238 protein-coding genes, 1 tRNA gene, 1 pseudogene, 1 riboswitch and 1 other annotated feature (2 of these 242 only partly in view) are annotated in these 230,686 nt (G+C 40.6%); of the genes and pseudogenes, 32 read left to right on the top strand and 208 right to left on the bottom strand.

Going from position 1 to position 230,686, the window contains the following annotated elements; all coding sequences use genetic code 11:
* The 3 genes from MHI27_RS14725 to MHI27_RS14715 all read right to left on the bottom strand — a co-directional run.
* Positions 1 to 5, bottom strand: the beginning of a protein-coding gene (locus MHI27_RS14725) for a sugar phosphate isomerase/epimerase family protein (protein ID WP_405176599.1). 811 nt of this gene lie to the left of the window's left edge; 5 of the gene's 816 nt are visible here — the first part of the coding sequence; it begins with the start codon at positions 3 to 5; the stop codon falls past the left edge of the window.
* A gap of 146 nt (positions 6 to 151) precedes the next feature.
* Positions 152 to 2,536, bottom strand: a complete 2,385-nt coding sequence (locus MHI27_RS14720; protein ID WP_405176598.1) for a polyprenyl synthetase family protein — start codon at positions 2,534 to 2,536, stop codon at positions 152 to 154.
* Between the two features lie 176 nt (positions 2,537 to 2,712).
* Positions 2,713 to 3,807 carry a saccharopine dehydrogenase family protein gene (locus tag MHI27_RS14715; RefSeq protein WP_405176597.1) on the bottom strand — a complete coding sequence of 365 codons (1,095 nt, stop codon included), beginning with the start codon at positions 3,805 to 3,807 and terminating at the stop codon, positions 2,713 to 2,715.
* A 129-nt stretch (positions 3,808 to 3,936) separates the two neighbouring features.
* On the opposite strand from MHI27_RS14715, the gene MHI27_RS14710 reads away from it, so the two are divergent.
* Positions 3,937 to 5,022, top strand: coding sequence for a helix-turn-helix transcriptional regulator (locus MHI27_RS14710; RefSeq protein WP_405176596.1), 1,086 nt, complete (start codon positions 3,937 to 3,939; stop codon positions 5,020 to 5,022).
* Here MHI27_RS14710 and MHI27_RS14705 read toward each other — a convergent pair.
* Positions 5,013 to 5,666, bottom strand: coding sequence for a hypothetical protein (locus tag MHI27_RS14705; RefSeq protein ID WP_341145228.1), 654 nt, complete (start codon positions 5,664 to 5,666; stop codon positions 5,013 to 5,015). The two genes, MHI27_RS14710 and MHI27_RS14705, sit on opposite strands and share 10 nt — an antisense overlap.
* A 195-nt stretch (positions 5,667 to 5,861) precedes the next feature.
* Positions 5,862 to 7,397 (bottom strand): MDR family MFS transporter, encoded by a 1,536-nt coding sequence (locus tag MHI27_RS14700; RefSeq protein ID WP_405176595.1) that lies wholly within the window; start codon positions 7,395 to 7,397, stop codon positions 5,862 to 5,864.
* 275 nt (positions 7,398 to 7,672) lie between these two features.
* Between MHI27_RS14700 and MHI27_RS14695 the strand changes: the two genes are divergently transcribed.
* Positions 7,673 to 8,107, top strand: coding sequence for a MarR family transcriptional regulator (locus tag MHI27_RS14695; protein ID WP_339271643.1), 435 nt, complete (start codon positions 7,673 to 7,675; stop codon positions 8,105 to 8,107).
* Between the two features lie 85 nt (positions 8,108 to 8,192).
* On the opposite strand, the gene MHI27_RS14690 is transcribed toward MHI27_RS14695, so the two are convergent.
* The 10 genes from MHI27_RS14690 to MHI27_RS14645 form a co-directional block, all read right to left on the bottom strand.
* Entirely contained in the window at positions 8,193 to 8,729 is a 537-nt protein-coding gene (locus MHI27_RS14690) for a hypothetical protein (RefSeq protein ID WP_405176594.1), read from the bottom strand.
* 151 nt (positions 8,730 to 8,880) lie between these two features.
* Entirely contained in the window at positions 8,881 to 9,222 is a 342-nt protein-coding gene (locus MHI27_RS14685; RefSeq protein ID WP_076299006.1) for a DUF1801 domain-containing protein, read from the bottom strand.
* A 50-nt stretch (positions 9,223 to 9,272) separates the two neighbouring features.
* Positions 9,273 to 10,535: an RNA polymerase sigma factor gene (locus MHI27_RS14680; RefSeq protein WP_405176593.1), complete on the bottom strand. Its 1,263-nt coding sequence runs from the start codon at positions 10,533 to 10,535 to the stop codon at positions 9,273 to 9,275.
* Positions 10,532 to 10,966, bottom strand: coding sequence for a YciI family protein (locus MHI27_RS14675; protein ID WP_405176592.1), 435 nt, complete (start codon positions 10,964 to 10,966; stop codon positions 10,532 to 10,534). The genes MHI27_RS14680 and MHI27_RS14675 overlap by 4 nt, the downstream gene beginning before the upstream one ends.
* Before the next feature lie 19 nt (positions 10,967 to 10,985).
* The gene (locus MHI27_RS14670; protein WP_405176591.1) at positions 10,986 to 11,795 is read right to left on the bottom strand and encodes an alpha/beta fold hydrolase; all 810 of its coding nucleotides are present in this window, start codon (positions 11,793 to 11,795) and stop codon (positions 10,986 to 10,988) included.
* Between the two features lie 233 nt (positions 11,796 to 12,028).
* Positions 12,029 to 15,928: a discoidin domain-containing protein gene (locus MHI27_RS14665; RefSeq protein ID WP_405176590.1), complete on the bottom strand. Its 3,900-nt coding sequence runs from the start codon at positions 15,926 to 15,928 to the stop codon at positions 12,029 to 12,031.
* Positions 15,929 to 16,203: 275 nt separating this feature from the next.
* Positions 16,204 to 16,554, bottom strand: a complete 351-nt coding sequence (locus MHI27_RS14660) for a multidrug efflux SMR transporter (protein ID WP_042188045.1) — start codon at positions 16,552 to 16,554, stop codon at positions 16,204 to 16,206.
* A gap of 17 nt (positions 16,555 to 16,571) precedes the next feature.
* Complete coding sequence (locus MHI27_RS14655) at positions 16,572 to 16,898, bottom strand: multidrug efflux SMR transporter (RefSeq protein ID WP_341145221.1); 327 nt, start codon at positions 16,896 to 16,898, stop codon at positions 16,572 to 16,574.
* Between the two features lie 13 nt (positions 16,899 to 16,911).
* Complete coding sequence (locus MHI27_RS14650) at positions 16,912 to 17,445, bottom strand: TetR/AcrR family transcriptional regulator (RefSeq protein ID WP_405176589.1); 534 nt, start codon at positions 17,443 to 17,445, stop codon at positions 16,912 to 16,914.
* Positions 17,446 to 17,536: 91 nt separating this feature from the next.
* On the bottom strand, positions 17,537 to 18,013 hold the full coding sequence (locus MHI27_RS14645; protein WP_405176588.1) for a GNAT family N-acetyltransferase: 477 nt from the start codon (positions 18,011 to 18,013) through the stop codon (positions 17,537 to 17,539).
* A 125-nt stretch (positions 18,014 to 18,138) separates the two neighbouring features.
* On the opposite strand from MHI27_RS14645, the gene MHI27_RS14640 reads away from it, so the two are divergent.
* Positions 18,139 to 19,806, top strand: a complete 1,668-nt coding sequence (locus tag MHI27_RS14640; RefSeq protein WP_405176587.1) for a ribonuclease J — start codon at positions 18,139 to 18,141, stop codon at positions 19,804 to 19,806.
* Positions 19,807 to 19,862: 56 nt separating this feature from the next.
* On the opposite strand, the gene MHI27_RS14635 is transcribed toward MHI27_RS14640, so the two are convergent.
* Together MHI27_RS14635 and MHI27_RS14630 are read right to left on the bottom strand one after the other, a co-directional pair.
* Entirely contained in the window at positions 19,863 to 20,960 is a 1,098-nt protein-coding gene (locus tag MHI27_RS14635; RefSeq protein ID WP_405176586.1) for a phosphotransferase, read from the bottom strand.
* An 89-nt stretch (positions 20,961 to 21,049) separates the two neighbouring features.
* Positions 21,050 to 22,606 (bottom strand): ABC-F family ATP-binding cassette domain-containing protein, encoded by a 1,557-nt coding sequence (locus MHI27_RS14630; RefSeq protein ID WP_042188035.1) that lies wholly within the window; start codon positions 22,604 to 22,606, stop codon positions 21,050 to 21,052.
* A 230-nt stretch (positions 22,607 to 22,836) separates the two neighbouring features.
* Here MHI27_RS14630 and MHI27_RS14625 point away from each other — a divergent pair, with 230 nt between their 5' ends.
* Positions 22,837 to 23,421 (top strand): AAA family ATPase, encoded by a 585-nt coding sequence (locus MHI27_RS14625; protein ID WP_379423455.1) that lies wholly within the window; start codon positions 22,837 to 22,839, stop codon positions 23,419 to 23,421.
* Between the two features lie 118 nt (positions 23,422 to 23,539).
* Here the strand turns inward: MHI27_RS14625 and MHI27_RS14620 are convergent, their stop codons facing one another.
* The 6 genes from MHI27_RS14620 to MHI27_RS14595 form a co-directional block, all read right to left on the bottom strand.
* Positions 23,540 to 25,573: an acyltransferase family protein gene (locus tag MHI27_RS14620; RefSeq protein WP_405176585.1), complete on the bottom strand. Its 2,034-nt coding sequence runs from the start codon at positions 25,571 to 25,573 to the stop codon at positions 23,540 to 23,542.
* 184 nt (positions 25,574 to 25,757) lie between these two features.
* A complete protein-coding gene (locus tag MHI27_RS14615; RefSeq protein ID WP_405176745.1) occupies positions 25,758 to 26,219 on the bottom strand; it encodes an NUDIX hydrolase in 462 nt (153 codons plus the stop codon).
* Positions 26,220 to 26,255: 36 nt separating this feature from the next.
* Positions 26,256 to 28,055, bottom strand: a complete 1,800-nt coding sequence (locus MHI27_RS14610; protein ID WP_339248030.1) for a DUF2201 family putative metallopeptidase — start codon at positions 28,053 to 28,055, stop codon at positions 26,256 to 26,258.
* A 2-nt stretch (positions 28,056 to 28,057) separates the two neighbouring features.
* Complete coding sequence (locus MHI27_RS14605; protein ID WP_076298997.1) at positions 28,058 to 29,119, bottom strand: AAA family ATPase; 1,062 nt, start codon at positions 29,117 to 29,119, stop codon at positions 28,058 to 28,060.
* A gap of 75 nt (positions 29,120 to 29,194) precedes the next feature.
* Positions 29,195 to 30,178, bottom strand: coding sequence for a phosphotransferase enzyme family protein (locus tag MHI27_RS14600; RefSeq protein ID WP_405176584.1), 984 nt, complete (start codon positions 30,176 to 30,178; stop codon positions 29,195 to 29,197).
* 203 nt (positions 30,179 to 30,381) lie between these two features.
* On the bottom strand, positions 30,382 to 30,915 hold the full coding sequence (locus MHI27_RS14595) for a YdhK family protein (protein WP_339271158.1): 534 nt from the start codon (positions 30,913 to 30,915) through the stop codon (positions 30,382 to 30,384).
* 176 nt (positions 30,916 to 31,091) lie between these two features.
* Between MHI27_RS14595 and sleB the strand changes: the two genes are divergently transcribed.
* Positions 31,092 to 31,733 carry a spore cortex-lytic enzyme gene (sleB, locus tag MHI27_RS14590; RefSeq protein ID WP_405176583.1) on the top strand — a complete coding sequence of 214 codons (642 nt, stop codon included), beginning with the start codon at positions 31,092 to 31,094 and terminating at the stop codon, positions 31,731 to 31,733.
* 45 nt (positions 31,734 to 31,778) lie between these two features.
* On the opposite strand, the gene MHI27_RS14585 is transcribed toward sleB, so the two are convergent.
* The 21 genes from MHI27_RS14585 to MHI27_RS14485 all read right to left on the bottom strand — a co-directional run bounded on the left by MHI27_RS14585 (position 31,779) and on the right by MHI27_RS14485 (position 49,550).
* Positions 31,779 to 32,045, bottom strand: coding sequence for a CD3324 family protein (locus MHI27_RS14585; RefSeq protein ID WP_405176744.1), 267 nt, complete (start codon positions 32,043 to 32,045; stop codon positions 31,779 to 31,781).
* 123 nt (positions 32,046 to 32,168) lie between these two features.
* Positions 32,169 to 32,241, bottom strand: a tRNA-Phe gene (locus MHI27_RS14580).
* Between the two features lie 53 nt (positions 32,242 to 32,294).
* Positions 32,295 to 32,535 (bottom strand) — a binding site (T-box leader).
* An 86-nt stretch (positions 32,536 to 32,621) separates the two neighbouring features.
* On the bottom strand, positions 32,622 to 33,155 hold the full coding sequence (locus MHI27_RS14575; protein ID WP_405176582.1) for a GNAT family N-acetyltransferase: 534 nt from the start codon (positions 33,153 to 33,155) through the stop codon (positions 32,622 to 32,624).
* Positions 33,152 to 33,655, bottom strand: coding sequence for a GNAT family N-acetyltransferase (locus tag MHI27_RS14570; RefSeq protein WP_405176581.1), 504 nt, complete (start codon positions 33,653 to 33,655; stop codon positions 33,152 to 33,154). Before MHI27_RS14570 ends, MHI27_RS14575 begins: the two co-directional genes overlap by 4 nt.
* Positions 33,656 to 33,834: 179 nt before the next feature.
* Positions 33,835 to 34,851, bottom strand: a complete 1,017-nt coding sequence (locus MHI27_RS14565; protein ID WP_405176580.1) for a zinc-binding dehydrogenase — start codon at positions 34,849 to 34,851, stop codon at positions 33,835 to 33,837.
* A 144-nt stretch (positions 34,852 to 34,995) separates the two neighbouring features.
* Positions 34,996 to 35,601, bottom strand: coding sequence for a TetR/AcrR family transcriptional regulator (locus MHI27_RS14560; protein WP_042188018.1), 606 nt, complete (start codon positions 35,599 to 35,601; stop codon positions 34,996 to 34,998).
* 94 nt (positions 35,602 to 35,695) lie between these two features.
* Complete coding sequence (locus tag MHI27_RS14555; protein ID WP_042127555.1) at positions 35,696 to 35,962, bottom strand: CD3324 family protein; 267 nt, start codon at positions 35,960 to 35,962, stop codon at positions 35,696 to 35,698.
* A gap of 189 nt (positions 35,963 to 36,151) precedes the next feature.
* On the bottom strand, positions 36,152 to 37,546 hold the full coding sequence (locus MHI27_RS14550; RefSeq protein ID WP_042188016.1) for a protoporphyrinogen oxidase: 1,395 nt from the start codon (positions 37,544 to 37,546) through the stop codon (positions 36,152 to 36,154).
* A 171-nt stretch (positions 37,547 to 37,717) separates the two neighbouring features.
* The gene (locus MHI27_RS14545; protein ID WP_405176579.1) at positions 37,718 to 40,321 is read right to left on the bottom strand and encodes an ABC transporter permease; all 2,604 of its coding nucleotides are present in this window, start codon (positions 40,319 to 40,321) and stop codon (positions 37,718 to 37,720) included.
* Positions 40,318 to 41,001: an ABC transporter ATP-binding protein gene (locus MHI27_RS14540; protein WP_042127549.1), complete on the bottom strand. Its 684-nt coding sequence runs from the start codon at positions 40,999 to 41,001 to the stop codon at positions 40,318 to 40,320. Before MHI27_RS14540 ends, MHI27_RS14545 begins: the two co-directional genes overlap by 4 nt.
* A gap of 95 nt (positions 41,002 to 41,096) precedes the next feature.
* On the bottom strand, positions 41,097 to 42,098 hold the full coding sequence (locus MHI27_RS14535) for a sensor histidine kinase (RefSeq protein WP_405176578.1): 1,002 nt from the start codon (positions 42,096 to 42,098) through the stop codon (positions 41,097 to 41,099).
* A 1-nt stretch (position 42,099) separates the two neighbouring features.
* Positions 42,100 to 42,783 (bottom strand): response regulator transcription factor, encoded by a 684-nt coding sequence (locus tag MHI27_RS14530; RefSeq protein ID WP_405176577.1) that lies wholly within the window; start codon positions 42,781 to 42,783, stop codon positions 42,100 to 42,102.
* Between the two features lie 169 nt (positions 42,784 to 42,952).
* On the bottom strand, positions 42,953 to 43,753 hold the full coding sequence (locus MHI27_RS14525) for a GNAT family N-acetyltransferase (RefSeq protein ID WP_405176576.1): 801 nt from the start codon (positions 43,751 to 43,753) through the stop codon (positions 42,953 to 42,955).
* Between the two features lie 96 nt (positions 43,754 to 43,849).
* Entirely contained in the window at positions 43,850 to 44,593 is a 744-nt protein-coding gene (locus MHI27_RS14520) for a class I SAM-dependent methyltransferase (protein WP_405176743.1), read from the bottom strand.
* Between the two features lie 17 nt (positions 44,594 to 44,610).
* A complete protein-coding gene (locus MHI27_RS14515; RefSeq protein WP_405176575.1) occupies positions 44,611 to 45,822 on the bottom strand; it encodes a DUF2812 domain-containing protein in 1,212 nt (403 codons plus the stop codon).
* Positions 45,803 to 46,150, bottom strand: a complete 348-nt coding sequence (locus MHI27_RS14510) for a PadR family transcriptional regulator (protein ID WP_405176574.1) — start codon at positions 46,148 to 46,150, stop codon at positions 45,803 to 45,805. Before MHI27_RS14510 ends, MHI27_RS14515 begins: the two co-directional genes overlap by 20 nt.
* A gap of 164 nt (positions 46,151 to 46,314) precedes the next feature.
* Complete coding sequence (locus MHI27_RS14505) at positions 46,315 to 46,632, bottom strand: iron-sulfur cluster biosynthesis family protein (protein ID WP_339271137.1); 318 nt, start codon at positions 46,630 to 46,632, stop codon at positions 46,315 to 46,317.
* Positions 46,633 to 46,754: 122 nt separating this feature from the next.
* Positions 46,755 to 47,213 (bottom strand): DMT family transporter, encoded by a 459-nt coding sequence (locus tag MHI27_RS14500; RefSeq protein WP_042187996.1) that lies wholly within the window; start codon positions 47,211 to 47,213, stop codon positions 46,755 to 46,757.
* A 38-nt stretch (positions 47,214 to 47,251) separates the two neighbouring features.
* A complete protein-coding gene (locus tag MHI27_RS14495) occupies positions 47,252 to 47,677 on the bottom strand; it encodes a DMT family transporter (RefSeq protein WP_076285787.1) in 426 nt (141 codons plus the stop codon).
* A gap of 190 nt (positions 47,678 to 47,867) precedes the next feature.
* Complete coding sequence (locus MHI27_RS14490) at positions 47,868 to 48,269, bottom strand: NUDIX domain-containing protein (RefSeq protein ID WP_405176573.1); 402 nt, start codon at positions 48,267 to 48,269, stop codon at positions 47,868 to 47,870.
* 57 nt (positions 48,270 to 48,326) lie between these two features.
* Positions 48,327 to 49,550: an MFS transporter gene (locus MHI27_RS14485; RefSeq protein ID WP_405176572.1), complete on the bottom strand. Its 1,224-nt coding sequence runs from the start codon at positions 49,548 to 49,550 to the stop codon at positions 48,327 to 48,329.
* Between the two features lie 133 nt (positions 49,551 to 49,683).
* Between MHI27_RS14485 and MHI27_RS14480 the strand changes: the two genes are divergently transcribed.
* Positions 49,684 to 50,580 (top strand): LysR family transcriptional regulator, encoded by an 897-nt coding sequence (locus MHI27_RS14480; protein WP_405176571.1) that lies wholly within the window; start codon positions 49,684 to 49,686, stop codon positions 50,578 to 50,580.
* 44 nt (positions 50,581 to 50,624) lie between these two features.
* Here MHI27_RS14480 and MHI27_RS14475 read toward each other — a convergent pair whose 3' ends face one another.
* Both MHI27_RS14475 and MHI27_RS14470 read right to left on the bottom strand, forming a co-directional pair.
* On the bottom strand, positions 50,625 to 52,367 hold the full coding sequence (locus MHI27_RS14475) for an ABC transporter ATP-binding protein (protein WP_405176570.1): 1,743 nt from the start codon (positions 52,365 to 52,367) through the stop codon (positions 50,625 to 50,627).
* Positions 52,368 to 52,381: 14 nt separating this feature from the next.
* Positions 52,382 to 53,743: an ATP-binding cassette domain-containing protein gene (locus tag MHI27_RS14470; protein WP_405176569.1), complete on the bottom strand. Its 1,362-nt coding sequence runs from the start codon at positions 53,741 to 53,743 to the stop codon at positions 52,382 to 52,384.
* A 517-nt stretch (positions 53,744 to 54,260) separates the two neighbouring features.
* Here MHI27_RS14470 and MHI27_RS14465 point away from each other — a divergent pair.
* Complete coding sequence (locus tag MHI27_RS14465) at positions 54,261 to 55,061, top strand: polysaccharide deacetylase family protein (protein ID WP_405176568.1); 801 nt, start codon at positions 54,261 to 54,263, stop codon at positions 55,059 to 55,061.
* 69 nt (positions 55,062 to 55,130) lie between these two features.
* Here the strand turns inward: MHI27_RS14465 and MHI27_RS14460 are convergent, their stop codons facing one another.
* The 21 genes from MHI27_RS14460 to MHI27_RS14360 all read right to left on the bottom strand — a co-directional run bounded on the left by MHI27_RS14460 (position 55,131) and on the right by MHI27_RS14360 (position 80,398).
* Complete coding sequence (locus MHI27_RS14460) at positions 55,131 to 56,273, bottom strand: copper amine oxidase N-terminal domain-containing protein (RefSeq protein ID WP_379421677.1); 1,143 nt, start codon at positions 56,271 to 56,273, stop codon at positions 55,131 to 55,133.
* Between the two features lie 147 nt (positions 56,274 to 56,420).
* Positions 56,421 to 57,581 carry an alanyl-tRNA editing protein gene (locus MHI27_RS14455; protein WP_405176567.1) on the bottom strand — a complete coding sequence of 387 codons (1,161 nt, stop codon included), beginning with the start codon at positions 57,579 to 57,581 and terminating at the stop codon, positions 56,421 to 56,423.
* 381 nt (positions 57,582 to 57,962) lie between these two features.
* On the bottom strand, positions 57,963 to 58,574 hold the full coding sequence (locus MHI27_RS14450; RefSeq protein ID WP_405176566.1) for a suppressor of fused domain protein: 612 nt from the start codon (positions 58,572 to 58,574) through the stop codon (positions 57,963 to 57,965).
* A gap of 127 nt (positions 58,575 to 58,701) precedes the next feature.
* Entirely contained in the window at positions 58,702 to 59,283 is a 582-nt protein-coding gene (locus MHI27_RS14445) for a hypothetical protein (protein WP_405176565.1), read from the bottom strand.
* Positions 59,284 to 59,426: 143 nt separating this feature from the next.
* On the bottom strand, positions 59,427 to 59,906 hold the full coding sequence (locus tag MHI27_RS14440; RefSeq protein WP_405176564.1) for a DUF4265 domain-containing protein: 480 nt from the start codon (positions 59,904 to 59,906) through the stop codon (positions 59,427 to 59,429).
* Positions 59,907 to 60,483: 577 nt separating this feature from the next.
* A complete protein-coding gene (locus MHI27_RS14435; RefSeq protein WP_405176563.1) occupies positions 60,484 to 61,935 on the bottom strand; it encodes a serine hydrolase domain-containing protein in 1,452 nt (483 codons plus the stop codon).
* Positions 61,936 to 62,334: 399 nt separating this feature from the next.
* The gene (locus MHI27_RS14430) at positions 62,335 to 63,828 is read right to left on the bottom strand and encodes an SMI1/KNR4 family protein (protein WP_405176562.1); all 1,494 of its coding nucleotides are present in this window, start codon (positions 63,826 to 63,828) and stop codon (positions 62,335 to 62,337) included.
* 447 nt (positions 63,829 to 64,275) lie between these two features.
* Positions 64,276 to 64,503: a hypothetical protein gene (locus tag MHI27_RS14425; protein ID WP_076285799.1), complete on the bottom strand. Its 228-nt coding sequence runs from the start codon at positions 64,501 to 64,503 to the stop codon at positions 64,276 to 64,278.
* An 89-nt stretch (positions 64,504 to 64,592) separates the two neighbouring features.
* Positions 64,593 to 66,218, bottom strand: a complete 1,626-nt coding sequence (locus MHI27_RS14420; protein WP_405176561.1) for a DUF4179 domain-containing protein — start codon at positions 66,216 to 66,218, stop codon at positions 64,593 to 64,595.
* Positions 66,196 to 66,786, bottom strand: coding sequence for an RNA polymerase sigma factor (locus MHI27_RS14415; RefSeq protein WP_405176560.1), 591 nt, complete (start codon positions 66,784 to 66,786; stop codon positions 66,196 to 66,198). The genes MHI27_RS14420 and MHI27_RS14415 overlap by 23 nt, the downstream gene beginning before the upstream one ends.
* Before the next feature lie 195 nt (positions 66,787 to 66,981).
* Positions 66,982 to 68,184: an MFS transporter gene (locus MHI27_RS14410; RefSeq protein WP_405176742.1), complete on the bottom strand. Its 1,203-nt coding sequence runs from the start codon at positions 68,182 to 68,184 to the stop codon at positions 66,982 to 66,984.
* Between the two features lie 8 nt (positions 68,185 to 68,192).
* Positions 68,193 to 69,749, bottom strand: coding sequence for an ABC-F family ATP-binding cassette domain-containing protein (locus MHI27_RS14405; RefSeq protein WP_405176559.1), 1,557 nt, complete (start codon positions 69,747 to 69,749; stop codon positions 68,193 to 68,195).
* A gap of 445 nt (positions 69,750 to 70,194) precedes the next feature.
* On the bottom strand, positions 70,195 to 71,505 hold the full coding sequence (locus MHI27_RS14400; RefSeq protein ID WP_405176558.1) for a voltage-gated chloride channel family protein: 1,311 nt from the start codon (positions 71,503 to 71,505) through the stop codon (positions 70,195 to 70,197).
* A 68-nt stretch (positions 71,506 to 71,573) separates the two neighbouring features.
* A riboswitch (Fluoride riboswitch) is annotated at positions 71,574 to 71,635 on the bottom strand.
* Positions 71,636 to 71,642: 7 nt separating this feature from the next.
* On the bottom strand, positions 71,643 to 72,362 hold the full coding sequence (locus MHI27_RS14395) for a YebC/PmpR family DNA-binding transcriptional regulator (protein WP_042187963.1): 720 nt from the start codon (positions 72,360 to 72,362) through the stop codon (positions 71,643 to 71,645).
* Between the two features lie 168 nt (positions 72,363 to 72,530).
* Complete coding sequence (locus MHI27_RS14390) at positions 72,531 to 73,640, bottom strand: 5-methyltetrahydropteroyltriglutamate--homocysteine S-methyltransferase (RefSeq protein ID WP_405176557.1); 1,110 nt, start codon at positions 73,638 to 73,640, stop codon at positions 72,531 to 72,533.
* Positions 73,641 to 73,656: 16 nt separating this feature from the next.
* A complete protein-coding gene (locus MHI27_RS14385) occupies positions 73,657 to 74,589 on the bottom strand; it encodes a LysR family transcriptional regulator (RefSeq protein WP_405176556.1) in 933 nt (310 codons plus the stop codon).
* A gap of 122 nt (positions 74,590 to 74,711) precedes the next feature.
* Positions 74,712 to 75,827 carry a phosphodiester glycosidase family protein gene (locus tag MHI27_RS14380; protein ID WP_405176555.1) on the bottom strand — a complete coding sequence of 372 codons (1,116 nt, stop codon included), beginning with the start codon at positions 75,825 to 75,827 and terminating at the stop codon, positions 74,712 to 74,714.
* Between the two features lie 174 nt (positions 75,828 to 76,001).
* On the bottom strand, positions 76,002 to 77,543 hold the full coding sequence (locus MHI27_RS14375; RefSeq protein WP_405176554.1) for a TPM domain-containing protein: 1,542 nt from the start codon (positions 77,541 to 77,543) through the stop codon (positions 76,002 to 76,004).
* 210 nt (positions 77,544 to 77,753) lie between these two features.
* Positions 77,754 to 78,116: an acylphosphatase gene (locus MHI27_RS14370; RefSeq protein WP_405176553.1), complete on the bottom strand. Its 363-nt coding sequence runs from the start codon at positions 78,114 to 78,116 to the stop codon at positions 77,754 to 77,756.
* Between the two features lie 247 nt (positions 78,117 to 78,363).
* On the bottom strand, positions 78,364 to 79,302 hold the full coding sequence (gene cysK, locus MHI27_RS14365) for a cysteine synthase A (RefSeq protein ID WP_405176552.1): 939 nt from the start codon (positions 79,300 to 79,302) through the stop codon (positions 78,364 to 78,366).
* Between the two features lie 70 nt (positions 79,303 to 79,372).
* Positions 79,373 to 80,398: a LacI family DNA-binding transcriptional regulator gene (locus MHI27_RS14360; RefSeq protein ID WP_042193856.1), complete on the bottom strand. Its 1,026-nt coding sequence runs from the start codon at positions 80,396 to 80,398 to the stop codon at positions 79,373 to 79,375.
* Positions 80,399 to 80,724: 326 nt separating this feature from the next.
* Here MHI27_RS14360 and MHI27_RS14355 point away from each other — a divergent pair, with 326 nt between their 5' ends.
* A complete protein-coding gene (locus MHI27_RS14355) occupies positions 80,725 to 81,777 on the top strand; it encodes a 2,3-butanediol dehydrogenase (RefSeq protein ID WP_042187954.1) in 1,053 nt (350 codons plus the stop codon).
* Between the two features lie 79 nt (positions 81,778 to 81,856).
* Here the strand turns inward: MHI27_RS14355 and MHI27_RS14350 are convergent, their stop codons facing one another.
* Positions 81,857 to 82,453, bottom strand: a complete 597-nt coding sequence (locus MHI27_RS14350) for a GNAT family N-acetyltransferase (RefSeq protein WP_339247925.1) — start codon at positions 82,451 to 82,453, stop codon at positions 81,857 to 81,859.
* Positions 82,450 to 83,130, bottom strand: coding sequence for an HAD family hydrolase (locus MHI27_RS14345; RefSeq protein ID WP_405176551.1), 681 nt, complete (start codon positions 83,128 to 83,130; stop codon positions 82,450 to 82,452). The genes MHI27_RS14350 and MHI27_RS14345 overlap by 4 nt, the downstream gene beginning before the upstream one ends.
* Between MHI27_RS14345 and MHI27_RS14340 the strand changes: the two are divergent.
* Positions 83,085 to 83,680: pseudogene (locus MHI27_RS14340) on the top strand (DUF6803 family protein). The gene MHI27_RS14345 and the pseudogene MHI27_RS14340 sit on opposite strands and share 46 nt — an antisense overlap.
* A 66-nt stretch (positions 83,681 to 83,746) precedes the next feature.
* On the opposite strand, the gene MHI27_RS14335 reads toward MHI27_RS14340, so the two are convergent.
* Positions 83,747 to 85,195: an MDR family MFS transporter gene (locus MHI27_RS14335; RefSeq protein ID WP_405176550.1), complete on the bottom strand. Its 1,449-nt coding sequence runs from the start codon at positions 85,193 to 85,195 to the stop codon at positions 83,747 to 83,749.
* A gap of 152 nt (positions 85,196 to 85,347) precedes the next feature.
* Here MHI27_RS14335 and MHI27_RS14330 point away from each other — a divergent pair, with 152 nt between their 5' ends.
* Positions 85,348 to 85,896 (top strand): PadR family transcriptional regulator, encoded by a 549-nt coding sequence (locus MHI27_RS14330; protein ID WP_076298957.1) that lies wholly within the window; start codon positions 85,348 to 85,350, stop codon positions 85,894 to 85,896.
* 60 nt (positions 85,897 to 85,956) lie between these two features.
* Here MHI27_RS14330 and MHI27_RS14325 read toward each other — a convergent pair whose 3' ends face one another.
* The 4 genes from MHI27_RS14325 to msrA all read right to left on the bottom strand — a co-directional run bounded on the left by MHI27_RS14325 (position 85,957) and on the right by msrA (position 89,964).
* Positions 85,957 to 87,363, bottom strand: a complete 1,407-nt coding sequence (locus MHI27_RS14325; protein WP_405176549.1) for a sensor histidine kinase — start codon at positions 87,361 to 87,363, stop codon at positions 85,957 to 85,959.
* Complete coding sequence (locus MHI27_RS14320; RefSeq protein WP_179085832.1) at positions 87,360 to 88,067, bottom strand: response regulator transcription factor; 708 nt, start codon at positions 88,065 to 88,067, stop codon at positions 87,360 to 87,362. The genes MHI27_RS14325 and MHI27_RS14320 overlap by 4 nt, the downstream gene beginning before the upstream one ends.
* Positions 88,068 to 88,088: 21 nt before the next feature.
* On the bottom strand, positions 88,089 to 89,279 hold the full coding sequence (locus MHI27_RS14315) for a cell wall-binding repeat-containing protein (RefSeq protein WP_405176548.1): 1,191 nt from the start codon (positions 89,277 to 89,279) through the stop codon (positions 88,089 to 88,091).
* Positions 89,280 to 89,451: 172 nt separating this feature from the next.
* A complete protein-coding gene (msrA, locus tag MHI27_RS14310) occupies positions 89,452 to 89,964 on the bottom strand; it encodes a peptide-methionine (S)-S-oxide reductase MsrA (RefSeq protein ID WP_405176547.1) in 513 nt (170 codons plus the stop codon).
* Between the two features lie 163 nt (positions 89,965 to 90,127).
* On the opposite strand from msrA, the gene MHI27_RS14305 reads away from it, so the two are divergent.
* Complete coding sequence (locus tag MHI27_RS14305) at positions 90,128 to 91,036, top strand: aldo/keto reductase (protein ID WP_405176546.1); 909 nt, start codon at positions 90,128 to 90,130, stop codon at positions 91,034 to 91,036.
* Positions 91,037 to 91,093: 57 nt separating this feature from the next.
* Here the strand turns inward: MHI27_RS14305 and MHI27_RS14300 are convergent, their stop codons facing one another.
* The 24 genes from MHI27_RS14300 to MHI27_RS14185 all read right to left on the bottom strand — a co-directional run bounded on the left by MHI27_RS14300 (position 91,094) and on the right by MHI27_RS14185 (position 108,712).
* Positions 91,094 to 91,900: a class I SAM-dependent methyltransferase gene (locus MHI27_RS14300; protein ID WP_405176741.1), complete on the bottom strand. Its 807-nt coding sequence runs from the start codon at positions 91,898 to 91,900 to the stop codon at positions 91,094 to 91,096.
* 56 nt (positions 91,901 to 91,956) lie between these two features.
* Positions 91,957 to 92,586: a bifunctional 2-polyprenyl-6-hydroxyphenol methylase/3-demethylubiquinol 3-O-methyltransferase UbiG gene (locus MHI27_RS14295; RefSeq protein WP_042187938.1), complete on the bottom strand. Its 630-nt coding sequence runs from the start codon at positions 92,584 to 92,586 to the stop codon at positions 91,957 to 91,959.
* A 74-nt stretch (positions 92,587 to 92,660) separates the two neighbouring features.
* Positions 92,661 to 93,059 carry an Rrf2 family transcriptional regulator gene (locus MHI27_RS14290; RefSeq protein WP_042127470.1) on the bottom strand — a complete coding sequence of 133 codons (399 nt, stop codon included), beginning with the start codon at positions 93,057 to 93,059 and terminating at the stop codon, positions 92,661 to 92,663.
* Positions 93,060 to 93,168: 109 nt separating this feature from the next.
* Positions 93,169 to 93,573, bottom strand: coding sequence for a hypothetical protein (locus MHI27_RS14285; protein WP_339803604.1), 405 nt, complete (start codon positions 93,571 to 93,573; stop codon positions 93,169 to 93,171).
* Between the two features lie 67 nt (positions 93,574 to 93,640).
* Positions 93,641 to 94,414, bottom strand: a complete 774-nt coding sequence (locus tag MHI27_RS14280) for a DUF817 domain-containing protein (RefSeq protein ID WP_262495498.1) — start codon at positions 94,412 to 94,414, stop codon at positions 93,641 to 93,643.
* A 66-nt stretch (positions 94,415 to 94,480) separates the two neighbouring features.
* The gene (locus MHI27_RS14275) at positions 94,481 to 94,696 is read right to left on the bottom strand and encodes a helix-turn-helix domain-containing protein (protein ID WP_379421696.1); all 216 of its coding nucleotides are present in this window, start codon (positions 94,694 to 94,696) and stop codon (positions 94,481 to 94,483) included.
* A 10-nt stretch (positions 94,697 to 94,706) separates the two neighbouring features.
* Positions 94,707 to 95,180 (bottom strand): DUF2975 domain-containing protein, encoded by a 474-nt coding sequence (locus MHI27_RS14270; RefSeq protein ID WP_405176545.1) that lies wholly within the window; start codon positions 95,178 to 95,180, stop codon positions 94,707 to 94,709.
* Positions 95,181 to 95,384: 204 nt separating this feature from the next.
* On the bottom strand, positions 95,385 to 95,600 hold the full coding sequence (locus MHI27_RS14265; protein WP_042127458.1) for a helix-turn-helix transcriptional regulator: 216 nt from the start codon (positions 95,598 to 95,600) through the stop codon (positions 95,385 to 95,387).
* 10 nt (positions 95,601 to 95,610) lie between these two features.
* A complete protein-coding gene (locus MHI27_RS14260; protein WP_076298949.1) occupies positions 95,611 to 96,093 on the bottom strand; it encodes a DUF2975 domain-containing protein in 483 nt (160 codons plus the stop codon).
* A gap of 219 nt (positions 96,094 to 96,312) precedes the next feature.
* Positions 96,313 to 97,512: a hypothetical protein gene (locus tag MHI27_RS14255; RefSeq protein ID WP_405176544.1), complete on the bottom strand. Its 1,200-nt coding sequence runs from the start codon at positions 97,510 to 97,512 to the stop codon at positions 96,313 to 96,315.
* A gap of 23 nt (positions 97,513 to 97,535) precedes the next feature.
* Positions 97,536 to 98,381 carry a hypothetical protein gene (locus tag MHI27_RS14250; protein WP_405176543.1) on the bottom strand — a complete coding sequence of 282 codons (846 nt, stop codon included), beginning with the start codon at positions 98,379 to 98,381 and terminating at the stop codon, positions 97,536 to 97,538.
* Positions 98,378 to 99,064 (bottom strand): ABC transporter ATP-binding protein, encoded by a 687-nt coding sequence (locus MHI27_RS14245; RefSeq protein WP_076285825.1) that lies wholly within the window; start codon positions 99,062 to 99,064, stop codon positions 98,378 to 98,380. Before MHI27_RS14245 ends, MHI27_RS14250 begins: the two co-directional genes overlap by 4 nt.
* On the bottom strand, positions 99,061 to 99,471 hold the full coding sequence (locus MHI27_RS14240; protein ID WP_042187923.1) for a GntR family transcriptional regulator: 411 nt from the start codon (positions 99,469 to 99,471) through the stop codon (positions 99,061 to 99,063). The genes MHI27_RS14245 and MHI27_RS14240 overlap by 4 nt, the downstream gene beginning before the upstream one ends.
* 281 nt (positions 99,472 to 99,752) lie before the next feature.
* On the bottom strand, positions 99,753 to 100,304 hold the full coding sequence (gene pgsA / locus MHI27_RS14235; protein WP_341060683.1) for a CDP-diacylglycerol--glycerol-3-phosphate 3-phosphatidyltransferase: 552 nt from the start codon (positions 100,302 to 100,304) through the stop codon (positions 99,753 to 99,755).
* Entirely contained in the window at positions 100,301 to 100,951 is a 651-nt protein-coding gene (locus MHI27_RS14230; protein WP_339248567.1) for a phosphoribulokinase, read from the bottom strand. The genes pgsA and MHI27_RS14230 overlap by 4 nt, the downstream gene beginning before the upstream one ends.
* Entirely contained in the window at positions 100,944 to 101,030 is an 87-nt protein-coding gene (locus MHI27_RS14225; RefSeq protein WP_149644592.1) for a DUF3977 family protein, read from the bottom strand. The genes MHI27_RS14230 and MHI27_RS14225 overlap by 8 nt, the downstream gene beginning before the upstream one ends.
* Before the next feature lie 155 nt (positions 101,031 to 101,185).
* Entirely contained in the window at positions 101,186 to 101,842 is a 657-nt protein-coding gene (locus tag MHI27_RS14220) for a CatB-related O-acetyltransferase (RefSeq protein ID WP_339247897.1), read from the bottom strand.
* A 174-nt stretch (positions 101,843 to 102,016) separates the two neighbouring features.
* Positions 102,017 to 102,289, bottom strand: coding sequence for a DUF2691 family protein (locus tag MHI27_RS14215; protein WP_405176740.1), 273 nt, complete (start codon positions 102,287 to 102,289; stop codon positions 102,017 to 102,019).
* 99 nt (positions 102,290 to 102,388) lie between these two features.
* Positions 102,389 to 103,885, bottom strand: a complete 1,497-nt coding sequence (locus MHI27_RS14210; RefSeq protein WP_042187913.1) for a malate:quinone oxidoreductase — start codon at positions 103,883 to 103,885, stop codon at positions 102,389 to 102,391.
* Between the two features lie 246 nt (positions 103,886 to 104,131).
* Entirely contained in the window at positions 104,132 to 104,392 is a 261-nt protein-coding gene (locus tag MHI27_RS14205) for a hypothetical protein (RefSeq protein WP_341145161.1), read from the bottom strand.
* Between the two features lie 207 nt (positions 104,393 to 104,599).
* Positions 104,600 to 105,601, bottom strand: a complete 1,002-nt coding sequence (locus MHI27_RS14200; protein ID WP_379421702.1) for a Gfo/Idh/MocA family protein — start codon at positions 105,599 to 105,601, stop codon at positions 104,600 to 104,602.
* 42 nt (positions 105,602 to 105,643) lie between these two features.
* Positions 105,644 to 106,732 (bottom strand): Gfo/Idh/MocA family protein, encoded by a 1,089-nt coding sequence (locus MHI27_RS14195; protein WP_405176542.1) that lies wholly within the window; start codon positions 106,730 to 106,732, stop codon positions 105,644 to 105,646.
* Positions 106,733 to 106,762: 30 nt separating this feature from the next.
* Positions 106,763 to 107,524: a sugar phosphate isomerase/epimerase family protein gene (locus MHI27_RS14190; RefSeq protein WP_405176541.1), complete on the bottom strand. Its 762-nt coding sequence runs from the start codon at positions 107,522 to 107,524 to the stop codon at positions 106,763 to 106,765.
* Positions 107,525 to 107,548: 24 nt separating this feature from the next.
* Entirely contained in the window at positions 107,549 to 108,712 is a 1,164-nt protein-coding gene (locus MHI27_RS14185; RefSeq protein WP_405176540.1) for a Gfo/Idh/MocA family protein, read from the bottom strand.
* A 155-nt stretch (positions 108,713 to 108,867) separates the two neighbouring features.
* On the opposite strand from MHI27_RS14185, the gene MHI27_RS14180 reads away from it, so the two are divergent.
* The 5 genes from MHI27_RS14180 (at position 108,868) to MHI27_RS14160 (ending at position 112,420) form a co-directional block, all read left to right on the top strand.
* Complete coding sequence (locus MHI27_RS14180; RefSeq protein WP_339247883.1) at positions 108,868 to 109,704, top strand: AraC family transcriptional regulator; 837 nt, start codon at positions 108,868 to 108,870, stop codon at positions 109,702 to 109,704.
* Positions 109,607 to 110,050, top strand: coding sequence for a GNAT family N-acetyltransferase (locus MHI27_RS14175; RefSeq protein WP_405176539.1), 444 nt, complete (start codon positions 109,607 to 109,609; stop codon positions 110,048 to 110,050). The genes MHI27_RS14180 and MHI27_RS14175 overlap by 98 nt, the downstream gene beginning before the upstream one ends.
* Before the next feature lie 31 nt (positions 110,051 to 110,081).
* A complete protein-coding gene (locus MHI27_RS14170) occupies positions 110,082 to 110,972 on the top strand; it encodes a LysR substrate-binding domain-containing protein (protein WP_405176538.1) in 891 nt (296 codons plus the stop codon).
* 301 nt (positions 110,973 to 111,273) lie between these two features.
* Complete coding sequence (locus MHI27_RS14165) at positions 111,274 to 111,525, top strand: recombinase family protein (protein ID WP_405176739.1); 252 nt, start codon at positions 111,274 to 111,276, stop codon at positions 111,523 to 111,525.
* 43 nt (positions 111,526 to 111,568) lie between these two features.
* On the top strand, positions 111,569 to 112,420 hold the full coding sequence (locus tag MHI27_RS14160; protein WP_405176537.1) for a zinc ribbon domain-containing protein: 852 nt from the start codon (positions 111,569 to 111,571) through the stop codon (positions 112,418 to 112,420).
* Here the strand turns inward: MHI27_RS14160 and MHI27_RS14155 are convergent.
* From MHI27_RS14155 to MHI27_RS14120, 8 genes are all read right to left on the bottom strand, one after another.
* Positions 112,368 to 116,543, bottom strand: coding sequence for a hypothetical protein (locus MHI27_RS14155; RefSeq protein ID WP_405176536.1), 4,176 nt, complete (start codon positions 116,541 to 116,543; stop codon positions 112,368 to 112,370). The genes MHI27_RS14160 and MHI27_RS14155 overlap by 53 nt on opposite strands.
* 194 nt (positions 116,544 to 116,737) lie before the next feature.
* Entirely contained in the window at positions 116,738 to 116,980 is a 243-nt protein-coding gene (locus MHI27_RS14150; protein ID WP_405176535.1) for a hypothetical protein, read from the bottom strand.
* Between the two features lie 645 nt (positions 116,981 to 117,625).
* Complete coding sequence (locus MHI27_RS14145) at positions 117,626 to 117,946, bottom strand: hypothetical protein (RefSeq protein ID WP_405176534.1); 321 nt, start codon at positions 117,944 to 117,946, stop codon at positions 117,626 to 117,628.
* Between the two features lie 196 nt (positions 117,947 to 118,142).
* Positions 118,143 to 118,313, bottom strand: coding sequence for a hypothetical protein (locus MHI27_RS14140; RefSeq protein ID WP_405176533.1), 171 nt, complete (start codon positions 118,311 to 118,313; stop codon positions 118,143 to 118,145).
* Positions 118,298 to 118,579, bottom strand: a complete 282-nt coding sequence (locus tag MHI27_RS14135) for a hypothetical protein (protein ID WP_405176532.1) — start codon at positions 118,577 to 118,579, stop codon at positions 118,298 to 118,300. The genes MHI27_RS14140 and MHI27_RS14135 overlap by 16 nt, the downstream gene beginning before the upstream one ends.
* Positions 118,579 to 118,902 (bottom strand): hypothetical protein, encoded by a 324-nt coding sequence (locus MHI27_RS14130; RefSeq protein ID WP_405176531.1) that lies wholly within the window; start codon positions 118,900 to 118,902, stop codon positions 118,579 to 118,581. The genes MHI27_RS14135 and MHI27_RS14130 overlap by 1 nt, the downstream gene beginning before the upstream one ends.
* A 119-nt stretch (positions 118,903 to 119,021) precedes the next feature.
* Complete coding sequence (locus MHI27_RS14125; protein WP_405176530.1) at positions 119,022 to 119,585, bottom strand: hypothetical protein; 564 nt, start codon at positions 119,583 to 119,585, stop codon at positions 119,022 to 119,024.
* A gap of 15 nt (positions 119,586 to 119,600) precedes the next feature.
* Positions 119,601 to 120,026 (bottom strand): hypothetical protein, encoded by a 426-nt coding sequence (locus MHI27_RS14120; RefSeq protein WP_405176529.1) that lies wholly within the window; start codon positions 120,024 to 120,026, stop codon positions 119,601 to 119,603.
* Between the two features lie 14 nt (positions 120,027 to 120,040).
* Between MHI27_RS14120 and MHI27_RS14115 the strand changes: the two genes are divergently transcribed.
* The gene (locus tag MHI27_RS14115) at positions 120,041 to 120,808 is read left to right on the top strand and encodes an asparaginase (protein WP_405176738.1); all 768 of its coding nucleotides are present in this window, start codon (positions 120,041 to 120,043) and stop codon (positions 120,806 to 120,808) included.
* Positions 120,809 to 120,874: 66 nt separating this feature from the next.
* On the opposite strand, the gene MHI27_RS14110 is transcribed toward MHI27_RS14115, so the two are convergent.
* The 4 genes from MHI27_RS14110 to MHI27_RS14095 all read right to left on the bottom strand — a co-directional run bounded on the left by MHI27_RS14110 (position 120,875) and on the right by MHI27_RS14095 (position 124,802).
* On the bottom strand, positions 120,875 to 121,567 hold the full coding sequence (locus tag MHI27_RS14110; RefSeq protein WP_042187892.1) for an ABC transporter ATP-binding protein: 693 nt from the start codon (positions 121,565 to 121,567) through the stop codon (positions 120,875 to 120,877).
* Positions 121,564 to 122,682 carry an ABC transporter permease gene (locus MHI27_RS14105; protein WP_076286351.1) on the bottom strand — a complete coding sequence of 373 codons (1,119 nt, stop codon included), beginning with the start codon at positions 122,680 to 122,682 and terminating at the stop codon, positions 121,564 to 121,566. The genes MHI27_RS14110 and MHI27_RS14105 overlap by 4 nt, the downstream gene beginning before the upstream one ends.
* Before the next feature lie 69 nt (positions 122,683 to 122,751).
* On the bottom strand, positions 122,752 to 124,128 hold the full coding sequence (locus tag MHI27_RS14100) for a HAMP domain-containing sensor histidine kinase (RefSeq protein WP_339247871.1): 1,377 nt from the start codon (positions 124,126 to 124,128) through the stop codon (positions 122,752 to 122,754).
* Positions 124,125 to 124,802, bottom strand: a complete 678-nt coding sequence (locus MHI27_RS14095; RefSeq protein ID WP_042187886.1) for a response regulator transcription factor — start codon at positions 124,800 to 124,802, stop codon at positions 124,125 to 124,127. The genes MHI27_RS14100 and MHI27_RS14095 overlap by 4 nt, the downstream gene beginning before the upstream one ends.
* Before the next feature lie 144 nt (positions 124,803 to 124,946).
* Between MHI27_RS14095 and MHI27_RS14090 the strand changes: the two genes are divergently transcribed.
* The gene (locus tag MHI27_RS14090) at positions 124,947 to 125,420 is read left to right on the top strand and encodes a ferritin family protein (protein WP_076286353.1); all 474 of its coding nucleotides are present in this window, start codon (positions 124,947 to 124,949) and stop codon (positions 125,418 to 125,420) included.
* A gap of 22 nt (positions 125,421 to 125,442) precedes the next feature.
* Here the strand turns inward: MHI27_RS14090 and MHI27_RS14085 are convergent, their stop codons facing one another.
* The 5 genes from MHI27_RS14085 to MHI27_RS14065 form a co-directional block, all read right to left on the bottom strand.
* Positions 125,443 to 126,255 (bottom strand): SDR family oxidoreductase, encoded by an 813-nt coding sequence (locus MHI27_RS14085; RefSeq protein WP_405176528.1) that lies wholly within the window; start codon positions 126,253 to 126,255, stop codon positions 125,443 to 125,445.
* Between the two features lie 52 nt (positions 126,256 to 126,307).
* Positions 126,308 to 126,754, bottom strand: a complete 447-nt coding sequence (locus MHI27_RS14080; RefSeq protein WP_405176527.1) for a MarR family winged helix-turn-helix transcriptional regulator — start codon at positions 126,752 to 126,754, stop codon at positions 126,308 to 126,310.
* 147 nt (positions 126,755 to 126,901) lie between these two features.
* Positions 126,902 to 128,095 (bottom strand): metallophosphoesterase, encoded by a 1,194-nt coding sequence (locus MHI27_RS14075; protein ID WP_042187883.1) that lies wholly within the window; start codon positions 128,093 to 128,095, stop codon positions 126,902 to 126,904.
* Positions 128,096 to 128,282: 187 nt separating this feature from the next.
* Positions 128,283 to 128,693: a bacteriohemerythrin gene (locus MHI27_RS14070; RefSeq protein WP_081382799.1), complete on the bottom strand. Its 411-nt coding sequence runs from the start codon at positions 128,691 to 128,693 to the stop codon at positions 128,283 to 128,285.
* Between the two features lie 142 nt (positions 128,694 to 128,835).
* Positions 128,836 to 129,705, bottom strand: a complete 870-nt coding sequence (locus tag MHI27_RS14065; RefSeq protein ID WP_042187882.1) for a cation diffusion facilitator family transporter — start codon at positions 129,703 to 129,705, stop codon at positions 128,836 to 128,838.
* Positions 129,706 to 130,012: 307 nt separating this feature from the next.
* On the opposite strand from MHI27_RS14065, the gene MHI27_RS14060 reads away from it, so the two are divergent.
* On the top strand, positions 130,013 to 131,371 hold the full coding sequence (locus tag MHI27_RS14060; protein ID WP_405176526.1) for a PQQ-binding-like beta-propeller repeat protein: 1,359 nt from the start codon (positions 130,013 to 130,015) through the stop codon (positions 131,369 to 131,371).
* 43 nt (positions 131,372 to 131,414) lie between these two features.
* Here MHI27_RS14060 and MHI27_RS14055 read toward each other — a convergent pair whose 3' ends face one another.
* The gene (locus tag MHI27_RS14055; protein WP_042187878.1) at positions 131,415 to 131,918 is read right to left on the bottom strand and encodes a ferritin; all 504 of its coding nucleotides are present in this window, start codon (positions 131,916 to 131,918) and stop codon (positions 131,415 to 131,417) included.
* A gap of 96 nt (positions 131,919 to 132,014) precedes the next feature.
* Positions 132,015 to 132,224, bottom strand: coding sequence for a hypothetical protein (locus tag MHI27_RS14050; RefSeq protein ID WP_231573442.1), 210 nt, complete (start codon positions 132,222 to 132,224; stop codon positions 132,015 to 132,017).
* 49 nt (positions 132,225 to 132,273) lie between these two features.
* Between MHI27_RS14050 and nagZ the strand changes: the two genes are divergently transcribed.
* Positions 132,274 to 133,344: a beta-N-acetylhexosaminidase gene (gene nagZ, locus MHI27_RS14045; RefSeq protein WP_339247855.1), complete on the top strand. Its 1,071-nt coding sequence runs from the start codon at positions 132,274 to 132,276 to the stop codon at positions 133,342 to 133,344.
* Positions 133,345 to 133,362: 18 nt separating this feature from the next.
* On the opposite strand, the gene MHI27_RS14040 is transcribed toward nagZ, so the two are convergent.
* From MHI27_RS14040 to MHI27_RS13990, 11 genes are all read right to left on the bottom strand, one after another.
* Complete coding sequence (locus MHI27_RS14040) at positions 133,363 to 134,451, bottom strand: efflux RND transporter periplasmic adaptor subunit (protein ID WP_379421712.1); 1,089 nt, start codon at positions 134,449 to 134,451, stop codon at positions 133,363 to 133,365.
* A gap of 30 nt (positions 134,452 to 134,481) precedes the next feature.
* Positions 134,482 to 135,861, bottom strand: coding sequence for an ABC transporter permease (locus MHI27_RS14035; protein WP_042187872.1), 1,380 nt, complete (start codon positions 135,859 to 135,861; stop codon positions 134,482 to 134,484).
* Positions 135,851 to 136,570 (bottom strand): ABC transporter ATP-binding protein, encoded by a 720-nt coding sequence (locus MHI27_RS14030; RefSeq protein WP_042187870.1) that lies wholly within the window; start codon positions 136,568 to 136,570, stop codon positions 135,851 to 135,853. Before MHI27_RS14030 ends, MHI27_RS14035 begins: the two co-directional genes overlap by 11 nt.
* Before the next feature lie 39 nt (positions 136,571 to 136,609).
* Complete coding sequence (locus MHI27_RS14025) at positions 136,610 to 139,195, bottom strand: hypothetical protein (RefSeq protein WP_405176525.1); 2,586 nt, start codon at positions 139,193 to 139,195, stop codon at positions 136,610 to 136,612.
* A gap of 136 nt (positions 139,196 to 139,331) precedes the next feature.
* Positions 139,332 to 140,666 (bottom strand): OadG family protein, encoded by a 1,335-nt coding sequence (locus tag MHI27_RS14020; RefSeq protein WP_339803519.1) that lies wholly within the window; start codon positions 140,664 to 140,666, stop codon positions 139,332 to 139,334.
* The gene (locus tag MHI27_RS14015) at positions 140,663 to 141,751 is read right to left on the bottom strand and encodes a DUF58 domain-containing protein (RefSeq protein WP_405176524.1); all 1,089 of its coding nucleotides are present in this window, start codon (positions 141,749 to 141,751) and stop codon (positions 140,663 to 140,665) included. Before MHI27_RS14015 ends, MHI27_RS14020 begins: the two co-directional genes overlap by 4 nt.
* A gap of 3 nt (positions 141,752 to 141,754) precedes the next feature.
* Positions 141,755 to 142,732 carry a MoxR family ATPase gene (locus MHI27_RS14010; RefSeq protein WP_042187864.1) on the bottom strand — a complete coding sequence of 326 codons (978 nt, stop codon included), beginning with the start codon at positions 142,730 to 142,732 and terminating at the stop codon, positions 141,755 to 141,757.
* A 139-nt stretch (positions 142,733 to 142,871) separates the two neighbouring features.
* Positions 142,872 to 143,960, bottom strand: coding sequence for a GerAB/ArcD/ProY family transporter (locus MHI27_RS14005; protein WP_339247842.1), 1,089 nt, complete (start codon positions 143,958 to 143,960; stop codon positions 142,872 to 142,874).
* A 20-nt stretch (positions 143,961 to 143,980) separates the two neighbouring features.
* On the bottom strand, positions 143,981 to 145,135 hold the full coding sequence (locus MHI27_RS14000; RefSeq protein ID WP_405176523.1) for a Ger(x)C family spore germination protein: 1,155 nt from the start codon (positions 145,133 to 145,135) through the stop codon (positions 143,981 to 143,983).
* The gene (locus tag MHI27_RS13995) at positions 145,132 to 146,574 is read right to left on the bottom strand and encodes a spore germination protein (protein ID WP_405176522.1); all 1,443 of its coding nucleotides are present in this window, start codon (positions 146,572 to 146,574) and stop codon (positions 145,132 to 145,134) included. The genes MHI27_RS14000 and MHI27_RS13995 overlap by 4 nt, the downstream gene beginning before the upstream one ends.
* A gap of 158 nt (positions 146,575 to 146,732) precedes the next feature.
* Complete coding sequence (locus MHI27_RS13990; protein ID WP_042187856.1) at positions 146,733 to 147,593, bottom strand: DUF421 domain-containing protein; 861 nt, start codon at positions 147,591 to 147,593, stop codon at positions 146,733 to 146,735.
* 208 nt (positions 147,594 to 147,801) lie between these two features.
* Between MHI27_RS13990 and MHI27_RS13985 the strand changes: the two genes are divergently transcribed.
* Positions 147,802 to 148,008 (top strand): DUF1657 domain-containing protein, encoded by a 207-nt coding sequence (locus MHI27_RS13985; protein WP_036678243.1) that lies wholly within the window; start codon positions 147,802 to 147,804, stop codon positions 148,006 to 148,008.
* 85 nt (positions 148,009 to 148,093) lie between these two features.
* On the opposite strand, the gene MHI27_RS13980 is transcribed toward MHI27_RS13985, so the two are convergent.
* From MHI27_RS13980 to MHI27_RS13940, 9 genes are all read right to left on the bottom strand, one after another.
* Entirely contained in the window at positions 148,094 to 149,842 is a 1,749-nt protein-coding gene (locus MHI27_RS13980) for a sensor histidine kinase (protein WP_076286367.1), read from the bottom strand.
* A 16-nt stretch (positions 149,843 to 149,858) separates the two neighbouring features.
* Positions 149,859 to 151,445, bottom strand: coding sequence for a response regulator (locus tag MHI27_RS13975; RefSeq protein ID WP_042187852.1), 1,587 nt, complete (start codon positions 151,443 to 151,445; stop codon positions 149,859 to 149,861).
* A 168-nt stretch (positions 151,446 to 151,613) separates the two neighbouring features.
* Positions 151,614 to 153,299, bottom strand: a complete 1,686-nt coding sequence (locus MHI27_RS13970; RefSeq protein ID WP_052404491.1) for an extracellular solute-binding protein — start codon at positions 153,297 to 153,299, stop codon at positions 151,614 to 151,616.
* A gap of 72 nt (positions 153,300 to 153,371) precedes the next feature.
* Entirely contained in the window at positions 153,372 to 154,268 is an 897-nt protein-coding gene (locus MHI27_RS13965; RefSeq protein ID WP_042127373.1) for a carbohydrate ABC transporter permease, read from the bottom strand.
* A 29-nt stretch (positions 154,269 to 154,297) separates the two neighbouring features.
* Entirely contained in the window at positions 154,298 to 155,266 is a 969-nt protein-coding gene (locus MHI27_RS13960; RefSeq protein WP_042127372.1) for a sugar ABC transporter permease, read from the bottom strand.
* Positions 155,267 to 155,529: 263 nt separating this feature from the next.
* Positions 155,530 to 156,750, bottom strand: a complete 1,221-nt coding sequence (locus tag MHI27_RS13955; RefSeq protein WP_405176521.1) for an FAD-dependent oxidoreductase — start codon at positions 156,748 to 156,750, stop codon at positions 155,530 to 155,532.
* A gap of 82 nt (positions 156,751 to 156,832) precedes the next feature.
* Entirely contained in the window at positions 156,833 to 157,393 is a 561-nt protein-coding gene (locus tag MHI27_RS13950; RefSeq protein ID WP_256716256.1) for a YeeE/YedE thiosulfate transporter family protein, read from the bottom strand.
* Positions 157,394 to 157,415: 22 nt separating this feature from the next.
* Complete coding sequence (locus MHI27_RS13945) at positions 157,416 to 157,643, bottom strand: sulfurtransferase TusA family protein (RefSeq protein ID WP_036678256.1); 228 nt, start codon at positions 157,641 to 157,643, stop codon at positions 157,416 to 157,418.
* Positions 157,644 to 157,708: 65 nt separating this feature from the next.
* Positions 157,709 to 158,398, bottom strand: a complete 690-nt coding sequence (locus MHI27_RS13940) for a YeeE/YedE thiosulfate transporter family protein (RefSeq protein ID WP_042187846.1) — start codon at positions 158,396 to 158,398, stop codon at positions 157,709 to 157,711.
* Between the two features lie 174 nt (positions 158,399 to 158,572).
* Between MHI27_RS13940 and MHI27_RS13935 the strand changes: the two genes are divergently transcribed.
* Positions 158,573 to 159,457, top strand: coding sequence for a LysR family transcriptional regulator (locus MHI27_RS13935; RefSeq protein WP_405176520.1), 885 nt, complete (start codon positions 158,573 to 158,575; stop codon positions 159,455 to 159,457).
* A 2-nt stretch (positions 159,458 to 159,459) separates the two neighbouring features.
* On the opposite strand, the gene MHI27_RS13930 is transcribed toward MHI27_RS13935, so the two are convergent.
* From MHI27_RS13930 to MHI27_RS13875, 12 genes are all read right to left on the bottom strand, one after another.
* Entirely contained in the window at positions 159,460 to 159,675 is a 216-nt protein-coding gene (locus tag MHI27_RS13930; protein WP_405176519.1) for a sulfurtransferase TusA family protein, read from the bottom strand.
* A gap of 33 nt (positions 159,676 to 159,708) precedes the next feature.
* Positions 159,709 to 160,143: an NUDIX hydrolase gene (locus tag MHI27_RS13925; RefSeq protein ID WP_405176518.1), complete on the bottom strand. Its 435-nt coding sequence runs from the start codon at positions 160,141 to 160,143 to the stop codon at positions 159,709 to 159,711.
* Complete coding sequence (locus MHI27_RS13920; protein ID WP_405176517.1) at positions 160,134 to 161,027, bottom strand: PhzF family phenazine biosynthesis isomerase; 894 nt, start codon at positions 161,025 to 161,027, stop codon at positions 160,134 to 160,136. The genes MHI27_RS13925 and MHI27_RS13920 overlap by 10 nt, the downstream gene beginning before the upstream one ends.
* A gap of 43 nt (positions 161,028 to 161,070) precedes the next feature.
* A complete protein-coding gene (locus MHI27_RS13915) occupies positions 161,071 to 161,811 on the bottom strand; it encodes a DUF5071 domain-containing protein (protein ID WP_405176516.1) in 741 nt (246 codons plus the stop codon).
* A gap of 157 nt (positions 161,812 to 161,968) precedes the next feature.
* On the bottom strand, positions 161,969 to 162,406 hold the full coding sequence (locus tag MHI27_RS13910; RefSeq protein WP_405176515.1) for an LPXTG cell wall anchor domain-containing protein: 438 nt from the start codon (positions 162,404 to 162,406) through the stop codon (positions 161,969 to 161,971).
* Positions 162,407 to 162,417: 11 nt separating this feature from the next.
* Positions 162,418 to 163,134, bottom strand: a complete 717-nt coding sequence (locus tag MHI27_RS13905) for a hypothetical protein (RefSeq protein ID WP_405176514.1) — start codon at positions 163,132 to 163,134, stop codon at positions 162,418 to 162,420.
* A 22-nt stretch (positions 163,135 to 163,156) separates the two neighbouring features.
* The gene (locus tag MHI27_RS13900) at positions 163,157 to 163,669 is read right to left on the bottom strand and encodes a TlpA family protein disulfide reductase (protein ID WP_405176513.1); all 513 of its coding nucleotides are present in this window, start codon (positions 163,667 to 163,669) and stop codon (positions 163,157 to 163,159) included.
* A gap of 156 nt (positions 163,670 to 163,825) precedes the next feature.
* A complete protein-coding gene (locus tag MHI27_RS13895) occupies positions 163,826 to 164,356 on the bottom strand; it encodes a ClbS/DfsB family four-helix bundle protein (protein ID WP_405176737.1) in 531 nt (176 codons plus the stop codon).
* A 69-nt stretch (positions 164,357 to 164,425) separates the two neighbouring features.
* Complete coding sequence (locus MHI27_RS13890; RefSeq protein ID WP_405176512.1) at positions 164,426 to 165,283, bottom strand: S66 peptidase family protein; 858 nt, start codon at positions 165,281 to 165,283, stop codon at positions 164,426 to 164,428.
* 20 nt (positions 165,284 to 165,303) lie between these two features.
* Entirely contained in the window at positions 165,304 to 165,939 is a 636-nt protein-coding gene (locus MHI27_RS13885) for a pyridoxamine 5'-phosphate oxidase family protein (RefSeq protein WP_405176511.1), read from the bottom strand.
* Positions 165,940 to 165,950: 11 nt separating this feature from the next.
* On the bottom strand, positions 165,951 to 166,712 hold the full coding sequence (locus MHI27_RS13880) for a class I SAM-dependent methyltransferase (RefSeq protein WP_405176510.1): 762 nt from the start codon (positions 166,710 to 166,712) through the stop codon (positions 165,951 to 165,953).
* A complete protein-coding gene (locus tag MHI27_RS13875; RefSeq protein WP_405176509.1) occupies positions 166,709 to 167,695 on the bottom strand; it encodes a phosphotransferase enzyme family protein in 987 nt (328 codons plus the stop codon). The genes MHI27_RS13880 and MHI27_RS13875 overlap by 4 nt, the downstream gene beginning before the upstream one ends.
* Positions 167,696 to 167,842: 147 nt before the next feature.
* On the opposite strand from MHI27_RS13875, the gene MHI27_RS13870 reads away from it, so the two are divergent.
* A complete protein-coding gene (locus MHI27_RS13870) occupies positions 167,843 to 168,337 on the top strand; it encodes a hypothetical protein (RefSeq protein ID WP_405176508.1) in 495 nt (164 codons plus the stop codon).
* A 97-nt stretch (positions 168,338 to 168,434) separates the two neighbouring features.
* Positions 168,435 to 169,193, top strand: coding sequence for a hypothetical protein (locus MHI27_RS13865; protein WP_405176507.1), 759 nt, complete (start codon positions 168,435 to 168,437; stop codon positions 169,191 to 169,193).
* 70 nt (positions 169,194 to 169,263) lie between these two features.
* On the opposite strand, the gene MHI27_RS13860 is transcribed toward MHI27_RS13865, so the two are convergent.
* The 4 genes from MHI27_RS13860 to MHI27_RS13845 all read right to left on the bottom strand — a co-directional run bounded on the left by MHI27_RS13860 (position 169,264) and on the right by MHI27_RS13845 (position 172,488).
* A complete protein-coding gene (locus MHI27_RS13860; RefSeq protein WP_405176506.1) occupies positions 169,264 to 169,737 on the bottom strand; it encodes a GNAT family N-acetyltransferase in 474 nt (157 codons plus the stop codon).
* Between the two features lie 24 nt (positions 169,738 to 169,761).
* The gene (locus MHI27_RS13855; protein ID WP_405176505.1) at positions 169,762 to 170,457 is read right to left on the bottom strand and encodes an HAD family hydrolase; all 696 of its coding nucleotides are present in this window, start codon (positions 170,455 to 170,457) and stop codon (positions 169,762 to 169,764) included.
* A gap of 78 nt (positions 170,458 to 170,535) precedes the next feature.
* Positions 170,536 to 171,582: a Gfo/Idh/MocA family protein gene (locus MHI27_RS13850; protein ID WP_405176736.1), complete on the bottom strand. Its 1,047-nt coding sequence runs from the start codon at positions 171,580 to 171,582 to the stop codon at positions 170,536 to 170,538.
* Between the two features lie 18 nt (positions 171,583 to 171,600).
* Positions 171,601 to 172,488 carry a sugar phosphate isomerase/epimerase family protein gene (locus MHI27_RS13845; RefSeq protein ID WP_405176504.1) on the bottom strand — a complete coding sequence of 296 codons (888 nt, stop codon included), beginning with the start codon at positions 172,486 to 172,488 and terminating at the stop codon, positions 171,601 to 171,603.
* A 123-nt stretch (positions 172,489 to 172,611) separates the two neighbouring features.
* Here MHI27_RS13845 and MHI27_RS13840 point away from each other — a divergent pair, with 123 nt between their 5' ends.
* Entirely contained in the window at positions 172,612 to 173,496 is an 885-nt protein-coding gene (locus tag MHI27_RS13840) for an AraC family transcriptional regulator (protein WP_042187825.1), read from the top strand.
* A gap of 64 nt (positions 173,497 to 173,560) precedes the next feature.
* Here the strand turns inward: MHI27_RS13840 and MHI27_RS13835 are convergent, their stop codons facing one another.
* From MHI27_RS13835 to MHI27_RS13810, 6 genes are all read right to left on the bottom strand, one after another.
* Positions 173,561 to 174,388: a hypothetical protein gene (locus MHI27_RS13835; RefSeq protein ID WP_405176503.1), complete on the bottom strand. Its 828-nt coding sequence runs from the start codon at positions 174,386 to 174,388 to the stop codon at positions 173,561 to 173,563.
* Between the two features lie 75 nt (positions 174,389 to 174,463).
* The gene (locus MHI27_RS13830) at positions 174,464 to 175,567 is read right to left on the bottom strand and encodes a Gfo/Idh/MocA family protein (RefSeq protein WP_405176502.1); all 1,104 of its coding nucleotides are present in this window, start codon (positions 175,565 to 175,567) and stop codon (positions 174,464 to 174,466) included.
* Between the two features lie 20 nt (positions 175,568 to 175,587).
* Positions 175,588 to 176,310: a ThuA domain-containing protein gene (locus MHI27_RS13825; protein WP_405176501.1), complete on the bottom strand. Its 723-nt coding sequence runs from the start codon at positions 176,308 to 176,310 to the stop codon at positions 175,588 to 175,590.
* Positions 176,311 to 176,359: 49 nt separating this feature from the next.
* On the bottom strand, positions 176,360 to 177,520 hold the full coding sequence (locus MHI27_RS13820; protein WP_339247782.1) for a Gfo/Idh/MocA family oxidoreductase: 1,161 nt from the start codon (positions 177,518 to 177,520) through the stop codon (positions 176,360 to 176,362).
* 1 nt (position 177,521) lies between these two features.
* Entirely contained in the window at positions 177,522 to 178,622 is a 1,101-nt protein-coding gene (locus MHI27_RS13815) for a LacI family DNA-binding transcriptional regulator (RefSeq protein ID WP_405176500.1), read from the bottom strand.
* 110 nt (positions 178,623 to 178,732) lie between these two features.
* Complete coding sequence (locus MHI27_RS13810; RefSeq protein ID WP_042187813.1) at positions 178,733 to 179,608, bottom strand: LysR family transcriptional regulator; 876 nt, start codon at positions 179,606 to 179,608, stop codon at positions 178,733 to 178,735.
* Positions 179,609 to 179,737: 129 nt separating this feature from the next.
* Between MHI27_RS13810 and MHI27_RS13805 the strand changes: the two genes are divergently transcribed.
* Positions 179,738 to 180,631, top strand: coding sequence for a DMT family transporter (locus MHI27_RS13805; protein WP_405176499.1), 894 nt, complete (start codon positions 179,738 to 179,740; stop codon positions 180,629 to 180,631).
* 84 nt (positions 180,632 to 180,715) lie between these two features.
* Here the strand turns inward: MHI27_RS13805 and MHI27_RS13800 are convergent, their stop codons facing one another.
* The 4 genes from MHI27_RS13800 to MHI27_RS13785 form a co-directional block, all read right to left on the bottom strand.
* On the bottom strand, positions 180,716 to 182,215 hold the full coding sequence (locus MHI27_RS13800; RefSeq protein WP_042187809.1) for a DHA2 family efflux MFS transporter permease subunit: 1,500 nt from the start codon (positions 182,213 to 182,215) through the stop codon (positions 180,716 to 180,718).
* Between the two features lie 253 nt (positions 182,216 to 182,468).
* Entirely contained in the window at positions 182,469 to 183,218 is a 750-nt protein-coding gene (locus tag MHI27_RS13795; RefSeq protein WP_076286390.1) for a stalk domain-containing protein, read from the bottom strand.
* Positions 183,219 to 183,344: 126 nt separating this feature from the next.
* Positions 183,345 to 184,109, bottom strand: coding sequence for a M15 family metallopeptidase (locus tag MHI27_RS13790; protein WP_341128032.1), 765 nt, complete (start codon positions 184,107 to 184,109; stop codon positions 183,345 to 183,347).
* Positions 184,110 to 184,154: 45 nt separating this feature from the next.
* Positions 184,155 to 185,060 carry a hypothetical protein gene (locus MHI27_RS13785; protein ID WP_405176498.1) on the bottom strand — a complete coding sequence of 302 codons (906 nt, stop codon included), beginning with the start codon at positions 185,058 to 185,060 and terminating at the stop codon, positions 184,155 to 184,157.
* A gap of 235 nt (positions 185,061 to 185,295) precedes the next feature.
* On the opposite strand from MHI27_RS13785, the gene MHI27_RS13780 reads away from it, so the two are divergent.
* On the top strand, positions 185,296 to 185,829 hold the full coding sequence (locus MHI27_RS13780; RefSeq protein WP_405176497.1) for a PadR family transcriptional regulator: 534 nt from the start codon (positions 185,296 to 185,298) through the stop codon (positions 185,827 to 185,829).
* A gap of 57 nt (positions 185,830 to 185,886) precedes the next feature.
* A complete protein-coding gene (locus MHI27_RS13775; protein WP_076286394.1) occupies positions 185,887 to 186,705 on the top strand; it encodes an SDR family oxidoreductase in 819 nt (272 codons plus the stop codon).
* A gap of 159 nt (positions 186,706 to 186,864) precedes the next feature.
* Here MHI27_RS13775 and MHI27_RS13770 read toward each other — a convergent pair whose 3' ends face one another.
* Both MHI27_RS13770 and MHI27_RS13765 read right to left on the bottom strand, forming a co-directional pair.
* Positions 186,865 to 188,319: a DHA2 family efflux MFS transporter permease subunit gene (locus MHI27_RS13770; protein ID WP_042193817.1), complete on the bottom strand. Its 1,455-nt coding sequence runs from the start codon at positions 188,317 to 188,319 to the stop codon at positions 186,865 to 186,867.
* Positions 188,320 to 188,368: 49 nt separating this feature from the next.
* On the bottom strand, positions 188,369 to 188,938 hold the full coding sequence (locus MHI27_RS13765; protein ID WP_405176496.1) for a TetR/AcrR family transcriptional regulator: 570 nt from the start codon (positions 188,936 to 188,938) through the stop codon (positions 188,369 to 188,371).
* 162 nt (positions 188,939 to 189,100) lie between these two features.
* Here MHI27_RS13765 and MHI27_RS13760 point away from each other — a divergent pair, with 162 nt between their 5' ends.
* The gene (locus MHI27_RS13760) at positions 189,101 to 189,535 is read left to right on the top strand and encodes a DUF4395 domain-containing protein (RefSeq protein ID WP_405176735.1); all 435 of its coding nucleotides are present in this window, start codon (positions 189,101 to 189,103) and stop codon (positions 189,533 to 189,535) included.
* A gap of 3 nt (positions 189,536 to 189,538) precedes the next feature.
* On the opposite strand, the gene MHI27_RS13755 is transcribed toward MHI27_RS13760, so the two are convergent.
* From MHI27_RS13755 to MHI27_RS13665, 19 genes are all read right to left on the bottom strand, one after another.
* On the bottom strand, positions 189,539 to 190,072 hold the full coding sequence (locus MHI27_RS13755; protein WP_042187799.1) for a hypothetical protein: 534 nt from the start codon (positions 190,070 to 190,072) through the stop codon (positions 189,539 to 189,541).
* A 103-nt stretch (positions 190,073 to 190,175) separates the two neighbouring features.
* Positions 190,176 to 191,051: a serine/threonine protein kinase gene (locus tag MHI27_RS13750; protein WP_405176495.1), complete on the bottom strand. Its 876-nt coding sequence runs from the start codon at positions 191,049 to 191,051 to the stop codon at positions 190,176 to 190,178.
* Positions 191,052 to 191,073: 22 nt separating this feature from the next.
* Entirely contained in the window at positions 191,074 to 191,310 is a 237-nt protein-coding gene (locus tag MHI27_RS13745; RefSeq protein WP_405176734.1) for a GNAT family N-acetyltransferase, read from the bottom strand.
* A 110-nt stretch (positions 191,311 to 191,420) separates the two neighbouring features.
* Positions 191,421 to 191,690 (bottom strand): PQ-loop domain-containing transporter, encoded by a 270-nt coding sequence (locus MHI27_RS13740; RefSeq protein WP_076286400.1) that lies wholly within the window; start codon positions 191,688 to 191,690, stop codon positions 191,421 to 191,423.
* A gap of 87 nt (positions 191,691 to 191,777) precedes the next feature.
* The gene (locus MHI27_RS13735) at positions 191,778 to 192,752 is read right to left on the bottom strand and encodes an ROK family protein (RefSeq protein WP_405176494.1); all 975 of its coding nucleotides are present in this window, start codon (positions 192,750 to 192,752) and stop codon (positions 191,778 to 191,780) included.
* 106 nt (positions 192,753 to 192,858) lie between these two features.
* Positions 192,859 to 194,367: a PLP-dependent aminotransferase family protein gene (locus MHI27_RS13730; protein ID WP_341145129.1), complete on the bottom strand. Its 1,509-nt coding sequence runs from the start codon at positions 194,365 to 194,367 to the stop codon at positions 192,859 to 192,861.
* Between the two features lie 33 nt (positions 194,368 to 194,400).
* Positions 194,401 to 194,712, bottom strand: a complete 312-nt coding sequence (locus MHI27_RS13725) for an AzlD domain-containing protein (RefSeq protein ID WP_042187788.1) — start codon at positions 194,710 to 194,712, stop codon at positions 194,401 to 194,403.
* Positions 194,709 to 195,452: an AzlC family ABC transporter permease gene (locus MHI27_RS13720; RefSeq protein WP_149644341.1), complete on the bottom strand. Its 744-nt coding sequence runs from the start codon at positions 195,450 to 195,452 to the stop codon at positions 194,709 to 194,711. Before MHI27_RS13720 ends, MHI27_RS13725 begins: the two co-directional genes overlap by 4 nt.
* A 147-nt stretch (positions 195,453 to 195,599) precedes the next feature.
* On the bottom strand, positions 195,600 to 196,703 hold the full coding sequence (locus MHI27_RS13715; RefSeq protein ID WP_405176493.1) for a PRK06851 family protein: 1,104 nt from the start codon (positions 196,701 to 196,703) through the stop codon (positions 195,600 to 195,602).
* 91 nt (positions 196,704 to 196,794) lie between these two features.
* On the bottom strand, positions 196,795 to 197,250 hold the full coding sequence (locus tag MHI27_RS13710) for an NUDIX hydrolase (protein WP_405176492.1): 456 nt from the start codon (positions 197,248 to 197,250) through the stop codon (positions 196,795 to 196,797).
* Positions 197,251 to 197,401: 151 nt separating this feature from the next.
* Entirely contained in the window at positions 197,402 to 198,028 is a 627-nt protein-coding gene (locus MHI27_RS13705; protein ID WP_405176491.1) for a thermonuclease family protein, read from the bottom strand.
* 176 nt (positions 198,029 to 198,204) lie between these two features.
* Positions 198,205 to 199,383 (bottom strand): MFS transporter, encoded by a 1,179-nt coding sequence (locus MHI27_RS13700; RefSeq protein ID WP_405176490.1) that lies wholly within the window; start codon positions 199,381 to 199,383, stop codon positions 198,205 to 198,207.
* 83 nt (positions 199,384 to 199,466) lie between these two features.
* On the bottom strand, positions 199,467 to 199,778 hold the full coding sequence (locus tag MHI27_RS13695; RefSeq protein ID WP_341125355.1) for an ArsR family transcriptional regulator: 312 nt from the start codon (positions 199,776 to 199,778) through the stop codon (positions 199,467 to 199,469).
* Positions 199,779 to 199,825: 47 nt separating this feature from the next.
* Complete coding sequence (mraY, locus tag MHI27_RS13690; RefSeq protein WP_405176489.1) at positions 199,826 to 200,779, bottom strand: phospho-N-acetylmuramoyl-pentapeptide-transferase; 954 nt, start codon at positions 200,777 to 200,779, stop codon at positions 199,826 to 199,828.
* Positions 200,780 to 201,097: 318 nt separating this feature from the next.
* Positions 201,098 to 201,727 carry a hypothetical protein gene (locus tag MHI27_RS13685; RefSeq protein WP_405176488.1) on the bottom strand — a complete coding sequence of 210 codons (630 nt, stop codon included), beginning with the start codon at positions 201,725 to 201,727 and terminating at the stop codon, positions 201,098 to 201,100.
* 114 nt (positions 201,728 to 201,841) lie between these two features.
* Positions 201,842 to 202,585, bottom strand: coding sequence for an ABC transporter permease (locus tag MHI27_RS13680; protein ID WP_405176733.1), 744 nt, complete (start codon positions 202,583 to 202,585; stop codon positions 201,842 to 201,844).
* A 48-nt stretch (positions 202,586 to 202,633) separates the two neighbouring features.
* Positions 202,634 to 203,383 (bottom strand): ABC-2 family transporter protein, encoded by a 750-nt coding sequence (locus tag MHI27_RS13675; protein WP_042193809.1) that lies wholly within the window; start codon positions 203,381 to 203,383, stop codon positions 202,634 to 202,636.
* A 127-nt stretch (positions 203,384 to 203,510) separates the two neighbouring features.
* Positions 203,511 to 204,566, bottom strand: coding sequence for an ATP-binding cassette domain-containing protein (locus MHI27_RS13670; RefSeq protein WP_042187774.1), 1,056 nt, complete (start codon positions 204,564 to 204,566; stop codon positions 203,511 to 203,513).
* Between the two features lie 78 nt (positions 204,567 to 204,644).
* Positions 204,645 to 205,424 (bottom strand): GTP cyclohydrolase II, encoded by a 780-nt coding sequence (locus tag MHI27_RS13665; RefSeq protein ID WP_405176487.1) that lies wholly within the window; start codon positions 205,422 to 205,424, stop codon positions 204,645 to 204,647.
* Positions 205,425 to 205,618: 194 nt separating this feature from the next.
* Here MHI27_RS13665 and MHI27_RS13660 point away from each other — a divergent pair, with 194 nt between their 5' ends.
* A complete protein-coding gene (locus tag MHI27_RS13660; RefSeq protein ID WP_042127276.1) occupies positions 205,619 to 205,945 on the top strand; it encodes a helix-turn-helix domain-containing protein in 327 nt (108 codons plus the stop codon).
* Between the two features lie 91 nt (positions 205,946 to 206,036).
* Here MHI27_RS13660 and MHI27_RS13655 read toward each other — a convergent pair whose 3' ends face one another.
* The 18 genes from MHI27_RS13655 to MHI27_RS13570 form a co-directional block, all read right to left on the bottom strand.
* Positions 206,037 to 206,921 carry an ABC transporter permease subunit gene (locus MHI27_RS13655; protein WP_042187770.1) on the bottom strand — a complete coding sequence of 295 codons (885 nt, stop codon included), beginning with the start codon at positions 206,919 to 206,921 and terminating at the stop codon, positions 206,037 to 206,039.
* Positions 206,918 to 207,880, bottom strand: coding sequence for an ABC transporter ATP-binding protein (locus tag MHI27_RS13650; protein ID WP_405176486.1), 963 nt, complete (start codon positions 207,878 to 207,880; stop codon positions 206,918 to 206,920). The genes MHI27_RS13655 and MHI27_RS13650 overlap by 4 nt, the downstream gene beginning before the upstream one ends.
* Positions 207,877 to 208,998, bottom strand: a complete 1,122-nt coding sequence (locus MHI27_RS13645) for a hypothetical protein (RefSeq protein WP_341128008.1) — start codon at positions 208,996 to 208,998, stop codon at positions 207,877 to 207,879. Before MHI27_RS13645 ends, MHI27_RS13650 begins: the two co-directional genes overlap by 4 nt.
* Before the next feature lie 53 nt (positions 208,999 to 209,051).
* On the bottom strand, positions 209,052 to 209,570 hold the full coding sequence (locus MHI27_RS13640; RefSeq protein WP_076286416.1) for a sigma-70 family RNA polymerase sigma factor: 519 nt from the start codon (positions 209,568 to 209,570) through the stop codon (positions 209,052 to 209,054).
* Positions 209,571 to 209,743: 173 nt separating this feature from the next.
* Positions 209,744 to 210,061 (bottom strand): hypothetical protein, encoded by a 318-nt coding sequence (locus tag MHI27_RS13635; RefSeq protein ID WP_339247744.1) that lies wholly within the window; start codon positions 210,059 to 210,061, stop codon positions 209,744 to 209,746.
* 147 nt (positions 210,062 to 210,208) lie between these two features.
* On the bottom strand, positions 210,209 to 211,663 hold the full coding sequence (gene nagE, locus MHI27_RS13630) for an N-acetylglucosamine-specific PTS transporter subunit IIBC (protein WP_042187760.1): 1,455 nt from the start codon (positions 211,661 to 211,663) through the stop codon (positions 210,209 to 210,211).
* A 47-nt stretch (positions 211,664 to 211,710) separates the two neighbouring features.
* On the bottom strand, positions 211,711 to 212,217 hold the full coding sequence (locus MHI27_RS13625) for a PTS glucose transporter subunit IIA (protein ID WP_042187759.1): 507 nt from the start codon (positions 212,215 to 212,217) through the stop codon (positions 211,711 to 211,713).
* Positions 212,218 to 212,239: 22 nt separating this feature from the next.
* Positions 212,240 to 213,112 carry a PRD domain-containing protein gene (locus tag MHI27_RS13620; protein WP_042187757.1) on the bottom strand — a complete coding sequence of 291 codons (873 nt, stop codon included), beginning with the start codon at positions 213,110 to 213,112 and terminating at the stop codon, positions 212,240 to 212,242.
* A gap of 215 nt (positions 213,113 to 213,327) precedes the next feature.
* The gene (locus tag MHI27_RS13615; RefSeq protein WP_405176732.1) at positions 213,328 to 213,714 is read right to left on the bottom strand and encodes a DivIVA domain-containing protein; all 387 of its coding nucleotides are present in this window, start codon (positions 213,712 to 213,714) and stop codon (positions 213,328 to 213,330) included.
* A 93-nt stretch (positions 213,715 to 213,807) separates the two neighbouring features.
* Positions 213,808 to 214,167 carry a helix-turn-helix transcriptional regulator gene (locus MHI27_RS13610; RefSeq protein ID WP_042187753.1) on the bottom strand — a complete coding sequence of 120 codons (360 nt, stop codon included), beginning with the start codon at positions 214,165 to 214,167 and terminating at the stop codon, positions 213,808 to 213,810.
* Between the two features lie 308 nt (positions 214,168 to 214,475).
* Complete coding sequence (locus MHI27_RS13605; protein ID WP_405176485.1) at positions 214,476 to 215,492, bottom strand: extracellular solute-binding protein; 1,017 nt, start codon at positions 215,490 to 215,492, stop codon at positions 214,476 to 214,478.
* Positions 215,493 to 215,601: 109 nt separating this feature from the next.
* Positions 215,602 to 216,684: an ABC transporter ATP-binding protein gene (locus MHI27_RS13600; RefSeq protein ID WP_042187748.1), complete on the bottom strand. Its 1,083-nt coding sequence runs from the start codon at positions 216,682 to 216,684 to the stop codon at positions 215,602 to 215,604.
* A 23-nt stretch (positions 216,685 to 216,707) separates the two neighbouring features.
* Complete coding sequence (locus MHI27_RS13595; protein WP_405176484.1) at positions 216,708 to 218,363, bottom strand: ABC transporter permease; 1,656 nt, start codon at positions 218,361 to 218,363, stop codon at positions 216,708 to 216,710.
* Between the two features lie 91 nt (positions 218,364 to 218,454).
* The gene (locus tag MHI27_RS13590) at positions 218,455 to 219,492 is read right to left on the bottom strand and encodes an ABC transporter substrate-binding protein (protein ID WP_076286421.1); all 1,038 of its coding nucleotides are present in this window, start codon (positions 219,490 to 219,492) and stop codon (positions 218,455 to 218,457) included.
* 22 nt (positions 219,493 to 219,514) lie between these two features.
* Entirely contained in the window at positions 219,515 to 220,303 is a 789-nt protein-coding gene (locus MHI27_RS13585) for a DUF3919 family protein (protein WP_042187743.1), read from the bottom strand.
* Positions 220,304 to 220,373: 70 nt separating this feature from the next.
* Positions 220,374 to 221,780 (bottom strand): HAMP domain-containing sensor histidine kinase, encoded by a 1,407-nt coding sequence (locus MHI27_RS13580; protein ID WP_341060637.1) that lies wholly within the window; start codon positions 221,778 to 221,780, stop codon positions 220,374 to 220,376.
* 3 nt (positions 221,781 to 221,783) lie between these two features.
* On the bottom strand, positions 221,784 to 222,449 hold the full coding sequence (locus MHI27_RS13575) for a response regulator transcription factor (protein ID WP_405176483.1): 666 nt from the start codon (positions 222,447 to 222,449) through the stop codon (positions 221,784 to 221,786).
* Between the two features lie 276 nt (positions 222,450 to 222,725).
* Entirely contained in the window at positions 222,726 to 223,301 is a 576-nt protein-coding gene (locus MHI27_RS13570) for a GNAT family N-acetyltransferase (protein WP_076286424.1), read from the bottom strand.
* Between the two features lie 121 nt (positions 223,302 to 223,422).
* Between MHI27_RS13570 and MHI27_RS13565 the strand changes: the two genes are divergently transcribed.
* On the top strand, positions 223,423 to 224,313 hold the full coding sequence (locus MHI27_RS13565; RefSeq protein WP_405176482.1) for a GNAT family N-acetyltransferase: 891 nt from the start codon (positions 223,423 to 223,425) through the stop codon (positions 224,311 to 224,313).
* A 112-nt stretch (positions 224,314 to 224,425) separates the two neighbouring features.
* Here the strand turns inward: MHI27_RS13565 and MHI27_RS13560 are convergent, their stop codons facing one another.
* The 6 genes from MHI27_RS13560 to hrpB form a co-directional block, all read right to left on the bottom strand.
* Positions 224,426 to 225,370: a GNAT family N-acetyltransferase gene (locus MHI27_RS13560; RefSeq protein ID WP_405176481.1), complete on the bottom strand. Its 945-nt coding sequence runs from the start codon at positions 225,368 to 225,370 to the stop codon at positions 224,426 to 224,428.
* Between the two features lie 188 nt (positions 225,371 to 225,558).
* Positions 225,559 to 225,753 carry a hypothetical protein gene (locus tag MHI27_RS13555; RefSeq protein ID WP_405176480.1) on the bottom strand — a complete coding sequence of 65 codons (195 nt, stop codon included), beginning with the start codon at positions 225,751 to 225,753 and terminating at the stop codon, positions 225,559 to 225,561.
* Positions 225,754 to 225,777: 24 nt separating this feature from the next.
* Positions 225,778 to 225,906, bottom strand: a complete 129-nt coding sequence (locus MHI27_RS13550) for a hypothetical protein (RefSeq protein WP_256716254.1) — start codon at positions 225,904 to 225,906, stop codon at positions 225,778 to 225,780.
* A 26-nt stretch (positions 225,907 to 225,932) separates the two neighbouring features.
* Positions 225,933 to 226,799 (bottom strand): NAD-dependent epimerase/dehydratase family protein, encoded by an 867-nt coding sequence (locus MHI27_RS13545; protein ID WP_405176479.1) that lies wholly within the window; start codon positions 226,797 to 226,799, stop codon positions 225,933 to 225,935.
* A 185-nt stretch (positions 226,800 to 226,984) separates the two neighbouring features.
* Positions 226,985 to 227,569, bottom strand: coding sequence for a general stress protein (locus MHI27_RS13540; RefSeq protein WP_042187728.1), 585 nt, complete (start codon positions 227,567 to 227,569; stop codon positions 226,985 to 226,987).
* A gap of 96 nt (positions 227,570 to 227,665) precedes the next feature.
* A complete protein-coding gene (gene hrpB, locus MHI27_RS13535; protein WP_405176478.1) occupies positions 227,666 to 230,158 on the bottom strand; it encodes an ATP-dependent helicase HrpB in 2,493 nt (830 codons plus the stop codon).
* A gap of 157 nt (positions 230,159 to 230,315) precedes the next feature.
* On the opposite strand from hrpB, the gene MHI27_RS13530 reads away from it, so the two are divergent.
* Positions 230,316 to 230,686, top strand: partial view of a GNAT family N-acetyltransferase gene (locus MHI27_RS13530; protein ID WP_405176477.1) — the 5' portion only. Its footprint extends 49 nt past the window's final position; only the first 371 of its 420 coding nucleotides appear in the window; its start codon is at positions 230,316 to 230,318; the stop codon falls past the right edge of the window.

Below are 230,686 nucleotides of genomic sequence, written 5' to 3'. Positions count from 1 at the left end.
TTCACAAGTTACACCTCCTTTATCTATTTTCAACTTCATCATACACGTAATTTCGATTATAAACAATAAAATTCAATTACAAAAAAAAGAACTAATAATCTGCAAAAAATATAAAAAAGCGCTGGCAATAATGCCAACACTTTAGAATCAATTATCGATTTCGATTAATCATGTAATTCAATAAATGCTTCAGAAAAGCAATATTACGAGGGATCTCCTTTAACGCTTCCATAGCGAGACAGTAGTGTTCCCACATCTCTTTTCTTGCGCCGTCAGCACCAAGGATAGATACAAACGTTGAATTGTTATTCTCCACATCCTGACCTATCGGCTTACCTAGTAAATGATGATCTCCTTCCAAATCGAGCAAATCATCTTTAATCTGAAACGCAATCCCCGCATGATAGGCAAATTTTTTCAAAGCCAGAACTTCAGTTTTCTTAACCTGAGCCAGAATCGCTGGCATCACTAGTGAAGCTTCAAATGCAATTCCGGTCTTATAAAAGCAAATCATATTTAATTGCTCTAGCGTCAATGCTTTTCCCTTAGAATTCAGATCCATTGCCTGACCCATACATGTATCTTCTGCTTTTTGGGCTGAATATTGCATCAAGGCTAGCACCGCTTTTGCATCAAAAGAATGAAGTGACGCCTGTTCCTCGATCGACTTCTGAATCAGAAATAGTCCGGTTAATTCCGCCGTTGAACTAGTATACATTTCGTGTAGAGTTGCACGACCTCTTCGGGTTGAAGCATTATCCTGGGATGGAAGATCATCGAAGATTAGAGAAGCGGTATGCATATATTCCAAAGATCTCAGAAGCGGCACAATTGCGGATGCATCTAGACCATATTCGTTAACACCCATGACCCAAGTCAATATAGGTCTTATCCGCTTGCCGTCGCCTGCTAGACTATAATTAGCCGCATCAATAAGCAACTCTTTCATTTCTGGCGTCCCGTCTGGCTTGGCTATCAGCAATTGTTTATTGATTTGATCGCGGACCCTTTGAATCGTATCTCGAAATTCCGCTTTTTCCTTCTTGCTGTTTTTTAGATTCAAAAGCAACTGATCCCGAAGCAGTTTATCGAAAAAATCCACATCGTCCGCTTTCTGCACCATCTGCTGGACAAGCCGATTAAATGCTGGTTGACCAGAAGCAAAAATCTCCATGATCTCTTTATACTTCTCAATTCCTACACGTTCTTTACATCGCTTGAGACCATTAATGGCGCGATCTAATATTACTTCACGGGTTTTAGGATCAGAGCGATACACAGTGTGTATTAAATGGGAAATGACCGTCCAGTATAATTCAAAAGGATTGATCAGATCTGTACGTTGACTACGGTATTTTAAATAATAAGTATAGGGGGTTACCGCTCCCGCTTTCATATCGTCAAACATATCCGCAAAATCATCAGCCAGCTGATTATATAACCCATAGAAAAAGGTACGTTGATCAAATCCGTCATCTGCTGGAGCACTAATTACGGATCGGACAATTAAACGGGAAGAAGAGGATTTTAAAATGATGGGTATGAAAAGCTCTTCATTGCTGTATTCAAAGTTAGAAAGATCCTTCATACGATCCAATTCCTGAGAATGGAAAAATACAAAAGACTGCTCGAAAAATGCATCCTGCATTTCTTCCCGCTGATACCCTCTAATATACTCAAAAGCCTCCTTGAGCTCCGAATGTACAAATCGAATGAACGGCATGTTCTCTCCGGACCATTCACCCAATTCCGGTACAACTCTATTAAGGATCGCAGTGCGTATCATATGAGAATACTGTTCTTTCTCTTGGTCGGTTAAGACACTGGAATCAAGGAGATCATCAATGAATGGATAAGTTAAGCCATATGAATAACCAAGTCTAATGGCTTCACCAATCCTCTTAGATCGCTCCACAGGTGGTACGTCATCGTCCATCTCTTCCATCACATGGAGAATCACCCCAATAATGATCTTGATTAATTTACGTTGTGCTTGCTCGGGATTCATTTCCTTCGGAAGATGTGCTGATACCCGCTTAAGTTTGTCTATCACCCAAATCGTGGCCGTTTCAACGCCTTCCTTCTGAGCCCAACGGTAAATCCCGGTGAAATTCATGAAATCTGACTGATCTTCCAAACTTGTGGAGCCTGGAAGAATCATCTGATTTCTAATGTCGGCAACCATACGCTTAATCCGGAACTGTGTATTCGGCGAATCTAAAGCTTGCCCTAGATCTCTCATATAAAGATAGGAAACACTTCGATCCAAATAATCATCCAATTTACCGGTCTGATTCAGCCATCCTAGATATCTATGATAATCCTGAGAATCAGGTTTCCTCTTGCCTCTTGATAAAAAGGACAACCATGAACGGCGATGAATATGGTTCTTCTTCCACAATTGAAAATCTTCAATCAAGGTAGACACATAAGTTTTTTCTTTGAACTGTTCACGAAGAGATGCAAAATACTGAGCTGCCTTCTGCTCAGCGATCGAATATCCTGTATCGGCGTAATCTGTAAATTTTTCATTCATAGGTGATGACCTCAACTTCTCTTTTTGTTAACATGACCCATTAGGGAAGAACAGAATTTCTTCCTGAATGAAATGTTCATCAGTTAATACGGTCAAAACTCTTTTGGGTTACGAAAAAGAAGCTTGACTAATCAAGCTTCTTTCAAAATAACTATACACAAATTATTCTATTTAGATTAATCTGCATTATGCTCCTTTACTTGGATCTTTAGCGAGAGCGTCGATCCTAATTCCTTTTGTATATATGCTAAATCTGTTATCTGCTCGATATGATAAACGCCGCCTGGAAATGAAGAATCATAGAGGAGCTTTGATACTGCTGCTGTCACTTTTGCAGTGATGATGGATTGATTCTTTCCTTGCAATATTAAATCAGCATGCATTGGCTTCCCCTCTCGATTTCTTCCACGAGCCTCAACCTTGATAGCGAACTGGTCGCTCCCAATATGCAGCCGCTCCATAGCACTAACCATCCACCTGTTCACCCAGCTTGTCTTTAACAAACGAACGGCTCCTGTTTTTTTGGCTATAGCCAGCATTTTAGTAACGAAAACTGAGTCCAGACAAAATCGTGTGGAGATGGACGATGCTTTGAGCGTTCGGGCAAGCGTCTGTTGATCTGAGAATGGGAAACGATAGGCATGGCGATTCCCTAAATCGTCACCAAAGTGATATGACTTTCTATCGGTGAAGCTCTCCACCTCTACCTGACGATTCTTCTGCTTAACTTCAAACTTTTCTCCTAAACTATTCACTGTCCATTCGATCGCCGCCTTACCATGAGAATCACCAAGTCCGAGCATAATCGCGATTTCGATTTCCTCCGTCTGTTCTATCAGTCTTTCCGCTTCAAGAGCCATTAGATTGGTTATACCGGGTGCAAGCCCTACACTAAGAACGGCACTAGATCCATGTCGTGCAGCCTCTTCGTATAACGCCTCAATTTGAGATAAAAACGGACCGCTCGCTGATACATCCACATAATACGTACCGCTAAGAAAGCAGGCTTTTACAAAATCCGTATTCGTTTGATCCAAACACATAATGATTAGCTTCACTTGATCTAGTAAATGTGGAGGTATCGGCTTATTAATATCTAACTGTAACGGCTTGATCCTGCCGTGGGTAGATTGACTGAACCGCTCTGCTTTTTCAAGACTTCTCCCTGCAGCAAATACTTTACCTGAATACTTCTTCTCTAATATTTCACATATGGTACGCCCTACATGTCCATAACCACCAACGACAACAATATCTTCTTTTTCCTGCATTTTTATCACCGCATCCTATATAATAGAGTTGATTAAGAATCATTCTCAATTATACGGATTTCGCTTCCGTTCACTATCCCACAAATGTGGGAGTTCGATATAATCCATTAAGGACTAGAGGGCTACTCAATGAATACCCATAAACAATTCATTCTAATAAAGAAACAAATCGTTAAGCTAGGTATGATTACTGATTCATCTCACAACTACCGTACTTCCTTGCTGTCTCTCCTACGTGAAGCAGTTCCCTTTGATGCTGCCTGCTGTACTCATGTTGATCCACAGACATTGCTTTCGACAGGTGCGGTTACAGAAGATAACGTAGAGTCCATTCATCCCCACTTGTTCCAGATCGAATACGGTGAGGATGATGTTAACACCTATGAGCAAATGGTTCATAGCAAACTCCTCGTCGCTACAATATATGAGGCAACCAAGCAGAAACCCGAGCGGAGTGCACGCTATCAAAAGGTTTTGTCTCCTGCAGGTTTTGGGGATGAACTACGTGCAGTCCTTATTCTTGGCGAATCTTGTTGGGGATATTTGACGCTGTACAGGAATGCAGATCAATCGGAATTCTTACAAGAGGAATGTGATTGGATCACCTCGCTCATCCCTCTGATTGCAGCTAGAATGCGGGCTTTCAGTCTTGAGCTTCCAGAGAGAGATGAGACTTGGCTTGAAGATCATTACGGTTCCGGCATTGCAGTTTTATCTGATGACTTGGCTCTTCTTTCCTCCAATCCCACAGCGGATCGCTGGTTAGGCAAACTCCGATCATTGGAAATGATCGATGTTCATGTTCTGCCTCGTCCAATCCGTGCTGTAAGCACGCAAGCGTTAAACAGCCCTTCCGAATCTATGGGGATAGCGAAGGCATGCATTCGTATGACTGAGGGGCCCTATTTAGTCGTTCGGGCAAGTCTTCTTAAGGCTTCCAACGGTCAGAACCAAATTGCCATTTCATTCGAACCCGCGCGTCCTGCTGACATGCTCCCCATCATTGCTGAAGCGTATGGTTTGACGGAACGTGAGCTGCAGCTATTACAAGGTGTAATTCGAGGATTATCCACTAAAGAATTGGCTTCTGCACTGCATATTTCTGCATACACCGTCCAGGATCATTTAAAGTCCATTTTTAGCAAAGCAAATGTCAGCAGCCGTAGAGAACTTATTTGGTATTTGCATTCACGCTACAATATTGCTCAAGCTTGAGTAATCCGAGATAGAGGATATACAAGTTGTATGTCCTTCTCTGTAATTAGTCCTTCATATAACGAATGATTATGGTCTGCACCTACAATACACAAGATTTTTTTCTCTGAGTGGCCTTTTATGGCGTTTTTGATTCGCTGAATCATTATAAGATGTCTACACAACCATCTGAACTGATGTGCTTGCGGATTGATTCGTTCTAACCATTCATACTTCTGTCTCGTAATAGTGTCATATTCTAATGAATTAAAGGGAATTGCACTTGAATCCACTGTTGAAAGCTGTCTTTGAAACCATTGCTCTAACTCAAATTCCAATTCTTTTCTCTGATCTTCTTTATAGCTATTAAAAGGATCAAAATCTGTCCAAACATCCAATTCAACCCAATCAATAGGGACAAATTCATAATTCTCTTCTTTACACAAAGGAAAAATGAGATCCCAATATTCACTTGCAGGTTCTCCCCAATATCCACGGTAATTACTGTCCTTCTTATAATGTTCCCAACTACTAGGAAGGACTTCTCCACAAATAATATCTGGATTAAACTCTAAAATTAAATCCTTTATGAACTCTAATGAAAAATGATATTTTTGCCTAAGTTCATCATCGTGAACCACTCCTAAAATACCTACAATTGACACAAAAAATCCTCCTATCTTTAACTAATTCCATTATTATCTAATTTTACAATCGTCAAATTTGATAATATTACAATAGGAATATAATGTAAATCATTATTTAAAAAAATAGACTGAGCACCTATGAATAGAGGGCTCAATCTGTTTAAATGTAACATTTCACTAGTGCATTCGTTAATATTACAAAGCAACCATCCTTTAATGCGAAGCCGTATACTCTCCCAATTCAGAAGCTGGATCAAACTTTTCCTTACTCATCACAAATGCAGCCAGTAGAGCGATAACAGACGGAATAATTGCCCAAGCAAAAGTGTGAACAAGTGATGAGGATAATCCCTCTGTAATCTTATCAAGAACTTCAGTAGGGATTTTCTCACGAGTATCCGGGGTCAAAATAGTACTTGGATCGCTTAAATTCACCCCTATAGGTGCCGCACCACCGCTACTGAACATGGATGCTAATTTATTCGAAAACACATGACTTTGGATAATACCGAATACTGTTATGCCGAGTGTCATTCCCAGCTCCCTTGTAAAACTAAGTGTCGAACTTGCGGAACCACGCTGCCTTGCTGTAAATCCATGAATGGCTGCGTTACTTAGAACAGAGAATGAAGAACCTATTCCAAGACCTACTAGAAACATAAATATGGTGACCATGAACCGTGAAGAATCTGGTGTTAATGTGGTTAGCAAGGCGATACCTAAAACAAGCAGTATTAACGTCGATATCATGATGGCGCGATAATTGAACTTCGAGAGCAGGAATCCGCCCCCCGCTGCAGTGATAACGGAGCCGAGCATCATAGGAAGTAGAACAAGACCCGAATTCGTTGCTGAGCCGCCAAGCACCCCTTGAATGTAGATTGGAATGTACACCGAGGCTGTAATAAATGCTGCTCCACTAAATATAGCCATAACATTACTCGTAGAATAAAGACGATTCTTGAACATGCCGAAAGTAATGATGGGTTCTTCTGCACGACGTTCGATAAAAATAAATCCCACGATAAACACTACAAAAGCTAAGAACAATCCTAAAATCATAGCAGAGTCCCAAGCATATTTTTTTCCACCCAGCTCAATCGCAAACATGAGACACAGGATGGAAGCTACAAGTGTAAACGCACCTAGGTAATCGATCTTTTCCTTGGAATGCTCGACAGACTCTTTGTAGAAGAAAGCAATCAAAAAGAAGGCAATAACACCTATAGGTAAGTTGATGTAAAAGACCCAAGACCAATGAATGTAATCCGCTATGTAAGCGCCAATAAGAGGTCCGAAAATACTTGATATACCATAGGCTGCTCCGAATAATCCGCCGATCTTCCCCCGTTTTTCCGGAGCAACCACATCGAACATGATGGTGAACGCAATTGGAACCAGTGCTCCTCCACCAATACCCTGAATCGCACGATAAATACTCAGCTGAACTATAGAGTTTGCGGTACCACATAAAGCAGATCCGATCATAAATACAATAATTCCGAAAATAAAGAAACGCTTGCGGCCATACATATCCGATAATTTTCCGAAAATCGGCATTCCTGCCATCTCAGCTATCATATAAGCAGAAGTCACCCACATCAGTTTGTCAAAACCGCCAAGATCCCCTACGATTGTTCCCATTGCAGTTGCTAATATTGTGTTATCCATGGATGCCATAAGTGTGGCCAGCAATAGAGCCGCTATAATAATCCCTACATTATTTTTCTTCTCCAAGTTCTTTACCATTCTCTTTTGTTCCCTCCACTTTTCCTTAATTTCGAATTTTATCTTATCGTTACAAGATCGCACACCAACCTCTCTCTAAACTTCTTGATGCATTACCTTTTGCAAAACTTTAATAATTCCGATAAAATGAATTCAATTAATCGCACGTTCATCGAGTATCTTTATTGTCTGATATCTCGATTATCAAGATATAAATATTTTAAAAGGAGGGCTCTCTTTTGTCAAGAGATCGACACAATCAAGTGAAAAATCAGCAAGAAGACTTCACCTTGCGTATGCGGGGCCTAGGAAGTCGAACGATACTATATCAGCAAAATGTGGCAGCATCACTTGGGTTATATAATAATGATTATCTATCCATAGATATCCTCCATGAAAGAGGTCCCATCACCGCTGGTGAACTGTCCAAACTAACCGGACTGGCTACAGGCAGTGTTACGGCATTAATTGATCGACTTGAAAATAACGGTTTTGTTCGCAGACAAAATGACCCCAGTGACCGTCGTAAGGTAATTATTGTCCCTTTGTATGAAAATAATGAGGTCGGGAATGCCTACCTTCCCCTGCATGCCGAGATGCTTAAATTAGCTTCCACCTACTCGGATGAAGAACTTGAACTTATTACACAATTTGTTGGCAAAGCAAGTGCGGTTCTGGAAGAGCAAATTCATCGTCTAAGCTCCGCAACAAACAATAATTCTTCCTCTTAAGCCTTAATTATTCATCAAAAAAGGACGATACCCATTGTCTAATTACAATGGGTATTGTCCTTTTTTTTCTCACATTATTCGAATGTTACTTCGTATCTATGGAAATAGACAGCTTTCCATTGGATTCAATTAAAGAAATTTTGGCATTATCCGTCTGCCATACCCTACGAAAGTTTGTACCTTCGCCTTCTTTTTCTATATCTGCTGTGTTACCTTCACTCTTAGTCGTAAGCTCTCCAAGCTGTTGCGTTATCTCTTGCGTTAATTTTTCCTTGGTAGCTTCTTCAAAATGAACCGTCTCTCCAATCACTTTTCCAGTGTGATCATAGGAGACCTGAAGATTTGCTTCGTGATTCACAATCTTCTCGTTATATTCGCGGGATAAAAGAGTAGAATTCGTACCTTCATTTCGATTAGGTGCGCCTTTGCCGAGAGCTTGGACAACTTGAGCATCCTCTTTTCCAATCAAAGTGGCAAGTTCCTCAAGGCTAAATCTTTCTTCAGCTCCACTTGGCACAACCGTTGGAGGTGGTAGCTGGGATTTATCTGCTACTGGTCTTGAGCATGCACTAAGTGCAAGGACCGTAAGCAGTAGCAAACAAGTTTGTTTTAATATCTTCATGGGTTTCATTCCCTTCATTGCTAGCTCATGATGTATTTTTCACAATTTATTGAATGATTATGTATTGCTGGAGCCAAATTCGTCCAAAAAAGACGATATCCCATGAAGTCAAATGACTTTGAGATACCGTCCTACATCATGAATCTTGTAATTAAAGGGAAGCTGATGATTGGCTGACCCAAGCCACTAATTGAGCCGTATCCACTGTATCCCCTTTTCGTAGTTTCAGTGTTTTTCTCTCCGGAGGGCCCTCGAACATTCCTTCTGGAAACTCAAGCTCATTCGTATTAAAAATAACAAAGCTTACCGCATCTTTTGAAGTTGAAATAGCTGCTGCGTACTTACCATTTTTCAAAAAATGAGGCTTCTTATACTGAATTCGTTCCTGTACATCTGGGATTGCTTGGTGAATAGCCTCTCGAAGATTTGTAGATAACTCCACCTGCCATGGTTCTTTTAATGCTTCAATAAAATCGATGACTTCTTGATTCATATTTTATCTCTCCTTTATGTACGTACCGGTTTAAAATACTATTGATTTAACTACGATGTTCCTAAGTTACACGCTTCCGCCCGATTCAGCAAAAGAATCCTTTCACGTTCATTCTCGGTTAAGGATGCGGCACGTTCAAACTCTGTACGCGCCTCACCATATCGCCCCAGCTTCAGTAGAAGATCACCACGAACGCTGGGCAGCAGATGATAATCCCTCATGGATGGTTCAGTATTCAGCTCATCCACAATTTGCAGTCCAAAGGTTGGGCCAAACGCCATGGATATGGCGACCGCTCGGTTTAATTCGACGATCGGCGAAGGCATGACTCTCGAGAGCGCTTCGTACAGTGCAGAAATACGGATCCAGTCTGTCTCTGCTGCAGTAGACGCCTGTGCATGACAAGCAGAAATTGCAGCCTGAAGCGAGTAAGGTCCGGGCGGACGTCCAAGCTTTCGGCTACGCTCTAATGCAGTCAGGCCACGGCGGATCAGTAATTGATCCCACTGTGTCCGGTTTTGATCCATAAGTAGAATAGGCTCCCCTTTGCTATTAACCCTCGTCCTAAAACGCGAGGATTGAATCTCCATAAGGGCGACCAGTCCATGAACCTCAGGTTCATAAGGGGCAATCTCAGCTAGTACCCGTCCTAACCTCAGTGCCTCCTGACATAACAGCGGACGGATCCAATCCACTCCAGAGGTTGCAGAATATCCTTCATTAAACATAAGGTAAAGGACTTCAAGCACCGTAGACAAACGGTCTTTAAGCTCTTCTTGAACGGGTACCTCAAAAGGAACCTTGTTAGCACTTAGGGTTCTCTTCGCCCGAACAATTCGCTGAGCAATCGTTGATTCGGCGACTAGAAAAGAACGTGCGATTTCATCTGTCGTCAATCCACATAACAGTCGAAGGGTCAGGGCTACTCTGGCATCTTGTGACAACACCGGATGACAGGTCATAAAGATCAGACGAAGGAGATCGTCACTGATCTCCTCATCTAACGCATCATCTATATCTACCTCAGTGTATAAATCCATGCTATGTGCAACCTCTACGTATTTCTGATCTCGAAGCTTGGTCCTGCGAATAAGATCAATCGCACGCCGTTTCGCGGTGGTCATCAGCCAAGCACCTGGATGATCTGGAATCCCCGTCTCTGGCCATCGATTAAGGGCAATTACTAATGCGTCCTGAGCAAGATCTTCTGCGAGACCTACGTCCCGTACCATGCGCGTTAAACCCGCAATGATTTTTGCCGATTCCATTCGCCATATTGTATCAATCGTTCGATGCGTATGGGAGAAACTCACGTTTGCTTCTGCTTCTCAACCTGTTTACGAAGTGCTGCTTCTTTCGCCAATGTTTCGGGATCGTCCATTAATTCCTCCGGCTCGAATACCTGCCTTAACTCAATCTCTCCTTGGCCAAATCCATGAGGGTCCGGCATACGTAAAGCCCATTCAATGGCTTCTTCTCTTGATTTGACCTCAATCAGCGTATATCCAGCGATCATTTCTTTAGCTTCTGTAAACGGACCATCCATAACTTTCGGTTTGCCGCCAGCTTCCGGATATGAAATTCGAATACCACTGGAACTCGGTTGCAATCCATCGCCTGCCAGCAACACACCTGCTTTCACCAATTCCTCATTATACTTCTGCATAGCATCAATCAGTTCTTGACTAGGCATAATTCCCGCCTCTGAATCTGTGGTAGCTTTAACAATCATCATAAATCTCATAGGTGTATCCCTCCTATTTTTAATTTCCCATAAAGAATGCAGTAAGCTCAGTTGAAATGATCCTTGTATTGAGTTTCTTCGTATGACCGAGCCCCTTTTTACTTAACAGTTTCGCATTAGGTAGTACTTTAGCAATTGCCTGAGCACCATGCCGTAAGCCAACAGGACTTTCCGTACCTTCGAGGACCAGCGTTGGAATGGTAACTGTGCTCCACAAGGTGGCAGGAAGCGGCTTTCCGTCCATATACCCATCCAATAAAACAGCATCATAGGGAAGAGTGTGCGCTACAGCCATTAGGTTAGACCATACACTTGGCATTAAGCGCATTAATTTAACAACAAACGCAGGTGCTCCCATACCTTTAGTCATAAAATACTTAATTGCCTCAGATCGGCGATTTGTAGCAATAAGCTCAGTAACATTCATTACGAAATCTAGAGGCGGTTTAGGATCCGAAGCATCGACAACAAATGGAGGCTCATGCAGAGCTAATTTTGTAATATTTGCTCCATCCTCTGCTGCCTGTAGAGCAAGAACTGCTCCAGAAGACAATCCCCAGACATATGCCGATCCTCCGGCCGCATTAATTATAGCCTGCAGATCTTCGATCTCACGAGCTATTGCGTATGGCTGAGTGTCTCCGCTATCGCCACGACCTCGTCGATCGTAATTGAAGACTGTGAAATTCTCAGACAACAGATCAGCTAGCTGTACCTGACTTGGGAATTTTCGGTAACTAAATGCACCTGTCACTAATATAAGTGCTGGCCCTTGACCCATTTTGTCATAGGCAATCTTAGTTCCATCCATTGAAGTTACTAAATGCATTTCATCTCTCCTTCGCTTTAACGTCTGATATCCGGACTTCTATTTAAACGACGAACGGAAGATGATGAAATCGACACATTCCTAAAAATTTATTTCTTATGAGATAAATACTATATCCTACCATTTATTTCTTGCTCATCAAGTCAATATCCTTCTCCGAAGTTTTAAATTTTCACTATCCACAATATAAAAAAAGGGAAAAGTTCCGAAGAACTCCTCCCTCACACTATCGCTTAATGAATCGTCAGATTAAAACCGCTCTGAATATAATTCAGGTTGGGGTTAGCGATATTCGTAGTCGTCAGGTTGTTAAACGTTGCTGAACCATTGCCTGTGTAAGTATAGATTGCCGAACCCTGATGTGGCCCAGAGAAACGTGAAGTAGTAATACCATCAAGCCCAGTACCATTAATATTGATGTTGTTAAACACGATATTCTCAAATCCACCACCATAACCGAACTGGATTGCATCGCGTTGTGTATTGATGATATCGATGTTGGTAAAGGTGACGTTCTTGATGGCATCATTCGATGCCTCTAAATCGATGGCTCCACGTTCTCCACCATACAGATCTTTACTGGTACCACTTGTGATAATCGTAGTATCTGAGAAAACAATGCCCGCATTATTCTGGAAATGGTAACCAGGGAAAACGGTGTTCATACGAATACCAGAACCACCTACAGTGTCGATGATGTAGTTGTGATCTGCCTTATGACCGCCGCCTCCAAAGAATGCTATGGCTGCAGCACGCCAGTTATTCTCAATCGTGTTGTAGGAGAATGTGTTATTTACACCCGCCGGAGCACCATTGGTGTTACTAGTCCATACTGCAAGACCATCGTCACCGTTATTTCTTACGTTGGTGTTTCGAACAATCGAATTGCTAGTGCCTTGGGAGTAGTTGATACCATCGGCAAGATTGTTCCGAATCCGGCTGTTTTCAACCACAAGCCCACTGGCATAAATAGCAGGTGTATGAGCATAGTCGCCTACCCACATGCCACATTCAAAATGTTCTACCCAGACATCATGGATAATTGAATTAGTACCAAAGTTATCCATAAATCCTTTATAAATTGCATTTTGTCCATAACGGGATCGCAAATTCGAATTCATGTAAACATTACTAAAGTCTAGCTTGCCGCTAATACGGAGTGAAATACCGCCTCCCGCCGCATTAGGATTAGTAAACTGGAGGTTCGTATGCCAGATTCCAGCACCCGTCACCGTAAAGTTGTTAATCATATTGCTGGCAGAGCCAATTTCCCACATGCTGCTAAGATTAAATGTTCCGGCAGGAATATACATGCTCTTACCACCTGCAACAGCTGCATTCACCGTTGCTTTAAAAGCTGCAAGGTCATCCTGACCATCATTTGCTACAGCACCATAATCTGTCACTGACACGGAGTTCGCCGGACGAGCGACTGCAGTAGGAACGGGTTCGATTTCGAGGAAATCAACACCATATTCCAAGCTATCTCCATTGTTCTTCTGAATACGGATGATATCTCCAGGCTGGAGAGGAGTATCCAATTTCCAGTGGACTTCGTCAAATCGGAAGAGCGGACGCCCAGCACTAGGAGTATCACCAGGCATATCGCCCGAAAAATACTGCCAGCTGTAGTAGGATGTCAACGATACCGTTTTGACTTTTACTCCATTCACATACACGTCAAGTGAACCATTCAGTCCCATACCATCCGAAGAGTCAGGCATAGTAAATCTCATAGTTACACCCGCGCCGCCTTGTCCTTGTCTGACTGTCCATCCCACGTTCGAGCCGTTTGAAGGAAGCGCTACATAACGCTGACCAGATGCTTCTGAAGCAATTAGTGCTTGATCAAACGTAGGTGCTGATTTCAACGTAGCTCCACCACCGAGAGTAGCATCTTCGGTATCATACCGACTATAAGGCATGCTTGCACCACGTAGAGCATAGACCACCAGATTAGTTGTGCTTATATTGTTTGATTGCTTCGCTGTTACCTCATTAGCATCCACTTCAACAGTAGTGGTTACAGTGTAATTACCGTTGACTGCTGTCCATGTCCCTGGAATCGTGACGTTAACGGAAGCTCCAGCAGCAAGGGTCCCGGAATAGGATCCATTAAATGTTTGAATCGTGGTACCCGCTGAGTTTTTAAGAGCTACAGTAACACCATGAGAACCGCTTGCAGAAGCAATGGTTCCTTGATTCTTGAGATTTACGGTAAAAGCTACTGTACTATTAGCCACTGGATTACTTGGTGTCCAGGTAGTCACACCAACTAAGTCAGAGCTGGAGACTGGAGCGATAACAAGAGATGCCCCGTTCGTATAGCTGTTATTCCCTTCGTTCTGCTCGATAATCACATTGTTCTCATCTACTTTAGCGCTGAGAGCATAGGTCGCAGCGGTTTTGGCTCCAGCGTTTAATGTCATTGAGGCTGTTGTTGATGCGCCTGCAGTTAATAAACCTACTGGAGCAGATCCAACGAGCTCATTGTTTAAGTAAAAGTTGACAGTGGTTGCTGCGGAGCTAGCATTACCGTTGTTCTTAACAACTGCATTTAATGTAATTGCACTTGTCTCGACAGGAGTAGTAGGTGACCAGGACATACCCGTTATCATTAGATCAGGGTTCGCCCCTGGTGTACCGAATACTTGAAACTCCGCGATTTGCCCAGCAGGGGCACCAGAGTTCGAAGTGATATTCAACTGCAGACGTTTAACCGTTGCCGTAACCGGGATGGTTACTGTGTTGCCCGAAGCTGGATTAAACGTATACGATTGAGCCGATACCAAATTACCGAAGGTAGTCGTGTCTTGATTGTGACCGAGCACCTGAATCGTTTGTGTGCGAGTACTCCATGCAGAGGCTGGATTCAGCTTCAAAACGATTGACGTAATGTTGTGGTTCGCCCCTAAGTCGAGGGTGAGCGAACTTGGATTGCTGCCACCTTCCCAGTACGTGCTTGTGTCATTATCGTTCGCATTTGTTGCTACGAACGTTTGTGTACTGGAAGAAGCGGTAATCGTCTTGCCGACAGCAATATTGCTACCCGGTGCAGGTGTTGGGGTGACCGTCGGTGTTGGCGTTGGGGTTGGTGTTACCGTCGGTGTTGCTGTTGGTGTTGGTGTTGGTGTAGGTGTTGGTGTAGGAGTTGGCGTTGGTGTAGGTGTGACCGTTGGCGTTGGTGTTGAGGTAGGGGTTATTGTTGTCGACGCTACAGTGATTTGGTCAAGGTTAACATTGCCAGAATCACCAGCATCATATTTATATGCGATGGTGTTGTTACCCGCATTTAGATTAAGAACTTCTACTTTAGTGCTCCATGAATCCCAATTTGGTAAGTTAGATAATGAGGTCTGGCCAATTTTAGCACCATTGACATAGACACTTATTGTCTTTGCACTGCCACTTGCATTAGCGTATTTCAATGTCACTTCACGACTACCTGCTGCTGGCACGTTAACCGTGAATGTCGTTGTTGCACCTTGTGTCAAATATCCATCCACGAAGCCCGCGCCGGAGTAACCGGCATGATCCGTGTTCACTTTAGCTCCTCCAGACAGTGAAGCAGATTCAGCTTCATAAGTGCCAGAAGGCGATGGAGTTGGAGTAGGACCACTAGCGCCATAAATCTCGAATTCAGAGAGCTGAGCTGCCGGCCAACCTGTGTTGCTCGTTACATTCAGACGAACATAACGCGTACTGGTTGAGGCAAAGTCGATGGTAACACTGTTCCCTGCCACTGATGGATTGAATTCATAATTCGCAGACCCTACAATATTCGTGAATGTCGAACCGTTTGTGCTACCTTGAACAGCCAATGTTTGCGTCCGCGTCTCCCAACCAGAAGGAAGCTTTAGAACGATTTGATCAATATTCGTATTTGCACCTAAATCGACTTGAATCCATTGCGGGAATGCATTATTCGTACTTTCCCAATACGTGCTTTGATTACTGTCTTTAACATTTTCAGGACTATAAGTTTGTGATTGACCGCTCGCAGTTACATTTTTGCCGAGTGTCAGGTTTGGTCCTCCGGAGGCTGAAACAAAATTAAGTGGGCCCGCAGCCAAGAATAAACTTGAAATCAGCATGGATACTAACAGCGACCATATAACATACTTGTTACGCATTTTAATTTTAATCCTCCTTAAATATGTTAGATTCTCAAAAATTCACGAACCTATCAGAGTGCTCAAATGGTAGCGTTTTCAATAGAGATCATCCAGAGCACATTAAAAAGAACCACACCCTCCCTTCACTTTCAGACACACTCATTATAGATAAATAGTAGCTCAAACTATAAGATGTAATTCTACGGAAAAGGTAAGTGATACCATTATCGCGAAACTATGCGATTTATGGAATCTATGACATCCGTTTAAAAATAAAAAAAGAGCCTGATTTATCAGGCCCGTACTTTGTCTTCACCTTTGGCAGGAGAGTTTAATAATACCACTCCTCCTACTATTAATACTATTCCGGCAAAAGTAAGAATACCAAATGGATCTCCCCACACGACAATACCCACAATTGCAGTTAGAACAGTACCTACACCCGACCAAATCGCATAAGCTAAGCTTAACGGTAATTCTCTAAGGCTTATGGATAAACTATAAAAAGCAATAATAAAACCAATAATAACCCCTATAGAAGGTAGTAATTGCGTGAATCCTTCTGACATTTTCAACATAGTAGTCCCTACGACTTCGCTAGCAATTGCTATACTTAGAGCAATATATCCTACATTTCTTTTCATGCTGCAGCCTCCAAATTCTAATGAGCCCCACCTGAGAGCTTCATAATGATTACACCACCAATGATAAGTAGAAGACCTAGTAATTTCTTACGATTAAAATTCTCCTTATAAATAACTACGCCAATTATAGCTGTCAAAGCTGTGCCTACCCCTGACCAAATCGCATAAGCTGTACCTAATGGAATTGTTTTTAGCGCTAAAGAAAGACTATAAAATGCTAAGCCCATACCAAGGATCACGCCAATGGATGGGAATACCCTTTTAAACCCGTTAGACACTTTTAGCATTGAACTGCCAAATACCTCACAGATGATCGCTGTTGCAAGTAATATATATGAATTCAAAGATAACCTCTCCTTACTTCGTCATATTTATCAATTCTTGAATGACTTTCGTGCGTAATTCATCATCTAACACACCTAATCCGAACATTTCGGAATACCATAAACCATCTGCTGCCAACCTAATGATAGTGGAGCGTACAGGATCAATGCCATCGTTCTCTATGTTTTGTTGCCACGTTGCATATTGACTTTGAAATTTGTTAAGAATATCTGGATTTGTGAAAAGAGCAGCAAGAAGCGCGGTACCAATCTCTTTTCCCTCTTTAATATCATCATCCATGGCTTCAGTAATAGCACGACTCCACTTCCCTTTTTCAACCATTTCGCTCATTGCTCTATCTTGAACATTGGTAAAAAAATGGTTCGTTAGATCTTCGACCATCCCTATGATCAAAGCTTCTTTATTTGGAAAATGGTGCAGTAGCCCACCCTTACTGACCCCGGCTTCTTTAGCCACAGCTTCAAGCGTAAGCTTCTCTACTCCATTATTTTTAACAACTGTGGAAGCAGCCAATAAAATAGTTTTACGTTTAGAATTACTGTTCACATTAATCACCTCTGTTATTTACTATACCGTCTGGACGGTTTTGTTGTCAAATAAAAAATAAGCCTGCTAATCCAGGCTTACTAAACCATAATTAAATTAACTCTTTAATATACCAAGCATCACATGCAAAATGCTCTGAGCCAGCTAAAGGGGCATCTAAAAGTTCGAAGCCGTTTTTCATATAAAAACGGTTAGCTGCATGCATGTTCTGTAATGTCTCCAAATAACATTTATTGTAATGAAGCTTGGCAAAATTCAGCGCCGTATTTAGGAGTTCAGAAGCTATCCCATTACCTCTAACGGACGGAGATAAGTACATTTTTTGCAACTCACATATGTCGCCCTCATTGCCGAAAGGCGCAATGCCACACCCGCCCAATATATTTCCATCTTCTTCTACAACCCAATAGGCCTGATTATCGCTTTGATTGTAGTACTCATATAAATGATGCAGGCTGTCATCTTCCCACGCAAGCCCTGCCCTATTCCCGCCAAACTCAATCAGACAGCTCCTAATAATCTGTTCAATCGCACGATTATCGTTCTTATATATTCTTCTGATGTTCATGATCAATCTGTCCCCTAACTTTTGAATATCAATCTATTGTTATACTATTATACCACCTCAATGAAAGGATAATTATAAGGGATTTCATACATAATATAGGTGAATTTATAAAAGGAGGGACTTTAATGAAAGTGGCAGCTAAGCAGCTCTGGATTGCAGCATTAGGCGGTGTGAATGAAATTGGTAAGAATATGTATTTCCTGCAATATGCTGATGATATTATTGTCATTGATTGCGGTTCTAAATTTCCGGACGAAAGTCTACTGGGGATTGACCTCATTATTCCTGATGTTACGTATTTATTAAGCAATCTTGATAAGATTCGAGCATTAGTAGTTACACATGGACATGAGGATCATATTGGAGGAATTCCGTATCTACTCAAACAATTAAATCTTCCGATCTACGCATCTCGGTTAACCTTAGGTCTAATTGAAAATAAACTGAGGGAACACGGAATATTACGTCAGACCAAGCTTCATGTCATTGATTCTGAGTCTACTTTACAGCTAGGAGCGATTACTACAACGTTCTTTAATACCAATCATAGTATTCCGGATTGCCTTGGTGTTGTATTCGATACCCCAGAAGGGACCGTAGTTCATACAGGGGACTTCAAATTTGACATGACCCCTGTTAATAAGCAGTATCCCGATATACATAAAATGGCTGACATCGGGAAGAATGGTGTAAAGTTCCTGCTCTCAGAGAGTACCAATGCAGAACGCCCAGGCTTCACCCCCTCTGAAAAACTCGTTGGCGCTCATATAGAAGAAGCATTCATGAAAGCTAACCGTAGAATTTTTATCTCTACCTTTGCTTCAAATGTACACCGTCTACAACAGATCATTGAAGCTGCTCGTTTAACCGATCGTAGATTAACCTTACTTGGCAGAAGTATGGTTAATGTTGTTCGAGTAGCCCAGGAACTCGGGTACTTGAGCATTCCAGTTAACATGCTGATCGAGCCTACAGAAGCTGCCAAACTCCCTCCAGAGCAAGTAACTGTATTATGTACAGGCAGTCAAGGAGAGCCCATGGCTGCGTTATCGCGACTGGCTAACGCAAGTCATAGGCAGATGGAAATCCAGGCAGGAGACACCGTTTTGATAGCAGCTAATCCCATTCCCGGGAATGAACGCAATGTATCTAGAATCGTCGATAATTTATACGTGCTTGGCGCTAAAGTCATCTATGGATCACGCAGCGAGCTTCATGTATCTGGGCATGCAAGCCAAGAAGAGCTTAAGTTAATGTTAACCTTGATGAAACCTGAATATTTCATACCGATTCATGGTGAATACCGTATGCTACATCATCACAGCTTATTAGCAGAGGCAGTTGGTGTTAACCTCAATAATATCTTTATTCTAAAAAATGGAGATATCGTCGAGTCATCATCGGGTGTCGTCCGTCAATCTGGCCGAGTGGCAGCTGGACAAACCCTAGTGGATGGCCTTGGGATTGGAGATATTGGTAATGTCGTTCTTCGCGATCGTCGCCAGCTGTCAGCAGACGGTATTTTGATTACAGTGATTACATTAAGCCAAGAAGATGGACGTTTATTAAACGAGCCGGATACCATATCTAGAGGATTCATCTATGTCCGTAACTCAGAAACTTTAATGGAGGAGATCAACAAGCTTGTAACCTCCACCCTTCAAAAGATGAGTGAGGCTGACCTAGGCGAGTGGAATATCATCAAGCAGACCATCAAGGAGACCCTAAGTAGATTCCTGTACGAAAAAACGAAACGACGTCCAATGATTCTCCCCATCATTATTGAGGTGTAGCAAAAAGGAGCTCCTTTAATAGGGGCTCCTTTTTCATATCTAATGAGAATTAAGAACTATGTTATCCATAATTTCAATGTCTCTGCTTCTAGCGTCATTTTTTGATGAATAATAATGATTTGCTCTAGCCGATTAACCCGCTCCTGAAGATTAGCGTTTAACAGGTCAGATTGTAGCTGAGCATTTAGAGAAAAGTATTGTGGCACTTCCCAGACACTACGTAAAGCAGTGCTTAAACAATAACCATATCTTGCAAGGGATTCGTCCCCCTGCCATCCGCTAGCCTTTAAACCTTTGATATACGAATGGAATAAAGACTCTTTGAATTCCTCGTAACGATGGATAGGAATCACACCAAGACTCATATTTACGCCAAACATTTTACCAAGATCTTCACCTAAACCTGATATGCTCATAAATTGCCAGTCTATCAAGACTAACTCTCCGTTTTGAGTTAACAGCATATTCATTTGACTGAGGTCCTGATGGGCTAATACTCGCGGCAAGCGATGGAGAGCATTCAAGTTACTGTCTATCCGCTTCGTGAAGTCTTGGAACCAAGCCCAAAGGCTTCGGTCATTGTCTCTATGTAATTGATGAATATATTCTTCAGGGTTAGGTGCATACATTTTACTCGAAGTAGTCCATGATCTAAGCCAGCTTCTACATATCCATTGGTTATTAGGAGTGTTCTTTCCTGAAAGATAAGCTCCATTAAATCGGCCTAACCGTTCAGCGATAAAATCAAACTGCTCCTTCGTATGCGCATATTCCCCGTCTATTCGTTCCATCCATAACCATACGGTACCATCTACTTGTTCTTCAACAAGATAACACTTAGGAGCTTGGATTGAGCTAGGAAGCTCATCCAGAATCTTAGATTCAAAGACTAGGGCTTCTCGTCGCCAGTAATTGTGATGTGCTGGATCCTCTTTTTCTACACTATCAGACTTGATGATTTTTAATATGATTGACCATGGAAGCTGCTCGTGATTAACTATTGCCAGACCATGAATAGAAAAGATACCCGCTGTTGTAAAGTTAGGTGTTTTATAATCTAAATCCTCGCATGTGAAATTGACTATTTCTATTTCTTGTTCTCCAAAAATTCGTTGAACACTGATGTTAAGCTGATCCATTTTATTCTCTAACACATAGACCCTCCCCACTATCCATAAAAAAGCCTATAAAGCGTAACTGATTCGTTAACACCTCATAGGCTTGTTCAATAAAGATTTGCTTATTAGAATACTTTTGTTGTCCAATCTTCGCAATTCCAGATATCGGTGACAATGTCTTGATAAAAATCTGGTTCGTGAGAGATCATGAGAATGCTTCCCTTATATGCTTTCAGCGCACGTTTCAGTTCATCTTTGGCATCGATATCCAAGTGGTTCGTCGGCTCATCTAATACGAGAATGTTCGTCTCACTGTTAATGAGTTTACATAGACGTACTTTAGCTTTTTCTCCACCACTTAGAACAGCAATCTTACTTTCGATATGTTTCGTGGTCAGTCCACATTTGGCAAGGGCAGCACGTACTTCGAATTGTGACAGGGATGGGAATGTATCCCAGATCTCCTCGATACAAGTCTTGTAATTGCCTTCTTTCATTTCTTGCTCAAAGTATCCAATCTCTTGATGGTATCCACGTTCTACCGAACCGGACAATGCTTGGATTTCACCTAAGATGCTGCGAAGCAAGGTGGTTTTACCGATCCCGTTCGCACCGACCAACGCGATCTTTTGTCCACGCTCCATTAACAAATTTAGCGGTCTGGACAACGGTGTGTCATATCCGATAACCAGTTCTTTAGCTTCGAAAATCATCTTGCCCGCAGTTTTACCTTCTTTAAAGTTAAACTGTGGTTTTGGCTTCTCTTTTGCAATCTCGATGATTTCCATCTTGTCGAGCTTCTTCTGTCTGGACATTGCCATGTTACGGGTAGCTACGCTGGCTTTGTTACGTGCAACGAAGTCTTTCAGCTCTGCAATTTCTTGTTTCTGACGGTTATAAGCAGATTCAAGCTGTTGTTTTCTCATTTCGTAGACCTGTTGGAATTGCTCATAGTCACCCACATAACGGGTCAGCTTTTGATTTTCCATATGGTAGATCAGGTTGATAACGCTGTTCAAGAAAGGCATATCATGTGAGATCAGAATAAATGCATTATCATACTCTTGAAGATAACGTCTCAGCCATTCAATATGCTGCTCATCCAGATAGTTCGTAGGCTCATCTAGGAGCAGAATATCTGGTTTTTCAAGCAACAGCTTCGCAAGCAGGATTTTGGTACGCTGACCACCACTAAGATCAGCTACGTCACGATCCAATCCAATATCTGTGATTCCTAGACCGCGCGCGGTTTCTTGGATCTTCGCATCGATCATGTAGAAATCTTGATTTGTAAGCGTATCTTGGATCGTACCAACTTCTTCAAGCAGCTTTTCCAACTCTTCAGGCGACACGTCACCCATTCTGCCGTACATATCATTCATCTCTTGCTCAAGATCAAAGAGGTATTGAAAAGCGCCTCTGAGTACATCTTGAATGGTCATGCCTTTGGTCAACACTGCATGCTGATCGAGGTAGCCAACACGGACCCGTTTGGACCATTCGACTTTACCTTCATCCGGTTGCAGCTTTCCTGTAACAATATTCATAAAAGTGGATTTACCTTCGCCGTTAGCGCCGAATAATCCGATATGCTCGCCTTTTAGAAGACGGAATGAAACATCCTTGAAGATCGCACGATCTCCAAAACCATGACTTAATCCTTCTACATTTAATATGCTCATTTATGGACACCTTTTTCTTATTTTTCTCGCTATATTATAAGCAGGATTACACAAAAACTCAATGGAGAAGCAAAAAAATATCATATTATGGACCGTAACGCGAAATACATCAGGTTCTCAAAACCTACGGTAGATGAGGATTTTACGCTGGCGATTACTCATCTTCTTTTATATGATAATATTTAGAGATAGACTGTAGCAATGAATTGAGGTTCTAAGGAGAGACAATGATGAACAAACTTGTATTTTTTCTAGGGCCAGCTGGGGCAGGCAAAACGACATTAGCTAAAGCGATCGCTTCCCGGCGTAAAGTACCCTTCTTTGATATGGATATTCTATTACGTCCAGCGGCTGACGCCATTATGACCTTTCACGGATTGGACCCGGCAGACAGAGACTCTGCCGATTACAAAAGATTATGCCGTGATTTGGGCTACCGGATTACGATGGATGCAGCGCTAGACAATATAGGCCTGAATGTAGATGCATTTGTGGTTGGGCCATTTACTAAAGAAGCTGCCAACCCTGACTGGATCAGCAGTGAGTTATCTCGAATCGGACGTTCGCTGCAAGATGTTGAGGTTAAAGTTGTCTTGGTCGAACTAGCCAATGAGGAATTGTATCGGGCACGAATTCACGATCGACAATCACCATTAGATGAATGGAAGTTCCAGCATTGGGATGAATTTCGCAAATCATTTGGAAACCGCAGTGTGAAGTGGCCGCTTCCAAGTTCTAATGTGAAGGTGATCGACAATTCTAATCCTGACATAACGAAGACTGTGGCTGTTGTGGAGCATTTTATCTACGACTAGGAATTAATTAGCTTTTCAATGATTATTCGTTTACGAAAAATAAAGACCGGCAAAGAGAGAACTCTCTTGCCGGTCTATTAAAATATAATATCAAAAAGTTTGGAGATTCAATTAATTCTTACTTACTTTCCAAGGCTTTCGCAAGAAGTGAGGCGTAACACTTGGAGCCCTCTGGTTTAAGATGCACACCATCTTGGTAGAAATAATCGTCTTTTCCTTCACTTGCAGAGTACCAGTCTACTACGGTCGTATTACTATATTCACTGGAAACTTTTGAAATATTGTGATTCACATTATTCTCCCATTTTCTTGGAACCCGTGTATTGACCAAAAAAATCTGCTCAGCATCACTTAATGAATCCAGTAAATTACGTAATTGCTTTGAACTAAAGGATCCGTTAGTCCCAAGCTCGATTATAACCTTTTTACCCAGCCGGCCTTGAGCTTTAAGCTGATCCACTACCTCCTGAGCTTTAGCCATCTGCCGACCGATCTTTCCCTCGATGACAATGCCAGGTAATTCCTCTGAAAGGTATGGTGCTGCATCCAAAATGACAGAATCTCCAATGGCCGTAACATCCGTTCCAGCTTGACTCTTCTCAGCCACAGGTTTCTTTTCTTCAGGAACAGATTTTTCCACTTCTGATTCAGGCTTTGCTATTTCTGTATTTGTAGTTCCCACCTTAGTATCAGCTTTTTTTACTTCAGGTTCAGTTGTAGCTGTTGCCAAGGCTGGTATTGATGGTTTATCAGTTACATTTTCGTCTATCGCTTTATGATCTGCGGGATCATTCTTTCTTCCCATATCTTGTTGTTCTTGCTGCTGCAGTCGTTGTTCTTGCTGTTGCAGTTGTTGTTGTTCATACTGCAAATCTGCCAATTCGATCGCAGACGTATCCGATCCAGCGTTTAACAAATAACCTTTGCATGCGATTGGGATAAGAATCACAGCAATAATAGCCATTAAGAAGCCTGGACGAAGACCACCCCTTCGCTTTACACTGATGTTCTTCCAAGTTTCTTTAAATGAACCTCGACGAATGGGCTCCTCCACATACTTATATGACAATGCAGCTAGAAGAAAACTTACTGCTACCTGAATGATGATCCGAAGCATGCTGCTTTCTTCAGTACTCACATTCGGACTACTAAGGATAATGACTGGAAAATGCCATATGTACAAGCTATATGATCGCAGCCCGATCCAACGCAAAGGTTTACAGCCTACGATCGATCCCAGACGGCTAGCAGGATGAGCTAGAACGGCAATAACTACAGCTGCAATCAAAGAAATCACTAAAAACCCACCACGGTAAAGTAAATCATCGAACTCATTAACCTGATTAAAAAGTACCAACAATAGAATGAGTCCTAATCCCCCTACAATATCAAGCACACGCCGAGCCGGTTCTGAGACGTTATCATTAAGTTTCTGACTTGGCCAAGCAACTGCAAGTGCTGCTCCAATGAGAAGCGCAAATAAGCGGGTATCCGTTCCATAATATACTCTACTTGGGTCTGTCCCCGGTACGTAGATCAATGCCATGGCTAAAGCCGAGACTGCTGCGCAAGCCATAATCCATGCAATAAGCTTACCTCGCCGACGAGCGATTTTCATCACGATGATGAGAACTATTGGCCATAGAATATAAAACTGTCCTTCAATAGAAAGCGACCATAAATGTCCGATAGGAGATGGTGGGCCAAAGCTTTCAAAATAGGAAACATTATGAAATATTAGCCACCAGTTATTGAAATAAAATAAGGAAGACATAAAGTCACCCTTGAGCCCAAACAATCTTGATGGTTCTATAATTAAAAGCCATATGGCAACCACAAAAAGCATAACGGCCATCGCAGGCAACAGCCTCCGCGCCCTACGAACCCAAAAGTCTACAAGGTTCAGCCTTCGATGCCGCTCCCACTGGCTAATGATTTGGTCAGTAATGAGATATCCGGAGATTACAAAAAATATTCCAACGCCGAGAAGTCCACCCTCAGCCCAATTCAGATTCAAATGATATGCGATTACAGCGAGTACTGATAAAGCCCTTAGACCATCAATTCCTGGCACATAACGCCTGCCGCCTACAGATTGTATAGAAGACTGGCTCCTCATATTATTTCTGAAAAGCTTCGTGTTGTCTTTCATAATGTTTCAGTCCTTACCGTCGATTTATCGTTCATAAGTAAGACGCTGTAAACGTATGAAAAGTTCTGTAATCAACTGAAAATGTTATAAAATAAAAAAAAGTATGAATGGTTGATCGTAACATTTGTTCATTTTACTCCCTACATTAACTCAGAGGTTTCATTAGCTAGGATGCAGGAGACCTCTAATAAGTTTGCTGATTTTCTAATTTAAATATTACTTCTTCTACTTCTTTGCCCTGTAACTCTACGTAAAACGGCTGCGCATCATCATTTAAACAATACTCCAGCCGCAGTCTGAGGTTTTTCCATGTGACCATTTCCAATGCTTGTTCTATCGAGAAAAACCCAACTTCTAAGCTCTCGGAACTAGTAGCAGGTTCGCCGCCGATGGCTTTCCCTAGAAATAGGTTAGTACAAATAGATCGATCAACATTTTGAAAAACTCCGCAGAACTTATTAATCTCTATATCAATGCCCGATTCTTCTTTGGCTTCCCTGATTGCTACTTCTATAAGGGACTCCTCCTCTTCAACCTGTCCGCCTGGCATCTCCCATCCTCTACGTGGACCTTTTATTAATAAAATCTCTCTTTGATCATTGAATACAACGGTAGCTGCGGAAAGAATATGTTTGGGGGGATTCATATCCATTGTTACCTCGCTCTAAATTTATTCTAAGCCCTAATTAATTCTGAATACAGGTCCTTTGGGTGAGAAAGGCAAGTCATTTCCCTTGGGCAAAATATAAGCATGGTCTCTTTTAATGGTCAGCTTGTCACAATAACCATCTGTAATAATTAGAAGCGGTCCTTTTTTCGGAAAATCCTCAGCTTGTTGAATCAAATCAATAGCTGGTTGTAAGATCGTTCCCCCTCTTCCCTTCACTTGTACTCGATCTGCGATAGCCTCGGGGGGCATGTAACCTGCATCATAAGGACAAGCATCACAAAAGATAATCCGTGCAAAAGGAACATCACGAGCCTGCGCATAACTTGAAATGGCCCCTAATGCTTTGGCCAGAAGCTTTTTATCCATTGAGCCTGAGGTATCTAAAATAACTCCAAAAGTGCGGCCATCATCTGCAGCACCGCTATGAACCCATTGTGGTCGAGGGATATCAGGCGTAGAAGATTGACGTCTGCTAATTCGTGAATAAGATCTGGTCTTCTCAAGCGGTGAAAAATAATGATCAAACCACCGAGCAAGCTCTACATCCCATTTAATAGGTGGCTGGCCCAGCGCTCTAATCTCTTCAACTAGGCCTGACGGTAAAAGACCGCGACTTTGCTCTTCATGATACATAAGTCCTTGCTGCATCGCATTTTTACAGAAATCATCTAGCGTCTGTCCTTCTCTCGCATCCCAAAAACTTGATGAACCGTTATCTAAAATGTCACCAAGTCCATTCCCTCTCAAGGTTGCCAGTTTCTTATAAGTGCGGATATCTCCGACCATACGATCATAAATCGTTTCAGCAGATAAACCTTTAAGCTCAGGATCTAATAAGAGTCCAATTCGCGGATACTCCCCTACACTCATTTCTACTAGCCATAGATTTATTACGTAGTCACAAGCTACATTCCAAAGATAATGATCCCGGCCAAGACATCGCTCGTGATGCTGAAGCCCCGCATGCAGAAGCTCATGCGCCATCACGAAAATACACTCCTCGTCGTTTAGTCCGGCTGCAGGGTTCATAAATATTTTGCGCTCAATAACGTCAATGGCAGCTATGGAAATATCAAATCGCCGACATATCGCTGGATCTTCTATAATCTCAAAGCCGGCGGCAAGCGCACCTAATAAAGGATATCTGTCCATAAACCATCGTTTTGCACGTTGTGGAGCGGTTAATGAAAGTGCAGGGTCACTAATAGTATTAGCATGGCCTCCAGCAACACTTACTGCATTCGTCACAGCATTAGATAACCCATAAGCAAAATAGGCTTCCCAATCCGGTGCTTTTCCCCAGTATCTTTTGGTGGTTTCTCTAACATTCATATCCAGTTTTGAAACACCCGCAGTCCCAAAATATCTGGAGGTGTCCGGAATTCCTTTTATCATAAATTGCTCGTAAAGCTGTTGTTCATCTTTAATTGTAAGATCAATTCGCGACTCCATATCTGCGGGTACTTTCCCAAGTTTCAAGTCATTTAAAAACTTTGCTATGTACACATCACATGCAACGTTCCACGCCACTTGATTCTCTTTACTCTTTAAATGTCCAAGACCTAAATGAAGAAAACAATGTGCCAAAACGTACATCCATTCGGCAACCTCGCCACGCCTTTTAGGATGAGTGTAAATATAACCGTTATTAGTGACAATTGCCCAGCCGTCTTCAGGATAGGGACTATTTTCATTATGAATAATCGAAGCTCGAACAGATAACGGTGCAAAAATAGGATGATCCGCGATTAATGAACATGCTTCATTAAAATTTTTCAAAGCGGGATTATCTGGAGTTGTTTTTTTAGCCATATTTACCCCCGCTCTTTTATTGCAAGACGTGGTAAATCACGTACAATTTCAACCATTAACCAATCTGGAATATTATCACTTTGCTCCTGCTTAGCAACTACTAGCTGTGCAATTTCAAAGCTAATGACGGACAGGTCTTTAATCAGCTTTTTAACAGTGTGTGCAAATTGGCGATGTCCATCTCGTACGTTATCTTTAATCGGAGGGAGTTCTTTGATAATCTGGGCACGCAAGGATTGCGCCAGGAAATACAGGAGATCCCGATCTTCTGGAGCCGTTGGAAATGAGGATTTACCATCTATAATTTGATTAAGTTCATATTTTCCAGTTAGATTTTTATAAAAAGCCCTGAATTGTGTGGCGTGAGAAGGTGTCAGTGAACCATTCGCTAAAATCCCCACGGCATCCACATTTATATCATCCCCAAACTCATGTAGTGCATCACTAAGCATATGCCAAGAGCGTGGCGTGGAGAAAGGCTCTTCAGTCTTTGGAGGTGCACTCCACAGATGATCGGGACGCAATTCCAGATATTCAATAACCATAGGATGAATGCTATTCTCATATGCCCAAGAGATCCAATTCTGAAAAGATACATTTAGCTGTATATGGAACATCCGATTGATAAGCGCGGAGGACATAGGTTTAACAATTGCACTATCTTGTGCACGGTTACCAGCTCCTATTACTATAGAGCCCTCAGGTAGGTGATAATCGCCGATGCGGCGTTCGTGGATAAGACTATAAAAAGCTTTTTGCACCTCTTGAGAACAGGCATTAAGCTCGTCTAAGAACAAGCAATACGGTTCGTCCCGAGCAATCATTTTCGGAGGACAAAATTGGCTCTTGCCGTTAACGATTTGAGGTACCCCAATGATGTCTTCCGGTGCTAGTTGAGAACCCAGAAGAGAAACACATGGCAGACCCACCTGATCAGCAAAAGCTTCTACAAGAGAAGACTTTCCAATACCAGGCGCCCCCCAAATAAAAACAGGGCGGATCACAGAAACGTTTAGAAGTACTTGCATAAGTTGAATAGGTGTTACAGGAGTTGCTAGGTTCAAATAAATGCTCCTTTTTTATATGATATATCCTCATTATCTATTCTAAATATATTAAAAACTACTTAAAAGGATTTATTAAAGCTCTAAACAAGCTTTGTCATTTAGGGCATCCTGAATATTACGGGCAAGCCACTCTCTATCCTGCTCACGCTGTGACTCCGAAAACTCTTTAAATAACAAAAGCACTAATTCCAGTCTGCGCTTTTCAATAAAGAGCGGGAGCTCTTCTAGCCATTTATTGTCGAGTGCATATTCTCGATTATACCCTTTCATAAAAGACGTCAGCATGGCTGACGCAAGACTAGAAGTTCTACTCTGCTCTACCTCCGGTTTTCGCCAATCCCCAAAGATGGTCGAATAATAAACGGCAATGGCAATATCATGCACCATATAGTCGTATCCGCAATCATCAAAATCAAACAAGGTGATCTGCCCCTCATGCACGAAGAAATTACCCGGATGCAAATCACGGTGACATAGTCCATAGCCTTCTCGATTCTGCGGCAACTGGTTAATCCAATCATTTATTTGAAGCAACTTTTCAAAAAGCTGCTGTTCAACAGTACCAAAGTTAGCAAAGTCAAACTCTAGCTTACCCTGATGTGGTCTTGCCAGAACAGTCTCTGGATTGTATTGCAGAGTTAAAGCATGCATTCTTCCTGTTACCTCACCCCATTGCTCAAAAAGCTCCGTTCCCCAATTGGGATCGGAAGCATTAACATGACCACCTGGTGCTTTCTCCATTACACAGATCATAAATCTTTCCTCATCTTTGACTAACGTTTGTACCAAGCTGCCATCCTGAAAGGGAATGGGACGAGCCAGTTGCACGCCATGCTTTGCAAGATGGTCCATAAAGTCAAGTTCAGAGATGACCATCTCCTGCTCCTGATGAGAATGATGTGTTACACGTAAAATAAATTCATGATCATCTTTTGGAAAGCTATAGACAACATTTTCAAAGCCACCAATATACTTTATCGTTGTCCAATCGACTTGAATCTGTTGTGCAGCTTGCTTAAGCATTTCTTCATCGAATTTCACCTGCCAGTTAGGCATTTCAATCACTCTCCTACCTTCTAAGAAAACATCAATTAAAATGGTATATTTTGTATATGTGTATTTTATAAAGTTATCTTAACACTTCTCTACCAATAAAAGAAGCAATCAAAAAGGTAGGAGCAGCCTAGAACTTTAACAAAGTCCATGACTGTTCCTACCTTAATCATCTTTCATTACTTTTGAGCTTATATTTCTATTGGTTACTTTATTGCTGAAAGCTCATCTTCCGTTACCCATTTATGATTTTTCACTTTATCTCCACCCGTAGTAGGTGTGTAATCAATCATATATACCGTGGTTTGTTCCGCTGCGTTAATCTGAGCCGTTGCACCTTTCATATCTTTCATATGGTCAGCTTCCATTACGACTTCTGAGCCGGATTCATAGGGTTTATCGGCTGCTTTTTTGATTTCTTCATGAATAATCCACTTATGATTTGTAACTGGAAATCCGCCTGTTGCGGGCCTATAAGAAACGATATACGCAGTGGTATCAAAAGCTCCAACTATCGTTGCTGTTGCCTCTTTCATACCTTCCATATGGTCCGCTTGGATAATCGCTTTACTTCCTATTTTAAAAGTAGGATTCTCTGACACCTTCAAATTTTCGGGTACGTCACTTGAACTAGAGTGTGAGGAATTTTCCATTATCTTATTGCCATAACTATTATCATTACCACATGCGCTTAGAGTGAGTGCAGCTGCGATTATGAATAGATATAATTGCTTTTTCATATATAAAACCTCCGAAGTTGATGTGCCTCTGATTATTCATTTACCCATTTCATAGGATCACAAACCTAATGAAGTTTTTTCGAAAATGTAAAATGGATTATTAGATTACCAATAAATGAGTGTTGTCTCAGTTATTGAAGGTTATTTATAATGTTTTCTGAAAGGAGGCTACTACAATGAAGACTAAAATATTCACTTTGTTGCTTCTTTTGGGTCTGGTAAGTATGGCTACTATGATTGGTTCTGCTAGTGCTGCTCCGGTATTAACCGTAGGGAGTTCTTCTGGAGATGTGTGGGATCTTCAGTATCGATTAAAAACTCTGAATTTCTATACTCAGCCTTTAGATGGTGTATATGGAGCACAAACGAAAGCTGCCGTTGCTAAATTTCAAAAGGCCTACGGATTAAACGCCGATGGAGTTACTGGTACAAAAACTTGGAATGCTCTAAAAAAATACACGCTTAATATTGAGGAAATGGATATTTTGGCGAAAGTAATCTACAGTGAATCGCGCGGTGAGCCTTATAAAGGACAAGTCGCAGTTGGTGCTGTAGTTATGAATCGCATACAATCTAGTCAATTTCCAAACAATATAAAAAACGTTGTATTTCAAAAAGGCGCATTTACAGCCGTATCTGACGGCCAGTATTGGCTTACTCCAAACCGGACTGCCTATTTAGCTGCTCTTGATGCTGTCCGAGGTTGGGACCCAACAAACAATTCGATCTATTATTTCAATCCAGATACAGCTACTAGTGCATGGATCTGGACTCGTCCTCAGAACTTAAAAATTGGTAAGCATATATTTGCGAGTTAACGCTTCAAATAAATGTAATAGCCGGTCAACCCTAAGGTTGACCGGCTATTTTTTAGTATAAACAATTTTCTTAATACTATCTTTAGAAAGACAGTATTCACCTGAGAGCTGGTCGACGGTTGCACCAGCAGCAAACCTCAGGCAGATCTCAATATTTCTTGATTCCAAATATTTTCTACTCCCTGACTTCTCACACCATTTTACATGTAATTCTTCAGGCTTTGGAACGTAGACCATACCACCGTTTATATATTTCTGTATTTCTTGTAGTAACTCTTTAGGGAAGACTGTATCTGCATTTACATATTTCATTACATATTTCATAATTAATCTTCTCCTTAAACTTTTCAAATTAAGATGAAATAACAAACAACCTGTCTAACCATAATGGTCGGACAGGCTGTTTTTATAGAAAGCTTGCTATTAAAGTTAAGATGGCTCGGAACGGGATCGAACCGCCGACACTAGGATTTTCAGTCCTATGCTCTACCAACTGAGCTACCGAGCCTTGCAGGGATACAAATATTTCTTCTAAATGGAAACAAAAAGACCCCTCGTCCGAAAAGGGACGAGGAGCCGCGGTACCACCCTAAATTAGAACTATTCTGTACAACAAACAGAAATGTTCTCACTTAAATATTTAACGGTTAACACCGGTACACCTCTACTTGCCAACAATGGTTTCAAGGGACTGCTCCGGAGTGAACTTCGATCAACCCTTTTCTCTAGAAACGCTCTCAATCTCCGGCGTTTCCTCCCTGTAAAGAGGTATTGAACTACTTTTCTCCATCAAAGCATTTGTTTTGATATATAATTTTTCTAATTGTAAGCCCTAATCCACTATAAGTCAATAGAAGAAATAATTCCCTCATTTCGATTTGATTAGCTTTATCCATTACAAAAATTAAAAATCATCTTTAATTCATTATCAAAAGACTTCTTACATTCTTCTTGAAAGCTATTACCAGTATATTCTTTCAGTGTCTTTCTCCAAAAATGCTGGGCTCTCCTATTAGTAGCTGTGGGATTGGTTTGTAGCTCCCATTTTCCAATATGAAGATTAAATACCTCCTTAGCCGCACGTTCAGCGATTCCCGTACCTCGGAAGGGCCGCAGGATAAAGAATTCGTTTAAATAAAATTCACAACCTGGTGGTGTATGAGGTGGTGTCGCTACTAATGCAAAGCCAGCAGGAATTCCATCCTCTTTTATTAAATAAGGATATAAAATCCCCGGCTTCTCCCACCATATGTCGAAGACTTTATTCTGTTCATTCAGCGTCTGTGTTTCATCATCCTCGTATACCCCGTATTGATTAGGAAGATTCCCCCATATCTCTGATAGATCGTGTAAGTATAGTGGGTAGAGATTGTTAATCATAAACTTCGTTGTGCTGTCAGTTAATGTTACGGTGATATTCATTTCGTTCTTCCCCTTCTATCGAATGCTTGAATATATTTTTGGAGATCACTCGAATAACGTTCTGTATAGTTGTCTTTTGTATAATCCTTAAGAACTTTTCGCCAGAATGCTATGGCAGATTTATTATTTTCCATTTGAGCTAGTTTCCATTTAGCTTCTTTAAATAGATCAAGTGTTTTTATTGCGGCAGCAGTACCTATTCCATTTCTCCTGTATTTCTGCAAAATCATAAAGTCATAGATCACATGAGTTGGATCTGGGTCTGTATCTAAGTTTTCAAAAAGAACAACCACAAATCCAGCTACGTTTCCTGAAACCTCAATCAAATATGGATTCCATCGATGATCCCCTTCCCAAAAATAATCAATATTCACCTCGAATTCCCCATGCCCGTTCACATCTTGATCTGTAAATAAACTGAAATCATAATTATAAAATTGATATAGATTAGACAATATCTCTTTATTTTCAAACGTTACTGGAACAAGATTAATTTCCATCGTACCTCCACGTTTTTTCTCTAATTTCACTTCTATACTCAGTATAATTACGACCACACTCTAGTAATATGCCATATTTAATTTGAATTAAATTTTATATGACGTCATTATTCTTCTAAAATAAAAAGAGTTCACCTGAGTTTTACACTCAAATGAACTCCAATATAATTACCTGATGATTAAGTTAGATCTACAATAACCTTGATCGTTTCTTTTGCTGCAATGGCTTTATCGAAGGCGGCTTGAATATCCTCTAATTTATAAGTCTGTGTCACCATTGTAGAGATATTCGTTTTCTTGTCGTTTATATGTTCAATTACCTTTACAATATCTTCATGTGTGTATCCACTAGCTCCAACTATGTTAACTTCTTTACTCATCACTTGAGCAAGGCTTATAGGTACTTCATTTTTATAAACGGCAATGATTGCTATTCTTGCTTGTGGCTTTACAATCTGCATCACTTGTTCAAATAATATTGGAGCGCCCGCTGCGTCCACAAAAGCATCTACATTCGGTACACTCACACCGTATACGTTCACTTCGCCGAAGTGTTTGATTAAACCCTCTGCTAATGTTTCAGTCGACGTATTAACTGTTAATGCGCCTAATTCTTTTGCTTTATCCAAACGCCAGTTGTCAATATCCACTACGCAAACATCTTTAATGCCTTCACCAATTAATCCTGCAGCTGCAGATAAGCCAATAGGACCAGCACCAAGAACTACGATTTTGTCTCCATGTTTGGGCAGTACGCTAAAAGCGCCATGGAAGCCTACGCTCATGGGTTCCATTAATACGGCCTCTGTTGCCGAAACGGAATCATCAAATTCATAAAGGTTATAATTAAGTGCTGCATCTTCAATTAAGACATATTGTGAAAAGGCTCCTACCTCCAACGAATAACGACGACCTGCACGTTTTGCAGTAATTGGATTCACACCTACACGCATGCCAACTGCCAAATCGGTTTCCGCATCAGGACCTAATTCGACGATTTCACCAAACATTTCATGTCCAAACTCTGAGCCGAAACGGATACCCATTTCTGAGCCTGCTTTTACTATATTGATATCTGTACCACAAATTCCACCAGCTAAAATCCGAACCAACGCATCTTTTGCTCCTACTTGAGGCATCGGACGCTCTTCTATCCCCACACTATTTTGACCGTGATAAATGCCGACTTTCATCATTCATTAACACTCCTTAATACTATCTATTACTTTCATGGTAGTAGTTATTAAGGAGCTAAGCAATCTACAATAATACTGAAAGCGTTAATAAAGCAACAGTTGATAAATATGTGTTAATTAAAATTTAAATAGTGAAACAATTCACTATATCTTTTTATTATTTGCAGGTATAAATGGATTTAACTGTATGATTCGTTCTGCTAAATATTTAGGTGTATAAGGCATATCATTGCCTAGCCACATGGAAATTGTACCAATGATAGCCGATGTTCCATACCAAGCTGCAATATCAGATGGAGTATCGACGGTTAAGAAATCCTCTGTTTTTTGAATCGATTGTTGTTCTGTTGTTGTTAATATCAATTCATATAACAGATCCATCAATTTCGGTGTGAAATAAGGAATATTTTTGGTTACAAGCAACACCTTATACATATGAGAATTCTCTGCAATATGCTCAAGCAATAAAATCAGCGAGGTAAGTTCATCCCCTGGTTTATAGGATTCTTCAAATTTATCAATGAGTATTTTCTTTAAATCTGCTAATAAATCATCCAAGATACTATCAATCAAATCATTAATATCTTTGTAATGTAAATAAAATGTGGCTCGATTGATTTCAGCCTTTAGCGTAATAGCGTTGATCGAGATCTTATTCAGTTCTTTCTCTGCTAATAAATCTATAAAAGCATTCCGGATTGCTTTTCTTGTCTTTCTTATCCGTAAATCTAAGTATGTTTTGTCTGCCATGTATCTTCCACCTCGTAGTTAATGAACATACTGTCAATTATAATACAAAAAGCCACGTCAGAGCTTCCTCTAACGTGGCTTTTTGGGATTATAGCTATTTTTTTGTGTAAACAATCTTCTTAATACTGTCCCTTGATAGGCAGTATTCATCTGAAAGCTGGTCAACCGTTGCTCCAACGGCAAACCTTAAACAAATCTCAATATTTCTAGATCTTAAGTATTTTCTGCTCCCTGACTTCTCGCCCCATTTTACATGTGCTTCTTCAGGCTTAGGGATATACACCAAACCACCGTTAATATATTTCTGAATTTCCTCTAATAATTCTTTTGGAAAAATCGTATCTGCATTTACATATTTCATAGTCGCTCTGCTCCTTAAACTTTTTTTGAGTTTGAAGGTAGCAAAGTCTATTCTAAAAACAACCCTGCACAGTGCACTGGCGGTAAATCAATTTTTATTCGCTCTATACAAACAACCGCCGTTGTTTATAGTCTAGACTTTGCATAGAGCTTATCGCTAATTTTCTCACTATTGTCCGCCCTCCTTTGTTTAATGTGTAATTACTTGTTCCAAAATGCGTTCCGCTGTCTTCTCTCCATTTGCAATACAATCAGGAATACCCACACCATAATAAGAACATCCAGCAAGGATTACATTCGGATAATGATCTGCAATCTTCTTCTCTAAGGATACTACAATCTCGTGATGGCGTTTGTGGTAATTTGGCATAACATCATGCCATTTGGTCACATCGTGGGTAACTGGATGTCCAGTAATTCCAAGACTGGTCTGTATATCATTCAACGCCACCTTTAATAATTCCTCTTCTGAAAGCTTAATCAAGGACTCATAATGCGGTCCTGAGCTTTTATAAAAGAGTCTGACAAGCAGACGTTGTTGACCAGACGTGTGCTCCCACTTGCGACTTGTCCACGTACAAGCATTACAAAGAACATCGTCACTGTTGGCTGTTATAAACCCTGTACCGTTCGCTGGCAGTTGACTGTCAGGGATATCAAATCCTATATACACACTAATCATAGAGCTGTTAAACAACTGTTTGAAATCTTCATTCAGCGCTTCGTCTTGAAGTAATGCTTGTGCAGTAGAATGCATCGTTCCTAGTACGGCAAAATCGCTCTCCAAGATTCGTCCATCTGCCAGTGTTACCCGGTACCGTTCTCCATCCTTTGCAATGCGCTCTGCCCGAATCCCTTTGATGATCTCAACATCGGACAGCTGTTCTTCCATGGCATCAATCAGAGCAGATACGCCACCCTTAAAAGACATAAACTTCTTATCGCCGTTCCCCTGGAATTTAGCCTTATTCGCGGACAATCCCTGAATAATACTTCCATATTCATTTTTATAATCAATCAAATAAGGAAGGGTCGAGGCAATGGTAAGTTCGCTCAATTTCCCGGAATATACACCTGATAGGACAGGTGATATTTGCTTCTCGACAAGTTCTTTTCCAAAGAAAGCTTCCAGAAAATCACCTACAGAATCGTTTTTCGTAAAACGATCATTCGGAGTATAGAAATCTTTAAGTGCTTCAACTTTACCTTCAGCAGAGATCAAATCTGTAGTAGCAAGCGATTCAATACTGAGAGGGATGCCAAAGACTGCATCTTTAGGAATTTGCTTCAGCTTACCTTCTGTGTAGATGTATGATATTCCTGTCGCGTTATATACAACCTCATCCTGAATGCCTAATTCTTCAATCAATGGTGCTACATTTGTCTTGCGAGTGACAATTGAATCAGCACCAGACTCCATGATGAAGTCATCATGCTGAAGTGTTCTGATTTTGCCGCCCAGTCTATCGCTGGCTTCAACCAAAATGATTTTTACATCCAACTTATTATGCTGTATAGATTTCTGTAGATAGTAAGCGGTAGACAATCCAGTAATTCCCCCGCCAATCACGACGACCGTTCTCAAGCGTTGACACCTGCCTCTAAAGTTATAATCTGTTAAATTCAATTGAATACATTATATCATAGGGATTTATATGTAATAACATACCGTTCGTGTCATATATGACACAAAACACCCCCAAAAAATATAAACCTTCAGAAAAGTCAAAAAAGCCGCGATTATCGCGGCTAATCCTTATATATTCTCCTGTTTTAAAGCATCAATAATATTTTCCTTCTTCACTTTTGAACTGGAGTACAGCATAGCTGAGCTAACGATGATAAATACAGCGACTATGACATACAAGATACTCATCCACGGAAGTGCGAATCCATAGGAGAAACTACTCATCATGGATCTAAAGATCAAGTACATCACGACTATGCTAATCGGAAGCCCGTAAAGTAGTGATTTTATCCCATAGAAGATACTTTCATAATTAATCATTTTATTAAAACCGTTTGGCGTCATCCCTACAGACTTCAACATCGCAAACTCTCTTTTCCGAAGTGATATGCTAGTTGATATCGTATTGAAAATATTCGCAATCGATATTAATGTAATCAAAGCAATAAAACCATAGGTAAAAATAGACATTAACATGATCATCTGCTCACTATTTTGTCTATTTTGAAACACATTTTGAACATAGACATTCCGCTCTTTCATCTCTTCAATGGCTTGTTGTGTCGCTAATGGATCAGAGCTGTTCAGGTTTAGTCGGCTTTGTATATCGTTACTCATCGTATCATTTGTTAATTGATCGAAGACTTGGTCAGAGACAATGATGTTTAATCCACCAACTTGTGCTGAATGAACACCCATAGGGCGTTTATCAGTTAATGCGACGATTTCTACTGGTGGTAATTTCGTCTCTTTCTCTGTGTTCCAATCCGTATAAATTAAATCAAGCTTCTGACCGATTTCCGAATGAAGAGCTTTGGTCTCAATAATTTTTTTGGCGTTCTCATCCTCAAAGGTGACGGTATCATTCACAATAGCTGACATCTGATTGAGATCCGTTAATTGTTCATAACTTACACCGACGGATTCTGCATAGGTTCTCAAACTCTGATCATTTAGGGCATGGATCTGAATGTAGTAAGGATATTTCCCATTCTTTAAAATACTGCTATCCTTCTCCACGATCTCTTGCAATTCTTTTGCCATATCTTTTTCATCAATCCATGAACTCAAGCTTAGTTCCCTGACCACATTATATTCCGTTATATTAGGTAAGGCAGATATCGATTTCGTCAGCTGAGCTACTTTTTGAGCGTCCTCAGTCCCCATATAAACTTGGATATCATAGTTCAAACCATCCTGTGAGAGTTCTACCGACTTTCTCATATTAGAAGTGAACGAAGATACGGATAAAAATAAAACGATACTAATGACAAGTGAGAATACGGTTGCTTGGTACCTGCGTTTATTTCGCTTTAAATTCTTCAAACCAATCTCTGCTTCAATTCCAAACAACTTGCGAACGAACTTGGATGTTTTCACCGCTTTACCAGAGAGCTTAACATCGGTTGATTGTCTGATCGCATCAATTGCCGAGATCTTTGAAGCTTTTCGGGCTGGAAGATAGGTGGATATAAAAATCGTCATAATTGAAACTACACAAGCGGTTAGAAGAGATAGAGGTGTAACAACCAACGTTAATTTTTCTGTTATCCCTAATACATCTTGAATCATCGAATTGATAAACATAAAAGTGATCCCGATTCCTGTAATTCCGCAAAGGATCCCAATAGGTATACTAATTAAACCGATGATCATCCCTTCAAAAAACACTGAATTCTGCTTCTGCCTCTTTGTAGCACCTACGCTGGAGAGCATTCCTAAATGGCGTGCACGTTCCGAGACAGAAATTGCGAAAGCATTATAGATTAAAGAAACGGAACCAATGATAATCACAGTCATAACGATGACTGACAATGAAAGAAGTGTGTTACGTAAGCCATCGTTATTCGTCACACCATAATAGCGGAGCAGACTATTATTATAAGAGATCGACTCGATATTGTTTTCTTGTGCCAATTCCTCTGCATGCTTGTATATGGAGCTATCCACCTTATTTAATACAACCGTCGCTGTGGTTTTTTCAGCTGCTCCAATCAAGCTTTCATCCACATAACTTAGAGCAGTATAACCCGGAGACCATGTTGGTTCCCAAGTAGGGCGCTTTATCACTCCCACAATCGTGTAGTTCATTGGTTTTTTATGAATGATCTCTTCATTCAGGGTATCCTCTTCAGTCCGTAATCGTTCGTTCTGAGATAAGGGCTGCCCACTATTTTTATCATCCCTAGTGACTCGCTCTCCGACATCGAGAGTTAAAGTTTCACCAATCTTGTATGTTACTTTAGCGTTCTTTGCAATTTCCTCAGAAATGACTACTTCATAGTTAGTCTTCGGGAGTCTTCCATCCAGAAGTTCAATCGGAAATTGTTTAAAACCAGCTAAATTATATTCCTTAATATACCAATAGGGCTTGTTCTCATTCTGTCCCCCCTCTAAAGGGGCATAGCCACGATCATTTGAGATGACAAGTGTTTTCGTTGCATCATCCGCTTCTATCGCTTTAAGCTGAGCTTTAGTAACATTTCTATATTGGACATGCCATTCTCCATTTGTTGAGATACTCTGCTGCCTCATTAATTCCATAAATGAAAAACCAAGCGTTGCCACAGCCGTCACCATAGCCACAGAAATGATGACTCCAATGATAGTAACCAATGTTCTTCGTTTATTTTGCTTCAAATGTCTAAGCGTTAATTTATTTACGATATTCACGGACGAATCACCTCATCTTTGGCGATCCTTCCATCTTCAATGGTAATCACTCTATCCGCTTGTAATGCAATCCGTTCATCATGAGTAATGACAATCAGTGTTTGATTATAGGTTTTATTAAACATTTTTAATAAATCTATAATTTCACCACTGTTCTTACTATCCAGATTACCGGTTGGCTCATCTGCCAGCATGATTGCGGGATTACTAATTAACGCTCTACCAATAGAGACCCGCTGTTGTTGCCCGCCTGAGAGCTGATTCGGGAGATGATTTAAGCGATTCTCCAAATTTAACGCCTTTACAGTATCCGCAAATTGTTTCTTATCTACCTTGTGCTGATCAAGGAGTAAAGGAAGTGTGATGTTCTCTTCGACCGTTAAGACCGGTATAAGATTATAGAATTGATAAATCAGCCCAATTTGTCTGCGTCTAAAGATTGCCAGCTGTGTTTCATTCAATTCATAAATATCCGTGTTATCTACGAATACTTTGCCGCTTGTCGGTCTATCCACTCCGCCTAATAAGTGCAGAATGGTCGATTTCCCGGAGCCAGATGGCCCGATAATCGCTACGAATTCACCTTTTTTAATTGAAAAAGATACATCATCCAGTGCCTTTACCGCTGTTTCGCCTTTTCCATATGTTTTAGACAGATGTTCAATCTTTAAAATGTCCATTGTTAGACCTCCATTTGTTGATGAGATCAGTATATCTGTCTACAATGACTATCCAGTGACTCTAAAGTGACATTCTAGTCACTAAGCTACAAGTGCTAAATGACTTGCTTATAAAATTTAATCTGAAATTGTGTACCTTTTCCCACTTCACTCTTCACATCGATCGTTCCGTTTTGTCCTGTGATAATGCTTTGTGCCAAGGCAAGTCCAATCCCTACACTATCTTCGCTTGCATTCTTACCTTTATAGAATCGTTTGAAGATATAGGGGAGCTCTGCCTTTGGGATTCCTTTGCCGTTATCTGTAATGATAATTTCCGTAAACAGTGCATTTTCTGCAAAAGAAATCGAAATTTCTCCCCCAGCAGGTGTGTGTTCTACACAATTTTTCAGAATATTAATGATCGCCTCAGTTGTCCAATTGAGATCGCCCATAAATGTGGTGCTATCAACTCCATCAATCAAGACCCGTTGTTCTTTAATATCCATTGGAATTAACATGGGCTCCAAAGATTTTTGAACTAGCTTGATCACCAGAACAAGATCTTTTTTAAAATGAATGGTTCCTGCATCGATCTTGGAGAATTTTAATAAAGAGGAGACCAGCCAGCCAATTCGTTCGAGTTGGATCGTAATTTTCCGGGTAAACTCCATTCTCTTCTCAGTTTGCAGCTCAGGATCACTTAATAAATCTGCCATCACAGTCATGGATGTAAGCGGGGTTTTGAGCTGATGAGAGATATCCGAAATCGCATTAGTAAGCTTCATTTTATCTTCTTGTAATTGCGCACTCTGCTCGGATAACATCAGCGTCACTTTATAAATGTCATTCTTCAGGATACTAAGCTCACCTTCCTGATTATCACGAACATCGAGCGAATAATTCCCACTACTGATTTGGCGTAGATACCCTGAGAGCTTTTCAATTTCACCATATCTCCAGCGGGTAAACAATACACTGCAAGCTATAAGCAAAGCTGAAGTCCCAGCTATGAGCCCTACCGCCTCTAACGATATAAATGTCGCCACCGCTGTAGCCACAAGACTGATCAAGCACATCGTAAACAATAACCATCTAAATTCTCTATTACGAAGCATCCTAATCACCTACCTTGTAACCCAACCCTCGAACTGTTTTGATCAGCGTTGGTTCTTGGGGGTTATCTTCTAACTTTTCCCTAAGTCTTTTTATGTAAACCGATAATGTATTGTCGTTCACGAATTCACCTGCCACATCCCAAATCCGTTCTAACAATTGATTTCTTGAGAGAACCTGACCAACATGGTTAGCAAAGATCAGTAATAATCGATATTCTAATGCGGTCAATAGCACTTCATCGCCGTTCTTATAAACCTTTCCTTCAAGCGTGTTAATCCGTATATTCTCTAATTCGATATTGGATTGGGTCTGAGCCTGCTTGTTATATCTCCTTAAGACGGATTTAATCCGCGATAGCAGCTCCCGAATCCGAAAAGGCTTGGTTATGTAATCATCTGCCCCCATATCGAGTCCCATCACCACGTTGACCTCATCATCAATCGCCGTTAAAAAAATTACCGGTATATCACTTTGCGCTTTCACGATCTTGCACAATTCATAACCGCTGCCATCCGGCAGTGAGAGATCAAAGATGCATAAGGTGAGCTCTGATAACCGCTCAGATAACACCGCTTTGGCTGAGGTGGCGTCATAACATAGAAGGGTTTTAAAATGATCCTGCTGTAATGAATATTCAAGTCCTGATGCTATCGTTCTATCGTCCTCGACAAGAAAAATTTTCATGGATGATCATCCTAACCTTATAATATATTCAATCGTTCTATTCGTTCCGATGATCATTCTCTCATAATTATAGAGTTATACCAAATTACAATTCATATTAAAGTATTTACAACTCCACGGTAAATATAATAAAAACGTCTACTCCATGGAATAGACGTCTCTAAAAGGATTATATTGCAAAAGCACCACACTTATATTGATGTATCTGCTGAAACCCTAGCCGTAGTGCCGATTTTTTCGAAGCTTCATTATCAGTAGAACAATCCCAGTAAGGAATAAAGCCATTGGCAAGCACATCTTCAACTACTAGCGTCGCTAAATGTGTCCCCACTCCTTGTTTCTGATATTTAGGAAGGGTTTCAATTCCGATTGCGTGTGTATCCTGTGTAACAAAACTAGAATAACACACCCCCATAATTTCAGATCCCTCAACTGCAGCATATCCGTAGCCTTTTTCAGCAAAGTCTTCTTTCGATGACCAGAATAAATCAATATTTTCATGTACAAATTCTATATTCTTTAGATCTGAGTTCTCCCAATCCAGCATTTTAAGATTTATAGTTCTAATCCCATTAGTCAGCGTCGTAGGCGGCTTGTGAAGTAACTTGAACACCATCTGTTCAAACGGATATAGCTTCCTAGAAGGAAACATCAATTCCAGATTCCATTCATCATGTTGACCAGAAACTTCGAAATGTTCCATCCCGAGTTCCTTCATTCTAGGTACAATATGATCTGTTACATAACTGTCCAGTGCATGGATAAAGGCTTGATTGGTGTGATCGCCAATAAGATAAAACCCTTCAATCCCCTGACTCCATACTAACGCACTCTTTGGTGCTGTAAGTTGATCGACAAAGATCCAACCAGGATTATTGCCTTCAATCACAGAGAGAATTTCGGGATGGATATGCTCTCCATGAAGTAGTGGCTTCACTTTATAATAATCCTCATGAGGTATTTCATGCATACAAACACTCCCCTTATTATCATTGCAAAATGCTGTATACATAAGTATAAAGTAATCGTCCTTCATCGGTTGGTAAAGTTCATTCATAACTGAAAATTACTGTCCACGTATAACTGTTTTTCTAGCCTTAATTATTAAAAATGAAGGTCTCCTTCTTTCATTTATTAATTTGGGCATCTTCTCAAGACCCTCAAGGCTGGATTCAGGTTCAACAATTCCTTCAATAGTCAGTCCATTTTGGATCAAAGTATTAAGTAATGTTGAAAGTTTTCTATGATATTTTATGACACCATCGATTCCCCAAAACTGTGATCTGAGACCTTCTTCTCCATAATTATCAATAGGCCAATGTAGGATATTTTGATCGGAATCTTTAACCCACCCACTTTGAATCTTATTTGATAAAACAACAGGATGCTCTGTTGAGAATACCAAGTAACCATTGGGTTTAATCCATTCTGAAATCCTACTAATGAGTGTTTTATAATCCTCGACATAATGAAAAGCTAACGAACTTACAACCAAATCAAATTCATTTCGATTAAATTCGATTTCTTCCATTGAGCCCTGTATATAACGGATCTCAGGTCGTTTCCTTGCCATAGCTAACATCTTCACTGATATATCTACACCTGTTACCTGTGAAGCATGGTTATCAATCATATAGTTTGCCATTTCACCAAAACCACAACCCAGATCGAGAACATTTAAATCCTGTAGGTCTGGAAGTAACCCTCTTATTGCAGGTTGTTCAATAAAGTCATTGTATGTAATTCTTGACTCCCTTAAGTTCTTATACATTTGAAAAAACTCAGGGTTGTCATAAATGTTCTGTTGCATCATACACCTCCACGATATTATTGATGATGTTTACGAAGTCGGTTGTAATATAACCAAGTCCGACTAACATATGATCCAAACATTAGAATTAAGATGGCGTACAAGATCATATTTATGATCTGCAATCGATCCAGGTTAGAATAAGTCGATAATCTTACATTTAAACCAATGATATACATATATAAAATAGTGAGGGGTAAGAACATAGCAGAATACGTTAAAGCTATACGTCTAGCTAGTTTCAAGTGATTTAACTTATCGCTGTATATTTGCGGTTTGGCTTTACCTGGTACATATTCTTGGCCCCATAAAACCCATTTCTGACTCCATGAACTCGAATGATACAGGCATATCCAGCCAGAATCCGTATGAATGTTGAAGTAATTGGTATCAGCAGTATTTTGTAAGTCCGCACAATAACACATCTTACGAGGCTTCCCTTTTTTAAAATAAAAGGCAGTTCCTGTTTTGCCAACGCTGTACAGATTATATCCCTTTTCTTCCATTCCCTCTAGCCACTCTTCAAGCCGATCCGGCGAATACATCCATCCAATCTTCCACTTCAAAACAAGTTGACCTGAACTTTTCAAACGCTTCTCTTCATTCTTACTTAGCCTGTCTTTCAGAGGGGATGTCCCCTGACCATTTTGCTTGTTTGGTTGTATGAATTCCCCTGTTAATCTTTGGTTCGTCTTGTTTAATGTGATCAGCGAATATACGGTGAAAATGCATAAGATAATGCTAAGCCCTAATGCAGTAGCGGGAATAAAACCAAAAGGTCCGTTGAAGACATTAAAATGACCAGACTTGGAAACACTCAATGCTATCGTACTTATTAAAATTACATTGAGTAATGCAACCATTAAATAAATCAATATCCCCATAAAAATATACATGATCTTCTTGTTATGCTTTACGATTCCCTCTCGATCAGGGAGAGCTCTAATCTGTTCTAAAGGCAGCCGATTCATCGTCACAACCCATTTGCCGCTCTGTAACACCTTCGTCCATCCGAAATTTAATAGACCCTTAGAGAGGGATTGGTTGGGAACTTTATCGAATACGATTCGATAGTTTGCTGCTTTCGGTTCGCCCTGCTGAAAGTAAAAACATCTATTTAAACGGTTGATTCGGATAAGTTCGTAGCCTTTTTGGGCCATAGAAGCTAACCATTCTTCAGTTTTCTGAACATCATAACTCCAAAGGGGTCTAAATATTTTGATAATCATCTAAGTCACCTCCATATTTTGTAGCATTCTCATGTAGCTCTTTAAGTCTATTAATCTCCGTAGCAAGAATTAGCATCCCTATGTCTGTTCTTTCATAAACTGTTTTTCTCTCCTCATCAGCAAAAACAGTAATCATCCCATCTTTTTGCATCTTCGTTAACGTGCCATAAACTGTACCTGAACCTAACAAAAGACGTGCTTTCGTGATTTTCTCCACATGCTTCACTATTCCATATCCATGACGTGGTTCATCTAAGGATAAAAGAATATAGAATGCTGTTTCAGTCATGGGTACGTATTTCTTCAATACTTTCTCAGGGTTCAACATGCCCAGCTCCCTTTATTTATACGTCGCATTTAAATATGTCTTAACGTGACTATATCACGTCGTGACATAGTCTACAATATTAATGCTCGAAAAAAATAAAAAAAGTGTGTAGAATCGCTTCATCAGCCATTCTACACACTCTACATTTAACTGCTCCAACCTGCCTAACGAATATCTTTTACACGAATATTACTTCCTAACAGACTCGAATCACTACTTAATCGGAATGACGGGTAATTCTCATCTGCTTCAAGTCGCATCTGTTCATCAAATAAAGACTCCTGTTGCCGGTCAACAAAAAAAGTAAAAGGCTCTTTCTGAACTTCAATATCTGTAGCATGAGGTTCACTAATGACCTGAATTACGATCACGCCATTACAACCACAGCCCTCTGTATCGAAGAATAATTTAAAATATCCTGGTCGTTCACCAAGGCTTTTTTCTAACTTTTCAATAGTGTGGGAGTTCAATTGTATGAACATAGGATGATCTACTCCTTATTTATAATTGAGCTATTACTTTCCCAAAGTATAATTTGCTTTTCTTCCATCCTCGTGTGACTGCCATCACTTCTATTTTGACAGACATGCGACTGAGGGGAAGGCTAAACCGCCTTCTGCGTCTCCCGTTCACCACCTAGCTTAAACACGAGAATACCTCCAACAATAACAATCACTCCGACCAACTGCTTCCAAGTAAAAGGAACCTTTTCAAGCCCTAACCAGCCTAGTGAATCCCAGAGCAGTGCAAACCCAAGCTGAGAGATTAATACGATCGAAATCGCATACGTAGGGCCCAACCGCTTAGTTCCTTGCACAAGGCATATTACTACCCCAACCCCGATCAAACCACTGATCCAATACCAAGGCTCCATATTTCTCAAAGTAAATATACGGTTTCCTTCAACGATAAGACTCATGATAAATGAAGCTAGGAATCCCATCCCTAACACTAAAGTTGTCGTGGCCCAAGATCCAACCTTTTCATTAACTTTCGTATTAAATATATTTTGCAGACTCACTAGTGATCCCGCGATAAGCGCTAATATCAAACCAATAATCATAACTTAACTCCTCCATTTATCGACTTTACGCAAGGCCATTAGAATTTCAGTATCACTACGCCAACGATCATCAACCCGATGCCGATGAACTGCGGCAGTCTCATTTTTCTCTTTTCCATTCCAAACCAGCCTTTAATATCAATTAAGAACGTCAGACATAGCTGAGCAATCAACAATGAGGATATCGTAAACGTAACACCAATTTGCTGAATGGCCGTTACTTCACTGAAAATAATAACAGCCGCAAAAGCGCCACCGATCAAATATAAGGGTTTTACTTGCTTAAAGCCTCCCCTTTTCCCATCTCTAACGAACAAAAGAATGAGAAAGGACATGATGAACCCTGTTAATTGTGTAATTGTAGCCGCCTGCCAAGTCCCGATATCTTGACTAATTCGAGCATTTGACACGCCCTGTAGCGTAATACAAGCCCCCGCTAAAAATGCAAATATAATTCCTCTCATTTCTCTCTCTCCTCAACTTCGATCTCTTCCATATTAAATAGCATATCGGGGGTTTAAAAAAGGACATCTGTCCTTAATGAGAAGAAACGTTGCTAACGCCCAACAATGACCTTTGGCTCATAGAAATAAAAAGACCGTCTCAAGCCAACTTGCTGGCTTAAAACGGACTTCAAATGCTGTATATGATTGATTATGAGAGCAAATTCTTCTCATACAATTGATCAAAAATAATTTGGGAAACAACCGACACGCGATCCCGATCCTTATAGCTTAACCAAGATAATTCCTCGATTTCGGACGCTGGCGTTAATGTCCCTTCATAATCCGCAATATAACAGGTCATTTTGACTGTAACACCCTCTGCTTTCCCATGAGCTTCTGCCTCAAACGTTCCAAAATAAGAGACAGTCTCTTTCTTGATCTGAACAGAAATCTCTTCCTCGATTTCGCGCACGAGTGTCTCTTCGTCTGTTTCTCCGGGTTCTCTTTTTCCTCCAGGTAAATAATACATATCTTTCCCTTTGGAACGCGCACATAAGACTTGTCCATTCTCGATATGAATCCAGGCGATTTTATCAATGATTGTAGTCATATTGTTCTCCCCATGCCTTTTTTTCAACAATTATATCATACAGCTGAACGTATACATTTATGCAACGTCAGCTTTAGATTTTTGAACGCGAAGCTTAGATTGAGGAAGGTGATGAAGCAAATAGTATACAGCAACTGAGATAAGCGTCACCAACCCTGCAACTTCGTACATCATACGGTAATCTGTATAAGAAGCAACTACACCCATAATATAAGAACCCGCTCCATACCCCAAATCAAATAACAAGAAAAAGGTTCCATTGGCGCTTCCTCTACGTTCTTTATCGGCTAATTTAAGTGCAAGCGTCTGAAAGCATGGCATAAGTGCGCCATACCCAACCCCCATGATGATGCCTGAGAACATCAGCATGAATCCGGATTTAGCTTGACTTAAGCTAAGCAGACCTACAGCGAAGATCAGAACTCCGGGATAAATGAGAATATGTTCATTATATTTATCGAATACTTTACCGATTAGCGGTCGAAACAGCACAATCATAATCGCAAAGGCCACAAAAAAATAACCAGTAAGCTGTGATTGGTTAATTTCTTTTGTAAAAGAAGCGATAAAACCAGATAAAGAACTATAGGAGAACGCAAGCGTAAATCCAACAAGCGAGATGGGCAGTGCTTTGGGTTCAATGACGTCACTCCAGCGAAGACCCTTTCGGATCTTCACAGGTTCCTTAACGGCTTCTTTAACCGTATCCTTCTCTTCTTTGGGCATACGAACGCCTAATGTGAATAACAGCGAAAGCGCAGCAATCACACATACACCTAACAGCAATACATGAATGTTCTCATCTTTCCATAGAAAAAGACCCAAAGCTGGTCCAATGACCATCGCAATGCTCATAAACATACTGAAATAACCGATACCTTCTCCTTGGCGTGAGAAAGGGATTAACGTGGAAGCTATTGTACTTGTCGCTGTCGAGGCAACCGCATAACTCATACCGTGAATGAAACGAATCACCAGAAACAATACAATTCCATTAGCTCCGAAGTACCCTATACAGGCGAGTAGAAATAAGACTAGCCCAATAACCGCCATTTTCTTTTTACCGAATTTATCAACCCATTGTCCTGAAAAAGGACGGATCAATACACCTCCGAGGACATAGATGGTAATGGCTAACCCCATTTGCTGCTGATTCCCGTGCAAGCTTTCCTTCACGTATAACGGGAATGCAGTCGCCAGAATGTAAAAGGTCAGAAACATAAAAAAACTACTCAAACAAACAACAATAAAATTCCGGGTCCATATCTTCTCTCTAATCACAGTAGACTCTCTCCATCCTACCTATATCTTTTTATATGTTACAATAGTATAGGACCGAAAATTAATTAAGTAAAATACATATTATATGATGGATATATCACATTAGAGTTATGAATAAAGAGAGGTCAATGTTATGGAATTCCTTCAGCTTCAATATTTCCGTGTAGTTGCTCGTCTTGAGCACATGACTAATGCCGCCAAAGAATTAAAAGTATCTCAACCCTCACTTAGCAATTCCATCCAACGTTTAGAGAAAACCTTAGGTGTTCCCTTATTCGAACGCCAAGGCAGAAATTTAAAATTGAACGAATTCGGAAAAACATATCTTCGTCGTGTGGAGCAAGCATTTCTGGAACTGGATGAAGGTCAGCATGAGCTCACGGATATGGCTGGACTTGAACATGGAGTAATATCTATAGCAGTAACACTACCGTATGTATTGCCCACTTTACTAAAAGAGTTTCTTACCCTTCACCCGCACGTTCGGATCATTCAGCGTCAGCTTGGCTCAGCATTAGAAATGAGAAACGATCTGGAGAGTGCGGTGATTGATTTTTGCATATCTTCGACACCTGTCACCGGACCAGACATCGAATGGTTTACCTTAGCAGAAGAGGAATTATGTTTAAGTGTGCCGAAGAATCATCGTTTTGCCAATCGAGAGAGTATTTCTTTGATTGAGGCTGCTGGTGAGAATTTCATTTCTTTGTCTTCTAGATCTAATTTCCGTGAAATTACAGATGCATTTTGCCGTCAAGCTGGATTTGAACCGCTAATTGCTTTCGAGCTCGAAGAAGTAAGTGCCGTTCAAACCTTAGTTGAGATGGGGCTGGGTATCACCTTTACTCTCCCTTTAGCCTTAAGTAGGAGAAGTAAAAACACAGAAATCGTTCAATTGAAAATAACCGATCCGCTTTGTCAGCGCACTTTTGGCATCGCTTGGAGCAGAAAACACTTTTTATCACAAGCGGCTATACAATTTCAGAAATTTGTTGTGGATTTTTTTAGTAAACCTCATGAGTATAGTTAAGGAGAATATGCCATCTTATATCTACCGTAATCACATCTAATAAGCTACTTATACCAAGAGGATTGTAAAGCGTACATGTTTGCATAAATGCCATTGTGATGTACTAAGTCTTGATGATCTCCTACTTCAGCAATTTCTCCATGATACATAACATAGATCGTATCAACATTCTTCGCCCAACCCAAGCGATGTGAAATAAAAATAGCTGCTTTATCTTGGCAGATTTCTAATAATTTCGTATAGATCTCCATCTCGGCATTTGGGTCAATTGCAGAAGTAGGTTCATCGAATACTATAAGCTCAGCATCATTGTATAACGCGCGCGCAATCGCCAGCTTTTGCCATTGTCCCCCTGATAGCTGCCTGCTTCCTTCTACTATTTGCCCCAAATTCACATCTAATCCGCCTAATTCATGGAGCAAATCTATCAGCTCACATTGTTCTAGAACCCTTAGTATTTTAGCATCATCCGAAGGTGTATTCGCATCGCCCAATAGGATATTTTCTCTTAGTGTCAGTTCAAACTTCACAGCATTCTGAAATACAACGGACACCTTACCGTGAGGTTCTAAATGATCCTTCCAGCAAATCGTTCCGGAGCTTGGTCTATATTGACCTAATAACATTTTAATCAACGTAGATTTCCCTGCTCCATTTTCCCCGACGATCGCTATTTTCTCACCCGGCTTTATGGTCATATTGATGTTAGATAAGACATTCTTGTTCGATTTGGCGTATTTAAAATAGACATTTGAAACGGTAATTGGGAGCATAGAATCAGTCGAATTATTTATGTTATTTTTGCCAAAATCACTGTTCTTATATGTAAGTACTTCATTTAAGTCATATAATTTGCTACTGCTGATGTAAAGCTTGCTTAATGGCCAGGTCAAACTCATAATTTTACCACCACTCGATAACAGCGCCAGAAATAACACAGAAATTGTTCCAATTGTAACTGTATTAGACTCCCCCATTTTGTTTAACAGGTACACTAGAACTACAAAGATAGCACTCGTCTGGACCATAGCCACGACCATCCCTGTTTTGATCTCGAATTTTCTGGCGCTAAATCTTTTATTATGCTGCTTCTTCATAAGCATTGCCCAGAGATTTGTAAAATAAGAGATGGAATTATAAATTCGCATTTCTCGAATCGCATTAGGGTCTTCCAAAGTGTTAGCAAGATAGTCTCCCATTCTTCCATCGAAGGTGAGTTCTCTTCCTGTTCTTCTCACTTTAATTTCCGTAAATAATCGAATGGATAAGGTAGTCACGATCATTAGTGTTACCACGAATGTGACCAAGAAATAACCACTTGTCGCCGACAACCAGATGATGCTTATTAGTCCTGAGATAATCCCTACACTCGATACCAAAAAACCTGTAATCCCCTCAAGATCTTCTCCAACTACGGTTTTAGCTCTTTGCAGCTTGTTTCCAAACTCTTCATCATCAAAATCCTTAAAATCAACCCGGTTTGCAATATCTATCAGTTCGGATTGAAAAACGAGGGTTAGTTCCGCATTCATTCGATTCTTCATCATGTTGGTTATGCTTAATGAACAAGCCTGTACGCCATGAATCACAACAAACCATAGAATAGGGAGCAGCGTCATAACACCGCGAGCCACACCGTTAATGATATTCACTTGGACAACGTAAGAATAAAAACTTAATAATCCACTGATTATAGGGACTATGATAGTGATTGTTGAGATCATCGGACTTTTTCTAACCATTCTCACGAGTATCAGTACAAGATTAGTGATGTCAGGCCTCAGCATGGATTTCTCCTTTCTTATACATATAAAGAGGACTGGCGATTAAACATCTTTTTGTATTTACCATCCACCCTCATTAATTCTTCATGCGTTCCACTTTCCACGATTTCTCCATGCTCAAACAGAAAAATTCTATCGACGAATTTGGACATATACAGCCGGTGAGTCACAATAATGGAGGTCCGCTGCTCTCCTAATTTCATAAAGGTATCAAACGCCTGTTGTTCCACATAAGGATCCAGGGCAGCAGTCGGCTCATCAAAAATCATAAGAGCGCCGTCATTGAGATAGGCTCGAGCAATCGCTAGTCTTTGCCATTGTCCCCCAGACAAATCTATCCCTCCAAACTGAGGACCTACTAAAGTATCCAATCGAACACCATAATTATCGGCTTCTGCTTTTTTCATCGCGGCTAATAATCTTGACTCGTCATGAATAGTAGCCATATTACCTAATGCAATGTTTTCTCTAATTGGTCTTTGTAACTTAATGAAATCCTGAAAAACAACTCTGGTATCCTGTGTCACGTTATGCGCTAAGACTTCATTCTCACCTTTAAACCACTGGATGTTTCCAGCTGTTGCAGGATACAACCCTAAGATCAACTTAACAAGCGTAGATTTACCCGAGCCATTCTCACCTACAAAAGCAATTCGATCACCTGGATGAATAGTCATGTTTATATTACTCAGGGTGTTCTTAGCGTTGGTCGGATATCTAAAAAACAGCTGATGAACTTGGACCTTCATCGGATCGGTGTTCCTATTGGAATTCACCTCCTGATCTCTAAGCACTTGCTCTTCCAAATCTAAATAAGAAGTATAATCCTCGTAACGCAAACGACTCTTCGCCAAGTCAGCGTAAACTCTTGTTAATGCAGGAATAACAATGAATAATTGACTGGATATCTGAAGTAATAACACAAAAAGCCCAGCGCTCTGTCCGCTACTTCCAATCGTGATCGCCAAAATGGCAATCGTTGTCCCATTTAATAAGATCATGATTAGACTTTGGGAGAAGTTGAGGGTTTCAGAATAAATAACCTTACGGTGCATTTGTTTGAAGTTATTCGTAAAGCTCTCTTTCATTGAGGAAAACAAATAGGAGGACATTCTGTACATTCTTACTTCCGGAATGGAATTTCTGTTAATCAACAAATCGACTAAATAGTTGATCATTCGCACAGAGGAGGTTTGATTCGCTGAAATGGACTCTACTTTCTGTGACATTCGCTTCATAAAATAAAGCTGTAGAATCTGCACCCCTAAAATAATCAAAGCCAGAATATAGAAGTCATAAACAGATAAGACAACCATTAACACAACTAATGTTATTAGGTGAACTGTCACACCTGTCCATTGGTCTAACAGATCAATCAAGGAAAGTCGTTTTGCTTTTTCTCTTTTAGTTTTTTGTAGCGGGGTCCTCCAAAAGTGCCGTAGATAATTTAGAAGTCTTTTCCAAAATGCTATGTTCCAGTTCATATATACTGGTGGATGTTAAATTGGTGATAGAAATGGCTCGAAGAGAACTATTAAGGCCCGCGAGATATAACATTACCATAAGCAAACTTACTAATAACAAGATATGTTGGTAGGTGTTAGGATTGAAGTTCTGAATGAGGTCAACCACATATTTCGTTGTGAATAATTCTGCAAAAAGGATTGGGGCACTCAGTAAGTTAGTGATAAAATATAAAAGTGAGTTTCTTCTGTCTTTCACATATAATAGTTTTACAACATAGAGAAAGTCAGGCAGGCAGCATCTCTCCTTATAAGTGTATTCCATTCTGTAAACACTTTCATTGTTTAGACGTGGAAACCGATTATAACGTTTAATGTTTATAATTGGAAGAGGTAATTTTCGAAATGACCAAACGAACAGGAGTGTACATTCATGAAACTTCAATTTAACTTATTCCCGGGCGGATTGCCCAAGGCGCTCACCATGAGCTATGATGACGGACAGAAACACGATATTCGCTTGGCGGAGATTTTTGATCAATATGGGATTAAAGGTACTTTCCATTTAAATAGCGCAATGATAAACGCACCCGGATTCTTATCATCCGCTGATGTTAAACATTCGCTCAGAAACCATGAGGTATCTGCCCATTCCGTTACCCATCCACATCTAGAGCGTCTACCTTTACCTATGGTAATCGATGAGCTGTTCGAAGACCGTAAGCGACTGGAGAAACTAGTGGATTATCCGGTACGAGGCATGTCCTATCCATACGGTACATACTCTCAGGAAATCATTGCTCCTCTACAGTCTGTTGGGATTGAATATAGCCGAACTGTCCATTCTACCAAACAGTTTGATATGCCTTTGAATTTCATGGAGTGGCATCCAACATGTCATCACATAGAAGATCTGCATCACGTATGGGAGCGATTTACAACGGAAGGGCCATCCCAAAAACTGAGACTCTGTTATGTTTGGGGTCATAGTTATGAATTTGCACAGCAGAACAATTGGGAGCTTATCGAATCCTTTTGCCAACAAGCAGGTGGACATTCGGATATTTGGTACGCTACCAATATAGAGATTTATGATTATGTTGATGCGCTATATTCACTGAAGATGAGTGCTGACAAAACGGTCATCCGTAACAACTCAGCTATTGATGTTTGGGTATCCGTAAATGATCAACCTGTTCATATTAAAGGTGGAAGTACGATGATGATGAAATAATCCAAAATGCAAAAAAGAGCGATTTTAAGCATCGCTCTCTTTTTGCTTATTACATAAAAGTGATTGAAATTATTTGGATTGAAGTGTAAATGTCACTGTTTTTGCTTTTTCCTCAAGGATTGGAGTATAGGTGAATGTCATTACATTCCCTTTGCGACTCTTCAACACTAACATTCTGGTCAATACATATGGATCTCTGCCATCATTTACTCTATCCCATTCCTTACGATCCTCACTAGTAATTAGTTTTTCATAGAGATTGATGATTTTACCGGTGTTGCTATAAACTAAATATAAGTGTGTCGTATCTAATAAACGAACGAGCACAACGTCTTCCGCAGCATACTCCACTATGAAATCTCCGGTTGCTCCTGTTAACTTTTCCATCTCAAATAACTTGCCCAAACCGCCATCCTTAGTAATATATTGAACGTTCTTCCCATCGGTCATATACACCTGAGTGGAAGGCACTTGTGGTGCATGGATATAAGCCGAGTTATTGTAATGATAGTCCATTTGCTTGAGAATAGTGCCCGCTTTGACCAATACTTGATAACTGCTATTAAAATCGGTGAACATGGCATAATGATTGTCCGTTAACTGGAGTAAGTCCGTACCATTGCCCATTTTTTCAATCTCAAAAGCGTAGTTGTACGCAGATTCCTTAAAAGGTAGTCGACCAATAATTACTGGTTTCCCAGTTTCCGTTGCACGGTAATACAAATCGCCGTTTTTTTGAGATATCCAATAGGATCTTCCATCTACAGAAGCAGAAACCAATCTAGCTTCATCTATAATTTGGATAACCCCATCCGTTTTATTAAGCCCCGCTTTACCTCCAAGTACACTGACCGCTGAGACCAATGGAACGTACACCGAGCCTTTTATAATACGTGGGGATTTTGTTAAAGTCACCACGGCCTCATTTACTTTTGACTTTACAGTACCAGCCGTGAAGTTAACCTCACGCTCAGGACGAACCAGTTTGGCCGTTTTGGATGGTTGATCCCAAGATAATGTATACCCCATAGCGTCTGCGAGTGATTTCAGGGGTACAAAAGTTATATTCTCCGTGATCACCTGTTTACTGCTGATTCCGATTTCTTTATAGTTGAATTGAATTTGGTTTTCTGCTTGGGCTGATACCGATCCATACCCCGTACTTAAAATCAAAACAGTCAAGATTCCTAGCGTTACCTTCCATTTGTTCATTTCTTTTCGTCTCCCTTGACTCTATAGTCATATGTAATTAGACGACAGAATTTGGAAAAAGTTTCTTGTTTCGCTTTAAGCATTACAAAAAGACCTGATCCACGGTAGATTACCGCAGTCAGGTCTTCTGTCTTTTACAAAGTAATCTTAACTTCTAGCAAACTCATAAAACGCCAAAGCGTCCTCCCATGTTGGGAATCCAGCTTGCGCTAATTTATCACTGCCTCCGCCTTTTCCATTGTAGGTACTAAGATGCTCTTTGAAAAAAGCTCCACAGGAGACCTCCGCGCTGCCATTCTGTGCAAATACAACCTTATTCTCAGCAGAACTAGCCAATAAAACCGGAACATCGCATTTCGCGGTAAGCTTGTTAGCTAAACTTTGTAAATCTTTCAGCGATTTATCCTCGAACACTTTTGAGATCGGCTTTCCTTCTTGCTGTGCTAAAAGCTCCTGTACGACATAATCATCATTCTTCTCTTTAAGTAGGGTAATTTCAGCTTGCAGCTGCTTTTGTTCATTCTCCCATTTTTCAATGCGATTGATAATTTCATCTTTTCCCGTATTGAATTTGGAAGATAGAGCTCCAACAATTTGCAGACTGCTATTAAACTCCTCCAAAGCACGGTATCCACATTTAAAATAGATCCGCGTATTGCCTTTTTGTTTCTCCGCTTTCAGAAGCTTAATTATACCAATCTCACCTGTTGAAGATACATGCGTACCACCGCAAGCGTTATATTCAACATCTTTAATTTCTACAATCCGGATATTTTCCGTCACTTTAGGTTGTTTGACCAATTTAAGCTGTGAAGCCTCTTCCCCCGTTACAAAATAGCTCAGGATACTATGGTTCTGGTAAATCTGCCGATTAACCTCCCACTCTATGGAATGAAGTTGTTTAGGCGACAGTTCTGGCGCTTCTATATCAATGGTGCAATAATCCTCACCCAAATGAAAGCTTAGAGTCATAAACTGGTACAAATCGAGACAGATGGCTGAGAGCAAGTGTTGTCCACTATGCTGCTGCATATGATCAAATCTTCTCTTCCAATCGATTTGACAAGTGACGGATAAATCATCAGGCAGACGTTCCAGCTTATGCAGGACAAGATCTTCCTCACTGATTACATCAAGTACCGGGATATCCCCAATAGTCCCTAAATCACAAGGTTGCCCACCGCCATGCGGATAAAAAGCGGTCTCCTCCAAAATAACATAGAGTCCATCTTCACGTTCTATATTTTCAGTAATACAGGTCTTCCAATCAGTAAGGTATGTAGAATTGTAGTATAGTTTGTTGGTCATATATGTATCCCTCTCTTTTATACGTTTTCGGCACATTAAGCTTATAGTATCATATCGGATTTCTAAGACAAACTGCACAATGAAAAACGCCTTGCGGCGCTTTTGGAAGGAATTCACTCTTTTGTTCTACTTTCAGTTGTCTTCTACCTTGTACATCAGTAATCCTGTACTCTCATCCAAGAATTCCGCTGTCATACTCTAGAACCATTACCCCTGTTCAAGGAAAATAATGCCCTAGCCGAGCAAGCGCTTCACAGTGTCATTTGGACTTTATGGCACCACCGTAGACATGGTTTGAATTTCCACAACGTGGTTCGCGAGCCAAGGACCCACCTGTGGGGGTATGGTTGGTTTAGTGCGAATGATATTGAACTGCTCTTATTAATCAGGACGAGTGGGATCAATTATGGAATAGTGATGATTATCTATGTAAGCATCAAAAGCATCTATGCCTTCTTGTAAAATTATACGCGATTCTTTGGGGGTAATTGGTACTACCCACAAGACATTAATTATTTCTTCACCTATTTTTATTTGTTCTAAATCCTCACTTTCTCCTCTTAGTTCATCAATCAAAAGGGCTTTTGTAGTCCAATTTTCTGGTGCGAGTGCGCTCTCAGTCATTACTCGTGGTACTTCCGAAGATTGGATATGTTCAATATTATGGGCAATTATGTCACAGAAATATGAGAATATGCGATCAATGTTTTCTTGTCCCAAATCGGGTTTTAAAGCTATCATCCATTCATTCTCAATAGGTTTTCCAGTTTTCCGAATGGAATTAGATAGGCCGACTGTTGCGAATCTTGCAGGATTATTAACGTCAATTGATGGAAAATAATATAACTCAATATATACGCCAATCTCCGGTTTTGTCATTATGACTCTATATTCTGGCATAGACCATTCTTTAATATATAAATTGAGAATAATTGTTCTCCTAATGTCGAATTCCAGAATGATCCCTCGGCATGACTCTTTATTGATTTGCACATCCATCACCTTTTTTCAATATTGGTTTTTTGGTTTAGAATTTGGGCTGGTATCATTGTCCTCCTTCATCGTTCGCAGCCTGCCATTTCAGTAATTGAAAAGGCAAATCTCTCCAATTAAGAAGTTATTAATCTCTTTTCGATGAATGGTGCTTCATGACTGCTTCTTGAGCTTTAAGGACAATATCATCTACTTCGGAAAGCTGACGCTCAATAGAGGCTAGAGCCTTTAGTAAAAATAAGCCAAGACTTTCATCCCCTAAGGATAATTCCAATTCGGCGAAACATTCGATGTCTTGGAGTTTTTCTATATTTTTTTTGTTATTGATTTTTTTAGGGTATTCGATGTATTTATAGAGGGTTAAGACTGCTTCTTCCCCCTTGGTTTTAAAGTTGTGAACAGTTCCTTTGAATAGGGTGTCTTTGAATCCTTCCTTAAGCCTACCTTGTTCATTCAAGGCATCCAGGTGAAAGGTTGCTAAATATTTTTCGTTTCTTACGGCATGATCATTAATGCTGTAGGATACATTCTCTTCGTCAAGAATCTTTATTATTTCATCAATTGACTTGAACTTCAGTCTTGCAAATCTCGCCGGAGAAAATTGCTTGCGCAAGAAATCTTCATTATTTGAAAGGTATGCCTTAAAAGAAATTTCAGCATTTCCTTCCAGAAGTTCTTTGAAATAAACAAGATGCCTTTCATCTACCATATCTGCCTCCTGCAACTCTTGAGCTTTTGGGTATATTATGATTACACGTTATTTTTTTGACTCAGGATCAGGATTGGAGATCATATTGAAAAATGTGGCCCAGAGATAGTGTATGATGCCGGAGAACTGATATTTTGAAGCGATTAATCCAGATCTCTAGCCCAGCTAACTAACTCTTCATCGTCAAAGTTATATGGATATTCGTAAATATTAGAGTAATAGTACTCCGATTCTAATAAATCTCTAATTACATTGAAAACCTTATTGGTGGCATGAAATCCATTCCTGATGGGCGCGGTGAAGGCAAGCGAGCCATTATGAAATCCATCTAAAGAACCGGAAAGCTCTCGTTTGACTATAGATTCAGCTATCTCTATCTTTTCTTTAACAAGCTCCTCTTTGTAAATTTGAATGCAGAAATTTCCACCATGTTTTATTAATTCAAACTCTCCATTGGGATGGAGTTTTATTGTATCTCCTTTCGCAAGCCCTAGAGCCAGCCCAGGAGATGCACATAATTTGAATATTTTATCGCTTATGCATTCTGCAGGAAGCTCTTCAAAGACTGCTTCCTCTGAATTTATGCCGGCAAAAACATTAATTAAGGTTAATTTATGTTCCATACGAATACTCCTCAATACTGTCTCTTTTAATGTATGAGATTTGAGATTACATCCTTCATGTATCCGCTATCGCTTGTAATTCAACGGGTCGATAATAAAGGAGGTTCCTCTTTTTTTGAAAGGGGTTACTTCAAGACGCTTTCAAGGCGGCAATGTCATGTACCTTGTTAATAATTGGGGCGTTGCTGGCCCTGCTTTCTCAAATCTAGGAAAGATATTCAAGAAATCATAGCAGGTACTAAAACGCCTCGTCAAGTGCTAGAAGCGGTAGACAAGTCTTCGACGCCGGATATACTCGGATCACAAGATTCCGGTAATGAAAGGAAACCCAACAAATCCGATGTATAGTAACATTGAGCTTTACTACCAGTATGTAGATTGAGAATCACCAAGTATTGTTCAAAGAATTCAACAAAAGAAAAGTTCAAGTGGTATCTCTGCTTGAACTTTAAATGGTTATATTGAGGTGAATCTGGCGTTAAATCAATTCTTTCTCACTATTTCGTAACTCTACTTTCCGCTGTACCAAACCAAATACGCTATACGCATTTTACCAATAAGCGAACGAACAAAATGCTTATTTTCGGAGCGAGGCATTATATCGGTGGGTGTATACAAACCATGTAATGCTTGCTGTTAATAATGCCGACGAAATCAAAGCTGTAAGAACACTATATGTTTGCCAAATAAGTATCGTTGACCAATCTAATACACAGCACATTATACACAGGGCAATCGTAGCAATCAGCAAAATAGCTGTTACGATTATTCGCTTTTTTGTAATTGGATGCCGCTCATTCGTTTTCCTTCTGCGTAATCCTAAGATAAAGAACAGAACAGCCAATAGGCAAAGAATAATTGTGATAGACGATAAAATGATGTCCAAAAGCTGTGTGCCGCTTATTTCATATGACTGCGTTAGATTGCCGTCTAATATATCTTTAACTTTTAGTACCATGCTTCTATTGATATTTGCGCCGTTGGTCAGCAAGCAGACGGCTGTTCGTTCATTTGGCAGTATGGCCACTTCGGTTCCGAAATTGGGATTGCCCCCTGGGTGTTCTATAATCGTTTGGTTGGCGTTTACCGACCAGCCCGCTGCATAATACATTTCGTTGACTGCCGGAACAGACATATCGCCCTGATGTGACTTTTCGATAACCGTATGGAATATTTCGGGTATGTCCTGCACAATACCCATCTGTATGCCCATCCAACGCGCCATATCTTTTGTACAAGAAATGATGTAGCCAGCGGGTTTATTCCCGGAATAATCCGGTGCGTTATATGGAGTTGTCATAAAAAAGGAAGAACGGTAGCCCTGTGCCAACTGTCCGGTGTCTTGAGCATCTTCTTTATAAACATACGTCTGGTGAAGACCTAACGGCTGAAATACCTGTTCCCTCATAAAGTCTTCATAGCTTTGTCCCGACACAATCTCAATAACCAAACCCAATACGTCATAATTAACGGTTCCATAGCTATACTGTTCACCGGTAGGGAACGCCAACTCAGCATCTACCAGCATTTCCACAGTCTTTTGCAGCAAATCTGGTGTATTGCCTTGTGGAATATTTTGAGAATGCCTACTATTTGTTAGGCCGCTAGTATGGTGAAGAAAGTTATTGAGTGTAAGGCTTTGCATATCAACAGGTTTGCCTTGATATTTTAACGTAAACCAAGGTAAATATTTTTGGACAGTGTCAGTCATTGACAGCAGCCCTTGCTCCTCCAACAGCAGAATACCCATGCCGGTAAAAGCTTTACTGACCGAGGCCAACTCATATAGTGTATTTTCACTTGCAGACAATCCACTTTCACGGTCTGCATACCCGGAAGAAAAGTAGAACACTTCATCATCAGCAAGTATTGAGATTGACATTCCCGGCACACCTGATATGCGATGGGCATCATCCAACAACGCCTGTATTGCCACAGATTGCGTATCTGACAACGACGCATAACCTTGTGTTGCGAATCCTGAGAATACTATAAGTATCGTTATTACACAAACAATAGTCTTTTTCATAAACTCTCCATTTCGAAAAAATTATGCGAGGATAATATAAACAACCCGTAGTACGCCTTATCTGCTTAATGCGTCGTTCCATTATACTTAATGCTAGACGTTCAATGATTAGATTACAATTGTAAACTTCACAGACCCATGTATATTATTTCTTGTTTCGCAAAAAAGGCCCCTCTGTCCCGTCTTCCATTTCCTTTATAGTATTTTATTAGGTATCAGTGAGGCTTTTATTAAATGAAGTATTACCAAGCCCTTATCATTTTTCGACCAATCGAAATATAGACCTCTGTCAAGTTGGTCTAACAGCAAAAAGAAAGGAGACTAACCAATATGGCTAGTCTCCTTTCTTTTATAAAAATTCCGCCCTATTATGATAAAGCTCAGTGTAGGCAAGTTTCATTAATCTTTCCATGTTACCTGCCATCCATATGACTGAAGTTTAAAGTATTTATTAAACTCCGCGACTACGGACTTTGCGTTCTCTTTCGATGTTGCATGAAATATAGTTATATCGACTATATTACAGTCTGAAATTTCCTCCAACCCTTTAAGTCTTGATGCATCTACTCCAATCTGCTTTAGACTTATACAATTTTTGAGTATTGTTAAATCTCCAACCGGATAAGTGAATTGCTTTAATTTCTTCAATTCTCCTATAACCTCTATATGTGATTCATCTATTGCACAGCTATCCGTCTCAAAAAACGTTAGATTCTTTAAACCTTTTAAGAATGATAAATGTGGTATAGTCACTTGTTTGAGCTCTAGTTTTATTAACTTACTAAGGTTTGAAATATAAAGCAGGTCGCCAACCTCCATTTCTTCTAAACTTAGTTCCTTCAAATTTTTTATAGTTCCTATTAATCCCCTATCAATTGAGTTCATTCTACATAATCTCAAACTCTTTAATTTCTTTATATCTTTCAGTTTATGTATATCTTTTAATGGAAGTCCTATTAATGTTAGCTGCCTTAGCCCATCTAAAGAAACTAAGTACTCCAAATCAGACTCTTTAAAGGCTTCTGATCCTATCACAAGTTCTGCTAAAGAAGGCAACCGTTTAAGTACATCGAAATTAGTAATTTCATCCGCATGTATAATAAGTTCTTTAAGATTAACCATATGGGTTAAAATATCCAAAGATATTGCTCCGTATTTTTGAGCTTGATCAGCTCTAATAAATACCATTCTCTTTTTTTTCAATGTTTTTGAAGATACAAAACCACTCTCAACATCGTCTTTAAAATACTCTTCCCAAAATCCACTTACAGGGATAAGGCTGTTCTCTTCGATATCCATTTTAGTCAAAGCCAAAATATCATCCAACAAACTTCCACTTTCACGGGATAATATGATTACATCATCTTCTTCACGAATACCAATACTACTATTTCTGAGGCTCGAATCAATAAATTCAAAGAAATGTCCCAAACTTTCCGCAATAACATATGAAAAACTAGAATTGTGATCTATCGTTATAATTTGCCCATAAACGCCCTTTTCTCCGGGGTCTAAATCAATTGCCAAATATGAGCCTCCACCATCTTCGGCAAAAGGAATCCAGCCTTCTCTGTAGTTCCCATCTTTTATTATATCTGGTTTGCTGGATATAATATCGTATGCTGATTCCAAAAGGGACTTCCAGTTGCTTACTATCGATTCAATGTTCATCCAACCAAGACCAGCCATAACGCCAAAAATCTGCTCTCCTTCTCCATTAGAATTCATGTATAACTTTCTAAAATCTTCTGGAAATTTGCAGTTCATCATGCTCTCAAAAAGATTTATTTCTGATTCCTCGACTGCTGGATTCAGTAATTCCTCTACATTTGGTATATGCGATTTTAATGTCTCGATAAGTAAACACTCTTCTTTTTCATTAACTAATGACATATAGTGGCCCCCATTCTACAGAATCATAATAGTTTCAGTAAACGTCCTTGGTTGATCATCAATCATTTTGTTATGAATCCTCTTCAACAGTTCCATCAATAATTAATTCTATCTTACATATAGAGCATCTATTTCCTGATTTAGCAATATCGTATCATGAATTTGTAAATATTGTTGTATTAAGTCATATAAAAAAACTAAGAGTCATCTTAGGGGTTAAACCCTATTTATTATACGTTTTCCCGCGTTTGAACTTCAACTATCCTGCCCGATTGCTGAATAAAGGCAGCCGATCACATTGACTGACCGGCTGCCTTATCGTGTTTATTGAGCTATCGTTACCCGTCAGATCAATAAGAAAGAAAAACAGTATCCTCCTAATGTGACAGGAAAAAGCTTTACTTTGATCGTTGATACAAGGATCAGAAGGTTCAGAAGTTCAACGAATTAACAAGCACAAGTAACATCTTTTAAATTTCGTATAGCAATAGCATTGAGTCGGAGCGCTTCAATGATTGAATCTCTTACTGCTAACAATTCAAATCTTTCACGGCTGCCAATAGGCAATCTGCAAAGCAACGCTTCAATTCTTTTAAGGCTTTCCTTCAGAACCACTCTTTGCTTACGCAAAGCATTCAAAGCTCTTTGAATTCTTCTCTTCTCTGCAGCAGTCATAAACTACCACCTCTTTTCGATTGTGATAGTATATGAGATGCGACAGAGCTCCTATCTGCTTGTACATTCCGGAAGGTAAATGATTGATTTTACTGCTTTTTGCTAGCTTCCATGATAGGAACGGACCAATCTACATTAGTGTACAATCGGTTGACTATCGTGCGTATTAATTGAAGCTGATCAGGGATCGTAGTAAGGCCAATAGCACGGAACTCAAAAAAATTCTTTTTGTTATTTGACTGGGATTCAACGATTACGATATAACCATCCTTCCATCCGGACCCATCAGTAGAATAAGCTCCTCGTCCTGAGAGAGGATACTCTTTACCCTCAAGATCCTTAAATATCCACTCACTGTTCATAAATTCATTTCTCAATCTTCCGCTAAAATGTAATGAACCTTCCTTCGTTGATCCATTGGTATCAGGCGGTGATTCCACAGTAAAATCATTTAACATCAGCTCATCTCCATCAAATGCAAAGGGGATCGGATGCTCCTTCAACTTGGATGGCTCAAACTGTACCATCGAACCATCCTTTTCTAGAATGAAATACCCATCGAACACAAAAGTATACGGCGTATCCTGAGGCAAATATTTAAACGTATAGCTCCAATGCATAAGTCCAGGTTTATCACCGGGTGTTGAAGATCGTGACATTACACTATCCTTACTCGGCAATTTCCTCGCATTAACACTGTGAATCTCTTCACCCGCGCTATCCTCAAAATGGAACTTCACCCCTTGCTGCTTCCATAATTCACCTGGAGAACGGTTTAGCGCCTCATCACTCAACTCCGTATCAAATTCAAAACGGACACCTTGTACCATATGAGTTAATTTTTTTAAGGTGACTGTTAAACCATCCGGAGAAGTGTAGCTACCCGTTAGGGGAGTTGAGGTTGTTTGTTCATTCGCTTTTGTCATATCCATCGAAAAACTAAAGTTCCAATCGCCTTGAAGTGCAGGAATATTTCTGTCCTTGCTTCCCAACTCAGCAATATGACCTTCGACTGTAATTTGATCGGTTTGCAGTGGCTCCGAGAAATTAGCGATCATATAGTAAAAATCGTTGGTAAATCCAATATCGTATAATTCTCCTACGATCTTTCCTTGATCATCTTTAATCGCAATACTATTCCCTTCATTAAGGACCAACCGCTTTTTATCATGCTTTCCATCCGGTCCGAACAACTGTAAAGCAATAATTACCCGTGTAGGATCTGCCACCGCTTCATCTATTTTGATAGTGTAGCCCTTATCCTTCACCTTAATATTAGGATGTTCTACTAACCCAAATTCTTGTGCACGTAGAAGGCCAATGTCCACATTATCTTTTACAAAAAGAGAACGTAAAGTATCTGCCAATGTGGGCACAGAATATAAAATCACGGCACTCAGAACAACAAGTAACAAAGCCGCTCCCATGGCTATTCTTAGTGACTTAAGTATCTTCGGATTCTTTCGCTTCCTGTCAGGTACCGTTACTTTCTCTAGTTCTACGAATTCTATTGAAGCCATAACTTGAGCAGTAAAAGAATCTGGCAGCTTCTCTTCAAACAACGCTTGCGACCACTCCTCTTGTTCTTCTAATAGTGTATGATAGATTAAATTGCAATGGGCACAAGCAGCGATATGATCAACATTTTCAAAAGGTCGGGAGGTGGATGTACTTAGGATGTATTGCTCGATCTCAAATGGACTTAAGCACTTCATCGCTCTTCACCTCCTGGTGTGTCATGATATGTTTCAATCGTTGTTTTGCACGATAAAGGTCATTTTGGATCTTACTTAAAGGGACCTCTAAGAGCGTACACATTTCTTCATAGCTTAAATCATTGGTATAACGAAGCAGCAAAGTCGTACGATAATTAGGTGGTAGCTTCTGCATTAACTGATGCAGCTCTGAGCGATGCTCCGATCGAATGAATTCTTCTTCTGGATTATCTGAAAGAGAAAGTTCTGCAAGATCGTCTGGTAAGCTCGCTATAGGACGAGTTTTTTTCCACAGATCCTTCAGTAAATTAGTCGCGATCGTATACAGCCAAGCCGCAAAATTTTTATTCAAATCATGTGAGGCTAGCTTACGATAAGCTTTTATAAAAGTCTCCTGAGTGATGTCTTGTGCGTCTTGGTGATCGGCCCCCATTCCTCTCAAAAGGCCATAGATTTTATTCTTATATCGATTCACAAGATACGAATAGTCTTCCTTATGACCATCCAGAACGTTTAGGATCCATTGCCTTTCTTCCTCTTTTTCAACTTTCGGTACATGTCCCTTCACCCTTAAGCCTCCTTGAAGCACGATACTCTATAGACGATCCCTAACAGAAAAACTCTCACTTCATACAAAAAAAAGTAGATCTTCAATTGTATTGAAGACCCACTCTGTTATCTAAACATTGAGTTTAAGTTCAAAATATAACTTACACCTTCTATTTCTAAAACTGTCCTTGTATTTATTTGGAATAACTTCATGTTAATCGTAGTCCTTTGCTAAGGCAAGAAGTTTAATCACTGCATACAAAGCGCACATAATCACTGCAATACCAGCGAGTAAAAGAATTGTCTCCACTTGGACTCTATCAGCTAACGGACCAAACAGCACCATCCCGAGTGGCAAAGCACATGAATTCGTTACTTGGACAAGACTAAATACCCTACCTTGCATATCCGGATCCACATTCTGCTGCAACAATACTGTCAAAGGAGCGTTAAAGCAAGGCATCGTTATGCCTATCAACAAGTTAAACAATAGGTACACTGCAAACATAGGAGCGACGCCAAGTCCAACCATCAGCAAACCGTAGAAAGCACATGCTAAAATGTTGGTATGCATACGAGACTTAAAGCCGCCCCATGATGCGATTAGAACCCCTCCAACTAACGCCCCAGCACTGAAAGTCATCTCACTTGCGGTCAATCTCCATACTTCTGGACCAAAGGATCGACTCACCATTAGAGGGGTTAAGAAGGCGGCTGGACTAATTAGTATCATTACGACAAATAAATAGATTAGTAATTGCTTAATAAAAGCATGATCCTTTAGATACTTAAATCCTTCCTTAATGTCTTGTACATTCGATTTCTGACCATCTTCCACTTTAGCGTGAGCTGGAATAACGATTATACACATCATACCGATCCCAATAATTGCAGTCATCACATCGATAAAAAAGGCAGTTTCAATGGTACTAATCGACAGGATCACGCCACCTGCAGCTGGAGCCAGAAACATCATCAAGGATGAAATACTGCTGTTTACTCCGTTTACCTTCATAAGCTGATCTTTTGGAACAATTTGAGGTATAAGTGCGTTCACAGCAGGAACCTGTATGCCCGTACCTGCTGCTCGGATCAGCAAAATTAAATATAGCAACCAAATATTGTTATAACCCATCAAAAACATCACAGCGAGAAGAAGTGTAGCGATCGCAATCATACCATCTGCTAGCATGATCATTTTTTTACGACTATAGCGGTCGATCCATACCCCAGCAAACAGCGAGATGGCCATCTGCGGGAGAAATCCACAGACGGTTGATATCGTCATCATCACCCCTGAGGTAGTTGTTAGAGTGATATACCAAATAATCGCATATTGAACAAGCGAAGATCCAAATAAAGATATGGTTTGAGCTGTTAGAAATAGGGTTATTTTTCTTTTCCAATGATCATTCATGGTTTGCATTAGTACTTAACTCCTTTATTTCTGGTCTCATCTCCTATGTTGAGCACACGATCAACCCATCCCTTATAAAATTGTTCTTCATGAGAAACAAGAATCACAGTTCCACCAAATTGGATTAGAGCTTTCTGTAAAGCATCTTTTGTTTCAGCATCTAAGTGATTGGTCGGCTCATCCATGATTAGAAAGTTGTATTCTGAAAGCAGTAATAGGCACAGCTTAACTTTTGATTGCTCCCCGCCGCTGAGTGTACGTATTGACTGTGTTACAAGGTTATCTTTAACAACACACTGCGCTAGATAGCGACGTATTTCCTTTACAGTCAGTTTGGGATCATAAGCTGAAATCACCTGAATAGGTGTCATTGTATCGTCTTCCCAAGTTAAATCTTGCTCGAAATAACCCACTTTAACTTGTTCTGCGAACTGAAACCTACCGGTAATCCCTTGGATCTCTCCAACCAACGTCTTTAGTAAAGTTGATTTCCCGATTCCGTTGAACCCCGTAATCACGAGCTTTTGTCCACCGCGAATGGAGAACTTCAATTTAGGCAACAAAGGCTTATCGTAACCTACGACTAAGTGATCCACTTTTAGGGCTACTTGTGACGTGCACGGAAGCTCCTTAAAGCGAATAGACGCTTTGGAGACAAATGTCGGAGCAGCGATTCGTTCCATTCTATCCAGCTGTTTCTGGCGACCACGGGCAATTTTGGAATTAACACCTGCACCGTTTTTTCGAATGAATTGCTCAGTGGTTTCGATTTTTTTCTGCTGTGCATGATATTGCCGGATATGACTCTCTCGTAAATGTTCCTTCTGCTTCACAAAATCCGAGTATTTCCCGTGGTATTTTTTAATCGTTTCGCCCTCAATATCGCAAATACTAGTGGATATTTTATCGAGAAAGGCATAGTTGTGAGACACTACAATGAACGCTTGATTGAATGCAATCAGATACTCAGCGAGCCAGTTAACATGTTCCTTATCCAGATAATTGGTTGGTTCATCGAGTAATAACAAATCAGGTTGTTCAAGTAAAAGCTTGGCCAGAATGACTTTCGTCCGTTGCCCCCCGCTTAACTGCTCGATGGGACGGTCGATTCCAATCGCGTTGATCCCTAGACCGGTAACCATCTTACTGATGTTGCTCTCCATCGAATAATAGTCTAACGCTTCTAATCGTTCCTGGTAGTCTGCTGCCTTTTGTAATAACGTTTCGTTGCCAGTAACAGCGCACTCTTCATAGAGCTCATTTATTTTTCGTTCTAGTTCATATAATTCTGAGAAAGCCTGTCTTAAATAATTATGAACCGTACGGTTTCCATCCATGACAGCATATTGATCGAGATGACCGATTGTAATATTGGGCTGCCACTTTATCATTCCATCATCCGGGATCACTTCGCCTGTCAAAATGCTAATAAACGTACTTTTCCCCGTTCCATTCTGGCCAATCACACCGACATGCTCACCCTTGTACAATTCCATAGAAACATTCTTGTATAGAACCTTATCGCCAAAAGCATGTGATAAATTAGAAACCTCAAGTAAACTCATTTCCTATTCCTCTTTTCTAAAATTAATTAAGAACGCAAAAAAAGCAGAAGACACTGCACCCTTAGGTGCAAGCCTTCTGCTTGTCAGTACACGAATGAACGGCACAAACATATAAATGTCAGTGTAGAAACTGAGCAATATAACACAAAAGGCTGTAGACGAAAATTGTCTACAGCCTCTTAATCATTAACATCGGAAGATGGCGTAATCAAATAAGCATGAATAATCACACTAAAATGACCTAGCTATCTTTCGATGATATAAAAAGCGATTCGCTTTTCGATTAAGCTCCGGACAACGTTTCATCGTTTGTATCCGTTTGTTCGGAGCAGCCTCTGGTATATAACTTTACAGTTTCTACATGAATCATGTTAAACCATCCCTTCGTTTGGCTACATTTTAAATCGTGTACCCGCACTTGTCAACCACCATCCGAGAGGTGCTGTTATTTTTTGCTGGCGCGTTTGACCGTACCGATCCTAGTCCCTTGAGGAATTGAAATGAACTGGCTCTTCGATACACCAATAAGCTGTGAAGTATAAATACTACTATGTCCGGAGAATAAATAACTCACCACGCAAGCGATGAACATGTATACAGCACCCTCTGAACCAAATAGCTCAATCCCCATTAAAAAGCAAGCGATAGGCGTACTGGTAGCTCCACAGAAGACAGCAATGAATCCGAGAGCAGCCAGAAACGGTCCATATACATGTAAAATTCCAGCCAAAGCATTGCCTAATGTGGATCCAATCGCAAATAGCGGAGTAACCTCACCACCCTGAAATCCTGTTCCTAAGGTAAAGGCGGTAAAGATCAGCTTCCATAAAAAAGCGAAAGGAGAGACATCTCCCTCAAAAGAATCCTTGATTAATGGAATTCCGAGGCCTAAGTAATCACGGGACCCTACAAGGAATACTAACGCTATGATAATCAAACCACCCACTGCACCTTTTATCATAGGATTGCTTATCATGGCGGTGAAGATTCTTTTTAGAAAATGAGTCAGTTCACTGAAAAGCATACTCACGAGACCAAAAATTACAGAGGCCAATACCACTTTTAGAATAATCATTAAACTTAAGGTTGGAAATTCATTCACGACATAGTGAGTATGATGAACGCCCCACAATCGAGTGGTGACCAGATCACCAACAAAGCTAGCCACAAAACATGGAAGTAATGCCTGTTGGCTAATAAGTCCAATGGTTACTACCTCTAGACCAAATAAGGTTCCAGCCAGCGGTGTTCCGAAAATAGAACCAAAGCCTCCGCTAATCCCGCACATTAACAGTATTTTGCGATCTAACAGGCTGATTTTGATTAATTTCCCAAACCACTCCGCGAGGCTTCCTCCCATTTGTACAGCTGTTCCCTCCCGTCCGGCAGATCCACCAAACAAGTGAGTGACCAGTGTTCCTAACAATACTAAGGGTGCCATACGTAATGGAATGGTCTCTGTACCATCCTGAATTTGTTCTATAATAAGGTTATTTCCTTTAGCGCTGTTTTTTCCGTAACGTATATATAAGAAACTAACAAATACTCCCCCAAGAGGCAGCAAATAAAGTAGCCATGGATGCTCTAAACGTACATCTGTTACATAGTCTAAGCTTTTCAGAAAAAAAGCCGAGGCAGTTCCCGATAAGAGTCCAACCACACTTCCGAGTACAATCCATTTGATAAATGTACTCCAAAGTGCAAAATGACTTCTTTTCTTCACGAATTCATGCCATCGTGCAGACCATTGATTCATAACAGCAACTCCCAAAGTCAATATAAATTAGTCTCTGGCAACAAAACAGACTCCTACCAGTGAAGCTCACTCTGGTAGGAGTCATTAGTCTGAAGAGACGGTTGTGGCGAACTCCATCGCCTTGTTATATGTTATTCTTAGTCCTCAGAATCTACGTTATGATACACTTGTTGAACATCTTCTAAATCTTCTAAGGCATCAATCAATTTTTCGAATTGAGCTTGTGCATCTTCAGGAAGTGTTACATAGTTCTGTGGAAGCATGTTCAGCTCAGCAACCGTAAATTCAGTGATTCCTGCATTCCTGAACACTTCTTGTACGGCATGGAACTGATCAGGTTCAGCATACACGATAACCGCTTCATCCTCTTCCAGTACATCACGTACATCTAGTTCTGCATCGAACATCATCTCAATCACTTCATCGGCAGTTTTACCTTCTACACCGATAACAGCCGTTGAGTCAAACATGTAGGCTACAGATCCGCTGACACCCATATTCCCGCCATTCTTACTGAATGTAGAACGGATCAAAGGCGCTGTACGGTTAACGTTATTCGTAAGTGCATCGACGATGATCATCGAACCGTTAGGTCCAAATCCTTCGTAACGAAGCTCTTCATAATTCTCATCACCGCTGCCTTTGGCTTTATCCATTGCGCGGTCAATAATGGCTTTTGGTACATTGTAAGTTTTTGCACGTTCTAATACAACCTTCAAGGCCCGGTTTGCTTCTGGATCGGGTTCACCTTTCTTAGCTGCTACATAAATCTCAACACCAAACTTTGCATAGACGCGACTTGTGTTGGCGTCTTTGGAGGCTTTCTTTTCCTTAATATTATTCCACTTACGACCCATATTGTTCCCGCTCTCTTTCAACATGAATTAAAAACAATTGTTACTTATTATACCCTTGATTAATAGCTCTAGTAAAGTGCGCTGGTAGGTTAATCCTCTAAGCTGTCACAATACACGCATAAAAAAGGCCCCTGAATCAAACAGGAGCCTTCTAAAAACTTATTTTATTTATACCCAAACCTCTTGGGCTGTTTCAATTACGAGACGTATTTTATCCCACTGCTCTTCTTCGGTTAGGATATTTCCTTCCTCAGTTGAAGCAAATCCACATTGAGTACTTAAGCAAAGCTTCTCAATATCAACATATTGTGCCGCTTCTTCAATACGCGCTTTGAGCTGCTCTTTGCTCTCAAGACCACCATGTTTCGTAGTTACTAGTCCCAATACCACAAATTGATCTTTAATAAAACGTAAGGGCTCAAAATCGCCCGCCCGCTCATTATCATACTCCAAGAAAAAAGCATCCACTTTACTATTCGAAAAAAGCTCTTCGGCCACAGGCTCATAACCACCAGCTGCGAACCATGTGGAGCGGAAATTACCTCGGCATACGTGAAGCGCAATCGTCATATCATCTGGACGACTGGCAATGCTCTCGTTAATCAGCCTAACGTAATCCCTAGCCAATTGATCTGGATCTGTACCTCTGCTTCGTAAATGCGCCCGATGTCTACCACTACACAGCGTTCCCCAAGTTGTATCGTCTAATTGGAGGTAACGGCAGCCTGCATCATAGAACGCTTGGATTGCAGTTCGGTAAACAGCAATAATATCTTGGAATAGGGTTTCTTGATCCGGGTAAACTTCATTCCCGTTAAAATCCTCCACAAAGTGAAATAAAGCGGGTGAAGGGATCGTCATTTTCGGAATTCGGTCTCCGGCCATTTGTTTCAAAGCGATAAATTGGTCGATCATTGGATGATCTTCAAAGGCAATTCGGTCCACGATTCGAAAAGATTCCGCGCGCTGAGCCGCTTCCGCTCTTCCTTGATTTAAGTTAATCTTCTCAGTTCCTTTAATCCCTACAAAGAAATCGAGATGCCACCAGGAACGGCGAAATTCTCCGTCTGTGACCGCCAATAACCCCACTTCTTTTTGCAGATCCAGTAGTTTGGCGATTTCAATATTCTCAATTTCATGAAGCTGACTGCCCGTGATTTCACCATTGTCATATTGGAGGCGGGCTGCTTTTATCTCATCCGTTCGTAAGAAGCTGCCAACGATATCGTAGCGAAAGGGTGGAGCATTTCTCTGGGTGCCAATTACGGGTCTAATCATACCGATCCTCCTACTGCTATAGTAAAAAATGATTTAGATCAAAACAACTTCCTGAAACCAGGTCATTCAAAATCTCGATATACTTAGATGCCATTACACTCGGTCTGCGATCTTTATGCGCTATCCAGCCAACCGTAAATACTTCATTGCTCTCAAAAGGAATCGTCTTCAGTCCATCACCATTTAGATCAGACGCCAGAATTCCTGTACCTACCGTATAGCAATCCGTACCCATTAATAAATTGGTCAGTGTCGCTCGGTCATTCACCTTAATATTCTTCTCAATTTGTGAAAAGCTTAACATTTCCTCTGAGAAGTGCAGTGAATTGTTCTCCCCCTGTTCAAAAGTGATATAAGGGAATGGCACAATATCATCCTGAGTAATAACTTCCTTACGAGCCAGCGGATGTCCAGTTCGAACATAAAGATGCGGATCGGTATTAAAAAGTGGTGTGAATTTCAGATTGCCATCACTAAACAGTTTATTCATATGCTTATAGTTACTCTCGTTAATATAAAGAATTCCTAAATCACTGCGCAAGGTACGTACATCTTCGATAATCTCGTAGGTTTGCGTCTCTCTCAAGCTAAAGTTGTATTCTGAGACGTCATTGTGCTTCATGAGATTTACAAAGGCGTCAACCACAAAGGCGTAGTGCTGCGTAGAGATGGAAAAATAGATCGGACTACGCTTTTTCCCCGTATAACGATTCTCCATAAGCTCCGTCTGTTCAATAATTTGGCGGGCATAACCCAGGAATTCCATTCCCTCAACGGAAATACTGATTCCACGGTTGGTCCGCTCAAAAATCGTAATCCCCAGTTCACTTTCTAATTCTTTAATGGCATTGGACAGGCTCGGTTGAGAAACAAAGAGCTTCTTTGCCGCCTCATTCATGGAGCCACTATTTGCAATTTCGATAGCGTAGCGGAGTTGTTGCAACGTCACTCCTATTCCCCCTGTTCCAGACCTGTTAGTTCTGTATTCTGTTTCATGCTAGGTGATATCGTAGCATATTTTCATATGGCAATCCAAGATAATCCTTATCTTATTTACGTATTAAGAGTGCTTTAGCGTGTACGCTTCTTAGCAGCATCAATTTTGGAGGGGTCAAGTCCCTTCCAAATATTCGGCATATCGACTTGCTCAGGGTGCTCAAACACAAGAAAAGCCGTAGGTAAATATCGTTCCCCGTATTGAGAGGATGGCTTGTTCATAATCTCGTTGTCTTTTACCAGCACAGTAGAAGAACCTCCATCCAAATTGGCAGCAATCACTGCTCCATGCTTAAGAAGGATTTGCTGCACATCGTATAGATTTGCCCCTATACTATAAGTAGGTTGTCTTCCATCAATAATAACAAATATAATCGCTCCGTCAGCTCGCTGGCCCATCGCTGTTCTTGGTGCAATTCCCCAACCTTCAGCCGCGTTCTTAATCAATCCTTTTCCATTGACGATTAAACGAGGGCTAAAAGTTACTGCCTCCTGAACACCCATTTTACTAATCTCGTCTAAAGAATAATTTCCAGCAACCATCTTCCCTTGTTTATCTAGACCTACGATTTGCGTGGATTTCTTGCCACCGAGACCGTTGTAATATAACTTACCTTGTGAGATCACAATACCGATAGGTTTAAATCCGTTACCTTTCCAGTTGGGGTCAGCGAATCCACCACCGTTAACTCCAGCGATAGCACCTGTGCGCTTCACCATACTAGTCACTTTCTCACCTGACCCTATTTTATCCGGAATTCCCAAACGGACTTTAGTAGGATCATTAACGATCATGACATATCCTGAATATCCAGTACCTGAGACATTTTCTATCTCGACCAGTGGTTTCTCTTTTACTTCAGGTTCAGGAGTGATGGTATGTGTATCCTTTTCGACCCCCATCTCTTCAAATTGGGCACTATATTCAGTCACTCTGTTCTTTAATCCGTCCTCACCAATAATATATTTAGCCATGTAGCGGTGCTGTGTTGTAATCAGTGTATCAGCGATTGAATAGCGCAGATTTTTAGCCGAAGGTGCAAAGTAAAACCAACCGCCTCCAGCAATCAACAAAATTAAGCAGAATAAAAACACTTTGGATAGTGTTCGGAAAAAGCTCCGTTTCTTACGTTTTTTTGTTGGCTTCTTTTTGCGTACGGTGGAACGTTGAGGTAATGATGAAGTGCTCACTTCTTTTTCCTCCCTGACTATTTCGGAATTTGAAAATAAATGTCTAACTTTATCATAGACGATAAATTTTATGAAAAGTTACTATTAAGTAACAACCTAAAACAAATAAGTAACCTCCTAAAACAAAAGAAGCAGGTTTCGGATAACCCGGAAACCTGCTCATCTTCAACCTTTTTAGTGTCTACCCGCTCCGCCACCACTGCTGGCGCTACCCCCACCACCTGATGAGCCACCACCGCCGGAATAACCTCCTCCACCGGAAGAGCCACTATCATTGTTAGAGTAGCTGCTGCTGGAAGAGCTGGAGGAGCTGGAAGAATGTCTACCTGCACCTCCGCCACTACTCGAGCCTCCGCCCCCACGATTCTCGTTGCTTGAGGAATATCGTCCTGCTCCGCCACCTCTAGTAGATCCGCCTCCACCACTGTTTCCCCAGAAGCTTGACTGTGAGTTATTGGATGGTGTGTTTCTATGATGATGGTGGTGATTATGATGGTGATTATTATAACGTCTGTGCCAACGTCTACCATAACCGTAATCCGCTTGACCGTACCAATTCCCATACCGACGAATATTTCTTGGGCTATACGGATTAAATGGCAAACCGTACATTTCAATATATTTATTGCGTCGTGAAAGACCATATCCGAACAGTATGAGCGGAGCAAATATCAATAAGTAAATTAGAAGGCCTTTTCCTACACTAACACTGGTCTCCTTTGCTGAAGTGGTTGTTGAGGAAGAATTGGCGGCTGTAGTGCCTCCACTGTTTCCCGTCGCTCCAACGGATTGATCCGCTCTAGCCAATAAGAAGCTGTACAAAGCATTAGAAGTTGCCGTAGCTCCCGTGCCGTAATCTTTTTTCACAAATTGGGGCTCAAGTACAGTATCCAAAATATTGCTGATTGCATCATTAGTTAGAACCTTGTCGATGTCCTTCCCTTGAAGAACATGATAGTTGTCTCCACCTATGTCTAGCACGAGCATAACATCCTTAGGGCCAGCAGCAACGGAGGCAAACTTCATGTAGGTATAATCCTGAAGTGTTTTATCTCCTGCGTTCTTTACAGTAACCACATAAATTCCGCTGCCAGTTGTAGTTTTATATCTGTTGCTAGATTCGTTCAAATAATCCTTTGTTACTTTTTTGAGTACACCGGCATTATCGGATACATAGTTTTTGGTGCCGACATTCTCCACCCAGGTCCCACCCATGGCTTGAATAAAAGCGCCATAAGTTTTACGTGCACCGTTACTATAAGTTTTAGCTGCAAAATCCGGCTCAAGATATTGAGAGAGAATATCTTTAATCTTACTGTTAGGCAACGTGTCCTCAATACCCTTACCTTGTACCGCCCAGTAGTCATCATCTTTTATAGAAAGCAGTAGCAAAAGCCCGTTATTCTTATCCGCAGAGCCTACACCCCAGCTATTGAATAGCGAAGTTGCATACTCTTCCATCGAAACTCCATTTGTAGAATCGACTGTCACCACTACGACTTGAGCACCCGTATCCTGATGTAATCGGATTCCATAGTTCACCATGTAATTCTCAGCTTTCTCGTCGATCACATTCGCAAAATCATTCACATAAAATGACCCAGTATGCTTAGGTACAGCTGTCTTGGCTGAAGTTAAAACCGGAAGAAGCAAAACACTTAACATCAGGGTGGCAAGTGTGGTAAGAAGCATTTTTCTGAAAATTCTGTAGTTCATATGTACCTCCTGCTCTATCATAATCTCTTTTATTTATCGGTTACGCATGGCTTAAGCAATAGTTCCATTTTATTCTATTCTGTGTATTACACAGCGAAGAATGAACTGTGAAACTTTAGTCCCAATTAATTAATCTATTCATATTTTTCCCTCTATCTTCCTAATCCCAAAAAAACATTCCACTTCTTAATTCTACTAATCCATATGTACTTATTTTACTATCGTGAAATCTTTCTCACTCTCATGAATAGGCAGATCACTCATAGTTACTTTCTTTACAGATGCCCGTTTCAATGATTGCATGCAATGAACTAAAAAAGAGATTTGCTGCTCTTCTCCTTGTACTTCTACCTCTACACTTCCGTCTTTTAAATTTTTAACCGTACCCGTTAATCTCATTCTTTCAGCAATCGTATATATTTCCAAGCGGAATCCTACGTTTTGAACTCTACCCGAAAAAACCACTTTCTTTCTAACGACAGGACTTGAAGGGAAATCCAGTAACTGAATACGATTCGCATGCCAAATTACATAATTATTTCTAACTTTTTTGAACACATTCACACGTTTCATACTCCTTTTTTAGAACTACTACGATTTATGCTATATTGTACCATAGCCATTGGTAATATAAGGGGCTGAATTGATCACTCTTTAACTACTAAATGCACAAAAAGACTCAGCATTCCGCTGAGCCTCCTTGTTTGTATTAACCTCAGTGCTAGAAATTAAAATACTCCGGATCTGCACCCATCCGATGGGTTTGATTCAATTCGTTAATTCTAGCCACTTCTTCTGTATTATCGTAGGTCAAACCAATTTATTCGTTAAAATCAAACAGAGTAGTTGTTAAATAACGTTCACCAGTATCCGGCATAATCACCACAATCGTCTTCCCTTTATTTTCTGGACGTTTAGCAATTTGTGTAGCTGTATATACCGCGGCGCCAGACGAGATCCCTACAAGTAATCCCTCGGTCTTGGCAATTTCACGTGCTACATTAAATGCGTCTTTATTCTTCACCTGAAAAATCTCATCAACAACCTCTTTATTGTAAATCTCCGGAATGAAGTTAGCCCCAATCCCCTGAATTCCATGCGCACTAGGCCGGCCACCAGATAATACCGGTGAATCAAACGGTTCGATAGCAACGATATGTACCGAAGGGTTCTTAGCCTTCAAAGCTTCCCCAACCCCTGATATGGTGCCTCCAGAACCAACACCCGCAATAAAAATATCTACATTTCCATCAGTATCCCGCCAAATTTCCTCTGCAGTTGTCGTTCTGTGAATTTCAGGGTTAGCTGGGTTGCTGAACTGTTGTGGAATGAATGCATGTGGAATTTCCGCTGCCAATTCCTCCGCCTTTTTCAGAGCACCGCTCATCCCTTCAGCTCCAGGTGTTAATACAAGCTTAGCACCAAGTGCAGCCATCACCTTACGGCGTTCAATACTGAATGTATCCGGAAGTACGATAATCAACGAGTACCCAAGGCTGGTCGCAGCCATTGCAAGGCCAATGCCGGTATTGCCACTTGTTGGCTCAATAATTACAGAATCTTTGTGAATTAAGCCTTTATCCTCAGCATCTTTGATCATCGCATAACCTATACGATCCTTGACGCTACCTCCAGGATTAAAAGACTCTAACTTGGCAAGGATTTTTGCTTCAACGTTCTGAGATTTACTATATTTCGAAATTTCCAATAACGGTGTATTACCAATCAAATCTGTTATGCTTTTATATATATTAGCCATAATAATCTCCTCATTTCATATTCCCCCATCAACTTACTTAGTATTAAGTCTAACAGGATTTAGAGGATTTTCAACCTGTCGTACTACGCTTAACCGAAACACTAGACTCTCGCACAATTAAACGCGGATCAAGCTGTACTCTTTGGTAGTCGCCCGTAATATTATCCTGAATGCGTTGCAACAGAAGCTGAGTAGCCAATCGGGCGACTTCATTGCCCATGATCGAGACCGAACTAATCTGCGGACTTGTAATGGTTGTCCATGCGTTATTATCCACCCCTACCACTGCCACATCCTCAGGAACACGAACGCCTAACTCTTTAAATCGGTTTACAATCCCTATAGCAACCATGTCATTTACAGCATATATTGCATCTGGCATATGGGTCAGGCTATAGAAATAATCTGCAGCTTGTACCCCCGTTTGCAAGGAGAAATCCTCTCCAAAATAAACCAAAGAAATATCCACTTGATTTAACGCCTGCTGATAGGCAAGATAACGATCCTCAATGAGATCCTTCTGAGCTCCTGCGTAAGCAATTCTAGTTCGGCCAATATTGCTTAGATGTTCCATGATTAGCTGGCCCTCAAAACGTGACAGGCTTACGATATCCGCTTTCACATTCTCTGTAATACGTTTCCCGTAGTTAATGATGGAGACAGGAACACTCGATTTATTAATTAGCTCTACCATAGTCTTGGGATAAGCAAGAGGCATGATAATGAGTCCATCAACATGTAATTTCTTGATCTCACGAATCGTTTCGAGCTCTGTCCGCGGATTTCCGGAAGTATTAATCTGAATGACTCGATAGCCGTCCTGTTTAGCTGCTTGCTCCACGGACCAGGCGATATCTGGAATAATGGCATTTCGAATGTCGGGAACGGCCAGAGCGATTTGCTTCGTTTGGCGAATCTTCAGACTTTGTGCAGAGGTATTAGGTGTAAAACCCATCTCCTCAATCACTTGCAGTACTAATGCCTTAGTCTTGGAACTAATTCCCTCCGAATTATTAATCGCTCTTGAAACAGTAGCAATACCTACTCCCGCTCGTTTCGCTACATCCTCTATGGTTACTTTGTTTTTATTAGCCAAGTTGATAGTCCCCTCATTTTCGGAATCGTTTCCGTAATCATAGCTATTATTAAATCTATCCGTCTCATTCAAGCCGTTTTCCCAATGTATTTATTATAACATATATGTACTTATAAAAGCACTTATAGCAAGTATCACACAGTCTATATATGCCTGCTATCGCTAAGTTTAGGTGAAATTTTTCACTAATTTTCGATATTAATATTTTAGTATTTAAATTTGACAATATAAAAATTATGTGACATATTTGTTCTCGGAAACGTTTCCTCTTTTCCAGGAGAAAAACACTATTTATTATCAATTGATTAATCTAGGAGATGAATGATATGCAAGCATTAAGATGGCATAACGTCAAAGATCTACGGTTAGAAACGATTGAAGAACCAGCAGCACTTGAAGGAAAAGTGAAAATCAAAATAGAATGGTGCGGGATTTGTGGCAGCGATCTTCACGAATATGTAGCCGGTCCTATTTTCATTCCCCAAGGTACAGATCATCCCCTTACTGGTGAAAAAGCGCCAGTCGTAATGGGACATGAATTCTCTGGACAAATCGTTGAAGTAGGTCAAGGCGTTAGCAAGTTTAATGTTGGTGATCGAGTTGTCGTTGAACCAGTTTTTGCATGTGGTGAATGTGTAGCTTGTCGACAAGGCAAATACAATCTTTGTGAAAAAATGGGCTTCCTAGGTTTGGCTGGAGGCGGCGGTGGATTCTCAGAATACGTTGCAGCAGACCAACATATGGTGCACAAAATTCCTGACAGCTTGTCCTATGAGCAAGGCGCTCTAGTAGAACCTTCTGCAGTTGCTCTGCATGCTGTTCGTTCCAGTCAATTGAAGGTCGGAGATAAGGCTGTAGTATTTGGCGCTGGTCCTATCGGTTTGCTTGTGATTGAAGCTTTGAAAGCTTCCGGTGCAGCTGAAATTTATGTTGTTGAACTCTCAGAAGAACGTAAGAGCAAAGCTGAGGAACTTGGTGGTATTGTAATCGATCCTAAACAATATGATGTGGTTGAAGAAATTCAAAAACGTACCGATGGCGGCGTGGATGTTGCTTTTGAAGTCACAGGTGTCCCTCCCGTTCTAACACAAGCTATCAATTCCACTAAATTAAGTGGTCAAATCATGATCGTTAGTATTTTTGAAAAAGATGCTACGATTACTCCAAACAACATCGTACTTAAAGAACGTAATTTAACTGGTATCATCGGATACCGTGATGTATTCCCAGCAGTAATTAGTCTCATGGAACAAGGTTACTTCCCTGCAGACAAACTAGTGACTAAAAGAATCAAATTGAACGAAGTGATTGAACACGGGTTTGAGGCGCTTTTGAAGGAAAAAAATCAAGTGAAAATTCTTGTAAGTCCTAAACAATAACCATAAACAGCCAAGTGGCTGATCTATAGAGCAAGAGTCCTTCTCCATAAGAGAGGGACTCTTGGCTTCTTTTATACAATTATGAGTACTTCTCATTTAATAAATAGTGCAGATTCTCTTTTACCGATGGCCATTCTTTATCCAAAATACTAAAGACAACATTATCATGAATCGAACCATCAGATCTAATTCTATGCTGGCGTAGGACCCCTTCTTTTACAGCCCCTAATCGTTCTACCGCTCTTTGTGACCTCAAGTTAGTCTTCACCACTGTAAACTCTACACGAATCAGCTTTAGCTCTTCAAAACAATAGTGAAGCAGTAATGACTTAGCCTCGGTATTCACACTCGTTCTCCAATATTCAGGTGAGATCCACGTACATCCGATTTCAGCATTGCGATGAACCAAATCCGGATGCATGATTCGAGTGGTACCGACGATTTGTCCAGTAGCTTTTTCAATGATGACGAAGGGGATTTGCGATTCATTGTTTTGATTTGCGAATGCGGTTGTGATTAAATCCTGTACCTGCTCGTCCGACGTTATTTTTCGCCAAGTAAATTCCCAGATGTTTGGATTTCTTAATACTCTCGCTAGCCCTTCTACATGGCTGTCATCCATTGGAACCAGCTTGACTGTATTGCCCTCCAAGATTGAATTACGAGGTTGGATCATTTCGCACACCGCTCTCTTAATGATATATGTTGGATGATATCCGCAATTTCTTCTACTCGATAAGCGATATGATCTGCCCAAGCATTCTCCAGTTCTTCTTTAGATCCGTAACCAAACGTCACACCAATAGATTCTACTCCACAACCTATAGCACCGATAATATCATGCTCTCGGTCCCCAATCATCACAGCTTCCTCCGGAAGAATAGCATTCTGATCGAGTACGTACTGTATCACATCTTTCTTTTTAGAACGGGTGCCATCTAGATTACTACCACCGATATGCTCAAAATAATGATCTAGTTTATAATGCTCAAGAATTTGTTCTGCAAAAACAGTAGGCTTGGAGGTAGCTACATACAATGAAAATCCTTTATTCTTGAGGTCTTCCAGAAGTTGCGGTATACCATCAATCACCATATTCTCAAGCATTCCAACGGTGCTGTAACGCTCACGGTAGAATACAACTGCTTGTTGCGCTTGTTCCTCTGAGAACTGATGCAGCTCGATAAATGAATCATAAAGAGGTGGGCCTATGTAAGGAAGAAGTTTATCCAAATGCTCGATCTGAATATCAAATTTGTTCAATGCGTATTCTACGCTTTTTGTTATGCCTTCTTTAGGGTCCGTTAATGTACCATCCAAATCAAATAAAATACTTTGTAGTCCTCTTCCCACTGCTGTCTTGCTCCCCTCAATTGATATTAATGGATGTATTTATAATACCTTCGTTTCTACATACTTTCCACATACTTCTCGAATACGATCAGTACGAAAGTTATTTTTATATATCGGAGGAGTATTTTATGAACATGACCCATTATATGTCTTTGCTAGCGGATAATCAGCCTTGGAACACCAAAAATCTAAAAGGCTCTTTACGGACCTTTAACAAAATCTGTAGCATTCTGGCCGGGTTGTACTTCACAGGGGTATTCTTCTACTTGTTTCCTACCGCATTCATCCCTTTGTCAGTGAATGGTGAGTGGCACACATGGGTTGACGTGGTAGCCGTAGACTTCTATTTGAGCGGAGTGCTTTTCTTATTACCGCTAGCTTTGTTAGATCTTGGTCTGATCGCTCGTAAACGAACAGATGAACAGAAAATGAAGCTTCATTTTATACTCATCGTGGATTCTTGGTTGTAGCACATATCGCGATGATATTCGGGATGATCAATCCGGAAATTGTGGGCAGCATGGGTGGAATGGGCGACATGATGCACTAACTTAACATATAAAAAAAGCAGATCAAGACTAAGCCCTTGGTCTGCTTTTCTAATGTGATGCGAAGGTTATCCCGTACTTTGAACAGAAATCACACTACGCTTCTTGCGCAATAAAAACATAAGTGGTAATCCAAACAACACGATGATAGAGCCGACTACGAATACATCATTCACACCCATAGTGAACGATAATAATCTTATCGAATCTGCATTACCTGCACCTGAACTGATCAATTCTTTAGAGTGCAGTAAGGATCTTGTGGACAAAATAGAAGTGAACACCGCAATCCCAAGTGAGCTTAACACATTCCGAACCCAGTTGTTGATCGATGTGGCATGACCTGACCATTCGACTGGAATTTCCTCCATAGACGCTGTGCTACTCGGAACGTTAGCTAATCCAATACCTAAATTCCGAACAACCATTGCCCACATAATGAAGCTGTAAGAAACATTTGTATGCAGCCGACTCATCATGAATAAACCGATGAAAATAAATAAAATACCAGCAGAAATTAACTTCACAGGCCCAAACTTTGGATACATCTTACCTACGATTGGACTAAGTAAAGCCAGCAGAATCGAAGATGGCAATAAGATAAGCCCCGTTTTAAGTGTTGTTGCTCCTTCTACCGTTTGTAAGAACAATGGAGTTAAGTAAGTTCCAGCATACATTGCTATCGTCACCAAACTATAGATACTAAGCATGGCAGTAAAGCGCCGATTTCGAAAGACACGCAGATTCAGCAGTGGTACTTCCGCCTTCAGCTCGTGCAAGACGAAGAAAACTAAAAGTACGATCCCCAAAAGTATTAAGGATAGGGTCTTCCATGATCCCCATCCCCAGCTATTGCCTTGGCTAAATGCGGTTAATAAAGATAAGCTGCCCAGTACAACAGTTAGGAAGCCAGGAATATCAAATGATTTCGGAACATTCATTCGATAGTATGGAATTAACGTTACGGTTAGAATAATAGCAATGATCCCAATGGGAATGTTAATTAAAAATAACCAGTGCCAGCTAGCATACTGAAGTAACCATCCGCTAAATGTCGGACCTATGGCTGGGGCTACCATCGCGGATAGCGACCATAGGCTCACGGCGAAAGGTCTGCGTTCAGCTGGAATCACTTGGAATATAATCGTCATCGTACAGGCCATAATCAGCCCGCTGCAAGAGCCCTGAAGCATTCGAAATACAATCAGAGAGGTTGGATTCCAAGCTACTGCACAGAGTAAGGAGAACATGGTGAATCCCATCAAAGCGAATAGATACAGTCGCTTATAGCTGAATCTACCTCCCAGATATCCGGCAAGTGGTGCAGTTACTCCCGTTGCTAGCATAAAACCTGTAACCATCCATTGCATAGTGTTCAGGTTCGAATGGAAATGATTCATTAAAAGAGGAACAGCTATGTTGATGGTCGTTGTACTTAAGACAGAGACGAAGTTTCCGAAGAATATGGCAATCATTATAGGCCAAAAATGAATTTTACTTTCTTGTTTAACGTCCACGCTACCCCTCCTTATCTTTTTTATATGTCTACTTTTACATATATAATTTAACTTAAATAATGTTATAATCATATTGAATATATGTCAATGATGACATATGCCTAAAAATCACAATAATAACGGATATATAATAACTGGAGGGCTTCAGAGTAATGAATACACTGTCTTATGGACTTCTTACTTTACTTAGTGCTAATTCGTTGTCTGGATATGAATTAACACAGAATATCAAACCGTTATGGCGAGCAGGACATAGTCAAATCTACCCTCTTCTAATGAGCATGGAGCAGCAAGGTTATATTTCATATCAGCTCATTGAGCAGTCGGATAAGCCGGATAAAAAGGAATACTCCATTACGGAAGCAGGACTTGAGCAATTGCGGAGATGGGTGGAGACTCCAGCAGAGCCTCCAGTTCTACGGGACGAGCTACATTTTAAGCTGTATAGTCTATGGCTCTCCAAACCCGAGGAGGCAAAAGAACTTCTACAAAAACGAGCGGAATTTTGTAAAAGTGAGCTAGAACGATACAAGGTCTTGCTGAAAGCTAACGAAGTCTTACGTGATGAACGAGGTGAGACTCGTGAATTAAAAGCAACGACTTTTGGACGCTATTTACTCATTCGGAAACGTGTGCTCGATATGGAGAGCTCTATACAATTTTGCGAGTGGGCACTTGAAGAGCTTGAGCCAGCAAAATAGCGTTAGCTGACATCAATTAAAAAGAGACTTCGCGTACATACGCAAAGTCTCTTTTGGCTCTTACTTTTCGGATTTTGTTAATTTAGGCAGCCGTACCTCGCATCGGGTTCCAACTCCAGGCTGACTTGTAATTCGAATCTTACCGCCGTGTAATTCTACAAGCTTTTTAACAATTGATAGTCCAAGACCTGTACCACCATATTGCCTGGATCGTGATTTCTCAACTCTGTAGAAGCGTTCAAAGACATAGGGTAGTTCTTCCTCAGGAATACCTATTCCGGTATCCTCTACAATAAATAAAACGGTATCTCCGTCGACATCCTCATCTACATGGACGGTAATCTCACCTTCATCCGTATAACGGATCGCATTCTCCAGAAGATTCATCATAATCTGTTCCATACGCTTTTCATCTCCACGAACCCTATACGAAACTCCATGATACATAATCTTCAGCTGAAGTCCCTTTTCTTTGGCTTTCAATTCCACTCTGCGTAACGCTTGTTCTGCCATGTGCTTAAGATCTATCCAGTCCATTGTAAGTGAGATCTTGCCTTCTTCCATCTTTGCCAGTTCAAATAAATCTTCTACCAGATGCTCAAGCCGATGCGCTTCCTCGTGAATAATATCCAAATACAGATCTCGTTCCCCTTCGGTCTCATAAAGTCCATCCTTTACGACCTTGGTATACCCTTTCAAATAGGTGATGGGTGTCCGCAGTTCATGAGAGATGTTGGCTAAAAATTCCTGACGCGTATCCCTGTATCTTTGCAGATCTATAGCAAGGTCGTTAATAGCTCCTGCCAAAAATCCGATTTCATCGTTACTACGTATGGAAAGTCTCGTTTCCAATTCACCGGCAGCAATTTTTCTAGTCGCCTTCTGCATTTTGATCAGCGGCCTGGATAACAATAAACTAATTATTCCCGTAATCCCTAGTGCCAATATAAAGGCCCCAATTCCTGCGAGCAACAGTAGGTTACGGATAGAAGCCAAGGATTGCTTCATGTTCTCTGTAGAGGACATTACATATAGTGCAGACTGGATGGTTTGACCATTTGAAATTGGTTTCCCAGTGATGAAATATCTGTGTCCAGTAGGATCTGTATACTCAAAATTCACACTTTTTCCGGCAAATATCCGACTAATATCCGAAGCATTTATGAATGAACGATCTGCGCGGTCATGAACACCCGAATGGAGAATGACACTACCGTCTTTTGAAATATTAAATATACTCACGTCCGAAAACTCTGCAAAAGTACTCATCATCTGCTCGTTTGAACTATCCGGTGATTCAGCCATTCCGATAAAATGCGAGGTTAGCTCCTCAGTTTCTTTTTGCATCTCGTTGTAATAAAAATTGGTAAACATTCGGTCTATCGTTATCCCAAGAATAAACAAAACAACTAAAAAAACAGACATAATAACTGACCCGAGCTTCAGTCCGATAATATTATTCTTCATAGATGATTACCTGGGATCTCAAATTTATAGCCTAATCCCCATACCGTTTGAACAGGATTATAAGACAGACCCGCCTTATGTAATTTCTCGCGAATATTCTTAATATGTGTGTCGATGACACGGTTCTCACCCTCATAATCATTGCCCCATAAACGCTCCACTAGTTCTTCTCTCGTAAAGACACGGTGCGCATTTTGTGCCAAGGCCGTTAGCAGATCAAATTCCTTGAGTGTAAACTCAACTGCTGTATCCAGAATATGTACCTCACGAGCATCCGGGTAAATCGCTAGCTCAGGGTAGCTCAGAACCTTTTTCAGATGTTGTTGGGTCGATGTAAGCATTGAACGCCGTACCAAAGAATAAATTCTTGCCACTAATTCCTCTGGCTCGAACGGTTTGGTGAGATAATCATCCGCTCCTATGCCGAGACCACGAACCTTGTCCTTAGTTTCCGAGCGAGCTGTTAGCATTAGAACGGGGACAGAGCTTACCTCTCTAACGGCTTTACAGACCTGCCAGCCATCCATATCTGGCATCATCACATCCAACAGGATTAGATCAAAGTTCTGTTGTTTCAGCAAAGTGAGTGCCTCATGCCCCGTTGACGCTTCTCTAGTCGTTATTCCTTCTCTTGTTAAATAAATCCGAATTAAATTCCGCATGTTCCATTCATCGTCAACGATCAGTACCTGAAGCTTATTCAAGTTGTTCACCCTCTTCGTGGCCTAGTGACCGGAATGTGGATTGCCTCCTGCCGCCGGTGAGATTTCCAGCATATCATCGATTTCGCTTTGGGCACTTTCTTTTATTACGTTGATGTCCCCAGTTAACCAAGCATGATTATAGGGGCCTTCTGCTGGTGAATCTTGAAATTTAGGTTGAAGGGTCATCATATATTCCATCACGGAATCTGGCAACCCGTCTTTTTCCGTAAAGATAAGCGGTGCATGTTTCCCTAAATGCGAAAAAGGTGCAGCGGCGATCGCCAGCATCGTTGAATCGGTAGTCAACAAAGACAAGTTATGTCCAGGTGTCGTTATGCCCCAGCCGAAACCGTTGCTGGCGTCCTTAAAAGTAGCAAAAGCAATGGAATTCTCATAAATGTCTTTTCCAGCTATACGGGTTACTGTGCCGAATTCCTGTAATTGCTTTTCTACTGCTGTAGATACAACTTTTTCAGGTCCTAAGATATAAATCGTAGCCGAACCTCCACGCTCTTTCAAAGCATTAACGGTAGGGTCTGGAATTTCATCTTTTGTTACATAGAGAAGCGGCTCTGGCATATGGGCGATCCAATTCACTGCAGGCAGTGTGTACTCAGGACTATCCATAGAACCTACAATGACTGCCTTTGGAAGTTCACCAGAAGCTTTTGTATAATAAGTATCAATGGCTTGTGCTATAGCTGCCGGCTCGTCCCCTTCAATTCGGTCTACTTTCAGATCCAGTGTCTTTAATTGTTCTTCGACATTGGAAGCCATGGGTCCGACGAGCACTACTTGTACACCATTATTACCTTCTGCGCCTAAAGGATTCAATCGCTTAAGCTCTGCTAACGTTGCCTCAGGGACACCCTCTTTAGTTGTAAAAAGAATAGGGCCATTATTCGGATGATGGATCAAATCCGCACTAACCGCGGCAATCTGCCAATTGCTTACATCCGTTAATACTACACTTGAAGGTCTGTTGTTCTTCGTCTGTGCAGTCCATAGGGTTTGTGAAACGATAACTGCTGCCTCAGTCGGGTCAGAAGTGTTTATACGAGTTGTGTTTTTTGATGCGATCCATGGTTGATCCACTGACGATATAAAAGCTTGCTTATCTGATCCAGATGGGGCATTATTGCCCGATTGACAGCCAGCTAACACTGCACTTAGAAGCAATGTTACAGCAACTATGGGTATGATTTTTTTCATCTTAAACCCTCCATTTTAATTTCTCGCTTAATTTAGAGTAGTTTAGTCTATAAATGTGTAGAAAGTATGTAGAATTTAAAATATATAAAATTTGTATATGATGCAAAAAGAGCACCTGTAAGCCATGAACGACTTAGGATGCTCTTTTACTTTAGAAATTCCGTTTCTGCAATTACCAGTGTTTAGCGATAAAGGTATCCCGTCCGGATTGCTCACGATCCTCTTTATAATGCTTGGGATTCTTGTGATGATAGTCCTGATGATATTCTTCCGCTCGATAAAAGGTTGGCGCTGGAAGGATTTCCGTCACAACGGGTCCTGAGAATCTGCCACTCACAGCAACCTGCTCCTTCGATCCAAGGGCTGCTAAACGTTGTTCTTCGTTATAGTAAAAGATGGCTGTCCGGTATTGTGTTCCTCTATCCTGAAATTGTCCACCATCATCCGTGGGATCAATCTGAGGCCAATATAATTCAAGCAGCTTCTCGTATGAAAAAAGCGCTGGATCAAACGTAATTTGTACCACCTCGTAATGTCCTGTTGTTCCTGTTTTGACTTCTTCGTAAGTTGGGTTCTCGGTTAATCCTCTAGCATATCCCGATACAATCCCTTGGATACCTGGTAACTCCTCGAACGGTGTAACCATGCACCAAAAGCAACCACCTGCAAACATTGCTTGTTCCATATGTTCAAGTCTCTCCCTATCCATCATCATCTAGTAAATAACATATGCTATGACGATAATGCTTCTAGGTTATAATGTCAAAGGAAATCATTCATTTACATTCGAATTCGATGCTTTAAGGCGTTATAATATAACAAACAACGGAATTAGAAAGGAACAACCTATGAATAAAAATCGTTTGGGTCAGTCCGATTTATATGTAAGTGAAGTAGGACTCGGATGCATGTCCTTAGGTACGGATGAGGCAAAAGCCATTTCCATCGTCCATGAAGCGCTCGATCAAGGCATTAACTTTTTAGATACAGCCGATCTGTATGATGAGGGTCGTAATGAAGAGATCATTGGTAAGGCGATTCGCCACCGCCGCGGTGAGGTGATATTGAGTACAAAAGTGGGTAACCGCAGAATTCCAGGTCAAGAAGGCTGGAGCTGGGATCCATCAAAATCCTATATTAAATCCGCAGTCAAAGACAGCCTAAGACGCCTCCAAACGGATTATATCGATCTGTATCAGCTGCATGGCGGAACAATCGATGATCCGATAGATGAAACTATTGAAGCCTTTGAAGAACTTAAGCAAGAGGGTCTAATCCGATATTATGGGATCTCTTCTATTCGACCTAATGTCATTAGAGAATATGTAAAAAAATCAAACATAATCAGTGTAATGAGCCAATACAGTATTTTAGATCGACGTCCTGAGGAGGAAATCCTCCCTCTGCTGGCCGAGCATGGGATCAGTCTTATTGCCCGGGGTCCTTTGGCGGGTGGCATCCTTTCGGAGAACGGCCGCAGTAAGGCAGAGAAGAAGTACTTAGATTACAGCAGTGAGGAGCTTCTGAAGTTGCATGATCAGCTTATCCAGGAAACGAGCCACTCTCGCCCCTTAGCACAAACTGCACTTCATTATCCTCTAGCTAATCCATCTGTAGCGGTTATCATTCCTGGAGCGAGTAGCATGGAGCAGTTGAAGAATAATGTAACGGCTGCTAAGTCAGCCCCACTGTCTTCGGAGGAAATTGAAATGATCCGCGGGTTGAGTAAAGCGAGCCGCTACACACTACATTTGTAAAGTAGTCTGTCATTTATAAAATTAAGAGCGCCAGTTAAGAAACTGACGCTCTTAATTTTATTTTCTTTTACCGATGTATAACAAATGTGATGAGATGCCCAAGATTGAGGGATCATTTGCTTTGGATATGAGGAAGTGAATCAAGCTCTCTTCCCCCTCTTGGTGAGTCCAATACTGTTGCTGCTCTGCAGATAACATGGCTGCAATACTTGATGAACCAATTAAATCTATCGACTCAAATCCATTCCTTTCCATGAAAGGCTGAATCTCATCAATGTTAAAATAATAAGCACCTGTAAATCGGCCCTTGTCACTATGATTAAAGATTCCGCTCTCATAGAATTCATTGATGGTGTTCATATTATCGTTCGGTTTCCACTGCTGCGGGGATTGTAACGAATTAATGGTCATTCTCATTCGACTTTGAAAAGCCACGAATACTAAGCCATCTTGCTTGGTCACGCGATGCAACTCTTTTACTGCTAAAATTCGTTCCTCTTCCTTCTGCAAATGATACAAAGGACCGAGCATCAATGAAACATCATAATTCTCATTAGGTATTCCTTCTAAATCAATAGCATTTAAGTTATGAAACCCGTCAAATTGCTCAGTTAATTCTAGTTCAGCTGCCTTTTCCGTTGCTACTTCAACTAATTTAGGTGTGATATCTGAAAGGGTTACTGTATATCCGAGCTTAGCCAGTTCCATCGCGTATTTACCGGGTCCTGCGCCATTATCCAGCACCTTCCCAGCTGATGGCAAATATTTCTTGATATAATGGAGATTAATAATGAACTCTAAGGGTTCTCTATCCAGCCTGCCCCACTCGTCAAAGCTTGAGTAATAATCAATAATATTGCTCATCAACATAACACCTGCCTTCTTTTGAAATATATTATCTTCGATATGTCGAAATTTTTCTATAGTTCTTTCTTACATTTTACCATTAAAAAGTTTATCGACGGTTTATTGATCATGTCCTTGTGCGGCTCGTCAATTTCAGAGAACTCAACTAGTCCATAGGTTTCAAACTCTTGTGTAATGGATTCAGCATCATAAAAAAATATTTTCACGCCATAATCTGTCTCATAGTAATTTTTATCCAATAGAGTACCTTTTCCAAACATTGGAGCATTTTTCGAAACTGTTGTAAAAATCATATAACCACCTGGCTTTAACTGGTTGTAGCAATCCTTAATGAACTTTTCTCTTTCACTTTTATTCAACAGATGAATAAGACCATGGCAAAATATTCCTTCATAGAGGTTATTATCATACGGCATGTCATTCACTGAACCATGAAAAATGCTAATATCAATTCCATTTTGCCTCGCCAAATCAATTGCTGTTTGAGAAATCTCAATACCCGTTACATTTATCCCACTCTCTATAAAAACCTTTGCATTCCTGCCATATCCAATCCCTGGTACCAATATGTCTTTAACATTCCTCTCAAGGAAAAAGTCCTTAGTGGCGATCGCAGAGTCTGTAGGTTCAAATCCCCACATCGTTTGTTTTTCTATAAAGCTTGATTCCCAGAATTCCGTCATATTTCATTCTCCTTTATATTAAAGTCATTACGGACTTATATTATCTTTAATTATATTCAAAAAAGAACGGATCTTTACTCCGTCTTCATTGTTTTCGCCAAATCTGCAATTTTCTTGTTTTCCAAGTACTGCTCCATCTGTCTTTCAGCGTCAATCACAACCTGTTGAATCAGGCACTCGCTACCGTGATCCAGGCTACATTCGAACAAAGATGCAGTCCCTTCGATCGCATGGATAATATCCAGAAAAGAGATCTCTTCGGACTTCCGTCTGAGACGATACCCACCGTTTGCTCCGGGTGCAGATTGAATCAATCCAGCCTTGACTAGCTTGGTCATCATTTTGGACAGATAGGTTTGCGAAACACCCAGCTTCTCAGCAAGTAATTGAACACCTACAGGCTTATCGGACGCCGCCGTCACCAGATAAAGCATTGCATGAAGCGCATAGTCTGTCGCTTGGGAATATTTCATTCAGCACCTCCATTAACGACTTTGAAAATCCATAATAACTCTAATCGTTAAAAAAGACAAGCATGTGCAATCAGCTGCTTTCTTCTATCCTCTGGAAAGAAATTCAGATCTATATAATTTCCTTTACTACTGGTTCCGATGTTGAAATAATATCAACGACATGGTCAATACAACAGATCCCATAGTGCTTATATGGTTTTGGAAAATCCTTTGATGCGAATATTCCATTAGAAATAAAATCAAGATACCTTGATTTCTTATAAATCCTAAATGTTTTTCCGTCAAATTCCTCGTAATCATCCCAAGAAGTAAAGAATTCATTTCTAATCGAATATGCAATATAGGAGTGAAAATCAACTTGTATTATGGGAGAGCTTTTCTCACCATCCATAAGAGGCTCAGCTATATCACTAGCTTTGCTTTTACAAAAAGATAACCTTAGTTGATTTACCTCTGGCTCTATTAGACCAAAGAAAAACACATCCTGCAATTCTTTTAAATCTGTATATTCCATCTCATCTCCCCCTCATCACTAATTTGTTCTTACTCCATGTACTACTATTTCCTTTGAAGACAATACTCTACTCTTTCGCGTTACGATTAGCTTTAACATGTTTAAGCTGAGCAACTATAATGACACTAATAATGACCAGAAGGAACCATGAACTGATCTTACTGACACTAACCACATGCCATACCTGATTCTGATCTGGGTATTTCCAAGCATTAAAGAATGTAGCGATATTCTCAGCTAACCAGATAAAAAAACCTACTAAGAAAAAAGCCAGTGTCAAGGGCATCCGATAAGTAGTGTTTCGTACCCGATAAATGATCCAAGTTTTCCAAAAAACAATGAGTACAAGCCCCTTTAGCCACCAGCGAAAATCAGGAATGAAGTGATGCGTGAAAAAGTTCAGATAAATAGCTGCTCCGAGCGATCCAGCAGCAGCAAGTCCCGGCCAGCCCGTCATATCCATTTTCAGTCTACGCCAAATTTGACACATATAGCTCGCGACGCTCGCGTACATAAACCCGCTATACAGTGGCACTCCAAACACCTTGGTTAGCCCGGGTTCAGGGTATGACCATGACCCCATTCTTATCTTATAAATTTCCAGCAGCAAACCAATAATGTGAAATACACAGATGACTTTAATTTCATCTAGCGTCTCTAATCCAGTACGGTACATAAGATATTGAACGGTAAGCAATATAATAAGAATGGCATCATATCGGTAAATGTAAGGCAGATCTATTACGTTAGAGAGAGCTAAAGTCCCAAAGATCGCAATAGGAAATATGCAACTCATCGCCTGATGATAGCCAAAATGCAGAAGCTGCGTTGTTGATTTCAATGATGCGCTCTCCTTTCCAGGCAATGCTGTTCTTTTCAATCTGCGGAGTCGATTACTCATTACGATTTAAGCATCTTCGTCCATTAGGTATTCTAAAATATCTCCAGGCTGACATTCTAAAGCTTTACAAATCGCATCAAACGTTGATAATCGAATCGCTTTTGCTTTTCCATTTTTCAATATAGAAAGATTGGCCATTGTTATTCCAACCCTATCTGTAAGCTCAGTAACGCTCATTTTTCTTTTAGCTAACATCACGTCAATATTCACTATAATCGCCATTATTTTCACCTCAGACTGTTAAGTCATTTTCTGATTTTATTTCTATGGCATTTTTCAAGAGCTTTTGAAGAACAGCAGCAAAGACCGCAATAACGATTGGAGCACAAGTCATGACAAGTCCGAGTACGACTAGACCTGGTGCATCGGCTTCCTGTGCCATTTCGTAAATAAGTGGCATACCTGCCGCATATAAGATACTGATGATGATTGCACAGTAAATTATATTTTTTAAAGCCTTAATGGATAGTTCTGAGAACGCTTTGTTCTTGTCAATATAGCTTAGAAGTCTTAACGCCTGATATAAAGCTACGAAATAGGCTATCACTGTTACATACACCCCTATAAGAACGGGATAAACCAAATACACCGGATAATCTCCAGCTGCCTTGTTAGGTATCGTAGGTAACCAAAAAATACACAAAGCAAGAACCGGAATTCCAATAAGAATTACAACTATCTTTAAAAAGAGTGTTTCACGTTTCATAAACTGCACCTCACAAAGTTAATAATCTGGATTCAATTTATCACATAATTTATTGTTATTCAATATATATTGATTGTATTACAATTATTTTTTATCATTAATATAACCCCCTATTATTTCACACCTCCAATTATTGCACATCAAAAAGGCCCCCTCCTCATAAAGATTGAGAAAAGAGCCCTGCCTCTACTATTCATTTATTTCTTAAGTCTCCTCGTCACTTTTGTATTCTAAAATATCGCCAGGCTGACAATCTAAAGCTTTGCAGATCGCCTCTAATGTTGATAATCGAACCGCTTTCGCCTTTCCATTTTTCAATATAGACAGATTAGCCATTGTTATTCCAACCCGCTCCGAAAGCTCGGTCACGCTCATTTTTCTTTTAGCCAGCATCACGTCAATATTAATAATAATCGCCATTGTTTTCTCCTCAGACCGTTAAGTCATTTTCTGATTTTATATCAATAGCTTCCTTCAAAAGCTTTTGGAGCACCGCAGCAAACACTGCAATCACCATGGAAGCAAAAATCACAACCACCCCAATGACAATGAACCCTGGGGCATCATCTCTCTCCGCGACGAGATAGAAAAGGGGCAATCCCACTACATAAATTCCACTGATTGCAATTGCACAGTTCCTGATATTTTTTAATACCTTTACAGATAATTCTGAGAAAGCGTTGTTGTTGTCAATATACCCTAACAGTTTGATCGCTTGATACAATGCAAAGTAAAAAGGTATCGCCGATGCATACAAATCAATGTACAAGAGATATTTAATATAGGTTTGATCAGGGTATAATTCTGCTGCATAATTCGAAATCGCAGGCACAAAAATTATACACAAGGCAAGAACTGGAAGTCCAATAAGAACAACAGCTATCCTTAAAAAAAGCGTTGATCCAAGTTTCATAAAACACACCTCACAAAGTTATTTTCAAAATTGAATCTAACATATAGTTTATCGTTTTACAATATATTTTAATCGAAAAGTAGTGATTAATGACTGTTTTATATTTCACGACTAAAAGGCCGAGCTAATTGACTATTAAAAGTCATTAGCCCGGCCTTTGTCACCTTTTTATATCTCTTTATGTCTCTTTATATCTAATTTTCTATTCTAAAAATAATTCTAGAACTGACCGAGATCGATAAAATTCAAATCCATGTTAGCTTCATCTTCAGCCTGATTTGCGGCCTCTGTTGATATTACTTTTCCTTCGTACTCAAGGTTACCGCTTATCAAATTGAATACATATAGACGATTACCTTTGAAATTCTTATAACCCATAATATAGAGATGGTCTTGTTTAAAAGCATAGGTAATGTTTTCACTTAAATCTATATTTGTATTCTTCAGAGTAGTCTCATATTCATTACTCACGAGATCGTAAGAAATAATAGTGAATCCTATATTTTCCTTACTCGATACAGCTTTTTGCAGGAAATAAATTTTCTGTCCATAGGCGTACATAATATTATTCAATAACATTTCATGCCCTTGGAATGTGAGTGGAGAGATTTGTCCTGTCTTAACATCCACTTGATATGCCTTTCTATGATTATCTCTACTAATCCTTAAAATCCATTGCTCAGTGTGCTCCAGATTTTGATTGGCTAGCCATGCATATTGAGTATCCCCGTCTGCCGCTACAGATTTACCGCCTGGTAACGCGAGCGGCTCATTCTTAATCTCTTTTGTGGTTAGATTGACACGGAGGATCTGCGGTTCAGATACATAACCTTTGGCACTGTGATTCATAAACACCATAGCAACAAGCTGCTGATCAATAAGCTGTACATTTTGTACATACATATCTGAAATATCATGATCTACATTGATATCGGATGTGATTTCCAGCGTATTGTTCTTTTCCTTGTTAAGCACAGAAATACTGAGCTTAGCATTCTTCTTCGCTGATGAATCATTTGTCCGCTTCGTATCTACTGTCGCATTAACATAAGCAAGCATTTCCTCATTCTCATAGAAACCAGATGTGTTTGTCTTACCGCGCATGAACTGACGATGCTCTTCAATCCACTGATCCAATTGCGTTTTCATTGGTCTTCGATTTAAGCTTTGGCTAATCGCAGACTTTTCATCTGGATAATCTGTACCATTTGTCGTGATATAAGCTCGTTTGATGCCAAAAGTACTATCCTTAATCATGTAGTTTCCGTATACAGCTATACCTTCAACGAGGGAAGCATCCCCTTGAACCGTCGTCAGCTTATAATTAGGTGGTGTCTCTTGTGAAGCTTGTACATAATACGTCCCGATTGTAACAACAGCGAACACTACAAGAACGGCGGCAACCATATATTTTCTCATTCCTTAACTTCCATCCCCTTCAATTATACCGATATTTTCTTACGCAATAGATACAAGCTGTACCAAAGCGAACCTCCAACAATGATCACTATTAATCCGAGACAAGCGCCTATGATTTCACCTGGATAGAAGTAGCTATCGTAACTGTTATAACCCATAAGAAATGGTATTGAGGCTAGTCCAGCCAGAACCGCTAAATATAGTACGATAAAGCCAATCCCTTTCAGTCTGTAGCTCCGCTCGATTAGAATCACTGTGAACAAGACGATCAAGCCAATAATGCCCAGTCCATAGTATAGTACAAACTCAGAAAAGTAGGGCGGAACCAGAACTTTAAGCACAGTAGGATACTTCAAAAAATCAAATACCGAGATGTTCCGATATATTTCAGCAGGAAGAATCGACTGTGCTATCAAACGCTCCAGTGGAACAAGGATAATTTGCAGGGCGACAAATCCAAATGCGAATAGCAAGATCGTAACCAGCTTGGCAAAATACAAATTCGCCCGATTGGATGGCAACGTGAGCAGGCGATATACTACCGTATTTTTACCTCTCCAGTCACGGTACCAGATGAAGCAGCTATATATTAGCAACACTGTGATGCTCAAAAATATGGGTCCGAAATATAGAAGTCCATTATAGCGAGCATACATCATACTGTTTAGCTGAATATATCCAGTCACATTGTGATATTGCTCAAGGGTCCATTGATTCACTCTCATTGCCTCATTCGCAGAATCCAGCCAATGATTAGCACCGAGGGTGACTGCTACAAGTTGCAAGGCGACTGTCAGCACCAGGAGTCCAAAATATATTTTGGCAAATCGGTTCATTTCAAAATTCAATAGCTTCACAAAAGCTCTCATTTCATGTACACCTCTCTCATTACGTCCGTAATGGACTTACCTTCCTGCTCGCGAACTTCTTCACAGTAGAATTCACGTTCTACCTTCCCATGCTGTAGCAAGACCACTTTATCAATTAAATGCTCAATATCGTTAATTTCATGAGTTGTAATAATCACACCACGATCCTCGATCAATTCACTCGTGAACACATCAGTAATTTGCTCGCGGCTGAACATATCAATCCCCGAGAACGGTTCGTCCATTAGGATGTAATCACAATCCAAGGCAAGTCCGAGCAACAAATTTAACTTCGCAGCCATCCCCTTCGACAATGAAGACACGCGATCTTTAGAGCTCAGTTGGAAGAACTTAAGCAATTCCTCTGCACGTTCAGCGTTCCAATTCCGATAAAAGTCAGCCATAAAGCTGAAGCAATCAGCAATTCGCATATTGGAGGGCATCGTTAACGAATCTGGAATAAAAGTCATTTTCTCATACATCGAAGGTATTAGTGATGCATTATCGATTAAGACTTCACCTTTGTATGGTGTCAGTCCCATGATGGACTTCAGCACCGTTGACTTTCCGGCACCATTGATTCCGATCAGGCAGGTGATCTCTCCCTTGGCAGCAGTGAAGCTAACGCCATTTAGTACCTTCTTGAATCCGTAATTCTTCACCATCTGATTCACTTGGATCATCTTGTGTCACCACCCTCTGGAGATCGCTCTGATGTATATTTTGTCTTTATGATGTCTACCAGTTCTTCAACTGGAATTTGAATATTCCGAATGGAACCGATGAATATATCCACTGCACTTTCGATTAATTCAGCACGAATCGAGCTTAGTATTTGCTGATCCTGTGTAATTCGACTTGGGGAATTTCCTTCTGTTACGATCAAACCCTGTTCCTCCATTTCCTTATATGCCTTCTGTGCCGTGTTCGCATTAATCTTCATTACTGATGCCAGTTCACGACGTGAAGGAATCTTGTCTCCTGCTCCGATTTGCCCTGTAGCAATCTGTTCTTTAAAGTAACGGACAACTTGAATATATACCGGTTCTCGAATATTAAAGCTGACACCTGATTTTTGTTCTTCTGTCATACAACCAACTCCATATACTAAGTGTGTGTACTAAGTGGTTCATACATCTTATTTATGTACTATACGTGTAATACACTTTTGTGTCAATAGTTCAGATTTGAGCTTAGACTTGGCATACACACGCAAGGGAAATGGGTTTATTTAAAGTAAACTCATAAATATATTGACGTTATTAAAGTAAAAAGCACGAGGATATACATAAAATAAAGGCGAATTCTTACTCGAAATGGAGTGAGAATTCGCCTTTATCTAATTGTTATTCAGCAACCTTTTTATCGAGCTCATGCTTCTAATTTTAAAAAACGATAGTTATTTCTTATGTAGTTAAATCCTGAATAGATAGTTATGACTAGTGAAATATAGATTAGGATTTGATCGATAGGTATATTCGTAAAAAGGGTGAATGGATGGTTTGTAAACATAACTGCAGTAATTGCTACAACTTGCGATACCATTTTAATTTTTCCGTATCGATCAGCTTGCAACACTATTTTCTGAGTGACAGCAACAAGTCTAATCCCTGTAATGATCACTTCCCTCGCTACAATAACTAAAGCAACCCATGCGTATAACATCTGCTGACTTACCAGTAGAATCAACGCAGCAGAAATGAGCAACTTATCCGCTAATGGATCAAGTAACTTTCCAAGGTTCGTAACCTGATTATACTTCCTAGCAATATAACCATCTAGTTTGTCAGTGGCTGAAGCGAGTAAAAAAACAATAGCTGCATAATAAATCCCCTCTGGCCAATCAGGATATTTTGAGAAAAGTACTATAAAGATGGGGATTAATAATATTCTGGCGATTGTTACTTTATTTGCAAGATTCATAATTTCCTCCTGAATTCATTTTCAAGAATATAACCTTCATTGGAATTTTTTATAATAATATCAAAGTTTCGATGAAAAGGATGCATAAATAACTCATATTGAATTCTACGGTCTTCATGAGATTTCCTTAAATATTTGATGTCCGTTCCTCTTTCAGAGACATCACGTATACTCCTTCTCATCAATTCAGTGTCTCCATCCGTATATAAGTACACCTTCAGATCAAACAAATTCGGGTCTGCAAAAGCAACGCTCATGCCCTCTACAATATTCACTCTGTTTTGTGAAGCTATCAATGTACTCTTTAAATAATTGGTGTCTATTGTATAAAATTCTAAACCATCTCGCATCATTCGGATGTCTCTCTCTAGAGCAGATATATTATGAGCAGAAGGATGACAAGCTGTCATTTTATTACGATGACGTTCATTGTTATAATCATAATCGATTACAGTGTACTTTCTAAGATGAGAGCCGATAATATAGGGATCAGTATTCATATAATTCACCTTCTCATGACCCAGAAGCTTTAAAAGATTATGGGCAAATGTTGTCTTTCCAGATGCACCATGACCCGAAATCCCAATAGTAACTCTTTTTTCCTTACTGCTTATCAAATTGGCTATTTCATTTAATATTTTATCCATAGTTTCCACTTCCATCCTCCAACTCCGTTTCGGTTCTAATAAACCATGTATTGCCTAGACCAAATTCAATATATTTCATATATCTAGCACACTTTCCTCCCAAGAGATTAGATGAGCCCATTCATATTATCATACTAATTAGGATTAATCTGGTAAATAACAATTATTGTTAAACTACCTTAACTGATAAAAGAACAGGCTGCCGAATATTTGCGGCAGCCTGTTGTGATTGTGTTATGATTTTATTTCTCTTAGATAAAACTCATATAATTGATCAATCGATGAACTTGAAAAGATAGGCGTAGCTTGTTCAATTTTCTCACGTTTCCAATCAAACCAACGCATTTCCTTTAACTTTTCGATTTCACGATCTGTAAATCGTTTTCTAATCTCTTTAGCAGGATTGCCACCTACTATTGTATATGGTGGAACGTCTTTTACAACAACCGAGCCTGCCGCAACAATAGCACCTTCACCTATTTTCACACCTGGCATAATCATTGCATTCATCCCAATCCAAGCATCACTTTCTATGATCGTATCACCTTTAGGTACGTAAGAGGTTTCAATCTGGTCCACAAAAGGATACACGGTAATCCATTCAGGATGATGATTGTGATTTCCACCCATTAAAATAATTACACCACTTGCAATACAAACATAATTTCCTATAATCAATTTATCTAAATGCCACCCAAAATCTTCGATCGGGTTAAATAACTTTCTTGACGGTTCGTCTCCCCAAAGATATCTGACGCACCCGTCTTCAAAATGATGACTATCGTAATAACCAGAGTAGTACGAGTAATCCCCTACCTCAATCATTGGGTTGGTGACAATATCCTTTAAATACTTCGTTTCTGACCAGTGGTTAAACAGCTGTTGTTTCATTCTTTTCCCTCGCTTCTAAGTAATTTATAGCATTTATACTTAGAAGCTTGATACAGTAGCGACATTCTTAAACCGTTTCAAACGACGAACCATCGTCCTCATCCTTTTCCTAATTGATGGGGTCATTGTAACAAATGAATGATTTGTTCGTCAAATCAACCTTACGGTTTCCTTCTACCATACTGATAATCTTGTTCTGAAGTCATTCTCATTCGTAATGTACTGAACATCATCATATCCATTTGAAATTGCGTTATGACACAGTGCTTCAAGCATCCCCTGGTCTTTACAATAAACCGTAGCATATTCACAATCGACGACTAAAAGTACAAGCTGGCAATCACTATTTAAGAACTCCTCATAGGTCTGAACATCAATTACATCCTTCTCTCGTAGAAAAGCCTTGAAGTTCGCAAAGATGATATAGTATTCGTTATTCTCCAACAGTTCTTTCAGGACTAAACAAAAAACCTATGAATGAAATCCATAGGCTTTCTTGAAGAAAATCTCTGTCAATTATCATACTTTCGAGCGATTGATCATTGCTTAACTATGCACTCGCTCTTTTCCACCTAGACCCAATGTAGTTGCCGTTAATGTGTGCACTTCATGCAAAAGCTCTGGATTTTCCAGTAGTGACAGACCATAAGAAGGAATCATTTCTTTAATTTTCGGTTCCCACTCTTTTATATGCTGAGGGAAACATTTATTAAGTACTTCAAGCATCACGTGAACAGCCGTAGAAGCACCTGGGGAAGCCCCAAGCAATGCTGCAATCGAACCATCTGCGGCGCTAATTACCTCTGTACCGAATTGAAGGATACCTTTGCCATCCTCTGTATCTTTGATTACCTGTACGCGTTGGCCTGCTACAACTAGATCCCAATCCTCTATTTTGGCATTCGGGATAAACTCTCGTAATTCCTCCATGCGTTTTTCTTTCGATAACAACACTTGCTCGATCAGGTATTTGGTCAAAGACATGTTCTTTGCACCTGCCGACAGCATCGTTAGGAGATTATCGGGTTTTACGGAAGTGATCAAATCAAACATTGAACCGGTTTTTAAAAATTTTGGTGAGAAGCCAGCAAACGGTCCAAATAACAACGATTTTTTGTTGTCAATAAATCTAGTGTCCAGATGCGGAACAGACATTGGAGGCGCTCCAACCTTAGCTTTACCGTATACTTTTGCATGATGCTGGGCTATAACTTCTGGTTTATTACACACCATAAATATTCCACTTACCGGGAATCCTCCAATATGTTTCCCTTCAGGAATACCGGATTTTTGCAGGATATGCAAGCTTCCTCCCCCGCCACCAACAAAGACAAATTTTGCAGTATGGTGTTCAATAGTACCGCTGTCGTTCTTCACTCTCAAGTCCCACGACCCATCGCTAGTACGTTTGATTCCATCTACACTATGTTTATAATGGAGATCTACATTCTTACTCTTTAAGTGATCAAATAACATACGCGTTAAAGCGCCAAAGTTAACATCTGTGCCTGAATCGATTTTTGTTGCTGCTATAGGTTCATTCGATGGACGATTTTGTATAATAAGCGGTATCCATTCCATTAATTTGCTAGAGTCATCGGAAAATTCCATTCCTTGGAACAAAGGATTTTTTGACAGCGCTTCAAATCTTCTCTTCAAAAAAGCTACATTCTTCTCCCCTAGTACCAAACTCATATGGGGCAAGGGCATGATAAAATCCTGAGGATTATGTATCAACTTACGATTTACCAAATAAGACCAAAATTGCATTGAAAGTTGAAACTGTTCATTAATTTGGATGGCTTTACTTATATCTACAGTTCCGTCGGATTTTTCGACAGTGTAGTTAAGCTCACAGAGCGCCGCATGTCCAGTTCCTGCATTATTCCATTCATTAGAGCTTTCCTCACCTGCATTTTCGAGCTTTTCAAACACTTTAATCTTCCAATCCGGCACTAATTCTTTTAAAAGTGTTCCTAAAGTCGCACTCATGATTCCAGCACCAATTAAAATGACGTCTGTTTCAGTTGCACTTTTGCCCATTATTACCATCCTTATCCCCTGAATTTTGCAGAAAGGATGTGGGCGCTCCTTCTTAGGCGTCACACCTTTTCTGTCTCAATTATACCCTTATCCGAGTGTATTACAATTATTTATAAATTTAATATCTACTATTATATGAAAAAAATAAATTATTTAAAAGCTTGCAAAAAAGAGAGAAATAAGTCCTCCAGGTTAAGGAACTTATGCTACAGCCATAAACCCGCTTCTTGCAAGGATTAATAACAGTTAAGCATTATAAATAAAATAAATGAACATACTGCCCGCAGCAGCAAGATCAACAATTGCCCATAAGAAGCTTTTTCGAATTAGCATGAGTAAAGCAGCAATTACACTAACAAAACAAGCAATGAGCATAATAAAAAAGGTGGTGAATAATCCACCAGAAAGAAACATCAGTACGTATAATATGACAAAGATAAAAACAATGGTCTGCACAATGGAAATTAGCTTGGTGTTCGTTCTAATGTTCAGTAGTATTTTCTCCATATTGTATGCACCCTCCAGATATCTTGCTGTTAATAACCTATACTTACTTTAGATTATTCCACTAAGGAGAATTAATCAAATCCATCTTCCTCTGCAAGTCGTAGTCTTCTTAGTGTTTAACCAAATGCGGGAAGTCCCTAAACACGAAAAAGCTGCCTCATTCGTAGATAAATCTACATATGGAACAGCCTTCGCTATATTTATGACTTATTTGTTCCTCTGCGATGAGCTATAAATACGCTTCACCAGTTCCAGCGCCTTTATCCCCTCAGGACCATCCAGCCAAAACTTTGATCCACTGAAAATATGGTCATAGAAGTCCTCAATTAGTCTCTTATGCCCAGTCCCCCAATACGATTTGCCTTCCGCAGGACTGAAAATAGGCTCACAAACCAAGGTTTCCTTCCCATCTTTCCAAAGATATAAGTGCTCTCGACGGAGGTTAAGCGTCCCCTCTTCAAAAACTAGCTCCAACTCCACCGGAGAGTTCTCAAGATAGGTATTCGTGCCATAAAACAGCCCGCGAACATTATTGGCAAAGTCGATACAAGCATGGGCAGTATCTTCTACTTCAATGACGCCATCAAGCACATCCGTGGTAATACTGCCTTTCACGGATTTAATCTCACCCCCATACCACTGTAGTAAATCCAAGGTATGAATGGTCTGATTAATTAGAACACCTCCGCCTTCCGTGGACCACCTTCCTCTCCAATTGCTATCTTTGTAGTAACTTTCGTTTCGATGCCAGGTTACGACACCTTTCATACAAAGCAGTTTCCCTAAATCACCAGAATCTATAGTCTTCTTAATATAAACGGAAGCATCATTATAACGATTCTGGAACACCACACCAAGCTGGCCGGAGCTCTCTTGCGCTGCTTCCAGCATGCGCATGGCTGAAGGAAGGTCAACGGCGATTGGCTTTTCAGTTAACACATGCTTCCCCGCACGTAATAGCTCTTCAGCCATTTCTGCATGAAGATGATGAGGTGTACAGAGATGAACAACATCAATACGATTATCATTTAATATTTCTCTATAATCATCAGTGGCATCGCAGGCATATTCTATTCCCTCTCGTGTAGCTTTATCAGCATCAATATCTGCAACTAGAAGTAGATTTACATCTTTTATTGCTGATATTGCTTTAGCATGGAGAGGAAATATCGCCCCGCAGCCAATAATCGCTACTCCAAGTTTGTTCATCTTTACCACCTCCATTCATTATTCCATTCATTATTCCATTCGCTATTTTAGTTGATTAGGAGTTAGATTCATCGCTTGGGCTTGAGCCTTCAAACATAGTTCAGCAGCTTTGAAGACATGTGCTTGAGTCATGGACAGCTCCGTCCGGTTCAGACAATCGAGGATAAGTTCACCAAAGAACGGAAATCCAACCTTTCCAGCTACATGTTCGTAATGCTCCCCTTCCCCGTTCACCCAGTACACATGATCCGGTGTATTTGAACGCCCGATATCGCTGTATTTGCGCAGTTCAATGTACCCTTCAGTTCCCATGATCATTGTACGTCCATCTCCCCAGGTTCCGAGTCCGTCTGGCGTAAACCAATCTACACGGAAGTATTGGGTTGCCCCATTGTCCCCAACAAGCATCGCATCACCGAAGTCCTCTAATTCAGGGTAAGACGAATGATTATAATTAGCTACCTTACTGTGAACAACTGAAGCATCCCGACAATCTGTATAATATAAAAATTGTTCAATTTGGTGGCTGCCAATATCGCATAGAATTCCGCCATATTTCTCCCGCTCAAAAAACCATTCTGGACGGCTAGATGCATTTAAACGATGCGGCCCTAATCCAATGACTTGAAGAACACGACCAATAGCCCCCTGACGGATCAGCTGTCCCGCATAGATTGCGCTTTCAACATGAAGACGCTCACTATAGTAAACCATATACTTCTGATTGGTTGCTGCGACCATAGCTCTAGCATCATCCAGTTGTTCAAGTGTTGTAAAAGGGGTTTTATCTGTAAAATAATCCTTCCCGTGAGCCATAACCTTATTTCCTAAGGGGCCTCGTTCTGAAGGAATAGCTGCCGCTGCAACTAAGCGAACTTCTGGATCTTCCAATATTTCATCCATAGACTCAGCAGCCCTAACTCCAGGATATTTGGCTATGAATGCTCTAACTTTCTCTTCATCCGGATCATATACCCATTTCAGTTCTGCACCAGCCTCAACCAGCCCATTACACATCCCGTAAATATGACCGTGATCGAGTGCAATAGCTGCGATGATGAATTCACCTGGCTTCACTACAGGTTTAGCTTCATATGTGGGTGCATAGGTCATCCCATCTATTCTATTCATCAGAATCCTCCTAATGGTTTCTTATCGATTCTATAATAAGCTAATGAGATAGCGCAGGCTCATCTCTAAGCTCTCAAAAGGATCACGTCTACAAACATCCTGCTCCACTACGTACCATTCAACACCCGTCTCACGACAAGTAGCAATGATCTCCGCATAGTTCATGTTTCCTTCGCCTATTTCAGCAAAAACCTGTTTTCTATCAACTATCGCCATATCCTTTAAATGCACAACCTGCATTCTGCCTTCAACTTTACGTATCCATTCTTCCGGACTCGCGCCACCTGCCTGCACCCAATATAAATCAAGTATGAAACCAACTGATGGATCAGTCTCATTGAGCAGTACTTCCATTCCAGTAGTACCTTCAAATCGTTCAAATTCAAAATCATGATTATGATAAACAAATTGCAGACCGTGTTGTTCTTTTAATGTTATTGCAATTTCAGATATCAATTTCGCAAAGTTCCGGTAGCTTTCAAGTCCCGTACGAAATTCTTCTGGTAAACTTCCAAGTCCAATATATTTGCAATTCCACAGCTTATGCTCTGCGGCAAGCGCATCCAGATCATTCACTAACCGATCCCAGGACACATGGGTCGCACATATAGCCAGCCCCGCTTCATCCGCATATTCTTTAACGAGCATCGGATTAATCGGTCCAATGGATGAAATCTGAATGCTCTCATAACCCATTGCCGATACCTTTTGAAAAGTTGATCTTAAATCCTCCGCAGTTTGAGTATAATCACGTAACGTGTACATTTGAGCCGCAATCATCGAACGTTTCATAGGATTCAACCTCTCTCTTTCGATTTAATGAGTTCCTTTAACATTCAATGTTTTAGATTCTGAGGTTTCCTTTTGGAAAGTCGAGTTTTTTACTTTTTCCATCAGCTTATCGTAGAATAAATCCGAATCTATCGGAAGCTCCACCCAATTGTCCGTCCAAGCCGATAAATACATGGCATTTGAAAGGGTTAGCCCCTTAATCCCTTCCTCCCCGGGAGCAAGTAATGCCTCATCATGCAAAATGGCATTCGTAAAGTTCCGTAGAATTCCTTTATGCTGCTCCCCTCCGCCATCTTGTACAGGTATCTCACATTTCCAACATTCCGGACTACCGAAACCTCCCGTAAACTCTGCGTTGAACTGCGGCTCTGGTGTACGTAAACGCCAAAAGGTTAGCTTCCCGTCTTCCACTACGATTTTTCCATTATCGCCATTGATTTCAAAACGATTAGTTCCCGGTGCCTCTCCAGTTGTAGTAATAAACAGACCTGTAGCGCCATTCTCGTATTCCACATAAGCGGTTACATCATCTTCAACCTCAATGTTGCGATATTTTCCAAAGTGGCAAAATGCTCTTATCCGCTTCGGCATCATGCTTGTCGTCCATTGCCATAAATCTAGCTGATGAGGATCTTGATTAAGCAATACCCCGCCACCTTCACCCGCCCATGTCGCCCGCCAGCCACCAGAATTATAGTAGTTCTGCGATCTATACCAGTCGGTGATAATCCAATTCGTCCGGCGGATCTCACCTAACTCACCAGACTGAATAAGATCTCTCAGCTTCTGATACAAAGGATTAGTACGCTGATTGTACATGATTCCAAATTTGCGGTCAGACTGTGCTGCAGCATCGTTCATCTGTTGAACAGCTTTCGTATAAACACCTGCAGGCTTCTCCACAAGTACATGATAACCATGCTGAAAAGCTTCGATTGCAAGTGTAGGATGATCATAATGCGGAGTACAGATTAATACCGCATCCATGATACGTGACTCGAATAATTCCTTCGGCGTAGAATACTTCCTAACATTCTCAGGTAACTGCTCTTCAGCCCATTTCAAACGTTCTTCTCTTATATCACATACGGCTGTAAGCTCAGCCCCCTTAATCTCACTCAGCAGACTTTGCGCATGTGCGGTTCCCATATTTCCAATACCAATAATCCCATAACGAACTGTACCCATCTCTGATCACTTCCTTATTAATGGTTATGGTTAGAGGATATACTTTATTTAAGGACATGAACATGATCGAAATTAAGAACTATTTGTATTTGAGTAAGATGTTTTAGTTAAATGAAACCGTTATAATGAGGATACAAAAGATTTAAAGGAGTTAAATGATGAACAATTCAGGGAACTTATCAGGACGTCTCCTGCAGAATCTCAAGGTTACTGTGACCCATGCCCAACTTAGTAATAGATATCCCGGATGGAACCGCACGCTGGAAACCCCCGCTTTTAATCGGCTTTATTTTATTGATGGGGGTGAGGGGAAAGTAATTATAAACGGGATTACCTACTACCCGAAGCCAGGTCAGATAATGATCATGCCTGCGGGGAGCACACAAACTACCGAAACTTCTATCGATGATCCATATATCCGTTATTACTGCCACTTTGATGCTGACATTGGAGAATGGCCCTTATTCCATGCGGAGAAAAAATTATACATCTGTGATTCGCCTAATCCAGATTCAATAAGGGCAATTTTCGTGGAGATGATCGAACAATTTCAAAAAGACGATGTCTTATCTATCCTTCGCACACAGGCTTGTTTGCTTAATCTCATTGCCACTTGTCTTGAATCGAGCGACAGTAGTCATACAGATTTTATGACGCAATTCATACACACCGGAGACCATGGTAAGCTGGCTCATGTGCTCCATTACATCGATAATTGTCTAAATAAGCCCATAGAGATTGATGAACTAGCAGAGCTTGTCCACCTGCACCCGAACTATTTTATACCTTATTTCAAAAGATTCATGGGGGTGACTCCAATGGCCTATGTTCAATTGAAACGTATGGAGCACGCTAAAAGACAGCTTTCTTACACAGATTACAGCATTTCAGATATTGCGGAACAAGTCGGCATGGAATTGGCTCATTTCTCTAAATATTTCAAAAAGACGATGGGTCTATCCCCATCCACTTATCGAAATAGTACGAAGTAATTCACATAGAGATTTTAGACTTCAAGATATCAGAAATCGTAAAGATCATGCTATTTATGTAACAGAGTCGGATAGCCAATTAATCGGATGGATTCACGCCAATGTGCGAATGTTAATTGAATCTCCGCCCTTTGTTGAAATTTGTGGTCTGGTGGTCGATGGGCAGTATCGCGGAGAAGGGATCGGCAGACAACTTGTTGAAACCTGTGAACGCTGGGCAGCACAAATTGGAGTGAACAAATCAAGAGTGCACACCAACCAAACTAGAGAAGATGCGGTATGTTTCTATACACGTATTGGATTTTCGCAGAAGAAAGCTCAGTTCGTGCTTGATAAGGAACTTTAAATACATTCGAGACTTTTAGTGAGGGAATTCTATGATTGTGGATACATTACGGGTTTTCGTTACAGTTGCTGAGCAAAGTCATTTCTCTAAAGCAGGAGAATTACTGAATCTATCTCAACCCGGTGTCAGTCTACATATCCGGAATCTTGAGAATGAACTAGGCGCAAAGCTTCTACACCGATCTCCGAAACAAGTAAAATTAACCGAAGCAGGTACAATACTTTATAACCACGCCAAACAAATATTGGCCCACTTCGAAGAAGCACATCAGGAAATACAAATGCTACAGGATGAGGTTACTGGCAGTATACATATTGGTGCGAGCTTTACGATTGGAGAGTATATATTACCCTCAAGACTTGCGGAATTTGCAAATCAATACCCACAAGTCAAGCTTCAGGTGACGATCGGTAATACTGAAGAAATTATTGGTGGGGTAAGAGCCAATGAATTGGATATTGGGTTTATCGAAGGAGAAGCCCATGAGAATGATCTGATCGTTACACCTTACATGAAGGACGAGATGATTATCGTTTCCCCGGCCAACCACCCTTTGTCAAAAATAGCCTCTGTGGAGCAAGGGATGCTACAAAATCAGGTTTGGGTTCTGCGAGAGCTTGGCTCTGGAACGCGTGCTTTCAGTGATCATTTCATTCAAGCAGAAGAGATTTCTGTCAAAAGATCCTATGTCTTCAACAGTAGTCAAGGAGTTAAGGAAGCTGTTGCCTCCGGTTTGGGAATCGCGATGCTCTCCAGATGGATTGTGCGCAAAGAATTAGCAAGTGGTGAAATCTGTGAGCTTCCCATCAGACAACATCATCTTGAAAGACAATTCTCCATCATTCTTCATAAAGAAAGCTCCTCCTCCATGGCTACCCATGTCTTTATTCAAAAACTACTTGTCTCTAGAAAAGATAAGTAGTCAGGCTGCCGAGAGAGTCTCGGCAGCTTTTTATATATTCAATATTTTCAATGGACATTATATATATTGTTGTTTGATGTTACTAAAAATAACATTTCGCACTCAATTTCATTTTAAAATCACATAATAAAATTCATAGCATACTTAAGTAATTGACCGGCAGCTGGTACAACAATGAGAAGATCAGCTTTTACACGGCCAACCTGGAATTGGTCGACAAGTTGAATCAGCGGGAACGTGCAGAACAAGGAAAATGGAATAGTGATATCGTTTAGGATATAAATCAGAAAACAAACAGCTTATTATCGATGACAAAGAAGCTATTCTAATACGGTATATTTTTGACCTCTACATCAATGGAAAAGGGTATAAGGCAATAGCTAACCAATTGAATAAAGAGGGCTACAAAACCAAAAGAAATGCTTTCTTTGCTATCCCAACAATAAGAACAATCGTCACTAATCCTTTATACGCTGGATTCATTCGTTTCAATCAGGTTCAAAATTGGACTGAGAAAAGAAGAAAAGAAGAAAAGAAGAAAAGGAAAAAATGAAAACATTACTCTTGTAAAAGGCGAACATGAACCTATTACTGATATGAGTGTTTGGGAAAAAGCCCACTCTACGAAAGAGATGAAGTCACATAAGCCTACAAAAACATTTTTTGGTCACTTCCCTCTGACAACCCTCTTGCGTTGTCAAATGTGTGGACATGGAGTGATCGGACACAGAACAAAAAACTCAACTGGTGAATATATTCGTTATTACCAATGTGCAACATTACGCTCCAAGGGTTCTTCTGTATGTAAGACGAATTTGGTTAGAGCAAATGAAGCGGAGGATTTCGTCTATAAGAGGATAGAGCAGATTACTGCGAATCCTGAACTCCTAGAGAAAATTGTAGATAACGTCAATGGAAAAGTTTTAACCTTAAAACAGCCACTACAAGAACAGCTTGAATATATTACGGAGCAACTACTCAATGTCGAAAAAAATACGAAGAAGTTCCTCAGAATAATTGAAACATCGGATAATCCTCCTTCCTCAATATTGGGTAAGTTAGTTTCCTTCGAAGCTGAAAAGAACAAATTGATTGAACAGAAGAGAGAAACAGAGTATGAACTCAATAGACCAACAATAAAAGAGGTTTCATTTGAACAGGTTCTCAAAGTATTACAAGGGGTCTCCACTGTCATAACTAAAATCGAACCTGAAAAACAAAAAGATTTACTACACTCCATCATTAGTAAAATCACCGTAAACCTTGGAAATAATCAAGACGAAAGAAGCGTCAAGGACATTGAATTGTTCTTCGACACTTCTCTTAATGATGACTTTGTGCTTACTTATGATACGGTTTACCGTAACATTTATAGCGAAATTCTTAAAAAAAGTTCTACATTCCTTTCTTATATTTTTGAGTATTTTCAAAAACTTCTTTTATTGTGACTTTATCAGTACTTCCTTTTGACTGTTTAATGGATAAAGTATATCTATTTTGCAAATAATCAATTTTGATTACCATCGCCTGTAAAGTCCTCCCGATATATGAGAGAGCCTCTTCATCTTTAATATATCCATATTTGATCTCACTATAAGGCACTCCACCTGTAATCCGTGTTCCTACAATCTCTCCAATTAAAATTTTTGAATGTGAAGCTTTCCTAGTAATCTTAAAATCCACAGTCTGATTTTCTTTTATATCTTTTAAGTTTTCGTTTACTCTACTTATATTTTTATCCTTAACCCTTTTATTTGTTTTCATATCAAGATCTTCAATACTTTTATTAAATGCTACTGGTCTTTCAAAGGAAAAACCGAATTTTAATCTCACTCTATGATTGATCTGATTACTACCCAAACCACTTTCTGATGGTTTGAAAAAGATCTCGAGGCCTGCTAATTGAAAAGGTTCTAATACTCTAATAAGCCCTGCGGTTTCATAACTATTACAATTTATTATCTCTCCAATTACATAGGTAATTCGATCATCTATTGCGACATTACTGTATGTAACTGTATTATCATCTATCAATTTTTTTAAATTCACGCCATGCCCAAACCAGTCTCGTATTTTACTAATATTTATAATCCTATATGATTTTATTGACTGAGAAATATCCATACATTCTTTTCTATATTTATTTGCTTCATCTAAAGCTCCAGGAAATCCCTCCAGAGCCCTTAATATATTTAAAATATAAATATAATAAGCAGGCATTGGATCCTTGGACTTACCATGTTCCATGACTTTATTATGCCATTTCCTAGCGATTATCAAAGCATTATCTGCAGATTCGTTTGAGTATTTTGCAATACGTAGCCACATTGAAAAGTCAGATACACTACCATTAGAGCCTTCAATATTAGAATTTAATAATCCTAATATCCGCTCAACATCTTTAGGGTTATCACTTAGTTTTACAAAGTCATTATCATACTTGCTAAGAATAGAGTGTATCAATATTTTTCTTGCTTCATATATCTTTCGCCAATCTTTGACTGGTGAAATATATAATCTATCCAAATAATTATTCAAATCTTGTATTATTTCCCCATAACTTTTTTTATAGAGTAAAGTATGAAACTCTCTTTCACAAGCCTCGTATATTGCAAGTGACTTCTCTGAAATCTCATCTTTTTCTAGTTCAAAGAAAAGATCATTTAAATCATTGATATATTTATGAATCCAAGGATCACTTAAGTTTCTCAAATCAGATATACTACCTATTTTTTTAGCTTGAAAAATCCTCCTTAAAAATTGAATTAACATCTGAATATGAGACAGTATTCCATATTCTTGATTACCTTGTTTAGATTTATTGAAGTATTCAGTAGCTTCATCCAGCATATCTTGAACTTGAGCGATATTTTCTAAAAACTGACCATTCTCAAGTAATCCTTTACAAAAGACATCAATTTTTTTTGAGATACAATCACCGTAAATATGATAAAGGCTTGAACTATATGCACCAATACTATCCATTATCGATAGAGCTTTAAAACAGCATTTTTCTGCTTCCGGAAAATTAATATCCTCTTTCGAGTAAAACCTAGCTAGATGTCCCCAAAAATGTGCAACCATATAATATTCATTTTTTGAGGAAGTAATGTCTAAGTTTAATACAATTTCATTAAATTTGTTAGTTACATACTCTAAAACTTCACGTTTCTGCTCTTTGAAAGGTATTAAGTCAATGATAACAGAAAAAGTTCCTTCCTCACTATGTCGATCCTGCTTTTGATTATGTGTTGATCGATTATAGATGAAGATATCGCTCATAATTTCACGAATTACTTCCGGAACCGAATTCTTACAACACGCTAATCCTAGATCTGTTATCTCTTTAGCATGTATTGCCAACTTTTCATGCCAATTATTACTATAGTTATCATCAGAGGATAGCCACTTAATTATTTCTTGACTTATTAAGTAATGTTTTGGTCTCCAGAAAATTGTTTTATTTTTATCATCTATACCCTTTACTAAAAGTTCCAACGATCCGAATAAATGATCCTTCAAGTTGAAGGAACTTGAAGCGTTAAAAAGCCTCTCCAACATATAAGAAGGCATCTTTATTCTCCCAAAATAATCAACTAAAGCTATAGAAAGCAATGCCTTTTTAGCTTGATGGTCGATAAATTGGCTTACAAACTTCCCAACATAATCCTTTACTCCAATGAAGTCATCTTCCAAGTAATAGAGTCCAATTATAAATGGACACCGCATATCTTGAGTTAAAATATTTCTCATATTCTGCTCACGCATGTTTAATAAAGCTTTGCTGTGTTTTTTTTCAGCTAAACTTTTATATAAAACTGATAGCATTTCTATTGAGGTATCCTCTAAAACTGACAGAACTAACAGATTCTCTTGATTACGAGGTAAAAAGCTTCCATCATAAAACCTTTTTACTATAAGAGCAGCAACAGGCCTATCAAGATTTTTTATCTCACGTTCAAATTCCTCTAAATCGGCTTCAGATATATCACTTTCATCTGCGAATATAAAAACCCCTTTGTTACAATAGTCGTACAGAGACGCTATTTGCTGTCCAACAGCTCCAAATTTGTACTTTTTCAAACGGATAACTGGAAAATCACTGTGTAAGTCCCAAGCTATTCTACGTGACAAAACAGTACCACCAAAACCTGGTCTATGTATCATTTTAAATATTTTTTGAGATTGATTTTCAACTTTGACTTTTAATACTTCTTGAATTTCCGAAATAAATTGCACATATTTTTTTTGTTTAATAGGTAAAACATCTATTTTATATTGAAATATGGACCACGGTATTTCTTCCCCTTTTAAAAATTTTTCTTTTTCTTGGTCAATATTATCAAACTCTTTACCCAAGCCAAGATGAACAATTTCAAAGTAGTCTTCAAGATTGATTTTTAAATTCGGCTCTAATTCTTTTGTTTCTTCACGCGATGGGACAATCACTCCATCTACCATTACATTTGATTCCGTTAAAAGATGCTGAAATTGACTTTTATGTTCATTAAAAGAGGCTAATATTCCATAGAGACTACAATCATGTATTGAATATTGATTTTCATTTAAATTTTCTTCAATACGTTCAGAAATATTCGAACTATTTTGATTTGCAAATATAATTTTTATATCTGTGAAATTATCTTTTAGTCTGACAACCAAATCATTGATTGCCCCATCATATTTTTTTAAACATACAACGATGATTTTTGACATCTTACTTTCGTATGCTGATTTTATGAAGTATTCTAAATTCTTCTTTCTTTCAATACTCCAATCCCTATATACACTAGGTGTAAAATAGCCTCTTTTCTCCATATAAAGCCAAACGGTTTTATTCACACCAAATGCGCTAGTTTGAAAACCACTAGTTTTTAGATCATCAATATATGCTTCAACAATAAGTTTGCCAGCATCTAAATTACTTCTTAAGCCTCCATTTCTTGAACGACCATCAAAATCAATTATTATATCCCAATGCGGCTTAAGAAATAACTTTAAGTATTCTTTAGGCATATCATGTATAGGATCAGTGATAAGCATGTATGTAGTATCTTCAGCTTGAAATTTCCCTAATTCCTCAAAAAAGTAACTGAAGTCAATATTCTCTTCCATAAAACCAATATATTCTAAAATTATCTTTGCATCTATTAATCTAATTAATCTGTAGAGATTTTGGAATACTCTAATAAATCCTGAAAGTTCTATAATTAGAGCAGATTTATGGGTCATTACATTACGTTTATCCTTCTCTATCACTAAACATGCTAAATCAATATTATTAAGATTATAATTTGCTCGTGATGCTTGTACACAAAGTCCGAAGGTAGTGGTACTTTTGTGATTGTCATCATCTAAGCTCATTCCGTTATCCGTTATTATAATCCTCAACGTTGTTTCAACAGCAGTATACAAATGATTTCCACATTCATTTGCTTTGATAAATACTTCTCCATCATTATTTTGGGAATAATTCTCAAGCCTATTAGTCGCTACTTTAAACGAACTAAGTGCTGCGTTATATGAGAGAACAATACGATTTATTAAATTATGACGAGAATCTAACTCCACACTTACTCCTCCTTTTATTAATTCAGGGAATATTTTTCATTATCAATATATTTTAACATGTTATCACTAAGATTAATTCACCTGAAAAATATTTTTATCTTCCCCCTCATTTCGCCCTACTTATGATATGGTTCACCCCGATTTATCTTCACCGCGCGATACATCTGTTACAAGCTCTCAGCCGCGTTTAGATTCTATTGTGATTTGTGCTTATTATGCCTGAGTCTGAACCCGCTGCTCTTTCCTGATTTATTCAACTGCTGCGTCGCGGTTCCCACCTGCAACTTCAAATAATTCGCTGAAATATAATTTCGAACGGTTCCTTTGACAGATGCAACTTCTGGGCAATGTGCTTGTTGCGCAGCCCTCAGATACTCTCTATAATACTCCTTTATTTCAAGTAGAGTTTTATAAACTGGTTGTCTCAAATTAGTCATGTATTTATTGCTCCTAATGATTAAAGAAAGCGCCGCAGGCTAGATATCTGCGGCTTTAAATATTATTTAAGATGTTTGAACAACCCAACTTCTTAATGAACCATAACATAATTCTCATTCTATGAAGCAGATTGCAGGGACTATTTATACAGCACGTTCTCTCATACACTTTCGTCCTGCATAATAACCATAAATAAATATCATTAAAAAGACTAGGATGCCCCTGAACCATGCTCCAGTAAAAATCACCAGGGAAGGCATCCCAAGTGCAAATATTAACAGTAAAATCCAGTTTGTATAGGAATGTTTGAATCGTCTTTTAAGAAAGCCTTCAGAAATAATAATATAGAAACATAAGATAGGACAGTGCAGCAAAAATCAAAGAAAATAAGAAGATTTGTTCCTTGACTGTCGAGGCGCTAACTATTAAAGCGGTGAACAGTATAAATAACAACAAAAATACCAAATTAAAGTAGGTATAGATTAAAGGAATTCCAAAAGGTGCAATCTTCGTTTTTATGTAGTATTCAATACTCGCGGCTATATTTTTATCACTCTTGAATGTTACTGTATCGAATTGTTTTAATTTTAAACTATAGATCTCCTTTTCTATATCATTATGAAATTTAAGCAACAGTTCCCTTTTCAAAGACTCTTCAGTTGTCTCTTTAAACTTAATAAAAATTTAAGTAAATCATAAGGTAAGAGAGACGAGGCTTTAGATATCTTTTCAGCAACTATAAAAAGGTCACTTTTATCATTGAGATATTTATATATCTCAAATTCAATGTCAGAGTAGATATCAAGAGCCTTATCTACCCGTTGTTGATTAGATTTACTGTTTTCAAGAAAGTTGCTTCTTAGCTCCTTATACATCCAAAAAACTAATACTGTAACTATAATTGATATTGCAGCGGATGTTGAATCAGGAAATAAGGTTCTTAAAAACTCGATAATATAACTCATTACATCACTCCTTTTATTTACAATTACGCTTGATATATCGTTTAGTTCCACTGATACCATACCGACTAATAGAGCGTACTTTAATATTCCACTATTTTAATAAAAAGTATCGACTAACAAAAAATGCCTTCTTCCGAAGGCGGAGTAATAAAAATATTTCTGCTATTGGGATTAAACACTATTTAAAATTGATGCATTACGCAGAAGCAGAATTGCCCCACTTCACATCAAACAGTTGATGTAGCGTAGGATATAGCGGTGTATCAGTTTGGCGGTCTTGCTGCAGGAGTAAGTTAAGATCCAGCTTCGTATTGTCTTCGTCATTAAGTGTGCGGCTGTTCATCATACGAATCAATAATTGATGCACAGTGTTCGTTGTTTCTGGATGTTCCGGATCCGTCCAGTTGTGATTAGAAAGAAAACATCCTCGTATCTGTGTAGGATAGTCCAGCACAACTCGGTCTGTTGGTCCGAATCTAATGATTCTGGGAATAACAGAGCTCGAAAAAGGGATGCATCATCCATGTTGTGGCCGGTCATAGACAACCAGGATTGAATTTCTTGGAAAGTAATCTCGAAATTGACCATGAGGTAAGTATCGCTGAACTGCAGATTAACCAATTGTGTATTCATTAATAGGTCCCCTTTATATAGTCTACATTCATCACATAAAATTCTCGTTCATTGGGTGCGTAAATCGTTACTCTAATGGCTTCTGGAATATCTTTTATCTCAATGATTGGAGCTTGCGCTTCAGAAGAGTGTACCACACGATCGTATTTTTCAAAATTAATTATTGGGTTTCCGGTTGTGGGATCGTTTATGGTTTCATAAACGGTATAATACTTACCGTGCATACGAAGTTCCTGATGCGTTTTAACTGCTTGTTGAACATTTACGCGTCCAACTTCCACCTTAGTGCCTGAATTACGGGTAAGGTTAACCTTTTGCAGCATATCCTGTTGAACGGACTGCTGTGATGTCTTTCTTGTGGATCGGAATGGCGCTAATGCTTGATGTTCACTTTGTTGAGGAGCGTTTGTTGTACAGACTGGCTAGCTACACTGCTTATAGCTTAAAGCGGCAATACAGCGGATTTTGCTTGCTGTAGATTGGCTACAAGATCCGCAGGTCTGACGTTCATTCGTCCCACTTCTACTTGCGTCCCAAACTTTCTTTGTACCCGCACCTTATGAAGCTGGCTTAGCTGGCTTGAAGTAGTCGGAGTCATGTTCGCAAGGGCTGCTGGAGTCTTCCCTACATTACCTTCCACGGAAGAGCTAACGTTAACCCGATACTTTGCTCGTAATCGAGAAGGCATGATAGAGTGCGTATCCTCTGATAGTTTTGGATACGCTTGGATTCTTCCAGTAAATAACCGTTTAATCTCCATTTGCTGAGTAACTTGTCTCCGCTTAAGGGTAATCGGTTTAGAATGTTCCTTTTGATCCAAACCACCAATCAACGACTGGTCTACAATTGTGCGACGTACTTCCTGCTTCTTCGAAAGGTTACTACTCACGGAACTGTCTGGAAGCTTCGTTAATTTTGAGAGAACAGAAGCCTGACTTACCGGACCTACGATATAAGAAGGCGGAGGAATAATGACCTTATCCTGTTTAGCTTTGATATGAGTCACATTACTATCGAGCGATTATTTAATATTTTGGTGTAGCTGTCCTTTACGCTCCTTCATTTGCGATGCGATAGCACTTCCTGGGATTTGAGGAACGCTAGAACGGAATGATTCGGTACTGCTAGGAGCGGACTTATACAATGGAGTAGCTTTGGTTTGATGATCAGCCGCATTTTTTTGATGTATCTGTTTAGATAGGTAACTCTCCGGTAAAGCCACTACTTTCGTATTTATGTTTGTGTTTGGATCAATCTTTTGGCCAAGAGCGACTTTACGATCGTTCATCTGACTCGTTATATTGCCAGACGGAAGCTTCGGCATCTGTGAAACAAGGAAATCTGTGCTCACGGGTGCGGCAAAATGGACAACCGGTTCAGGAATATAAATGCCAGCTGCAGGAGGAGCGATTTTACGTAAAGCTTCGTTTGCCTGAAGGAGTTTCATTTTGTACTAGTTAAATCGTTGTTACTACAGGTACCGATACGATGGAGGAAATTGCATATTTCCTTGATCTTACAGTGCGTAGCTCCAAACCTGTCGTAGTAACTGGCTCTATGCGTCCATGGACAGTTATCGGAAGTGACGCTCAGGCCAATCTATTTAACGCTATTAAACTAGCAGCTAGCGGAAAGACGAAGTATTACGGTACTGTGCTCATGCTAAATGACGAGATTCATACGGCTAGAGAGGTTACCAAGACGAATGCCTATCGTACAGACACTTTTGAATCTCCACAACTAGGAATCCTCGGATATATCGATGAGAATAATATAAGAATTTATCGGGCGAATTCCAGAGCACTATTGACCGCTGACAAATGGGCAACGCCATTCGATCTAACGAAGATTAAGAGCAGTGATATGCCTAAGGTAGAAATTGCTTATGCTTATCAAGATGCCGGTTCTGGGGCAATTACAGGTTTTGTTCAAGATGGAGCAAAAGGTATTGTAACTTCAGGCACAGGGGCTGGCGGCGTATCTAAAGCTATGGGAGAAGCTCGTACGAAAGCTATTAAGGAAAATGGAGTTATCTTCGTGTCTACCACGCGTACGGGTTCCGGTTCCAACTATGCTTCAAGTGATGGCATAATTGCCGGAGATAATCTGAACGCAGCTCATGCCCGAATTCTATTAGAGCTGGCATTGTCATTCAGCAGTGATTTCAACACGATTAAAGGCTGGTTTGACACATATGGCTCAGGCCAAGTCACCATAGCTGACAAATAAGAACAAACCATTGTTCACACACCAAAAAAACGATTCATGCCATAAATAGCATGAATCGTTTTTTTACTAAATTTTGCTTAACTCATGTTCAACTAAATGTCCATCTTCCAGATGCAGCACTCGATCACACCATTCGAGCATCCGTTCATCATGAGTGACCATTACAGCAGCTTTACCCTCATTCTTTACTTCGTCAGCAATCATTTGCACAACTTCTCTGCCTCGTTTGAAATCTAAGCTTGCTGTTGGTTCATCTGCAAACAAGATTGCAGGTTTATTCATCCAAGCTCTTGCGATAGCTACACGTTGCTTCTCCCCGCCTGATAGTTGCTCAGGATAATGGTTTCGACGTTTCCAGATATCCAGACGCTTCATCAAATCAGCTGCCCGTTCCTTAGCTTCTTTAGAACTCATCTTCCCCTGTTTAGCTACAAAGAGAAGCTGCTCTTCTACCTTCAAGTAAGGCAATAGCTGTGCGCTTTGGAACATAAAGCCTATCTTCTCTAATCGCAGCTCAGTCAGCTCACTTTTACTTTTATCTGTAAGAGATTCTCCGTCTATAAAAATTTCACCACTGGTTGGCGTAAGAAGCGCACCCGCTGCTGATAGGAATGTACTCTTCCCTGTTCCAGAAGGTCCAAGGACAGCAACGAATTCCCCTTCATTGACTATAAGATTCAAATTGTTCAGAACAGATACCGTTGTATCGCCGTCTCCGTAGGTCTTGGTTACTTGCTTCATCAATAATTTCGCACTCATGCTCCAGCCCTCCCAATTGCTTCTAATGCATCTACTTTTGCCACTTTAGCGACAGAAATAAGTGATCCTAAAAGAGACATCCCCACGAACAAGCCGCTGGTTAATAGAATCGTAGAAGGTTCCAGTTGGAACGGCATAGTGTCTGGTAGTACCTGATTCATTCCAAAGGTTAGCAGCAAGCTAATGCTTAGACTTGCAATAGCCAATATCATGACCTGCCCTACAACGCTCCAAGCCAAGTAAGACATTTTTGTACCCATGGCTTTCAGAATTCCAAACTGGCTTGTTTTCTGAATTGTAATGACATAGAAGAATACAGCCAGAACAAAACCAGCGATTACGAACAGGAAGGCAATCATCATAAGCAGTGAACCTTGTTCTGATGAATAACCCGGAATATTAGAGATCGCTTCTTTTTGCGTAATAACTTCCACATTTTTCGTACTAGCAGAGATCTTATCCACTTGACCTGCGTTTGCATTAAGCGCAATTACATTAAAAGGCGCTCCGGATGTAGCCTCACTACCTTGATTAACGCCTTGTCTCATTTCCTGCCAATCTTTATTGTTAATATAGACTACTGGGGTATGGCTGTATGAGCTATTCTCAACATATCCTGTAACTTTAAATTCCTTCCCAGTTGCCTGATCTTGGATCGTGCTACCAATCTTAATGCCCGACTGTTCCAAGTCACGATCAACGATGACACTTCCCTGCGTATCATTCGTAATCTTGTCACCTTCAATCACTTTTGGAGCCAGTAAACCGTTCATATCAACTGCGAAAAAAGTTACGTCTGCTTTAGTATCCACATCGTTCGTAGTCACTGTACTCATCTGTAGAGCGAGTGAAGAGGCATTATTATCTCCTACTACTGCTCGAACACTATTAAGCTCCGTATCCGTTAACTGAGAACGTCTAAACGTCTGATCCGCATCCTTCTGCACCACGTAATAGTTTGCCGGCATATTCTCTATTGCTGAGATATTAGCATACGCTAATCCTCTGGCCAGTCCCGTTACGAAAAGTACAAGAAAGGAAACCAATAACATGATTACCATTATTAACAGGTATCTGGCTTTAGAATGTCGCATTTCTCTTAAGGCTAGAAACATATTACCACTCCTTCTAATCTGTATAGTCACAGTTTAGAAGATGAAAATGAACGGAGTATGAATAACGAGTTACAAAAGCGGAAGAGTTACAGTAAAGGTCGTGCCTTTGCCAACTGTACTGGATACTTCTATGGTTCCGTTATGTGTCTCTACAATTTTTTGCGTAATCGCCAGCCCAAGACCGCTACTATGCGTTTCTCGTGTACGTGCCCGGTCGACTTTATAAAAACGGTCAAAGATGAGTGGTAATTCCTCAGCAGGAATACCATCCCCAGTATCCGAAAAGGTTACTACACAGTTCCCTTCGTCAAGCTTTGCGGAAATCATAATAGATCCCTCAGCGGGTGTATATTTGATAGCATTAGTAATGAGGTTCATCCACACCTGATACAATAGATTGGAATCGCCATGTACGCTAATGTCCGCAAGACTTAAACGAACCGCTAATTGCTTCTCTGTTAATCTCCACTCCATGATTTGTACAACCTGCCGAAGCTGTGCACGCAAATCTATAGGTTTCTTCTGCAAGGAATTCGGATCATAATCGAGGGAAGATAACGTTAGCAGCTGTTTACTAAGCATCGATAGACGATGGCTTTCTTGATCAATAATATTGAGGTACTCTATCCGTTCATCCTCTGGTAATGTAGGATCTTTAAGGGTTTGGGCAAATCCTTGAATAGAAGTTAATGGCGATTCGATTTCATGAGACACATTCGCAACAAACTCTTGACGCGCACGATTGGTCCGTTCCAGCTCACGACTCATAATCATAAAGTGTGAGGCTAACTGGCCAATCTCATCCCGGCGCCAAGTATTTAATTTAATATCATATCTACCTTTTGAAATCCGTTTAGTTGCCGTTGTCAAACGTGTAATGGGTCTGACCACATGCAGTACGCTGATCATGACGAATCCTAGACTGAATAACACGGTAAAACCGATGATGACAGCAAAAAACACGCGCAGTTCACCGAACTGAACCTCTGCATCCGGCCGCATGAATAACGCAAAAGTCTCATTATTGACTTCAATAGGTACGCCTATCGTATTGCGTAATTGATTGTCAAAAAAACCTGTAATAAATGCGCTGTCAGGAAACTCAGCAACACCGTGATACACTTGTCCATTCAGGACCTTCTCTAATTGTTGCGGATCTAAGTCCTCTTTCCGAAATGGCTTGCCGTAAAATCGGGATTGGCCCTCTACATTGGTTAAATAGATCTTATATCCCAGTACAGCTACACTTCGCAGGTAATCCTCCATAGATTCCGGGTGAGATTCTGCAAACTGCTGGATATCAATGGCCATCCCCGTAAGCTTCGCATCGTTCTGCGATTTAATCTGAGCTTGATAATAAATATTAGATACCAAGAAGCCGAGAAGGCTGCTCACCACAATGGCCGAGCAAAAGAGAATGCACATTCTCACATACAAAGACTTCACGAGCTCACCATCTCCAATTTATATCCAATTCCCCGTACCGTCCGAATCACAAAGTCATTCTGATAATCCAAAAATCGTTGACGCAATCGCTTGATATGTACATCCACCGTACGTTCATCACCTTCATAATCCATTCCCCATACTAGTTCAATCAGCTCACTGCGTGAATACAGTCTTCCTGGATATTGTGCCAGTTGCGCGAGCAGTTCAAATTCCTTTACCGGTAACAGTAGTACTTCATCACCATCAGTGATCTCATAATTTTTACGATCAATAACTAGTGAATTTAAACGAATCCGATCATCCGAAGCGATGGAATAACGCCGAAATAAAGCTTTGATCCGAAACAACAATTCTTCCGGCTCAAAAGGTTTCGTTACATAATCATCTGTCCCCCGCAAATAGCCTTGTTCTTTATCACTTAGCTGTTGCCGGGCTGTTAACAAAATGATCGGTATATCATACGTTTCTCTTATATGCTGGCATAGCTCCAACCCATCCACATGCGGCATCATCACATCCACAACGGCTAAGTCCGCAATGCTTTCTTTCAGTTTATGTATCGCGTCCCGGCCATCGCTGGCCTCCATTACTTGATAACCTTCTCTGGTCAATACATGCTTTAATAATGTACGAATATTACTATCATCATCTGCTACTAAAATCTTTTTCATCGTTTACACTCCCTGAATAACGGATGAACCCATAGTATCAACTTTAAAGGGTTAGAACAACTAAAGAACCGAAAGAGACCATTTTGGGCATTCGTACATATACTACTCTAATAATAACGAACGAATCAGGAGGTAATAAGAACTATGAATTGGACTCCTTTATCTCAGAATAGATCTGATTTCAAACCTATCTGGGCAACCTCTCTTCCTCAAGCATTAAATTTAATCAAAGAAGCTGTGCAAGGTGAACGAAATGATGAGCTTTTCTATGATGAACTTATCAAACTGGCCCCAAATTCCGAGCAAGCCTCCATCATCACCTCAATACGAGATGACGAACGGGGTCACAACTCCATGTTCCGCGGGATGTTCAAAGAAATTACGGGTCAAGATATCACTGGAATTAGTAGTGAACAATATCAACGGATCAGTTCCTATGAAGAAGGTTTAGAAAAAGCACTCCAAGGTGAACTGGCTGCAGTCGAAAAGTATCGCAAAATATGGTTTGGTCTGCCTGTTGGAGTATACCGCGATACTGTTTATGGGATTATATTAGATGAATTAAAACATGCCAGTAAATATAATTATTTACTTACTTTAGATCGAACCACTATATAGTTGAATTAGTCAGAGTCATTATTTAAACCTGAAGGAAAGTGATTACACTTTCCTTCAAAGAGGTAACAGGCCGTCCCATTAGTCGCTCCATATCTTTTGAAGTAGAAGCTGTATCTATCTTCCCGAGGAATGAATAAATCCAGTGCTGAATGCTTGAATCCTGCCGATGAACGATTCTTTTTCCTGTCAGCTCGGATAATACCTCCGCAAGTTCGCTGAAGTCCCAAGAGCGCGGTGCGGTAAATTCATAAATCTGATTAAGATGACCAGTAGTTGTAAGCACGACCGCCGTAGCTAAAGCGAGATCCTTTCGTGTCACCGAATTAAATAGCCAGTTCCCAGGATAGGTGATTAACTCACCGCTTTGGATCGCCTCTTTCAGCCCTAGTACATCTACAAAATCCATATACAAAGCGTTGCGTAGAAATGTATAGTCAATACCTGATTTAAGAATCATCTGCTCTGTAAGTAAGTGAACATGATTAGCTGGAATTTGTCCTTTAGGTGGAAATGCGAAGCTTGTATACAGCAAATGCTTCACCCCTGCCTTTGATGCTGCATGAATAACCTCAGAATGTTGAGTTAATCTGACGTTATCATCGGGATGTGAACTAGAGATGAATAATAGCTCTGCTACACCTGTAAAAGCTTGAATTAGAGTATCAGGCTGATCATAATCGCCAAAGCGAATCTCAACCCCTTTTTCCAAAAGATCATTTGCTTTCTCCCGATCACGAACACATGCGATAATCTCACCTGCCGGCACAAACTGAAGAAGATTGTCTATAATCAAACTACCTAATTGACCAGTAGCCCCAGTAACCATAATTGACATAACACCCCAGCCTTTCTGTTCCATGTTTTAGAGACCACAACATTATTTATTTCTAGCCATTGCTAAGCTTTTCTAACAAAACGATGAGGTACCGAAGCTCTTGTTCATCCAGACCCTGCATACGTTCAGCGACCGCTTGACGATTTCCGGGAAGATGCTCCAAAAGTAATCGTTGTCCTTCACCCGTAATTGAAATAACGCTTTTTCTACCATCCTGAGTATGGTTCGAGCGGGTAATCCAACCATCTTTCTCTAGGGGTATCAGCAACAGACTAATATTAGCTTTGGTAACCCCAATATTGTGAGCCAATGTAGAAGGTAAAATCGTTCCGCCCTGTTTAGATATTTCTACTAGGATACGAATTCTTGCGCCATTTAATCCTTTCGACTGCCAATATTTATCAGAGACAGAAACTAAGCTTGCAGTAGTATCAACTAAAGTGAAAAATGCCTGAGTATGTAGCGGCTGATTCAATACCAACGGTTGTAAATGATCCATCTTAGATTTTTCAACTCCAATTTAGTTAAGTACTTAACTATATTAAACCATACTACAAGCACTACTAATTGTCAAAAAAAAGAAGCTGCCTCAGCTCGCAGAAAAATACTACGAATTCGGGCAGCCTCATATCATTAAAGATTTCTTTTAGATTAACACCGTCTTTGTAGACACGGCTTCTTCACTGTATTGTTTAGTCCCTTCTAACACCACTTCAAGCTTAATGATCTCCGAACGGCTGGCTAAACGGATTGGAGGTCCCCAGGTCCCATATCCAGAGGAAACAACGACATGCAATTTATCCTTGCGGAGGTAGCCCCAGTCCAGTTCGAACAACCGCTTGGTGATCCAGTGATTAGGAGCAATCTGTCCACGGTGCGTATGACCTGAGAGTAGAATATCTACGCCTTCTTGGGCAGCGACATCAAATCCGGTAGGCTGATGATCCATCATGATCACAGGACGCGTCAGATCGAGGCCATTCAATAAGGAGTTTACGCTTAATCTACCTCCGGCTTCCATCGTCTCGGCAGTCTTATCTTTTCGACCTACAATATACGTTCCCGCCACTTCTTCAACCTCATCCTGTAGGACTTTAATGCCTATGCTACTCATTAAATCGGTATATTCCTTAATCGAACCACCGTAATATTCGTGATTGCCCAGTACCGCGTAGACCCCATGGCGTGCTTTTAGCTGCTTTAGCTGTTCACTCATACTATTGCGAATAAAAGGCTCAATACTATCGTCAAGTACATCCCCAGCCAGCAAAATCACATCAGGCTTCATAGCATTCATTTGAGCAACCATTTTTTTGAGATGCCGATTGCCGACGATATTTCCTAAATGCAGATCGGATGCAACCGCGATGGTAAGTGGCGTACTAGTTCCGATAGATTTATCAATGGGAATAGGATGGGTACGAACTACTGTACTCCAAGCGTTGATCGAACCCCAGACTAGAAAAACAACCAGTAATATTAGCAATGTACCACCCGCTTCTGAGACGTAGTGCGTTCGATCGACACCCATCCAGCCCAGCAGCACATATAACAGATCAGCTAATGGCAACATGATAATAGCGAATTCCATGCAAGCTAGATAATACGACCCAATCACCTTAAAGAATCTGGCTAACGGCTTCACTATTGTAGGCCACGGTATCATTCCAACGACATACGCAAAGGCAACAAGCAGGAATAATGTCCAGAACAGAACAGAGGAAGCACCTGAGAACCATTCATGGACAAGCAGCCAACCGTGATACCCAATGTAAAAATTAACAAGGCCCAGAATAAGCAGCATTGCAAACCCTGAAGCTAACATTCGTAATGTTTTCATCGTTCCACTCCCCTTTACCATACTAACTCTATACGTCTTATCTCAAATCATAACACAAACCGTTAACCCAGTATAAATTACGATGCTGTCTTCGGAAAATGGATCAAATAACGTACTATAATTCTTTATCACATTCCCCGTCAAAAAAAAGAAAATGCCCGTCGGCATCTTCGTTGGAGGTCTTCAATTATACTGCTCTATCCCGCGTGGCCATACATTCGCCAATTAGCTTATCGCATTTATTAATGTGATTCAGAAGCCAATCGGTTAACGTACGGTTAAGCTTAATCGTCGAGAGAACGGAGACTCCCTTGGTTTTAATCGTTTCTTCTAATTCAAGAACGGCTTTCACAAAATTAGCGTGCGTCTTGCGATGTTCCGCCAATTCAGGAAAATCGATCTCTTCCATCAATTGCTCTTCATTGCTAAAATGCTCGATGGTATATTCCTTCAAGAATTTGAGCGTTTCTTCGATCTTCTCTTTCCCCTGCTGCTTACTGCAAGCATCAAAAAATTCATTCAATTTCGCCAGCAACTGTCTGTGCTGACAGTCTATTTTCTCAACACCGATATCATAAGAATCCTTCCATTCAATCACGAAATCACCATTCCATTTCCTGAAATTAACATATCGATAAATACAACTAATTCTCCACCTTTCCGCACAAAAGATCTATTAACAACATCACAGGGAAAATCCCATAACCATCCAAGGGAAAGTCACAATTCATTGTCCGTTTCTACTTCATTACAGGTTCTATGTGGACAAGCACATTTGAAACTTGGTGCCGATCTTTCAATTGTTCTTCGATTTCTTCCGTAATATCATGGCTCTGCACCACACTAAGCTCGGAATCTACTAATACAGTTGTATCTACTAGTACGTTATTTCCGTGGATGCGAGCTTTAATATCTTTAATGGATTGCACACCGTCAATTTCAGCAACGGTTTCTTTCATGAGTTCAAGCTCTTCCGCATCAAAACCATCCGTTAAATCATGTGTAGCTTTACTAAAGATATCCCATGCCGTCTTGCAGATAATCAGGCCGACAATAATCGCTGTAAGCGGATCAAGCCATGGAATTCCAAATCCAGAAGCCACAATTCCGACAAAAGCACCTATGCTAACTAAAGCATCTGATCGATTATCTAGTGCTACTGCTCGCATAGCGTTACTATTAATAGAGCGGGCCAGTCTAATGTTATACATATATACGCCCATCATTATCACAGCACAAAAAACTGCCGTCCAGGCTGCTATAAGATCTGGACTTTCCAGTTCGGGTTGAATAAATTTGTTCACGCCCTGGTACAGCACTTGAAGCCCTACAACGATCATAATAAATGAAGCAATTAAGGATGCCACGGTCTCTGCTCTGAAATGCCCGTAGCTATGATTGGAATCCGGCGGTCTCCTGGAGATCTTAAGACCGATTAGTATGGCGATAGAAGCGATAATATCAGTACTGTTGTTCAGGCCATCTGCAAGCAGCGCTTGAGATCCCGCGACCGTACCAATAAACAGTTTGATGGCGGACAGGAATATGTAGGCAACTATGCTTAGCCATGCTCCTTTTTCACCTTGTTTGATGTCGTTGTAATTTTCCAAAAAAAAGAACCCCCAAAGAATAGTATTGTTATATACTACACTCCGAGATTCGGGTGGGTCTAGAGAAACAGTGTTGCTAAGAGGCGTAATAGTTCCCTCCGTCAAATAGAGTTGCTAGGTCATAACTGTTTTGCGGAGCGTAACATAGTTTGCCTTAGTTCAACTTTAAGTATTATATTTCTCGCTTAAACGCTTCCCGTCCTTAAAAAAAGCCGTAGGCGTTTATGCTTGTTCTACAGAAGTAGTAACTTTTTGCCATTTATAATGTCTAATTATAGTAATAACTATTTTTGAGGAGCGTGAAACGATGATTCAGTCTTTGCACAAGACAATGATTAAAGTTTTAGCTGTTACATGCATTGCATCCCCAATAGCTTACAACGGATCGTTATCCGACATTTCCGCGGAACAAGCAGTTATAAGTACAAGCAATCCCTATTACAATGAAGTCAAAGCACCTATTCTTGTACCTGTATGGTCATCACCGCTTGCCATCTTAAAAGAAGATAGAATCACTGGGCAGAACGTTACAGCCCTTGCCGAGAATGGGAAAGTCTTTGCCTTGCAGCGGAATGAAAAACTAGTCGCATTGAATGCTACAACAGGTAAAAAAATGTGGGAATTCGGAAGTGCATTAGCCCCGTTGTTCACGTACAGTAATGGATTTATCTATGGTTTGACTAAGAGTGGCTCTCTGTATGCCGTTAATGAAGCAGGTAAAAAAGCGTGGTCAGCTTCATTATCACTACCTAAAGCCACCAGTATACAACGGTTAGGCTCTACCATTTATGTAACACAAGATAGTCAACTGGCCGCTGTCGATGCGGTCAGCGGGAAGATCAAATGGAAGGCTGCGGAGGAGAGCAATAACTTTACAGGCTTATCGGAACTTATGGAAACGGATGGGGTTGTTATTCGAAGTTATCTCTCACAGGGAGCATTAACAACTGGCGCACTTGCTGCTTATGACAGTCTGACAGGAAAAAAACTATGGGACCATACCCGTCAATGGTGGCCACTAGCAGTAAAGGACGGCCTCCTCTACTCCATTACCAATACGTTAATGATGGATGATGACGCTGTGAATCGAAATGTTAAAGTTTCTGTATTCAACGTAAAAACGGGTGAACTTAAAGGAGAACGTTTATATAAATGGACAGATACCGAGAATAAAGATGGAGCATTCACATTTGGTGGTGTAAATGGGACCGCATTCTTGGACGGAAATGACTTCTATATTTTTCAGGGCAAAAAGCTTGTGAAATATGATTTCTGGAATTACTCAGCGGAAGGTAAGCCAGTTCAAACCTGGACTTCTATGGCAAAAGAGAAAGATTATCCTCTAAACCAAGTCCATCAGCAAAGAATGTTATATTCCAATTATGATACAGGTACGTTATCCGCACTCAAACTTGGAAATGGTCAGGCGGTAGTCCTCAATAATGGTGAGAATCCTGTAGTTCAGACGGATCTTTTTGGAAATGTGGTTTATAGCGGACAATCAGATGGCCTATTTCACGCTTATGACATGTTGACGTTGAAGCCTATTTTTACCGTGAAGACAGGATCTCGTAACTTTGCCCCTTCTCTTAAAACTGGAGGCATGCTGATCATCCGAACGGATAATAAGCTGCTGGCTATTAAACTGCCTTCATCAATTAAATAAAAAAAGCCTGATTTCTCAGGCTTCTGATCTTAAGTAACTTTACTTACTCAGCAGGAGCTGTAAAAGTACGTGTAGCAAATTCAGCATCCAGCATGTAGAAGGCGTTGCTATCTTTATCAATTCGTTTCAGTTTACTAATGATGTTGCTAAAGAGCGCTTCCTCTTCTACTTGCTCGTCAATAAACCATTTCAAGAAATAGATCGTTGCATGTTCACGCTCATCCAGCGCCAAGTCAGCTAAATGATAGAAGCGTTTCGTGTTTTGTTGCTCATGCGCGAATGCATGTTCAAAAGCATCCAGCATCGAAGAGTATTCGTTCTTTGGCTCTGGTAGAGCTTCAAGTGTCGCCCGATTATCGCGATCATTAAGGAACTTATAGATTTTCATGGCATGGAATCGTTCTTCTTCTGCTTGAATTAAGAAAAAGTTTGCGAATCCATCGAGACTTTCACCGGAACAATAGGCTGCCATAGCTAGATAAACATGAGCGGAATAAAACTCGAAATTCATCTGTTCATTAAGTGCGTTTACTAATCCATCTTTCATTTGACCGTCACCTCATAATTCAATTTTAATATGTAAAGATTTAAGTTCATCTTATCACCGTGTATCTAAGTCAGCAAGGATTCATCCTTCTGACATCTAAATAAGCAACGAAGGGACGACTATTCTAATGACCAGATTTACACGCAACATCCTTAAACCTACATCCTCTGCTAGCTTTTTAATGGCTTCTGCTATGGTATCTATGCTTCTGTTAACTAGCTGTTCCAATAGCAGTAACAGTTCCCAAGCTGCCGCTACAAATCCGCCGACTGCAGAATCCACATCTTCACCTGTTACGAGTTCCACAGCAGCTCCCTCCTCAGAGAGTGATCCAATTGCTGTTCAGGTTTCAAGTATGAGCCTTGAAGAGAAAATTGGACAAATGCTCCTTGTTGGCATCGACGGAACCGTTCTGGATGATCAAGCAAAAAGGATGATTGCCGAAGACAAAGTCGGTGGAATCATCCTTTATAAGAACAATATTCAAGATCTGAAGAGTATGGTCAGCCTTGTTAATTCCATGAAAGAGAGCAACAGCGGCAACCCTGCCCCTTTATTTATGAGTATCGATCAGGAGGGCGGAAAAGTCAGCCGAATGCCTAAGGAGTATGCTTCCTTCCCCTCTAATGGAAAGGTCGGTACCCGTAAGGATGCTAACGCTGCCGAAATGATGGGCAAGCTGCTCGCTAGAGAAGTATTGTCAGCAGGATTTAATATGAACTTCGCTCCCGTCCTTGATATCAATAGCAATCCAGATAATCCTGTAATTGGAGATCGTTCCTTCGGTAGCTCCGCTGAACTAGTCAGTACGCTAGGGATTGCCGAAATGAAAGGAATTGAGAGCGAAGGTGTTGTTCCTGTCGTCAAACATTTCCCTGGTCACGGAGATACTTCCGTCGACTCCCACCTTGAGCTGCCGATTGTGAATAAGACTGCTGAAGAACTCGCTAAATTAGAATGGCTCCCGTTTCAAGCTGCAATAAAAGAAGGAACCGATGCCGTAATGGTCGCTCATATTTTGTTCCCGAAACTTGATCCTGATAAACCCGCATCTTTATCAAGTAAAATCATTGGTGAGCTACTTCGCGGTGACATGAAATATCAAGGACTCGTAATCACAGATGACCTGACTATGGGTGCTATCATGAAGAATTATGACCTTACCACAGCAGCGGTAGATACTATAAATGCAGGCAGTGATATCTTACTTATCGCTCACGGCTATGATAATGAGAAACGGGTATTAGAATCGCTTCTGGACCATGTAAAAAAAGGTAAGATACAGGAATCACGGATTGATGAGAGCGTCTATCGGATTTTAGCATTGAAAGCTAAATATAATCTATCCGACGAGCCAATTCCGGTTCCTGACCTTACCGAGCTAAATAAAGATATTAAATCTTGGCGACTCACGATTGAGAAATAGGCTTAGGTCTATTTCAATCTATTGAAGCACAACAACATCTCCAACCTTTAACCCTGAGACGGCCTCTGTTTTGTCAGCCGTCTCCATGCCCACTTTGATATCTCTTCGTTCATATTCCCCATTGCCTTTATCCACCATCACGTAGGAGAGATCTCCTTCATGCATTACTGCGATGCTGGATACAACGATGGCATTTTCCTTGCGAACCGTCTCGATTTCTCCGCTCAAGCTTAGTCCACCAATTAAGCGCTCGTTAGGTTGCAGTGAGATTACCACTTCAAATTGTGGAACCGAAGTAGCAGTAGTATTTTGACCCGAAGCAGTCTTAGCAAATTTAGATACCTTAGTCACTTCTCCAGACAGCTTTAAATCTTTTAAAGCTGTCATTTTAACATCGACCTTCATTCCCGTCTTAATACGGAAGACATCTTGTTCACCTACAAGAGCTATGAATTCAAGCTTGTTCATATCTACAATTTTGCCGATGTATTGATTATCTGTTACCGTTTGCGGAATTTCACTCGCACTGTCAAATAGAAAAACACCTGTTGCAGGAGCATGGTAGAGGGCTGTATTTAGCTTAGCCTTCTTTTCTTTTAATTCACGAGCCTGTATTTCAGCATTTACTTGGTTAAGCTCATCCCCTATTCTTGCTGATTCTTGGGCTGTAAGTGCTTTTATACGTTCGGCTTCTGTTGCACCAAGGGCTGCGTTCTCCTGGTCCTGCTGACTAACAAATTCATTTAATTCCGCTTCTAGCTGAGCCTTTCGAATGGTCGCCTCTTGTGTAGCAATTTCATTCTTTAAGGCTTCCTGATCGAGGGTAAACAGTAAATCCCCCTTCTTAACTTGCCCACCATTCTCAACCTTCCACTTTGTTACCTTTGAAGCATATGGTGCATATACAAGCGTTTCCTGCTCATAATGTGAATTCCCTTTGACCTGAACAGAGTTGGTGATGGTTTCCTGTGTCACTTCAAAAGTTATCGCCTGTGGTGGTTCAACAGGTTCTAGCTGTGCCTCGGGTTTATACATCTTGTTGTATACAAAATAACCCGCTGTAATAATAATCAATACCAATACAATCCACTTGATTCTCCTCTTCATCACTTCTGCTTCCTTTCAACTTAAAAATAGCTAATCCCGTTTTATCGCCGTGAGCGCATTCGTTCTGGACGCGCTTATCGCAGGATAAATTCCCGATAGTACGCCTGTCATTACCGCAAATGCGATCCCTATTGGAAGGGTCATCAGAGGAATAGTGATTACTAAGGGCTCACCCATCCCCATTCCTCCTGTGGAACCAATCAGCTTATTTATGCCAAACACAATCAAGTATGAAAAGCCTATACCGAGCAACCCACCAAGCATCCCGAGCAATGCCGCCTCTGTAATGAACATATTTCGGATTTGCCCCATATTGGCGCCTAGCACCTTCATAATACCGATCTGGCGACGACGCTGATGGGTGGACATGGTCATCGCAACGATGATCGAGATCGAAGCAATAATTAGAATAAATATACCAATACCAAGCGCTGCTTTCTTGAACATACTGAATGTAGAAGCCATCGCCTCTTTTTGATACAAATTCGTACTAGTATTTAGTGTAAGTTTCTGGATAAGCTTCTCCACTTGTACGATGTTGTCCGTACTGTCAACTTTTACAATGGCTGAGTTGTAAACATCCTTTTGCCCAGCAGTTCCATTCATTAGTTTCAGTTGTTCCACCAGACGCTCACCAGTCTCTAGCGAAACATAAATCTTCTTGTCGTACATCGCCATATCAGGGTTCCCAGTACTATCCAATATCCCAACAATTTGAATGGGTGAGCTGATTAGAGACTGTCCAGTTTGAGAAGCAGGGTCATATGATTGCAATTGAACCTGTTGTTTGAACATATCCGACGGAAGCATGCTTAAACTGTTGTACTGTTCCATTATTTTATTATTGTAAGGATCAGTACTCAGTTGTTCAAAAAGACGCTGCCGAGTCTCGACATCAATCAATCCTACAGTTGCTCCGTAGTTTAGTACTGCCATACCAACCGAATCAGAAGGACCACCCTGCTTAAATTTATGGTCATATTTCGTTAATAGTCGAAGATCCGTTCCGATTAACTGTACGTCCGTAATTTTATTATCGATAGTAGTCATTTGTATGTAGCCAAGCTCTTGAAAAGGTGCTGCTGCGGTAACATGCCGCAGGCCTTGAACAATTTTCAGCTTCTGGCCCGTTAGCCTGCCGGGGTCGAGCTTTGCATCAGAAGCAGAGGCTCCTTTTCCTTCTCCGCCCCCTTGTGAAGGGATGCCGCTGTTCGGAGTCACCGTAATTTCATCCATTTTGAAATTCCGGTTAATTTCCCGCTCCGTATAGCTTTGCGCGGAATCTCCTATACTTAAAGCAACAATAATAGCAGCACAGCCAATCGATATACCTGCCATACAAAGACCTGTGACAACTTTCCGTCGTTTGACTTGCTCCCAAGCCAAACGTGAAATATCACTAATCCTCAATGAGTTTACCCCCTTCGAGTTCTGTATCCGAAGAAGTTTGTTTCTCAGTAATCATATATCCGTCCTGAAGCGTGAAAATCCGTTGCATTTGTTCTGCTACTTTGAGCTCGTGTGTTACAACGATGAAGGTGGTCTTCATCTTCTTGTTCAGGTTAAGCAGGATATTGATAATTTCCTCTTCTGTCTTCGAGTCCAGATTTCCGGTCGGTTCATCTGCGAAAATAACGGACGGTTCTGTGATCAAGGAACGTGCTATACTGACCCGCTGCTGCTGTCCGCCAGACAACTGTGAAGGGAACAGGTCGGCTTTATCCGGAATGCCGACCCCTTCCAGCAAGGCCAGAGCTTTTTGCTTACGTATTGATGGTGAAACGGATTGGAACACTAGCGGCAACTCTACATTTTCACGGACAGTCAAGCTAGTAATCAGTTCATATGCTTGAAAGATAAACCCGATATGCTTCCTACGAAATTCAGATAGCTTGTTTTCGCTCATCTTCACAATATCTTGGTCAGCAATGTAAATGTGGCCTTCCGTAGGCTTCATCAGACCTGCCATCAGGTTGAGCATGGTTGACTTACCGGAACCCGAGCTCCCCAGTAATGCAACCATCTCCCCCTTTTTCACAGAAAAATCTATTTGATGAAGGACTGCCGTCGTTTCATTACCATTCTTAAAAGAATGCGTTACATTTTCCACTCGCAACATTGGAGCTGCTCCTTCTCGTACATTAATAGATATGATTTCCTACTTCTCAGTTACTGGTCTATCAATCTTTATGCTATATGCCTGGCTGGCCAGCTCGATCCGTTCTCCTTGGAACTCATCATACAGTGTGATTCTGTAGGCGCCACCTGACAAGTTTTTATACATATTATTGGTAAATGTTGCAGTATAGGAGTTGTAATTCCCTTCAAGTAGTTCAGTACCGATGTTCAAGCTTCGTTCCTGTGATAGACCATATGGATCTGTCATTTTGAGCACCAGCTTATGAGTGAAGGTTCCCATGTCATAGGTACTGTCACGAAGTAGGTTGTAATTCATTACGATATCTATAGTGGTACTACCTTGCATCGATCGCCCTTCCGAACTCAGAACAGACATCGTGTACGGATATAGCGCAACCTTCGTCAAGTTATTCTCCGGTGGAGTAGAAACTGGATTTAGACTCAATGAAGCAATGTTAATGAATCCTGTTGGTTCCTGACCTGGTTCAGACAGCTTATTCCCAGTAATTCCTGGACCTAGATACATACTTACATCTGATGGAATAACGGATTTAGGCAATTTTGCCCAGTACGTTATTAATTGCTTACCACCAGGTGTAGCTGAAGTATCTGGCTGATTCACTGTAGCTTCGAATAGCTGGCCATCTCCCGTTTTAAAGTAACCCTGAAGGCGAGCCATTTTGCTTTGTCTTTTTTCCTCACTGCTAAGCAGTAGCTCTGTATATACGATATTAGAATTGAGACCTTCATAAATAATTGTTTTGTTCTCTTGGACACTAGCGTTCTTGCCTTTACCGGTGATTGCATAACTTCCCCCACGTTCAATAGTCGCTACAGCATTCATCGTACTGTTCGTGCTAAGCGACAGGAACGAGCTCTTCTCTTCTTTTACCGTTGTAAAGAGGTTCACTTTTAATTTATCAAACTCTTGCGTGTAAGGGATTTTGGCAAATACATAGATTTCCGCATTTTTTCCTGGCGCAATCGTCGAGGTTTCCTTGTCCATAAACAGTTCTGTAGAAGAAGACACATCGTCATTGTCTACTTGCACAGATCCTTTTAATTCTGGAAGTGTTAATGCCACCGATTGCGAATTCTTAATATTTATTCTAGCAACAACGATGTCATCATCTTTCCAAGGAAAGCGCTGTAAAGACAGCAAGTTATAAGTGAAAGAACCATATTCATTGGATGCACTATACTCCACGCCTTTTTGAATCTCAGGTCGTAATGTATAGGAAATTGTGTAGTAAGCAACAGGTACTGTCAGCTTGGCTGTATTGCCCGTACTTACATTATTCCCTTCAGATCCTGTTCCCTCGCCTGTACTGCTCGTATCTGGATTAGCTGGAGCTGAAACAGCCTCTATCATTTGCAATTGCAGCGAACTCTGCTCAACCTCAAGCGGAATTTGTGCGGTAAGTGGAATGATTTTTTCTTCCAAAGGTTTTATGGTTAGGCCGCTCAATCCCTTCGCATTGATCGGAAAGGTTGTCCCTGTTGAAGATTTGACGGCAAGCTCATACGTTGGCAACGTAACGGCCGTCTTCCCAACATTTTTCACTCGAAGCTGGAAGGTCCAAATCCCTTTATTATTCTCAGCGTATACGTTTGCGTTGTTTAACTGAGTTTCTATCGGATTATTATTAATGGTGATTTTCTTGGTCACACCTTTACCTACCACCAAATTAGGTGTTGTAGCTGTCGGTAGCTTGTACGAGGATTTAGCGATCTCAAGCTTCAGTGCTTCATCTTTTTGCGTAAATTGCAGCTTCATATTATCCGTCTTCATATAAGGAGGAATCTCGGCAAGATAATAGATAGTCTTCTTCTCCTGCGGCTGAATCTTGTAACTAATCTGAGAACGATCAAGTGCTAATTCATACGAACTGCCACCTGCAGAAAGTAAATAAGCCGCATAACCAGGATCACTGAGTACCTTACTGCCCTTATTGGTCAGGCTTATACCCACCTTGGCATAAACTTTCCCATTATATTTATAGAGCTCTAAAGACTCACTTTTGGCGATGACAGGAATGTCATTCATTGTGGTGCTAACATTTTTTCCATTTACAGCAGTTGGGGAATAATTAGCTGGCACAGTAAAACTTCCTGCATGCTTTAAATAACCTTTGGTTTTGGAATCCCATACATACATGGGAATCTTAATCCCTTTTAACGAATTGGTCTTGCCTATGTTGACGTAATATGTAACCCGCAAGCTTTCTTTAGCACCAATCTTCTTCTTAGTCGCGTCAGCGCTCAGTGGGTTACCCGGAATAACAGAACCCCCTGGCGTCGTCACTCTCGAAAAATAATACATTAGGTTTGCGTTTTTACTGCTCCCATTTGAATAATTCAGGGTATAGGTTAAAATATTTCCACCAGGTTGTGACCAAATATTGACATCTTCTAATGTAGCTTTGATATTTGCTCCTAATGAAATGGAACCCAGATTACTAGGGGGTGTTACTGTCGCCGCAGCTACAGCTGGATTGGTACGAACAGCATTATCGGATGCAGCTGAAGCGGTATGACCAGTCAATTGACTGATGACAAAGGTACTTAATAGTAAAACAACATATGTACTGCTATGCTTTCTCATTTACTTCCCTCCACGAGTATTTTGCTAGAATTATTATAGTGGTAAGTACAAAACCAATTGTATCCATGTTGTAACACTTTTGAAGCGTTTGTAACCTATTTGTTCCTATTTGCATGAATTTGAAGAATATTCTATTCTATAATTTCAATTCATCTTTCAATGCAGCCACATCTTTAGCAGAAGGATTTTCTTCTCCATATCTAACTTTTTCATATAATTCAATCAATGAATTCGACGTATTAACCGTATGTTCTTCGCCCTTATGTTTAACCTTGTTAAGAGCAGTCCATTTAATAATATCGTCTTCTGTTTCCTTCGGCGTAAGATAACTCTTAACTTCATAACCATGATCGTGCTTCAAATGAAGCCAACGCCGATATAACCAGCGAACACGCTCCGTTTCACTATTCATCTGCTCCCAGCGGTCTTTTCGATGTCTTGGCGTAAGGCGAGTACTCCAGAAATCCTTTAGACCTTGAAGCGTTTGCTCCCATGTAAATACACTCTTTTCCTCATCAAGATAAGTTGTATTGTCCTTTGGCGTATGTTCCCTGCGCAGCATGGATAGCAAGGCATCCATGGCTCTCTTTAATTTCCCACCGGCATTTCTATACAACCACCGAAGTCCATAATAAGCTGCAACTCCCAATAACACAGCTCCAGCAACATATAAAGCAACATCTAATATAGCAGCTAGTAGACCAGGCTCTTCATCTCCAACAAAAGGTAGTTCAGGACTCGCTTGAGGCTGTTCTACTGGCGGGGGTAGCGGCTCACTTGACCCAGAGAATAAATTACTAATCCATCCAAAGAACGAGCGTACCATATTCCATAGCAGTGTCCCTATAGCTTTTCCGACTCCTGCCGCTAATACGGCCGCAACAATTCCTATTCCAATGACATAAATACGGTTATTCCTTTGTAATCCTTTTGGCAAAGCTTTGCCCTCTTGAGAAAGCGAACTATACTGTAAATAGCTACTATTAGAAATAAATAGTGTGAGCAATAGACACAAACTACCGCACCAGGTCAGTAGTGTAACACTTCCCTCCAAATCGGGAATTCTACCAAATGCAATGGTCGCAACAAAATAGATTACAATACCTATCCAATACTTCTTACTGGACTGATCTCGAGAGTCAGCAGTCATTCCGAGAAAAGCGCATATAAAACCTGCGACACCTAAAGGCAGACTCTCGATAGACAGACTTCCTGCTGACAAAGCCCCAACCACCGTCCCAAGGATTAGAGCAGCCAGCAGTTGCTTCCATCTAACACTACACTGTTTTCGTAACAGAATACCTATTAATGATATTAGTGGTATGGCAGTCAGCCACATAGGTTCAACTTGCTTGGGCAGTACATAAACCTGAAACAGAATCCATACAGGTAAAACTAATAATAGTTCTAAGATAGAGTATATCCAGAGTTTGACCGTATTCCATACGTAACCAGATAACGGAAGTTTCATGCGCTCTCTCCTCCCTGTTCCGGAATATCCAGCCATTCTATACCATTGCCCAACACCAATAGGAGGTCAGCAGCCTCTTGTAATTCTGCTCCTCTATGACAGCTAATGATCAGAAAGTCTGTATCACTTATTCCGCTCTCGGCCTGCAGGGCTAGCAATCGACTCATAGGAAGCGTTCTGTCTAGCTCCAGCTTTGCTAACAGCTCTAGCAAGTCTTCCAGCTCAGCCATAGGTTTTGCTTCAACAGGATCTCTTTCGCCCCCGTTATCCAATCTGCCGTTACAGATAAATCCCGTCTCAATTCCATGGCGCATGGCGTATTCGGCGATAGTGGCTGCATATCTTATCCCTTGCTCGATACGTTCCACATCCGTTACCGCTCTCCACATGGAATCACTGTCCTCTATATTCAAGCAAATGACGAGTCTAGAATCCGCAGTGTAGTCTTTCTTATGTACCTGCATAGTCCCTGTGCGCGCTGTAGCCTTCCAGTTTATAAGTCCCATAGAATCTCCTGAGCTATACTCGCGAATACCTGCAGTCAGGAAAGGATCTTCTACGATCCATCTTTTCACTGGAAGTTCACCCAGCCAGCTATGTATCGGTAGCGGAAGATCGTCTAGATTCAGCAAATTAGGATAGACTAATAACTCTAATTGGAGAGGATACGTTTTATTTTTCCGGATCAATCCAAAGGGATCTCCAGTGGTCATGGTGACTGACTCCAAACGGTATATCCCACGCCGTTCGCAAGTTACTTGATGACGCCGTTTAATATGACGGTAAGATTTAAGAAAGAACAAGCTGATATGATTCTGGTAGATTTCACCCGTGCTAATACCGAGATTATCTTGACTTCCAAATTCCAAGCCTCTTGCAATACTAGATTCCAGTCGAAGCCATGGTAATGGCAGAAGTTTCGCATTAACGATCTCCTCGATCATCTCAAGGTTATCCCCTTCATAAGCGACCTTCGTTGAAAAATACCGAGTATAACTAAGCGCTTTCAGACCATTCCGTTCATAGATAACGGCAAGAAGGAACAGGAGAGCTATTGTAATGAAAATGAACCAAGGCAAAGCCATAGCTCATTCCACCTTTCCGCCTCTTAAGGATGCAACGAGTTCTGTCGGCACCTCTACCTCACGAAGCACTTGTAACACAATTTCCGCGGCCTGTCCCTCTTTTGAACCCAATCCACGATGAAGAAGTAGACGATGGGCAAGCACTGGAACAGCTACGGCTTTAATATCATCTGGTGTAACGAAAGATCTGCCTTGGATTAGAGCATATCCTTGAGATGATCTGAGCAATGCTCCACTCGCACGTGGACTCGCCCCTAGTTTTACTGCCGCAGATTTGCGAGTAGCTTCCGTAATCCGAACGATATAGGCTAGCAAATCATCACTTATACTCACGGAAGCAGCCAAACGCTGCGCAGCTTGTATATCTTGAGCGGCAGCCACAGCAAAAGTCTCTTCAAGTGGATTATTCTCACGGAAACGCTGCAAAATATGAATCCCTTCGTCAAATGAAGGATACCCCGTAGTAATCCGCATTAGAAATCTATCTAATTGAGCTTCAGGCAACGGAAAAGTGCCTTGGTTATCAATCGGATTCTGAGTAGCAATAACGAGAAAAGGTGCTTCTAGGCCATGAGTCACACCATCGATCGTGATTTGCCGCTCCTCCATACATTCCAGCAGACTGGATTGAGTTCTTGGTGTAGCACGGTTAATTTCATCAGCCAACAAAATATTCGCAAATACTGGACCTGGTCTAAACTGAAATTCACCTGACTTTTGATTATAAAAATTAATGCCGCTTAAATCAGAAGGCAGCAAGTCTGGTGTAAATTGAATACGTTTAAATGTACAATCTAAAGACTTTGCAAGGACTTTGGCTAACAAGGTTTTACCTGTACCCGGAACATCCTCCAGTAGAACATGACCATTGGCAAGTAATGCGGTTAATAGCAGGTCTACTCCATCTTCTTTACCTACAATGACTTTAGCTAGATTGGTTCTAATAGATTTGATGAGTTCAGTAACTTCTTGAAGATTCATGTAAATACACCATCCAATCTGAGGAAATTATTGTAATAAGTCCTTTAATCATAACAGAAAGTGTACCCAATATATAATTCACAAGAAAAGGCCCTGCCTATTAAAAAGGCAGAACCTAAATTTCCCCTCCTGTTTTCATTTACTTCGCAGTTTTATACCGATATCGAAAGAAAGCCGTGATGGCATAATAGATCGGTATGCTTTCAACGATTAGCCAAATGACAACAATAGCATAACTATTATAGTGTTTATAATAACTGCCTATGTGTCGTGAATATAAAAAAGCTATCGTTATTGAAGCTATTGTTAAAAAGGGAATGTACATTTTTCTAGCTTTTGTATTAAACAAGCCGGATACACATCTAGAGGCTACATAGATAAGAAAAGAGCTGTGAATGAACATAGAAGACGACCATATTCCAATTAAGAGCGGATCCGAATTACCTAGCAGATTATCTTGTTTGGCGCTGCGCACCAATTCAAGGAAAGGATATTGCAGTTCCTGACCCAAATGTGGACCAAAACTCATCATCGTCAGTGACCAACCAATTAAGACAGTTACTAAGACAAATATCCCCGTAAGAACTAATCTTTTCAGCATCTTCGCTTCAAGCTTCAGATCGGGCACAACAAACAAGAGGACAATCCATTCCCCAAACCATGACATGACTACAATAGAGTCCTTCAGGGCAATCCCGGGATCATGATAATGAATGAAGGCTGGCAGCATATTGAAGTCCGCATTTGGGAGAAATAAATTAAATAAAATGATCATCGTGATGAAAAAAATAAGAAAAAGTCCATCCGCCATATACGCAATCGTTGTAAAGCCTAAACTTGCAGTATACATAATCACTAGCCCAATCACACATTGAATAAACAGAGGTGGAGTTCCCCTCAAATAATTAGAACCAAAGAATAGCACAAAGTTCTCAATATCAAAGGATGCATAATAAACACACCAGCATAAAAGCATAAGAAGCATGAACTTGTGTGGCCATTTACCTATGATATCTTTTCCAAAGCTAACCCACGCTTGATTTGGCCGCAGCATACCAACGTGAAAAGTAAACCACAATAATATTAACCCTAATAAAGATCCCACTATTAAACCAATCCAGCCTTGATAGGATGAAGTAGCAATTAGAGTCGGAATCAAAAAAATAGTGGTTTGGGAGCTGAAGAAAATAATAAAAAAACGGAACAGCTGCCATTTCGATGTTTGCATAACTTCTCCCTCTAAACGTCTTATTTTGCTGTTCCAAAATCCACAATGCTAAAATCTGTCTTCACTTTAATATCAGCCTCTTGAGCATAATAATTATCCCACCGCTCTCTAAGCTGCTTCCATTGCTTTGGATCGTTCCATTCCAGTAACAATCCGAGTTGCAGAACATCGGCACCTGCTTTTTGGGTATTACGAATAGCTTCGTTAAGATTATCAGAGACTTTCTCTTTAAGCTTCGCAATGATAATTTGGCCGAGTTCCTCTGCATCCCTATTCTTAGGATCCCTTAAATAAATTACACTAGCTTTCCCCTTTATATTCACTGTGAACACAGGACCCTTATCCGTTTTATTTAACTTCTTTGATGATTTTGTGCTTACAAATACAACACTTGCGGCGCTTTTTCCCTCATCCCAATCGACGGAGTAAACTGCCAGCTTAAGACTGCCTGCAGCCCAAGCTAATGCCCTTCCCTCTTTAAGCTTAAGAACTCCTTTCATTTTATCTTTTTGAAACAGCATTGCCCCTTGGATTCCTGCCCAGAATTCCGGTTTTCCATCTTTAGATGTTTCTTCTTTTTTACCAAATGAAAGATTGTTTATAGCAAATCCAACACCGGATGCCTCTGCATACAGGCAATCCTTAATCGTAGTTGAGAACAAGTATCTCTCTGATCCAAAGTTCCTTAGTACATCCGAGGGTATTTGCTCGTAAATAGGTGTTAAAGTATTCATCTCTTTTGCACTTCCCGGACTAGCCATAACAAAAGCACCCAGAGGAAGACTTGGTTCTCTTTCAATCCATAATAGTAGTTCGCTGATTCCTTGTTCAGCAAAGGTCTTCCCTAAGACAATTACTTTTAATTGAGCAAGACTAAGCTGACGTGTTAAGTCTTTTTGAATTAACAGCATGGCATCTGCAATCGTTTCTGCGGTCTTAGAGACGGTAGAATAAGTATTACCGTCTCCTCCACCGCCAATTGAAGGTTGTCCAGCTGCGTTAAGACGATTGGGCAAGGGTGAATTAATCGTAATTTCAACAGTCCCTGGTTCTTTGCCTTTATCGATAAACATTCCGTATACAAATGTTAGTTCATCCAGCTCAACCTTCGACGACCAACAACCTGTTATATTTAGGAGCAAGATTATAATCACTCCTATCTTCAGGATTCTCATTTCTCTTTCTGTCTCCTTTTATTCCTATCTGTATAGAGGTTGCTGCGTTTCTTCATAAAGTTTGAGGGGAAGCGCGCTAATGTATCCTTCCAGTCCTGTAACACAAGTGGGGCAACGGGTTGCAAATATGGAGCACCTAACGGTCTTAAGTTTGCTAAATGTCCGTAAATCAAAAAAGCTGTAATATATACCCCGAGCAGCCCCATTGTTCCACCCATAACCAATAACGGGAAACGAAGTAGCCGGAAAGTAAGACCTAGCTCATAATGAGGAATGATATAGGTGGCAATTCCGGTAATAGAAACAACAATAACCATTGGAGCAGATACAATTCCTGCTTGGACCGCAGCCTGACCAATAACGATACCCCCAATTATTGAAACCGTCTGTCCTACAGGCTTTGGAATTCTAGTCCCAGCTTCTCTAAGCGCTTCAAAGGTAAGCTCCATAATTAAAGCCTCGGTAAGCGCTGAGAAAGGAATGTTCTCTCTCGCAGAAGCAATTGTAATTAACAGGTTTGGTGGAATGATTTGAGGATGAAAGGTTGTAATCGCTACATAAAGTGATGGAAGAATCATGGATATGATTGAGAACAGAAATCTAACAATACGAATCCAGCTTGCTGCATAAAAGCTTTGGTAATAATCCTCAGAGGATTGCAGCATGGTGAAAAAAGATGTCGGAGCGAGCATTGCAGTAGGTGTGCCATCTTGTAAGATTCCGATTCGGCCTTCCATTAAAGAAGCTGCCACCGAATCAGGACGTTCTGTATATTGAAATAACGGAAATGGCGTGAGGTTACCGTCCCTTAAATATTCTGATATATAACTAATCCCTAGTATTCCGTCAATATCTATTTCATTTAACTTCTGCTTTATCTCAGCAAGAACTTCTTTTTTGTAAAGTCCTTCAATGTAGACCACATACACATCAGTTTTTGTATATTTACCAATCGAATAATGAATGGTTTTTAGATCCGGATGTTTAATTTTATGTCGAATCAAAGAGAGATTCGTTTCAATATCTTCAATGAAAGCCTCTTGAGGACCAATCACTACAAGTTCGTTTTGTGATTCGGTCACTGATCTTTTTTGATATTGGGTAATTTCAAAATAATAAACATAAGGAAGATCCTCTATACAAAGCACTACTTTCCCAGCAACGATCATATCTACAATCTTGTGTAAGTCAAATGCCTTGAGATATTGGATAGGAAAAACAATTCCTTGATCTAACCGTTCTAAAAAATCCGGCCATTCCAGCTTTGTTTCTGCTTCTGTTTTTAGCGGCAAAGCAATACTTTCATGAAGTGTCTTAGAATCGATGATGGAAGGGATATAGATCAAAAGACAGGTATGCCCATGAACAGAAATGGTCTGATAAACCGCATCACTGCATCCCTCCAGTTGATCTTTAATGGTTTCTAAAATTCCTGACATAGGCTGTATACCTCCTGGGTTGTGACTTGCGAATCTGGCTTAGTTTGCCAATTGTTTACGAGGTTTATACTCCCTATTCCATTTAGCTGTATACGAAAAAAAGAACCGATGCGAAAAACCGGTTCTTTCTTCTTTTAGGTATGAGGTTTGTTAGCCCATCAACTTTGGATTAAAGGCTTTAGCACTTTCAAAGATGCTTGCAATTGCTCTGAGCATTGTTCGTACATTTTTTTAGCTTTTTCATTTTCTGTCGACAAACTGAACATTTCCAGATCCGCTTCACATTTTTTTAGTAAAGCATATAATTGTGGTTTATCTTGTGGCTGTGGAACTTTAAAGTTGTCGGCATACAAATCGACCGTCAGCTCTCCATAAGAATCAACTTGAGCGAGAAATACATTCTCGACGGTTAGCCCCATTTTCTCTAGCGCTCCATCAAGCCAGCTGCGAGTCAGATTTAAGGTGTCTAACGGTTTATCTAATACTTTTCCATCCATAATGACGGCTTGTGACTCTTTCTGTGGGGCAACCTTCACACCCAGGTCTTTTGCCGATAGAGGGAGATACTCCTTCTTAAGCAGAACATTAATCGCTCCATCAGACTCCATAATCGCAAATTCCACTTCAGATATATTGAATACATCCTTTTTACGTAGCTCTTCCAATAATTCATCTGTTGTTAAACGTTCCTTTTTCATATGATCTTCGAGTATTTTCCCGTCCTTTATAAGAACGGTGGACTTAAAGTCAATGAAGTCTCTTGCTTTTTTACTCTTCATCTGAAGCCATTCAATTCCTAAAGAACAAGCGACCCATACAATCAGTGCAATGAGTCCTAAATGCCAATACTTATCCGTATCCAAAGAAATATAGGCGGCTAAGCTGCCGACGGTTATCCCCGTAATATACTCGAAGAACGAAAGCTGCGATACTTGTCTCTTCCCCAGTAATTTAGTTAAAAAGAAAAGCACAACCACAGCAAAGAGTGTTCGTACTACAACCTCCAACCACTCCGGCATCACAATTTTCCTCCTTTTTTAAATCAACACTTGTTTAGTAACACTCATTATTTGTCAAAAAAGGTCCATTCAATCCTGAATTAGACTACTTATTTATGGAAATCGGTTAACGTGTAAAGCTTGTATTTTTTTCCTGCATAACTAAAGTAACGGTTGAGGACAATAGGAAACGTCATGCTAGAAACTTAAAACAGAGGAGAGAAACCTAATGACAGTAGCCTCACAAGTTAAAACATGTTTATCTTCTTTAAAAGGTGCTCAAGCGAGCTTGGAGCAATTTGCACTTGAAACACAAAACGAAAGTGCAAAAACTTTATTCACAAATGCAGCTGAGCAAACGCAACAAATCGTTACACAGGTTGAAAATCGGGTAACCGAATTAGAGTCAGAAGAACCTCAATACAAAGGTTTCTAACTTTCACATGAACAATCAAAGGGGTCATTAAGCTAGCGATAACTAGCTTAATGACCCCTTCTTTATATCATCACTGCAATAACGCTTACTTTCTTTTTTTGGCAGGAATCAGGATCTGAACCGATGTTCCAATTCCCACACGACTAAAAATACTTACGCCATACTCAGGTCCATATTGCAGTTTAATCCGTTGATCCACATTACGGACGCCATAACCTGTATTTGTATGTCCCTTAGAATCAAAAATTTGATCAATACGCTCTTGTCTGATGCCTATACCATCGTCAATGATACGGAAGAGTATATTATCGCCTTCCTTACGGCCTACAATCCGTAAATGGATGTGATCGCCGCACCAAGCATGCTTCAGCACGTTCTCGATAAAGGGTTGTAGAATCAGTTTAATGGTTTCATAAGGCCAGATCTCTGTATCAAAATCAAACATAACCTCCAAGCGGTCACCATATTTAATTTTCTGGATTTCTAAATAGGCGTTTGCTTGCTCAATTTCAGTTGGAACCGGAATCATCGTACGGCCTTCATTAAGTGTTAAACGATAAAACTTCGCTAATTCCAGTACCATCTTCTGCAGCTTCTCATTTTGACCAAACTTTGCTAATTGAATTATAGACGACAAAGTATTGTACAGGAAATGTGGGTTGATTTGCGATTGTAGGATTTCAAGCTCCGCTTCCTTCTTCTGGAGCTGAGTCAGATATACCTCTTTAATCAACATATCAATATTTTCACCCATATCATTCAGCGCGGTTGCTATCTGAGAGAATTCATCCTTCCCTCGATATTTAATACGCTTGTGAAGATCACCTTCCCTATAGGCATTAAGCACATATACGAACTTATTAATCCGAATCGAAAAATAACGGGATATAAATATGCCTACAAAGCTAAAAACCACACAGCATATGAGGCACATTAAAATAATAAACAAACGTACCTTCATTGCATCTTTTTCAAGGATTGCAATCGGAACAAGCGCGATTAATTGCCATGCTTGGTTAGCAACCATAATCGTTTCTTTAATCGTCAGGTAATCCTTATTTAGTTCGGCTTCATTAGTATAGTTCTCCGGTAGTTCACCCGATTGATACATCGTTCTTCCAAATTCGTTCTTTATAATTAAATTACTTCCTTTTCCTATCTTCGTATAATTGACACTGTCAAATAGATCTGGAATCCTTACATTAATCCGCAGGAATCCTATCTCTTTAGGCTTAAGAGGCTCGTATGTATCAATTAGTCTACGGAGCAACGAGATACGATTATTCTCTACATCGCTCTCGATCTGCCACCATTTCATAGTTTCAGCGTATTTTTCAGTTGGAAAATCATAATACCAGGACTTACCTTCAATCCGTTTCATGTGGTAGAGATGATAAAAGCTACTATTATCCAAATAGCCCTCAAGTGAATTCGAATAGATCTCAGGGATCGATTCATTCTTTAAGAATAGAGACATCCCTATCTTCACACCTGTAGATTGAATAGCTACGTCAAGCTTCGGCAGCACCTTCTTAGACATCCGATCGTAATTTTCCCAGCCTTCCTCATAACTCCGAAGATTCCGATAAAAATCAAAATCACTGTATAATTGCGTTGATATTCGAGTAACTTCGTCCATTTTATAATCAATATTGTCACGAATCTGCAATAACGTTCCCTTAATATTCGTATTGATATGTTCGCGTAATGAATCATTATACATGGAATGAGAGACGAACCCTATCAAGGATATAGGAATAATAATAAAAAACATATACGTCAGCATTAACTTATACCCAATCGGCACATACTTATGTCTTCTTCGTATTTTCATAGAACATCATCCCCCATCACTTGTCGCGCTTACGATACTCCATAGGTGTCATACCATAAGCCTCTTTGAACTGTCTGCTGAAATAAGGGAGATACCGATAGCCTACCTTGCTAGCGATTTCATAGATTTTGCAGGTCGGATCTTTTAAAAGCTTGCCTGCTTGATCCATTCGAAGCTGTGTAAGTACTTCACTGAACGTTTTCCCAGTTTCCTCTTTGAATAGATAGCCCAAATAGTTAGGGGAGAAAGAGAACTGCTGCGCAATATCTTTAAGCGTAAAGTTATCGCTCATTCTGTCCTGCATCGTTTGGATGATTTCTCTAATCAATTTATGGTTCACTGAATCTGATTTACTACGCAGGTACTCGGAGATCTCAAACGTTTTGAGCACGAGCCACGAGCGAATATCACTGATCGTATCGAATTGATGTAAAACATCTAAACTATGTATTTCCATACCTAAAATTTCAAATAAATCCTCACTAACATCCTTTAACTGCTGATCCAGCTTCCAAATGATATACATTGCCAGATTATGAATAGTGAATTTGGACCTTAAACTACTCACAGAGCGGAATAACTTGTCGATCTCATCATAAATAAGTACTAACTCATACTCTTTCACCGCTTTAAACAGCGTATCCATACGGGTATCTAACATACGAGCATCGATCATCCCTGGTTCACTGCTAACGGTCTCATACATTATAAGATTGCCTTTGCCAATAAACATTTTTCCGTCCACAGCTTCCATAGCTTGTCGATAGGAGATATGAATCTGTTCCATAGAAAATGTTGGTTTGCCTACACCTACAGTCATTGTGACTGGAAACTTCGCACGAATCGAGGCGTAAATATCCTCAGTGAACTTTTCCATTTCCTGTTCGTTAATCAATAATGCAATCCGATAGGACGATACCTTGTAGCAATGTGGCATTCCGTGCTTCTGACCTATTCTATTCACTTCATAAAGGAAGTCCTTAGCCATTTGATGTTTAGATAGATTATCCTGTCCTTGAAGCCAGTTGAAGTAGTCAAGCTCCAAGACAGCTACACGAACAGGCCAATTCAGCTTATCCAGACCGTATGACTTCACAAGCGACAACATTCCGGCCTGGCTACCCTCTTCCCCTTCCCATTCCCCTTCGAATAAGCGTATCAACAAATCATTTTTGGCCATTGGAATCATATGCTGATAGGCTTCTTCAACATCACGGCGTTTACGTTCATCGTCTAAATCCTGCCTTACTTTCTGAAGTGCAGCAATGAGTTCACTATCATCCATTGGCTTAAGGACGTAGCTATACGCCTTTAGTGACAGTGCTTGCTTAACATAGCTAAAATCTTGGTAACCGCTTACAAATATCACGCGTATATCCTTTTTTTTCTCTATGGCAATTCGAGCCAGCTCAAGGCCCGACATATTCGGCATATTCACATCGCTTACGATAATATCAATAACATGCTGATCTAAAATATCGCACGCGGTAAACGCGTTATTTGCTGCCTCCACAACTTCCATACCAAGCTCATTCCAAGGAATAAATTGTCTCATACCTTCTAGATCCAGCATCTCATCGTCTACTAATAATACGTTGTACATCAACAAGTCCCCCTTTGAAATGCATAAATCTGTCCCTGTAAATTCTACCACTACTCTTTCCCAGTATACCATTCATAAATTTGTCTAACAGCCTATAAACAATGAATCATCAGAATACAACGTAAAAACGAAGGCTTGCCTAGTAGCAAACCTTCGTATTACTAATTATTATTTTCCTAAAGCTTTCTTGTTTTCTGTCCATACTTTTGTAACATAATCAAGGAATTTCTCATAACCAACCTTCATGGAATCATCATGTGCTTTGTCAAGAATGGCTAATGCTTCTGCATCGGTCTTCGCATACATTGATTTCGCTCTTGCAGTTAGCCAGATATCTCTAACGCTTTGTCTGATAATACCTTCTTCACTGTCTGGAGCCGGATCCCAGTTTAGGAACTCCGTAAAGTCGCCTTGTGAAGCCCACGTTACTTCCATCTGCCAACGGTTACTAAAGTCGATCTTATCAGCTGGAAGGGTTTGCAACATCATTTTCTTGGTATTATCCAAGAAAACCGTGTTTCCTACCCAAACCAAGTCACCAGCCTTACCGCTGATTTCAGACAATGCTTCTGGCTCATTTAGATATTTATCTTTATTAAATTTAGGAGTAAGTCCATCTGCTTCAAATCCATCCCAGTAAGCGTCTGGTCCTGGAGGGCCCCAGTTCAGAACCATAGAACCTTCTGCACCTGTCATCCAATCAAGCATTGCGAATACAGCTTCTGGATTTTTAGCGTTTTTAGTGATTGTAGCAACGTTCCATCCTAACTGATTGTACGTTCCCGGTGTGATTTTACTTTGATCCAAGCCCGGTTTGTAGATTGGTTTAATAAACATATAACCATCTTCCGGATTTTTCTTCTTCATCTCTTCATCAGCAGTAGCCAGCAACTTCATCGGATCGAATGTCGCAATCACAGCGAACTTGCCATTCATCGCTTTCTCTCTAATTTGGTCTTCTGTTTGGGTATTCGCATCCTGTGTCATAAGCTTCTCACGCATTAATTTAGCACCAAAGACAACGGACTCACGGAACCCTTCATCTTTGTAAATGGAAGCCATTTTGTCGCCATCAGGTACAGCATATATTCTAGTATACGAAAGGTTATTCTCTTTAAAAGAGGAGAACAACTGGTCAATACCGTTACCATCTTTCGCTAAGCCAGTCTCAAACGGAATAACATCTGGGAACTTCGCTTTAACAGCATTTAAGTAAGCATACAAATCATCCGTAGTCTCTAGCTTAGGAGAACCGAGTTCTTTGTAAATTTTCTTATTGATCGCATAACCGGCATTACCGTTTGGTTGTGTTGTATAATAATTCGGCAGCTGATAGATTTTACCATCAGGAGAACGAAGCAATTCCAAATGTCCAGCTGTTAAGTACTTTTTAAAGTTTGGATATTTATCAATGTATTCATCCAAAGGAACTAGCATATCCGCTTGACGAAGACGCTCTACGTCAGCACCTTTCTCAGTCCATACAATATCCGGCAGCTCATTACCAACGATCATCGTTTGCAGCTTCTGAGCATTATTACCACCAGAGCTAATTCCAGTGACATTGATTTTCAAATTATCTAAAATCCATTTAGAAGCAGCATCTTTGCCCCATTTCGGCATTTGATACCAGCCGTAGTTTCCGTAGAATGATACTTCAAGCGGTTCTTTCCCTAACTCATACAAATCAGCCGCTGGAGCTTCAGTTGCTGTGTTAACCGCTGTTCCTCCTTCTTTCACTGGTTCAGCAGTTGCAGCTGGAGCGCTTGAATTGTTGCCACCACAACCCGCCACCACAGTCGACAATAGCAAGGTAGACAACGTTCCGAGAAGCATCTTTCTCTTAGTCTTCAATGTATTTTCCCCTTTCAATTTGTAATCTATGTTCAAAGCAATACGCTCTAAACCCCATCTCATTCTATCATCCTACTCTTTCAATGATCCGACCAAGACACCTTTAACGAAGAATCTTTGTAGGAATGGGTATACACATACAATCGGAATGGTTGCAACCATGATCGTAGCCATCGTTAATGACTTCGACGTTATTTTCTTGGCTGAGTTAATATGAGCAATGGAACTTGCATCTACATTAGACAGCTGTTCTGAAGCAATATTAGAGAACAATATCTGTCTCAAGATGGTCTGAATCGGCATTAACTCCTCTTTCGTAATGTAAATACTCGCTACGAACCACTCATTCCAGTGATTGACTGCTGTGAACAATGATAATGTTGCGATGACAGGCCCTGACAAGGGAAGTACGATTCGGAGAAAAGTTCCCCAGTATCCGCAGCCATCAATCTTTGCTGACTCCTCTAAACCTTGCGGAAGACCTTGGAAGAAGGTCCGGAATATGATCATATTCCATACGCTGACAAGTGCAGGAATAATAAACACCCAAAATGAGTTGAAGAGGCCTAAACTTCTGATAAGCATGTATGACGGAATGAGTCCCCCACCGAAATACATTGTAATGATACACATAATCATGTAATATTTGCGACCCATTAGTTCGCGCTTCGACATCCCATAAGCAAATATCGAAGTGGCCAATATCGCTGTTACTGTACCAATTACCGTCCGCAATGTTGCAATGACGAATCCACCCATTAAACGAGAATCTTCAAATACGATCTTATAATTCTCAAGCGTGAACTCACGGACCCAGAAAGTAATTCCGCCTTTGGAAGTATCCATCCCCTCATTAAAAGAAATCACAAGTGAATTCCAAAATGGATAAAACGCGGAGAATGCCAGTAAGGTCAAGAATACATATATGAATCCAATAAACAATCGGTCTCCTATGTTAGTACGTTTCATAATTCAGTCCCCCTATATTGAGTAATTCATTACCACAAGCTGTTTCCCGCTCTTCTGGCAATGAAATTTGCAAAGGTAAGTAATGTCACACTGATAACGGCCTTGAACAATCCGATAGCAGTCGCATAGGAGTACCTGAAGTTATCTATACCGACACGTACAACATATACATCAACTGAATCTGATACCTCTCGTAGAGCCGGATTGGAAGCAAGGATCAAAATATCTTCAAATCCTGCATTCACCAGATTACCGATTGCCAGAATCATAAAGATGATCACAACTGGCATAATGGAAGGCAACGTAATCAAATATATCTGTTTAAAGCGACTCGCACCATCCATCGAAGCGGCTTCGTATAAGTGCGGATCAATACCAGCAATGGCAGCTAAGTAAACGATCGAGGCAAATCCAATTTCCTTCCACACATTGGTTGTAACTAAAATGCCCCAGAAATATTCGGTCATAGACAGGAAGTTAATCGGTTCATCGATAAATCTCAATTTCTCAAGCAGCATATTTATACTGCCATTATCTACGGATAGCATCGAGGTAACCATCGAGCCGATAACCACCCACGATAAGAAGTGAGGCAAGTATGTAACGGTCTGAATAACCCGTTTAAAGAACATCTTACGAACTTCGTTCAGCATTAACGCCAAAATAATCGGTGCAGGAAATCCAAAACAGAACTTCAGTAAGCTGATTATGATTGTATTTTTCATAACCACTTCAAATTCAGGAGCATTAAAGAAGTAAATAAAGTGCTTTAATCCAACCCAATCACTGCTAATAAAGCTATTACCTAACTTGTAATCTTGAAAAGCGATTAGAATACCGTACATGGGGATATAGGCAAAAATAAAAACTAAAACAAGTGCTGGCAATACCATAAGCTGCAGATCTATTTGCTTAAAAAAGCGTCTTATCCCGCTGGTCCGATGCTTGCCGAGATTCGGTCTTGATGTCTTGTCTGGTGCGACGCTTGCGTTCGCCATATGTAAGTCCTCCTAAACCTAGATTCTTATAAATAAAGCATCTTTCATGGCTTTCTCTCTTTTTGCAGCCTTGGTTCTCCTCTACTCTCCCTCCGTTGATTTGCTATCTTATGAATTAATCTTAATATCTAAGCGCTTTCAAAGGTATATGACAAAACAACTATTATTGATACTTTGACACTTTCTTGAAATAGCTCGTCCAATTTAATAAAAGCATAATTAAAAAAAGCCCTATGCAGAGATATCTGCATAGGGCTTTTCCATCAATTCGTTAGAGCATTCAATATGTTATCACTTATCTTGTCTGTAATTACTCTTTGGATCTTTCCATCATCTAGATAAACAATAGAAGGAACTGAATCTATTCCTAGCTTGGCAGCAAGTCCGGGTGACTTATATACATCTACCTTTGTGACCCTGATCTCAGTATGGGATTGTTCAAACGCCTCAAAGAGTGGTAATAGCTCCCGGCAAGAAGGATCAGTTGCATTCCATAAATAAACAACGGATGGTTTTCCTTGATTTAGAATTTGATGCTCATAGGTCTCACATTCAGAGATATACTTCTCTGCACCATACCCTGCAATGGCACCATCACCGACAGCTGTAGCCACTTGCTTAAGGAACTTATCACATACATCGCCTGCTGCGAACACACCAGGTATATTTGTTTCCATTTTTTCATTGACTAGGACATATCCATTTCGATTCAACTCAACTACATCTGATAAAATTTCTGTGTTCGGGGTATATCCAATAAATAAGAAACATGAATCAACCTTTACGTTTTGCAGTTCATTAGATTTTAAATTTTTCAGGACGACGGAATTCAAACGTTCCTCACCTTCGAAAGAACTTACCACCGTATTCCACATGAATTCCATTTTAGGGTTTTCTAGTGCCTGCGTTTTGGCAATTTCATTACAATCCATTTTCCCATGATCATGCATAACAGAAACGATTACTTTATCTGCAAACTTGGTCAGAAACATTCCTTCTTCAATAGCTGCATCACCACTGCCAACAACCATAACCGTCTTTCCCGTATTTGCTGCAGCGTCACAGGTTGCACAGAAAGAAATTCCTTTATCATATAAGAACATATCTTCATTAGCTGCCCCGGTAATTCTTGGTTTTCCCCCACTGGCTATAATAATGACCTTGCACTCATAACGAACCCGAAAGGTCTCCACTACCTTAATATCTTCCGCTACCGAAACAGATTTTACATCTGTCATTTTAAAATCCACACCAAATTTCTTAGCTTGTTTATGAAATAATCCCATAAGGTCTGTACCGGTCGTTCCTTCAGGAAAACCAGGATAATTTTCTATTTCATTAGTATAAGTGGCAAGACCACCTACCAGTGATTTTTCCAAGAGAAGAGTCTTTAATTTTGCACGTCCACAATAGATTCCCGCTGTTAAACCAGCAGCCCCGCCACCGATAATGACGACATCATACTGTTCTGTCTTCTTTTCCATTCCTTTTGTCCCTCCTGTGAGTCTGTGCCTTAATAAAATAGGCTGACTCTCGTCAGCGCTACAAGCTCAGCCTATTTCACTTTTACATAAAGAATTTGGCTAATAATTTACTGCCTATAAATGCGCCAACCAGCAGGAACAATCCAAATATCCATCCTGAAAGCGATAAGGAAGCTATAGCCGTAAACAATGCACCAATATTACATCCATTAGCCAGTCTAGCTCCGTACCCCATGAGCAACCCACCAAGTACCGCTGCTACAACCTGCTTTTTGGACTTAATTTTCTTCAGCTTGAATTCGGAAGCAAATAAAGTCGCTGCTAAAGCACCTAATATTATCCCTAGATTTCGAATCGAACCACCATCATTCAAAAATCCGGAAGATAATGTTTTTTGTGCTTTTTCCGAACTAAAATATGCCCATTGATCTACATTTCCGCCTGCTAATCGATACAACCAAGCTCCCCAATCTGCAAAAGCGCTTGTTACTCCCCATCCTTTAGAGAAAACAGCCAGATGTGCTGTAGCGAACACAGCGAGAAGTACAGCTCCAGTTACATAAGTAAACGGTTCTTTGAGCAAGCGCTTGTAAAAGCGGTTAGACGATATCTTCAACCAGAATTCGTTCACCGTTTCATTCACCGTCCTTTCCTACTCAGCGATCCTATTTTACCTTCTCAATAACAACTTCCCACTCGCCATCATCAACCTCTTCGATTTCCACATTATGTCCCTGTTTTCTCGCCCATTCTGGAACGTTCTTCATTGCGCAGCTATGATCAATAGCTACTACTAGTACATCACCTACATTGAGTTCAGTCATTTTCTTTTCTGTTCTCATTAACGGAACCGGACAAGCTTCTCCCATGCAATCAAGTGTAAATTCAGCCATTTTAAAAACCACCTTTATATTTTTTTGGAATACCAATAGTGAAAATATTCACGTAATAATCTAAACTAATCTGCGCTTCCCATCTTTTTCTCTTGCCATTTAACAGCTGCAATGTATAACAGAAGAATAATCAGGAACTGAACAACCAGTGCTCCAAGCCAACCAAAGACGTCTGGTAAAAATACAGTTGGTGCATCCTTTATAACGTTAGCTCTCCACCAACCCATATCATGTGATCCCCAAAGTGAACCAATGACAAAAAACACAAGTGAAAGCATCTGCATCGTGAATCCTTCACCTACACGCATCAATGTACCCGAAGCGCATCCACCCGCGATAACCATGCCAATTCCGAATAATACAGCACCAATGATCAAAGCCAAGCTGATCTGACCCACATTATCCATCCCAGGAATCGGTTTACCTTCCAGAAACGCTGGGTACTTAATCGCTGTAAATCCGATGGTTGCAAGGGAAAAAGCAATCAGAACCGCTCTTGTAACTGATGTGCTGCCTGTAATACAGGGATCTCTAAGTGATGCAGTAAAGCAGAAACGTGATCTTTGCAAAATAACGCCAAACGAAATACCGAAAAGCAGGTAGACAACCATTTTATCGTGGGAATGGTCTAGGAAAAAACCAAACCCAATAATGAGAGCTGTGACCAGCAACGCGATGGGCAACTGACTCTTTTTAGGTTTTCTAGGAGCTCTGGTTCGGGTTGATCTCGTTTCGGGACTTACGGTTTGCCCCATAGTCTAACACCTCCATCGTTTTTATGTAATTGACTATGTGAAAATAGTAACATACTTATATGAGCTGTGGTTATCTGCTTTCTTTATGCTGTATAAGTGTTACTAATGGCACAGATGGAGCGTAATCAAGTATGCTATAGTGTGCACTAACAGCGGGCAACAGGAGGAATAAGTATGAATATGGAAACGCTTAAATTATTTTTAGATATCGCATCGTTAAAAAGTATATCTAAAGCCGCTCAGAAATCTCATATCACCCAATCCGCACTTAGTCAGCAGTTGAAATCATGGGAGAATACCCTGGGTTCTGAACTTTTTGTGAGAAGTAATAAAGGCGCTAGCCTAACCGAAGCAGGGATTATTGCGGAGAAGTACGTGGAGCAAATCTGTAAATTGTATGATGATATGATCACAGAAATCAATCATTTACAGCCAACACAACACGAGCTGTCCATTTATGCGATTCCGGAGGTCTGTAATTATGCTCTCCCTTGTACCTTGTATGAGGTGAAAAAACATTTTCCCAATTGCCATATCACTTTAAATGAAGGGGCGTCGTCCTTAGTAGAAGAACGTTTACTTCTTGAAGAAGGTGATATCGGGTTTATTTCCGGTCCCTCTCCAAAATCCGAATTAAGCTCACATATGGTATTTTCAGATCAAGTTATGTTGGTGGCAAGCAATACGACCGTTTGCCCTGATAAAATCACATTGACTGAGCTCCCCAATTTTCCTTTAATCTGGTCCTCACAGCTTCATTGTGTGCAAAGGGCTTTGAATGCCGTGTCAGTGGGCGAGCTTAAATTAAATATACTCTTTAATCTAGACTCTCTTGAGGCGGTAAAGCTTGCTGCCATTAGAGGACATGGTCTCGCCTTTCTCCCTTATATGTCCATAAAAAAAGAGTTGTATAGTAAACAACTCAAGATCATTCCTATTGATCAGTTCCAGGTCAATAACGATGTCTACATGATAAAGAAACAAAATCAGCGCTGTGACAACGATACGAAACAATTAGTTCGATATATTGAAAAGACTTTAATAGATACTTTGTGTTGAGCCTAAACCTCAATCGTAATTTCCCATACTCCATTAATCACTTCTTGAATGGAACATTTTAAATTTGAACCACGACAGTAATCCGTGATAGAAACTTTCGCGCAGCTATGATCAGTTACTAACATTACCTTTTCACCCTTCTGAATGGATTTTTGATGTTTTTTTAACATCATTACTGGTACTGGGCAGATTTCACCCAAACAATCTATTTCAATCATGAAGCTGCCTCCATTACATAGATCATTAAAGTTCTAATAATGACCCAGCATTATTTTCTTCACAAAAGGGGTTAAAGCAAGGTTGTTTAGTTGTTTGATTTCTATCCACTGTGCCCCATCAGAGTCTTGTCCGTCTCCATCAGTCTTAAGCTCAAAGTTCACATCTAATAATGAAACATTATATATGATCCCTATATGATGTAACTCTTCTAACTGGGTATCACTGTATGGATAAATTAACGTATAGGAAATGGAATCATGAAGCAATCCTTTTAAACTTGTAATTCCGGTCTCTTCCCAAAACTCCCTCTTAAGGGCCTCATACGGCTCCTCTCCAAACCCAATAGAACCCCCTGGAAAGTCCCACTTCCCCGTATGAGGGCCTCTTGCTTTCTTAATTAGTAATACTTTATCGTTCTTCACTAAGACTCCATACACTCCAAGCTGAGTATATTTTATCATCTCCATAAATCTACCTCCCCCACAAATACCGCAGTTCCAGAAATAAACACATCCATTCTATCAGAATCTAATCGATACACTTCTACATTTACTTTCCCATCTCTACCGATTTCTTGTCCTTGTTCTACAACAAATTGGATCGAGTCCAAATGCGGATCAATATATTTTAAATAATAAGCCCCCATGACTCCCGATGCTGTACCTGTTACTGGATCTTCAACGGTTCCTGAATAAGGAGATGAGAAATGTCTGGCATGCATTAAAGCGTGCGGATCAAGCGTTTGGAGTGAAAATGGGTGTACAGATGCTTTTGGAAGCTGCGTTAAAATCTCCGGAAACAACGAGTTAATCGGTTTCATTTTATTAAAGCTATCTATTCTCTTAATCGGGACTAATAGAGTCCATGCGCCAGTACAGCCATAAACAATAGGCAGATCCTCTTCTATCTCGTCAAGGGTTAAACCTATGGCGTGTGCAAGCTTTGCTCTATCGCCGTTAAATTCAATAAACTTCGGTTGATCTTGCTTCATTTTTATTAGTAAGTGATTATTGTTGTCCATACTGAATTGGATGGGTAGCACACCCACGTTTGTTTCGATCTTTACCGAGCTAGCCTCTCCAAGGATACCCTTTGTTTTTAAAGCAAATAAAGATGCCATTGTAGCATGTCCACAAAGATTGATCTCATGACCTGGCGTAAAATACTTAAGCCTTAAATCAGCTACATCTGATGAGACTACAAAAACTGTTTCGTTAAAACCTACCTTATGAGCTATCGATTGCATTTCACTTTCGCTTAAATGATCAGCTTCTAACACTACTCCCGCAGGATTCCCTTTGTTCGGATAGGGAGAAAACGCATCATAATGAAGCACTTTGATGTTGTTCACTGATAAGTCTCCTTTCAATTTATTTCAGTAAAGCTTGATAACATCATGAAGTGAGAAACTCAGCTGTAAAGATTTCTATTTCTCTTAAAACTTCTTGGCGCTTTGATATCGAATTACATATATAAAAACGTTCTTTATTGTGCTCATGAAACTGTTTAATTACATTAGGCTGCTGATTGAAGAATTCTTTATAAAGAGCTTCACAATCAATTTCAGGATGAGTATCATGAAGTTCCTTGAGTTCAAATACAAGGACATCTTTTTTGCGCTGGATTATTTCACAGACCACATCTTTTGCGTATATACCGTGAGTTAATAAGATTCTTAATGCCGAAAGGTCATTGGCTTTTTCCTGTGAAATCTTAATTAATTCTGCTTGTATCTGTAGGATTTGTACCGTATTCCAATGATCAATTAAATCATTAAAAATCCTGTACACCCATCCTTCATCATCACTGTGTTGATTTAGTACATCTTTAACATATGGAATCATCGGATCCCCTATTTCAAGTAAAAAAACAGCTATTTCCCCCGCACCTGGCCAATTTATATCTTGTATCCATTCAAGTAAACCCGACAATATGCTTTTCACACGTGGATATCCTAAACGTATGACTGTTTCAGCCGCTCCATCCCAATAGTCTTTTGATATAGGTTGTACTAATAAATGCAAATCTTCATCCTTTATGTATTGTAGCTTATTAATTACATCTTTCTTTTCTTCTTCGGATAGATTCCATGATAACTTTTCGATTAAACTCGATATGTTTTCTATTACATCCACCTTCTCATCATCATTTTGTCATCATTGCAAGCTTCATGGATAACCTAATCGGTAGTGCAGCATTTCCCATTTGGTTCAAGTCCCCCACCATAAATAAATCTTTAACCGGGTAATAAAAAGCAAAAGACCCTGTCACCCAAAGGCATAACGGATAACTCTATTGCACAGATTTCTTTCGTTTCATTATCCATATTATTAATAACACAATAATTAAAGACCCTAGTATAGAAATCCAGATCGTTTTACTTTCCAATTGACCATTGGCATATTGACCTTTATTAATGGCTTTGACAAATTCAGCTTCGTGGGTCTTAATGGCAATGATTTCTTTTGGATCGATATTCTTTATTGAATAATATGGCGTGCCCTTAGGGTAAATATTTGAAAAGTTCCCGCTATACGTTCCTTCGTGGTCTGAATATCGTGTTACTTGCCCTATCTTCTTGTCAATTTCATTCGATGGGATGAGTTCGTCGTCGGATATTTCATAAATATCACCTGAGTAAACAACAAAAGAATAAGCCCAGTCCGCATTCATTGAGCGCATTGGCATTAAAGCAACAATGGCTAGAATTACAATAATGAACTTCTTCATTACAACCTCCTCTATCTACGAGATTCTATTGCTTTATACAGTTCATTAAATGCTCCACCTTTATTTAATCCTTCAATAAGTTCTGCTAAGCCAGATTTTCCTACGATCCCAAACCATCTAGTAACTTCTGAATGGGCGATCTCATAATTTTCTTTTACTTGTGAGGGTTCATAAAAAGCATCTCTACTACTTAAGTCATTAATATGATCTAAGCTTAAATTTTCATTTCTTATATATCTATGATCAACTAAGGTTGCTAACCCTTCATCAAACCATACAGGTACCTTGTCCTTATTCTTTAATCTCGTTCTTAATTCACTATGCAGCAGTTCATGAGCTATTACATCTTCATTAAATCCATCAGGACCAATAACGATGTAATGCCCCCAATATGTATAATAAGTCTGTCCCGTTCGATTCTTTTGAGCATACTTCTTTAGGGCTTGAGGAGATTGAACAAATAGCATGGTTGGAGTGGAATGTAATTCGTCAAAAATCTCTGAAATTCTTTCTTTCGATTGTTCGAGATCGTTTATAATCAAATACTCAATATTCTCAGAGATGTCAGGTTCTAGATAAACTTGTTCATCCTGTTCCTCCATACTAGAAAAGTCTACCATCATCGCATGAACGGGTTGAGGATTTAACATATAGCTAGCTATTAGTAACATTAAAAAGATGGATAGGAATGCGGCGATGATGAATGTCTTTTTCCTTTTTTTGATCATACCAGTAGCTCCTTTTAGATTATCAAAAATACTCTATAAGAATATTTAACGAACTCTCAATAACCTCAAGATCAGTTGAGCTTATAATTTGATCAAGCACTTCCCCTTCAGAATCAATAAAGTACAATGTAGGAAAACCTGGTTCCCCATAATGTTTATAGAAAGCTCCTGTTTCATCTAGAAGTACGGGATAATCAATTTTGTATTTCTTAACATACTGTTCAACTTCTGAAACATCATCACGATAAATTGGATTAATGCCGTAGATGTTCACTTTATCCTTATATTTTTCATACAAAGAAACAATCTTTGGAGCATCTTCATTACAATACGGACACCAAGAGGTGAAAAATACTAATACCGTTGGTTTTTCCGAAAATTTGATTTGTGTTATATCCGAATTTATTAGCTCCTTTAATTCAATGTTCTCTGGACTAACTGTGGGTTTAGTATTATTGTTTACCACGATATAAATGATAGTGCTTAATGCAATACATAATATAAGTGAACTGATTATTGTGATGCTTTTTCTCAAAAGATCCACCCTTTTCATCTTTTTTCGGGACTAGTATACATTCTCTTCCACTAATCCCATCTCCTCCACATCATGCCAATCTAAATTCCTTCTATGTATATGAAAAAACCACTGCTTCAGAGATTTCTTCTCTTAGGAAGGGGCTTGGGTCTACTGTTATAATGTTGTGCTATTTAGATTGAGCTTTTTCCATTTACGAATCTTCGAACGAAAAGTCTTGAACGGTGCAACGGAATTATTATGAATCCATTTGACCATTGGCCATCTTGGATTGTTTCCTGTCCATTTCCGCACGCCTTGCGTAAAAAGTTCTTCATCACTTAAAGAATCAATCCAGCTCTGCCACTGATGTTCTGTCTCTTGAAATAAAGATCTTAACTCGTCTAATGAGTAGGCAGCATATGTATGATAAAACGATTGATATAATCCGCCAAGCTGATTCCATTTATAATCCGGTGAAGGTGTAATAACGGTTATCCCTGCTTTTTCATCCTTATCCCATTTCATCACAAGGTTCAACCAGCCCAATTGATAGGCAAGGATTTCTGCTGGAGTACGATCGACGCCTTCCATACGAGTGTCTTTTTGAGCATTTTCAATGCCCTCAAATTCAAGATCGAGAGATAGATAGGCAGTATGTATAGCATTTTTCAATACTTCTTTAGATGGGTAGTCGTGTGTAGACATCATAATTCTCTCTGACTCCTCTCTTATCAAAATAAATCACCTTGAAAACCAATCATCCACCTTTAGCTCTTATAAAGTAATATTCTCACCCACAACAATACACTTACTGTCACTACCATGCCCGATCTCGTTCGTCTTCACGATTGGAATCCCGCTGATTTCCTTCAAGTACGCTTCTACGATTGAAAATTCATTATAGCTCTCAAGCTCAGTAAACGACCCAAGAATCACTCCAGCACATTTATCAAAAGTTCTAGCTTGCTGAAGCTGAGCAAGTAAGGAGACGATTTTGTTAGCTCTGCCACTTAAACTCTCAAAGAATAAAATCTTGTTCGAAGGGTCTGGAAAATAACTTGTTCCTGCCAGCTTCATAAAACATCGAATATTGCCGCCAATTACAATCCCACTCATCTGGTTCCCACGGACCCAATGAAAGTCGAAATCGTAAAGATCGTTATGTCCTTCGAAAAACGTTCGATAAAAAGCAGCTTGCTGCTCCGCCCCATCAGAAGATACGAGATTCATCAACTGATAGTGATAGGATTTCGTATTACTTTGTGTATGTAAAGCGTTCAAAATAACGGACAAGTCACTCATTCCGAAAAAGGGCTTCGGATGCAATCGAATATTATCGTAGTCAAGATATTCCAAGATCTGGTTCGCAGAATCCCCACCTGAAATATCAAAAATCGCAAGAATTTCATCATTATTAAATAGACGATTCAACTCCATTGCTCTTTCCTTAGGATTGCCACTGAAATAACCATCTCTTCTAAACAAGGTGTTAGACATTACTACCTCTAGACCAACCGAGTTCAGAATTCTAATTAATTCTTCTACTTTAGGCAGGTTCTCCACTCTCACACCATCAGAACAAGCGATAAGTCCTACTTTATTCCCTGGAGTGAGTTTTAAAGCTTTGCTCATCTTAGTTAATCCTTTCATTTCTAATATAACCGATTCTCATAGCTATCCTTTAATCCCTTTGATACATCCTCTTGAGAAATCCCAAGCTCTTTTGCATGTTCTGCTATGATAACCGAAGGTTTAGGCAGCTCTGCTTTCAATGGCCAATACGTATCATCCCATAGATGTGATCTTTTAAAAGCTTTAGCACAATGCATATAACACTCTTCCACTTCAACGGCAATGCCCAATTTCGGTAGTTTACCTTGAGCCTCCATATGAACCATTATTTCTTGATCTTTGATAATCCTTGCTTGTCCATTTATTCTTAAGGTTTCTTCAAGACCGGGAATAATAAATATCAAACCCACTTTTGAATTTAAAAGGATGTTGCGCAAAGAATCAAACCGTCGATTACCAGGTCGCTCAGGAATGATTAAATGTTTGTCGTCTAACACATATACAAAGCCTGCAGCATCCCCACGCGGAGATACATCACAATTGCCAGCTGAATCACTTGTTGCTATAAAGAGTAACGGTGATTTGGATATATAATCTCGGCAATAATGATCGATAAAGGTTATACTCTTGTTGTTAACCAATTCACTGGGATACCCATACATTGACCTTAACTCTTCTTCAGAGTTTATAACTTCTTTGAAAATATTATGGTTCATCTTTCTCCCCCCTACTTACGCAGTTTAAAAACCAAAAAATCGCTGCAGCGAAAATCCTCCTCAAAAGACGGATACTTCTCAAGCATTTCAGCAGATGGCTTCGGCTCGATCATTTCTTCAATTTGAAAGCCAGCCCGTACAATCGTATTTACATAACTGGATAATGTCCTATGAAAAATCAGAAACTTTTCCTCTTGATCTATTGGGAAGTTCTGATTATAAGTGCCCTCGTAAAAATAATTATCTACTTTCCAATAAAGCTTCTCTCCAGTATCCGACTTCACCCACCCGCTAACAGGGGTTACAAAGCAAGGATGTGGAATTGAGAATATAAACGTCCCTCCATCGACTAACAACCGATACATTTCATGAATCGCCATCTCATAATCGGATAAATCATGAATCACCATGTTAGAAACGATGAGATCATAACTCTCCTTCTGGAGAAAGCTGAGATCTTCACAATTGCCATGATGGAAGTTTATCTTTAATTCCTCTGGTGATTTACTCTTGGCTATCGTTATCATGTTCTGCGAGTAATCAACGCCAGTGACTGAGGCACCTGCCTTAGCTAACATTCTGCTTAAATATGCTTCACCACAGCCTGCATCTAGCACCTTCTTATTTTCAACAGAACCCATGAGACTGAATAAAGCTGGATTCAAAAAAATTTCTCGATGGATATCCCCGTTTTCGCCGTACGAAGTTGAAATTAGTTCTGCGTATTTATCCCATCTTTTTATGGCTTCTTTACTGCCTAATTCATCATTCATTTGATCACCTCTAAATTTCTGAAATAATCCATTTTACTGTCGATAAATCCATTGTCAAAGTCAGCTGCACCAATAAGCTCTCCTTCACTGAAACATAAAGCAAATAACCAAAGCTGTCTAAGCGCAACGAACATAGGTACAACACTAATATCATTGTCACTGAGATCTCTTAAACTTTTATATCCATTTAAAAAAGCTGCCCATAACCGTTCTACTTCATCTTTATCATGGCCGCTATGAATCTCTCTTGCCAATCTAAACTCAGCGATATCATAGGCTCTCCATCCGTAACCACAAATATCGAAATCATAATGAGTTAATTTCCCTTCGTCCGTGAAAGTCACATTCGTATTCCCATGCAAATCGCCATGGCAGATGCCCCAGTCGAGCCCCGCTTCCTGATGTACTTCAATCTGCGCTTTTAATTGTATGGCAAGGTCATACAGGAATTGATAATCCTCTTGTCGATGGCTCATATGCAGTTTGATCGTATGAAGCGGTTCCTCAATTAAATGTTCAAAATCAAGCTTACCTCTTACATGTGCACTCTTAAAGTTGTCCGTAGCTGTGTGGATTTGTGCAACTGACTGACCAAATAAATAGCTGTCTTCTACCGCATGAATAGGCTTTTCATTTCCTACAGCAAAACTAAACATAACGCCATACTTCACACCCTCAGGCACCAAAAATTCATTAAATATGATCCCATCTTTTCGAGGAATAGGAATGGAGACGTTTACACCTTTTTCGTGCAAATCGTTCAACAATTCTAATTCAAAATCAATCTCCGATCTACTCCGTCTATCCGCACGATAAACACGAAAGATGTATTTTTCCAATGCCGTTTCTAAGATGTATGTATCGTTCATGCCTCTAAGAAAATACTGCAGCTGTACTGGTTCTGGAATCTCATAATGCTCTTTAATATGTAATAATAATGCGTCTGTTGCCAACAGTGAGTATGTAATTGGAAAAAAATCCAAGTGTATCCCATCCCTTTAGGTTATTGATAGTAATACTTACACCATACCATATTTAGGGAATTGAATCATTTCCTTCTTGAATTCGCGAAACCAATGTATGGTAATATAAGTATAATAATACAGAATCAATTACATGGAGGTGTTCGAATGCGTAAATCACCGTTGATATTGAGTATGATTTTATTATCCCTAACGTTAATTATGGGCTGTAGTTCAGAAGTGGATGATGCCACTAAAGCCGCTGAGAAGTACAAAAATGTTGAATATACCATTAAGGTTTCTGATGATTTATTTTCTGAGGAATCAATTCTAGCCCGAAATGAAGAAATGAAACCGTACTTTACTGAATACTATACCGAAAAAGCTATAGGAAGCCGAATCACAACTATCCCTTTTCAAATCGCTAATAAACAAAAGCTTTCTTTAAAACCAGATAATCTAAAGTTCACCCTTTCCGAACAAAAGAAAAAAATTGTTGAGTTAAAATATACTTGTGATCTTGTTTTGTTGGATAAGAATGACAAAGAAAGTAAACGTGTCCCTTTGGAGGGAATACTGACTATGTTTGATGTGGATGGTCAATGGTTAGTGCAAGGAGATCGTTTTGACTCGGAGGCTTTAATGAAATTGATTTATGACTAAACACCCTTCATATACCATATTATTACTGGAACATATTATCTAACAATAGTAATATTAATTTCCAGTACATAGTAATATGATAAGGAGCTAATGAGTCATGAAGCGAACTGCATGGATCATAGTAACATTACTTTTATTATTGGGGAGTATTCCAATTACTGCGTCAGCAAAAGCAGCAACTGTAAAATCATGGAAGACACTTTACTCTGAGTATATCAAGAAAACGTTAATGGATGCTACTAGAGACAGGTCTTATGACGGTGACTTCAATTATTTCACTTTAGTAGATTTGAACTTTGATGGTACTCCTGAACTTATACAGGGGTATTCTTTACGATTCATTCAGCCCATCAACATTGCTCTAACCGTCCAAAATGGAAAAGTCATTCCATTCAATTATCAAGGAAAACTGAAGGATATTTCAGAGGGTATATTTAATGTAGGTATGGGTGGATTTCTACCGCGCGATGAAAATCGTGGCCTGCATCTCTATAAGAACAAAAAAGATGGAACATTACGTTATATCGCTTTTGTAGATGGCAGCGGTTCGTACAATTCTAATTTGCAGGTTTTCGAGATTAGTTTCCAAGGAACCAAATTTAATGACAAAGAGATATTCTTGGCCGACATTCCAGATCAAGAAAAAACGGATGATTTGCCAAGCTATTATGTAAATCAAAAAGAAGTGAATAAATCCGCCTATGATAAGGCGTATAAGCAATATTTTTCAAACTTGACGTTAGTACCAAGTAAAGTTAACACTGCAAACTATACAGACCTGTTTAATAATGAAGTTAACAAATTCGTTCCAAATGGAATCGCTAATTTTATAAATCGTTATTCTTCATCCAAATAAAGCTTGTTGATTGATCCTCCTTCATTAGATAAAAAAGCAGACTGCTCACCATAGCAATCTGCTTTTTTGATTAAATTAGCTTTTTACTCATCCGATAATTAACTAACAGTACTCCTTTTTGTTCTACACTTTGTTTCATCATAAGCTGGTATCCCTGTCGTTCAAAAAAGGGTCTAGCTGTAATACTTGCTTCGGTATCCATTTCATGAAGACCAAGCTCTCTCGCCTTCATTTCAACCTTGTTCACGAGAGCAGAGGCTACGCCTTGGCCTTGGAAATCTCTGTGGACATAAAGACGATCCAAATGTCCTTCCAACGTCATATCCGAAAAGCCAACTATGTACCCGTTAATTTCGGCTACATAAGTAATATTTTGACGTAAAGAAGTGCTCCAAGCATCAAGTTTGAGGGTCTTTTCCTCTTTAGGTGCCCAAGCATCAAGCTGTTCTTGTGAATAATGTTGTTTGTTTACGAAATGAACTGTCTCATAGAACAATGAGATAAGCTGACTTATATCCGATTCTTGATAAGCTCTAATTTCCATTGTGTGTTCTCCTTGCTGGCATTGTTACAACCCCACTACATCTTTAAGCTCCAGAAGAGAACTAATCATATAGTTAGGCTTGAGGTCTTTAGGAACCTCTATATTCTGGCGATTGTAATAGCAGAAGTCAATGTCAGAATTCACAGCACCATTGTAATCATCTTGTAAAGAATCCCCAACGAACAGCACTTCATGATTGCCTAGCTGTAGATCTATTAAAGACATTTCAAAAATCCTTTTATCAGGTTTTCGGATGCCTACCTCATCAGAGATCATTATGGATTTGAATATTTCATAGATCTTACCGGCTTGCAGTCTTTTTCTTTGTGCCTCACTGATCCCATTGGTGATAATCCCCAGAGCATACTTATCTTTAAATGAAGTTAAGATCTGTTCCGCTCCTTCTTCAAAATAACAGGAATTGCAAAAATAATCCCAATAAGTATCTGACAGTTTGCTATGAAAAAGCTGCTCCTGTTTAAGGGTGTCTCTAAAAGAATACCTCAATACCTCTCCTATAGTCTTCACCTCACCACCACCCACAAAGTTCATCCAATGGCGAAAATTATGGCCTGAAAACTCTCCATAAAATAAAGACCACGCCTCAATATCTTCTACGAAGAGATTATGATCGTTACAGGTTCTTTTCATCGCTTCGATTTCACAAGTACTATAATTTATTAATGTATTATCTAGATCAAATATAATGGCCTTGTACATAATATCCTCCCCGAATAATGTTCTTATCTATCATAACATGAACATTAAAGTTTGGATAAAATTAGCAAAAGGTTTTCATCACTCTGAGGTACTCATGAACTCCACTAGATCAATTTTCTGACCTGTTTTAGCACTTTCCAGCGCTCCAAATACCATTGCCATACTATACCGATTATCTCTACAATTCGTCTCTGCTGAACGCTCTTCTGCTAGGGACAGGAACATTTCCTCCAAACATCCTTGATGGAAGGTTTTGTCCATATCAACAGCTTCTCCATTTACACGCTCAACATCACGAATAAATTTATCACTCTGATCTCCTGCTACGACTACCTCTGCATATGGCATGTCATGACCATCCCAAATCGCAGTTCCTTTTTCCCCATTCAGACGCCAAGCTGCTTCCCAAGAGGTAGAGGCACCTTCTGAACACCAAGACCCCTGATAAGTAAATACAGATCCGTCCGACATCTCAAATATACACACTGCCGACGCATTCCCCTTATACCATGATCCGGGAGGATTAAACTCCTGACAGTAAACGGAAATCGGATTGGCTCCACTAATAAATCGGGCCTGATCAAAGGTATGGATCGCCATATCCAGCAGTAGAGGGCTTTCCATGACATCACGGAACCCCCCGAAATGAGCGCCGAGGAAAAAGCTAGAACTGATGTAACCTACTCTCCCAATGGTATCAGACTCAATTAAGTTGCGCAAAGAACGAATACGAGGGTCATAACGGCGGTTCTGCATCACAGCATGGGCATTTCCGGTTCTTTCAGAGATCTCAACAATCTTAGTGCACTCTTCCATAGTCTCGGCCAGTGGCTTCTCACTAAACACATTACATCCGAGTTCTAATGCAGTGCTAGAAATGCTGTAATGGCTTCCTGGAACTGTAACGTCAAACACAAGATTAGCTTCAGTCGTCTGAATTGCTTCTTTAATGTCAGTAAACGTCAGACAAGAAATCTCATGCTTTGCCGCCATCGCTTGTGCTGACTCCAATCGTATATCTACAAGAGCAACAATCTGAGTATCTGAACGTGATAAAGCGTATTCAATCCAGGCGTTAGCCATTCCTCCGCAACCTGCAACCGCTACACGGTACTGTGCTGTCATCATTCTCCCCCTCTACGGTTACAGCGGATTAGGTACAAAGCTACCGCCCCGGCATTGTTTTAAATAATTTAAAGCATGTACTTGTCCCATCATTTCCAGCTCATCCCGATAAACAGGATCATGCCAGCCTTCAATATCAATCGTACCTTTATAACCTGCCTGACGCAAAATAGAAATAACATCAGTCCAGTTCGTATCTCCAAAGCCGGGAGTACGGTGCCATACATAAGGATTGGGGCCATGAATTCCATATTCTTTTACGATATCCCAAGCGATGGTGGCATCCTTACCATGTACATGGAAGATCTTATCTGTCCATTTACGAAGCTGCGGAATCGGATCAATTAATTGGACCATCTGATGACATGGCTCCCATTCGAGTCCTATATTATCAGCAGTCACAGCATTGAACATCTTCTCCCAAGCTAATGGATTGTGAGCAATATTCCAGTCACCTGATCCCCAGTCTCCACCCATGGAACAGTTCTCGAAGGCAATTCGCAAACCGCGATCCGCTGCTCTTTTGGACAACTCTCCAAACACCTCGCTGAACTTCGGAATAGATTCATCAATGGATACCCCTGGTAACCTTCCTGTAAAACCTGATACCATATCCGTTCCGAACAAATGAGCATGATCAATCAGTCGCTCCCAGCTCGCGATTGCATCGGAATTATCACCAGTATTCGTCAAAGGATTGCCGAAGATCCCAACAGATGAGATCACGAAGTCATGTTCTGCTGCAAGCTCTTGCACACGCTTTCCAGTTTCCACGAGATCTGTTTCCCCTGTTGTTTGCCAGAAGGTTAAGCTAAAAGATTCAAATCCATGTCCTACAATTTGTGGAATCACTCTTACAGCGTCGCCGCCGCCTACTAATGTTCCAATTCGCATTGTATCCTTCATCTTGTGACCACTCCAATATTGGTTTATAGTATGTGCTATAACCCGAGTATATACTGCTTCTGAGCTTAAAACTCTTATTATCTTGTGTTTATATAGTCGTATCTTGTGGGAGTTGAGTGATTTATGAGTTACCCTAATGATCTTAAAGAATATCCTCAATTAGAAGAAAAAACGTATCCATTCCGATTATTTTTTAATGAATGCAAGAACGCAAAGATCGGTCAGAATATCCTGTATTTACACTGGCACGAGCATTTCGAAATCATCATTATGCAAGAAGGCAGCGCCATTTTTCACATAGACAGCAAGCCCTATGAACTGCATGCCGGAGAGGTATTGTTTGTTCCCTCTGGAGGATTGCATGTTGGGTACAGTCTGCGGGATGATCATGTTCGTTTTATCTCTGTCGTATTCCATAGTTCTTTGTTTAAGGATTGGAAGCAGGATCCTCAGCATGAGCAGTTTGTAATCCCTTATTTAGAGAATCGTTATCAGCTGCCGGTCAAACCTGCAGAGCTTGTTCCAACCTGCTCCACATATTTTTCTCTTCTGGATACCATCGTTGATGAAGTACTGCAGAAGGGACCTGCTTTTCAACTGGTCATCAAGAATCAACTGCATTTACTCTTTGTGCTGCTCTCTCGCACCTTTCTACCTGAACAAGTATCCGGTAGAACGAATGAGAGGCACTCCTTTAATCGCGAACGTTTTAAGCCACTACTAGAGTATATGGAGAACCATTTCGATGACAAAATGACCGTAGAAAGCGCCGCAAGATCCGTAAATCTAAATCCATATCATTTCTGCAAAACCTTTAAGAAGCTAACAGGTCGAACCTTCATCGATTATGTTAATCTTTGCCGAGTAAATGAAGCAGAGCGATTGCTGCTCGAGACCAATTTTACAGTGACTGAGATTGCAGGTAGAGTCGGCTGCGACAATCCCAATTATTTTACCAAGCTGTACAAGCAGTACAAAGGGATCACCCCTTCAGGGGTTCGAAAATAGGCGATTCTCTCTATTCACGAAAAATAGCACCGTTTGCCTCTCCCAAACGGTGCTGGCTATTGGATTATTCCGTAGCATTAAGCTGTAACCTCCGCACACTTGCAAGCGCGGGAAAAGATTCATCCACCATACCGGTACTCCATAGCTCAACCTGCTGGCCAACCTTCAAATCCTTAAAGCTAATCGATTCTCCAGCTTCATTAAACATTGTTGACTTCTGATTGAATGAGAACCAGTAAGAGGGATCTTCCATGCCAGGTTCAAGGATGAGAATCCGCTTCGCCTGTTTGGTATCGATATCTACGATTTGACCTATTACATGTGGTTCGCCTAGCTCTGAAATGTCGTAGGTCAACATATCCGGAGCGATCCATTTTTCTATCTCAAGTATGGCCGTGTCAGCATAATCAGATGGAATTGTGATCGTTACTTTATTACCAATCGTGTCAACACCGGAACCGTATAGATTAAGCTTCTGATAGAGTTCTTGTTTATGCAAAAGCTCTTGTGCAGCTAATAACTCTTGCATCGAATATTTAACATCATGGAGCTCATAAGTACCTGCCGCGAAAGTCTGAGCAAACCGCTGCTCAATCTGCGAATTCAAACCCACTATATTGATATGAATCTTATTATCCTGTAGATAGATATCTCCGTTAGGAATCTTCTGAGCGGATAGGAAAGCTTTAATCGCTTCAGGATCACTGGAGTAAAGTACTTTTTCAGCTTTAGGATCTTCTATTCCAGCGCTCGCAGTAGGCAAGATATCTGGAGTTGCAGTAATTGCAGCAGCTGGAGCCGGCTCCTTATTCGATTGTTGATCTTCTGAACAACCAATTATGAAAAGAATAACAACTGAAATCCATATCCAGCCACCAAGCCTCTTACGCATCCTTGTCACTCCCTCACTCTTTATCTTCTCAAACGGAGATTGGAAGTGATAGGTTGCAGATTCAGAATGAATTCTCTAATCTAATGTGTAAGGAGCGAGTCCAATCGGAAGAGCTTCAGGACGGGTGCAGGTACTCTTCATTTCGTAGAATGAATGAGCATCTGAAGAATCATGGAATGCCCACATCGCTTCTAGTACATGATAAGCCAATTCTCCACTGGCACGGTGCTTTCTTCCCGTCCGAATGGCATAAGCCATATCCGCTGGACCAATTCCGCGCGTATTTTGATCATATCCAGATAACAGCGTTTGCTCTGTCCATTCATTCTCACCCATGAGCCGGAATTTCACCGGACCACCAAAGTTATTAGGATCCGGCACTTGAATCGTTCCAAGTGTTCCGTAGATTTCTATATGTGGCAGGTTACTGCCGCCAAAGATATCAAAACTTGTAATTAGCGTTGCAATGGCTCCATTCTCAAATCTTAATGTTCCGGCAACGTGAGTTGGAATTTGAACAGGAATTTTATTACCCGATTTCTTCTCACTTGTAATCGTGCGTTCGACTAGCGCTTTACCAGTCATCCCGCTAACCGTACGAATTGGACCCAATAACTGCACCAATGCTGTCAAATAGTATGGTCCCATATCGAACATTGGACCTCCACCAGCGGCATAATAGAATTCTGGATCTGGATGCCAATGCTCATGTCCACGCCCCATCATAAATGAAGTAGCTGCAATGGGTTCGCCAATTACCCCCTCCTCGATCAGTTTCAATACGGTTTGGATGCCCGATCCAAAGAATGTTTCCGGTGCGCTGCCTACTAGTACGCCCTTTTCTCGAGCCGCTGACAGAACTTGGCGTCCTTCTTCTCTCGTCACAGCAAGTGGCTTCTCAACATACACATGTTTACCCGCTTCGATAGCTTTCAGGCATACATCCGCATGAACAGCTGGAATCGTCAGGTTGATAACGATCTCTATCTCCGGATCATTCAGTAATTGCTCTGTGGTGTAAACGCTTGGAATATTGTATTTATCGGCTTGTTCCTTCGCTCTCTCCAAGTCCAAGTCCGCACATGCAACTAGATCAAGAATCTCGAACTTCTGACAGTTCTCCATATATATGCTACTGATTTTACCGCATCCGATAATTCCTACTTTGACTTTATCCATTCGTTGATCGCTCCCAGAGATTATTGACTGTCTGCCATTCCGCTATAGCTACTACTAACCGCTGAAATTTGGGATTGTGCGCGAACTTTACCCTCGGCAGCCCATAGCAGTCCTCTGCGCATCATTTCCTTTACCTGTGGCATAGCTACAATATCGGCATGATGTCCGAGTGAATTATAATACACTCTGCCATGACCCCACCGTTTGGTCCAAGCTACTGGCATATCCACGGCTTTGTTGAAAGAATGTGGGCCTTCAACAACTGGAAAACGAGTCGTTGCAAGTACTTCTACAGCTGGATCTACATGCAGATAATATTGCTCTGAACAAACGGTGAAGTCTTCTAATCCTTCTACGAGAGGACTTGAGCTTTGGCAAATCTCTACGGTGTAGTTCACACCATCATTGCCGGGATGAGCTACCCATTGCCCCCCGGTCATAAACTGCCAATCCACATTATTTCGGAAAGAATCACACATCCCGCCATGGCAACCCGCAAGACCCGTTCCGTTCTGAACAGCTGCCGAGACATTATTCACAAGATTCTGTTCGATTGTCCCCATCGTCCATACCGGAACGATCAAATCTAGTTCAAGAAGCTTCTCCGCATCGGTAAAAGCCTCAAGTGTATTCGATACCTCAACTTCAAATTGTTCCTCTTGCAGTACTTTAGCGAATATATCAGCTACCTGTTCAGGCTCATGACCATCCCAACCGCCCCATACTATCAATGCTTTTCTCATCTTCAGCACTCCTTCTAATAGAGGTTGTTCAAACACGCATTTTTGTTGATTACATCTCAGAGATATCGACCCACCGGCGCTGTTCAATAGAGCGTTCTACCGCTTCTAACACAGCTTGGCATTTCACTCCATCATGGAAATTAGGTACAGGCTGACGTCCTTCTTCAATCGCGTTAGAAAGCTCCAACATTTCGTGAATAAACGTATGTTCAAAACCAATCGTATGACCCGGCGGCCACCAAGCCTCCGCATATTCATGAGCTGGGTCCGTTGCTAGCACACGCCGAAAGCCCTGAACATCCTCTGTATCTGAGGTTAAATAAACCTCGAGTTCATTCATTCGCTCGAAATCAAATTTCACACTTCCAAGGCTTCCGTTGATCTCAAAAGAATTGGTAGAGCGATGACCTGCTGCGAATCTTGTAGCTTCAAAACTACCTAAGGCACCGTTATCAAAACGGGCTAAAAACAATGTGGCATCATCTACAGTTACCTTGCCCTTAGGAGCATCCTTATCCCCTTTGGCACTTAATCCGGTCATTTCAGCAGCAAGTGGACGTTCTTTAATGAAGGTCTCACTCATACCGATTACTTCCTTCACATCACCTACTAAGAAATGTGCCAGATCAATGAGATGCGCACCCAAGTCACCATGTGAGCCTGAACCCGCAATCTCCTTCTGCAATCTCCACACTAACGGGAACTCCGGATCAATAATCCAGTCTTGTAGAAACCAAGCCCGAAAATGATAGATCTTCCCAAGCCGCCCGCTCTCTACTAGCTTCTTAGCAAGTCTAACCGCCGGTGAAAAGCGATAATTAAAACCAACCATATGTGTAACCCCTGCATCTTCAGCGGCTTGCAGCATTTCACGGGAATCCGCCAAGGTCAGTGCGAGTGGTTTTTCACAAAAAATATGTTTACCAGCTTTGGCTGCTGCCAGAGCAATCTCCTTATGTGCATTACTAGGGGCATTTATATCAATAAGATCGACATCCTCACGAGCGATTAGATCTTTCCAATCCGTAACACAATCCGACCATCCTAATTGAGTGCCAGCCTCTGCAAGCGCTTCAGCATTCCGTCCACAAATCACAGACATCTCAGGTTTAAGCGCTTTCGGGAAAAACATTGGCAAACTGCGATAAGCATTACTGTGCGCCTTACCCATAAATTTATAACCGATCATTCCAATGCGAAGCTGTTTCATCTTATTCCTCCTCAGATTTCTTAGATTTAGATGAAGCTCGTATTACTAGTTCAGTCGGTAAGTTAATCTGGATAACTTGGGAGGGGGTTGATATTTCTGAGCGACTATTCCCCTGTAATTCTAATACCTTAGATACAGCAATTTCTCCTAGCTCATAAAAGGGAACACGCACACTGCTTAAGGCTGGTGTAGTAAGCTCAGCAGCATCTGAATCATCATAACCCACCATGGCTGGGATGCGATCTCTTGGGATGCCTAGTTCCTGTAGGCCTTGCTGCAATCCAATGGCCATTCGATCATTGGCCGCTACAATGGCATCAATCTCATTCAGCAGAGGCAACATCTTCTTGGCAGCAATAGCACCGCTTTTACGACTGAAGTTACCTTCGAATAGAAGTGATTCATCTAAAGGAAGGTTAGACTCCTCCAAAGCGCGCAAATAACCAGTTAAACGATCTCGACTGTTCGAATAAGATGCTGGCCCGTTTAGAAAGGCAATCCTCGTAAAGCCCTGATCCAGTAAGTGCCTGACCGCTTGCCAGCTTCCTTCGACATGATCAGCATCCACCTCGTGAAAAGCCTCTCCTTCAAAATGCTGATTAATCAGGCAAAACGGATGACCTTCCTCCTTCAAACGTCGAAGTGAGGCTAGCTCACCTGGATCCTCTTTGGCACCGAGTACAATACAAGCATCAATCTTCCGCATCTTAAACAATTCGTTATAGTCCACTCTCTCTTCGGCATTTCGAAACAGCATTAACAGATCATAACCCTCTTCTCGCGCCTTACTCCCAATTCCACTTAATATTTCTGAAAAATAATAAGTGGAGAACAAGCGTGCATTTGGCAAATAAGGCATTACTACACCAAGGTGCCCACTTCTTCTACGAGCAAAGCTCTGCGCGAGTGAACTAGGGGTATATCCCAGCTTGAGCGCAGCTGCCAACACACGTTCCTTCGTCTCTTCCTTGAGCGGGCCTACGTTGTTTAACACGCGAGAGACTGTGGCTTCTGACACTCCGGCAAGCTCGGCAACCTCTTTACGGCTGGCGATAGAAATCCCTCCTACGAAAGCGCATTCAATAAATGTACGCGCGTACATTCTCTCATGAACAAAGTCCCTCGTCAACCCTTATTTTGGATATTCATTCATAATAAAACCCCTGAATTAATCAGGGGTTTTGCTCATTCTAAACGGTGTATTCTTAGGGTTCAGGGATGCCCCATCAACCACGCTTGTACATGCTTTAGGAACTTTTTAGTGGCGGGAGAGGCGTATTTCATAGAATGTACAGCGATTCCAAGTGATCTGAAACTACGTTCTTCCAATTCAAGCATCGTTACATTATAATTCTGACGGGTTAATACAAGCTCTGGCAAAATACTAATTCCGAGTCCCTTCTCCACCATGGCCATAATGGCATAATCATCACCTGCTGAGAACTTAATATTCGGTTTGATGCCCGCCTTATCCAGTACACGCCTAACATCATAATCTGAACCTGCCTTCGGGATGATGAAATCCTCTTTAGCAATTTGGGATAAGGAGAGAAAAGGTTCTGCACTAAGCGGATTTTCTTTGGATACGATTCCTAACATCCGGTCCTTTTTTAAGGGAATCACTTCGAACTTCTCACGCGTAGGCAGAGAAATAAAACCACAGTCAACGACTCCAGCCTCGATCCATTGCTCTACCTCTAAGTAACCACCTTCCATCAACCTGATTTCGATATAGGGGTATTCACTGCGAAATTGCTTAATCATTCCTGGCAGCCAATGCACGGATACACTGGTGAATGTACCGATGGTAATGGTCCCGACCTCTAGCCCATGTATATCTGCTACTTCCTGCTTCAATTTTTCATTCCACTTCAGAATTTCACGGATAGGCTGTAGTACTTGCTCCCCGTTTACCGTCAATTTAACGCCAGATCTATTTCTAATTAATAACGTGAAACCAAACTCCATCTCCAAGCTACTAATCGTGTGGCTAATTCCAGATTGCGTAAAGCCCAGCACATCTGCTGCTTTTGTTAAGCTACCTAGCTCTACAACTTTTAGAAAAATCTCATACTTATTGATGCTCAACCTCTATCCCTCACCTTTTTAAATTACATAAGTTTTACTCATGTATCCTATGATAAACATTCAGTTACCTTATGTATAGAGCCGTATTATACTAAATTGAGTTGAAAATGAAGAAGGATGGATGACGAGATGAAACCGCTCAAAGCTGAGCTGATGCTGTTAGTTGTAACATTATTTTGGGGTTCCTCCTACATATTTATGAAAATGGGGTTAGGCACGTTAGGCGAATTCAATCTGATTGCACTCCGCTTCGGACTTGCTTTTATATTAGCCACAGTGATCTTCCACAAACGTTTAAGAAAAATTGACATCAAAACATTGAAATATGGTGCTCTACTCGGATTCTTACTCCTCGGCGTGTTCACATGTATAACGTTCGGACTGAAGACCACGACAACCTCCAACGCTGGATTTTTAGTAGCCTTGACGGTCATATTTGTACCGATAATAGATCGTATACTTTTCAAAAAAAGAGTTGCACCTCCGCAAGTCTTTGGCTCCGTACTCGCTATAGCTGGCATTGGACTTCTTACATTAAATGCTACCTTAAAAATTGGACCAGGTGACTTCCTCTGTATTCTTTCGGCGGTGTTCTATGCGGTACAGATCTTATTTACAGGCAAGGCTGTAAAAGAGTGTGATTCACTGAATATTGGAATCTTACAGTTGGGTTTTGCCGGAGGGTTTGCTTTAGTGTTATCTGTTTTGTTCGAGACACCTACGCTTCCTTCGACCTTACCAGCATGGATAGCGATCCTCGCACTTGGGATTCTCTGTAGTGCCTGTGGCTTCATCCTACAACCCATTGCTCAAAAATATACTTCACCTACACGCACCGGACTGATCTTCTCCCTTGAGCCGGTATTCGCCGCGTTGTTTGGCTATTGGTTCGCCGCTGAAAAGCTATCGATACAAGGATATGCTGGTGCAGCCCTTGTTCTACTGGGGATTATAGCCTCGGAGCTACTTGGTAAAGTTACATTCAGCCCTAGGTGGGCTCAGAAGAAACCAGAACATCTATAGGATGATTTTCTCATACAAAAAAGGCGTCGTTAGCTATACAAGCTGAACGATGCCTTTTTTTATTATCTAAGATTATCGTATAAATTAATGTCCCATCATCATTGCTGCATCTGCTTTCTGACTCTCTTCGGAGGAGGAATCATTCGAGGAAAGCTTTGGTTTGCGCAGGATAATACTCATAAGTACACCGACTACAGCTATACAACCAGATAGAAAAAATACATCATCAAAACCTAGAACTGCTGCCGATAAAGGATTACTTCCTGCTTTCAATGCTCCCATATGCACAGTAATTTGACTTGTCAGATAACCCGTCAAGCCTGCTACGGCAAAGGCCACAACCACCTGCTGTGCCGCTGCTGTAAGCGATGTGACCCGGCTCACCAATTCACGCGGTGCGGCATTTAGAACATGTGTATTGAGTGGCATCATCGCTATACCCATCCCAAATCCTAATAAAGCAAGATACATCATAATGGTGTTTAGACTTGTAGTCATCGAAATCCCAGACAGTAGGAATAGGGTAACTGTAATGATGCTCAGACCCACAAAAGCCAGCGGTCGTGCCCCTATCTTATCAAACAATTTACCACCAAGCGGCATGCCGATTACACAAGCTAAAGCTTGCGGAAGCAGAATCAGCCCCGTCTCTAGTGGTGTATAAGCCCGAATCTGCTGTAAGTATAGCGGCACGAACAGCATGGAACCAAACAATGCGGCTTGCATGACCCATGTTAAAATAATGCCGCGGGTGAAATCTGAGGAGCGAAAGACGCGCAGATCCAGCAAAGGCTGTTTATGCCGCAGCTCAACGATTATAAATAGAATCAGTGCAACGCCCCCAACAGATAATCCAAGGATTGCTGGAGTCGATGACCAACTATTCGACCCACCTTCATTTACTCCATAAGCTAGCATGGAAAACGCAATCGGTGCCAGTATAATGCCAAGTATGTCGAGGTTGCCTTTACCGATCTTCTCCGTCTTGGGCAAATACTTAACACCAAGAATAATACCAACAATCCCAATCGGCACGTTAATCAGGAAGATCCAATGCCAGCTAACATATTCAACAAGCCATCCGGACAATATTGGGCCAAGTGCAGGTGCAAGCAGCATGGGAATCCCAAGCATGCCCATAATCGATCCTCTTCGTTCTGCTGGAGCTAACTTAAACACCATAGCCATCCCAATAGGAGCTACCATCCCCCCACCAAGTCCTTGGATCACACGAAAAATAACAAGCTGCGAAGAAGTTTGAGCCACAGAACATAACATGGAGCCAAGAATGAACAACGTGAGCGTCACCAGAAACACTTGTTTAGAACCGAAGCGATCTGTCATCCAGCCTGCGAGCGGTATTACAGCAGCTAAAGCTAACGTGTAACCTGTAATCGCCCACTGAATCGTTTTTAAATCTGAAGAAAAATAGTCCACCAGTTTGGGTATAGCCACATTCACGACGGTTCCATCCAGAATAACCATAATCATCCCGACGATAATAGCAAGAAGCGGGGGGAGGATCGCTCTTAGCGAGAAGGGCCGTTCTTCTGTCGGGCTACTCTGAGTAATTGATTTTGTCATCCAGTACTCCACTCTTTTCTCTAATTTAGTTAAATGCTTTAACAATTATTTCAAATTTTAATTTACCTTCGATGAATGTGAAAGTCAACAAATAAAACCCTTTTTTACAATAAAAACACATTGCATTTACATTCATCTCAGAATATTTATTGAAACACAAAAAAGGCTATGCATGGTCCCAAGAAGAAATTTCTTCTTAAGGGACGCACACATAGCCTGTTGTTCTAAACCTAAATCTTTATTATTCTTAAGATTAAATGGAAGGAAGGTTTCCTTTTAATTCAACAATCTTACCAGACTTATTGAGAACAAACTCAAGGGACGCATCCGTTACAGCAAAGCCAAGTACACATTGTATTGACATTTGATCTTCTTTTTGAATACTTTCAGTAGACTTTATCCCATGGTAAGTACCAGCTCGTGCAGTAAAATCAGCCCAATATTTCTGTAAACCCGTAGTGGAAAGCGAACGTTTCATTTCATCACTAAAGAATCGATTCTCTAACTCTTGAAATTGCCCAGTGCTCAGCAGTCCCGCTATCACACTTGCTGTAACCTCGGGCGCATAAACTTCCACTAGATTAGCTTCAGCATTATAAGAGGTTACCAGTCCTACACTAGTGAAAAAAGAGAGCGGAACATATAAGTGTTCCTTCCTAAACACAACATTATCCTTAAAGTCTCTTTTCTCTTTATCATTAATGGTAATATAGTCGTTTCCTACTTTATATTCAATCTTTTGTTTGACTCCGTTTAATGTAATGGTGTCCGTACTTTTTTGATAAGTGGTTTGATATTTCAAGACGCTTGATGCCTCTCTAAGGGGTAGCATGACCGTAGAACCGTTTGGATACGCTGAATATTGATCTGATTTCAGAACCTGACCATTCAAAACCACCTTTACTTCACTAGCATCTGCCCAAGCCGTAGAAGAGGTAGTTCCTCCAAATCCATTTACCAATAACAGTACACTTAACACTACAACAACCGCGATTTTGTTCATCCGTTCGAAACCTCCCTTTTTTTGACTATTAGTATTATGTGCGTTTCCAGCATCTGCTAATCCTAATGGTAGTAAAGCTCAACAAAAAAAGTGAATCGCTTCTTACATGGACATTCAAGTTCTAGGTTATTCCACCTTGAAGTCAAAATATTGTTTAGGATAAGGTTCCTTGATCAGCGTAAAATGCCACCATTCTTTACTGTAAGGTTTAAATCCCTGTTTTACCATCGCCTCTTTGAGGATCGCCCGATTTGCTTTCTGAGTCTTGTTGATTGAGGACGTATCGTAATAGGAGATGTCTCCGAAAAAATCAAAAGGGCTTCCCATATCAACTTCAGCTCCCGTTTCTTTATTTACGATCGTTAAATCGACGGTGCTACCTCTGGAATGGCCTGATTTTTTAGCTATAAAACCAAGTTTAAATAGATTACGTTTATCCAGTCGCGGATAATATTGCTGTTTCATTTTAGTATCTACGGCATTCTGTGACCATCTTACAAAATGATTCACCGCCGTCTGCGGACGATAAGCATCATAAATTTTAAGAATATACCCTTTGTCCGCTAAATCCTCACTTACAGCCTTCAAAGCTGTTGCCGCTGTCCGCGAGATTATCGCTAAAGGCGCCTTGTAGCCATCAATCCGCTTCCCCACAAAATTATTATCTCCGTAATATCGAATCTCATATTGTGCCGTTGGAATCACTTCATCCAGATAGACAAAACCTTGCGGTAAATGGTTCTTCTTCTCCATTTTCATTTGCTGCAGCACAGAGTCTGTTGAAGAGCCGACATAAGCAGCATCAGCACTACCTATAAACATACTGTTTGTCCACAACAACAGCACGACTGCGAAAACAGCGATTCTTATTCCTTTTGATCCTATTCTCAATTAATCCAGCCTCTTCTCAGATGTTGTCTTTACATACTCTAATAATTACGAGTTTACGGTTTCAACTAGAAATTTTTCTATTACAGGAGTGAATTTATTATTCGTAGAATTAAGTAATTGTAGTAGCTTTTCTAAAATCGAAAGAATTCTAGTATCAACTTTGCTATTTTTCAGTGCATTCTCATACGCCTTTTTTACTTCTGGTTTGATAACTTGCTCATCATAGTCATATGCAGGTGTATTACTTGTTCCATACAATAAGCGGGACGTTGCAATGAGAAGTTCTTTTTGAAGAGCGGTTGAACGGTTAGAAGCAGGATATTTCGTCACAAAATCCTCTATTGCAAGCGCTCTATTCGTTAACTCGGTCCAACTGATTACTATCGCTGCATCAGATACACTCGGTTGATTAGATTCGGTGGCCATGATGTCAATATAAGCTGCGAGGTCCTTCGTAATATACGGCTTAAAGATCTTAAATCCCTCATAATGCATTACCGGATAGTACATGCCCTCACTGGTCTCCAGCTTATATCCCTTATCCCGGCCTTCAATTAACACATTGCGTACGTTGGCATCTTTGATCGTATTAAGGAGTGAGGTATAGGTTAGATTTTTGCTTTTGGAAAAAGCACTGTTTATCTCATTCTGCATCTTGTCCGGAAAAACCTTTTCTGAGTATACAGATAAATGTGCCTTCTGTGCATTCTCGAGCTGAAGTGTCATCTGAGTCGCTGTCCAGGTATCCACTTCTTTGATATGGTTAATTAAATAATTACGTGCGTTAGCAAGAGATGTCGGCTTCTGTACATACTGCTGGAATTGATTATAAACGCCTGCAGATTCCGTTGCCGTTGCGGCAGATACTGGCTCTATACCCAAAGTACTGAATCCTGTCACTGAACCAAGGGCTATAGCAATACTTAACAAGCCGGATTTTTTCCAGTTCAATAGATGACCTCCCTTTTGCCATATATGTAATTGTACTTAATATTTAGACATACGGGAATAACCTGAAACTAATTGGTTCATAGTACCCATTCCAAACAATCCTCAAGGAACAAGTGATTTATGATTTCGATAAAGTTACCTGTATCAAATTAATATATATTGACACAATATATATCTAACCGATATATTATAAGCGTGATATACAAATATTTCTAAACAACAAGGAGGTTCTATTTTGAACAGTCAGGATGTTATTTTAGGCATGCTTATGAAAGAATCGAAGACTGGTTACGAAATAAAACAGTTATTGGAGGATGTATTCTCTAATTTCTATAGTTCTAGTTATGGAACGATTTATCCTACACTTGCTCGCATGGAAAAGGAGGGTTTGATAACTAAGGAAAATGTGCAGCAGGCAGGTAAGCCTAATAAGAATCTTTTAAACATCACGGATAAAGGAAGAGATAGTTTTAACGCCTATTTGCTAGCCCCACTAGAGGCTGACAGTATTAAGAAATCTGATTTTATGATGAGGCTATACTTTGGTGAATTTGTTGGGTATGACAAGGTGATTCTTTGGTTGAAGCAAGTACAGGAGGAATCACAACATAAGTTAGATCAATTACTTGAGCAGTATTCACTTTATAAAGATACAATGCATCCAGCACAGATCATCTGTATCCAAATTGGCATAGAAGAATATAAAGCAAAACTCAGAATCATTGCCGAAGGGTTGTCAAACATGGAGCAACTAATGCTTACAAAGTAAGTTTTGTACGAACCAACTGAAGAGGTAACGCTCAAAAAACTTTAGGAGGAATTGTTAATGAAAACAATTTTTATAACGGGTGCTTCGTCTGGCATTGGTAGAACTACAGCAAAGCATTTTGCTGAAAGAGGATGGAACGTCGTAGCCACGATGCGTTCACCTGAACAAGAAAGTGAACTTATTACACTTGATAATGTATTGGTTTTACAGCTTGATGTTGAGAAATCAGACACAATTCAACCTGCGTTAGCGGAAGCGATTAAGCGGTTCGGTAAAATTGACGTTCTTCTCAATAATGCTGGTTATGGAACAATGGGTCTTATAGAAGTAGCTACAGATGAGCAGATCAGAAGACAGTTTGAAGTGAACGTGTTTGGCCTTATCAGTATGACTAAAGCCATATTGCCGCATTTTAGATCTAATCAAGATGGTTTGCTAATCAATATCTCTTCTATGGGTGGAAAAGTAACCTTTCCTACAATGTCTCTGTATCATTCAACGAAATTTGCCGTAGAAGGTTTTTCTGAATCCGTATCTTATGAATTAGCATCACAGAACATTAAAGTTAAGTTAATTGAACCAGGTGCTATTCAGACGGACTTTGGTGGAAGATCGATGGAGTTCTTTTTTAATGATGCATTAACTGATTATAAACCCTTTACTACTGCTTTTTTGGGTAAATTGGGTGAGATGGAAAAACAACCTACCTATGCTTCGCCTCCAGAAATTGTTGCGGAAACAATATATCAAGCCGCCACAGATGGGACAAGTCAGTTCCGGTACATTGTTGGAGAAGATGCAAAAATGCTCATTCATATGAAAGAAAATACAGATGATGCAGAGTATCTGACTAATATAGCCCAGCATTTTTCTTAAAAAGAAGTTAGGTGGCGGACGCTTCTCGGTATTCTACCGGGGAGAGGTCCCTCTTTCTTGTTATGATTAAAAAAATCCCCTCCGATTAACAGTGGTATGTTCATATGTACATGAACCTTCTCCACTATCTACCGTAAGGGGATTTTACAAGCTTAATGATTAATGCATTGGTGTATTCATTTTATGATTAACGACTACTCTTTTCACGAAGAACGCAAGAATTAGACCTACAATCGCCATACTCATTCCGAAAATAAATGCATTTTGTACACCTTGCGTGAATGCAGGCAACATATTAGCTGGATCGGCAGGATCGGCCACAGTCTTCAAATAACTCTTAGAACCTGCGGACATAATGCTGACAGCTAATGCAGTACCGATCGCACCAGCAACTTGCTGCAATGTATTCATGATCGCTGTACCATCTGGATATAATTCTAACGGCAGCTGGTTAATTCCGTTGGTTTGTGCAGGCATAAATACCATCGACACACCAATCATAAGCGTACTGTGAAGTACGATTACGAATACGACCGTAGAAGCTACAGTAATACTGGAGAAGAACCATAAAGCTGTAGCTGCAATAATTAGACCCGGAATAACGAGCCATTTGGGACCGTATTTGTCGAACAGACGACCCATGATTGGGGACATCAATCCGTTAATAATCCCCCCTGGAAGTAGCAGCAAGCCTGCCTTGAACGCTGTATACCCTTGACCCTGTTGAAGATACATTGGAAGAATCAACATGGATGACAGGATAACCATCATACAAATAAATACCATAGCCACACCAATAGAGAACATTGGATATTTAAAAGCTCGCAGATTAATCATAGGCTGCTTCATCTTCATTTGGCGCAAACCAAACAATAAGAGTGATACCACACCTACTACGATAGCAATGATTACTTTTGGACTTCCCCAACCAGCTTCTTCACCGGCGCTACTGAAACCAAACACGATTCCACCAAACCCGATTGATGATAACACTATGGAGAGGATGTCGATCTTCGGCTTCGTAACCTTCGTTACATTCTGCATGAAGAGGATCCCGAATATCAATGCGATCACCAGGAATGGCAGTGACAGCCAGAAGATCCAGTGCCAGCTAAGGCTTTCAATTAGAAGACCGGCAATAGTAGGACCGATCGCTGGTGCTACCATGATAACCAACCCTATCATCCCCATCGCGGCACCCCGTTTTTCAGGAGCAATGATTATAAGGATCGTATTGAACATAAGTGGTAAAAGAAGCGCTGTACCCATTGCTTGTACCACACGCGCTGTTAATAGGAACTCAAAACTAGGTGATACTGCAGCTAAAAACGTTCCAAGTATTGAAAAACATAATGCAGCAACAAACAACTGTCTAGTCGAGAACCACTGAAGCAGCATACCCGAAATCGGTACTAGAATTCCCAGTGTAAGCAGATAAGCCGTCGTCAACCATTGTGCTGTTGCTGGAGTAATTTGAAGGACATTCATAAGATCACTTAAAGCTACATTCAGTGCGGTTTCACTGAACATTCCGATAAATCCTGCAAGTAGTAAAGAGACTAGAATCGGAATGGTTTTAAACTTCTTTACTTCCTTTTGTTGCTTTCCTTGCATAGTTGCTTCCACTCTTAATCCCCCTGATGTTCTTATCTATTGTCTATCTCTAACCAAGTATTGCTGGGATAATCTTCGCCGCCGCGAGAAGCGGCTGTTCATCCCGTAAAGTCAGCGTCTGAAGAAGCGCTCCTTCAAATAATGAGACTATTGCTGAAGCCTTATCGGCTGCAGTGTTGCTCTCCACACCTTCTTCCAGAAGGCGTTTCTTGATCACATCCTGCAAGTCTATAAACACAGATTTACATGCAGTCCGCAGCTCCTCACTAATACAAGAGGTCTCCGCCGCTAACCAAAAACTAAATGGAACAATCCCCTCAAATGAAGATTCCACTGCATCCATAGCCATGCCTAGAATAAAATCCTCCATTGCTTCAGCTGCACTATTGCTGCTCTCCATATGACAGTTCAGTTTCTGAGCGACTGTTAGACTAGTCCGGTTAATGCATGTTAAAGCCAGCTCTTCTTTACCGTGGGGGAAGTAATAATAAAGAGATCCCTTCGGTGAATCGCTGTCTTTAATAATCTGATTTAGTCCTGTTGCATGATATCCCTGAGAAAAAAATAATTTCGAAGCGGTGTCCAGAATCGCCTCACGCGTATTCGGCTTGTTCGACAAGCTGACACTTCCTTTGCATTATAACAATTGGTCTACATAATAAAACCATATTTTTAAGAGATATGTCAACATATAAATTACTTAAATTCAAAGTAATCTACTTCCCATTCCCTCAACCTCAGCGTATACTATAATTATTCCAATGAGAAAGGTGTGAATAAGATGCAAGACGTGCCCAAAGGAATTCCACGACCATTAGTAAAGACTAATCAGGCGTTTATCGTCATTTCTGTAATATTGACATGGCTAACAGGACAGCACTGGATTCTTGCGCTGCCCTTGTTTGCCGGATTGCTCGGACTTTTGTTCGGCTATAATCCCATTATTAAACTGGCTGCTAAGTTTCTGACAAAAGAACGTTCGCACTATGTACACGAAGACTGGTCACAGCAACAGTTTAACCAAACGATTGCTGTCTTCTGCCTCACAGGTGGTCTGATCAGCTTCATCGCGGGGTGGACGATTGCTGCCTATATTTTCACAGCGCTAGTTGCAGTGGCAGCCACTGTTGCGATACTTGGTTTTTGCATCGGATGTTTTATCCATTATCAGTGGAGAATGTACAATTACAGACGTAAACAGAGCAGCACACATTAAATCTTAATCTTTCTCTTCTCCAACAACATCCCAGCGATGGCGAAATTTTAGTAGCCTTGGATGAAGTGATGAAGGTGCAGATGGCAACAATAAGCGGATTTTTACAATCCACTCTTCAAAAGAGGAGTAAGACGCAAACTGATTTGCCACCTCAGGTGTTAAATACAGAAAAATCGGCGAAGGATAGATTTCTGCAAGATGCCGAAGCGCGGAATCAAGCGGAGTATATTTCTTTCGCTTTCCTTCCAAACTCTCAACCGTGATGAAGCTAAGTCCTTGCTCCCTCTTCCATTCATGCAGCCGGTCCTCACGCTTATAATAAGCGCTCACCGGCTCTTTGGTCATCCGTCTCACCGTTTCTTCATGAAGCGGATATAGCACTAGCTTAGTGAAACGCCGATCGGTGGCCGTTTTTGCCGCGATTACAAGCTCCTGATCTGTTATATGTTCAAAAGAATCGTAAAACACTAACGTCCCTTTACGTTGTTCAACCGGTGGCTCATAGCCGTAGGGAACATGCTGAATGTCTCTTTTCAATGAAATCCCTCCTGCTTGTTCTATTTATAAATCATATCATGTGACAATAGCAGGGCTATCATTCTTATCTTGCAGCTTAAGCAGTTCTCAATACCCATACACCTCAAACAATTTCTGCTCTATCCCAAGCTAATTTAAATTCCGCTACACTCTGATACCGCTGCTCACGCTCCAGGCTAACCGCCCGTAAAGCAATATCGTAGTGCGCTTGGCTCGCTTCCCATTTTGCAAAAGACCGGTCGGAGGCTCCTCCTAAAAGAACAAATGCTGTTGCGCCCATATTGAATACATTGGTAACTTCATCAATCGGTGCACCCAAGATAAACTCTTCCGGTGACTTAAATCTCGATGAGCCCCAGAAGTTCTCTCCCAGGTCATTTACAGTTGGCTTAGCTCTATAAAAATCAATATCACAAATCCTTGTTTCATCGTTCACGAAATTATAAAGAATACTTCCATCGTAAAAATCGACAGCGACATAACCCTGCAACTCAACATGTTCATGAAATGCAAAGATTACGTCTAAGGACGCTAAACGTTTTTCAATAGATAGTTGCCTATAGCGGTAAAAAGGCGATTCCGGATGGTTCAACTTAGCTTCTCCTGCAAACAGCCAATGCGAATGTAAACATTCCCCTTCAAACCATTCAAACACCGCTGCATATCCCACTCCAACTTCAAAATGTGACACCAGATAGATCAGCGCTTCAGATTCAAGCTCATTATACAACGGAATAGCTTTAATCAGATTATCAACAGCATCCGAGGGGTTTCCATCGTAAGTCAAAGGCTTTGCACCAGCAAATTTCACAAAATACTTCTGACCTTCCTTCTCCACACCAAAAGAAAGATTTCCCGAATCCTGCTGATCGAACACTTTGAACACCCTACCAAGTTTAGATAACCAAGCAAAATCACAAGGCTCTTGCAATTGAAAAGTTACTGCATCGATTTCGTATGTAAAATATTTTTCGCTCAAATGTACCTCCACATTTACTAACCTAAGTTAGCTCTATTTTCATAAAGATTCCAGCGATGATTGTTTCATGAGGACCTGATCTTTTGACAATTTCATACGGCTTAAACCCTAACCTGGAGTATAATAACATCCCTTTAGTATTCACATTATGACAAACTAGATGTAACTCTTGAAGCTGTAAGTCCTTTTTAGCAGCAGCAAGCATGGTACGAATCAAATACTCCGCGGCTCCCTTACCTCTATAATCGGGTGAAACAATAACATTTCATAGCCAGTACAAATCTTGTTCTTGTCATATTGCGGCATAATCCGTAGATGCGGCTTTTCGATAACTGTACGTCATTCCGTTTCCTACCTTCTTAACTTCAATCATGATCTTGCTCGATATTTAAGCACTAGAATAATAACCAGCAACACAACACATAAGGACATCGTATTCGTAATCAAAAAAGCTAAACCTACTCCCGTAACCGCCAAACTTATCGCGTATGCTTCCATTAGACTAATCCCGAGCAGCATAAGTAAATACGACTTCAAATTTAAATCGGCTACGGATTTTGATTTAAGGATTTGAATAATTTGAGGAATCCATCCCAAAGACAGGATCACCCCACCTATTAATTGCATGATTGCAAACATATGAGCACCTCCACGGATTTTATTACTGTTGTATTCCGGGCGGCTCCATCTGGTTCCAGTTCATACTAAATTAACAATTATTTTTAGCTACTCTGCTTCTTTAAGCTTACTATATGCATAAGAGGCAGCACCAATAGTTCCGGCCCGACTTCCCAGCGAAGCTTGAACAATTTCACACTTACTTCCAGATAGCTTCAACGCATGCTGACTTACAGCTTCTCTTACAGGTTGGAGCAATTTATCGCCCGCTGCTGCCATCCCCCCACCTACAATAATAAGATCAGGGTTGAGCATATTCACTACATTCGCTAATCCAAAGCCAAGTATAGTCCCTGTCTCCTGCATGACCTCCATAGAGAGAGCGTCTCCGAGTTCGTAGGCTTCAGATATCATTAGCGCGGTAATTTGCTCTTCTTGATTATTTGTCCAGGTCTGAATCATGCTGGTTCGGCCTTCCTTCAGCTTCTCTTTAAAAGTGTTCACCATGCCAAGCGCGGAGACATATCGTCCCAAGCAGCCCGAGCTCCCACATTTACAAGGTCGTCCGTTCCTGTACATATTCATGTGCCCAATTTCACCAGCGCTATAAGACGTGCCGTAGATTACTTTCCCGTTGTTCACGATACCCGATCCTAAACCCGTTCCCAAAGTAATCAGAACTAGATTGTTGTAACCTCTGCCTGCACCTTGCTGCCATTCTCCATACAGATTAACCCGTACATCGTTATCAATGAAAATAGGGAAATCATAAAACTTCTTCATCTCGTCAACAACATGTACTTGCTCCCACCCCGGAAAATTAGGTGAGAAAAAAGAAATGCCCGCTACCGGATCAAGTAATCCGGGCACTCCGATTCCCATACCTTCTACTAAATCTAACGAAATATCCGCTTCAACCGTAATCAAACGTACAGCTTCTCTAATCCGTTCCAGCACATGTAACGGGCCTTTGGCTGCCTCTGTAGGTGTAGATATTTCTTTTACAGCTATAAAATCGAAATCGTAAATTCCTGCTTTGATATTCGTTCCACCGAGATCAATTCCTATAATGTAGCGTTTCATAAGAACCTCCAGAATTAGAAATAACTTCACCTTTCATTATGAATGTCTGAAGGCTGAAACTATAGAGGGAACATACAAGTTATATGATAAAGTTCCAACATTTCTATTACAAATGACTACTACTAACTGTCGCTTCTACTTCGGCTAACATCAATCTGTTCACACCCATCTTAATCTGATTCTCAGTAAGATTAGAATAGCCTAGTAGAAACACAGGTCCCTTAGGTTTACTCTCCAGAAAATAAGAGGATGCAGGATATACACGAACTCCGTAACGGAGCGCCACTTCAGCTATACGATTCTCTTCGGCATCCGACTCCAGCTCAATCAGTAAGTGCAGCCCCGCTTCCTCGCCATAATATCGCACTCGACTCCCAAATTCAGTATTCAAGCTATTTACGAGACAGGCTCTACGAGAGGCATACAGCTTACCCATCTGTGTAACATGCCTTGCATAGTGACCATTCTGAATAAATTCAGCTAACGCTTCCTGATCCAAAGCAGAAGACATGCGATCTGTAATCCATTTAACAGCTAAAAAAGGTTGAAGCAAAGCCGGAGGCAGCACAACATAACCTATCCGCAGAGAAGGAAATAATACTTTACTAAAGCTGCCTACATAAATGACTCGACCCTCAACATCTAGACCAGCAAGCGCGGATAATTTCGGACCCTCGTACCTATATTCACTGTCATAATCGTCTTCAATAATAAAAGCATGATTAGCTTTCGCCCAATCCAACAGCTGAACTCTTCGTTTCAAGGACAGTGTCGTCCCAAAAGGGAACTGGTGAGAAGGCGTAACATAGACTAGCTTTGGCGATTTTTTAAGATTACCTTCTTTATCGTTATCACTGTTTGACTGGATCTCTTCCACACAGATGCCATCTTGATCTACTTTAACAGGTATGACCTCTACCCCAGCAAAAGAAAATATTTCACGCACAACGCTATGTGAAGGATCTTCAACAATGACTTGATCACCTTTAAATAAGAAAATCCTCGATAAAATATCAAGAGCTTGCGTAGCTCCAGAAGTAATCACGATTTGTTCTGGAACAACGGGCATAGACCGCGTGGAACGTAATAAACGAGCAATTTCTCGGCGTAGTCCCAGTGAACCCTCCGCAGGGCCATAGCCTAAAGTATCCGGTGAAGCACGGCGGCAAGCATTCATTAGAGCTTTTTGCCATTGATCCATAGGAAACGCATCCCAAGCAGGTACACCATGTCGAAAATCGCAAAATACCGGGTTCAAATGATCAACTTCTCTAGTAGAAGGAGGATTAAGCGTAAGGATATCAGGTCCCTTCGTTATAAAATTGTAAGGGCTCTCATAATCTTTTGTAACTTTCTCCTCCAACGTCAACTCCGCAATAAACGTTCCCGCCCCTTTTCTCATCTCCAGATACCCTTCTGCCTGTAGTAGCTCATAGGATTGAAGGACCACGCTTCTGGATACTCCAAGCTGATTGGCCAAAGTTCTAGACGGAGGCAGGGGATCCCCCCCGCTTAAAGCTCCTGAATGGATAGCATTTCGAACTTGCTCGTAAATTTGACGGCTAAATGGTATCTGTCGTTCTTTATCGAGTGTGATCAGCAAATCATGCTTCATAAGAGGTCCTCCCCTTCTGTTCCGACTTTTGATTTAAAAATATAGGGTTAGCATTTTTACGAGTATTGCTGCGGAAACAGAGCCTAGAATCACGAAGAGCAGCGGAATTTTTCTAATTAATACCAGTATAACAGCGACAGTCCCTGATGCGATACCCACAAGATTAACATCTGGGTCTACCTGAATGATTCCAGGTACCGTTAACGCACTAAGAACCGCTATGGGCAAATACTCCAGTAGCGCTTGGACTTTGGAAGAACCATTTGTATGGTTCGTAAGCAGTAAAGGCACAAAACGAAATAAAAATGTAATAACAGCCATACCTATGATGATTAATATAGTCATACGGATACCCCCTTCTCCGCTTTCACTTGCCCTTTAATTAAGGAACCCACTGCCATGCCGATCAACATAGCTATAAGAATCGAAGAGTTTCCCAGCAAAGGGTTCAGTAGCCAAGATGATCCTGCAGCTGATATACATATAGCCATATTCCGTAAGCTGCCTTTCAATTGAGGTACAACAAGTGCAATTAGTAAGGCATATAATGACGTGTTTAGCGCCGGTAAATATAAAGCTGGGATATAGGAGGCAAGGGTGATCCCCGAAGCTGTTGCTATCAGGTTAGCGACATAGGGAGGGATTTGTAGGCCTAGCAGATAAGGAAGTCCTAATGGCTGGTTCATTTTTTCATTCTCCGTTTTACGATTTACTCCTTCTCGAGGGATCATACTAACGGCATATACCTCTTCTGTTAAACTGAAGCCAATCCAAGTTCTCGCTAGTACACTGATGTTACGATTTAACTGCCCTCCAAAGGATAAGCTGATAAACAAATATCTTAAGTTAATGATCAGAGTAAGCAGTAAAATCACTGGAGCGGCTGCTCCTGCGGCAAGCATTTTTACACCGATAAATTGACTAGCCCCCGCAAATACGAGCGCTGACAATAAGAATACTTCCAGACTTCCTAGACCTAACCCCTTACCGACCAATCCAAACGTAAAGCAAGCTGGGATAAATCCTGCAACAATTGCGATAGAATCTTTTAGCCCTGTTCTAAACATTACTTTTTGATCATTCATAAGTTTCTCTCCCTTATCGTTGTTACTAGAGAGAGCATACTTGGATAAAGTTCCAGTGGAAATAACCACATTGGTGCGTATGTACCATACCAATTTCTTTTCTCACAAAAAAAGACCACCCTCTAGAGAGCGATCTTAAATGTAGGTTTAAACCTCCAGTGGACTTTCAACAATCTCGTTGATTTCCTCTAAAATCTGCGATTTAATCTGGTCTACTCGATCAAAATTCAGGGTAGAAGTATAGATTTGCTTTAATGCAACTAGGAATACTTTTGCGTCTGTAAGATGTTGTGTGGATTGTTTCATGGTACTCGAATATCGCTCTTTAATGCCGGCTATAGCTTCGGAATATTCTTCATCTGTACCAGGCAGTATACAGCGGGAATACATATCGACGATCTCGTCGGTTGCCCGATCTGGGTAGTACTCGTGTGGAGCCGTACTATCAAAAATAGCAAAGCCAAGCTCACGCACAATAATCATATCAAGGCTATTTGGATCGAAGCCACAGTGGTAAATTTCAACATCGAAACCACGTTTGATGCCTTCAGCCGCTATTTTCTTTAACAGTGTAGATTTTCCGGAGCCCGCACGTCCTTTAACCAGATATCTTTTTAGTCCTGAGGTTAGATTAGGAACAAAATCCACGGCCCCCTTAGGCGTCGCCGCACCTAAAAAACGATGATCTACCCGGCTGGATTTATCAGATTTCTGATCATCATACAAAAGCTTAATATACTCCTGTGTCAGCTCATCAGCTGCTTGAAAATCCATTTTCGCGATATAAATTGCTTCCCATTCGTCATGAATGCGAAGAGCTTCAGCAAAGCCAGCATAAGCCAATTCATGTTCTTGTTTAATGGCTCCGACTAAATTATCGATTTCCAACTTCTGCTGACACAACTGGAACTGATCAGCGGCCTGCTCCAAATCTACGAATACGATGGACTCTTCAGGCAGTTCAGGGTTTATTACTCGCGGAGCTGTTCCATCCACAATTCCTATATTTAATTTGGGAATAATCACACCGTCGAATGAATCGTTATCTGATGCAGTGTGGATGAACCAGATCTCATAACCTTGTTGATTCAACTGATCTCCAATTTCTCTAATCAGTTTGGTCTGCCCCGTACCTGGGCCTCCTTTTAAAACATATAGACGCGTTAAACTTTGCAATGACGACTCATAGAGGCTGTAAAAGCCGTGAGCCGTATTCCCGCCAGCAAAGAAATTGAGGATTGTTCCGTTCATAATCGCACACCTTTCCGGGCTAATGTCATGGTTCATATTTCATCGTATTATGGTTCCCTGGGAAAGGTGACACTTTAAGTGAGATGTGGTCTTACTTCATAAAATGATCCATAAATCTCTTAATGACTGGAACATCAGGAGGTGATAACTCGCTAGGCAATCCTCCATAATTAAAAAAACGGACTTCTTGCACTTCAATTCCATCTTCTTTAAGCGCACCGTCAAATTCTGTACATAGATAAGCGGCTACAACATTATATACTTCATCACCGTTTGGATATTTGTAATAAAGCTCTTGTCCAGAAAACATGTCGAACAATTCAAGTTCCTTGGCCTGTAAACCTGTCTCCTCAAAAAGTTCCCTTTTAGCAACCTCTTCCAAAGTCTCCCCAAGCTCCATCGAGCCACCTGGCAACCCCCAGCAACCGTTGTCCGTTCTACGTTGTAATAGTAATTGCTGCTCGCTACACAACAAAACACAGGCTCCTGCCATAATAAGCGGCCTGGTACCTACTAGTTTTCTTAGCTCCATAATATAATTGCTCATTACACAGCATCCTTTTCCTTAATGGCTTGTTTTTTTGTTCATCCCCAAATATAATCACAGGAACCATACCACAATATTACATTTATAACATTCGAAAGCAAATAAAAAAAACTACCTCATGGTAGCTCTATAAATCCTGATTACTTGATATTTATTTCGTTTTTGGAACATGAAAACCATTGTTTTGCGCGTAATTTTCAATACTCCAGATGCCGATTCCCTGCTCTCTTGCTTTATCCTGAATAGCTCTAAATTGATCTACGTATTTCGTATTAGGTGCAAATACATATGCCACACGTGCATAACCCTGCTCTAGCAGAAGCTCATTAAACATTTTGCCATCGATATAGAGATAACAGAGTAGACGACCATATTTATCTCGTTCTGATACATCTAGTTCAATTTGCACATCTTTATTAGTAAGCATCTTTTTGGCATAATCAGAGGCTTCTATCGAAAATGGCTGTGGCTCAGGAATGTTCGGATTAACGGATTCAGGGGTATCGACTAGTAGCAAGCGTACTTTTTCTTTTTTACCGTCGATAGTCAGCTTCATGGTGTCACCATCAACTACCCGTGTTACCTTAGCATCTAATAAACGTCTGTTATCCTCTTGTGTATTCTTTGCAGTAGGGCTAGGACTTGTTGTTATAGATGGAGATGGAGATGGAGATGGAGCTTGATCTGGAGTAGACTGCTCGGCGAAAGTGCAAGCGGTAGCTGTTCCGAGTATGAGGGTGATGGCTAAGCAGATTTTTAATAGATACGTTTTACTCATGGATAAACCTCTTTCTTATACATATGTAATAGCTTCATGGGGTCTAATTAAAATAAATCAAAATAGTAAAAAACACAAGTATGTAATACTTAATATAATATAGAAAACAACGACAGCTATGTATCAGAAAAATAAGATACATGGCTGTCGCTGTTTTAATAAACTCATAATCTCCGTTAATCACCCAGCTTAGCTTCTGTTACGTTTAGGTTAGAAATTTTTATTTTGATTATGATCGATAAGAAAGCAAGCAGGGAAAAAATAATTCCAATCCAGAGGAGTTCATGTATACCCGAGCGAGAAATAAACCAACCACCGATAGCAGTCCCTATAGTAATTCCAAGGTTGGAAAATGAAATAAACAAGCTGTTACCGAATTCGGGAGCTTCTTTTGCCTCGGTCGTTAACCATGCTTGACTGACAATGAGTCCGCCGGAATGTACTGCCCCCCAAATGATTATGATAATAACCATCGGAATGAAATAAGATCCTAGATAATAAACGAAGAGGTAAGTTACCGCATATAGCAGAGGAAACATGATGACGGTCTTTGGAATGCTTTTATGCAAAAGGCCCCCAAATAAAAAATTCCCAAAAATCATGACTATACCAAAGGCCATCAACATGATACTAATCCATGATCCATTCATCTGTGTTACTTGACCAAGATACTCAGCGAAGTAACTATATACAGAAAACATAGCTGCAAAGATAAAAATAACAGTCACAATATTTAACCACAATAGGGGTTTGCGAAGTATACCAAGCTGCTTGCCATAAGACATTTTTTCTTTAACAGGCATGGAAGGAAGCCAAGCGAGTATCCCTAAAAAGGCAATTATACTTACAACAGCACCAAACAGGAAAGCAACTTCTAATGATATTTTGTCCGCGAGATAAGAAGTCAAAGGCACACCAAAAGCAAACCCGACTGTGATTCCGGCGAAAACCTTTGTAACTGCTTTAGTACTCTTTTCTGGTGGGACAAGTTGAGCAGCGGTCACAAGAGCAACTGAAAAAAAGACAGGATGAAAAATAGCAGGGATAATACGAAAAATCAACATTACTTCAAACATAGTTGTATAAGCATACACAACATTTGAAATTGCAAAAATAAGTACAGCCGTTAATAGAATAACTTTACGATTAATACCAGAAGCCAGTAATGTTAGAAATGGACCAGAAATGGCAACGACTAAAGCAAATATACTTACCAGCCATCCAGTCTGTGCAGTCGATATATTAAATTTTTGAGTTATCTGCGGAAGAACACCTATAATCCCCATTTCCGTAGTGATAATACCAAATACACCTAAAGCCAGAATAATGATAAGCAACGGGTTAATCTTTTTCATTTTTAAAATAATCCTCCATTTAAATTCACATATACAGATTTGTAGATATGTATTATCAAAAAAAAAGTCTTCCCTCCTCTCATTTATAGTTTCTGTTTAATATACTCGGAGAATTCCTGAATTGTCTTCTCGTTCCGACGATAGTACGTCCACTTCCCAATTCGCTCAGATTCCAACAAACCAGCTTTTTGCATTGTCAACAAATAACTCGAGATAACAGACTGTGCAAGTCCCGCTTTAGCTTGAATATCTCCCACGCATATTCCAGTTCGAAAACTAAGGCCTTGTTGTAAATAAGGTTTCTCATCAAAGAATTCCCCCGGAGTTTTTAACCACATCATAATCTGACTACGTGTCTCGTTAGACAAAGCTTTAAATATCACTAAAGGTTCCATGCATTTCATTATATCTACTTTTATAGATTTGTAAATGTAAAATTTATTTAGTGCATGAGATATTTCCAAATTAACCAGCAAATCAGTACGGATACCCACGAAATGAAACCGAAGATCATCACGATTTTATTTTCGCTCCATCCGTATTTTAAGCTGAAATGGTAATGAATCGGAGCCATTCGGAACAGCCGCAGCTTAGTTCGTTTATAGTACCAAACTTGTAATATGACCGATAACTGCTCCGCAAAATAGACGAAAAACAAAATCGGAATCAAAAGCTCGACCTTCTCAATGACAGCCAAAATGGAAAGAGAGCCACCGATCGCCAGTGATCCTGTATCGCCCATAAAAGCTCTTGCCGGATAAATATTATAAAGGAAAAGCCCAAGCAGACAGCCGATCATGACAAGGGAAAATGTCTGCACTTCAGGTTTGTCCGAAATCATAAAAAAGAAAAAATACGTCGGAATGGCTACATTGATCAGTAGCCCATCAAGACCGTCCGTAAAATTGATGGCATTTGCGGAGCCCACCACAAACAGCAAAATGATTCCGACATAAAGGTACAAAGGCAATTGCAAATAGTGCCCTTGAAATAACCCAATATCGCTCGTCAGGCCGAACGAATGGAACAACACATACAAAACGGTTCCAGTAAAAGTAAATTGTAACACTAGCTTTGAGCGACCGGTGATGCCGGACGGATTTTGCCAAAAAGCCTTTTTGAAATCATCGAGAAATCCGACTGAGCTGAACAACAAAAACGTGACGCATAAGAGTAACATTAGAGGTCCGGGATGAAACTGTAACGAGATCGCTATCCCGATAAGCAGGACCAACCCTGCCATAAGCGGTGTACCACATTTGGCCTGATGATCCGCTGGTAACTCGGAGCGAATCGGCTGCGTTAGCCTCAGCCTGTGTAGCATCCAGATCAACAGCGGTGTAAACATCGCCACTAGAAGAAAAGACAGGCCGGAAATAGCCATAATTCCAAACATATAACAAACTCCCCTCTTTGAAAAGCATTATTTTAACACTTCCACTCCAATATCTACTCTGGAACCTAACTCACACTCACAAAATTGTTTTGAGAGTTATTAAGATCGCTTGAATTATGTAAAGTTTTATCCCTCTCACTTGTATCTTTAGTAAAATGATATATGTAAATAAAACTTTGATAAAGAGAAAGTATTCTGTTTTTATTTCCTATTTTCGCTCCTCATTATGAAATACTTCCGATCAATAAATAAAGGACTGCCTAACGGCAGCCCTTCATTTATTTCGCATCCCCCTTTGTTTTCAAAATCGATAATTACCTAAGAGTCTAGCTCTGCTAACTCCTGAAGGATTTTCTCAATATCACCATCAGGATTTAACGCTTTAATCATCTCTTTCGTAATAGCTGCACCCTCATAAACTTGTGCAATAACCTCTAAGGGGAGTGTGAGTTCAAAATAACCTTCGGCAAATTCCACAAAATCCTCAGCTGTGCGGAAAATAGTTCCTAGCAAAAAGTCCGAACCATCTTCTGTCCCCGCTGGAATCTCTACCTTCCCCTTTTGCCACGTCAAGTCATTATTTTCACGCCAAAAACAAAAAGTAACATCATCCTTAGTTATCGCCTCATCTTCCAGTAAAGACAATAGTGAGGTCGGGACTTCTTCATAGATTCCTGGCCAAACTTCATGTTCGTCGCGCGCATATGGACTTACTTCTGACTCATGATCAAATCCTTTAATTATCGTTCCTTGAGCTGAAAAAATAATAAACAAATGATCACCTGATCCATTGTCAATCGATGCTAAGGAAACATTCTTATCGAATTCAGAAACAAAACTATGATAGCGAAGCCATTCCTCTGGACATAGGACAATATTTAGAGAAGCAAGTATTTTCATGATTTTTTTTAAGTTTTCGGGTGCTGGTAAAATATCTAACACATTCATCTATGATTCCTCCCCATTCTAGTTATTAATGATTTTAGCATATTGATGAATTAGGAGTGAAAAAAAAGACTACCCGAAGGTAGCCTTTCCAACTTAACAAGACAATAGCTTAGCTTAAGATCCCGCGCCCTTATATCTTCTAACCCCATAACTCCAAGCAAACAGACCAATCCCAAGGAATATCGCACCTACAACAGGTGTCATCAGCGCCAGGCTCGTCATTTCTTCACGCTGCAGGAAGAGCGCTGCTGGATATACCCCGACGAATGCAAACGGGATAATCCAAGTTAGAAGTACCTGAATAGCACGATTGTAAATCGTTACCGGATAACGGCCATAAGTCTGAATGTTGTACATTAACGGAAGAATGCCAGTAGGAGCATCCGAATAGAAAGACAATGAAGTCAATGTTGTATAAATCCCAGTATAGATGGCGACGGCACTTAACGTAAGAATGATCAGAGCCGGTATCGTCCACCATTCAAAGGGAAGACCCAGATTACTACCACTGATGGCCATAATAATAATACCTATGAAAGAGCCCATTAGTGCTGGTGGATCAACATTTTCCAAAAAGATCTGGAACAGATTATGCGCCGGACGTGTCAAAATACGGTCCATCTCACCTTTGACGATGTAACGCTCACTGAATCCCCATAGATTCACAAAACAACTAAACACCCCAAAAGGCACCATAAAGAACCCATAAACGAACACTACTTCGTTCTGATTCCAGCCGCCAAGGCTATCCGTATGCATGAAGATTACTAGTATAAAGATAAAGTTTGTAGCCTGAAAGAGCAAATCTGATATGACCTCTACCCAAAAATCGGCGCGATAGGTGAGCCGGGACTTCATATAGTTCTTGATGTATTCAATTAATAATCCAAGGTAATACACGTTTCCTCAACCTCCCTGCACGAAGAGACGCTGCCGCGCCGCATGATATAACCAGACAATTGGAATCAGTAAGGCCAGGAACCAAACGATCTGTATCCCTAGTACATTCCAAATCCCAACCCCTTGCACCCGTCCTGTAAATACAGAACCTGGCAAGTAAGTAATCGCCTGAAACGGCAGCACCTTAAGTATAGAAGATAGCCAGTCAGGAAACAGACTGATCGGCACGATCAGACCAGAGAACAGATCAACAATTACCCGCTTCATACGCATCATGCCCTCATTATTCTCAACAAAGAAAGCCGAGAGCCCAGTAATAATATTGATCTGTGAATTAATCAAAAAGCTGAAAAAGAGCATTACAAGAAAACCCGCCCAAGCAGATGGTGCTGTCGGTAATTGAACCGGGAACAACAACATCGCTATAGCCATACCCGGAATCATAAACAAGAGGAAGCGGAACATTCCCTCTCCGAGTCCTTGCATCATTTTGACTAAGACATAGTTATAAGGCCTTATAAACTGGATAGCAATACTTCCGTCTCGTATATCCGTAGAGATCTCACGATCTAGATTATTAAAATAAAACGCACGAGCCATCCAAGAAACAGCGACATAAGACGTCATTTGCGTTGCGGTAAAGCCACCAAGTGAATCCCCATTACCATAGATGGCCATCCACGTGAAATAGTTAACCCCAATATTCAGTGAATAGATAAGAATACCTGAGTAGTAGTTGATCCGATAAGCAAGCATGGTAAGGAACCGGATCCGTATAAAATCTAAGTACGCCCCAAATAGTAATCTACGACTATTCTCTGGAGGACCACCTGAAGATGAACCTCCTGAGGACGAGGACATAGCTGTTGAAGCATTAAGCTTATCAGACATGTAAAGCCTCTCTTTCATCCTTCAGAGCGGCAGCTTGTTTCTCTGGTTTATCCGCAGACCCGGATTGATAAATACTGCGAACAATATCGTCCGTATTCGTCTCAATAATTTTGATATCAGTAATGTCGGCTTTCCCTACTACCCGTCCCAAAACATCGGATACATTTATATCCAGTGGTATCCAAACCGATGCTCCAAGATCGTTGTCTGCAGACCAAGTAACCGGCATCCCTTCAGTCCAAAGCTCAAGTAATTGCCGTTTCGTTGCATTTCCGAATTGAAATTGAACTTCACGTCCGGTTCCCCAGCGCTGTTTCAGATCTTCTAGGCCGCCGTCATAAATAATTCGACCATCGTCAAGCATAATCACCCGCGAGCAAAGTGCTTCAATATCTTGCAGGTCATGTGTAGTCAACAGTATGGTTGTTCCATGCTCACGGTTCATATCTTTAAGGAATTCACGGATCTCTGACTTCACCACAATATCTAAACCAATGGTTGGCTCGTCCAGAAATACAATCGAAGGGTTATGAAGTAATGCTGCGACTAATTCACAACGCATCCGCTGACCGAGACTGAGCTTACGAACAGGACGATTCAGTAGTTCTTGCAACTGTAATCGTTCGACCAATTCATCCAGCCGTTTCTTGAAGTCTTGTTCAGATACCCGGTATACCTTGCGCAGCAGCTGGAAGGATTCAATGACCCCAATGTCCCACCATAGCTGGCTGCGTTGCCCGAACACCACACCGATATTCTTCACGAATTTCTCGCGCTCCAAATAAGGAACATAACCACCCACCGTAAGATTTCCTGAAGTGGGTACGAGAATGCCCGTGAGCATTTTGATCGTGGTTGATTTCCCGGCACCGTTCTCGCCGATATAACCACAAATCTCACCTTCGGGAATGGAAAAGGAAATATCCTTCACAGCAGTTACTTCCGTATACTCCCTTTTAAACAAATCAGCGAAGGCCCCTTTGAGACCTTCGCGGTTTTTTTGTACTTTGAATGTTTTGCGTAAGTCTTGTACTTGAATAGCAGTCATATTGTACCTCACTAAGCTTAAAGTTGGGTTCCAGTAACCCATTATAATTGAAGAAGTGCAAAAGCACTACCTCAATTTTTACTTAGCCAGTCTTCCTACAATTGGATTCGCTTCTTTCACTGCCTCTAAATGTCCTGAACGAGCCACTTTGGTGCGTAAGTATTTCTCGTTAAAAGAAGATACATCTCCCCACAGCGCTACTCTTTTCACAGCATTCATACCTGCAGTCTTGAGAGCTTCCAGTTTCTTCGGATTGTTCGTAATTAACGTGACTGGTTTATGACGTAGATGTTGTAGAACGCTAATCGCTTCTTCATAATTTCTTGAATCATCAGAAAAACCCAGCTCTAAATTAGCCTCAACTGTATCGTATCCTTCTTCTTGTAAAAGATACGCTAAAGATTTGCTAAACAGTCCAATGCCTCTACCTTCATGGTTAGCAAGATAGAATAACGCACCTGAACCGTGCTCGACGATCATTTTCATGGACTGATGCAGTTGGAAGCCACAATCACAACGTTTGCTGCCAAAAATATCGCCGGTATGACAAATGCTATGCATCCGAATCAATGCTTCATCTGAGCCTTCGAAATCACCATATACTAAAACACTGGATTGCTGACCATCTGCGAGGCTCATGGATGGTAACTTTGAAATCAAAGCGGCTGTTGCTTCACTATTATCACCAAGAAGCTCTGCATCCGTAGTGTTCAGCCAGTTGTACCATTTAAAAGTAACAGTCTCTCCGTCTAAATTCACGGGTAAAGTAATCGGTCCAACTAATATATTTGTACTGTTTTCTAAAGGAATTCGAGTAATTTTATTTTGTAGGATAGAAATAATATCTGGTTTAATCATGGGTACACCTTCCTCAATGTCCATCGATGCTTAGCAGTAGCTAAACTTAAGGATCGAATATTAGTTAAAATATAAGTAACTATTTGTAAGTAAGTTTATCATTGTAATATAACTTCGTCAAGTTATAATATATCTTTAAATATTTATAATTACTTTATGTAAGTTTATGATATAATGAATGTCGAGGTGATATTATGAATGATTTCAACATGTGTCCTCGCTTTGAAAAAGCGGTTGACTTGCTAAGTAAACGTTGGGTCGCGCTGATCGTTTTCGTGCTTATGCCAGGTCCACGTCGTTTTGGCGAAATAGAAAGCTGTCTGTCCAATCTAAGTGGTAAAGTGTTATCTGACCGATTAAAAGAAATGGAAATCGAAGGTATTATTGAGCGAACCGTATATCCAGAAATGCCAGTACGCATTGAGTACTCCCTTACTCCAAAAGGAACCGCGTTGGCTCCTATACTTGGTGAAATTGGAAATTGGTCTACAGACTGGATTGAGCTTGGTGTTACAAATTAATCCGACTTATACTAACTTGAAGAGCCCTTTTTGTTCCGTAAATCCGGCAACAAAAAGGGCATTTTAAGTTCTTCGATATATTGTTAAACTGCTATAGATCCTTCCGTTGAAAACGATACAATCCGATTAAGAACGCGATTAGTGTATAGAAGATCGCATAGACGATAAATGAATTAGATGGGACTGAGGTGAAGTTATCTAACCCAAACAGACTATTGGAAGCGTTAAACATCCCGTTCATTTCGTTAATACTAAACAGTTCAGCAGTCATTCTGCGCTGTAACCCATCTACAGGCATAAGTAAGGACATTATACCCGTCATATTATTTAGAGTGCTGAGTGCTTCGGGCTTAGATAATAAAGAACTACTTACCTTGTCAATCATTCCTCCTAGCCATCCTGCTCCATAAAGCATCGTCATAAAGACTCCATTCCCAAGGGCTGAGAAGAATCCTGAACCCAGCATAGAAACAGTTATTAGCAACGGTACGATGGAAGAAAAGAGCAAAAATGATTTGAATAACGCTAATCCATCTCTTGGAATTGCGGTATGGGCTTGCGTAATTAGCAATATAGAAACAAATAAAATAAGTGCATAACCTATTCCTAGTGTTACATAACCAAGCCAGCGACCTGCGTACCATTTCCAGCGTGGAATTGGTCTTGGAAGCAAGGCTTGCATCACTCCCTGCTCTGCCTCACCTGAAATGGCGGAAAACGAACTAAAAATAGCTAAAAAAGCAATTACAAATGCTCCGAAGAAAAATCCAAACGATAAAATAAATAAACCATTTGTAAAACGAATAAGGAGTTCTTCTCCGCTAGGAAAACTCGATCCGTGAGACATAGAACTTTGCCCGATCGTACCCGCAATAAACCAAAACCCAATAAGAAAGACCACGGTCATAATTAATGTCAGCACCATTACTCTTTTGCGCATCAGTTCTTTCCAGGTCATACCCATTATAATTCTCATTCGTGTTCACCTCTGTGGCTTAGTCCTGATACAGCATTCATAAACCACTCTTCTAGACGTTCTTGCTGATGTGAAACTTCATATAAGGTCATCCCTTGTTCTATAATCAGTGTATTCAGCCAACCCACCTGCTCTTCACTTTCCAGCTCCGCTTCCAACCAAACCCTACTACTGTCTATGGATTCTTCGGTATGGGAAGACACCCGGATCTGCAAGCCTGTCTGATCTTTTAGCCACGACAATAAAATAGGCGCAAAGCCGCCTACTTTAAATCGCCAGCTCATACGCTTGTTTAACACCTCGGACACTTTACCATGCCGGAGAATAACTCCGTTATTAAGTAGCGCCATTCGGTCGCAAAGTACTTCAACGTCCTCTAACAGATGAGAGTTTAGAAATATCGTAACCCCTTTTTCTTTTAGATTCTGTAATATACGCCGGACTTCCTGACGTCCGATTGGATCTAGTGCCGATGAGGGCTCATCCAAAAATACGATAGCCGGCTCATTAACAAGTGCACAAGCTAAACCCAGTCTTTGCTGCATTCCCTTAGAGTAATGCTTCACTCGGTCACGTCCACGCTTACCAATTCCAACCTCATCAAGAAGTTGTGGAATTCTCTTATCTGCTACAGACCGCTGCATTCCGCATAGTCTTGCATGCAGCCTCACAACCTCCTCACCCGTTAACCATTCCTGATAACGATACATTTCGGGTAAATAACCGATTAGTGATTTAGCTTCTAGCGAACCAATCTTATGCCCGAACAGAGTTCCACTGCCACTTGATGGATGAATAAGACCTACAAGCATTTTTACAAAGGTGCTTTTACCTGCACCGTTAGGGCCGAGGAAGCCAAAGGCTTCCCCTTTCCCTACAGTAATACTTACATTTCGACAACCGCGTCCGTTATCATATTCTTTAGTTAGGGACTTGGCTTCAATTGCTGCAGTACTCATGATTCAATCAGCTCCTGAACCTTGGTCATAAGCTTCTCTTTACTCGAATAGAGCTCACCTGACAAATTGAATAGCTGTCCATCCTGAATCCATGTAGCTTGATATACAGGACCGCGGCTGTATTCATAATTGTCAACTATAACTAAAGTGTCACCCACAGTTATTTGCTCCGTATTTTCACCAGCGATTAACGGCATTGGGATTTCTCCGGATAAGACCCTGCTTTGCATTAAGCTAGTCTTCAAGTAATCTGGGAGCAGTGGGAAATTCATTACAGCTTCCAAAGCCTCTTCCACTTTAATAGAAGGATCAACGTTAAGTACAGGTGCATTCATCTGCGACAGACTTGCCCAGTGCGTTTCGTCAGATGAGAGATTGTAATTCACAAATTCCGGGATATGAAGTGTAATTGGTTTACCGTCAATCGATTCGGGCAGCAGATGTTCTGCTCCAATTTTTTTCAGGGCTTTGTTCACTTCGTCCACTTTCAGATTAAGCGTGATATCTTGTGAAGCACCCACCGTAACTGAATTATGCCCTTCCACTAAAGCAGCGGTTTTCGCTGGATAGCCTAGGGTAGCCTTCAGTTGATCCGCAGGCAACTCACCAATGTAAGCTCCGCTAGCGTTTGTAAACTCACCGAATTGATTAATTGATCGATTAAGTTCACCGTCTTCAGCCACCTGTGTAAAAATATTACGCAGATCACTTTCCTGAACAACCGTAACCTGTTCCATCCGGAACTGATTCAGAATGGATGCCATTGCTGTGTTTCCTATAGGGGTCGCGAGTATGACTGCAAAAACAGCTACACTTGCAGCTACAACTCCTAGTTTCCGACGACGGTTCATACGCAGTCGACGCGGACGTTGTACTTTCTTATCATGGGTAGTTACAAGTATGTCCTGTACTACCGTTGGAGTTGACTCTGATTCAAGGTTCTCTAGATTTTCTACCTGACTTAAGTTAACAGAATCCTCAGTTTGGGCTTCCGTATTTTGACTCCATTTTGCCCATTGAGGATTATAAGGCTCATTCTCTAACTTACTCTGTAGCTTGGCCCAGGCTTCGTCTGTACTTTGCTTATCTTTATCTTGCTTTCCTGAATAGTTATTCATTATTATACCTCCTGATTTTAAAGATTACTTCGTAACTTCTCCTCAAAAGAAGTCTACTTCGTCTGGGGTATCGCCTTCGTTGCATTTTGTCTTAGTTTCTCTGTCGCTCGGTGAAGCAGGGTCCCTACTACTGGAGGCCTTACTCCAAGCTCTCCCGCGATTTCCACATAACTGTACCCCGAGTAGCGAAGAAGAAGCGCTTGTCTGTCTCTTTCAGGCAATTCATTCAGCCAGATGTGTACATCTTCCTGATCTAGCTTACTAATTATGACTTCTTCACCTGAAGGGGGAGATTCACTAGCATCATAAAGCTGCTCTTGTTTATTCTGCAGTCGCCGTTCCCTTGCTTTTTTGTCCAAATAATCATATCCAATACGAGTTAGGACTCTATGAAGCCAGGCACCCAGCGCTGCTGGATCATCTGGTGGATTACGGTACAATCTCAGAAAAACTTCTTGAGCTAAATCATCAGCCGCCGATTCATCACGTACCAAAGCGGCAAGCTTACGGCGGACAACAGGGTAATGTTCATAAAATATTGTTTTAAAAATTTCAGATTCCGGAATTTCCATCGTGTAAATCCTCCTTATCAGCTGCAGCTATAAGTAAGACGACTGTCAGTACATTTTTGTATCAGAATTCTTCATAATTATCATAATGCATTATAAAACATACAAAAAGACAGCCCCTAATTAATAAGGTAACTGTCTTCATTATTGGTCTTACCTATCTGTTTTGATTCCAATTATCGAATTCGAATATATCGGTTAAGAATCTTTTTGGACAAAATACTTCGCTCCAACTTAAGCTCCAGCAGCTGTTCTTTCCAATGTAACACTTCATCCGACTCTTCATTCTTACGCAGCTTCTCAAACAACTTCATGATCAATATATTAACGGAATCAAACCGTGACCATAATTCTATCACACTTTCTTCTTGAACCTGAGGTTCTTCCGATACTGTGTTAAGATTCTTTAAGCTCTTTATGATGTCAGCCTGCCACTGTCCATCGTTAATTGCTTTGGCATAATTTAAAAGGTCCAGATAATCGTCGACTGACATATGTACCGACTCCTTTGCATGGTTATACCAAGTATTATACTAGGTATTGTGTATATTGCAACACTTTATCCCTGTAAGTATACAAAAAAAACAAGGGCTAGTATGCGGACTAGCCCTTGCTAATAAATTTAAACGGAGTACGTTAAGTTATAGTAACTTCTCGATTTCCTCTTTGTATTGCTCCGATTTCGGACCAAATACGATTTGTACAGCACCTTGACCAAGTCTCATTACACCGGAAGCACCGAGTTGTTTCAGTGCGGAATCTTTAACGGCTTTTTCGTCTTTAACGATCAGACGTAGGCGTGTAATACAAGCATCGATATTTTCGATGTTTGAAGGTCCGCCGATGTGCTCAAGAATTTGAGCAGCCTTGGAAGAAACAGCTGAACCTGTTCCGTTACCTCCAGTTGGTGCTACAAGCGCATCATCATCATCTTCGCGACCAGGGGTCTTAAGCTTGAACTTCGTGATGATAAAGCGGAACAACACATAGTACAGAACGAAGAAACACAGACCTACAGGGATAAGAATCCATGCATTGGTGGATAGCTTCATGTTTATCAGATAATCGATCAAACCAGCGGAGAAACCAAAACCAAGCTTAACATCCAGAATGTACATTAACGCCATCGAGAATCCTGTAAGTAAAGCATGAACTGCGTACAAGGCTGGTGCCAAGAACATAAAGGAGAACTCAAGTGGTTCTGTGATTCCTGTTAAGAAGGAAGCAATAGCAGAACCGATGAAGATGGAAGCTACCATTTTACGTTTTTCTGGTTTAGCTGTATGAATAAATGCAAGCGCTGCACCTGGAAGCGCAAACATCATGATTGGGAAGAATCCAGTCATAAACATCCCAGCTGTTTTGTCTCCAGCGAAGAAGCGATTTAAGTCACCGTTAACCAATTCACCCGCTGCATTCGTAAAATCACCAATTTGGAACCAAGCAATCGAATTAAGTACGTGGTGAAGACCTGTCGGAATCAACAAACGGTTAGCTGTACCGAAAATGAACGCTCCAACTGCGCCAAGTGACACTACCCAGTTTCCGAAATCACTAATTACATCTTGTACAGGGCTCCAGACCATCCCAATTAATACTGCAAGGACCATCGTGGAAGCTGCGGTAATGATTGGAACAAAACGTTTACCCGCGAAGAACCCAAGCCAATCTGGCATCTTTATATTGTGATATTTCTTATATAGAAATGCTGCCCAGGCACCGGCAAATATACCCCCAAGCACACCCATATTCAACTTTACAGCATCATCAATAAAAGAGAACTGAAGGGGTACGGCAATCAGAATCTTGTCTAGTACTAAGTATGCAATTACTGCTGACAAGGCTGCTACGGCGTCCTTGGCAAATCCAATGGCAACCCCTACTGCGAAGATTAGAGCAAGATTTCCGAAGATAGCACCCGAACCGGCATTTAGAAATGGAACAAAATAATGGTTCAGGAATCCACCTATCGTTGCCCCCAGAGGTATATCTTTTTCGTAGTTAATCAGACCTAATCCTTGAAGAATAGCTGCCGCAGGCAAAGTTGCTACCGGAAGCATAAGCGACTTACCTAATTTCTGTAGAAAACCCAACATAAAATATCATCCTTTCGATTCAATAGTAGTAATGCTGTATCAGCTTATTACTTTGAAGCCACTGTAAGAATCAGATCCTGTCCTGCTGTAACCTGACCATAATGTCCGTTCACTTGAGGTGGTGTTTCCTCCGTACTAGTCACGATTACAGGTGAAATTGTGTCACAGCCTGCTGCGCGAATAACATCCAGATCAAATTCGATTAAGGTTTGACCTGCCTTCACTTGATCTCCAGAGGCAATATGACTAACAAATCCGTTGCCCTTAAGACTGACAGTATCGATTCCGATATGTAACAGCAATTGCACACCGGAGGAATGTTCCAGAATAACTGCATGACTCGATTTCACGATATGAGCAACCGTGCCATCAAAAGGAGCCTTTAGGATCCCCTCGGAAGGTCTGATTGCAACTCCGCTACCCATATGACCACCAGCAAAGGTTTCATCCGGAACCTCTGTTAATGAAACTGCCTCTCCACTGATTGGTGCCATGATTTCGATTGTATGTCCAGTATGTTTCTCTTCTTTTTTTGATTTCCATTTGGAAAACATATGCTCCACTCCTCTAAAGATGTTAGTTTTGTTTCACTAAAGTCTGAAATAATCGGTGTAAGTGCATCGCCAGGAAACACAGCTCTTCCTCCGGGATATCTACACCAAGAGATTTTTGCATCACTTTACCGAGCTTTTGAGATAACTTGTATTCCTCTTTGTATTCCTTCTTAATATGTTTCACAAAAGGATTATCTATTAGTGATCCTTTCAAAATACGTTCCAGCGAAAACCGCAAGTGGATCATTAATCGAATATGATTCATACTGCCATGCTCAAAAGTTATATTCCGTTCTTGCTGAATCATGTCTAGAAGTTCACTCACGATATTAGATGCTTTTACTAACTGACCCACCGATACATTGTTAACTGCGGAGTACACATGATAAGTTAGAAATCCAACCTCGTCTTCGGGAATTTGCACCTGAAATTCAGCATTGATCTTCTCTGATGCCTTGTAAGCGATATCAAATTCCTTCGGAAAAGACATCTTAGTTTCTTGTAAAAAAGGATTAATAATATCCATCCCGTTGCGCAGACGGTAAATGGTGAACTGAATGTGGCTCGGGAGTGCCAAATAAATCTTGTCGTTTAATTTGTCAGGAAATTGACTTTGGATATCAGCAATTATTTCATCAGTTATTCTCATCACTTTGGGATCTATGTCTTCCAGCAATATTTGATACTGACTCCAGGATTCGCGGTCTTCTAGACGAAACAATTTCTCAATACGAGGATCGTTTCCTTCAATCACACCTGAACCTTTCACAGCAAAACCAATGCCTTTACCGATAATGACATATTCCTTGCCGTTCTTGCTTCCCTGAACCATTACAACGTTGTTCCCAATCACACGCTGTACTTGAAATTGCTCGATCTCCCGCGACAAGCTCATCACTCCTTTCCCATATTATCGTCAATTAGGAACAAAAAAAGCCAAGAAATGTCTCATCGAGATGAAGACAATCCTTGGCTCATGCCCTTAACGGTAACACGCCACTAAAATATAAATGATCATTTATGAACATATCATAAATCATGAACTGCTAACTCGTCAATGGTAAATTTATAAATGTCAAGCGCAGCTCCTGAAACTCAAAAATTCACGAGTTATAAATAGCTTTCAATTTGGGGAAGCTTTTCTTTAAGCTGACGGACATTGGTCTCCAGTTTTAAAATGACCTCTTCTAATTCCTTTGGGTCGATGCCTCTAAGTACTGGGACCTGAATAACCTCTGTGACTTTGGTTTCTGATTTTAATTCTCGCATCTCCAGCTGCTGTTCTTGCCATTTATCCATCAGATCAGCAATTGTCGCATAAAAACGCTCATAATCCTTGATTACGCTATCTAAAAATGTGTCCACTTCCTCCGCATCGTAACCACGAAGCTTCATACTGAATTCTTTTTCATGTATGGTTAGAGCATCTAGAGTGATGCCAAGTTGGCTGAATAGCTTACGTTGTTTGTCCAATCGACGTTTCATATGTTCATCCATCATTTGTTACCTCCAAGTATATACTGCAATTATCCGGCAGTAACCATTATAACAGGGTGAGAGCATCCTGAAAATATAACTACAGTTCCAGTTCTAGAAGTTATCCGCAACCGCCTTGTTCAAAATACCTAAGCAGCGATCAAGATCCGTCTTCACCTGCTTCTTATATAGCTTCGCTTTCTCTTCTCCATCAGTTGTGAAATGGTATAAGACGATTTCTTGAAAATCCACCTTCGGGTCATTCCCTTTTAGCTGTTTAGTACGATATAAAATCCCTTGCTGTACCAGCTCATGCAGCGCGCGATAAATTTCGCTCTGTGGAGGGGAATATCCATGTGCCTTGAAATCTCGACGTAAATCCTCAAGCATTTGGTATCCATACCCGCGATGTTGTTCTACCATTGTTATAAGATACACCTTGATAAAAGCCCGTTGAGCAATCATAAACGCCATATAAACCCTCCTCATGTTGTGTTTTTTTTGGTTAATCTTACCTTCTATAACTCTAGTATAAGCACTATTTTCCAACTTTCACAACCTGAAATGTGGTAGTGGGTTCACTTTTTCCGATTTGTATAGAAATTTAATAGGGATAGATGATGAATTTATTGAAAGTAACTAGATAGAGTTGTTTATTTTGTGATTTTCTATTGTGAATTTTTCATATGATGAAAGTTGGTTTTCTTGAGTAATAAATAACGGCAATCGAGAACTTAACCATAAAGTTCTCGATTGCCGTTGAATAATGAGTGAACAATACCTTAGCGTTTATTGGCCTCGTGCCATTTAGCGAGTAATTCCTCTCGGTTCGCAGCAGCGATATCGAATCGATACGTAATCATTAATTTTTCCAGCTTAACAGAAGACAATAGCGGATGGATCATAATATTCGGCATCACAGGAAAGGAAAATGCAGAATTCATATAATCGGTCTGAGCATCTGTTGACAGTACAAAATCTACCAGCTGCTTAGCAGCAGTCACGTTGTTCCCACCTTTCAAGATCGACACTGCACCTATCTCCCATCCAGCTTGTGGAGGAATAGAAGATTGTATAGCATATCCCGAATTCTTAAATCGAAGCTGGTCGCCCATAAAGCTGATAACAGCAGCAACTTCACCTACTGCAAGCCGCTGGGCAGAACTAATTCCTGAGAATGTAGTTGATGAACTCTGCTTCTTAAGAGCACTCACCAATGCTAGAGCTTGCTCCTCCCCACGTTCTTGTGCAAGAGAGGCTAGCAATGTGTATCCTGTACCTGAGGTTTCTGGGTCCGGAATTTCAATTTTCCCCTTGAGCTCGGGACGTAATAAGTCTTCGTAGCGTTCCGGAAGAGGTAAAGCTACAAGCTGAGGATCTTGATTCCAGACCTGCTCATTTACACCAATAGCCAATGCACCCATGTATATACCTGTCCAATAGCCCATTTTATCTTTATAGATGTCGGGGATCTCATCAGCAACATGTGATGAATAGCGAATTAATTTCCCTTTGTTCTTGAGCTGCTCATGAAGATCAGCAGGCCCACCGAGAACAACATCAATGCCTGTCTTATTGATCGACATCAAATGGTAGCTTGCCTCACCGCCAGACATGCGAATAAGCTCATAAGACTGTCCCGTCTTCTTCTTATATTTCTCCAACAGAATACGCGCTTCATCCTCTTGAAAAATTACATATACTTTGAGAGGCTGATTGCTTTTCTGTCCAGGATAGAAATATATTAGAAGAAGTATTGTTACCGCAACCAATGACAGGATAATTACCTTTGTTCTCAATTAGAACGTCTCCTCCCGCTAAACTAGCCTATAGCCGCCGTTCTATAAAAAAATTATACGCCAAAAAAGGAAAACGACTGTTTTCCTTTTTTGGAACATCTACTTCAGTTTACGGACTAACCTTTTTAATAATATGAATTTTGTCTATTGCCGCACTCATCCGAACTTGACCATCGAAAGTCTTTTGACCAATATCATATGCATCGACAATCCATTCTTTGCCCCATTGATCTGCAAGGAAATATCTTTCCTTTTCTCCTAGAAACATCGAGGATTGGACTACTCCCATGATGTTAAATCCACTAATGTCCGGATGATTTAGTCGCAATGATTCGGGGCGAACACTCAGAAGAACTTCCTCACCCTCTGTCAGCTTTTCATCTGTAGTAATAGTAACATTATCCCCTCCAAAGCCGTAGCTAACTGTTGCCGTACCCTCTTTACTTTGCATGACTACTGCCTCAATAAAATTGGTAGAACCAATAAAATCAGCTACATATTGTGTACGAGGTTTATAATATATTTCATGCGGCGTACCGTACTGATCAATAGCTCCTTTATTAAAAACAACGATCTGATCTGACATCGACAAAGCTTCCAATTGATCATGTGTTACATATATTACGGTTAGTCCAAGTTCCTGTTGAATTGTTCGCAGTTCAACGCGTACCTCTTCACGTAATTTAGCATCTAGATTACTTAGTGGCTCATCCAGGAGAATAATCGGCGAATTCATCACTAAGGCACGAGCCATAGCTACACGTTGCTGTTGTCCACCTGACATTTCATGGGGATATCGCTCTTCAAGTCCGGATAATTTGACCTGGGCCATAACAGCCATTACCCGTTCCTGTACTTCTGCTTCAGGTCTTTTCTTAATATCTAGTCCATAAGCAATATTATCAAATACCGTCATATGCGGGAACAAGGCATATTCCTGGAACACCATTGGAGTGCCCCTTTTATATGGAGGTAATTCATTAACCAAATTCCCGTCAATCCACACCTCACCATCATCGATGGTATAGAAACCCGCGATGGAACGTAATAAAGTCGTCTTCCCACAACCACTCGGACCAAGAAAGGTGATGAACTTCCCCCGTTCAATCTTTAAGTTGATATTTTTCAAGACATGGTTATTGCCGAACACTTTATTCACATTTTTCAAATCTAGTAGTATGTTGGATTCCATCGTGCCCACTCCCTTCAAAATCATTAGAAATCAAATATTTTCACTTTGGAACGGAAGATCAACTTGATCACTCCCAGTGTTCCAAGCGTTGCACCCATCAAACCCACTGCCACAGCGGCTGCCCAATAATAGGTTCCCGTTTCGGCATAGTTAAAGATCGATACTGCTGCAACAACCCATTTAGGGGTAATTAGGAAGATTATCGTACTCAAAGTATTCATATTTTTCATAAACGCATAGACAAAGTTCGCTACAACGGTTTTTTGCAACATTGGAAATACAATCGTTGTTAGCGTCTTACGGCTACTCGCACCCAGATTGGTGGCTGCTTCTTCGATCGATTTATCCACTTGTTTAAAAGACGCAGTCAAGCCCCGATAACCTACAGGCATCTGTTTAAGTAACATCGCAATGACAATCAATGCTGCAGATCCCTGCAAAACAATCGGACCTTTACTAAACGCAACAATCAGTGCAAGACCAACGAATGTTCCTGGAAGCGCAATTGGAAGAACCGCGCTGAAATCTAGTAATTTTTTACCTGGAAAAGGTTTGCGAACTACTATATAGGCGAGCACTAATGCAAGAGCCACCGCCAGCAACGCACTAATTAGCGATAACACTAAGCTGTTCAAAACGGCTGGACTAGATGAACTAAAGACAACTTTCATAATATGATCCAGTGTGAACGTATTATCTCGACCAAAGTTTTTCGTAAAGGCGAAAAGAATGGTGATCGCAAACATCGAAATAATGAACAATGAGATTAAACTGTTAAAAGAGAAAAGTAATGCATCTGTCCTCTTAGATGTAGTGATCCGTTTCAAACCAGATACCGGCTTACCAGTTATCGTTGAGTAGGAGCCTTTAGATAAAATCTTATTCTGAACCCAGAATACAATCAGTGCAGGAATTACTAAGATAATCCCCATGACCGAAGCTAGTCCTGCCTCGTTATTAATGATTTCTCCGTAAATTTCAACTGCTAAAAGTGAATAGTTCCCACCAATTAGCTTTGGATTCCCGAAGTCAGCGAAGCAGTTAATCGCTACCAGCAAGAATGCGTTAATAACACCTGGAAGTGCAAGTTTCAGCGTAATCGTCCTGAATAATTTAAATCCTCTAGCCCCAAGATTCTGTGCTGCTATCTCCAGATTCGGTGATATAGCACGGAGTACACCCGTTATAGTCATGTAGGCAAGTGGAAAATAGGATATCGTCTGAACAATCCACAGCCCCGGTAATCCATACAAATCAAGCTCAAAATTAAAGTTGGTATTTAACCATTGTGAGATCATTCCCCCACGTCCAAAAAGCAATAGGAATGCTAAACCACTCATAACCGAAGGAGCTAATAATGGAATAAAGGCTATAAATCGAAAGAACTTCTTTCCTCTGATGTTACTGTAGTGAATCGCATACGCGTATATAAATCCAAACACTGTTGCTGTAAAAGCAGATAATGATGAGCTAACTACCGTATTTAATAGCGCTTTTCCATAACGGGGTTTACTAAAAAACGTTGCCCAATTATCAAATCCAGATGTAAACACAACGATTACCAGCGGATAAACAACAAATAGAATGAGAAATGCAAAGCTAGTCAGTACAAGTACGAGTGACGACGGATCTTTAAAGAGCCTGTTGATCGACTCCCCAATGCCTTTTTTTTCTTTCATAGGGGGCGACTCCCACCTTTCTGCCATCCAATTTGAGGGGCATTACAGTCACCATATATGGTACAGCCATGCAATACCCCTATTGGCTCTTTTATTTCAAATCTTTTAATGCATTTTGCAACTCTTTACGCTGCGATGCTGCTTTTAACAAATCATAAGCATCGTTGTATTTCGTTGTTTTAATATCAATGCCACCTTTAGGAATCGGTACTGATGCTTTAACGGATACTGCGTATGCAGATTGCGTATACAACTCACCCGGTTCATTGGTAAGCATATAGTCCATAAGCTTCTTCGCAGCCTCTGTATTAGGTCCACCCTTAACAATGGATAAGGCTCCAACTTCATAACCTGCTGCTTCTGGAACAACACTAACAATTGGGTTGCCTTGGTATTTAATCTTCAATTGATCGCCTAGGAAAGTCACACCAATTGTATACTCCCCTTTAGCAGCTTTCTGAATGGGCTCAATGCCAGACTTAGGTCTTTCCTTAAGGTTAGGTAGCAACTGTTTGATATAGTTCAACATCTCATCATCACCCCATACTTGGGCTAAAGAAGCTACTGCTGTATATGCTGTACCCGATGTTGCTGGATCGGACATACCGATTTCACCTTTGAATTTAGGATCGAGCAAATCCTTAAAAGTTTCAGGGTATGGATCACTACCATATTTCTCTTTCCAACGTTCTTCATTAATACCTATAGCGATTGGATTTAGATAAAACCCTGTCCAGAAGCCATCTTTGTCTTTCATATTGTCAGCGATGTCAGAAGCATTCGGAGAAGCGTAAGCTTCCAATGAACCTGCCTCTTTCAGTACTTGGTGCGAATCTGCTGGCCCTCCCATCAGAAAGTCGGCTTGTGGATTCGACATTTCATTCTGTACACGGGATACCGCTTCTCCACTTGGTAAACGTAGGATGTCATAGTCAATTCCGGTTTCAGCTTTGAATTTATCCAGAATTTTACGAGCCTCTTCCTCTTGAAAAATGGAATATACGGTAATTTTTTTGATTTCTTTACCGCCAAATACTCCTGATTTATACATGAAGAACCCCGCTACCAACACAACTACTATGACTGACAATAAAATGACTGACTTACTGTTTTTTTTCTTTCTCGCCATAGACTAAACCATCCCTTCAAGATCAGTATGAGGCATTATTTAGTTTGAAATAGACTCTTTGATTGGTCTCATCCAGAAGGTCATAGACCACGAAGTAAGCACCGTTATAGCGATCCACATGGATCCAGTGCTTTTTCACTCGATAATCATTCGTGAGCTGAATGACAAAGTGAGCATCGGGTGTACGTTGTAAGTCATCAAAATGGCTGAAATCGATAATACGCTCTGCTGCACGAATCTGCGATATCAACGCCTTCCTCTCAACCTGAGTGAGAGCTGTAAGTACTCCCTGCTGTAGTGTGAACACATCATTAATCTTGTTTTCCACAGCAGATCCAATACTCGACGTTGTTAACATCTTATCGATGAGTGTACTTTGCAGCTTGCGGATAGTAGCACTTACATTAAGCGAATTAACTGACTCCGCACCGAAGTGAAACGCATTCGTTTCCACTTGAAAAGGAATATCTTCTTGATCCAGATAGGCCATCGTTCCAGTCAACAGAAGTCTCGGAACCAACTGTTGTGGACGCTGCATTCCTGATGATAACAACCCAGAAAAAGTAGATCTCAATTTCAGCAATTCCTTCGGATCCTCAATGGATATCGTCCCTAGGCCTGGATACGTAATATCCACGCGCATCGGAACGCCAGCAATGCGGTCAAGTTGATCCTCCTGTCGAGGTACAACATGCACTTCATCAAGAGGTATTCGAAAAGTGTAAGCGCACATGCCGATTAGCAGACTGCCTATGATGACTTGTAACAAGATGAGGCGAAACCATGAAAGCCCTTTCTTATCCTCTGGCACTTACTTTAACCTCCTCATATATCAGAAAAATTTTAAATTTGTATCAGTTTTGTAACAGCGCTTACATTTGTTATGTTAAGGGGAATCTCAGCTGAATCTCTGTCCCCTTCTTCTCCGAGCTAGTAATGACGATACTCCCTCCTTGAAGTTCCATAAACTGTTTACATAGAGGTAATCCTAACCCATGTGATTCGTTTGAAATAATACGATCCTGTTTCTCTGCCGAGGGAAGAAATAATATACTTTGCAATTGTTGCGATATCCCTCTCCCGTTATCTATGATACGAACCAGTCCAAAGCCCTCATGCTCCGTTAACTCGATATAGAGATTTGTGCATTCGCTATGCTTAATAGCGTTATCAATCACGTTAAATAGAACTTGCTGAGTTCTCTTGGGATCTAAATTCACTTCACAAGATGAGATCTTTAGCGTGGTAACAATCGCGGATTTTTGAAGGGTCGGCTCTAAGATACGTAGACTATCCATAATGACAGCCCCTAAATCAGTACACTCCAGCTTGATACGCCAAGCCTCATCACCAATCAGTGAGGTCTGTAACAAATCCTCAACCATATTTAACAACCGAGTACTCTCTTTACGGATATAGGTATTACATTCCTGTATATCATCCTTCTTATTCATTCTTTCAATTAAATCCGAAAACCCGATAATCGAAGTTAATGGTGTTTTTAATTCATGAGTTATGTTGTCGTAGAAAGCTTTCTGCTTTCCCTGTTCATACTTTAACATTTTGATATGATGTTGCAGCGCATCCGACATATGATTGAAATCCTTGGCTAATTCTCCTACCTCATCCTGACTACTCGCCTGTATCTTTCTGCTAAAATCGCCAATGGATACAAGCTTAAGCGCCTGCTGCAAGGCATGTAGAGGCCTCACCAACAAAGATGAGAATGAATAGCTGACCATAAGCGAAAAAATTAAACATCCTACAGCTGCAGCGATGAACCATGTGCGCATCTGGTTTAATGTCTGCAAATTCTCATGGAGGTCCAATAAATATCGAAATCCACCCACAATTTCTCCTTCATACCAGAAGGGAACTGAGTAAATTAGATATTGTGTACCTTCACCTGCAGTTATGACTGTGGCAGCATTACCAGTAAGCGCTTTCTGAATATCGTTACGTTTAAGTAAGTTTTCTTTATCGCTGCTACTCCCAACAATCGTCTCATCTAGTGCGAATAGTTGTACTTGGAAATTGCTGTTTGACGCCAAATGCGACGCAATAAAGGGGGCGTACTTACCTGAAAATAATTGTTCTATATTAATTTTCTGATCACTGACAATCTTCAATGCCTCAATACGATGCAAGCCAAAATACTGACTTAACGTCTGAGTATCCCGTTTAATCATACTTTGGTTAAGCGTATAATTAACGATAAAAAACATCGCTGTGAGCAGCATAACAATCGTAACGGCATGCTGAATAAACATTTTATTTCGCAGCCCCATCTTCTATACCTCCAGCTTATAGCCTGTCCCATGTATAGTGGCGATCAGATGCTCGTTGGGTTTCATTTTCTCCCGAAGACGGTTTACCACCATGTCCACGGATCTTGTATGCCCATAATAATCATAACCCCAGACCTGATCAAGCAAGTCTTCGCGAGTGAAAACTTTCTTAGGATGAGCACATAAGAGCCACATGAAGTCAAACTCTTTACTAGTTGTCTTAAGCCATTGTTCCCCTATCTTACAAGTACGTCCATTCTTATCAATTTCAATAGGTCCAATCTTGATCACTTCAGGAGGCGCCACCATCTTCATTCGTCTCATAACTGCCTTAATGCGCTCGCTAAGTTCCCTTGTCTCAAAAGGTTTCGTTAGATAATCGTCTGCTCCCAACTGAAAGCCAAGGATTTTATCATTCATTTCATTCTTAGCGGTGAGCACGATTACCGGGACTGACTTATACTGTTGTTGAAGCATTTGAAGAAGCTCGAACCCGGAACGGTCAGGTAACATAAGATCTAACAGTATTAAATCGGCAGACCATGTTGCAAGTTCATCCCACGCCTTAGTCACCGTTCCTACAGCTTTCGTCTGATACCCTTCCACCTCTAAGCTCAATTTTAGCAGCATTTGAATGCTGGGATCGTCTTCAATAATTAAAATATTCATATGTAGCCCTCTTTTCCTTAGATGCTATTTTACACTGAACTTTCATATTTTTAGTTACCCTCTTATAATAGCGGATATCATTCAATACGAAAACGCTTTCCAAATATCTACAATTAAAAATACAAATCAAATAATTGACTATAAACTTACATTTTATGTCTCTAGTATAGTAAGTAAAATCCACAAAAAAACTCCCACATAATGGGAGTTTTACGGATTCAGGATTTTGTAGAACGGACTATACCACTCGAAAATCCCTTAATCGAGCGATTGCGCTCATGATTGCTCATCTCCGTTTTGTTCCATAAATTCTTCCTTCGTCAATCCAAACAATATCAAATCATAATATCGTCCGTTCGTGTAAATGACTTTCCGCCGCACGCCCTCTTGCACGCAGCCGACTTTCTTTAACATCCCTATAGAACCTTCATTACCTTCAAGCGCACATTCATTGAATTTATTTAGCCGTCGCTCGAAAAAAGCATATTTTAAGAGGATGGTTATAGCTCTCGTTCCATACCCTTTACCTCGATGATCTTTATCCACCTGCACACCTATGCTGAACGTACCATTTTTCTCGTCAATGCTATTGAGATTTACGCCGCCAACATTTTCACCATGCAAATCTTCGATCGTAAACATTAGTCTATCGGATGAGAATTCAGCGTAAGTCTCCGCAAAATTTTTGGCTTCGGCAATGGTGGGTGGTAGTTCAACTGCACATTGTAAGAGTCGCCGCGCTGGAGTATCGAATCGGTTCGTATAATAACCTTCCCAATCCCCTTCTTGTATTGAACGCAATCTAATTTGGTCATCTTTCCAGTAATAATTGCTATAATCTATCTCTCTCATTTTCTAGCCTCCAAATAATTTAGGGATTGTTTTTTTATAATAAACATTACTTTAGAACGGTGTAGTAAGATATAACCATTAAACGTGACTATGAAAAACACTTTGGAAAAGAGGCATACTTATGAGCGATTACCAATTGGTCAGTGATTATAAGCATATCGAAAAATATAAAGAAAGCTTTAATGCCTTAGCTAAATCGATCTTCGGGATTGATTTCTCGCCATGGTATGAACAAGGAGGCTGGAGTGACAAGTATATTTGTTATTCCTATATCGATAGGGACCATGTGATCGCAAATGCGTCCATAAACAAAATGACGATTCTTATAAATCAAAAAGAGTATAACGCCATTCAAATTGGCACTGTAATGACACATCCTGATTATCGCATGCAAGGATTATCCAGGAAATTAATAGATCATATTATCGCGAAATACGAACATGAATTTGACTTCATTTACTTATTTGCAAACGACAGTGCTTTGGACTTTTATCCTAAATTCGGATTTGAACGTATGCAAGAAAGCAGCTTTTCGATTAACGCTTCTAATCTTAGAAATCAAACGTCTAAAATCTTCTCTGTGCGTCCCTTATCTATGAATAATTCCGTTGATTTCACCATGATAAAAAAATTCGCTGAAGAAAAAGTTCCGGTGTCCTCTATACTCAGCGTTGTAAACAATGAACATCAGCTGCTGTTTTATTTTATCCTTCCTTTCCATGATTCTTTTTACTATATTGAAGAAGCTGACGTCGTAGTGATCTTTAGACATGAGGAGCATCAGCTTCATATTTTTGATATTATCAGTACTTCACACATAGATATCAACGTGATATTGAATAGCATTATTTCACCTGAAACGGAGGTTATTCATTTTCATTTCACACCAGATTTCAATATAGATCACATGGAGACCGAATTTATTCCCGAGAGTGAAGATGTGTTATTTGTACGTCCACTTTTAAAAGAACTACCTAAACATTTCATGTTTCCCATAACCTCACATGCCTAGATAGGATGAAGAAGGCTGCCATCCGGCAGCCCTTTTATTAATTTTAGAAATTATAAATTCCCCGCCTATACTCGCTTAAACGCTTACCGCCCTTAGAAGAACGCAGAAACGTTTATGCTTGATCGTTCACTGGAATATACATGCTCTGTATCTCTTGTACTCCTGGAACAAATCCTAGATTCGTATAAACAGACTCCGCATCATTACCTTCCATGACATATAATCTAAGGAAAGGATACTTATCTTTAAGGAGACTTAGTCCTCTTTTCAACATCAGTGTCGCTATCCCTTTGCCTCTATAACCGGGCATTACACCAATACTATAAACTGCTGCGTAATCTCCTTGTAAGCCCAAGAGACAATTCGCAATTAACTGTCCCGATTTCCTATCATACACAAGCGTTGACGCGGTAAGTAATGCTTCATTCGTATAATTCGGTTCTTCACTTGGAATAAAATCTTCATAAGAGAATTTTTTTCTTCTAGTCGCCTCGAGACTTCCATTAAAGCTTGCATAGCTACATTCGGCGATCTGATCTTCCAGAATAAAGCGTTTAGCTCCTTTTCCATCATCTTCGATCTGTGGACTTTCAATTCTAAATTCTTCGTTCCATTCCACCTCAAAATGATCTGTAGGACGCTGCATCCAGCGACATCTGAACTCATCAGGCCAAAATCCTGCCCGCGCAAATAAATGAACTTGATCCGGTAGAACCTCGAAGGTTTTTATAGGCTCCGTTCGGTCAGACCAATATATCAAAAGCTTTTTTAGAAGTTTAAGCACCACAAATGTATCGTTAAACGGTGGAATAACAAATAAATGATAGATCCGATTAGGGGACATCCTTACTCCACCTATTTTCGCCTCCCCTTTATAGATCCAAAAAGCATTCTTTTGAGCAGAATTGAACCCATCTTCTCTAAAAAAGCCAATATATTGAATATTATAATAAATGGAGCAATACACTCCCCACTCTTCCGATTCAGCCTTACGAATTGAATAATCATTACTTAACTCATACGATATTTCATCCTCAGACCATCCCATTAATTGCATGTACAATTCCTCCTCGCTGCTACTTCACCTTCTATTTTCTATAGTATCACTTCTTAAAGTAAATGATTGGTAATAAACACTTATAATGATTATTTACTAAACTACAGCAAGTGTAATTGCATCTGGAAGTCCAATATATAAGAAGAAACCTTATAATAAAAAAAAACTGCCTATTGGCAGTCTTATCCTCAATAAATTCTAGAGCATAGCCAAATGGCGGTTCCCACAGCGATAATACCTGCTAACGTTACAAATAGGACATACCCTTTCTTTGTTCTAGTAACCGTGTGATTATCATAAAATTCAGGTTTTCGTACGATTCCAAACCATAGATCCGCGATTAAATTCACGACCACTAGAGAGAAATTTTTTATTCCCCCCACGTCATCACTCCTTTTCAACTTTAGCTAGCCAAGTTTATTATTAATTTCACTTAGTGACTCATTCATTTCGTCCATTTTCTTGATCATCGCATATTGATTGCTAATCATCATGATTAAACCAATAAAGAACAAAATCACAAGAAGTAAACTCATACTGCACTTCCTTTCAGTAGCTGAATTCATTCACTCTGGACATTCAAGCTCCGAGCAAATCCTGACCTCCATGACGGGTATAGTGGACTCCATTCGTAATCCATTCGAGCTTTCGTATTGGAGGCTCCCCGTTCCCATCCTGCTCTGCCTTCTTGAACATTAGGAGCAGGAGCACCTATGGTATCTGAATAAGCTGATAACCAATCCAATCCTTTAGCAGGCTCGTCGTCTACGATGTTCACAGGGCCTGAAGGCCAGTTCAGAGCAAGCACCGCTGCGTTAGCTGCATCCTCCACATGTAGGAATGATACAACGGCATCTGTCGCTGTCATTCGTTCTTGACGAATTCCCTCTGCCATATAGCCATTAATGTCATACCATGTTCCTTGGCCGTACAACATTCCATACCGCAAGATCACATGATTGGGGATCTCGGCAACTGCTTTCTCTAGTGAGTATATACCTTCAATCGTTCTTCTCCGAGGCTCTAAAGCCTTAAGATCTAAAGGAGTTTCCTCCGTAGCTGGCACATCTCCAGCTTCATAAGCCCATGAAATACTTTGTGCAATGATTTGTTCCACGCCAGCTGCAAGAGATGCATCCACAATATTTCGTGTTCCTTCTATTCTTATCCTGGAATTATCTGAGAAATTCCGCTGACTTAGTGAAGTTAGCTGATGGATAACCACTTCTGGCTGTGCTTTGTGAATGGACGCAAATATGGCCTCTCGATCGAAGACATCCGCGATTACCGCCTGTGCTCCACACTTCTCAATAAATGCTCTATTTTCTTCCTTATGGGTCATTCCGACAACCTCATGCCCCGCTTCTAATAACTTAGGTAGCAATAGCCGTCCAATCACGCCCGCCGCACCGGCTACAAATATCTTCATCTACGCCCTCCTTAAGAACAGCTTCTAAGTATAAGATTGCTAGTTACTTCTCAAAATCCCAATTATAATTTGGATTATTATCCATATCATACCACATGTATAATAAAGACTGCACCTCACAGCTTATCGCTAGGAGGTGCAGTCTTTAATGGATTGTTTATAGTAAAAGTAGGTCGATTAACATTTTAGATTTTATCGCGGTTGTAAACTTCAGCCGTTCGGTCTGCTCTGTTAGCCATCGAATTACCCAGTCGAGTGTCTTCGTTATAGACGCCTTCGTAACGCTGAGCATTTAGTGAGCGATTGTCTCGGAACACATCATGCGCTTGATACCCTCGTCCATTATCCTCAACAAGCACAAGGATCTTGCCACTTTCAACGTATCCTTCGTACTCTTTTGCCTCATCCTCAGGAATGCCAAGACCGATCAAGCCACCAACTAAGCCACCTGCACCTGCACCCACGGCTACACCTGTTAACGTTGCCACAATAGGTCCCGCTGCCAGTATAGGACCAATCCCCGGAATTGCGAGCGCTCCGATACCTGCTAGCAGTCCGGTAACACCACCCAATACGCCGCCTGTAGCTGCACCTGTTGCAACGCCCTCGGGAGCTTTTGTGCCTGTATCATCCGAAATATGTCTTAGCTCATCACGATCACGTGTGATTACTGATATTTCATCATTACTGAACCCTTGATTGTGAAGTCCTTCAATTGCTCTGGTTGCTTCTTGTTCTGTATCAAAGATACCTACGATTTTTTTAGTCACTTGAAGCCCTCCTTAGTAATTGTCTTCGCTAGTTAATTACCCTGTAAGCTGAAGACAAAACATCTAATTAAAATTTCAAGTGCACGAAGGACCTTATTATTTCTTGGGACGTGTTCGATTGGTCGGAATTGCTTGCAAGGGGTCGTCTGGCCAATAGTGCTTAGGATAACGTCCTTTTAGATCCTTTTTAACCTCAAAATAAGTACCACGCCAAAAGCTTGCCAGGTCAGAAGTCACCTGCATTGGTCTTCGCGCCGGTGACAAAAGATGAAGCAAGACAGGTACCTTTCCCCCACCAATTCTAGGGGTGTCTAACTGTCCAAACATCTCTTGCAAACGCACAGCCAGTACGGGAGCAGCTGGATTAGCATAGTCCACGGGCACACGCGAACCACTAGGAACTGTTATATGTGTCGGCGCTTCCTGTTCAAGAAGCTGTCGCTGATTCCAGTCCAGCAACCCCTCAAGCGCACGGGATAACGGGATTCGCTGAAGGTCACGCAAGTTACGCATACCGTGAATGTAAGGTAATAGCCATTCATCAAGCATCTCAATTAATGCTTCATCAGAGACATCCGGCCAATCTGAACGTAAGGCGTGCATAAACATTAGCCGCTCACGAAGCTGCAGAGGTCCCTTTTCCCACGGTAAGATATCAATCCCATCCTCTGCGATTACACTTAGCAGTACTTTCGCTGTTTCTTCCGCGGAGGGTCTTTCATGTGACGTTTCTTTTAAGACAAGAGCTCCAAGCATCGTTCGGCGGCGTTTCTTCACACTTCCACTTTCTTTATCCCAATACACGTCAGAATCCTCTGTGATGTGATCTATATGATATTTAAGCAATTGTCCTTCTTCTAGCTCAGCTGCCAGCAAGATTGCACCTTGTGTGGCTCGATCGTCAACAGACGCGGCCACAATATAAGCGGATCGTGCCAGCGGTTGCCCTTCCCGCATGGCCACGCCACGACCGGCGGAGAGCAGAAACGCGCCATCACCGCGTTTCTGCCCGATCCGGTCGGGATAGGCGAACGACAGAATCAGCCCGCAGAGGCTGATGTCGTTCACGGTCCCACCCGGCGCTGCTTGCAGCTGCGCCAGGAAATTGCGGCTCTCGCGCACCACCGCGCGCAGAGCCGCAGGGTCCGCTCCGCCCGTATCGGCGGAGCGTTCGAACCGGAGCAGCGCCTCTACGCGGAGCGTGAGGTCGCAATCTAGTGCCGCGGGACCCTTGAACAGGTCCCGCTCTTGCAGCAGCGCCGCCAGCCGGCAGGCGAGCGGTGCTGCGTCAAGCTCTGCCGCGCGCAGCAGCATATGCGCGGCTCGCGGGTGCGCGCCAAGCGCGGCCATGCTGCGGCCGTGCGGCGTGATGGCGCCGCCGGCGTCCAGCGCGCCGAGCTGGCACAGCAGCGCGGTGCCCTGCGCATAAGGCGCAGCGGGCGGCGTGTCAAGCCAAGCTAGCGCGGCAGGATCGCGCACGCCCCACAGTGCCAGCTCCAAAGCGAGCTGCGCAAGATCCGTCTCCATAATCTCCGGCACATTGTCATCCGGAAGGCGATTATGCTCCTCCTGACTCCACAGCCTGTAGCATACGCCCGGAGCTGTCCGCCCGGCCCGTCCTCGCCGCTGATCGGCAGAGGCTTTCGATACCGGAACCGTCGTAAGACTTGGCATTCCCGTACGCGGAGAGAAAATCTGCGTACGACGCAACCCTGTATCAATTACCGTTCGCACACCTTCGATCGTCAAGCTTGTCTCCGCAATGGAGGTCGCTAGTACGACTTTACGTTCGCCGTTTATGGATGGAGCCACTGCAGCATCCTGCATAGCCTGTGGTAATTGTCCGTATAAAGGACGAAGCACTACCCCGTCAGGCAGTTTTCCATGTTCCAACTCATTTTGGGTTCTGCGAATCTCCCGTTCACCCGGCAAGAATACAAGTACATCTCCCGGCTGTTCAGCAAGCGCACGTCTCACTGCGGCTGTGGCCGATTTTTCAATCGGAAGATTCCCTGTGGTTAGGGTATAAATAGTTTCCACCGGATAGGTTCGTCCCGGACAATCAACTACTGGCGCATCGCCCAGCATAACCGAGACCCGTTCACTATCCAGTGTTGCTGACATAATCAGAATCCGAAGATCATCACGCAGCACTGCCTGCGCTTCCAGCGCCAGAGCAAGTCCCAGATCCGCATGTAGACTACGCTCATGGAACTCATCAAAAATAATCAGACCCACATCCCCTAGTGATGGATCACTCTGAAGCATCCTCGTTAAGACACCTTCAGTCACTACAACAATTCGTGTATTCTTGCCTACCTTAGTGTCGTTCCGCATCCGATAACCTACCGTCTGTCCAACACTTTCTCCAAGATTGGAAGCCATGTAAGTTGCAGCTGATCTAGCGGCAAGTCTTCTAGGCTCAAGCATAAGAATGCTTTTACCAGCCATCCATGGCTCGTCCAGAAATGCCGGAGGCGTTCCAGTTGTTTTGCCCGCACCGGGTTCTGCGATCAGAACAGCTGCCCGTGTTGAGCGAAGTATGTGTTTCAGGTCTGGAAGCACCTGTATAATTGGAAGCTGTTTCATTATATCTCTCCATCGTTTGTAATAATATGTTATGATTTCCTTTGATGTGGTCTAAACCCTATTCATCATGTGCGAAAAAACTTCAAAGATCAAGACAATCTGTACTTACCATTTCAAGTATAACTTTCTTATATTATAAAAAAGGAGACTTTCTAAAATGCTCGTAACTAAAGCCACTATTTCAGATTTATCTATACTCAGCAAGATCGATAGCATGGTCATTGGCAGCGAAATTCGCAAACCTAAAATTGAACAATATATTCTAAATGAGCAATGTGTTGTAGCATCGATTAACAGTGAGCCTGTCGGTTTTGCTTGTTACGATACCACTTTTTTCGAATGCTGTTTTATTCAGCTAATAATTGTGAATCCCAATTTCAGACGTCTTGGCATTGCCGGTGCACTTATTCGTTACATTGAAGAACACTCTCCAACACCCAAGCTGTTTACTTCCACCAATGAATCCAATACGATCATGCAGCAAGTCTGTCTTTCTCTAGGATTTGTAAGAAGCGGAATCATTGAGAA

It is taken from the genome of Paenibacillus sp. FSL H8-0261 (assembly GCF_045040645.1).
Classification (GTDB): Bacteria; Bacillota; Bacilli; order Paenibacillales; family Paenibacillaceae; genus Paenibacillus_AQ.
This window is presented reverse-complemented; position numbering and strand designations above follow the sequence as displayed.

Coding starts and splice junctions, on each gene's coding strand:
- MHI27_RS14720 (WP_405176598.1), bottom strand. CDS start 2,536: ATGAATGAAAAATTTACAGATTACGCCGATACAGGATATTCGATCGCT.
- MHI27_RS14715 (WP_405176597.1), bottom strand. CDS start 3,807: ATGCAGGAAAAAGAAGATATTGTTGTCGTTGGTGGTTATGGACATGTA.
- MHI27_RS14710 (WP_405176596.1), top strand. CDS start 3,937: ATGAATACCCATAAACAATTCATTCTAATAAAGAAACAAATCGTTAAG.
- MHI27_RS14700 (WP_405176595.1), bottom strand. CDS start 7,397: ATGGTAAAGAACTTGGAGAAGAAAAATAATGTAGGGATTATTATAGCG.
- MHI27_RS14695 (WP_339271643.1), top strand. CDS start 7,673: ATGCGGGGCCTAGGAAGTCGAACGATACTATATCAGCAAAATGTGGCA.
- MHI27_RS14690 (WP_405176594.1), bottom strand. CDS start 8,729: ATGAAGATATTAAAACAAACTTGTTTGCTACTGCTTACGGTCCTTGCA.
- MHI27_RS14685 (WP_076299006.1), bottom strand. CDS start 9,222: ATGAATCAAGAAGTCATCGATTTTATTGAAGCATTAAAAGAACCATGG.
- MHI27_RS14675 (WP_405176592.1), bottom strand. CDS start 10,966: ATGAGATTTATGATGATTGTTAAAGCTACCACAGATTCAGAGGCGGGA.
- MHI27_RS14670 (WP_405176591.1), bottom strand. CDS start 11,795: ATGCATTTAGTAACTTCAATGGATGGAACTAAGATTGCCTATGACAAA.
- MHI27_RS14665 (WP_405176590.1), bottom strand. CDS start 15,928: ATGCGTAACAAGTATGTTATATGGTCGCTGTTAGTATCCATGCTGATT.
- MHI27_RS14660 (WP_042188045.1), bottom strand. CDS start 16,554: ATGAAAAGAAATGTAGGATATATTGCTCTAAGTATAGCAATTGCTAGC.
- MHI27_RS14645 (WP_405176588.1), bottom strand. CDS start 18,013: ATGAACATCAGAAGAATATATAAGAACGATAATCGTGCGATTGAACAG.
- MHI27_RS14640 (WP_405176587.1), top strand. CDS start 18,139: ATGAAAGTGGCAGCTAAGCAGCTCTGGATTGCAGCATTAGGCGGTGTG.
- MHI27_RS14630 (WP_042188035.1), bottom strand. CDS start 22,606: ATGAGCATATTAAATGTAGAAGGATTAAGTCATGGTTTTGGAGATCGT.
- MHI27_RS14625 (WP_379423455.1), top strand. CDS start 22,837: ATGAACAAACTTGTATTTTTTCTAGGGCCAGCTGGGGCAGGCAAAACG.
- MHI27_RS14620 (WP_405176585.1), bottom strand. CDS start 25,573: ATGAAAGACAACACGAAGCTTTTCAGAAATAATATGAGGAGCCAGTCT.
- MHI27_RS14615 (WP_405176745.1), bottom strand. CDS start 26,219: ATGAATCCCCCCAAACATATTCTTTCCGCAGCTACCGTTGTATTCAAT.
- MHI27_RS14610 (WP_339248030.1), bottom strand. CDS start 28,055: ATGGCTAAAAAAACAACTCCAGATAATCCCGCTTTGAAAAATTTTAAT.
- MHI27_RS14600 (WP_405176584.1), bottom strand. CDS start 30,178: ATGCCTAACTGGCAGGTGAAATTCGATGAAGAAATGCTTAAGCAAGCT.
- MHI27_RS14595 (WP_339271158.1), bottom strand. CDS start 30,915: ATGAAAAAGCAATTATATCTATTCATAATCGCAGCTGCACTCACTCTA.
- sleB (WP_405176583.1), top strand. CDS start 31,092: ATGAAGACTAAAATATTCACTTTGTTGCTTCTTTTGGGTCTGGTAAGT.
- MHI27_RS14585 (WP_405176744.1), bottom strand. CDS start 32,045: ATGAAATATGTAAATGCAGATACAGTCTTCCCTAAAGAGTTACTACAA.
- MHI27_RS14575 (WP_405176582.1), bottom strand. CDS start 33,155: ATGAATATCACCGTAACATTAACTGACAGCACAACGAAGTTTATGATT.
- MHI27_RS14570 (WP_405176581.1), bottom strand. CDS start 33,655: ATGGAAATTAATCTTGTTCCAGTAACGTTTGAAAATAAAGAGATATTG.
- MHI27_RS14565 (WP_405176580.1), bottom strand. CDS start 34,851: ATGATGAAAGTCGGCATTTATCACGGTCAAAATAGTGTGGGGATAGAA.
- MHI27_RS14560 (WP_042188018.1), bottom strand. CDS start 35,601: ATGGCAGACAAAACATACTTAGATTTACGGATAAGAAAGACAAGAAAA.
- MHI27_RS14555 (WP_042127555.1), bottom strand. CDS start 35,962: ATGAAATATGTAAATGCAGATACGATTTTTCCAAAAGAATTATTAGAG.
- MHI27_RS14540 (WP_042127549.1), bottom strand. CDS start 41,001: ATGGACATTTTAAAGATTGAACATCTGTCTAAAACATATGGAAAAGGC.
- MHI27_RS14535 (WP_405176578.1), bottom strand. CDS start 42,098: ATGCTTCGTAATAGAGAATTTAGATGGTTATTGTTTACGATGTGCTTG.
- MHI27_RS14530 (WP_405176577.1), bottom strand. CDS start 42,783: ATGAAAATTTTTCTTGTCGAGGACGATAGAACGATAGCATCAGGACTT.
- MHI27_RS14525 (WP_405176576.1), bottom strand. CDS start 43,753: ATGCATGAAATACCTCATGAGGATTATTATAAAGTGAAGCCACTACTT.
- MHI27_RS14520 (WP_405176743.1), bottom strand. CDS start 44,593: ATGCAACAGAACATTTATGACAACCCTGAGTTTTTTCAAATGTATAAG.
- MHI27_RS14515 (WP_405176575.1), bottom strand. CDS start 45,822: ATGATTATCAAAATATTTAGACCCCTTTGGAGTTATGATGTTCAGAAA.
- MHI27_RS14510 (WP_405176574.1), bottom strand. CDS start 46,150: ATGTTGAACCCTGAGAAAGTATTGAAGAAATACGTACCCATGACTGAA.
- MHI27_RS14505 (WP_339271137.1), bottom strand. CDS start 46,632: ATGTTCATACAATTGAACTCCCACACTATTGAAAAGTTAGAAAAAAGC.
- MHI27_RS14500 (WP_042187996.1), bottom strand. CDS start 47,213: ATGATTATTGGTTTGATATTAGCGCTTATCGCGGGATCACTAGTGAGT.
- MHI27_RS14495 (WP_076285787.1), bottom strand. CDS start 47,677: ATGAGAGGAATTATATTTGCATTTTTAGCGGGGGCTTGTATTACGCTA.
- MHI27_RS14490 (WP_405176573.1), bottom strand. CDS start 48,269: ATGACTACAATCATTGATAAAATCGCCTGGATTCATATCGAGAATGGA.
- MHI27_RS14480 (WP_405176571.1), top strand. CDS start 49,684: ATGGAATTCCTTCAGCTTCAATATTTCCGTGTAGTTGCTCGTCTTGAG.
- MHI27_RS14475 (WP_405176570.1), bottom strand. CDS start 52,367: ATGCTGAGGCCTGACATCACTAATCTTGTACTGATACTCGTGAGAATG.
- MHI27_RS14465 (WP_405176568.1), top strand. CDS start 54,261: ATGAAACTTCAATTTAACTTATTCCCGGGCGGATTGCCCAAGGCGCTC.
- MHI27_RS14460 (WP_379421677.1), bottom strand. CDS start 56,273: ATGAACAAATGGAAGGTAACGCTAGGAATCTTGACTGTTTTGATTTTA.
- MHI27_RS14455 (WP_405176567.1), bottom strand. CDS start 57,581: ATGACCAACAAACTATACTACAATTCTACATACCTTACTGATTGGAAG.
- MHI27_RS14445 (WP_405176565.1), bottom strand. CDS start 59,283: ATGGTAGATGAAAGGCATCTTGTTTATTTCAAAGAACTTCTGGAAGGA.
- MHI27_RS14440 (WP_405176564.1), bottom strand. CDS start 59,906: ATGGAACATAAATTAACCTTAATTAATGTTTTTGCCGGCATAAATTCA.
- MHI27_RS14435 (WP_405176563.1), bottom strand. CDS start 61,935: ATGAAAAAGACTATTGTTTGTGTAATAACGATACTTATAGTATTCTCA.
- MHI27_RS14430 (WP_405176562.1), bottom strand. CDS start 63,828: ATGTCATTAGTTAATGAAAAAGAAGAGTGTTTACTTATCGAGACATTA.
- MHI27_RS14425 (WP_076285799.1), bottom strand. CDS start 64,503: ATGACTGCTGCAGAGAAGAGAAGAATTCAAAGAGCTTTGAATGCTTTG.
- MHI27_RS14420 (WP_405176561.1), bottom strand. CDS start 66,218: ATGAAGTGCTTAAGTCCATTTGAGATCGAGCAATACATCCTAAGTACA.
- MHI27_RS14410 (WP_405176742.1), bottom strand. CDS start 68,184: ATGAATGATCATTGGAAAAGAAAAATAACCCTATTTCTAACAGCTCAA.
- MHI27_RS14405 (WP_405176559.1), bottom strand. CDS start 69,749: ATGAGTTTACTTGAGGTTTCTAATTTATCACATGCTTTTGGCGATAAG.
- MHI27_RS14400 (WP_405176558.1), bottom strand. CDS start 71,505: ATGAATCAATGGTCTGCACGATGGCATGAATTCGTGAAGAAAAGAAGT.
- MHI27_RS14395 (WP_042187963.1), bottom strand. CDS start 72,362: ATGGGTCGTAAGTGGAATAATATTAAGGAAAAGAAAGCCTCCAAAGAC.
- MHI27_RS14390 (WP_405176557.1), bottom strand. CDS start 73,640: ATGATTAGACCCGTAATTGGCACCCAGAGAAATGCTCCACCCTTTCGC.
- MHI27_RS14375 (WP_405176554.1), bottom strand. CDS start 77,543: ATGAACTACAGAATTTTCAGAAAAATGCTTCTTACCACACTTGCCACC.
- MHI27_RS14370 (WP_405176553.1), bottom strand. CDS start 78,116: ATGAAACGTGTGAATGTGTTCAAAAAAGTTAGAAATAATTATGTAATT.
- cysK (WP_405176552.1), bottom strand. CDS start 79,302: ATGGCTAATATATATAAAAGCATAACAGATTTGATTGGTAATACACCG.
- MHI27_RS14355 (WP_042187954.1), top strand. CDS start 80,725: ATGCAAGCATTAAGATGGCATAACGTCAAAGATCTACGGTTAGAAACG.
- MHI27_RS14350 (WP_339247925.1), bottom strand. CDS start 82,453: ATGATCCAACCTCGTAATTCAATCTTGGAGGGCAATACAGTCAAGCTG.
- MHI27_RS14330 (WP_076298957.1), top strand. CDS start 85,348: ATGAATACACTGTCTTATGGACTTCTTACTTTACTTAGTGCTAATTCG.
- MHI27_RS14325 (WP_405176549.1), bottom strand. CDS start 87,363: ATGAAGAATAATATTATCGGACTGAAGCTCGGGTCAGTTATTATGTCT.
- MHI27_RS14315 (WP_405176548.1), bottom strand. CDS start 89,279: ATGAAAAAAATCATACCCATAGTTGCTGTAACATTGCTTCTAAGTGCA.
- msrA (WP_405176547.1), bottom strand. CDS start 89,964: ATGGAACAAGCAATGTTTGCAGGTGGTTGCTTTTGGTGCATGGTTACA.
- MHI27_RS14305 (WP_405176546.1), top strand. CDS start 90,128: ATGAATAAAAATCGTTTGGGTCAGTCCGATTTATATGTAAGTGAAGTA.
- MHI27_RS14300 (WP_405176741.1), bottom strand. CDS start 91,900: ATGAGCAATATTATTGATTATTACTCAAGCTTTGACGAGTGGGGCAGG.
- MHI27_RS14295 (WP_042187938.1), bottom strand. CDS start 92,586: ATGACGGAATTCTGGGAATCAAGCTTTATAGAAAAACAAACGATGTGG.
- MHI27_RS14290 (WP_042127470.1), bottom strand. CDS start 93,059: ATGAAATATTCCCAAGCGACAGACTATGCGCTTCATGCAATGCTTTAT.
- MHI27_RS14285 (WP_339803604.1), bottom strand. CDS start 93,573: ATGGAATATACAGATTTAAAAGAATTGCAGGATGTGTTTTTCTTTGGT.
- MHI27_RS14275 (WP_379421696.1), bottom strand. CDS start 94,696: ATGGCGATTATAGTGAATATTGACGTGATGTTAGCTAAAAGAAAAATG.
- MHI27_RS14270 (WP_405176545.1), bottom strand. CDS start 95,180: ATGAAACGTGAAACACTCTTTTTAAAGATAGTTGTAATTCTTATTGGA.
- MHI27_RS14265 (WP_042127458.1), bottom strand. CDS start 95,600: ATGGCGATTATTATTAATATTGACGTGATGCTGGCTAAAAGAAAAATG.
- MHI27_RS14260 (WP_076298949.1), bottom strand. CDS start 96,093: ATGAAACTTGGATCAACGCTTTTTTTAAGGATAGCTGTTGTTCTTATT.
- MHI27_RS14255 (WP_405176544.1), bottom strand. CDS start 97,512: ATGAGAAAATATATGGTTGCCGCCGTTCTTGTAGTGTTCGCTGTTGTT.
- MHI27_RS14250 (WP_405176543.1), bottom strand. CDS start 98,381: ATGAGAGCTTTTGTGAAGCTATTGAATTTTGAAATGAACCGATTTGCC.
- MHI27_RS14245 (WP_076285825.1), bottom strand. CDS start 99,064: ATGATCCAAGTGAATCAGATGGTGAAGAATTACGGATTCAAGAAGGTA.
- MHI27_RS14240 (WP_042187923.1), bottom strand. CDS start 99,471: ATGACAGAAGAACAAAAATCAGGTGTCAGCTTTAATATTCGAGAACCG.
- pgsA (WP_341060683.1), bottom strand. CDS start 100,304: ATGAATCTTGCAAATAAAGTAACAATCGCCAGAATATTATTAATCCCC.
- MHI27_RS14230 (WP_339248567.1), bottom strand. CDS start 100,951: ATGGATAAAATATTAAATGAAATAGCCAATTTGATAAGCAGTAAGGAA.
- MHI27_RS14225 (WP_149644592.1), bottom strand. CDS start 101,030: ATGAAATATATTGAATTTGGTCTAGGCAATACATGGTTTATTAGAACC.
- MHI27_RS14220 (WP_339247897.1), bottom strand. CDS start 101,842: ATGAAACAACAGCTGTTTAACCACTGGTCAGAAACGAAGTATTTAAAG.
- MHI27_RS14210 (WP_042187913.1), bottom strand. CDS start 103,885: ATGGGCAAAAGTGCAACTGAAACAGACGTCATTTTAATTGGTGCTGGA.
- MHI27_RS14205 (WP_341145161.1), bottom strand. CDS start 104,392: ATGGAGAAAATACTACTGAACATTAGAACGAACACCAAGCTAATTTCC.
- MHI27_RS14200 (WP_379421702.1), bottom strand. CDS start 105,601: ATGAACAAACTTGGAGTAGCGATTATTGGCTGCGGGGCGATATTTCCT.
- MHI27_RS14195 (WP_405176542.1), bottom strand. CDS start 106,732: ATGAATAGAATAGATGGGATGACCTATGCACCCACATATGAAGCTAAA.
- MHI27_RS14190 (WP_405176541.1), bottom strand. CDS start 107,524: ATGAAACGTTCGATGATTGCGGCTCAAATGTACACGTTACGTGATTAT.
- MHI27_RS14185 (WP_405176540.1), bottom strand. CDS start 108,712: ATGGGTACAGTTCGTTATGGGATTATTGGTATTGGAAATATGGGAACC.
- MHI27_RS14180 (WP_339247883.1), top strand. CDS start 108,868: ATGATGAACAATTCAGGGAACTTATCAGGACGTCTCCTGCAGAATCTC.
- MHI27_RS14170 (WP_405176538.1), top strand. CDS start 110,082: ATGATTGTGGATACATTACGGGTTTTCGTTACAGTTGCTGAGCAAAGT.
- MHI27_RS14160 (WP_405176537.1), top strand. CDS start 111,569: ATGAGTGTTTGGGAAAAAGCCCACTCTACGAAAGAGATGAAGTCACAT.
- MHI27_RS14150 (WP_405176535.1), bottom strand. CDS start 116,980: ATGACTAATTTGAGACAACCAGTTTATAAAACTCTACTTGAAATAAAG.
- MHI27_RS14145 (WP_405176534.1), bottom strand. CDS start 117,946: ATGAGTTATATTATCGAGTTTTTAAGAACCTTATTTCCTGATTCAACA.
- MHI27_RS14135 (WP_405176532.1), bottom strand. CDS start 118,579: ATGAATACACAATTGGTTAATCTGCAGTTCAGCGATACTTACCTCATG.
- MHI27_RS14130 (WP_405176531.1), bottom strand. CDS start 118,902: ATGCTGCAAAAGGTTAACCTTACCCGTAATTCAGGCACTAAGGTGGAA.
- MHI27_RS14120 (WP_405176529.1), bottom strand. CDS start 120,026: ATGAAACTCCTTCAGGCAAACGAAGCTTTACGTAAAATCGCTCCTCCT.
- MHI27_RS14110 (WP_042187892.1), bottom strand. CDS start 121,567: ATGAGTGCGAAATTATTGATGAAGCAAGTAACCAAGACCTACGGAGAC.
- MHI27_RS14105 (WP_076286351.1), bottom strand. CDS start 122,682: ATGTTTCTAGCCTTAAGAGAAATGCGACATTCTAAAGCCAGATACCTG.
- MHI27_RS14095 (WP_042187886.1), bottom strand. CDS start 124,802: ATGAAAAAGATTTTAGTAGCAGATGATGATAGTAATATTCGTACATTA.
- MHI27_RS14090 (WP_076286353.1), top strand. CDS start 124,947: ATGAATTGGACTCCTTTATCTCAGAATAGATCTGATTTCAAACCTATC.
- MHI27_RS14085 (WP_405176528.1), bottom strand. CDS start 126,255: ATGTCAATTATGGTTACTGGGGCTACTGGTCAATTAGGTAGTTTGATT.
- MHI27_RS14080 (WP_405176527.1), bottom strand. CDS start 126,754: ATGGATCATTTACAACCGTTGGTATTGAATCAGCCGCTACATACTCAG.
- MHI27_RS14075 (WP_042187883.1), bottom strand. CDS start 128,095: ATGAAAACATTACGAATGTTAGCTTCAGGGTTTGCAATGCTGCTTATT.
- MHI27_RS14060 (WP_405176526.1), top strand. CDS start 130,013: ATGATTCAGTCTTTGCACAAGACAATGATTAAAGTTTTAGCTGTTACA.
- MHI27_RS14055 (WP_042187878.1), bottom strand. CDS start 131,918: ATGAAAGATGGATTAGTAAACGCACTTAATGAACAGATGAATTTCGAG.
- nagZ (WP_339247855.1), top strand. CDS start 132,274: ATGAGCCTTGAAGAGAAAATTGGACAAATGCTCCTTGTTGGCATCGAC.
- MHI27_RS14040 (WP_379421712.1), bottom strand. CDS start 134,451: ATGAAGAGGAGAATCAAGTGGATTGTATTGGTATTGATTATTATTACA.
- MHI27_RS14030 (WP_042187870.1), bottom strand. CDS start 136,570: ATGTTGCGAGTGGAAAATGTAACGCATTCTTTTAAGAATGGTAATGAA.
- MHI27_RS14025 (WP_405176525.1), bottom strand. CDS start 139,195: ATGAGAAAGCATAGCAGTACATATGTTGTTTTACTATTAAGTACCTTT.
- MHI27_RS14020 (WP_339803519.1), bottom strand. CDS start 140,666: ATGAAACTTCCGTTATCTGGTTACGTATGGAATACGGTCAAACTCTGG.
- MHI27_RS14015 (WP_405176524.1), bottom strand. CDS start 141,751: ATGGCTTTGCCTTGGTTCATTTTCATTACAATAGCTCTCCTGTTCCTT.
- MHI27_RS14010 (WP_042187864.1), bottom strand. CDS start 142,732: ATGAATCTTCAAGAAGTTACTGAACTCATCAAATCTATTAGAACCAAT.
- MHI27_RS14005 (WP_339247842.1), bottom strand. CDS start 143,960: ATGCAAACATCGAAATGGCAGCTGTTCCGTTTTTTTATTATTTTCTTC.
- MHI27_RS14000 (WP_405176523.1), bottom strand. CDS start 145,135: ATGAGAATCCTGAAGATAGGAGTGATTATAATCTTGCTCCTAAATATA.
- MHI27_RS13995 (WP_405176522.1), bottom strand. CDS start 146,574: ATGTCAGGAATTTTAGAAACCATTAAAGATCAACTGGAGGGATGCAGT.
- MHI27_RS13990 (WP_042187856.1), bottom strand. CDS start 147,593: ATGCCGGAGTGGTTGGAGGTTGTAGTACGAACACTCTTTGCTGTGGTT.
- MHI27_RS13985 (WP_036678243.1), top strand. CDS start 147,802: ATGACAGTAGCCTCACAAGTTAAAACATGTTTATCTTCTTTAAAAGGT.
- MHI27_RS13980 (WP_076286367.1), bottom strand. CDS start 149,842: ATGAAAATACGAAGAAGACATAAGTATGTGCCGATTGGGTATAAGTTA.
- MHI27_RS13975 (WP_042187852.1), bottom strand. CDS start 151,445: ATGTACAACGTATTATTAGTAGACGATGAGATGCTGGATCTAGAAGGT.
- MHI27_RS13965 (WP_042127373.1), bottom strand. CDS start 154,268: ATGAAACGTACTAACATAGGAGACCGATTGTTTATTGGATTCATATAT.
- MHI27_RS13960 (WP_042127372.1), bottom strand. CDS start 155,266: ATGGCGAACGCAAGCGTCGCACCAGACAAGACATCAAGACCGAATCTC.
- MHI27_RS13955 (WP_405176521.1), bottom strand. CDS start 156,750: ATGGAAAAGAAGACAGAACAGTATGATGTCGTCATTATCGGTGGCGGG.
- MHI27_RS13945 (WP_036678256.1), bottom strand. CDS start 157,643: ATGGCTGAATTTACACTTGATTGCATGGGAGAAGCTTGTCCGGTTCCG.
- MHI27_RS13940 (WP_042187846.1), bottom strand. CDS start 158,398: ATGGGGCAAACCGTAAGTCCCGAAACGAGATCAACCCGAACCAGAGCT.
- MHI27_RS13935 (WP_405176520.1), top strand. CDS start 158,573: ATGAATATGGAAACGCTTAAATTATTTTTAGATATCGCATCGTTAAAA.
- MHI27_RS13930 (WP_405176519.1), bottom strand. CDS start 159,675: ATGATTGAAATAGATTGTTTGGGTGAAATCTGCCCAGTACCAGTAATG.
- MHI27_RS13925 (WP_405176518.1), bottom strand. CDS start 160,143: ATGGAGATGATAAAATATACTCAGCTTGGAGTGTATGGAGTCTTAGTG.
- MHI27_RS13910 (WP_405176515.1), bottom strand. CDS start 162,406: ATGAAGAAGTTCATTATTGTAATTCTAGCCATTGTTGCTTTAATGCCA.
- MHI27_RS13905 (WP_405176514.1), bottom strand. CDS start 163,134: ATGATCAAAAAAAGGAAAAAGACATTCATCATCGCCGCATTCCTATCC.
- MHI27_RS13895 (WP_405176737.1), bottom strand. CDS start 164,356: ATGTCTACACACGACTACCCATCTAAAGAAGTATTGAAAAATGCTATA.
- MHI27_RS13890 (WP_405176512.1), bottom strand. CDS start 165,283: ATGAGCAAAGCTTTAAAACTCACTCCAGGGAATAAAGTAGGACTTATC.
- MHI27_RS13885 (WP_405176511.1), bottom strand. CDS start 165,939: ATGAACCATAATATTTTCAAAGAAGTTATAAACTCTGAAGAAGAGTTA.
- MHI27_RS13880 (WP_405176510.1), bottom strand. CDS start 166,712: ATGAATGATGAATTAGGCAGTAAAGAAGCCATAAAAAGATGGGATAAA.
- MHI27_RS13870 (WP_405176508.1), top strand. CDS start 167,843: ATGCGTAAATCACCGTTGATATTGAGTATGATTTTATTATCCCTAACG.
- MHI27_RS13865 (WP_405176507.1), top strand. CDS start 168,435: ATGAAGCGAACTGCATGGATCATAGTAACATTACTTTTATTATTGGGG.
- MHI27_RS13860 (WP_405176506.1), bottom strand. CDS start 169,737: ATGGAAATTAGAGCTTATCAAGAATCGGATATAAGTCAGCTTATCTCA.
- MHI27_RS13855 (WP_405176505.1), bottom strand. CDS start 170,457: ATGTACAAGGCCATTATATTTGATCTAGATAATACATTAATAAATTAT.
- MHI27_RS13850 (WP_405176736.1), bottom strand. CDS start 171,582: ATGACAGCACAGTACCGTGTAGCGGTTGCAGGTTGCGGAGGAATGGCT.
- MHI27_RS13845 (WP_405176504.1), bottom strand. CDS start 172,488: ATGAAGGATACAATGCGAATTGGAACATTAGTAGGCGGCGGCGACGCT.
- MHI27_RS13840 (WP_042187825.1), top strand. CDS start 172,612: ATGAGTTACCCTAATGATCTTAAAGAATATCCTCAATTAGAAGAAAAA.
- MHI27_RS13835 (WP_405176503.1), bottom strand. CDS start 174,388: ATGCGTAAGAGGCTTGGTGGCTGGATATGGATTTCAGTTGTTATTCTT.
- MHI27_RS13830 (WP_405176502.1), bottom strand. CDS start 175,567: ATGGATAAAGTCAAAGTAGGAATTATCGGATGCGGTAAAATCAGTAGC.
- MHI27_RS13825 (WP_405176501.1), bottom strand. CDS start 176,310: ATGAGAAAAGCATTGATAGTATGGGGCGGTTGGGATGGTCATGAGCCT.
- MHI27_RS13820 (WP_339247782.1), bottom strand. CDS start 177,520: ATGAAACAGCTTCGCATTGGAATGATCGGTTATAAATTTATGGGTAAG.
- MHI27_RS13815 (WP_405176500.1), bottom strand. CDS start 178,622: ATGTACGCGCGTACATTTATTGAATGCGCTTTCGTAGGAGGGATTTCT.
- MHI27_RS13805 (WP_405176499.1), top strand. CDS start 179,738: ATGAAACCGCTCAAAGCTGAGCTGATGCTGTTAGTTGTAACATTATTT.
- MHI27_RS13800 (WP_042187809.1), bottom strand. CDS start 182,215: ATGACAAAATCAATTACTCAGAGTAGCCCGACAGAAGAACGGCCCTTC.
- MHI27_RS13795 (WP_076286390.1), bottom strand. CDS start 183,218: ATGAACAAAATCGCGGTTGTTGTAGTGTTAAGTGTACTGTTATTGGTA.
- MHI27_RS13775 (WP_076286394.1), top strand. CDS start 185,887: ATGAAAACAATTTTTATAACGGGTGCTTCGTCTGGCATTGGTAGAACT.
- MHI27_RS13770 (WP_042193817.1), bottom strand. CDS start 188,319: ATGCAAGGAAAGCAACAAAAGGAAGTAAAGAAGTTTAAAACCATTCCG.
- MHI27_RS13760 (WP_405176735.1), top strand. CDS start 189,101: ATGCAAGACGTGCCCAAAGGAATTCCACGACCATTAGTAAAGACTAAT.
- MHI27_RS13740 (WP_076286400.1), bottom strand. CDS start 191,690: ATGTTTGCAATCATGCAATTAATAGGTGGGGTGATCCTGTCTTTGGGA.
- MHI27_RS13735 (WP_405176494.1), bottom strand. CDS start 192,752: ATGAAACGCTACATTATAGGAATTGATCTCGGTGGAACGAATATCAAA.
- MHI27_RS13730 (WP_341145129.1), bottom strand. CDS start 194,367: ATGAAGCATGATTTGCTGATCACACTCGATAAAGAACGACAGATACCA.
- MHI27_RS13725 (WP_042187788.1), bottom strand. CDS start 194,712: ATGACTATATTAATCATCATAGGTATGGCTGTTATTACATTTTTATTT.
- MHI27_RS13720 (WP_149644341.1), bottom strand. CDS start 195,452: ATGAATGATCAAAAAGTAATGTTTAGAACAGGGCTAAAAGATTCTATC.
- MHI27_RS13715 (WP_405176493.1), bottom strand. CDS start 196,703: ATGAACGGAACAATCCTCAATTTCTTTGCTGGCGGGAATACGGCTCAC.
- MHI27_RS13710 (WP_405176492.1), bottom strand. CDS start 197,250: ATGAGCAATTATATTATGGAGCTAAGAAAACTAGTAGGTACCAGGCCG.
- MHI27_RS13705 (WP_405176491.1), bottom strand. CDS start 198,028: ATGAGTAAAACGTATCTATTAAAAATCTGCTTAGCCATCACCCTCATA.
- MHI27_RS13700 (WP_405176490.1), bottom strand. CDS start 199,383: ATGAAAAAGATTAACCCGTTGCTTATCATTATTCTGGCTTTAGGTGTA.
- MHI27_RS13695 (WP_341125355.1), bottom strand. CDS start 199,778: ATGGAACCTTTAGTGATATTTAAAGCTTTGTCTAACGAGACACGTAGT.
- mraY (WP_405176489.1), bottom strand. CDS start 200,779: ATGTTTGGAATTATGGCTATTTCCGGCCTGTCTTTTCTTCTAGTGGCG.
- MHI27_RS13685 (WP_405176488.1), bottom strand. CDS start 201,727: ATGAATGTGTTAGATATTTTACCAGCACCCGAAAACTTAAAAAAAATC.
- MHI27_RS13680 (WP_405176733.1), bottom strand. CDS start 202,585: ATGAAGTCCCGGCTCACCTATCGCGCCGATTTTTGGGTAGAGGTCATA.
- MHI27_RS13675 (WP_042193809.1), bottom strand. CDS start 203,383: ATGCTTGCTTATCGGATCAACTACTACTCAGGTATTCTTATCTATTCA.
- MHI27_RS13670 (WP_042187774.1), bottom strand. CDS start 204,566: ATGACTGCTATTCAAGTACAAGACTTACGCAAAACATTCAAAGTACAA.
- MHI27_RS13665 (WP_405176487.1), bottom strand. CDS start 205,424: ATGATTAAACCAGATATTATTTCTATCCTACAAAATAAAATTACTCGA.
- MHI27_RS13660 (WP_042127276.1), top strand. CDS start 205,619: ATGAATGATTTCAACATGTGTCCTCGCTTTGAAAAAGCGGTTGACTTG.
- MHI27_RS13655 (WP_042187770.1), bottom strand. CDS start 206,921: ATGAGAATTATAATGGGTATGACCTGGAAAGAACTGATGCGCAAAAGA.
- MHI27_RS13650 (WP_405176486.1), bottom strand. CDS start 207,880: ATGAGTACTGCAGCAATTGAAGCCAAGTCCCTAACTAAAGAATATGAT.
- MHI27_RS13645 (WP_341128008.1), bottom strand. CDS start 208,998: ATGAATAACTATTCAGGAAAGCAAGATAAAGATAAGCAAAGTACAGAC.
- MHI27_RS13640 (WP_076286416.1), bottom strand. CDS start 209,570: ATGGAAATTCCGGAATCTGAAATTTTTAAAACAATATTTTATGAACAT.
- MHI27_RS13635 (WP_339247744.1), bottom strand. CDS start 210,061: ATGTCAGTCGACGATTATCTGGACCTTTTAAATTATGCCAAAGCAATT.
- nagE (WP_042187760.1), bottom strand. CDS start 211,663: ATGTTGGGTTTTCTACAGAAATTAGGTAAGTCGCTTATGCTTCCGGTA.
- MHI27_RS13625 (WP_042187759.1), bottom strand. CDS start 212,217: ATGTTTTCCAAATGGAAATCAAAAAAAGAAGAGAAACATACTGGACAT.
- MHI27_RS13620 (WP_042187757.1), bottom strand. CDS start 213,112: ATGAGCTTGTCGCGGGAGATCGAGCAATTTCAAGTACAGCGTGTGATT.
- MHI27_RS13615 (WP_405176732.1), bottom strand. CDS start 213,714: ATGGATGAACATATGAAACGTCGATTGGACAAACAACGTAAGCTATTC.
- MHI27_RS13610 (WP_042187753.1), bottom strand. CDS start 214,167: ATGGCGTTTATGATTGCTCAACGGGCTTTTATCAAGGTGTATCTTATA.
- MHI27_RS13600 (WP_042187748.1), bottom strand. CDS start 216,684: ATGGAATCCAACATACTACTAGATTTGAAAAATGTGAATAAAGTGTTC.
- MHI27_RS13595 (WP_405176484.1), bottom strand. CDS start 218,363: ATGAAAGAAAAAAAAGGCATTGGGGAGTCGATCAACAGGCTCTTTAAA.
- MHI27_RS13590 (WP_076286421.1), bottom strand. CDS start 219,492: ATGGCGAGAAAGAAAAAAAACAGTAAGTCAGTCATTTTATTGTCAGTC.
- MHI27_RS13580 (WP_341060637.1), bottom strand. CDS start 221,780: ATGGGGCTGCGAAATAAAATGTTTATTCAGCATGCCGTTACGATTGTT.
- MHI27_RS13575 (WP_405176483.1), bottom strand. CDS start 222,449: ATGAATATTTTAATTATTGAAGACGATCCCAGCATTCAAATGCTGCTA.
- MHI27_RS13570 (WP_076286424.1), bottom strand. CDS start 223,301: ATGAGAGAGATAGATTATAGCAATTATTACTGGAAAGATGACCAAATT.
- MHI27_RS13565 (WP_405176482.1), top strand. CDS start 223,423: ATGAGCGATTACCAATTGGTCAGTGATTATAAGCATATCGAAAAATAT.
- MHI27_RS13560 (WP_405176481.1), bottom strand. CDS start 225,370: ATGCAATTAATGGGATGGTCTGAGGATGAAATATCGTATGAGTTAAGT.
- MHI27_RS13550 (WP_256716254.1), bottom strand. CDS start 225,906: ATGAGTTTACTTCTTGTGATTTTGTTCTTTATTGGTTTAATCATGATG.
- MHI27_RS13545 (WP_405176479.1), bottom strand. CDS start 226,799: ATGAAGATATTTGTAGCCGGTGCGGCGGGCGTGATTGGACGGCTATTG.
- hrpB (WP_405176478.1), bottom strand. CDS start 230,158: ATGAAACAGCTTCCAATTATACAGGTGCTTCCAGACCTGAAACACATA.